Origin of the sequence: Bacteroides sp. f07 (assembly GCF_042854785.1) — a bacterium.
GTDB lineage: Bacteria > Bacteroidota > Bacteroidia > Bacteroidales > Bacteroidaceae > Bacteroides.
Genome location: NZ_BAABXI010000001.1, coordinates 1,038,085 through 1,268,770 on the forward strand (window position 1 = coordinate 1,038,085; position 230,686 = coordinate 1,268,770).

Sequence of the window (230,686 nt, forward strand, 5' to 3'; positions counted from 1 at the left end):
CGATTGTCAGCCACCCGATGTTCTCCCACGAAAACATAAGCCCTATACCCACTGCTATAATTCCCCAATACAATTTGGGATAATTATCTTTTGCGCGAACAATAAGAAAGATTCCTGATATCAAGGCAACCAAATCAAGTGTGAGTTCAATTGATAAATGTAGTATTCCCATGTTTATGATGTATTTTTTAATCTTTCCTTTCTTTTCACTAAAGGGTTAATGAAACAAAAGTAATCAATTTAGTCATATCAGGCAATAGAAAAAGAATGGCTTTTGTGAGATTATGCCACTAGAAATTATGTTTCTTTAGAGGACTCATTTTCTGCCAATTCTTTAATCTCTTTATTCAGAAAGACAGAAAGTACAGTTCTTACCACAACTACCCCGCCTAAGATTGCTAATTCATCTAAAGTCGGATCAACTACAGTTTTCAGTATATCAGATGCAATCAAAAACTCCAAACCAAGTAAAAGATAACTACCGAAATCAGCTCTGAGCTGCCGGATGTTATTGATGGTATATGTTCCGTTGAATCGTTTCATCTCATTGCGCATAAAAGCAATGATGCCGACAAAAACTCCATAGGTGACAATCAGCAGACTGATAACGCTGATGATAGTAGCAAGCATATTTAAGAAAGTCAGTAGCATTGTGTATAATATTGGGTTATACAATATAAACAACTGACTTCCTTGAATAGTTTTATCAAAAGGAGAATTGATAATGAATATACTAATAATCAATGTTCAATATGCAAAAATGGTCTTTAGATTGTTGTATATGTATTGAAATTATTATCAATCTCAAGATGTGTACTTACTACATTTGAAGTAAGTCTGAGAGATACTCTAAAATGGACTGCGCTTTATTTTATATATGAAAATTGCGCATAATATTCCCATACAATTCCATCTGTTTTTTCTTTTTCACGAAGTTCCATGACTAATTCGTTTTTGGTCAATTTGGTAACAGTGTAGACTATTGTATCCTCTTCTCCTTCGTCATCAGTTAAAGTTAACTTATTGCCGGAATATGACCATTTTCCGGTAACATTGTCTGACGAGTTTCCTCCATCTCTGTCTCTCTCTATGAAAGTGCCATCCTCTTTGAACTCTACAGTAGCATCATAATCTTCTTTATCGTCGTGAATTAGATCTCCATCTTTCCACTCTTGTTCTATACCAGATACTCCATTCCAGATTCCTACTAATTGTGCACGCGAACCCACTGAATCTTCGTCATCATTTCCGCAAGAATAAATGCTGAAAATTAATAATACAACACTCATGTAAGTAGCAATTTTCCATGAAACTTTCTTCATAACATTTTCTTAATTAAATTATACAATCGATTTAATAACCTTTTATTTGAGATAAGATGCAAGTATTCTATCTTTGAAAAAAATAGATAGAATCGCCATACATCCATTGTTCTTTATTTCCTGCTGTTTTTATATCTATTGGTTTCCTGTAGACCAATATACATTCAGTCTGATTCACACTTTTGGAAACTTTGTTTTACGTAATATCTTCCCGATGAGTGACCGAAGGAATCTTATTTTGCAGATGAAATCGAATATTTCATTCAATGCTTTGGAATTAGACATAGTGAATTCATTGTGTATATATTATTTGGTTAGTTTCTTTTTACTTTGCAAAGGTACGCTCTTATTTAATGCTGATTGACAAAATGTTGTGGCTGTATAGTATACATATTTGTAGACTATTTGTCAGCAGTAGGATTACTTCAGATATTGATTTTATTCTATGGCTGTGTGTTTTTTTTCTGGTTGTTTTCGAGTTCCTGTAAGTAGTAAAAAAAGAAGTTGTGGTTTAGAATAGTAGATATGCGTAGAAGTAGGTCAGAATCTATACTTCCACGCTTAAATATCTTATATACATTGGTTCTATCACAGTAGAGTTTATTGGCAAACCAAGTAACAGAACGTTCTTGCCTGTGAAGCTCCAACTCAATTAGCTGACCAATGTGTACCATATTTAGTTGTTTTATATAGATGATTCTCTATAATGTTGTAGCATTTTATTTGTTTTTACAAAGTTATTCTTATTTTATCTTGCGGGCTAGATTGTGTGTGGATAAAAAATCACATAAATGTAGCTTAATTGTCTACTATTATGTAATCTGTCGGGAATATGACAAACTACTATAAATAAAAAAGGCGGAACCATCCGAAACTTATTTTGTTCTGAGGTACCGCCAAGCACCCTGTCCATGAATAAGTACGAATAGTTCGCGCCCGTAAAACGCAACCCTTCAGTTACTTATTCTCATGGACTTCTATTTGGCGGTTTTCAGAACAGAGAATAAGAGCTAAAAGCTCAAGTATCTTTTTAATAAGTATATGAATGGAATCGCTATTCCAAAAGTTTATTGTTTTAAATAAAAATAGGAGAGTAGAACAATAAACCTACTCTCCCATATATAAAGTAATCTGGATTACTTAGACAAAGCCTGAGCTACGTCAACAGCACAAGCTACTGTACAACCTACCATCGGGTTGTTACCAATTCCTAGGAATCCCATCATTTCTACGTGAGCAGGAACTGATGAAGAACCGGCGAACTGAGCGTCTGAGTGCATACGTCCCATTGTGTCGGTCATGCCATAAGAAGCAGGTCCGGCAGCCATGTTGTCCGGGTGAAGAGTACGACCTGTACCACCACCTGAAGCTACTGAGAAATATGGTTTTCCGGCAAGAACACGTTCTTTCTTGTAAGTACCGGCAACCGGATGTTGGAAACGAGTCGGGTTAGTAGAGTTACCTGTGATAGATACGTCTACGCCTTCTTTCCACATGATAGCAACACCTTCGCGAACATCGTCAGCACCGTAGCATTTTACTTTAGCACGAGGACCGTCAGAGTAAGCGATTTCGCGAACAACTTTCAGTTCACCGGTAAAGTAATCGAATTGAGTCTGAACATAAGTAAAGCCGTTGATACGGGAGATGATCTGAGCAGCGTCTTTTCCAAGACCGTTCAGGATGCAACGCAACGGTTCTTTACGTACTTTGTCTGCTTTTGCAGCGATTTTGATAGCACCTTCGGCAGCAGCGAAAGATTCGTGACCTGCAAGGAAAGCGAAACATTTAGTTTCTTCGCGCAGCAACATGGCAGCGAGGTTACCGTGACCGATACCAACCTTACGGTCGTCAGCTACAGAACCCGGGATACAGAATGCTTGCAGACCGATACCGATAGCTTCAGCAGCTTCAGCAGCGTTTGTGCAGTTCTTCTTAAGAGCGATAGCAGTACCTACTACATAAGCCCATTTTGCATTTTCAAAGCAGATAGGCTGAGTTTCTTCACACGTTTTATAAGGATCAAGTCCGGCAGCTTCGCAGATAGCGTTAGCTTCTTCGATGTCTTTGATGCCGTTAGCGTTCAAGGCTTCGATGATACCTTTGATACGACGGTCTTGGCTTTCGAATTTTACTTCTCTAATCATAGTTTCTTTCCTCCTTATATTATTCGTGACGTGGATCAATAGATTTAACTGCTCCCTGTTCTGCTGTTACGCGACCATAAGTACCTGTAACTTTCTTCAATGCTTCGTTGGCATCAGTACCCTTCTTGATTTCGTCCATGAACTTACCCATGTGTACGAATTCGTATCCGCAGATTTCGTCGTTTTTGTCCAAGAAGATCTGTTTGATATAACCTTCTGCCATTTCAAGGTAACGGGGACCTTTAGCCAAAGTACCATAAAGAGTACCTACCTGGCTGCGCAGACCCTTACCCAAGTCTTCCAAACCTGCACCGATGATCAAACCACCTTCAGAGAAAGCAGATTGAGTACGTCCGTAAACGATTTGCAGGAACAGTTCGCGCATAGCAGTGTTGATAGCGTCGCAAACAAGGTCAGTGTTCAATGCTTCAAGGATAGTTTTTCCCGGAAGGATTTCAGCAGCCATAGCAGCAGAGTGAGTCATACCGGAACATCCGATAGTTTCAACCAAAGCTTCCTGAATGATACCTTCTTTAACGTTCAGCGTCAGTTTACAAGCACCTTGCTGAGGAGCGCACCAACCGATACCGTGTGTCAAACCAGAAATATCAACGATTTCTTTAGATTTTACCCATTTGCCTTCTTCGGGTATGGGAGCCGGTCCGTGGTTAGGACCCTTCTTTACAACACACATGTGTTCCACTTCGTGTGAATAAGTCATAATTAGCTCTTTTTTTAGTGATATAATTAAAAATACGTAGTCACGATTCTCTAAATCGCCCACAAAGGTAGTCGATTTATTTGTTTCTGCAAATCGCCTTTTATTACTTTTTTGTGAAAAGTGACAATTCAGTTTACGTTTTTTCGCAGTTTGTAAAGTCGGGATTGCATTTGCGGAAGATTGGGGGTAGGTGAACTATCTATTTGTTGTTTTGTTCTTATTGGAAAACAAAAAACTATGGAACTGAATCAGATAGACATACATTATTTAATAGCGGCAATCTGTGTTATTTCGTCTGCGCTTATATTTTATACAATCGGGGTTTGGGGAGAACGTCTCCAAAAGAAACTGAAGTTTTGGCATATTATATTCTTTCTTCTCGGTTTGATAGCTGATGCGGTCGGTACAAGCCTGATGGAGCATATTGCCGGATTAACTCACTTGCACGACGAGATTCATACCGTGACGGGTATGATTGCTATTCTTCTTATGTTTGTCCATGCTTCATGGGCGATATGGACATATGTAAAGGGATCGCCTGGGGCAAAGAAGCATTTCAATCGCTTTAGTATTATGGTCTGGTGTATTTGGCTTATACCTTATTTAATAGGTGTATATATGGGAATGCATTTACATGCATGATAAACAGTCTGCATGAAGACGGATATTCATAGATCACCTTACAATATCTTTATCGGCTGACTCTAGTCGTCCTATTAGACGACTATTGTTGGCTAATAGGACGACTAGAGTTGGCTAGGCGGTCAACTGGAATCGGCTATTGTTGAACAAATATTTTCTATTCGGGATATATACACTATCTGCCTGTTTCTATAATATGGCAAATATTACTTCTCGCTATATTGTAAGATTGTAAAATACATATCTTGTGAAGTGGTGAATAGAGGTGAATATTGTATTTTATATGAATTGTTCACCGGAAACGTCTGTAAATGAGATGATATGGGCCGTGTGAAGAAAGTGGAGGACGGATAGTGAAATTAAGATTGGCAAGATTATGGAGGGATTATTACTGGATGTAGAATAAAATTCGTAGCTTTGCTGCATTATTTATAAAGAAGATTATGATTGAAGTTGTAGAATCAGCTTTACAGAAGGCTGCGGGTGAAGGAATGGATGAATTTATCCAGGTGTTTACAGATAAATATAAAGAGGTAATCGGCGGTGAACTGACTGCAGAGACGATGCCTTTGTTGACGGGAGAACAACATTCTTTGCTGGCTTACCAGATATTTCGTGATGAGGTGATGGCAGGAGGATTCTGCCAGTTGATTCAGAATGGTTACGGTGGATATATCTTTGATAATCCGTTTGCTAAAGTGATGCGTATATGGGGAGCGGAAGAGTTTTCGAAGTTAATCTATAAGGCAAAGAAAATATTTGATGCCAATCGGAAAGACTTGGAGAAAGAACGGACGGACGATGAATTCATGGCTATGTATGAGCAATACGAAGCTTTTGATGAGTTGGAAGAGGCTTACTTAGATATGGAAGAACAGGTTACGGCATTGATTGCAAGTTATGTAGATGACCATTTGGAACTTTTTGCAAAAATAATAAAGTAACGGATGCAGTATTTTTTAAGTATCTGCATTTATTAATTGTGAATTAGAATTTATATCTTTGCAAAATCTAAAAAATATGTTTATGAAACAGATGAAATTTTTCTTGGTGGCTTTGATGGCTGTGGTGATGGGTATGTCGGTTACTTCTTGTATGAATGGAGATGATAATACTATCAGGCAATTATTTACAATTGCTAAATGTACTAGTACTTATCCCACTACATTTCAAACGCCTGCAGGGCAAAAGCTTGTTATTAATGATGCATCATTAATAACGTTGAATACAGGAGAACTTTATAATTTTTGGTATGAATATGATTCGGCTGAGCAGCCTGATAATTCCGAAACTCTTTATGTAACACTTTATGGTGGTAGTACTCCTGTTTCGATTAATGCTAAATACACAGAAGGACCTACAAATGCTTCAGAATCATCAAAAGCTAATGCACCATTATATGCATTTAATTTAGCATCTGACTATTCAACACAACCGGGCGTCTTATTTGACCAACAATATCTTGTTATTCCTGTTGTCTATTGGGTGAAAGTGGAAAATAGCTCTGAGGAGCAGAATAAGGAACTTGAAAAACATTCTTTTATTCTTACGTATGACGAGGAGACTATTGAATCTGGTGCAACAGAGTTGGTACTTACTTTAAATCATGTAATTAATACTGAAGGGGAAGCAGAGAATGTATCTCGTAATAGATATACTTCTGCATATAAAGCATATCGTTTGGATTATGCAATGAGTGCATTCCGCAATAAGGCAGGTCAAAATCCGACAAAGATTACAGTAAAAGCAAAAGTAAATTCATCAGAAAATACCTTGGATGGTGCTACTGATGCCACACCGTGGGAATATACAGTAAAATAACATTGAACTACAAAGAATTATTTAACATAGCAATGAAATTGATTTCCTCTCCGGCCAAGGCCTGGGAGGAAATTTCTATGGAAGAGGATAGGCGAAAAGTATATGTGGCTTTTGTCTATCCTATGATTGGTTTATGCGGTCTGTCCGTATTCATCGGTTCATTACTGACGAATGGATGGGGAGGTCCGCAAAGTTTCCAAATAGCTATGACCAACTGTTGTGCCGTAGCTGTAGCCTTGTTCGGTGGCTATTTTCTGGCTGCTTATGCCATTAATGAGATGGGGACAAGAATGTTTGGTCTGTATAGCGATATGCCGTTAACGCAACAATTTGCGGGATATGCACTAGTTGTACCCTTCCTGCTTCAAATCGTAACCGGACTATTACCCGATTTTAGAATTATTGCTTGGTTGCTGCAGTTCTATATCGTCTATGTAGTATGGGAAGGAGCTCCTATACTGATGAGAGTAGAAGAAAAACAACGATTGAAATACACCCTTTTGTCGTCTGTGTTGTTAATACTATGTCCGACGGTGATTCAAATAGTGTTTAACAAACTGACGGCCATACTTAATTAATGTGTGAAGATGAAACAACCCTCTGTAAATATTAAGAATAAACGGGCTACGTTTGATTACGAACTGATAGATACCTATACAGCAGGTATCGTATTGACCGGTACGGAAATCAAATCCATTCGTTTGGGAAAAGCGAGCCTGGTAGATACGTTTTGTTATTTTGCGAAAGGCGAATTGTGGGTGAAGAATATGCATATCGCCGAGTACTTCTATGGTTCGTACAATAATCATACGGCACGTAGGGAGAGGAAGTTGTTGCTCAATAAAAAAGAATTGGAGAAACTACAGCGGGAAATGAAAAATCCCGGCTTTACGATTGTTCCCGTACGCTTGTTTATCAATGAAAAAGGTTTGGCGAAACTGGTGGTCGCTTTGGCGAAAGGTAAGAAAGAATATGATAAACGAGAATCCATCAAAGAGAAAGACGACCGTAGAGATATGGCAAGAATGTTCAAACGATGACATGATAGGATAAATGAAGAAGACAATCTCTCAAATCGTATCCGAACGCATCCTTATTCTGGACGGCGCAATGGGTACAATGATTCAACAATACAATCTCAAAGAAGAAGATTTTCGTGGTGAACGTTTCGCGCATATTCCCGGACAACTGAAAGGGAATAACGATTTGCTTTGTCTGACACGTCCCGATGTAATTCAAGATATTCACCGTAAGTATCTCGAAGCAGGTGCGGACATTATCGAAACGAATACATTCAGCTCAACCACAGTCTCTATGGCCGATTATCACGTAGAAGAATATGTACGTGAGATAAATCTTGCCGCCGTAAAACTGGCTTGTGGGCTTGCTGACGAATATACAGCAAAGAATCCCGACAAACCCCGTTTTGTAGCCGGTTCCGTAGGGCCAACGAACAAAACCTGCTCCATGAGCCCCGATGTGAACAACCCGGCTTATCGTGCTCTGAGCTACGATGAACTGGCTGCTGCCTATCAGCAACAGATGGAAGCGATGCTTGAGGGTGGGGTAGATGCTATTTTGATTGAAACAATATTTGATACGCTGAATGCGAAAGCGGCTATTTTTGCCGCTGAACAAGCAATGAGAGTGACAGGTGTCGAAGTGCCTGTCATGCTGTCTGTGACTGTCTCCGATATTGGCGGGCGAACCTTGTCCGGACAAACCTTGGAGGCATTTCTCGCTTCCGTGCAACATGCCAATATTTTCTCTGTCGGCTTGAACTGCTCGTTCGGAGCCCGTCAGTTGAAACCTTTCCTTGAGCAATTGGCAGCCCGCGCACCTTATTACATTAGTGCATATCCGAATGCCGGATTACCGAACAGTCTGGGCAAGTACGACCAGACACCTGCGGATATGGCTCACGAAGTGAAAGAATATATCGACGAAGGATTAATAAATATAATAGGTGGTTGCTGTGGAACGACAGATGCCTACATTGCCGAATATTCAGCCCTGATAAAAGGTGCAAAACCACACGTTCCGGCTGCAAAACCGGACTGTATGTGGCTTTCCGGGCTTGAACTGCTCGAAGTGAAACCGGAAATTAATTTTGTGAATGTCGGCGAGCGTTGTAATGTAGCCGGTTCGCGTAAGTTCCTTCGTCTGATAAATGAAAAGAAATACGATGAAGCTCTTTCCATCGCCCGTCAGCAGGTAGAGGACGGAGCCTTGGTGATTGACGTCAATATGGACGACGGACTGCTGGACGCCAAGACCGAGATGACGACTTTCCTGAATCTTATCATGTCCGAACCGGAAATTGCCCGTGTCCCGGTGATGATTGACTCTTCCAAGTGGGAAGTGATTGTTGCCGGATTGAAATGCCTGCAAGGAAAGGCAATCGTCAACTCTATTTCTTTGAAAGAGGGGGAAGAAGTGTTCCTCGAACATGCCCGGACTATCAAGCAATACGGAGCTGCCGCCGTTGTCATGGCTTTTGATGAAAAAGGCCAGGCGGATACTGCCACCCGTAAGATAGAAGTATGCCAACGCGCATACCGTCTTTTGGTTGATAAAGTCAATTTTAATCCCCATGATATAATCTTCGACCCCAATGTGCTTGCCGTAGCTACGGGAATCGAAGAACATAACAACTATGCCGTGGACTTCATTGAAGCTACCGGATGGATTAAGAAAAATCTTCCCGGCGCGCATATCAGCGGTGGGGTGAGTAACCTGTCTTTCTCTTTCCGTGGCAACAACTATATTCGTGAAGCCATGCATGCCGTGTTCCTTTATCATGCCATTCAGCAAGGAATGGATATGGGAATCGTGAATCCGGGAACTTCCGTTTTATACAGCGACATTCCGGCCGATGTGCTCGAAAAGATAGAAGATGTCGTTTTGAACCGCCGTCCCGACGCGGCAGAACGTCTTATCGAACTGGCGGAATCTCTGAAAGCAACCATGAGCGGAGCAGCAGGCCAGCCGGCTGCCAAACAGGATGCTTGGAGGGAAGGAACCGTTCAGGAGCGTTTGAAATATGCCTTGATGAAAGGGATTGGCGATTATCTCGAACAGGACTTGGCAGAAGCTCTGCCGCTTTACGATAAAGCGGTGAATGTGATTGAAGGGCCGTTGATGGATGGAATGAACTACGTAGGCGAACTTTTCGGAGCAGGTAAAATGTTTCTTCCGCAGGTGGTGAAGACTGCCCGGACAATGAAGAAAGCCGTTGCCATCCTCCAGCCTGTCATTGAATCGGAAAAAACAGAAGCAACAACCTCTGCCGGAAAAATATTGCTTGCTACAGTGAAAGGGGATGTGCACGATATCGGAAAGAATATCGTTGCCGTAGTGATGGCCTGCAACGGTTACGATATTGTCGATTTGGGGGTGATGGTTCCTGCGGAAACAATCGTGCGGCGTGCTATCGAAGAAAAGGTGGACATGATTGGATTGAGCGGATTGATTACTCCTTCGCTGGAAGAAATGGCCCATGTGGCCGCTGAACTGGAAAAGGCCGGACTCGATATACCTCTTCTGATTGGGGGAGCCACTACCTCAAAGATGCACACTGCATTGAAGATTGCTCCTGTATATCACGCTCCGGTGGTACACTTGAAAGACGCTTCCTTGAATGCCGGTGTCGCCGCCAAACTGCTGAATCCGCAGATGAAGGCCGAACTGGTGAACGAGTTGGAAAGCGAATACGAGGCGCTTCGCGAAAAGAGCGGTTTGATGAAGCGTGAAACAGTTTCATTGGAGGAAGCTCAGAAAAATAAGTTGAACCTATTTTAAAACATTACCACAATGAAAAAGATTTTCTCTTTCTTATGTCTGTTCATGGCATTGACTGCTATGGTGTCATGTTCTTCTGCAAAAGAAGAAAAAGGAACGTCCGGAACCGGAAATGCTGTATTGGATAATATCTTCGAACGCAAAAGCGTGCGTACTTATCTGAACAAAGGAGTGGAGAAAGAGAAAATCGACCTGATGCTTCGTGCCGGGATGGCTGCTCCTACGGGAAAAGATGTCCGTCCCTGGGAATTCATCGTGGTGACCGATCGCGCCAAGTTGGATTCGATGGCTGCCGCGCTTCCTTATGCCAAAATGTTGACGCAGGCTCGTAATGCCATCGTTGTCTGCGGGGATTCCGCACGTTCATCCTATTGGTATTTGGATTGTTCCGCCGCCACTCAGAATATTCTGCTGGCTGCTGAAAGCTTGGGATTAGGTGCTGTATGGACAGCAGCTTATCCTTACGAAGACCGTATGCAAGTCGTACGCAAATATACTAATCTCCCTGAGAGTATTCTTCCGCTTTGTGTCATTCCTTTCGGCTATCCGGCTACAAAAGAGAACCCGAAACAGAAATTTGACGAGAAAAAGATACACTATAATCAGTATTAGTAAACAAAAGTTTTGCCTTTTCAATAATTTCCTTACATTTGCGTCTTAATTGATTAAATCTGATACGCAAATGTTTGGAATAGACGACCCTTTTATCATTCTGCCATACCTTCTTTCAGTAGTATGTGTGATTTTTGCTGCCTGGTTCGGGCTGAAATATTGGAATAAGGACGATAAAAAAGACGAAACCCGATGAATACATTTACTCTAGGACTGATTGTGATAGCTTATCTGCTGTCACTTGCTTATCTTGGCTTTTTAGGATATAAGAAAACGACATCTGCCAGTGATTATCTGGTGGGGGGACGTCAGATGAATCCTATCGTAATGGCTCTTTCATACGGTGCTACGTTTATTTCCGCATCCGCTATCGTTGGCTTTGGCGGTGTGGCGGCCGCTTTCGGGATGGGAATCCAATGGCTTTGCTTCCTGAATATGTTTATCGGAGTTGTGATAGCTTTTATCTTTTTCGGTTTGCGTACCCGGCGTATGGGGGCAAAACTGAATGTGAGCACTTTTCCCCAGTTATTGGGGCGGCACTTCCGTTCACGTAATATACAGGTATTTGTCGCTGCCGTTATTTTCATTGGGATGCCACTGTATGCGGCGGTTGTAATGAAAGGCGGCGCAGTGTTTATCGAGCAGATTTTTCAGATTGATTTCAACGTTTCTTTGTTGATATTTACTTTGGTGATTGCAGCTTATGTGATAGCAGGGGGGATGAAAGGAGTGATGTACACGGATGCTTTGCAGGCGGTTATCATGTTCGGCTGTATGCTGTTTCTGTTGTTTTCTCTCTATCGGGTGCTTGATATGAATTTTGTGGAAGCCAATAAAGAACTGACTGCTATTGCTCCGCTAGTCCCGGAGAAGTTTAAAGCGTTGGGGCATCAGGGATGGACTGCAATGCCTGTGACGGGCTCTCCACAATGGTATTCGCTGGTTACTTCTCTTATTTTAGGAGTGGGAATCGGTTGCCTCGCACAACCTCAGTTGGTGGTTCGTTTTATGACGGTGAAAAGCAGCAAGCAGTTGAATCGCGGTGTATTTATCGGTTGCTTCTTTTTGATTATAACGGTAGGCGCGATTTATCATGCCGGTGCATTGAGCAATCTTTTTTTCTTGAAAACAGAGGGAGCGGTCGCAACGGAGGTGGTGCAGGATATTGATAAGATTATTCCATATTTCATAAATAAGGCAATGCCCGACTGGTTTGCCGCACTCTTCATGTTGTGTATCCTTTCGGCAAGTATGTCTACGCTCAGCTCGCAGTTTCATACGATGGGGGCTTCGGTAGGGTCTGATATTTACGGGACATACAAACCCCGTTCACGTGGTAAGCTGACCAATGTAATCCGTCTTGGTGTATTGTTCTCTATTCTGGTCAGCTATATTATCTGCTATATGCTGCCGCATGACATTATTGCCCGTGGAACTTCTATCTTTATGGGAATCTGTGCGGCTGCTTTCCTGCCCGCTTATTTCTGCGCTTTATATTGGAAGAAAGCTACAAAGCAGGGAGTGATGGCAAGCCTTTGGGTAGGAACAGTCGGCAGTTTGTTCGCTCTTGTATTTCTTCATCAGAAAGAATCTGCTGCGCTGGGTATCTGCAAAGCCCTGTTCGGGCGGGATGTGCTGATTACCACTTATCCTTTTCCGGTGATAGACCCGATATTGTTTGCATTGCCTTTATCGGTATTGGCAATTGTCGGGGTTAGCTTGATGACTTATAAACGATGATTTTTACGCTTTGATTTTCTTTTTATAGGATTCATAGCGCGACATGATGTCGCGGACGAAATTGTAAGTCTCAATGCCACGGAAATAACCGTTTTTACAAACGGGGTCGGTGAAGTATTCTTCATTGCTTTTGAGTAAGATAAAGTTCTCTACATTATCTTTCCATACCAATTTGTTCTTTCCATATTTTTCCGCCAGAGCCATGGCATCGTAAATATGTCCTAAACCGGCATTGTAGGAAGCCAGAATAAAGTTGAGACGTTCCTCCTTGTCGGGAATCATGCTGAAACTACGGTCGGTGGCAGCAATGTATTTGATAGCTGCCTTGACACTCTCCTCCGGGTTTTGTTCTTTTCCGGCAGGTACTCCCATGGCGCGGGCGGTAGCGGGCATTAGCTGCATCAGCCCTTTGGCACCTGCCCAGGATACGGCCGTCGTGTCAAAGTTGGATTCTGTATAAGCCAGCGATGCAAGCATACGCCAGTCCCATCCGATTTCTTTGGAGTATTTCTTGAATAAATCGTCGTAATGGGAAATCTTTCCCTCTTTCAATGAAAGGATAGGAGAGTGGGGCATCATTTTGCTGTTTTCAAAGTAGCGTTTCATACTGGCTGTATAAGCGGGAGAGGTCATGTTCTCCTGATGCCATTTGGTGGCGGCTGCGGCCAGCTCCGGACTGTCTTTCCGTACTGCCCATGAAGAGCGCTGGTCGAAACTGATAGGCAAGTCTATGTTCAGGTTGGGATAATACGTCTTATTAAGTTTCGCTAAATCGTTGTCGGCTATGGTATATGGTATTTTGCCTTGCGCCACTTGGGTGATTAAGTCCTCGATAGTGATACTGTCATTGGTCACCTCATGGATCTGGATTCCGCCGCCTAGTTCACTGTTCAGATTGACGAGACGGTCATAATACTTTCCGGGTTTTACGTATATGTCTTTTCCGACCAGTTCGGTAACGTCTTTCAACGGTTTCTGTTTACCTCTTCCTTGCTGGACGATTACCTGATGGGTAATCACATCTTCACCGCAGTAGAGGAGACTGTCTTTCCATTCTTTGGTTATGGGCAGGTTGTAGGCAATCATGTCCCCTTCGCCTGCCAGTAACTTCTGGATCAGTTCGTCAACGTTGTTGGCTACTTCGATTCTTAGTTTTAATCCCAGGCTTTTGGCAAACTGCTCGCTGAGTTCATACTGGAACCCCATTTCCTGTCCCCGGTAAATGAAATATGAAGTAGAGCTGTATAATGTCAGTACAACCAATTCGCCGCTGTCTTTTATCTGTGGAAGATCGCGAGCGGATTCGTCCGTCTTGCTGTGCTGCTTGTTCCGGCATCCGAACATACAACAGAATAACACAAGGAATAAAGGGATAATCAGCGCCTTGACATTCATACCTGACATTTTGTTTTTAATTCTCAACTCTCTCCATTCTCGGCTCTCAACCTTTCAAGTGTTTCTTGATGTACATGGTCAGTATGTCGATAGCCACTTTATTGCTACCGCCTTCGGGCACGATAAGGTCGGCATACCGTTTGCAAGGTTCGATAAATTGCAGGTGCATCGGTTTCAGAACCCGTGTGTAGCGTTCCATTACAGCTTCGGCAGTACGTCCGCGTTCAACGACATCCCTTTGGATGACGCGTATCAGACGTTCATCGGGATCGGCATCCACGAATATCTTAAGGTCCATCATATTACGCAGTTTCTTGTCGCATAAGGCAAGAATCCCTTCGATGATGATGACTTCCCGCGGTTCGATATGAATAGTTTCGGGCTGGCGGGTGCAAGTCAGATAAGAGTAGGTGGGCTGTTCGATACTCTTTCCTTCTTTCAGCGTCATGACGTGTTTGGAGAGCAGGCTCCACTCAAAAGCGTCCGGATGGTCAAAATTAATATTCTGACGCTCTTCGACCGGGACGTGACTACTGTCCTTGTAGTATGAGTCCTGAGGTAATAATACTACTTCCCCTGCGGGGAGACTTTCTACGATTTTTCGTACGACGGTGGTCTTTCCGGAACCTGTTCCGCCTGCTATTCCTATAATTAACATCTCTTTAAGTGTATATTTGAACCAAATAGAGTAAATTTGCATTGTTTATGCAAAGTATTAACAAGACAAATATAGAAACAATTCATTAAAATAACAACGTAATGGTAAAACACATTGTATTATTTAAGTTAAAAGACGACGTTCCTGCTGAAGAGAAGCGGGCAGTTATGACAAAATTCAAGGAAGCGATAGAAGCACTTCCTGCTAAAATCTCTGTAATCCGTAAAGTGGAAGTGGGATTGAACATGAATCCCGGTGAGACATGGAATATAGCACTTTACAGTGAGTTTGATACTCTGGAAGACGTGAAATACTATGCAACGCACCCCGACCACGTAGCTGCCGGTAAGATTCTGGTAGAAACAAAGGAAAGCCGTGCGTGTGTAGATTATGAATTATAACCCTCCAATTATTGAAAATGAAAAAGTTTATTTCTTTTCTGCTTTTAAGCTTTGTTGTGTATGCTTTGCAAGCACAGATTAAAGATCCGGTAAAGTTCAAAACTGAGTTGAACACTCTTTCTGATACCGAAGCGGAGATTGTATTTACCGCCACTATTGATCAAGGGTGGCATGTTTATTCTACTGAACTTGGAGATGGGGGACCTATTTCTGCGACATTCAACGTTGATAAGAAAAGTGGGCTGGAACTTGCCGGGAAACTGAAACCGGTTGGCAAGGAGGTAGCGACTTTCGACAAACTGTTTGAGATGAAAGTGCGTTATTTTGAGAATACGGCAAAGTTCATTCAGAAAGTTAAACTCACAGGCGGGGCTTATGAAATAGAAGGATATCTGGAATATGGTGCTTGTGATGATGAGAGTTGTCTTCCGCCTACCGAAGTGCCGTTCAAGTTCTCCGGAGTAGCGAAAGCCGGAAGTGCTGCTGCGGCTAAGACAGAACAGCCGGAGAAAAAGGAACCGGAGAAAAAGGAAGAACCTGCTCCCGCTCCTGCTGAAGTAAAAGACTCTGCTGCTATGATGGAACTGGTACCCGCCACTCCGGTGGATGCGGCTACGGACATTCAGCCTGCCGTTGCATCCGGTGAACTTTGGAAGCCGGTCATCAGCGACCTGCAAGCATTGGGCGAAGAACATGGGCAGGAAGATATGTCTTGGATTTATATCTTCATAACAGGTTTCCTCGGCGGTTTGCTGGCTTTGTTCACTCCTTGTGTGTGGCCGATTATCCCGATGACTGTCAGCTTTTTCCTGAAACGTAGCAAGGATAAGAAGAAAGGTATTCGTGATGCATGGACGTATGGTGCATCTATCGTTGTGATTTATGTAGCATTGGGGTTGGCCATTACGTTGATTTTCGGTGCCAGTGCGTTGAATGCGTTGTCTACCAATGCAGTCTTTAATATTCTCTTCTTCCTGATGTTGGTGATTTTTGCCGCTTCGTTCTTCGGAGCATTTGAAATCAGGCTTCCGTCGAAGTGGGGAAATGCAGTGGATAGCAAGGCGGAATCTACCACGGGATTGCTGAGTATTTTCCTGATGGCTTTCACGCTTTCATTGGTTTCTTTCTCTTGTACAGGTCCGATTATCGGTTTCTTGCTTGTACAGGTATCTACAACAGGAAGTGTCGTTGCCCCGGCTATCGGTATGCTGGGATTTGCCATCGCACTGGCTTTGCCGTTCACTCTGTTCGCGTTGTTCCCGTCATGGTTGAAGTCTATGCCGAAATCAGGCGGATGGATGAATGTAATCAAAGTGACATTAGGTTTTCTCGAACTGGCATTTGCGCTTAAATTCTTGTCGGTAGCCGATTTGGCTTATGGCTGGAGACTGCTTGACCGCGAAACGTTCCTTGCTTTGTGGATTGTTATTTTTGCTTTGCTCGGATTCTATCTGTTGGGTAAGATCAAGTTTCCGCATGATGACGATGATAATAAGGTGGGAGTTACCCGTTTCTTTATGGCGTTAGTCTCTTTGGCATTTGCGGTTTATATGGTTCCCGGTTTGTGGGGAGCACCTTTGAAGGCGGTAAGTGCATTTGCTCCACCTATGCAGACTCAGGATTTCAACCTGTATAAGAATGACGTACATGCGAAATTCGACGATTATGATTTAGGTATGGAATATGCGCGTCTGAATGGGAAACCTGTCATGCTTGACTTCACAGGATATGGCTGCGTAAACTGCCGTAAGATGGAAGCAGCAGTATGGACTGACCCGAAAGTAAGTGACTTGATTAATAATGACTATGTATTGATTACGCTTTATGTGGATAACAAGACCCCGTTGACCGAACCCGTGAAAATCGTGGAAAACGGTACGGAACGTACTTTGCGTACAGTCGGTGACAAATGGAGTTATCTGCAACGTGTGAAGTTTGGTGCGAACGCCCAGCCTTTCTATGTGTTGCTGGATAATCAGGGCAGACCGCTGAACAAGTCATATGCTTACAACGAGGATATTCCTAAGTATATCGAGTTCCTGCAGACTGGACTGGAAAATTATAAGAAAGCGAAATAATCGTTTCGCTGATAGATTGATACTGGAAAGGCGGTCTCATCCTTTGGGTGAGGCCGCTTTTCTAATATTGTTATTTTACTTCGAAAAAGGTTTCCAGTCCGCGTCGACTATCAGTGCCGACCATTATTTTGAACTTACCCGCTTCTACTACTTTTTTCATGTCAATATTCCAAAAAGCCAGTTCGTCTAAGGGAAGTTCGAATATTGCCATCTTTTCTTCATTTGGACTTAACTCTATCCTTTTAAATCCTTTTAGTTCCTTTACCGGCCGGGTGACGGAACCGAAAAGATCCGATACATAGAGTTGAACCACTTCTGTTCCTTTATATTGCCCTGTATTTTTTACTTTGACACTGATTGAAAGCGTATCGTCCGAAGTGAGTACGGTGCGGTCTGTTCTTAAATCAGAATATTCGAAAGATGTGTATGACAGACCATACCCGAACGGGAATAAAGGTCGCGCTCCTAAATCGAGATAATAGGAAGAATGCCCTAATACGGACTGCTTGGCATTTAAAGGTATCTCGTCTAAGGGCTTTTCTTTTCCTGTAGCCGGACGCCCGGTATTGGTGTGATTATAGTAGATGGGAATTTGTCCTGTTGCTTTTGGGAAAGTAACGGGTAGTTTGCCGCCAGGTGTGACCTTACCAAATAAAATATCCGCCAGTGCGTTACCGCCCATCGTTCCGGGATGCCAGGCATATAATACAGCATCGGATAGGTTTAGTTCCTCATTGATAATCAACGGGCGTCCCGCCATAATGACTGTAATGAGCGGCTTATTTGTTCCGCTTAATACCTTGATAAGTTCGGATTGAGCTCCTTGCAGCTTTATATCAGCCAGACAATGAGCTTCACCCGACAGGATGGCTTCTTCGCCGATAAAAGCTATAATGGCATCTGCCTGGTGTGCTTCTGCCAATACCTTATTGAAGTTCGTCTTATTTTTATCTCTGCTGTACTCCAGACCTTTCACAAAATGAATTTTCACTTTGTCGCCATACATTTCACGCAGTGCTTTTACAGGCGTCTGTGTTCTCTCTGTTTCTCCGTCCATTGTCCAGGTTCCGAGTTGGTCGTGGGGAGCGTCGGACAATGGGCCTACTATCAGGATACTTTTTATTTCCGAAGACAGCGGTAATGTGTGGCTCTCATTTTTTAATAAAACAACAGACTCTTCCGCTATTTTCTTTGCAATAGCCAGATGTTTGTCCGAGTAGGTTTCTTTTCTCTTATTGATATCAGTGTACGGATTATCAAACAGTCCGAGCCTGAATTTTAATCTTAGCACATTTCGCACCGCATTGTCCAATGTCTTTTCGGAAATTATCCCTTTGGCGATTAATTCCTCTATATTCTGAATAAATGCTTTGGAAGACATATCCATGTCCAGTCCGGCTTCTATCGCTTTTCGGGCTGCATCTTTCCGGTCTTCAGCGAAGCCATGTTTTATCATTTCCGTCACAGAGCCCCAGTCAGAAACGACAACCCCGTCGAAATTCCATTCTTTGCGGAGAATATCCTTTAATAGTTTTTTGTTTCCTGTAGCCGGAATCCCGTCGTTATCATTGAACGAAGTCATGATACTGGAACAGTTGGCTTTTACGGCTTTCTCGAAAGGCGGAAGATAGACATCTCGCAACTGCCTTTCGGGAATATGGGTTGAATTATAATCACGTCCTCCTTCTACGGCTCCATATCCTATAAAATGCTTGGCGCAGGCAGCCATTGATTGCGGATTTGATAAATCATCACCTTGAAATCCGTTTACTACGGCAACAGCCATCTGTTCTGTGAGATAAGTATCTTCACCGAAACTTTCGGCTATGCGTCCCCACCGGGCATCTCTGGATATGTCTATCATGGGGGCAAATGACCATCTGACACCATGCTCCGTGGCTTCTATGGCTGCGATTCGTGCTCCTTCCTGTATCAGTTCCGGATGGAAAGTGGCAGCTTGCCCTAACGGAATGGGCAGCATGGTCTTGAAACCATGCACAACGTCGCGTGTGAAAACCAGGGGGATACCGGTTCTTGATTGCTTGCAGGCGATTTCTTGTAATTCATTGACGACTTCGGGTTCGGTAACATTCATTACCGAACCGATTTCTCCTTTTTGTATCAATATCTTCAGATTCTCAATTGTACCGCGTCCGTCAAGTTGGTTCAACTGCCCTGCTTTTTCACGGATAGTCATACCCGATAGGGTTGAATCAATCTTTTGTTCTAAATACGTATTCTCATTCTGGGCATGGGAAAAACAAAATATTGATAACAGATATAGCAAACACAAAATCTTTTTCATATACATATAAGTCTTATTTTACGGGTATGAACAGTACAGCGTCGGCAATGACCGTCCCGCTTGTATCTCCGGTGGATATTTCTACATAGGGCATGGGGCTTTTCTGAAAATCGTATGTCCCCAGTTCCACCCATTCTCCTGTAGTCTGTCCTTCTATTCTCACGCTGTCTTTATGTATGACTTTTGTCCAACTATCGGTTCCGTCCGAGATGGAATATGTGATAGCGGGTGATATGTCTTTTCTCATGTGATAATAAGTATAGACTTTGTATTTTCCTTCATGTTCCATATGTGGGGTGAAACGGATGGGCGAACCGTTGCGGACTTTGGATTTCAGGAAAGTGGGACCATATCCTCCCTGCTTTTTAATAATCTCCCAATCATTATTGACGGATAAGTCCAGTTCGCTGTCGTCTATCAGTATCTCGGAAAAACTACCGTCCAACAGAGGATTTTCGTGTAGCAATGCCTGTACTTTCTTTATATCGACGGTCTGTACGCTTCCTGTGTTTATGGCTTCTGCTGCGGCGATTGCGGCAGACTGTGCCAATACCATAAATACCGGCTCCATACGGATGGAACCATAGGCGATATGACTGGCAGAGAGACAAACGGGAACGAGCAAGTTCTTACATTCTTCTTCCTTGGGGATGATGGAACGATAGGATATGGGGTAGGGGAGTCCGCCGCCGATTTCTACATTTCCCTCATTTTTTACCATGTATTTCCCGTCTTTTTTTATGAGTATCCGTTGGCAGTTGTGTGAGTCCATGGTATATGCAGCCATGCCGATACCATCGGTGACCGTTTCCCGTCCTTCGCAATGTGCTTGCGTCATTACATAATCCCCTGTCATCCTGCGGCTTTCTCTGATATATAGTTGGGGCGACCAATGGTTGTCCTCTGTATATTCGTCTTTGGGGTAGCCCCATGCTTGTATTTCATCTCTTAATTCTTGCGGAACCCTGGGGTTGGTCTTGTAGAAATAAAGTAATCCCTGGGTATAGTCTTTATGTGCTTGAATGATTTCCGCCCTTTCTTCGTAAGATGCTTCCGGATAGTTATGGTTCATTCCAATCATATCAGTAGAAAATCCTCCCCGGTTATTTATATCCGTCTTATTGTTTGGCATCCGGCTCCAGATAAAATAATGGTTTAGTTTTCTTTTATCGGGTTGGGCGTCAAACAGGCGTAGCAGCAACTCATACTTGGTGGAGTCATAATTTTCCGGTCGGGTGATTTCTATTTTGTTGGCCGGATTATCGGTGAGGCAAATACGGTAATTATAGGCTTGCACTAACTTGTCGCCCGTACCGTCCGATGAGAGTGCGGCAGGACTGATTCCCCATAATAATCCGCTCGTGGAATCACCCTTTATCTTGTAGGGGTCTATTCCGTCCGGGAACTGGTGGCCTTTCATCAGTTGGACACCATTGTAAGTTTCATTATATAGCTTGTTATCTTCCCGCCCTATCGTATAGGAAACTCCTGCTTTAGCCATCAGGTCACCCTCATAAGTACAGTCGATGAATACTTTGGCGGCTATGGATTTGCCGGGTTTTGTTCTGTCGGAACTTTCAAGGGTGATATTTTTTATATATCCGTTGGCAAGTTGGGCGTCTGTGATTCTGTATTTGTATAAAAACTCGACGCTTGCCCGCTTAATGTAGTCATTAAAGATGCTGTCCGCTACTTTGGGTTCGAATATCCATTGTTCCAGTTTACCGTAATGAGTGCCCAAACGGCGGTAAAAGTCTTTTGATAATCCGGTCACTACTTGTTTGTTTCCTATATCGGTGAAACCAAGCCCGCCGGAAGTCAGTCCGCCGAGGCGGTTTTGCGGTTCGATAAGCAATACCTTCTTACCCAACATCTTGGCAGAGTATGCTGCTATTACTCCGGCGGAAGTACCGCCATAGATACATATATCGTACTCTTCTTCCGGGTTGCTTTTACAACTGAACAGAAAAGTAAGAACGGTCAATAATAGAATCAGTTTCTTCATATACGGTTTCATTTTACGTTAAACTTAACTTTTTGTAGGTCTTTGTCCAAAGAACTGCCGCCCACCATGACGGTGAACGTGCCCGGTTCCAGTACATATTCAGCTTTGTGATTGTAATAGGACAAGTCTTCTTTGTTTAAGTGGAATGTTACCACTTTGCTTTCTCCCTTTTCCAGAAGAATACGTTGAAAACGTTTCAGTTCTTTCACCGGTCGGGTGGTGTTACTGTAATCATCCCGAATATAAAGTTGGACGATTTCTTCCCCTTGCCTTTCTCCTGTGTTGCTGACATTTACTGTAACTTCTATTTCTTCGTTGGCATTATAATCCGTCTTGTTTGCTTTAAGCTGGCCGTATTTGAAAGAAGTATAACTTAGACCATACCCGAAAGGATAAAGCGGTGTTTTATCCCCGTCGATATAAGGATGTAGAAATTGGGACGGTTTGTGATTATATACCGTTGAAATCTGACCTACATGCCGTGGGATGGTAATTGGTAACTTCCCACTGGGATTTACTTTACCGAAGAGGATTTCCGCAATTGCCTTTCCTCCCATTGACCCCGGTTCCCAGGCTTCGATAATAGCCGGGATATTTTCAGCAATCCATCCGGTGGCAAGGGGGCGTCCGTTTACCAGGATGACAATAGTAGGGACTCCTGTCTTGTAAATAGATTCCACAAGATAGTCCTGTTTCCCCCAAAGGGTGATGTCCATACGGTCCCTGTTTTCTCCGCATGTTTTCTCTTTCCAATGCTGCCGGAAAGAATCTTCACCGACTACGACGATTGCCAAATCCGAAGACTTTGCTGTTTGTACAGCTTCTTCTATCTTGGCACTGTCCAATGCTCTCAGATTCCAGCCGACATCTACATAATTTATCTGTGTGCCGGATGCTTCCTCTTTTATGCCTTTCAGTATGGTTGAGACATTCTTCTCCGGTTGTTCAAATACCCAGTCGCCCATGATTGACTGGTTGTTGGCGTTAGGGCCTGTCACGAGTATCTTTTTGAACTTCCGGGCGTCAATGGGGAGCAGGGCCTCATTTTTCAAAAGGACGATGGAACGCCGGGCGATTTCGAGTGCCGTCTGCTGATGTTCTTTGCTGAAAACCGTTTTCTTTATGCCGGCTTCCGTAACATACCGGTTCTCGAATAATCCTAACCGGAACTTGGCTTCCAGTATCTTGGCGCATGTTTTATTAATTCTTTCTTCCGTCAGTCTTCCTTCTTTTATAAGTTTCAGGATGGCATCGGAAAAAACAGGACCATGCATATGCATGTCTACTCCGCCATCTACGGATAGGAAGAATGCGTCGGTTGTATTTTCGGCTATCCGGTGGCGTGTGCTGATTGCTTCCATATCCATCCAGTCGCTAACAATGAACCCGTCGAATCCGTATTCATTGCGCATGATGTCGGTCATTAACCATTTGTTTGCATGGCACGGGACTCCATTTAATTCGTTGTGTGCCGGCATAAGGGTAAAAGGTTTGGCTTCTTGTATGGCTGCTTTGAATGGGGGCAAAAAGAAGTTTCTCAGTTTGCCTTCACTCAATTCTACCGGACCGGCATTGGTTCCGTTATTGGCTATTCCCCCTGCGACGAGATGCTTGGCACAAGCCAATACGGTATTTAATCCTGTAAGATTGTCTGTTTGCAGGCCTTTGATAGATGCTACTCCCATGCGGGATACCAGATACGGGTCTTCGCCGAATGTTTCTCCGACCCTTCCCCAACGGGCATCGCAAGCAATTTCTATGTTGGGAGTGAAAGCCCAATGAGAACCTGTTGCACGCATTTCGAGAGCTGTCTGCCTGCTTGCCTGTTCTATTAAATCAGGCGCAAATGTGGAAGCCATTCCTATGGGAGACGGGTAAATGGTAGAACCACTGACAAGCCCGTTTCCATGTATGGCATCAATCCCTATCAGCAAGGGAATCTTCAAGCGGCTTTTCTCCGCCAGTTTTTGCAGATGATTGGCTTCCGCCGGAGTCAGGACATGAAGGAATGAACCGATTTCGCCCTGTGTGACCATCCGTTCTACTCCTGTGGAGTGCAATCCTTTATAGAATCCTCTGGCATGACCGTTCAGTAATTCTTCTTCTGTGATATTCTTTTCCGCGTCGCGCATATGTTCCAGCCCTACATACTGGCACATTTGGGCAATCTTTTCTTTCAGGGTCATCAAGGACATCAAATTTTCAACTCTCGTCCGGACTGGCTGGGAAGAATCAAGATAGAGCGGTCGTTCAGGTATGTCATTAGCTCCGAATGCTAAGGGCTGAAAAGCAATTAACAGGATGGATAATAATTTTATTTTCATTGTTTTATAGATAATAATTTCTAATCCGCCCCTATTTTTGTCATAAATAAGGGCGGTTAAGAATTAATTTATTTTGAGAACCGGGTTATTTTTCCACTTTCATGTCGATGGTGACATTTCCTTTCGAACTGCCGCTGGCAAATGACCTGACAATCATAATACCATATTTGTCGGCAACAGTTTTGAATCCGACAATAGAGCCTACTCCCAGTTTGTTTGTCAGCTTCTCTACTTCTGCTTCGGATGAATTGGTGTAGAGATTCTGAATCATTTCAGCAGAATTAATTGCTAAGAATTCGTCCGGTGTTATTTGGATATTTTTCAGTTTTGTACTGTTACGATGTTCCCAAGTTGTTATTGCATCCGGTGCTTTGAAAATAGCTTCGATACTTGCGTCAGACGGAGATACGAAATAATAGCCGTATGAACTGTTGCTGTAGAATAGGGTAATGTCGATATTAGCAGACTTGGCAGCAGCTCCCTCTCGTACATAAATTTCTCCGTTCGTAGTATTCAGGAAAGGTCCTGCATCTGTACTGGTTTGTGCTCCGATTTTAAGTGTGTAGAATTCATTTATGTCTAATTCCACCGCTCTCGTTACCTCTACGCTGTATTCACTTCTTACGATACCACCGTTGGCATCCATCACTTCAAATATGAATGACAGGGTTTGTCCGGCATTCAAATCAGTAGTTGTGTATGAGAATACATAGGTATCACTGTTGGGATTCTCAAATATCTCTTTGGTTAAATCGATAATTTCTAAGCCTTCGAGATATGTTTTTATACTTCTTAATGTTGTTGTGGAAGTAATCTCAATGTCGAATGCTACCATTTCTCCCGCAGTGACCGTTTCCGGTGCGGTATCAGGAATCCTTATTTCAATTTCCGGTTTGGCTGCTTGGATGTAAACAGCATATTCGGTAGTGGATTTCTTTTCTTCATTGTCAGTTGCCAGTATAACAAAGTTCAGTGTTTTACCCACTTCCTCTGATTTTATGGTGTATGATACGCTGTATGAGCCTTTATCCGTATTTTCCGGATATTCTTTGGAACTTCCGGGGATTTCCTGGGAGTCGAGCATGGTAACGACTCTTTTAATACCGGCTGTACCCGTCATCTCAACAGAAAAATTGAGTTCTGTTCCAGGATAGGCAATAACTGGTTCGTCTCCGACTTTCGTGAATTTGATGGTCGGTTTCGGGTTCTGTTGTATGTTTTCGTCGTCACTGTCACATGCAATGAAGAAGATAGCTGTGAGACACAACAAAATGCCTAATTTATATTTTAATAGTTTCATAGTCGATAATTTTTTATTGAACAGAAAATGGAATAACCGCACTTGCTACTTTCTTGTTTTTCACATCGCGCACAAAGACTATCAGGCGATAGTTGCCGACCGTTGAGGGAGCCTTGAATGTAATTTCCTTTTTGGTGTTATCATCTATTAATCCGGTGATGCCATCCGGCAAGCTACCGTCTGAAGAAGCTGTCTTTTCTTTCATAATCATCCAGTCGTAGGTCAGCGTATCCCCATCCGGGTCGGTGGCTGTGACTTTAGCTTCGTTGGATGAGTTCGGGCTGACAATAATAGCGTCTTCCGCTTTCTTGCCATTCATCAGCATATCATTACGGGTTGCTATTACCGGAGCCCGGTTCTTCGGATAACTTCCTGTCCATGCATATTGCATGGCATCGACTGCCGGGAAGGTATATCCTTTCTTGTCAAACAGCCCGTACCAGGTCAGTACTTCCCCGTGAGTCTGGTATCCCCATAAGAATACAAATGAACCTATACAACCGTTGTCCTTATTGGCAGCAATATTTTCCTGATAGGCTTTCAGATAGTCAGCTTCTTTTTCACTGCTTGTTTGTTCTACCAAGCCACCCCACGGCAGCACTCTTTCGGGTTCTGGATTCATTTGCCACGTACCGCGAGGTCCGAACTCCGTAATCATATACGGTTTGGTCCAGCCTGCGGACTGAAGATTGCCCAATACTCCTGGCAGGTTAGGCGCATACGTATTGACCGAAAGAATATCTATATGAGGAGCCTTTTCTATAATATTTTTGATATGGTTCACATTAGAAGATGCCAATGTTGTTGTAGTGGGATGATTGGGGTCGGTTTCATGAATCATCTTGGCTATATCATTGATGGCATCCCATAGTTTGAGATTGGTGTAGCTTGCTTCCGCTTCATTTCCTATCGACCAGACCAAAAGCGCCGGATGGTCTTTGAAGCGTTCGACTGTTGCTTTCATTTCATCAAACTGGGCTTTCACTGCTGCTGTGTTGTTGTAATCGAAACCGTCGGTTTCTCTTTTTACGTAAAGCCCGAAATTGACATAAAGTCCTTTTTCCTGAGCGGCATCCAGAATGGCTTTACTTTTGTCGGACACTCCGTATGTCCTGACAACATTAGCTCCGAAGTCGGCTGCTTCAGCATAGAAGTTATTACATGCAGCTCCTTTGATATATAATTCTTGTCCGTCTACAAGCAATTTCCATTTTCCGTCTACTTTGGATGTCTCAACTTTAACGGGGGGAACAATCGGTTTTTCTTCAAAAGAACCTTTGGGAATTGTATAGTTGTCGTTGTCTGAACACGAAGCGTTTAGGACAGCGGAAAGCACAAATAATGAGGTAAATAGGTATTTTAGTTTCATAACTTTATTTTTTAGTGGGTACTGATAATAATTGTCCGTCTTGTAGTAATTTATACTTCAATACATCATAAGATATTTTCTGGACAGGTAAATTGGAATCTATTGCCAGAGCAGCGGCAGTGGCTGCCGATTGTCCTAATATCATATATACCGGTTCCATTCTGATAGTACTATAAGCTACATGAGAAGATGACAAACATACGGTTGCCAACAGGTTGGCACATTCTTCTTCTTTGGGAGTCAGTGAGTAATAGCTGATGGGGTAGGGAATGGTAGGGGCAAATATAGTCCCCTCGTTTCTTAACTTTCCCTCTTGGTCGATGACGCGGGATACATAATGGCAGTCAAGGGCATAAGAACCCAGTCCCACCGAATATTCGGCTGGTGTACGGTCGGTTTTGCGTACATTTTTTTCTGTCATCACAAATGTACCGATCATCCTGCGGGCTTCCCGTACGTATATTTGATAAGGGAAATTCCGGGTGTCGGTGAATTCGTCTTTAGGCAATCCCCAATCCAGCATCTCCTTGCGGATATGTTCCGGTACACGCTTGTCATGTCCCAAAAACCATAACATGCCCAACGCATAATCTTTATGCAACTGCTCTATTTTCTGCCTGGTCTTATAGTCGGCTTCTGCATAGTCGTAGCTTGCTCCGAAGAAGTCCAGATGGTTGGTATCCGTTTTCTTGTTAGGCATAGGAGTCAATGTTATAATTTGCTGGAGTTTTGTTTCCGGTTCCAGTTTCAGCATACGTACATATATCTCATACCATAACGAATTATAGTTTTTCGGCTTTTGGATGGATATACGGTTGTCGGGGTCGTTTGTCAGAGTCATTCTGTAACAATAGGCTTGCACGCGTTTGTCCGCATCTCCTTGTTTGCCCCATTCCTGGGTTGCCACGTAGGGTAAAGTGCCAGATTTTGCGTTCCCTTCTTTGATGTAGGGGCTTATTGGGGTCAGGTCTTTCCCTTGGTCATAATTAATGCGGATGCCGTTATAGGTTTCCCCGTATTGCAGGTTCGATTCGCGTCCTACTGTATAGGATATTCCTGCACGTGCCAGAAGATCACCTTCGTAGGAAGCGTCTATAAATATTTTGGCCTCAATGACCTTTCCGTTTTCCAGTTGGATGCTTCGGATTATATTCTCTTCTTTCCGGACGTTCTTATCCAGGTCGAGCCGGTGGTTGAAAAGAATTTCTACTCCTGCCGTCTTCAGCATATCCCGCATAATTCGTTCGGCTACTGAGGATTCATAGACCCATTGTATCTGCCTTTCATCATTTTTCCCTCTATATGTGCGCTTTAATGTCGAAACCATGAATGATTCCCTGTCCTGATTGCGCCATACTTCGGGTTGCAGGTAGTAGTTGTATATTTTGTTGTAGAATTCTTTTGTTATACCGCCTATCAGGTCATTACGGTTCATGTCGGTAGCGGTCAGCCCTGATGTGACAAGACCGCCTACATGGTCGTTTTTCGATATAAGCACTACTTTCTTACCCATACGTGCGCCTTGTATTGCAGCAATTACTCCGGAAGCTGACTCTCCATATATACAAATGTCATATTGTGGAGTATTGGCAAACAAGCCTGTAACGAAAGAACAGAACAGTAGTGTTAATATGGTAATTTTCTTTCTCATCTTAATTATATGTATGTTGTTTCAGTGATTATTTGTATCCTATATTTTGAGGGAAGTTTTCGGCTCCCATATTAATAACTTCCGCTTCGGGTATCGGCCATCTTACGAAGTGAGGGTTGGCGGGCAGATTGTTACGTCCGAGAATAGATGCGGGGATTTCCGGATCTCCGGCGTATGCCTTGACTTGCTCAATAAGTAGTCCCAGCCGTTTCAGAAAATACCATCTGTCACCTTCGAAAGACAGTTCGCGGGCTTGTTCGTCCATAATGTCTTTCATGGTTAGCACACCGGTGAATTTGTCGTTTCCGGCTCTTTCCCATGTTTTGTTAAAGTAGTATTTGGCTAATGTCTGGTCGTTCTTCATCAAGGCTGCCTCGGCTGCCATTATATAGGATTCGGCAAGACGGTACACTATCACATCTTTATAACTGCGTGTCTCCGAAGCAGTGCGCGTCCATTTATCCCCATACTTGATGCATCCTGGATATACATTCTTATTGATGCTTCCATTCTTATATAGTGGGAAATAATCTCCGGGCTTTACAGTAGCCGAACCGTATGTGATGTTTTTATCAGTCGTATTTTTGTACTGGTGTATGTAGTACTCCTGATAACGTTTGTCTTTAGCCTTGTCATACAGTGAGAATAAATAGGGGCTGGGGAGACATCTTCCGTAAGTATATCCCCAGTTGTCATAAGAACAGGCATATTCTGCGGTTCCGCCGATTTCGGTACGGTATTGGGCGATGAAATAGGCTGCATAGTAATTGCCTTTTGGAGTGGCATTGGATAAATTACCGCCCGGATTTTTACTCCACTGTTGCACCATCAGCGCTTCTTTATGATTCAAGTCTCCGGCATTAAATACTTCATTTAATGCAATCAAGTCAAAATGTCCCGATTTCTCTATTTCTTCCATTTGTTCCAGAGTCGTATCCCAGTCTTTGAGCCATAATGCGGCTTTGGCTTTCATATGACGGGCGGCAGCCTGGGTGAATCTTCCCGCTTCGTCGGATACCCAGTCGAGGTTCGTAATGGCATACTCCAAATCCTCGTAAATCAGGTCGAACACTTCTTTCTCGGAAGCGGCATGAAAATCTCTCGGGTCGTTGACGTTTTCGGCAGTAGTCGGCTGTATGTTCAGCCATATCCTGTCGAATGTGCGGTATAGCAGGAAATAAGACTGCGCTCTGAAACATTTAGCTTCTGAGACGGTAGCCCGTAAGGAGGGGGTATCTTCCAAGTCCTCGGCTGCAGCGATTATTTCATTGGCTTTGCCTATGATTTGATACATTGTACGCCACATGAATCCTACCTGACCGGCAGACGGCTTTAAATAATTAGGGTCATAGATGCCGTAAAAGTTACCGGTTCCACCGTTGGTTACAGCTAAATCCGTACCTCTTTCCAAAGCGAAGACGGTAGCATTTTCGGTATCATTTGCGTAATAACGTTGCAATGTGTATAATGCATTGACTGCGAGCTTTAACCCTTCTGGTGTTCCGAATACATATTCGGAACTGTACTTTGTCTTGTGCTCTTCATCCAGGAAGTCGGAGCAGGAACTGGTGAGCAGGAAGCAGGCTGTAAATATAAATAATATACTCTTTTTCATGATTTTATCTTATTAAAATGTCACATTCAATCCAAACAATACAGTCCTGGGTTCGGGATAATCTCCCGGAGTTTGTTCCGGACCATAAGCCTGTACATCGGTTTTCGTCCAGAAGTTAGACAGTGTCATATAGAGTCTCAGACTTTGCATGTATGCTTTGCTGATAAGAGCACGGGGGAAGTTGTATCCGAAAGTAACGTTTCGCAGACGGACATACGAGGCATCCTGATAACCCAATGAACTGATATATGCGGGAGCTTGCGTCATGTTGGGTGCAGGGGCTTCATTAGACGGATTATTCTGTGTCCAGTAATTGCGTCGGATACCATTCCGCTTGGCAGTCAAGTCACCACCATTCTCGAATGTAGTCAGATAAGGGTTGTATATCGTTCCTCCATGAGAGATATACAGGTCAGCGGATAAGTCGAATCCTTTGTAGTTGAAAGATGTGCCGACCGTACCTATCCATTTGGGGTCACGTTGCATCACTACCCTGTCATCGGCTGTGATCTGATTGTCGTTGTTGACATCGCGCAGTTTGATGCTGCCCGGAGTAGCTGTCGGCATATGAGAATTGGCGATATCGTCATTTTTTTGCCAGATGCCGTCAAATACATAGTCGTAATATACATTCATCGGATGTCTGACAAACCATTTGTTGTTCACGTCATCAAGCGGTTTTCCGTTCTCATCGACTTGTCCGTCTATCTTTTTAATTTCATTTTTGTTCTTAGTGAAAGTGAAGTTGACGTCCCATCTGAAATCTTTGATTTTGACGGGAGTGGTATTCAGCGTTATTTCGATACCATTATTCTTCATTTCCGCCAGGTTTACAGTCTGGGTGGAATATCCGAGCGAGCTTGGGATAGACTTTGTGACAAGCAGGTCGGTAGTCTTGGTATTATAGTATTCTATCGTACCATTGATTCTTCCGTTGAAGAATCCGAAATCAAGTCCGATATTGCCGGAAGTGGACGTTTCCCATTTCAAGTTAGGGTTGGTCAATTCCGTTCCGGGCAGATAACCGATGACAGTCTTGTCTCCGAATTCGGTCAGGTATCTGTCTGTCAATCCCAGTGACTTATAAGGGGTGACACCCTGGTTGCCGACCGCACCGTAACTTAAACGGAGTTTCAGGTTGGACAGCCATTTGGCTTCTTTTAAGAATGATTCTTCATTTATCCGCCAGGCAAAGGCTCCCGAAGGGAAATAACCGTATTTGTTATTCTTTCCGAAAACGGAAGAACCGTCCACACGCAAGGCGAAGGTGAACAAGTATTTCTCGAACAGGTTATATCTGACACGTCCCAGGAAAGATAGAAGTTTTCTATCGGACAATTCCCAGGTAGGCGTACCGTATTCATTGGCAGAGCCTATCGCATTATAAGTCAGGTCGTCGTTTGCGAATCCGGTACCGTTTATTCCCAGATTCTTCCATTCGATGACGTTGACACTTTGCATAAAGGTTGCGTCGAAATGATGGTTCTTATTGAAATCCTTCACGTAGTTGACTATATTCTCGAACAGGTAGTCGTTGGCGAAACTTGTGCCGGCAGTCGCTTTTCCATTATTATTGCGCCCTGTCGTATGTTTTGTCCCCTGATAAGTGTTGCTATGGACAGTCCTGGTATTCAAACTTCCGTTTGCACGGTATGACAAGTCCTTTGTGATTTTCCAGTCCACGAAGAAGTTAATCAATAACCGGTCGGTCTGGCTTTTATTGTTTGAGTAGTCGATATTCCATAATGGGTTGTAATGGGATTCACCGGCTTCGGTTACATCTTCGCGCAAGGAACCGTCGTCATTATATACTTTTGCCAGAGGTGGCATGGTGATAAATGAATTGAAAGAGCCGTCTGCTGTTTTCTTCCATGATTTGGTGTATAAGAAGTTCGTGCCTATTGTCAGGTTTTTCAATAGTTTGTGGTCGATGTTCAATCGTCCGCTCAAACGCTGGAATCCCGAATTGGGAACCATACCGTTCTGGTCAAAATATCCCAGTCCCAGAGCGTACTTTGTCTTGTCCCCGCCGGATTGTATCAAGATGTCGTGCTTTTGTTGCCAGGCGGAGCTTATCATTAGCTTTTCCCAGTCAACATACTCTCCTGATTTAAGTACGTCGAGCATCAACCCTCTGAAACAGTCGGCTTCATCATAGCTAAGATTGGCATTATAGTATGCTTCCTTTCGTAAAGCAGCCCATTCCTCTCCATTGTAAAACTCAAAGTTCTTATGGATGCTTTGTGAAGCGGCATAGGTGTTATAACTGATTTTCATCTTTCCGGTCTGTCCCCGTTTAGTAGTGATCAGTATGACACCATTGGCTGCGCGTGCGCCATAGATTGATTGAGAAGAAGCGTCTTTCAGAACTTCGAGCGATGCTATATCGTTGGAGTTTATATCATCTATACTAGTCATCGGAACACCGTCTACAATATAAAGAGGATCATTTCCGCCGGAAAGCGAACGACGTCCCCGGATCAGAATATTCGAACTGCCACCGGGAGCGGCATTGGACATTGTAACCTGTACACCGGCAGCTTGTCCTCTCAGCATTTCACCCAGGCTGGAAGAGGGGGTAGAATTCAGTTTCTCGGAAGTTACGGACGATATAGCGCCTGTGACATCACTGCGTTTCTGTACACCGTAACCTACTACTATTACTTCGTCCAGCAGCTCGCTGTCTTCTTTTAGTATGATACGCGCCAACTCTTTACTGTTTGCTTTGACCTCGGTTGTTTGATACCCGATGTATGAGAACTGAATGGTAGCATCTTCGGTTACGTTTGCCAAAGAATAGTTTCCGTTAATATCGGTAATGATACCGTTTGTCGTACCTTTTACTAATACATTGGCACCGATAATGGGTTCACCGTTCTGGTCTGTAACTGTTCCGTTGACAGTTTTAGTTCTTGTTGATTTTATTGTTTCCCGGCTTTTCTGTTTACCGACGGAGATGGTATTGTTTTTCCTATTGAAATATAAATTGGTCTGTACCGTTATCTTGCTCAAAATATTTTCTAACGAGCTATTGCGTGCTTTGATTGAAATGCGTGGAGCGGCATTTACAATTTCCTGGTCGTAAAAGAATTTGTAGCCGGTCTGCTTGCTCAATTGATTGAATACATTTTCTACAGTTTCATTCTTGACATCCAGTGTAATGTTTTTCTTTTCCTGTGCCTGTGTATAATAAGGCAATGATGACAAGCATACGAATAGTAAAAAAGCTAAAAATGAATGTACATTTCTACCTTTCCTTTTTATATTAGGAAGATTATTCATAAATTTGTACGTTTTAGTAATTGAATAGATTATTTAAAACAAAGGCTCGTAATACGCGATACGTTATTCACACGGGTCGAAACGAATGAATATCCGTCCGGATTACGGAATAGGGGCTTCTCTGAGAGACGGCTCCTATTTTTCTGAAATAGGATTAACCAGGTGCTTTCATAATATGTTTTTTTTAAATTATAAGTTAAATATTCAAGGTTCTATAAGGTAATACACACTGTAAACTATGTACTAGGGTGTGATTAACATCTTTTTACTATTTGTATAACAGTATGCGCTTGCCTTCCTTCTTATACCGGATACCACTTGTATATTCGATAGATTGAAGAACTGCTTCCAGGCTTTTGTTATCGTGCTCTCCGGAAATCAAATTGTTGAATTTACCGTCGGCAAATGTAATACGGCAATTATACATTCGCTCCAGTTCCTTAGCCACATCACGTATCGGAGTACTGTTGAAACGTAGTCCGCCTTTTTTCCATATGGCTACGGGACGTTCTTCCCGTCGTTTGCTGTATTCGCCCGAAATGGTATTGATAAGTACCTGCTCTTTGCCCTTCAACCGCATCATTGCTTCCGGCAAATCCACTTGCACTTTTCCGCTTTCCACTTCTACAGAAACGATTTCATCAGAAGTATAGGATTTTATATCAAAGCAGGTTCCCAGTACATGTACATTGAAGCGGTGGGTACTGACAATAAAGGGTTGTTCCTCATTTCTGTATACCTGAAAATATCCTTCACCTTCCAGCTCTATTTTGCGCTCTTTTCCTATGAAGCTATTCGGATATCGGACATGTGAGCAGGAATTTAGTGTCAGTTGGGTGCCGTCGGGTAGAAGGATCTGTTTGCGTTCGCCATAAGAGGTTGAGGCTTCCAAATAAATAATCTGCTGTTCATTCTGATGTTTCAGATAATGAATTCCGCCCAGTACCAGGCAAATGATTGCTGCTGTGCTGACAGTAGCAACTGCGATACGACGGAACCAGGTACGTTTTTTATGTTCTATGCGTTTCAATAATTGACGTGCCTCTCGTTTATAGTGTTCACGTTCAAGATCTGTGAGAGGTTGCTGTGTTGCGGCTTCTTCCCAGACATCAGAAGACAACTCGTTGAGTATCTCATTATTATCCGAGTCGTGCAGGTTATTCAGTAGTTGCCGTGCATCTTCTGTTGTGTAGAGATCATCCAGATAACGGCGATATAGGCTCTTATTATTTTCTGTATTCTTCATATCCTATTATTTAGAATCCGGGTATAACTTAATTTTCCCTTTACATAATTAGTACACAAGTGAAAAGAATATCTAGGGTGTAGTTAACTTCCTTTAACTGTATATGCCGTTAGAAACTATCTCACGTTAAAGATTGAGACAGATAAGAAGTAAAATCAGGTCAGCGCCAGTAACGGAGTGTTTTTCCAAATATGTACGAAGCGAACGCAAAGAAGATGAGATATGTTCTTGTACCGTGTTGACTGAAATTCCCAACGCTTCTGCTATTTCTTTGTGAGACATTTGTTTCTCACGGCTCATTTCGAATATTTCCCGCTGGCGGGAAGTAAGTTGTTCCAGTGCATGAAATATAATCTTTTGCAAATCATTGGCAATGATTTCATTGTTCGTTTCATTACTGTAATCTATAGCTTGTGAAAGGATTTGTTCTTTCAGCCGGTCTTCGCTTGCCAGTTCACGTAACTGGTTCAAAATCCGGTTACGCATGATTGTATATAAATAAGAAGAAAATGAAGCGTCCGGATTAATAAAACGGCGACTTTCCCAAATCACAGTAAAAGCATCCTGAAAGATATCTTCGGCATATTCGCGTGATTTAAGGAAACGCATGGCAAAATATATCAGGCGATTTTTATAAGCCGCATAAAGTTCACAGAATGCATCCTCATCTCCGGCTATCAGACGGATGACAAGCGAACGTTCATTACCGGGAATATTTGTTGAGCACATATAGTATTTTAGGTTTCAATTCACAAAGGGACTGTTAGAATATCACAAACGTACGTAAAATCCGGGAAATAAAAAAGGAAAAAAGTGGCTAATCCTTTTCAGAATTATTTCAGTATCATGATTTTTCTTTGCCGGAGATAATTTACTATCTTTGTAACTTTAACCCGATAATCAATGAATAGAATATTATATAGCGCTAAGGTTTGGCTGTTCGTTTTATTAGTTGGAATGGCGTCCACCGTATGGGCACAAAGTGATGATTTCACTACATGGACCAAGTTTAAAGTGAATCATAAGATAGATTCCAGGTTTTCAGTTTCCGGTGATTTGGAACTGCGTACGAAAGAGGATATGAGCAGGATAGACCGTTGGGGGCTTTCCGTCGGTGGTGTTTATCGTGCATATTCTTTCTTGAATTTGGGTGTCGGTTATGAAACTCATTGTTGGAATCCGGGTGATTCGGATTGGAAACTCAGGCATCGTTATCATATCAGTGTGGTTGCAAGTTTCCGTTATCAATGGTTGAAAGTATCTTTGCGGGAGAGTTTCCAGCAGACTTTTGACCGTGGAGATTCGGAAACCCGTCTGCGTTCCCGTTTAAAATTGGCCTATGCACCTACGAAAGGAATTGTTTCACCTTATTTTTCTGTCGAAATCTATCAAAGTCTGGACGATGCCTCTTTTTGGAGAGCAGATCGTATGCGCTATCGTCCGGGAGTTGAGATTGATCTAGCTAAACGTTGGTCGTTGGATGCATTTTATTGTTATCAGTATGGACCTTCACGGGGAAAACATATTGCCGGTATTGAAGTGGTTTATTCTTTCTGAAAATAGTCAACTGCTTATATAATAAGGTATAGGTTTTAGTTGGATTAATATATAGGAATTTATAAATGATTGATTATTTGTGTGTTAAATAAAGAATTGAACATTTCTTAATGAAAACATATATTGTCTTAATAATAATATGTACTTTCGCGTCCGGCATTTCAAAATGAAATGCTGAAATTAAAGATTCTACAGTAACAACAGACGTGTTGTATAGTGTTTCATAACCGCAAGCTAATACTTCTCTTATGCCATTTTTCTGTTCAATCAGAAATTTCTAGTGGGAAATTAATATAAAAATAAGATGAAAGTATTTTCTAACTTACAAAAAGGGGTAAGTTTTTTTGTTCTTTTCACTGCCTTATTGACTGCTTGTGTGAATCACATCTCAGAGGAAGAAGGGGAAATCATTAATAATGGAGATATTCCATTGAAATTTGTAGCTGATATTCATGAGGTAGTTAATACTCGTGTGGCAAATAATAGTTTTGAGGAAGGGGATGAAGTTGGCTTGTTTGCACTTGCGGGGAATACTACCATGCAAGAGGAACGCTATGCCGATAATCTTCATTTTGTGCGTTCTTCTAATGGTGAATTTGTTGCTGATGAGTCGGTTTATTACCCGGACGATGGAGTAACGTTGAATTTAATCAGTTATTATCCATATCAAGAAGAAGGAGTGGCAATGGGTGAAAGTACCATGCAAGTGTCAGTTGCTACGAGTCAGAATGAACAGGCAGATTATTCGCATTCGGATTTTCTGATAGCATCCAAAGAGGATGTATTAGCCAGTAAAGAGGCTATAGCGCTGACTTATAACCATCAATTCTTTCGTTTGAAAGTCGCTCTTGTTCCCGGTGAAGGGGAAAATGTAGAAGATATGTTGTCTGCCAAACCCACGCTTTCTGTAAATGGTTTTTATACTAAGGCAATATATGACTTTCAGAAAGAGATATTCTCTGCTTATTCCGAAGAGAAAGAGATTACTCCTGCAGGCGAATGGGAGATAAAAGGGAACCGGTTGGTAGGAAAGGAGCTGATTCTGATACCGCAGGAAGCAACTGTGGGATACCAATATATAATGCTGGAAGCCGGGGGGAAATCATATACTAGCTTGTTACCTTCCACTTTACAACTGAAAAGCGGTAAGCAGAGAGAACTGGAAATTACATTTGTAGCAGATGAAGATATATTAATGAGTAAAGTCAGTGGAGAAATCGGCGATTGGGATGGAACTGAGACAGATCAGGCTGAATCGGTAACTCTCCATAAATATGTAGATGTATCGAAACTGACTTTTGAAAAATCGGATGTATATAGAGTATTAAATGGCGGAAAACAAGTTGCCGAAATATGTAAAGAGTACTTGGTAACTCCGGAGTTCTCTTCTCAGGCAATCGTTGCCTATCCGATGAAAGAGGACGGTAGTGTGGATTTATCGCAAGGGATTGTGGCACAACTACCGGGAAAATCAGGCAAGGTTCATGGTGGAAGCGTTTCATGGAATATGGATGATAATTCTTTAACGTATGTTGCCGGGAACTTGGCCGCTCGTAATAATGTTTATGTAATGGCGGATGGAAAAATATCATTATCGGTAGCCGTTGCAGATAATGTCTTATCTGTTTTAGCATTAGAAGATATTGTCCGTGATGTACGTGGCGGTATGATTCATAACTATCCATTGGTGAAGATTGGGACTCAATACTGGATGCGGGATAATTTGGAGACTGCCTTGTATGTGAATGGTGATGAACTTACTAAGTTGGATGCCGTAACAGAAAATGCTGTCGGATATTTGCAATCGGATGCAGAACACTATTTTTATACTGCTAATGTGGCATTATCTGCTAATTTCTTACCTGCACATTGGAACATACCGAATTGGGAAGACTGGGATATTTTGAATGCTTATCTGAAGGAAGATGCTTCTTTGCTGAAATCAGGAACTTGGTTACCACTGAAAACAGGAGAAACAGCACAACCGGCTAATAATCTTTCAGGCTTTAATGCTGCTCCTGTGGGAATGTGGGTTGAACCGAATCAGAATATATTTGAAGGTAAACATTTGGCATATTGGACGTTGGATGATACAAATGCAGTAATAGCCGATGATGTCTTTTACCTGAAAAGTGATGCGAATACGATTGAAAGGTCTGCACCGGGTGTCGAGAAAAAAGCTTTTGCAATTCGTTGTATCCGAAAGTAAATGGGTGGAAATGATTTATCTTTTTCATATTTTGCTTATATTTGAGGAGAAAAACTAAAAAGAGAGAACCATGAAGAAGATAATAAATCCTTGGAAAGGCATGGAAGGGTACAACTGTTTCGGTTGTGCTTCACATAATGAGTCTGGAGCAAAGATGGAGTTTTATGAAGACGGTGATGAAGTCGTAAGTATCTGGAAGCCCCGTCCTGAATATCAGGGCTGGATTGATACATTGCACGGTGGCATTCAGGCGGTTTTGTTGGACGAAATTTGTGCTTGGGCGGTACTTCGTAAGTTACAGACAACAGGGGTTACTTCGAAAATGGAGACTCGTTACCGGAAACCTATCAGTACAAAAGATACCCATATTGTACTGCGTGCGTCCATTAAAGAAGTGAAACGGAATATTGTTATTATCCAAGCCAAGCTATATAATAAGGATGAAGAAGTCTGTACGGAAGCAGTTTGCACCTATTTTACTTTCTCGAAAGAAAAGTCGAAGGATGAGATGCATTTTACTCATTGTGATGTAGAGTCGGAAGAGATTCTACCTTTAATTTGAAATAAAAACTCAAGTTTTTGTGATAAATGTTTGGAAGTATGAAACAAATGCTTTATTTTTGTCGCAGTTAATAGAAGAAATATGAAATATACAGCTATACATCATCATCATCATTTTCCTAACGAATAACTCGGTGGGCGTAGATGATATTGTGTATACTCTATATAACGATAACGAAGGCTTACCGAATGCGGTAAGCCTTTTTTTATTTCCTGATTTGGATAGTAATTAATAATAAATAATTAAATAAGATCATGTTAAGAATCGCAGTACAGGCCAAAGGACGTCTCTTCGAAGAGACAATGGCACTTTTAGAAGAGTCGGATATCAAGTTGAGCACTACTAAACGTACTTTGTTGGTGCAGTCTTCCAATTTTCCTATCGAAGTATTATTCCTTCGTGACGATGATATTCCGCAAACGGTGGCTACCGGTGTAGCTGATTTGGGTGTTGTCGGTGAAAATGAATTTATGGAAAAAGAAGAAGATGCCGATATTATTAAACGTCTGGGTTTCAGTAAATGCCGTCTGTCATTAGCTATGCCGAAAGACATTGAATATCCCGGATTGTCATGGTTCAATGAGAAGAAAATCGCAACTTCTTATCCTGTCATTCTCCGTAACTTCTTGAAGAAAAATGGTGTGAATGCAGAAATCCACGTTATCACCGGTTCTGTGGAAGTGTCTCCGGGCATTGGACTGGCCGATGCTATTTTTGATATTGTAAGCTCCGGTTCTACTTTAGTCAGCAACCGTTTGAAAGAAGTGGAAGTGGTTATGAAATCAGAAGCCCTGCTGATTGGTAACAAGAATATGAGCGATGAGAAAAAAGAGGTGCTGAATGAACTGTTGTTCCGTATGAACGCAGTGAAGACTGCAGAAGATAAGAAATACGTGCTGATGAATGCTCCGAAAGATAAGTTGGAAGAAATTATCGCTGTATTGCCGGGTATGAAGAGTCCTACCGTTATGCCGTTGGCACAAGAAGGCTGGTGTTCCGTTCATACAGTGCTTGACGAAAAACGTTTTTGGGAAATCATCGGAAAGCTGAAAGTTTTGGGAGCAGAGGGTATCTTGGTACTTCCGATTGAAAAAATGATTGTATAACTATGAAACTAATTAAATACCCTTCAAAAGAGCAGTGGACGGAACTATTGAAGCGTCCGGCACTGAATACGGAAAGCCTGTTTGATACGGTTCGTTCTATTATAAATAAGGTAAGGGCAGAAGGTGATAAAGCTGTACTCGAATATGAAGCAGCTTTTGATAAAGTGACCCTGTCTGCACTTGCTGTCACTCCTGAAGAAATGCAGGTAGCCGAATCATTGGTGAGTGACAAATTGAAGACCGCTATCTCTTTGGCTAAACAGAATATCGAAATATTCCACTCTTCCCAACGCTTTGTCGGAAAGAAGGTAGAGACAATGAACGGTGTAACCTGTTGGCAGAAAGCGGTAGGTATCGAGAAAGTAGGACTTTATATTCCGGGCGGAACAGCCCCGCTTTTTTCAACAGTGCTGATGCTCGCTGTTCCTGCAAAAATTGCAGGATGCAAAGAGATCGTGCTTTGTACGCCCCCTGATAAGGAAGGAAACATTCACCCGGCTATCCTTTTCGCTGCTCGATTGGCAGGGGTAAGCAAGATTTTCAAGGCAGGCGGTGTACAGGCTATTGCAGCGATGGCCTATGGAACGGAAAGTGTTCCTAAAGTATATAAGATTTTCGGTCCCGGAAACCAATATGTGACAGCCGCCAAACAATTGGTCAGCTTGCGTGATGTAGCCATTGATATGCCTGCCGGCCCATCAGAAGTAGAGGTGTTGGCTGATGCATCGGCAAATCCTGCTTTTGTGGCTGCGGATTTATTGTCGCAGGCAGAACACGGAGTGGATAGTCAGGCCATGCTGATTACGACTTCCGAGAAACTGCAAACAGAAGTCATGGCAGAAGTAGAACGCCAACTGGCTGAATTGCCTCGTCGGGAGATTGCTGTCAAATCGTTGGAGAACAGTAAACTGATTCTGGTTAAGGATATGGATGAAGCATTGGAGCTTACAAATGCCTATGCTCCCGAACACTTGATTATAGAAACGGAAAACTATATGGAAGTAGCTGAGCGTGTCACCAATGCGGGTTCCGTCTTCCTAGGTTCTTTGACTCCCGAAAGTGCGGGCGACTATGCTTCCGGCACGAATCACACCTTGCCGACCAATGGATATGCAAAAGCATATAGCGGTGTAAGCCTGGATAGTTTCATCCGTAAAATTACATTTCAGGAAATCCTCCCGGAAGGAATAAAGGCTATCGGTCCGGCTATCGAAGAAATGGCGGCTAATGAACATCTGGATGCACATAAGAATGCCGTCACTATCCGCCTTAAAGCAATTAATAAGTAATAACTGAAATTTAAAAAGTATTGCTGATGAAAACATTACAAGAACTAACCCGACCGAATATATGGAAGTTGAAGCCATACTCTTCGGCTCGTGATGAATATAAAGGTTTTACGGCATCTGTCTTTTTGGACGCAAACGAGAATCCGTACAATACGCCTCATAACCGCTATCCGGATCCTATGCAGTGTGAACTGAAAGCACTGCTGTCGAAAATCAAGAAAGTCTCTCCCGAACACATCTTCTTGGGAAATGGTAGTGATGAGGCTATTGACCTGGTTTTTCGTGCATTCTGCGAACCGGGTAAAGACAATGTCGTAGCTATCGACCCTACTTACGGAATGTATCAGGTTTGTGCCGATGTGAACGATGTAGAATACCGGAAAGTACTGTTGGATGATAACTTCCAGTTTTCGGCAGATAAGCTATTGGCAGCTACTGACGACCATACCAAACTGATTTTCCTTTGTTCACCGAATAATCCGACAGGAAACGACTTGCTTCGTTCTGAAATAGAAAAGCTCCTTTGTAAGTTTGAGGGGTTGGTACTGTTGGATGAGGCATATAACGACTTCTCTTCTGCTCCTTCTTTCCTGGAAGAATTGGATAAATATCCGAACCTTGTCGTATTCCAGACATTCTCCAAAGCATGGGGATGTGCCGCTATTCGTTTGGGAATGGCATTTGCGTCAACTGAAATAATCGCTATCCTGAGTAAAATCAAGTATCCTTATAATGTCAATCAATTGACTCAACAACAGGCTGTCTCTATGTTGCACAAACATTATGAGATAGAACGTTGGGTAAAAACGCTGAAGGAAGAACGTGACTATCTGGAAGAAGAATTTAGGAAACTGTCGTGCACAATCAAGCTATTTCCGTCCGATGCGAATTTTTTCCTGGTTAAGGTGACAGATGCCGTGAAAATCTACAATTATCTGGTAGGTGAAGGTATTATTGTCCGTAATCGCCATTCGGTATCACTTTGTTGCAACTGCTTGCGTGTGACAGTAGGTACCCGGATAGAGAATAATACATTGTTGGCGGCTCTTAGAAAATATGAAGGATAAAGGATATGAAGAAGAAAGTATTATTTATAGATAGAGATGGTACATTGGTCATTGAACCACCTGTTGATTATCAGCTCGATTCATTGGAAAAGTTAGAATTCTATCCGAAAGTATTCCGTAATTTGGGCTTTATCCGTGGCAAACTCGATTTCGAATTTGTGATGGTTACCAATCAGGATGGACTGGGTACTTCTTCTTTTCCGGAAGAAACATTTTGGCCTGCCCACAATTTGATGTTGAAGACATTGGCAGGAGAGGGGATTGTTTTTGACGATATTCTGATAGACCGTAGTTTTCCCGGGGATAATGCGCCTACTCGCAAACCGCGTACCGGTATGCTGACAAAATACATCAACAACCCCGACTATGATCTTGCGGGAAGTTTTGTGGTGGGTGACCGTCCCACTGACGTAGAGCTTGCCAAGAATTTGGGATGCCGTGCCATCTATTTGCAGGATTCAACTGAAAGTTTGAAAGAAAAAGGTTTGGAAGATGTTTGTGCGCTTGCAACAACAGATTGGGATCAGATAGCCGAGTTTCTTTTTGCAGGTGAACGGAAAGCGGAAGTCCGTCGTACAACAAAAGAAACGGATATATATGTATCTCTGAACCTTGATGGAAGCGGTACTTGTGATATTTCCACCGGTCTTGGTTTCTTCGACCATATGCTCGAACAGATCGGAAAGCACTCCGGCATGGATTTGACAATTCGTGTAAAAGGAGACTTGGAGGTAGACGAACATCATACCATCGAAGATACTGCTATTGCTTTGGGAGATTGTATTTATCAGGCTTTGGGTAGCAAGAGAGGAATCGAACGGTATGGCTATGCATTGCCTATGGATGATTGTCTCTGCCAGGTTTGTCTGGATTTTGGCGGTCGCCCCTGGTTGGTATGGGATGCTGAATTCAAGCGCGAAAAGATAGGAGAGATGCCTACGGAAATGTTCCTTCATTTCTTCAAGTCGTTAAGTGACGCTGCAAAAATGAATCTGAATATCAAAGCGGAAGGGCAGAATGAGCACCACAAGATAGAGGGAATTTTTAAAGCTCTTGCACGTGCCTTGAAGATGGCGCTCAAAAGAGATATCTATCATTTTGAACTTCCGTCCAGTAAGGGCGTACTCTGATTGATTGCTAATATTATTCGAAGAATCAGAGAAGTTGATGTAGAACGAATAAAAAAAGAAGTGATGCAGTGATTCAATTGACTGTATGATTTAGTCAAATCATAAGGAAGATTTAGAAACTTCTATTGTATGAATTAGTGCATTCTCCTTATCTTTTAACTAATTCAACTGCTGGTATTATTCTGTTGCACTTGTGTAACGGTGCAAATGGACTTGAGTAACTATCCGGACAGACTTGTGTAACTGAACAGTTGCACAAGTCTGTCCGGATAGTTATTTATAATAGATGCTAATATGCTGGAATATATCGGATTACAAGGAAAACGCAGTTTTTCTTTTCAAAAAGTAAAAATCAACCGTACGTTTTTTGTAAACTTCTCTTAAAATGGCCTCGTTTTTATACCTAAATCGTTGATATATAGCGCTGCAACATTTTTGTTTTTCCCTGTATAATACTTAAAATAAATACAAAAATGTGGCAGACAAAAATGCCTGCCAGAATAAACTTTCTATCCAAAAGAACTATAAGTTCTCTATTTCTTTAAGCCACATCGCTGAACTGGCATCACTCGGCATTCTCCAATCTCCTCTCGGACTGATAGAAATGCTACCGACTTTCGGCCCATCGGGCAGACATGAACGTTTGAACTGTTGATTGAAGAAACGGCGGAAGAAGATAAGCAACCATTTCTTAATGGTCTCTTCGTCATAACTTCCTCTAAATGCGATATTTGCCAGATAATAAATCTTTGACGGACGGAAACCGAAACGCAGGAAATAATAAAGGAAGAAGTCATGTAGTTCGTAAGGGCCTACCAAATCTTCCGTCTTTTGTTTGATGTCCCCGTTTTCATCTGCTGGAATCAGCTCCGGGCTGATGGGGGTATCCACTATATCAAGTAAGGTAGCTTTTGAATCCTCGTCCACACCATTTTCTGCCACCCACTGTACCAGATATTTCACAAGTGTTTTGGGGACGCTTGCATTGACGCCATACATTGACATATGGTCACCATTGTAAGTTGCCCATCCCAAAGCAAGTTCCGATAAGTCACCTGTGCCCACTACCATCCCCCAGGTTTGGTTAGCTACATCCATTAATATTTGTGTACGTTCGCGTGCCTGTGAATTTTCATAAGTAACGTCATGTACATTTATATCGTGGTCTATATCTTTGAAATGCTGGATGCAGGCGTCTTTGATGCTGATTTCACGGATAGATATTCCCAATGATTTCATTAGGTTGATAGCATTATGGTAAGTTCGGTCGGTAGTTCCGAAGCCGGGCATTGTAATTCCGAGAATTCCCTTTCTGGATAATCCCAGTTTATCGAAAGTCTTCACGCAAACAAGTAATGCCAGTGTTGAGTCCAATCCCCCGGATATACCGACTACGGCGGTTTTAGCTCCGGTATGAACAAGGCGTTGTGCCAGTCCTGCTACTTGAATAGAGAAAACGTCTTCACAGTGTTCGTTTAGTTCTTTCCCTTGTGGGACAAAAGGATGCGGATTGAAACTTCGGGTCAGTGTCAGTTCTTTGCTATTCACAAATTCCGTAGCAATAGAGACAGCCTTTCTATCTTCCAAATTTGCTTGATTGGCTGCGAAAGTCGTATTGATTCTACGTTCAGCGCGTATGCGTTCTACATCAATCTCACTGATGATAAGTTGTTCTTCCATGCTGAAACGTTCACTGCATGCAAGAAGACTGCCATTTTCGTAAATCAGTCCATTTCCTGCGAAGACTACATCAGTAGTAGACTCTCCGAAACCGCAAGATGAAAATACATATCCTGCAATGCAGCGTGCAGATTGCTGGCTGATAAGAGAACGCAAGTAATTATGCTTTCCGATACCTTCATTGTCTGCCGACATATTAAATAGGATTTCCGCTCCTTGCAGTGCAAGTGAAGAGCTGGGAGGAATCGTAGACCAAAGGTCTTCACAAACTTCAATTCCAAAAGTGGTATCCGAAGTTTCAAATAGTAGATTTGCTCCTATGGGGACGATTTGTCCGCACAAACGCACATTATCTGTTGTGAGTTGTAGGGCAGAGGTGAACCAACGCTGCTCATAAAACTCTTTATAATTAGGAAGATAAGTTTTGGCTGTGACACCTAATACTTTTCCTTTCTGAATAACTACAGCCCCGTTAATAACCGTCGAATTGACAACCACCGGCATACCGACAATAGAGATAATGTCCAATTGACGCGTATTATTCAGAATCTGCATCAATCCCATTTCAGCTTCTTCCAATAAAAGCTGCTGACCGAATAAGTCACCACAAGTATATCCGGTAATACTCATTTCCGGAAAAACTATGATTTGCACTCCCTTGCCTTCGGCTACTGCAATCAGACTTTCTATTCTTTCTGCATTGAATTTACAGTCAGCCACTTTCACGTGTGGCACGGCTGCTGCTACTTTTACGAATCCGTAGTTCATCTTATACCTTATTTATATATAGTGGGTGCAAAAATAGGAAAATAGTTTTGAATATTTATCTTTTATATAGTGAATCCTCTCAATAAGGTGTTTTGTATGAATTGTGATACTGTTGTTTAGACAATTAAATGAAATATCAAAATGAAAGTTAAACGCGTCTTCTGTTGTGATATGACTTATATTCTGTTATTTATCTATTCCGGATATACTTGAATAACTGACAAAAAGATATCATTGGAAGTTTGGTGTAAAATATGCGACATTTTGTTTCTTTTATTTAACTATAATATTTATATTTGTAGCCGAATAAAACATATTCAGAAATATAAGACACTTAAACAGAACAAGTAATATTGTTTTTAATTTATAATTTAAGAGAGCAGATGAACATACATTCGATTCACGTAGCAGTAACACGAAAAGTCTATTTAGATATTTGGCGCAATATTAAAAATCAGCCAAGTTAGTTTTCTCTTATTCTATTTTTTTAGAAGATATATCTTGCCCAAAGGTCGATGCAAAGTTATGCTTTGGAAATTGAGCTGTGGGGAAGGAGCGTATTATTATTTCATACGTGAAGATAATACGTGTATTTTCTTTGTAGACAAACCGATAAATATAAATCAATTTCATTAATTTTAATTTAAGTAACAAAGATGAGAAAATCAATTCTCTTGTTTGTACTCTTTACTCTGACAAATATTCCCCTGTTGCTTTTTGCACAGGGTGGATATCAGGTAAAAGGGCGCATTATTTCGGCGGAAGATAATCAGCCGATGATTGGTGTGTCAGTTTTGGAGAAGGGTACTACAAATGGAGTAATTACCGATATGGATGGTAATTACAGTATCACAGTGACGAAATCTCCCGCCACTTTGCAGTTTTCTTACATCGGAATGAAGACGGTGAGTAAACAGGTGACTGTTGCTACTCGCATTAATTTGACGATGGAAAGTGACGCGCAACAAATGGACGAAGTGGTAGTCGTTGCGTATGGTGTACGTAAGAAAGGAACAGTGGCAGGTTCAATGTCGGTGGTAAAAGCTGAACAAATGGAAAATGTCCCGACTCCGAGTTTTGACCAAGCCTTGCAAGGTACGACTCCGGGATTGCAGGTTATTTCCAGTAGTGGTGAGCCTAGTGCTACGGCTAATTTCCAGATTCGCGGAACCAACTCAATTAATGCCGGCACTACACCGCTATTTATATTAGACGGTATCGCCATTACCGATGAGGTCTTCTCCTCTATCAATCCGAATGACATAGAGAGTATTTCGGTTCTGAAAGATGCTTCATCCACTTCTATTTATGGAGCGCGTGCTGCCAATGGGGTAGTGGTAATCACAACGAAAAGAGGACGTTCCGGTGATAATGGTCAGATCACCGTACGTGCACAATATGGTGTTTCCAAACTAGCGTATGGAAAGTGGGATATGATGAATACGACAGAGCGTCTGAATTTTGAGGAGGAAATAGGTAAGCTCATTCCAGGAACGTATGATCGTGATTTGCTTGAACGTACCAATATAGATTGGCGTGATGTGATATATAATGATGCCGCTCCTTTGGTTAGTGTTGATTTGCAGACAAGCGGAGCTACGCAGAATGGATTCAACTATTATGTCTCAGGTAATGTCCATTCTCAGGATGGTATTGCGGTAGGTTCTGATTACAAACGTTATACTCTGCGTGCCAATTTGGAAGCAAAAGTCAATAAATGGTTTAAGATCGGTACGAATGCTTCCTTTGCTTATGAAGAAATCAAAGAGGCTACCTCGGGTGATTACAATACTGTAACTCCGATTTCTGCTATTCATTTTATGCTTCCCTATTGGAATCCTTATGCTCCTGACGGAAGTATTGCTAAATTACAAGAAGGTACTTGGCTCGGTACAAATGTAAATCCATTGGAATACATGGAATATAATCCTTCTGATAAAAATAACTGGAAAGTCGTAGCTTCCGCTTTTGCCGAATTGCGTCCTATTTCCGGATTGACGATCAAAACCTTGGGAGGTATCGATTATCTGAATAGGCGTACTAATATATTTTCTCTGCCTTCTTATGCAACCAATGCGGGTGAAGGATATGTCGGTAGAGGAGCCAGTCGGTATGTTAATATGACTTGGTCTAACACGGCTACTTATGTGTTTGATGTAAAGGATGACCATCATTTTAATGTAATGCTTGGTCAGGAGTGGGTGGATAATCAGAATGACAGTTTCTCTGTTATCGGTCGCGGACAGAGTAATGATAAGATGACAACTCTGGCTACCAGTACTCGTGGTGATAAGCCTACGGATGATATGCTCGAGGCTCGTTATTTGTCTTTCTTTGCCCGTGCCGATTACAACTATCAGAATAAATATTATGCCGATTTGTCAGTCCGGAGCGATGCTTCTTCCCGTTTTGGTTCAGATTCCCGTTGGGGATCTTTCTGGTCAGTCGGTTTGATGTGGAATGCAAAAGCGGAGAAATTTCTGGAGCATATAGATTGGTTGACAAATGCACAGTTAGCTGCAAGTGTCGGTACTTCTGGTAATTCCTCAATTCCGGCATATTATCATTGGGCATTGGTAGGTGGAGGGCCTATCTATGGTCTTGACGGAGAAGCTATGTCCGGTATGGCTCCTAATTCCAAGGGAAATGAAGAGTTGACTTGGGAAAAGACAATGACAACCAATGTGTCGTTGAAACTTGGATTCTTTGATCGGTTCAATTTTGCTGCCGAGTTTTACAATAAGAAAACTACTGATATGTTGATGGAAGTTCCTATTTCGGCAGTAGGGGGATATAGTATGCGTTGGAGTAATATAGGTGCTATGGTCAATCGTGGTGTTGAATTATCATTGGATGCGGATGTACTCCGTATTAGAAATTTCCGTTGGAATATATTCGGAAATGTTTCCTACAATAAAAATAAAATTACCGAGTTGTATGATGGCCGCGATGAGTATGACATGGGAGAGACTAACTTGTTTTTGAAGGTGGGTCATGATAGCCGGGAATTCTATTTGAATCGGTTTGCAGGAGTCAATCCGGCAAATGGAGATGCTCTTTGGTATGATAAGAACGGAAAACTTACGAATGAAATTAAGGAAGAGGATAAAGTGTTGACTGGTAAAAGCGCGGATGCCCCATGGCAAGGTGGATTCGGTACTACGCTCTCATGGAAGGGGATTAGCCTTTCTGCACGATTTAGTTGGGTGTCAGGGCGTTATATGATGAACAATGACCGCTTCTTTAGCGAAAGTAACAGCTCGGCTTATGCAAGTTACAACCATTCGAGCAAGATGCTGTATGATCGTTGGAGAAAACCGGGTGATATTGCTTCTATTCCCCGATACGATATTCCGATTCAGTTTGACGATCGTTTGCTGGAAGACGCTTCTTTTTTGCGTTTAAAGAACTTGACTGCTTCTTATGATTTACCGAAAAGTTTATTAAGACCGACAAAAGTTCTTCAACGCGTAAAAGTATATGTACAAGGACAGAATCTGTTTACATGGACTAAATTCCAAGGAATGGATCCTGAGTCAACATCGAACATGTATCAGGCAGTATATCCGATGTCCCGCCAGTTTACCGTCGGTCTGGAAGTTGGATTCTAACGATTACTTATTTTATATTATATCCAAGAATATGAGAAAATTAAAAATATTATTATTGTTGTTGCCGATATTGGCATTTATGGTTTCTTCGTGCGAGATGGATCTTGTTCCGGACGGCTCAGTACCGGAAAAAGAAGCGCTTCGTACCATCAAAGACTGTGATGCTTGGGTGTTGGGTATTTACAGTTCTTTTAAAAATGATGCACTTTATAGTGGTAATATGGTGCTGTTTCAGGATATTCAGGCTGATATGGCTTATGCGGCTTTAAAAACCAATTCGGGTATTTATACGCAGTTTTATCAATGGAATATCAAGTCGACTACTTCTGAAATCGCCAATGTGTATAACGGACTTTATACGATTGTTTCTCGTTGTAACTTCTTTTTTGATTACAAAGACCAAGTAGAACCTACTTTGAAGACTGCTGCAGATAAAGAAAATTTCAAGAAGCGCGTAGGGGAAGTCTATTTTGCCCGTGCGTTAGCCTTTTCCGAACTGATTCGTATTTTCTGCGAACCAATGACTACCGCTAATGCAAATACTGAGAATATGGGGATTTGTCTGGCTATGACTTATAGAGACGATGTACCTATGGTAAAACGTTCTACTTTACTTGAATCCTATAATCAGGTGCTTAGTGACTTGAAACAGGCCGAAGATAATATCCCTGCTGCACGTACTGTCGCGGATAATCCTTATTTCAGTTTAGGAACGGTATATGCTTTGCAAGCGCGTGTCTATCTGTATATGGGAATGGGTGATCTAAGTATTAAAAAGGATAATGAATACCTGAAAAAGTCGGTAGAAGCTGCCGGGAAAGTTCTAAAGACGGGTGTTTATACACTTTCCGATGCTATAAATAATGCTTCTCAGGCTGGTTCTACGCAATATACTGACTATCAGAAGATGTGGAAGTATGACCGAAGCAACGAAATTATTTGGAAGATATCTATGACACCGGTAAGCTATGGCGGCTCATTAGGACGATATTTGTTAGGCTATAATACTGTGACTTATAGTCCTCAATATCATTTCTCAGAAGCTATTCTGAGTTTGTACGATGATAATGACAGACGTGCTTCTGTGTTTTGTAATCAGCTTGAGGATGCTTATGGAGATAAGGTATATATCATCACTAAATATCCGGGTAATCCTGATTTGGATGGTGGAGCTACCCCTAAGTTCATTAACATGCCTAAACCGTTCCGCTTGTCTGAGGTTTATTTGAATCGTGCCGAGGCATACTATTGGTTGGGTGATGAGGAAAATGCACAAAAAGATCTTTCGTCGGTTAAGCGTAAACGTATTAGTGGTTTTGGTTCTGTTTCTGCCTCAGGTGATGATTTGTTGAAAGAAATAAAGAATGAACGTGCCCGCGAATTGTATATGGAGGGTTTCCGTCTGTCTGATTTGAAACGTTGGCATGATCCGATAAAACGTGAAAAGCAATTGTATAGCATCGACGGTTCTATCAACAATCAGTTGAATGTGAAATATACAGATGCTAAATACCGTTTTACTACTTGGCCTATTCCAAAGCATGAAATTGAGGCTACCAATGGTTTGGTAGTAGGTAATGCAAGTAATTATTAAACAATAATAAATAACAGATTAGATGAATATGAAGAAATTTTTGAATCTTCTGTTGATGGTTCCGTTTGCAACTGCCTTTATGGTTGGGTGTCAATCAGAAGACATTACTTATTCTGGTCCTGAGTATGTGATGTTTTCTGATACTACCTATACGATGCCAATATTAGAGACGGACAAAATATTTGAAGTGCCGGTTGCTACCACTACTTTGGCTGATTATGACCGGAACTATGCTGTTGAGATTATTAATGATAAATCAACAGCTATTCGTGGTTATCATTTTGATTTTGTGGATAACACTAATAATGTTACAATTAAGGCTGGTGAACGTACTGCTTTTGTTAAATTGGCAGGTCATTATGATAATGTCAATCGTGACGATAGCTTGGTAGTGAGATTACGTTTGGTTGAGCCCGAAGCTCAAACATGGGATTTATATGGAAATGAAACATGGGTAGACTTTATCAAATGTCACCCGTTTAAGATGAATGATTTTCTGCAAATTAAAAAAGAAACGGATGAAGCTAACTTTACGATGTTGGCATCTTTTCCTTTTGACAGTAATATGGGATCATATTCGGTAAAAGGTTATAAGAAAGATGAAAAGACATTGATGCTTACTGATATGTTCGGACGTTCCGGCTCCGGTGAAATTCGTGTAATTTTTGATGATTCAGATCCTTTGGATTTAGTAGTTACAGTGCCTGAACAAGCAGGTTTTCGTGAAAGTAATTATGGAACGGTTTGGGTGCGTTCTGTTGCTCAGTATCCTTCGTACTTCAATACCTTTGACAACTTCTTTGTACTTATATTAGAAGCATACGTTCCTCAAATAGGAAGTTTTGGAGTTTATCAATATATATTTAAGTCACTTGATAAAGACGAAGCTGAAAATAACGAGAATGGTGCTGCAACTCGTAGTATAGCAGAAAGTAGCGACTGTTCTACTTTCAAATTCAATAAGTTTTAATCTAAAAAGATAAGAATATGAAAACAACATTGACTTATTTCAAATATTTATTTGTATGTGTCCTGATGTGTGCTTTTGCTGCTTGTGGTGATGACGACGATGAAAGTAAGGGCTCTAATACAACTATCGAGGTCATTTCTCCAGCAGATTTGGCTATAACATGTACAGGGTCTGACAATGACGCTGTAACAGTTTCTTTTGTAGCAGAGAATGATTGGACTGCTATCGTAAGTCATAACTGGATTGATTTGAGTAAAAGAACAGGTTCTGCCGGTGAACAGAAGATAATAGTAACAGTAGAGAATAATGATGATTTCAAGACTCGTATTGGTACTATTACTATCAAGGATAAGGCAAGCGGAAAGTCCGTCGATATAATTGTAACTCAAGGTGAAAAGGGCTCTGTTCTTACTTTCTCAACAGAAAATCAGAATGGTACTGATTTGGTTATTGACAATGAAAAACAAGAGATTACAGCAGAAGTAAGTGTAAAGAGTAATTATGATTATTCAATTAGTATATCACCGGATTGGTTGACATATGAGAAAAAAGGGCGCAATGATGATGGCTCAATCAAATATGTTTTTCATGCAGATCCTGAAAAATTGTATGCGGCAGGTGGATATAACGAACAGACTGCTATTGTAAGTTTTGCCTATCAGGCAGAAACTCGTACTCCAGCTACGAAGGATTATGCTGTGAAATTTGCTGGTATTACTCCAACTGTGACCTTTTATGAGGGAGAAGAGTCTATTGCTGCAACGACATTGATCGATGAGGATGGAACTTATAAATCAGTTGTTAAGGTGATGTCAAATGTTGCATGGAAACTAAAGAATTCTTCAGACTATTCAGAGGCAACAATTATAAATACAAACACTTCTAAGAACTTCTTCGAAACTCAGGTAACTATGGATGTTGAGATAAAAGAAGGTGCTTTAGACACAGATGATTTGACTGGCGGGATAATTGATATTTTGGATGCTAATACAGATAAATCAATAAAGGGCTTACCTGTTATTGTAAAAGGTGTTGGTACAGATTATATCTATATAGATGAGACAAACTTTATAGAAGCTGGGAAAGATCAAACGACTGGTGTGTATATGTTTGCTACGGAAGGTGGGAAGATGAACTTTAAAGTGAAAGCTGCTGATCTTGAAGATGTTTCTCTTATTTTGCTGAGAGTGGTGTTAGCTGATAATGGAGTTCCCTCGGTTATTAGACGTGTTAGAATTGATACTGACGGCTATGATCCGGACGATTATATGATGATAAATTCTCCTTGGGGACAATGTAAGCCTGTTATAAAAAGCCGCTCAGCTATTCAATCCGGTGAATTTACAATTGAGATGAATGCTCGTGATATTGAATCTGAAACAGGTATGAATGGTGAAATATTAGCTTATGAGAATCGATTCTTTGCATTGTTTGCTGTTTCTACTAAAAAATATGCAGATCCTGAATATGGTGACATTATGGGATCGGATCTTTTTGATTTTAATGAAGAGACAGACACATGGGAATTACGTCCTGAATTAGCTAATAGTTATATAGTATTAGGACAGAATAAGGCTGAGATTGACGTAACCAAACTTGAATCAGATTTGAAGGAACAATCGTTACAGATACCACTTGATAAGAATGAATTTTATTATAGTGGGTTGGATCTTGCAACAGAACAAGGTGTTGGTACAACATGGTGTTGGGAAACAGGAGAACCTAAATATGCTGTAGGAAGTGTTTGCCCTGATGATATCAATTATGGATTAGGTGATTTCTTTTCTGCTGTTAAAATTGCTCCGGAAAATGATTATGATCCAACTATGGGAACTATTACATTAACGGAATATTCTAAGAGTGATAAACCTAATAGGACTAAAACTACTTATTATTTAGTTGCGGGTAATATTGGAAGCAAGATCATTTTGCGTTTTACCGTAGAAGATAAAAAATAATTCAATAATTTTTTGATAAAGAAAATGAATCTATTAAGAAAAATAAACTGGTTGTTTGCAGCAATGCTTTGTATAGTATTGGTGTCAAGTTGTTCAGATGACGATGTCGTTTCTGGCAATGGAACATCAGGATACCTCAAGTTACGTCTGACTTCTTCAAAGGCCGTAACTAGAGCTACTACATTAGATTATATGTCTGATGCTAAAAAGGTAGAGGTATCTATGTTGTACAATGATATGTATGTAACACAATCCTTGAATCTGAGTTCTGTGGCTGATGCCGCAGATCTCGGACTGGAATCTGAGAATTTGGAACTGCGTTCAGGTGAATACCGTATCATGAGTTACACTCTTTTGAGTGCAGTGAAACCGGGTATGGAGAAACCTGAGAAGTTGGCTACTATTTATCCGGATGAATCACTAACCTTTCAGATTACGAGTGGACATCTTACAGAGCTTGATGTGAAAGTAAAAGCAACTGTACGTGGACGTGTTTACTTCGATCTTTTGAAAGATTTGTCCAACTATGATGAAGAAATGGATAAAGCTAATAGTGGTAAGACTCGTGCTGCATTAGAAACTGATCCTAAAAATTTTAGTTATGCAAATGTAGAAGAAGTGGATCTTTACTATCGTAAGAAAGGTACAAGTGAATATGCAACTCCGCATGCTTTTAAAGTTTATGAAACAAGCAATGAAAAGTACCTGCATACTGACACTGTAAGTTGGGAATCCGGAGAGTATGAAATAACTCGTTACATGATGTACGATAAAGATCGTAGAAGTATTTTGTTGGCAGGTGATTTGAAAAATACCTATGTGACGGTTACTACTGGAGATTATACAGAAGGAAGCGTTGACGTCAAATTCCCTGAGAATATGTATGCCATCAAAGACTATATTGCCCTCTACACTATTTGGGTAAATATGGATGGAGTTAACTGGAGCTATGCCGGTGAATCTTTTCCGACAGGAGCCAACTGGCGTTTTGCCGAGCGTCCAATTGATGAATGGGGAAACCAGCCGGGTGTGGAATTAGATACCTATGGTCGTGTGAAAACATTGGAGCTTGGCGCGTTTAATCCGAAGGGGGCAATACCTGATGCTTTGGGTGATTTGACAGAATTGGTTTCTTTATCATTAGGTACTCATAATGATTTAGCTTCTGTTGAAAACTTCGACGGGGATGAGGTTAGCTATAGTTTAAATCCTATTGATCTGTATCGTAAAGGTATTGATTATCGTGCTCGTCGTATAGAAATAGCTAAAGAGAGATTAAGTATTTTGCATCCTTCACCGGCAGATAATGGTAAATTATATGCTTCGAAGAAAGTTACACCTTTAAAATATGCAACTTCCAGTACCTATGATTTTCCTCAAGGTTCTATCTCCAATCGCATAACAAAGATTCCGGCTTCAATCCGCAACTTAACGAAGCTAAACTATTTGTTTGTAGCGAATGGCTTGATTGGATTAAATGATGATGATCTTCCTGTAGAATTGGCAGAGTTACCTGACTTAACCGATGTGGAGTTTTATAATTGTAAGTTTAAGAAATTCCCTACTGCATTGGAAAAAATGAAAAAGGTCGTTTCATTGAACTTTAGTTGTAATTCAACTATGAAACCGGCAGAATTATTGAGAGGATTAAATGCATTCATAACTAGCTGTAAGGATGAGCTACAGATTTTGTATGTATCTTCTTGTGGATTGGAAGAATTTCCTATAGCATTGACTGAAGCAACTAAAATTGGTTTACTAGATCTTTCATCTAACAAATTGAGAAAGTTGCCGGGAACAGATCGTAAGTTAGCACCGGTACAGGCATTTTTTGATCATAATAAGATTATAGAGATTGCAGATGATTTCTGTGAGACAGATGATATTGAAAAATTTACAGCATCAAACAATATGCTGAAGGTGTTTCCAAATTTGTTTAAAGATGGAAAAGATAGCAAATATCAAGCTACAAGCGTAGACTTTTCAGATAATCATATAGAGCGTTTTGCCGATGGATTCAATGGTATCAATGTTGAAACATTGACACTTACTAAGAATGATTTTGGTAAGGCCAATAAAGATGAGAAAGGAAAAGGATATTTCCCGGGAGCATTGAAAGGTTCAGGAATCAGCTATTTATTAATCAATAACTGTGAATTAGATACACTGCCTCCTTGTTCTTTCGAAGAATTGGAAGTATTGGAAGCGTTAGATTTATCAGGAAATAATCTTAGAAATCTGCCAACTGAATTTAACTCCAAAAATTTGGTTTTTGTATCCGGGTTGAATCTATCTTTCAATAGATTCAAAGACTTCCCAATGAAAGCAATGGAGTTACCTATGCTGAATAAATTATATCTGACAGATCAATGGGATATTGATAAGGCAGGTAGGGAATCTCGTCCTTTAAAGGAGTGGCCGTCCGCTTTATCTTCTTATCCGGCCTATGCGACTTTAAGACTTCTAGATGTATCAGACAATGATATTCATAAAATTCCAGAATCAAATTTTCCAACTTTGTTGGCTGAGTTTAATATAACTGACAATAATAATATTGATGTAACTATTCCATCTGAAGTTTGTTCGAAAATATCTTCTGGTATATATAGATTGGCATATGATTCGAATCAGTATATTTTTGGATGTCCGATTCTTGATTTGGATATGAATAAATAATGGAGGAACAGAATTTATGAATTATTTATTTAAACATATGAGAACAATGTGTTGGGCAATAGTTGCCCTGACATTATTATCGTTAGCTTCTTGTAGAGATGATGACGATGATGCAGTAAACAGCTTTTCTGTTGATCAGACAGAAATGCAGTTTTCAAATAATGGTGGAACCATTGAGCTAAAGGTTGCTACCGGACAGACATGGACTGCTGAAGCTGAAGACGATTGGTGTATGGTTAGCCCGGCTACCGGAGTAGGAAGTGGCGTGTGTGTGATAAAGGCAGATTCTTCTTATTTATATAAGGAACGCACTGGTCGAGTTATCTTCTATTCTGATAAAGGAGACTTAGCAGAAGTGTTGATAAAACAATATGGATACGAACCTACTATTGATTTTACAGAAGCAGAAGTGACAGTGCCGTCTTATGCTGCTCCTGAAAAAGCTTATGTAGATGTTGAAGCTATCGCCAATGTTCCTTTTGAAGTTGTAATTCCGGAAGAAGCAAAGGCATGGTTGACTCTTGATGGTGGTTCTACATATACTCCGTCAACAACAATTCCTCGTAAGCAGAAATTCCGTTTTAAATTTAAAACTTATACGGATTTTGATGCTGACCGTATTGCTGAAGTACAGTTCAACCAGAAGTCGGCTTCTACACGTGCTTCCGGAGAAACATCTATGTTGAACAAAATCGTGAAAATTACTCAGGAAAAGGCTCCGGTAATCATACCCTCACGTGAAGGTGACTCATTGGCAGTTTTAGCTATCACGCGAGTTATCAATGGAGGTATGGGTTTTTCAACAAGCCGCCCGATTACTCACTGGGATAATATTGTTGTAGAAGAACGTACTTATGATTATAAAAATCCTATAACGGGAGTCACGATAAAAGATTCTACAGAACTTCGTGTTGTTGGTTTCCGCTTGTCAATGATTGATACAGATGAGTCAATTCCGTATCAGATTAAATACCTGACAGAACTTGAAACATTTGCTGCTATTGCCAATTCGAATGCATATAGAAAGAAAATTGCACTTGGAGCTGAAATTACAACACTAACCAAGTTGAAAAGTATTTCCCTTATGGGATATGGAATTCAGACTTTGCCTGCAGAAATGGCTAATATGCAGAGTCTCGAAGAATTGGATTTGAACGGTAATACAATTTTGAGCTTGGAATCGATTAAAGATGTTCTTTTAGGATTGAAGGACAAACTTAAATATTTGGATATAGGTGGTAACAGAGTTAGTGGTTCTGTCATGAATCTGAGTACGGACATTCCAAGAGATGAGAAATTGGAAACAATTGGTTTAGGAGGAGATTTGACAAAATATGATTGGCTATTCCGTGATATGAAAGCATTGGAAGAACTTCATATGTCATATAATTACTTTTATGGTAGTATTCCTGATTTGGATGATGTTAAAGATGGGATTCTTCCTAATATGAAATATCTAACATTGAACCTGAATCGCTTGACAGGCAAAGTGCCTAATTGGATACTGTATCATAAGTATTTGGCTTGTTGGAATCCGTTCTTGTTATTGTTTAATCAGGAAGGTTATGATAATAAAGGAGCTTTAGCTGGGTTTACTAATGCCCCCACTAAATTTTCTGAATTCCCGGCTGAATATAACCGTACTTGTCCGGAGGATGAAGAAGCTGCTGCTGTTGCGGTTAAACTACCTCCATTGACTCAAGAGGATCTCAATACAGTACCTTTGCACGGTAATTGGAGATATTATAGAATGCTTAATAAAAACTGGTATTTGAATTGGAAATGAAAATGACAAAGTATATGAAGTGGACACTTCTATTCTGTTTCATGATCTGCGCAGCTCTGTTTACAGGCTGCTCAGATGATGATGAAGTTGCAACCTTAGCCGAAGGACAAGGAGAAGTGACTTTTAAGTTTGTGCGCAATAAGGTTTTTACCATATCTACATTAGAAGACATGGCACGACTGAAAGTGACGCTGGAAAAAGATGGTAACAAAATTGATTTGAAAACGGTTGATCTAACTGGTAATGAAGACGAACTGACTTCTGAAATCCTTGCTTTAGAAGAAGGTACATATAAAGTTGTGAAATATATTGCTTATAACAATAAGGGAACACAAATTCAGGAAGCTTATGTGGATGATGAAAACATTGTCACTATTAAGCATGGAGAAATGGCAACTTTTTATTTCCCTATTTCTATTCGTTTTGTTTATGTTAATAATCAATTGCGTAATCAATTGTTTGGGCTTTGTGAGCAAGTGCTTGGTACTGATTCTACTAAATGGCCTAAAACATGGCGTGTGGAGAATGAAGACTTGTTGACTTGGGAAAATCTGGAATTCGTGGTAGATGATTATGGAAATATATCTTATTTGGCGAATATTATATTTGATAATAAGACATTTCCAGGAATGAAAAAATTGCCAGAACTTATCAGTTCATTCTCTACTTTGGAAGGTATTCAAATTATGGATATTCCGGAGTTTGAAGAATTACCTGACAATTTGGATAAGTCTACGCTTTATGCTATTCAGATAATGAATACCGGATTCAAAGCTTTTCCGAAGAACTTTGAGAAGATGAAGAATCTACGTTCACTTACTATTGTGAATAGCCAATTGGATGAGCTTCCTGCTCGCTTGGGTGAACTTCCGGAGCTTTGTGACTTGGAAATTAGTGGAAATAAAATATCTGAATTTCCTGCTGCACTTGCGGAGAAATTGCAAAAGGTGGTTTCACTTCGAATGAATGATACTAAACTATCCACGCTGCCTTCTACTATTTTCAGTATGAAGATGGTGTCTACTTTTGATTTCCGTAATAATCCCGGCCTGAATTCCTTACCGGAAAGTCGCGGTGAAGGTGTTCGCATGGGAGGGTTGCTTTTAGACAATTGCGGCTTTACATCCATTCCCAAAATAGCACAAGGAAGATTGCGTACACTTACGTTAGCTAATAATAAGATTACTTCTGTTTCGGCGAATGAATTGAATGCGTTATCAAGTGCATTGGATATATTGATTTTAGATGGAAATGAAATAAAATCTTTTCCGAAGATGAAATCCTCTTCATTGATGGAGTTAGGCTTGAATAACTGTGGATTGACAGTGATTCCGGATTTATCAGAGTTGCCTGAACTTTGTGTGCTTTCACTAAGTGACAACCATATTATTGAAGTGAAAGATGAAACTTTTGCTAAATGTACTAAATTTGCTATATTGGATCTCTCTAATAATGCAGAGTTGAGAACTTTCTCGGATAATGCCGGATTTACACTGGTCGATCAAACGGTCAATTATAGAAGTAAAAAAACTGTTGGTGGAAAGATTGTTGAGTATGGTGAAGAACATTTGCAGAATGCAGCAAAGCCTTTTTATTTGAACTGTGTAAATGTGGATAACTGCCCGAACTTGGTTTGGGAAGTACCGGAAACCTGGTGTTGTATCAAGAATTTCCATGTATCAAATAAGGAAGATTTGGAACTGCCTGTTAGAAATGTAATTGTCTATAATCGTGGCTCGAATGGAGTGACTCGCAAAGAGTGTCCTGTATGTAAAGTGGATGATCAGATAAGAGTGTATACGTTTCCAAAGACTTTGGAGGAAATTATCGCAGGGCTTAAAGAGAACCAAGATAAATAATTTGCATGAGATTATTGAATAAGTTATTATTTATTCTTCCTCTCCTAAGTGTCATCACTTCTTGTGGTGACACTGAACCGGAGACTCCGGAAATTATTCCTCCGGAGCTTCCGGTTACTTCATTTTGGGAAAGGCAATCGCATCTGGCAATGATGGGATGGAAAGGAAATGTGAATACTGTGAAAGAATCATCTTATTTGGTATCTTTAGAAGTGTGGAATAAAGATGAGGAAGCAATCTCTTCTATTGAATGGAAATTTGACGCTAATGGCCATCTGACATATTATAATCCTACTGGAATCGAACCGGTAACGTATATCCGTGACGTATGGCAAACGGTAGCTTGCTATTCTTATGAATATGATGAATCTGGAAAAATGGTGAAAGCTATTGTGAATGATTTTAGCGGAGAACCTGTAATATATACATTGGCTTATGGAAAGCATGAATCTTATGTGCCTCTGATATTTCCTTTGGGAGCTTATGAATTCTTTTTAGTAAAAGGTTTGGAAAGCATCTCTAGTGAAGATGGGAGTATTTCTTATTCTTTTGATGGTAATACTGCTTCATATATTTCAGAATCTTGGAGTGGTACGTCAACTACTACTTTTGAGTATACTGCCGAAAGTCTGTATCCGGTTCAGAAAACTGTTACACAGGAAAGAGGTGGAGTAATCACTAATACAGAAGTGATATCTTATGTTTATAATGATGACGGCAGTTTGGCATCAACGGATAAAATAGTGAAAGAAGGAGAAAATGAAGTAGAGCGTACAGTGATACGTTTTATATCATCATCCTTGTTGCTTGCTTCCCGACTGACTGATGCAGGGGGACAATTGGACTGGACTTATAAATATAATGAAAACAACTGGTGGACGGAGGTTTCTTATAAGGAAGATTTGGGTGAAGAGATAGAAGCTAAGGAAACAAGCACTTATACTCAAAAGGATGCTATTGGTAATTGGACGGAAGCCATGCAACAGCAAAATAGTCAGGTGAATTGGTCTCATTTTGACTCTTCAGTCAGAGTAAACCGCATCATAAGTTATTATTGACTACATTTTTCCGAAGTGATAATGATAGAAACTTTACCCGCTACATTCTGTTGGCGGGTATTTTCTTTTAATCGGATACAGAATGTCCGGTTTTTATCTTTATCAGCAGAACGTATGATTTGAATTTCTCCTTTTTGATTTGGTTGTAAAATATTGGGGACTAATGTAGCGGATAGACAAGGGATGCTGGATTCTATTGATACATGAAGAGAGCCGTTCCCGCTATTGACTACCATAATGCTTTGCTGTTGAATATCACCACGCATTTGTTTTAACTTCATGCCAGTGGTTCGCAACTGTAAATCTCCCATTACATAAGGATAAGATTTGTCTTTTCGAATAGCTCCTGGTGTCACAGTACCTTTCACGGACAAGTGTACTTTATTTTCTTGACCGGAGAAGCTTACTAAAATTGTACGATTGAAAACCCCAGGTCGTCCCTGTGGATTGTAGATAATGCTAATCTCTCCACTTTCTCCTGGTAGAATAGCCTTTTTAGTATATTGGGGAACAGCACAACCACATGTACTTTGCACATGCGCTATGGCTATAGCGTCAGTCTGATGATTGGTGAACTTGAATGTACAAACTTTAGGATTACTATCTTCTGAAAAAGTACCTAAATCGTTAATTAATTTATCAAATACTATTTTATTTTGTGCCTTAGATTGAGCTGATAGGATACAAAATGCGCCTATGATAAATAATATAATTGAAATACGTTTGCTTCTCATACTTTTTTCCTTATTATAATGTGACAAAAGTAATGCTTTTTATGAAACTTTTTCTCATAAACTATTGGTTTATTCCGAAGAACTCTTTATCTTTGCATTGGATTTATAATTGTAATGAATACAAGCTTGGAAAGAAAGGGGCAAATGATGAAACCGTACGAAAGATTATTAGAACATAATATAAAACCTTCGATGCAGCGTATTGCTATTATGCAATATTTGATGGAGCATCCTATCCATCCGTCGGCTGACGATATTTATACTGCATTATCTCCTTCGATGCCTACGCTTTCAAAGACTACAGTTTACAATACTTTGAAACTGTTTTCTGAGCAGGGAGCAGCCCAGATGCTTACGATTGATGAGAAGAATACTAATTTTGATGCGGATACTTCCATTCATTCCCATTTTCTTTGTAAACGTTGCGGACACATTTATGACTTGCAATGTCCGGAAGCGGTGAAAAGGGTAGAGAGTCTGGAGATGGACGGACATCAGGTATCGGAAGTGCATTATTATTATAAAGGTATATGTAAGAATTGCTTAAGAAAAGATAAAGAAATACGTATTGACTAATTAATTTAAAATTGAGAAGAAAATGAAAAAATTTAGATGTACTGTTTGCGGTTACGTTTATGAAGGTGACGCAGCTCCTGAGAAATGTCCTTTGTGTAAAGCTCCTGCCAGCAAGTTCGTAGAAGTTGTTGAAGTAGAAGGTGGTGCATTGACTTTTGCTGACGAGCACGTTATCGGTGTTGCAAAAGGTTGCGACGAAGAAATGATTAAAGACCTGAACAACCACTTCATGGGCGAATGTACTGAGGTTGGTATGTATCTGGCTATGAGCCGTCAGGCAGACCGTGAAGGTTATCCTGAAGTAGCTGAAGCTTTCAAACGTTATGCTTGGGAAGAAGCTGAACATGCTGCTAAATTTGCTGAATTGCTGGGTGACTGTGTTTGGGATACTAAAACAAACCTGCAGAAACGTAAAGATGCTGAACAAGGTGCATGCGAAGACAAGAAACGTATCGCAACTCGTGCTAAAGCTTTGAACTTGGATGCTATCCATGACACTGTACACGAAATGTGCAAGGACGAAGCTCGTCACGGTAAAGGTTTTGAAGGTCTGTACAACCGTTATTTCGGCGATAAATAATCAAACCTCATAATAACTCTTAAAAGGTCTGTATTCGAAAATGAATGCAGACCTTTTTTGTCTATATTTGCTCATCAACTTTTAATACTATAGTTATGAGAAGAGTACAACTATTGTTAGTTTGTCTAGTGCTTTCGGCAGCTACTTTTGCTGCTGATAAAGTGATTAAGTTGCCACAGCCTAATTTGAACCGTACAGGTACGGTAATGAAAGCGTTGTCCGAACGTCATTCAACCAGAGAATTTGCTTCAAAAGCCCTGAACCTGGCTGACTTGTCTGATTTGTTATGGGCTGCTAATGGAATCAATCGGAAAGATTCGGGTAAACGAACAGCTCCGTCGGCTTTGAACAAGCAGGATGTGGATGTATATGTAGTGTTGCCGGAAGGCAGTTACCTGTATGATGCAAAGAATCACCAGTTGAATCTGGTGGCTGAAGGAGATTACCGGGGCGCAGTGGCTGGTGGACAGGCTTTTGTGAAATCGGCTCCGGTTGCTTTAGTACTGATTAGCGACCTTTCTCGTTTTGGAGATGCAAAGAATGCACATACCCAATTGATGGGGGCTATGGATGCGGGAATCGTTTCACAGAATATTTCAATTTTCTGTTCTGCAGTTAATTTAGCTACGGTGCCACGTGCTTCGATGGATAATGCTCAGTTGAAGAAAGTGTTGAAGTTGAAAGACACTCAGATTCCTATGATGAACCATCCTGTAGGATATTTTAAATAGAGATTCGTTAGGATTTAAAGAATATTTCAAAATAATAGAAATGTACCCCAATCGTTTCTTATAGACTTTTGAGGTACATTTCTTTTTCATGTAATTCCTATTAATCAGGAATTTCCAGTTTAGTATCCGAAGACTGTTAATTCACGAATTGCTGCGGGGGGACATGCATTTCCATAACCTTCCGGGATGACTAATTTTAAATAACGGGATGTGGTCGATTTGACATAGTAACGAAATGTTTCTCTGATAAACTCATCATTGAAATCTGAAGCTCCAATTTTTTCCCAACTGTTGTTATCGTTGCTGGCATAAAATTCCACCCATTTGATATTATTGGCTCGGCTGGCTTCTCCACGGTTAATCAGGTCAATTTGGGTAATTGTGACTTGTTTTTTCATATCAATGGTAATCTCGTAAGGAGGTTCACACCAACCAGCTTCGGATTTAGTTTTACAATGCCAAAAAGTCGCTTCATTATCATCAATGAGATTTTCTACCGGATTAGCTGCAGCAGCAGAATTGCAAGCAATAATTTCCCAATCTGACTTATTTATTTTCTGTCCCTCTTTAACTATACGGAACAATGTATTGCTCTCTTTATCTATAACTAATGAGTTATTGGGAATACCATTTTGTGTGGCTTCAATACTTCCAATAGCCACAGGTAATATGTAATTGCCGGGAAGCAGATTATCTTTGAGCAGATAGGAAGCTGTTGTTTCATTAGTACCTTCCGGTAAAGAAATTTTTTCTGGAGCAGTATACGAATCACTGGGCAGTAAGGTGAAATTAACCTTATTACTTGAATTATATGATTCGATCAGCGACAGGTTGTGAGTTAAGTTGCATTCAATATCCCATTTATTTGTAAAAGGTACACTGATATGAACATCCATCTGAGAAGTCTGCAAAGGATCAATATTGAATACTCCTGAGTTTGTTATTTGTACAATGGGTTCTGATACCTGAAATGCTAATAATGAAGCACACCTTTCAGAGTTGATTTTCAGGTTGTTAGAAACCAGCCGGAGCGGAAGGATATATTGAATTTGGTCATAACCGGATAATTCAACTATCTTTTCTGGGTGATAGGTTATGTAACCGCACATTTCATTTTTATCAATTAAGAAATCAATATTAGTCAATTCATAACAGTTTTCCGGTAACATTTGATAGTTAGTCCTGTCTTCTCTGTTCAGAGAATCCAGTAAATCAGGATCTATTACGAATTGTACTTTTCCGGACATATCGTTTAATCCGCCTCGTTGTACCCAAAGTTCTGCCTGATAACTTTCTCCTATATTGAATGATTTTTGTATATTTAGTGTGTTGATAGCGACAGATACCAGGCTCTCTGCTTTATCCGCGATTTCAAAGTTTTCATCGCAACTTACTATCAACATCAAAAAAACGATAACTGTCGGTATAGAATGTATTTTCTTCATCTTTTTTTGAATTTAAGTCATGAAACATAATAATGATTTACCATCCTGGATTTTGAACGAGTTGCTCGCTCTTTTTCATTTCATTGTCGGGGATAGGATACAAGTACATTTTACGTCTGAAGACGATTGGACTGGCTTCTACTTCTTCGTAGAATTTATCTTCTGCTGCATTCATATTCATGCCATGAACATATCCAAACTGGCGTCCTTCTCCATCTTGATCTGCTATCATCCAACGACGAACATCGAAATAGCGTTGTCCTTCCGTTGCTAATTCAATACGTCTTTCACGTTGAATTGCGAGCCTTTGTAACTCTTGGTTTCCTGTAATGGCAGGGTTAAGTTCTTCAATGTCTGTCAAACCGGCACGTCGGCGTACTTCATTTAAATAGGTCAGTACACGTTTGTCCGTAGGAGCGACCTCATTGATGGCTTCTGCATACAACAAGTAGAGATCCGCGAGACGGAAAATGATAGAAGGACGGAACTTGTTCTGAACTCCCGGAGATTTCATACTGACTTCCCTATTAAATCTTTTATATAACATATAGCCGGTATGGGTATAAATGGTACCACTTAATTCATTAGGACTTCCTTTATGAAATTGGGTTACGTTGTTTGTCACATGCCATCTTCTGTTCTGGAAAAATACTGTATTATAAAAACGTGCTTCCCGATTGAGGAATCGGTTGCTGACATTATTGGCTACCTGAATTTCTTTACTTCCGGCTTTGACCGTTTCAGTGTATTTGTCAAATCCATCGGTTGTATACAATGGAGATTGTGGCAGATAACTTGTCGGCTGTACCGGAAGGCCATCCTTCATATAAAAGTCGTCTACAAGTTCTTGAGTGACGCCAATGCAACCCATTCCGTTTTGTTCACTTCTCGGAGTACATCTGCGATCGAACATGTCATTTGTCATTCCACCCCATGATGTTGCTGCTGTAGCCCATATGATTTCTCTGTTATATGTTTGGAAAAGATCGTATATGTCTTGTGAAGGATTACCTGTATTCAGTAATTCATAGTTGTTTTCTTCTTCAGCGAACTTCATGAAGTCTTCCAAGGCAGCAACTGCCTTATTCCATTTATTGGGATCTTTGTCAGGGAAAAGTCTTGTTCCATCCAAATTGGTAATGGAGAGTGCTTCTTTGTATTCACCATTGAATAACTTACTGGCTGCATATACCCACATTTTGGCTCTTACGGCCAAAGCTACACCTTTGGTTGGCCATGCATTATGCTGGTCGTCCTCATGCAGGGCTTTTTGTGGTAACTCGTGGGATACTGCTGTTAATTCCTCGTCTAAATAGCTGATTACTTCGTCTATAGTATTGCGCGGTAAATCCAGATTGTCCTCTCTTTCAAGAATTGCATCCTTTATTAAAGGGATGGCCCCGTATTGTTCGAAAAGCAAATAATGATAATATGCTCTCATGAATCTCACATTTGCTCTCATTTCTGCAAGTTCTTCTTCTGTCAGGACATCGACATGAGTTCCGTTTGCAGCTATGGGTTTGGCATATGTCAGAAATATGTTAGCTTGCCTGATTTCTTTATAACACATATCCCAACGATGAAAACTCATATTGGATGCGTTTTTATCTGTTTTGTTGTAAAGTTTTGCATCTCCATATCCAACAGTTAATTCATCGCACATACCTGCCCAGGGATTTTTAAATCCTGTGATATTTCCGGCAGCTGCGGTAATCCCGGAATAATCAGGAATAGAGGTGAATATGTTGGCATACCATCTTCGGGTATAAGCTACATTGTCGAAAACTTCATCTAATGAGCGAAGATTTCCGGCTAACTCATCAGATACATTCAGATAATCGCAAGAATAAATACTGCACAATGCAAAAACAGCTATTAGTGCTTTCTTATATAGTTTCTTTATTGTTTTCATATTTTATAGATTTAATTAGAATGTAAAGTCTACTCCTAAGGTGAAAGTGCGATTTTTAGGATATACGTTTCCTCCATTTGCATTTCCTGCTTCCGGATCAAAATACTTAAGGTCGTCCCATAAAGCAAGGTTGTATCCCATTACATAGATTCTGGCTGCCTGAACATTGAATTTCTTCAAGAATTGTTTGGGTAGCTGATAACCGAATTCCATGTTTTTTAATCGTAGGAAACCTCCATTACGAAGCCACCATGTACTTGCCACTTGGTTATTGGCATTGTTGGCATTGTCTTTATGCAAGCGTGGCATTAATACATTTTGGCTCGGGTTACTCTCAGTCCAACGGTCTAAAGCAAAAGTACGATAACTGGATTGGTCGACACCCCATGCAAACGGATACCAGCCTTCCGGAGTATTTCCCCCCAATAAGACAGAACAGTTTCCGGTACCTTGGAAGAATACGCTGGCATAAAAACCTTTATATTCTATATTTAATCCAAATCCGTAGATGATTTCCGGTACAGTGGGATGTCCTACTCCTACCACCTTGTCATAGGAGTCAATTACTCCGTCACCATTTACATCCTTATATTTAATATCACCGGGGCCAAGTAATCCGCCTAAAGTACTTTGGGGCAATTCAGGACGTAAAGTATAGTTTTCAATACCATTGCTGTTTTTGTTGATGATAAAATCATCCTTTGTGTATAAGCGTTCGGCTATATAAAGGTTATTTTCGTTAATTCGTTTGCCTGTCCGTTCCATCCATGGATATTTCTGGGGTAACTCATCATATTCCTTTATTTTATTCCTGGCGAATGTGAATGTCCCCCTTGCACTGAGTTTTACCTTGCCTATTTGATGGTGTGCGTTCAATGACATATCTATACCATGGTTGGATACGACTCCATAATTGGCATATTGGTTTACACGAAAGCCACTTAATGTTGGTGTAGTTTTTCTTTGCATCAGAATGTTACTTCTTTCGGTACGGAAATAGTCGAATACAATGTCTATTTTATTGTTGAAAAGTCCTAAATCGAAACCATAGTTTTGTTTCTTCTCAATTTCCCAACCAATATCTAACGTTTCCGGAAATCCTTCGATAATACCTTGTCCCAAGGAGTTTGTACCTCCGTTACTCCCTATTCCTTGTGACCATGAACCTGCATTCATAGAATAAGTGGGGCGATAAATAAAACGGTCGCTAGTTGTATCATTGCCTGTTTTACCGACAGAGGCCCTTAATTTGATTTTATTTACATAATTCTTTAAAACTCTAGGATAAAAAGGCTCATTTGATAAATAATAAGCCAGTCCTACAGCCGGGAAGAAGCCGAAACGATGATTTTTGGCAAATGCTTCTGAACCTGTATAACCGAAATTTCCTTCAAGAAAATAACGTCCGTCAAAAGAATAGCTTACACGTCCTACCAAACCTTGTTTACGATAGGGGAGAGGTTGGGTTTTGAGTTGTGTCTCCTTTTGCATATATAACAGCATACCACTTACATCGTGCTTCTCTGCAAAAGTACGTTTGTAGTTGATGGCTGCATCAATGTATATTCTTTTTTGCGCTTCAATTCCATTGTCCTTCAAATCACTCAAATCCGGTGTTCCTGATACGACCTGGATAAATGTTAAGTTGCCGTTCTCATCTCTGCCGGTTGCATGATAACGGGAAGGGTTATATGAGCGTATGGATTTGAATGTTGCATCAAAATCATAGCTGACATTCACTTTGGCACTAAGTCCCTTGGTGATGAAATCTAGTTTCTGTCTGATACCTACTTTGGACTGAATACCTGTTCTCCATTGACGGGTGTATCCTGAATTCATCAATTGATTGTAGGGGTTTCTCATATTTACCCCTCGTTCTTGTTCATAAGTGGCTACTGTTCCGTCACTATATACTGCAGGAAAACAATAAGGAGGAGTAATTAACATAGAACGGAAGATAGTGGAGGAGGATTCGCCCGGATAGTTTGCTATCAGGTATTGTCCTGCTAGGTCGATAGATACCAGTGTTGTAGAAGTGACATCCATATCAATATTTGAACGTAGATTGAAACGGTCCAGACCAATATTAGTGTCATATTTTTCAGTCGGATTACCTTTGTATATACCACTTTCTGTATAATAAGCGCCAGATACGAAATATCTGGATCGTGCCGAACCACCACGCACATTCAATGTGTACCGGTGATTATGTGTATTCTTTCTAAGCAGTTCACCGATCCAGTCTGTGTCCGGATAAAGGTCTCGGTCTGTGCTGGTACGATACTTTTCTATTGTTTCAGCACTGAATAAATCGGGTTCCCCATCATTATTTAAAGCTTCGTTATATAGGCTTAAATAGTCAGCAGAACCTACAAACTCAGGTAAACGTTGTGGGCTTGAAATGGAGTGCTCTGTCTTAAATGTAATTTTAGGCTTTTCGTCCTTACCACGTTTGGTGGTTACTAATATAACTCCATTTGCACCTTCGGCACCATAAATGGCAGTTGCGGCAGCATCTTTTAATACGGAGAATGTCTCGATTTCATCCGGTTCAATATCGGTAATTTTACGAGGAACGCCATCTACTAAAACTAAAGGAGCAGAGGCAGAACTGTTGGAAGCGAATGTGCTGATACCGCGAATCCAAAATTCTGCGTCATCGTATCCCGGTTCACCGGAACGTTGTACAGCGATCAGACCGGATACCTGACCTGCCAGATTGTTAGTTAGATTTCGGGTGGGGGCAGCTATTTCGGAAGGTTTGACCGAACTCATGGATACTACTACACTCTCTTTCTTTTGTTGGCCGTAACCGACAACGACTACTTCGTCCAGTGCTTTGGTATCTTCACGTAGACGGATGTTGATGTTGCGGCGTCCGTTAATCTTGATTTCTTCTGTAGCATAACCTATGAAAGAAACTATAAGAATATCATTCTTGTCAGGAACACTTATAGAGTATCGTCCATCCATATCAGAGATTCCTCCTAATGTTGTTCCTTTGACTTTAACAGAAACACCAACCATGGATTCTCCTTGTGCGTCGGTTATTACACCTGTAACTGTCAGCTTGTTACTTTGCTGTTGGCTGACTGGTTGCTCTCCTTTGTGGAAAATAGTAATTTGTCGGTCATTTATACTATAAGTATTATCTGTATTGGCAAATAGCTGATCCATAATAGCACTTACTTGTTGGTTTTTCACATCAATATTCACTTTTCGATTCGTATCAATGATTCGATCCATGTAGAAGATAATGTATTCACTATTTTTTTCAATCTCCTGAAAGACTTGTTTCACTGTCTTTTGTGAGATCTTCATTGTAAATAATGTATTTTGTGAATACGAACTTGTTGCCATACAATGACCAATTCCTATCAGTAAAAAAGTGAAAAAGAACTTCATAATTAGCAATAATTGTTTTTCTTCAGTCTTTTTTAGACTGAATAACTCGTGTTTTTCCATACTTTTATAACGAATTAGATTATTAATATTTAACCGTGTGAGTAATTTAATTTAAGGTCGGGTGATATGTGGGTATTATCCGGCCTTAACATTTTCTAAAGAGTCATATTTTCATAGGCTTTCAATTTATTTAGATTTGACATGAATATAGATTTCTCCGTTTGATTTTGTTATTTGAGCCGGGACGGTTTGAATAAGCGTACGCAATACATCGTCTAGTTCTTCTTTTAAATCTAATTTACCACTACAAGTGATTTGGGTAAGACACTTGTCGACAATGATTGTTTTACCATAATATTTATTGAGCTTCTTGGTAATAACTTTCAGACTTTCTTGCTTAAACTGATAAAATCCATCTTTCCAAGCTATATATTCTTGTACATCTACAGGGTGTACGCTAATACCTTTCTGATCATTATATGCAAGCAGGTTGTTGGGTGTCAGAGTTTTGATTTCGTTATTATTGGTCTTTACTTCTACTTTTCCAGTGACAAGTACTACTGTTTGCGTATTCTCATTTTCGTATGCACAAACGTTGAATGTAGTACCTAATACTCGTATGTCTATCTTATTCGTTTTTACAATGAATGGTCGGTTCTCGTCATGATATACATCCAAAAAAGCTTCGCCTTCCACATAAATTTCCCGTTTGTTTTCCATAAATTCAATTGGATAAACAACTCGTGAACTGGCGCTTAACCAAATGCGTGTGCCGTCAGAGAAGGTAATTGACGAACGTTTTCCCGCAGGTACTATTAACTGGTTGTAGATTTTCTTTTTTTTCTTGTTTTCTGCTTCTTGGCTAATTGTCTGCGAATTGACATTTAATTTTCCCTGTTGGTTATAATGCAGATTACTTTCTTTACCTTGTATAGCTATCTGTTTTTCTTCGGATAGAATCAACAGAGTTTGGTCGGTAGAGATACTGGGTTTCTTCACTGCTACTATATCGGAAAATTCCATACATTGGCTTTTTTGATAAGTATTTTGCAGATACCATCCACCTGCTAGAAAGATAATAATGCAAGCTGCAGCCAAAGTACGGTACAGGACAAGTCTTTTTCTTTTGTTCTGTATTTCCTGACGATTCTGTTCGGATATGCATTGCCAAAGGGCATCCACTTTTTGTTGAGGAAGATAGGGTTTAGGAATATGCTGAAGCATCTGCAGGAAGTCACGTGCAATGGCTATTTCTTTCCCTAATTGCTTGTTTTCCCGGGCTAGTTTATCCCAAAACAGGATACTTTCCGGAGTCGGATGCTGTTCCGATTCTAAAAAATAAGCATCATTGAGTAATGAGTTTGCTTTATAATTACTATAGTCTATTTTTGAATCCATTTTATGCGTTGTTTTATATAAGGACAACTCAAAAAATGGATTCTACTCACTGAACTTATGTTTTTTTTAAGAAAATCTCTTTTTTATATTTACCTGAAGAAAGTTGCTAGAAGGCTTATCCATGCGATGCATTCTGATGTTCCGAAAGTGTCTCTTACTTTTTGCAGTGAACGTTGGAGTAGATTGTAAGCCGACTGATAATTTAGATCCATAATCTGACAAATTTCGTCGTACTCCATTTCTTCTATAAAACGATAATATATAATCTCTCGTTGCCTGGGAGTTAGTACATGGAGTATCCTTTTTATCTCATTGATTTGCTCGCGGTGCTCTTCTTCATTAAAAAAGTCGTTTTCGGCTATATGCTGTTCTTCTATAGAATGAAAATTGAAAACATAGTCTTCTTCCAACCGCTCTTTATTAAATACGTTATAGATACTGTTTTTAAGAGATATCATTAGATATATCTTTACGTTTTTGGGAATACTTAGTTTGTCTTTATTCTTGTATATTCTCACAAAAACGTCTTGTATGCAATCTTTCACTACTTCTGTGTTAGGAGTGATTTGTAGACCATATTGATATAGTAATTGGATATGGCTTGTGTAAAGCCAACTATAAGCTTCATTATTGCCTTCGAGAAAAAGTTTCCATTTAATATAACTTTCGTCTTGGATTTGCATGGATATTAATTCTTAAATTCCGGTATCAGTCGGATTTTTATCGGGAAATAGCGGGCTATAAAGAATTGTTTGTTTCAATACCTGCAACTTACCGTCTTTTACAAACTTCTCACCACGTTCTGCAAGATGTCCAACCATAGCTTGGCGGAGTTCCTCTAATTGACGTTTATATTTTTTGTCTGTTACGACATTTTTTAGTTCGTGAGGATCCTTTGAGAGGTCAAATAACTCCTCTGCTCCTGTGTGAAAACGCCAGACATATTTTATATTTCCATCGGTGAGTGCACACCAGTAATTATCAGGGCTATAACAAGTTGCATGCTCTAAATCAATATATTTCCTCCATTGGTCAGTTTTACCTTCCATCAAACGGAGCAAGGATTGGCCATCCATATCCTGTGGAACAGAACCACCGGCTATTTCGAGGAAAGTAGGTAATAAATCACGCAATTCTACCGGCTGGGTTATTTTGTTGCCTTTAATGAATTGATAACTTGCCGGCCATTTTACGATGTAGGGTATATGTACAGATCCTTCATAAGGATATGTTTTACGCCAGTGATGATGATCTCCTAACATATCACCATGGTCGGAAATATAGCAGATAAGTGCATTGTCATATATCCCTTTTTCTTTTAAAGTATTGATTACTTTGCCTATTTCTTCATCAATAAAAGTTACATTCGCGTAATAATGGCGGCGTGAATCTTTTGCGTATTCCTCGCCAAAGTTACCATAAGGAGCATCCTGTTTCACTTTTTGAGGATTCTTTAGTTGGGCATATGATTTGTTTTTACACCATTCTCCCACCCAGGGCTCGGGTATATTCCGATTGGCATATTCATCTAACAAACGTTGAGGTGGGTCATAGGGACTATGTGGACGCGCAAAAGAAATTTTTAAAAACAACGGTTGGTTGTTGATACTTTCATAATTACGAATCATTTCGCAAGCCATTTTTCCTGTCCATGCCGTGGGGTGTAACTGCTCCGGAAGTTTATAGGTAGCTGCTCCATGGTCATTCCAGCCAATATGGGTAGAATCAGGATTTAATCCCGGAGCTTGCATTTGAAACCATAACCGGTAATCGCTGATGAAATCGGGACTTTCTATACGTCCGCTTTCGTCTACCAATGTTCCCCGGAATCCATGAAGTGCTTTTTGTGGATACCAGTGCATTTTGCCAATACCAAAGCTATAGTAATTTAAGTCGCCCAACATACGCGGCATCTCATAACGATACTGCCTGGCTACTCTGCCATATCCTAGCATGCCGTGATGCCAGGGGGAGAGACCGGTTAATAACCCGGAACGTGCAGGTGTACTGCTAGGGGTGGAAGAATAACCGTTTGTAAAGAGTGTACCGTCTTCTGCCAATGCGTCCATATTCGGTGAAATGACAGAACTATTTCCCATACAGTTCATGGCATCTCCACGATGTTGGTCAGATACAATCAGGATAATATGAGGGCGTTCTAAAACTTGAGCAAAAACAAGTTGCGGAAAGATACAAATACCTGTGACCGCAAGTAAGGAGCTTTTTTTTGAAAATAGTGTTTTCATATTTTGAGGGGGTATTGTGTTTTCATTGTGACAAAAATACTATTTCTTTTTGAATAAAAGAAAAATAGCCACGTTTTTTACTTATAAGGAGAGTCTTGGATTAGTATATAAAAATAGTGACGCTATCCTCACGGGATACCGTCACTATTTGTTCATTATAGCGTTACTATCCTTACTGGATAGCGTCACTATCTTTTTTCCTTTAATAAAAACTCATCAATTGCCTTTTTGTAGGTTGCTTTATCGGCAGCCCCACGGAAAAGCTGTGGATCTCCTTTCATGGGGATGAATACGAACAATGGAATACTTGTTGCGTTGAACAGGGCTGCCAGTTCTTTCTGCTTATCCACATTTACTTTATAAATGATTATTTTCCCTGCGTATTCCTTTGCCAATTCTTTCATGATAGGAGCCGTCTGGCGACAAGGTCCGCACCAATCAGCGTATAAGTCGATGATGGCGGGCTTGTCACCTTTGTAATTCCACTCCTTTGATTTTTCATAATCGAAGACGTCTTTCAGAAACATTTCCTTGTTCATTACGACGACTTCACCGTTACCTGTTACCTCTTTTTTACTTTGATTGGTTTCTGCCTTATCATTGAAAGCGTATACAATTACGCTTATCATGACAAGTGCTACCACTGCTAATACTTTCTTCATTCGAAATCTTTATCTTTTTTATGTGTAATGCTTCTCGATAACCCCTTGTAGTTCGCTGCTGTGGATTACACCGGAATGTCTCCAAACTGCTTCTCCATCTTTGAACACTATAAACGTGGGCACGGCCTGTATGCGATATTTAGTTGCCAATTCTTCATGCTGGTCAACGTCTATCTTCACAATACGGGCTTTGTCACCTACGACCAATTTCAGCTCTTCCAGAACAGGTTTCATAGCTTTACACGGTCCACACCATTCTGCAAAGAAATCCACTAAAACGGGTACCGGTGACTTTATTAAATCTTCAAACTTTTCCATAATCTTTTCTTTCTTATAGTTAAATGGCAGTCATTGAAGACTGCAAATATAAATTCTATTTCATTAATATAACGGGAAAAAGCTGTTTTTGTTCACAAAATAGTAGTCTTGGGGATATTATCTTGTAGTGTAAAAGAGAGAATTTTGCATATCAAAAACAAAAGAATGGAATAATTGATGAGATGTATATGATGGAAGACTTCTTTTGATTGACGGGAAGTTGGAAAAGAAAAATGGATAATGAGTGACGATGTAAATTCATCTGTCTTCATTATCCATTTTTTATAAATATTTCTTCTGTTTATTCCGTAATGGTCAATTCATCAATGATATGGGATGCTCCCGCAAATTTATCTATGATAAAGAGCGTATAGCGAATATCAACACAGGCCGCACGTTGTGATGAGGGACGGAAAGCGATGTCACCCGTCAGTCCTTCAAAGTTACGGTCGAAAGCAGTTCCTACCAGTTGACCTTTACCGTTGAAAACCGGGCTGCCGGAGTTTCCTCCTGTATTGTCGGTGTTTACAATAAAGCAAACAGGCATTTCACCGTTTTTGCCATAGCGTCCATAATCTTTGGTTGCATATAACTCTTTCAGCTTTTGAGGTACTACAAATTCCCAGTTTCCTTGGTCTTCTTTCTCCATTACTCCTTTGAGAGTAGTGTGGGCATCATAGACAGCACCATCAAACGGCTCATAAGAAAGTACCTGACCGTATGTCAACCGTAAAGTGGAGTTTGCATCCGGATAAATAGGAATACCTTTTTCCTGCTTCATATCCATCATGCCTTTCACCCATACTTTGTGGGCGGCATTATAGTTTTGATTGGCTTCTTTCATGGCAATAGCCGTTTTCAATATTCCATCGGTAATGGAGTATTTGAATAGTACCATCCAGTCATAACTTATTTTGTATAGGCTCGGCTTTTTGATAAACTTCTCGAAATTTTTAGGATTACCGAAGATGGAATGTTCGAAACACTCGTCAACGAATGCGTCAATATTTCCTTTAAAACGGGAATTGATAATTTCAAAGATATTAATCCGTTGTTCTGCGGGAATATAACTGGCGTAGGTTTTCAGCATCTCTTTACCGACCATCTTTTCCACTTCCGGGAAAGGAACAGAGGCAAAGTATTTCTCACCCTCTTTTTTCAGTTTTTGGGTAGCTTCCTTTATTTTCTCTTTGTCTTTTGATTTCAAGGCTGCAACCATTTCCATTGTAGAAGGAATACGCATAAAATCGAGGGCGGTTACCAATGCTTCGTTTATTGCCTGTTGATGGTAGAGAGCGTCACGGCGGTGAGCCACGATAGAACGAATTTCATCGAAAGCTTTCTGATAAGAACCATCTCCCTTTTCGCGGCCACGTGCCAGAAGCTCTTCTTGTTGCTTACGTTTGGTATCTAATACGTTGAGACGTACCAGTCCTTCATTCATGCCGATGGCATTCTTCCAATAGTTGGCAGACGACGCATACTTGCTGGCATAATGAATACGTACGGCAGGGTCTTTCAGCATTTGTTCCATCAGTACCTTCTGACGGGCTCCGCGTACATGCTGACGCATGAAGTTGGTAGTCTGCATACGTTCTTCCACTTCATCGGAAATCATATATCTCCAGTTACGTCCGGGGAATCCCATAACAAAGGTGAAATCACCTTCCTGTACTCCGGCAAGGCTGATAGTGAGATGTTTCTTTACTTTCAAAGGAACATTGTCCTTTGAATATGCTGCAGGTTTTCCATCCTTGTCCGCGTAAATACGGAAAAGGGAAAAGTCACCCGTGTGACGCGGCCACATCCAGTTGTCGGTATCTGCTCCGAACTTACCAATGGAAGAAGGAGGAGCACCCACCATACGAATGTCGCTGTACACTGTCTTGACGAACATATAGTATTTGTTTCCGCCATAGAAGGCTTTTAGTTCCAACTTGGTTGCGGGAGTGACTTCTATATTTTCGGCCTTGGAAAAACGTTCCGCTACTTTGCTGAGATAACTTGGCGACAGGTAATTGACACCGTCTGGATCCGGGTCTTTCTTTAGCTGCTCGTTGACGTAATCAGTCACATCGAGAATCCGGTCGATGTATGTGACGGTCAGTCCCGGAGTAGGAAGCTCCGCATCGCGGTTCATAGCCCAAAAGCCCTCTGTCAGGTAATCATGCTCTACATTGCTGTGTTGCTGGATAGCTCCATAGCCGCAATGATGATTAGTCAGGACCAGCCCTTCGGAAGAGATGACTTCTCCCGTACATCCGCCGCCGAAGTGTACGACTGCATCTTTCAGGGAAAGACCGTTTGCGTTATATACCTCTTCGACAGGTATTTCCAGACCTAGTTCACGCATGGCAACTGCATTCTGTGTTTTCAGGTCAGTCAGCATCCACATACCTTCGTCGGCGTGGATGCTGAGAGTTGCCAATGAAAATATAGCAAATAGAATTTGTTTTCTCATTTATTCTACAATTGTCATTTCGTTAATCAGATGTCCGCAATTGCCTAATTTCTCAAGGATGAACAGGACATAGCGGATATCCAGGTTGATGCAACGTTGCAGGTTATTGTCAAAGTTGATGTCACCGCTCAATGATTCCCAGTTGCCGTCAAAAGCACAACCGATCAATTCTCCGTTTTCATTCAATACCGGGCTACCGGAGTTGCCACCGGTGATGTCGTTAGTAGACAGGAAGCAAACCGGCATATCACCGTTCGGCAAAGCATAACGTCCGTAATCTTTCTTTTCTATCAGTTCTTTCAGTTTGGCGGGTACTACAAATTCACGGTCTTCCGGGTTCTCTTTTTCAAGAATACCTTTGGTGGTAGTGTAATAGTTGTAGTGTACTCCGTCTTTCGGGTCATAAGGTTTCACGTTGCCGTAAGTCAGACGAATCGTAAAGTTAGCATCCGGATAAGAAGGTACGGGTAACTTCATGTTGCCAAGACCACGAATGTATGTCTTATGCAACAAAGCCAGTTCCTTATCCATATCTTTCAGTTGTGAAACGATTTGATCGAACAAGTCATATTTAGACTGGCAGTATTGTAAAGCAAGGTCGTTGTCTATAGCCTTTACTGTCGGCTTTTTGATAAACTTCTCAAAGTTTGCACGGTTGGCAAAGATGGAGTTATCGTACATGTCGTCGATAAACTTGTCATAATCACCTTTGTATTTCTGTTCGATAACCTTATAGATAGACGGACGCTGGTCAGCCGGAATCATTTCTGCATAAAGCGGGAACAGTGCTTTGGCTACTTTGCGGTCTACTTCATGGTCGTAGTCTTTATTGTGAATACCATCATATGTCTCTTTCAGAGCTTCTATGCGTACCTTAATTAAAGAATCATTCTTTTCTACCAGTGCTTCCCGTGTTTTAGATAACAGGGTGCTGCCGAATTCAATAGCTCCGAAGAACGTTTCCCTTAAGCAAGTGAACTGATAGTTGAGGGGAGCTGTTTTAGCTACCAGATCATCTATCTTCTTTACTACTTCCGCATATTCGGAATTGTTCTTTTCTTTGGCAAATTCAGCGAATTTAGCTTCCTGGGCAGCTTTTGTACCAAGTACATCGTTATCGATAATCGCTTTATTCATACCGATGGAGTTCTTCCAATAGTTGCTGGAACCGGCATACTTGTTGGCATACTGAATACGGATTTTGTCGCTGGCGTTCATTACTTCTTTCAGGACTGCCAAGCGGGCACCTCGGATACGAATACGCGGTTCGTTCTCTGATTCCATACGTTCTTTTACTTCCGATACGGTCAGATAGCGGCTTGTGCTTCCGGGAAATCCCATAATCATAGCGTAGTCTCCTTCGTTCAAACCTTTGATAGAGATAGGCAAATGTTTTTTCGTTTTCAGCGGTGTATTGGCGGCATTGTATTCTGCCGGTTCGCCGTTAGCGTCTGCATAGATACGGAACATGGAGAAGTCGCCCGTGTGGCGGGGCCACATCCAGTTGTCTGTTTCGCCACCGAATTTGCCGATAGAAGAAGGCGGTGCGGCAACCATACGTACGTCTGGGTATATCTTCTTATAAAACAGGTAGAATTTATTTCCGGCATAAAATGGAAGTGCTTGCGGCACAATGCCTTTTTTATCTTTCAAGTCGCTTTGGGAGTAAAGTTCTTCTGCCAGTTTCTGAAGGAACGCACCAGTGAACGATTCGGACTCTGTGATTTCTTTAGCGGCTATTTTAGCATTGACAATATCAGTAATGTCCTCAATGCGTTCGATAAATGTGAATTTCAGTCCCGGAGTGGGGAGTTCCTTATCTCTGGAAGTAGCCCAGAAACCATCTGTCAGATAATCATGTTCAACACTGCTATGTTGCTGGATAGAAGCATAACCACAGTGATGGTTTGTCAGGATCAAACCTTCAGGAGAGATGATTTCTCCCGTGCATCCGCCGCCGAATATGCCGACGGCATCCTTTAATGAAACGCCGTTCGGGTTATATAAGTCTTGGGCTTCCAGCTTCAAACCTTGTTTCTTCATCATATCTATAGAATGCTGTTGTTGCATCAATTGCAATAACCACATACCTTCATCCGCCTTGGCGGAACATACGATCAGCGCGGTCAGCGCCAATAAATAAAGTCTTAGTCTATTCATTAATTCAGTGATAAAAATTAAATATATGATTGTTAATATGTTCCAGTGTTTAATATTCTGCTTTGAATGTTCCACTTTTTAAGGCTTCCATAATATTTGCCGGCGGGCGTTGGTTCATCAATTCGTTTTTCATGAAGTCCATATATGGAGCTACATGCTTGAAGAACTGGTAGTATCCTTTGCAAAGATAATTCAAGCCGGGTTCGCCTTCTGATGTCTGGCTGAAACGGTTCTTCGGACATTCTCCGTTGCAGGCAAAGAGGAACTCACATTCTTTGCATTGAGTCGGGAGAGACTGGTATTTCATATTTCCGAAGTTATGTTGGCGTTCGCTGTGCATCATTTCCACGAGAGTCTGGCTGTAGATATTTCCCAGTTTATATTCGGGGAACACAAAATGGTCGCAGGAATAAACGTCTCCGTTAAATTCCATAACGCCGGCGTGTCCGCAGGTTTTTGCCATGGAGCATACACCGGGTTGCTCGCCCATCCAGTTGGCAAGTGTAGAATCAAATATTTGTATGTAGTAGTTGCCTACGTCTTCTTTTACCCATTCGTCGAAAAGAGTGCAAAGAAACTTCCCCCACTGTTCGGGAGTGATTGAGAAGTCAGCCAGTGTGCCTTCCTTGTTTTCGGCAAGAGAGGCGAGGTGACGCCCGTCTTGATGCGGAAGGATACGCTCTACAATGGGGGCAAACTGGATATAATGGCAATCTATTTCTTTGAAAAAGTGGTAGAAATCCAAAGGATAGTCGGCGTTGAAGTCATTAATGACAGCCATTGCGTTCCATTCCACTTTATGCTTTTTCAATAGATTGATTCCCTGCATCACCTTCACAAAAGAAGGTTTTCCCATCTTGTTCTTGCGGTATTCATCGTGGAACTCCTGCGGACCGTCGATTGAAACTCCTACCAGCCAGTTGTTGTCGTGAAAAAACTGACACCATTCATCGGTGAGCATTGTTCCGTTGGTCTGGATACAGTTGTCGATCGTACGTCCACGGGCATACTTCTTTTGCAGTTCCATTGCCTTTTTGTAGAAAGAGAGTGGACGCATCAGCGTTTCTCCTCCGTGCCAGGTGAAAAGCACCTGAGGCATGGTCTGTGAGTTAATGTACTCGTCGATGAACTTTTCGAGAAGTTCATCGCTCATTACGTGTTTCGGATTGTCTTTGTATAAGTTGGCCTTCTCCAGATAGTAGCAATAATCGCATGCAAGATTGCATACGGCACCTACTGGCTTTACCATCACATAAAGCGGTTTGGCAAAAGGGGCAAAAGTCGATGTTTTCATGACTACAAAATTAGATAAACTAAATGAAAAAAAGTCCCTTGTAGGTATGTTTATAAGGATTATTAAAGAAAAGAGTCTTACAAGATTTAAATATTGATAAAATGTTTCCTTGAAATCTGAATCAGTTGTACCTTTGCACTCAGAATTTTAATGAATAAATGAACGTGAATAAAATTTTGCCTTTTTTACTTTTGATTCCGTTTCTGACTTCTTGCACCAGCAAGTACAAGATTGAAGGAACATCTTCAGTGAATAGTCTGGATGGAAAAATGTTGTATCTCAAATCCCTGAACGATGGTGAATGGATAAAGCTGGATTCTGCCGAAGTGGTACACGGCCTGTTCTCAATGAAAGGGAAAATAGACTCAGTACAGATGGTGACGCTTTACATGGATAATGAAAGCATTATGCCAATAGTGCTGGAAAATGGCAAAATCAAGGTTACTATCAGCAATACAGACCTGAAAGCAATGGGCACTCCTTTGAATGCAGCATTGTATGAGTTTATCGACAAAAGAAATCGGTTGGAAGAAAGCATAAGTGAATTGGAACAGAGAGAAACCCGCATGGTAATGGACGGTGGTGACTTGGAGGAAATACATTCACAGTTGATAGTAGAAGGAGATTCACTGATGAAAGAAATGAATCAATACGTAAAAAACTTTATTTCAACAAATTATGAAAATGTGTTGGGGCCAAGTGTATTTATGATGCTTTGCAGCTCTTTACCATATCCAGTTATGACTCCTCAGATAGATGATATTATAAAAGATGCTCCATATTCTTTTAAAAGTAATAAACTTGTGCGGGAATTTCTTTCCAAAGCGAGAGAGAATATGAAATTGATAGAAGAACATCAACGATTGGAACAAAATACTACAACCAATAAGTAACCCTTGAGCCTTTTGGATGTGTTTTGTGTGGCAGAACCGACTAAAAAGAAAACGGCATTTATCAAAATAGCCGTTTTCTTTTTAGTCGGTTCTGTCTGATTAATAGAGTGTCAATTGAGGAGTCCGTATTGGTACTACCTATCTTGATCTTCGTTTTTCACCATGCCTTTATATTTCTCGGGAAGTGCGCTTTCAACCGCGGCATAGGCTTCCGTCATAGTTGCTTTGATATTCTCCATACCTTTTCCCTTAGGCGGAATAGGGTCATGAATTGTCAGAATCATGCGGTGGCGGTGTATCCACTTGCCTGTACGCGGCAGAATTTCAAAAGAACCGTCAATAGTGACAGGAACCACTGCCAACTGTAAATCGTCAGCCAACTGGAAAGCTCCTTTTTTGAAATACCCCATATGTCCTGTGAAAGTACGTGCCCCTTCCGGGAAAACTACTAACGAAACTCCGTCTTTCAAAGACTCTTTGGCTTGCCGGATAGTCTCCAATACTTTTTTGGGACCGGAACGGTCAACAAAAATATGCCCTGCACTTTCACAAGCCTTTCCGACGAACGGCAGTTTGCGCAGGCTCTTTTTCATCATCCACTTAAAGTTTCTTCCAATGAACCCATAGATAAGGAATATGTCGAATGAACCTTGATGATTAGGAACGAAAATATAGGAAGTCTTGTCATGCAGTTTCTCACGCCCGTGAATCTTTACGGGAATCAACAGGAAAAGACAAATTAATTGTGACCATATCTTTCCCGGATAATATCCCCAGAAGTGGGCTCCACCCAAGAGGGAACCTGCTATAGTGACGATTGCCGTGAGGATAGTCAACACTAATAAAATAGGCAAAGCAATGCAAATCTGATAAATATAATAAAGTATCTTCATAGGGCTGGATTTTAATGTTGCAAATATACATGATTATTGGTAAAAAAGGGATGCAGATGCCATATAATCTTTTTGATTGTATTATTTTTGCTTCTTTAAAGATGAATACAAAATTATGATACGTATATTACATACCGCTGACTGGCATTTGGGACAAACTTTCTTCGGCTATGACCGTACTGAAGAACACGAAGCATTTCTGAATTGGCTGGCAGAAGAAATTTGTCGGAAAGAGATTGATGTATTGATTATAGCCGGGGATGTTTTTGATGTCTCCAATCCTTCGGCTGCATCCCAAAGTATGTATTACCGTTTTATTTACCGGGTGACGGCTGAGAATCCGAACCTGCAAATAGTGATTGTTGCCGGTAACCATGATTCGGCGGTACGTCTGGAAGCTCCTCTGCCTTTATTGCAGGCTATGAGGACAGAAGTCAGAGGAGTAGTGCGCAAACTGGAAGGCGGAGAAATAGATTACGATCATCTGTGCGTGGAACTGAAAAACCGGATGGGGGAAGTTGAATTGCTTTGCATGGCTGTCCCTTTCTTGCGGCAAGGAGATTATCCGGCAGTGCGGACGGAAGGCAATCAGTATGCGGAAGGAGTACGTGAACTTTATACGCAGCTCTTGCAAAGGTTGTGGAAGAGGAGAAAAGCAAATCAGTCGATTCTTGCCATCGGCCATTTGCAGGCTACCGGTTCGGAGATTGCAGAGAAAGATTATAGTGAACGTACGGTAATTGGAGGTTTGGAATGTGTGTCGCCGGATGCGTTTTCTGAACAGATAGCCTATACGGCATTGGGGCATATTCATAAAGCCCAGCGGGTATCCGGCCGGGAGAATGTACGTTATGCAGGAAGCCCTATCCCGATGTCTTTTGCGGAGAAGCATTATCGTCATGGAGTGGTGATGGTGACTTTTGATGATGGTTGTGCGGTAGGTATTGAACGGCTCGAATGTCCGAAGTCAATACCTTTGGTAAGCGTGCCGGGTGGAAAACCGGCATTGCCGGAAGTTGTGCTGGAAGCATTGAAAGAACTGCCGGCAGTAGAGGGCATGGCTCCTTATCTGGAAGTAAAAGTATTGTTGGAAGAGCCGGAACCTATGCTCCGACAGGAAATAGAGGAGGCACTGGCAGATAAAAACTACCGGTTGGCACGTATTGTTTCCACTTATCGTGGTGATGAGGGAAGTATAGAAAAAGAGGAGGCGGATTGGAAAAGAGGACTGCATGAGATGTCTCCCTTACAGATTGCACAATCTGCATTTGAGAAGATTTATCAGGCGGAAATGCCGGAAGAGTTGACCGAACTGTTTCAAGAAGCCTATTTGGCTGCCACCCGTAAAGAAGAGGAGAATGAAGGATGAAAATATTAGCTATACGATTAAAGAATTTGACCTCGATAGAGGGAGTTGTGGAAGTCGATTTTACATCAGAACCGTTACAATCTGCGGGAATATTTGCTATCTCGGGGGCTACAGGGGCGGGTAAATCTACTTTGTTGGACGCACTGTGTCTGGCATTATATGATAAAGCGCCCCGTTTTGCCGTTTCGGTAGAAAGTGTAAATTTGGCAGACGTAGGAGATAATCAGATAAACCAGTCCGATGTCAGGAATCTGCTGCGCCGCGGAACGGGTGACGGCTATGCGGAGGTTGATTTTTTAGGGATAGACGGTCATCGTTACCGTTCTCATTGGTCGGTGAGACGGACAAGAAATAAGGTGAGCGGTTCTTTGCAACCACAGGCATTGGAAGTGAAAGACTTGGACACGGAGAAAGAGTTTCAAGGTACTAAGAAAGAACTGTTGGCTCAATTGGTCGAGTTAATCGGTCTGACGTATGAGCAGTTTACCCGTACCGTACTGCTGGCTCAGAATGATTTTGCCACCTTTTTGAAGTCGAAAGGAGCTGCAAAAGCAGAATTGCTTGAAAAACTGACGGGGACAGCCGTTTATTCGCAAATCTCTCAAGAGATATTTGCTCGGAATAAGGCGGCACAGGAAGAGGTCGCTTTGATTCATAATAGAATGAGTGTGATTGAACTGATACCGGAAGAAGAATTGCTTGCCTTACAGAAAGAAAAAAAAATATTGGTTGAAAAGCGTGCTGCGGGGATTAAATTGCTGGCAGAGCAGAATACGCAACTAAATGTTGTCCGTTCATTAAAAATGCAGGAGGAACTTCGGAAGAAGAAACAAACAGAAGAACAAGGGAAGCAGGTGAAGTTGAAAGGGGCTATGGAAAGGCTTGTTTCACAAGAAGAAGGGCTGTTGCATTTTAAGGCTCAATGGGAAGCTATACAACCGGATTTGAAGAAAGCGCGTCAGTTGGATGTGCAGATACAATCGCAGCAAGACGGATATGTACAGGCGAAACAGATGTTACAAGCAGCCTGCGACCAAGTGACCGGACAAGAGAAGAAGATGCGGACGGCTACGGAACACTTGCAATCATCTTATCAGTCCTTGAATCGCTTGTTGAATCATACAGGAGTGGAAGAGCCTTTGCAACTTGAACAAGTGGAAATAATCTTGCGGCAGGAAGAAGAAAAATTAACTATTGGAATAAAGGCAAACGAAGAACGCTTGGAGCGATTAAATTCTTTTGGTTATCCGTCATTGGCGGAAGAGCAGGTGAAGTTGCAGAAAGAATGGACGCGTCAGCAGAATATCCGGCAACTTACTGAAACGAAGGCAAAAGCGAAAACAGAAATTGAAAGATTAGAGAAAGAGACGGCAGGTTGTTTAAAGCAACTGGCAGAGCAAGAGAGTACGTTAAAAACTGTTCAGCGGCTTTATGAAAATGCACGTATGGCAGTTGGGAGAGATGTGAAGGCTTTGCGTCAGCAATTGCAGGAAGGTGAAGCTTGTCCGGTTTGTGGCAGTACATCGCATCCTTATCATCGGGAGCAAGGGGTAGTGGATACTCTTTTCCGGAATATTGAACAGGAATATAATGTGGCGGCAACGGCTTGCCAGCAGATAAACAATCGGACTATCGCTTTACAACGTGATTTGGCACATCAAAAGACAATTGAAAGGCAGGTGTGCGAACAATTGGCTGTATTACAGAAAGAAGGTTTTGACGCGGGCAGCGAAGAACAGATACGGCATCGCCTGGAAGAACTGGCAAAGCTGATTCTGGAATATCGCGGTCTTTATGCGGAATGGCAACACAGTGACGAAGCGGTTAAAAAGATGCGTGCTCATTGTGAGGCTCTGCGTGAAAATGTCTCTTTCTGCCGTTTGGCAATGCAGAAAGTCTCGTCTGCCAAGGAGCAATTGGCTACTTTGCAAAATGTAGCTAATTCCGAGCAGAAACGATTTGCTACAATAGAGAAAACATTGGATGCTCTTCGTCAAGAACGTTCGGTCTTGTTAAAAGGAAAGAGTGCGGACGAAGCGGAAGCAGCCGTGGCGAGAAAGGAGAAAGAACTGAACCTTGCTTTGGATCAAGCACGTAAAGAAGTAGAAACTGTGCAAAACTGTCTTTCAGGCTTGCATGGAGAAATGAAACAGATTGCTTTGGCTGTTGAAGAGTTACAAGAACAATGTAAACAGATTGAATTTCCCGAACAACTTCCTGAAACGATCAGGAAGCAACAGGAAGAAAATCTGAATACGGAACGAAGTCTTTCTACTATTGAAGCCCGTTTGCTGCAACAGGTCAAGAATAAGGCAACGGTGGAAATGATTGCTAAAGAACTGGTGGAGAAACAATCAGTTGCCGAGCGATGGGCGAAACTTAATAAGCTGATTGGAAGTGCAGACGGAGCGAAGTTTAAGATTATCGCGCAAAGTTATACTTTGAATCTGCTGCTGCTTCATGCCAACAAGCATTTGTCTTACCTTTCTAAACGCTATAAATTGCAGCAGGTTCCCGGTACGTTGGCGCTTCAGGTCATTGACTGTGATATGTGCGATGAGGTGCGGACTGTTTATTCCCTTTCCGGGGGCGAATCATTCTTGATTTCCCTGGCATTGGCTTTAGGACTGTCTTCTTTATCCAGTAATAATCTGAAAGTGGAATCCCTTTTTATTGATGAAGGATTCGGCTCTTTGGATGCGGAAAGCCTGCGGACAGCTATGGAAGCTTTGGAACAACTGCAAATGCAGGGAAGAAAGATTGGAGTCATTTCTCATGTACAAGAAATGAGTGAACGGATTTCCGTCCAGGTGCAGGTACATAAGAAAGTGAATGGGAAAAGTGTGCTTACCGTCGTAGGGTAAGCACCGTTATTTCCGGCCATGCGCCGAAGCGGAAAGGTAATCCTACATAACCGATCCCTACATTGACATATAAACCGCGTGTACCTTCCAGATACATTCCACCCCATTCGGGGTAGATATAAACGGAAGGAGAATAGTCTCCGAATTGAAGTTGCATGGCATGGGTATGCCCTGCCAGCATTAAGTCTACGTTCGATTTGGGAAGTACTTCCCGTCTCCAATGCGTAGGGTTGTGGCTTAGCAATATTTGAAACATGTCTTCAGTACCGGCCTTTGCTCCGGCGAGATCACCGTGTTGGGAGAAAGGCGGTTCGCCTTCGTTTTCGACTCCGATGAGTGCGATGCTGTCATTCCCTTGAATCAGGAATGTATGTGAGTTATTTAGTAATTTCCATCCCATAGCTGCCTGCCTTTGCTCTAAGTCAATCAGATTGTCATCCTGTTCCTGCTTGTTTTTCCAACGAAAGTAGGGGCCATAATCGTGGTTTCCCAATATGGAATAAACACCGTCTTTGGCTTTCAACCGTGCGAGAATCTCTTGAAAACCATCTAACTCCACCGCACGGTGGTTTACCAAGTCTCCGGTGAAGACGATAAGGTCAGGCTGTTGGGCGTTCACCAGATTCACCATTCTTTCGATAGCGGAAGCATTTCCTATCCAGCTACCGATATGCAAGTCCGAAAGCTGTACAATACGGTATCCGTCAAAGGCTTGGGGAAGTCGGGAAGAGGAGTAGGTGACTTCTTTGACTTCAAATCGGCTCCGTCCGATGAAAGAGCCGTAGAGAATCATGAAAATACTGAGGACGGCTAATGTTAATCCAGTACATATGAACGGGGTACGTGGCATCCGGAGCCATTTATGGAAAGGTATTCCGACAACGGTGCAGAGAGCCAATAATAGTTTGGGAGCTGCAAACAGGAAAAAGAAGATGGAGAACCATCCGATATCCCGTGTATGGCTTTCGGAAAACGGATTGTTGGCGAAAAACACCAGGTATAGCAACCCCGCAATTAAAAGGACACTCGGTAGCCAATAGAGGATTCGCAACCACCGCTTTGCTGTGAGCTGAACGATAAACCGGAGATACAGGTAAATATCCGGTAGAATCAGTACTAATAACAGGAATATGAATAAGCGTTGTAACATGCTGACTTTTTAGTTAGTATATTTTAGATTGTATTTTCTATATCAGTTCATTTAATTCACTTAGGTTCTTTTTGATTTCATGGATGCGGTTCAAGAACTTCTTACGATAAATCCATAGGATCAGTCCGAGTCCGCCACCCCATAACAGGAAGAAAAAGAGCATCATCCCTATTCCGTATTGCCACACTTGCCAGTAGATAAATGAAAGTATGGCCAGTATCAGAAGAAAAGCAATGGCAAACAACCGTTCTCTGATAGTCCACCGATGAATACGGTTGACACGTCCTACCACTTCTACAAGAGGCATTTCGTCTATTTGAGTCCGTTGGAGAAAACGGGTGGTGATGATGTCCCAGCAAAGTGCCGGAATCCAGGCAAGGAGAATGATGATATAGATCGGATTCAACCGGTTATGTAACAGTACTTCCGCTAAAAACAAGATTAATACCGGCAGGGAAATCAGGATCAGCTTGATATTCAGGCTGGCAATAGCATGGATACCTTTGTCGGCATGTGCTATCAGCTTCGAAAGTTCTTCTTCCTTGATAAGCTCCTTGTCTTTTAAGTGCTCATCAAGTACATTCCAGGATTTTTTCAGTTCTTCCAGTTCCATATATCTTATTCCTCCTTTTTCATTCTTTTAAGTTTGTCCTTGATACGACTTAGCTTGGTCGCTACGTTCGTCACGGTTAGTCCGGTGATTTCTGCGATTTCCTCATAGCTTTTATCTTCGAGATAGAGTAGGATAATTGATTTATCGAGTTGTCCCAATTGGTTAATCATCCGGTAGAGCTGCCTCAGCATTTCATTGAGCGGATCGTGAGCTTCGACTGTCCAGTCTATTTCCTGGGTAAGGCTGACTATTTCCGGTACATTCTTTTCTTTTCGATAGAAGCTGATACAGGTGTTGAGGGAAATGCGGTAAATCCATGTAGAGATTTTACATTCTTTTCTAAATTTAGGAAAAGCTTTCCAAAGGTTCAGTATCACGTCCTGATAGAGATCATTGAGCGGAGCGTTGGGATTGGCATACAGATAGCACACTTTGTAGATAACCCGCTCGTATTCGCGGATGACCGACAAGAACTCTTGCTCAATAGGGTTATTTGCCTCTGTTGTTCGTTCTCTCATGGAGTCTATAATTGCTATTGTAAATTGGCTGCCAGGAATTTACGGATTTCTTCTACACTTTTTTCCCGGCGGCGGGCGTAATCTTCGAGCTGGTCTTCTCCAATCTTTCCGACAGAGAAGTACTCGGCAGCCGGGTGAGCGAACATAAGTCCGCAAACGGAAGCATGAGGATACATGGCTCCGTTTTCAGTCAGCGAAATGCCTATCTGTTTCATGTCCAGCAGTTCGTCCAGCAGGAAGTTGACGGATTGATCGGGCAAAGAAGGATAACCGACTGCAGGGCGGATGCCTTGATATTTCTCAACTAATAAATCTGCTATACCTAAGTTCTCGTCTTTAGCGTAACCCCATGCTTCTTTACGTACGTATTCGTGCATTTTCTCCGTAGCTGCTTCTGCAAGGCGGTCGGAGAGGGTTTGTACAAGTAAATGTTTATAAGGATCCTGTTCATACAATCCTTCCATATCTGCGTCGATGGAAGAGGCAAAAGCGCCGATGATATCCGGGATACCGGAAGATAGCGGGCGAATGAAGTCGCTCAGGCAAACGAAAGGACTGCCGTCTCTTTTAGGTGTTTGCTGGCGAAGCAAGGGAAAGGTGATGAATTGGTCTTTTCCCTTTTCAATCAGCAGATTATCTCCGTCGGAATTAGCCTTGCAGAGTTTGAAAATTGTTTTCACTTCATAGTCCCGGTCGAGCGAGTCCAGCATCCGGTTCGCTTCTTTGAATAGCTGCATGGCTTCGGAAGCTTTGCTGCGTTCTTCTTCAGGGAAGGTGGTCAGCCACAAAGCACGGCAGGAATCGCATCCGTGAATGTTGGCGATAGCTGCGAAACGCGGCTGAAAACCCCACGCGTGGAAAAAGTAAATCCAGTTGATGTAAGGGCTGACAGAATGTATTTTGTAGGATAAAACAGTACTCATATGCTATTGATGACGAATATTCTTTATCTGAATCTTAATTCTTGCCCGCGATAGGTGTCGTCTATTTCTCCATTATTGTATAACAGATGCCCGTTTACAAATGTTTTCTCCACTTTCCAGTGTAAGGTGCGTCCTTCCAGCGGGCTCCATTTGCATTTACTTAAAATACAATCTGCCGTTACCGTCCATTCGGAGTCGGGGCGTACCAATACAAGGTCTGCCTGATAACCTTTATGAATAAATCCACGGTTATTTATTTGATACATTTGAGCTGGTGCATGAGACATCTTTTCCACTACTTTTTCGATAGGGAAGATTCCCTTATCCACAAGTTCCAACATACTGACTAATGAAAACTGTATCATTGGCATCCCGGACATGGCTTTTAAAGCTCCGCCTTCTTTCTCGTTTAGCAGGTGAGGAGCATGGTCGGTTGCAATGGCATCAATCAGGCCGCTGTTGACAGCTTCCTGCAAAGCTTTCCGGTCTTCGGCAGTTTTAATGGCGGGGTTGCACTTGATGCGTGCGCCTAGTGTCCCATAATCGTCCTCCGTAAAGAGTAAATGTGAAACACAGGCTTCTGCTGTAATTCTCTTTTCCGCCAAAGGAGCGTCAGAAAATAAACGTAGTTCTTTAGCGGTAGAAATGTGCATGATGTGCAGGCGGGCGTTTGCCTCGCGTGCCAGTTGTACAGCCAGTTCGGAAGAGCGGTAACAAGCCTCTTCCGACCGGATCACAGGATGGAGAGCCAGAGGCATATCGTCTCCGTATTCTTTTTTATATTTATCCGTATTTTCTTTGATGATTCCCTGGTCTTCGCAATGGGCGGCGATAAGTAAATCGGTTCCGCCGAATATATTGCGCAGGCTGGCCATGCGGTCTACCAACATGTTCCCGGTGCTCGAACCCATAAATAACTTCACTCCGCAAACACGGTGCTTGTCCAGTTGTGCAAACTGGGTGTAGTTATTATTGGTTGCTCCGAAATAGCAGGAATAGTTGACAGATGACTTTTCTCCCAATAGAGCGAATTTCTCATCCAAGGCTTCCAGAGTGGTTGTCTGCGGGTTCGTATTCGGCATATCCATGATAGAAGTAACGCCCCCGGCTGCTGCGGCACGGCTTTCTGTGGTAATGTCCGCTTTATGAGTCAGTCCGGGGTCACGGAAATGTACATGTTCGTCGATGACGCCGGGCAATAGGTAACATCCGGTTGCGTCTATGATTTCATCACAAGGTACGGTTGTCTTTTCTTCACCAGTCAATATCTCGGCGATTTTCTCGTCTTCGATTACGACTGAGCCCAGTACTTTTCTTCCTTCGTTGACAATAATGGCATTTTGGATCAGTGTACGTTTCATTTCTTTTGCGGGAATTTATGGAACCAACTATTTGTTTTTAATTTAATCACACCGAATATGGCTTCTCCAAAGATACTGCTGTTCATCTTGGAAGTGCCCAGTTCGCGATTGATGAAGATGACGGGAACTTCGATGATTTTAAACCCACATTTATAAGCGGTGAATTTCATTTCAATCTGAAAAGCATATCCTTTGAAACGAATATGGTCTAAATCAATCGTTTCCAATACCTGGCGGCGGTAGCAGACGAATCCGGCTGTAGTGTCGTGCACGGGAATACCTGTGATGAATCTCACATATTTGGATGCGAAGTACGACATCAGTACCCGTCCCATCGGCCAGTTTACTACATTCACTCCGCTGACATAACGGGAACCGATAGACACATCTCCGCCTTGTTCCGAGCAGGCCTGATACAGACGTGGGAGATCATTCGGGTTATGGCTGAAGTCGGCATCCATTTCGAAGATATATTCGTAGGCATGTTGCAGTGCCCATTTGAAACCGGCGATATAGGCGGTGCCCAGCCCTAGCTTTCCTTTGCGTTCAATCATGAAAAGACGTTCAGGAAATTCTTGTTGCAGAGTTTTTACTATATTTGCCGTTCCGTCCGGAGAACCGTCCTCTATAACCAGAATATGGAATACTTGGGGAAGTCCGAAAACGGCACGGATGATATTTTCTATGTTCTCCCTTTCATTATAGGTGGGGATAATTACGATGCTATCCGATGTTTGCATATAGTTACTATAAAATTTAGAAACAAAAGTAGCTCTTTTCCTTTAGTTATAGATGAACTAAGGAAAATTTAACGTGTGCTATACTTCATTGGGAAGCGCCTTCCTGTAATACTTCTATCCTTTAAGTATGTACTCCCATTATTTTTTGTACTTTTGCGATGAAATTTTTAATAGGTATGACAATAACTGAGTTGCAACAACAATATGCTGCCCACCCCAATACGGCAGTTATGAAGCGCTTGTTGAAGGACACTTCTGTTCAAACTATCTTTTGTGGCGGGCTGTGTGCATCTGCTGCTTCCCTTTTTTCTTCTGTATTGGTGCAAGAGGGTGGTTGCCCGTTTGTATTTATTTTAGGTGATCTTGAAGAGGCCGGATATTTCTATCACGACCTGACACAGATATTGGGTGCGGAGACAGTGCTTTTCTTTCCCTCTTCCTTCCGACGTTCCATCAAGTATGGCCAAAAAGACGCGGCGAATGAGATTCTTCGTACGGAAGTACTGAGCCGTTTGCAGAAAGGGGAGAAGGGATTGTGTATCGTAACTTATCCGGATGCGTTGGCTGAGAAAGTTGTGTCCCGTAAAGAATTGAGCAGCAAAACGTTGAAACTGAATGTCGGCGAGAAAGTGGATACCACTTTTATAACGGACGTTTTGCATAGCTACGGCTTTGAATATGTAGACTATGTATATGAACCGGGACAATACGCTGTTCGCGGCAGCATTATCGACGTCTTCTCTTTTGCTTCGGAATATCCCTATCGTATTGACTTCTTTGGCGATGAAGTAGAGAGTGTCCGGACTTTTGAAGTGGAAACCCAGTTATCCCGTGAGAAGAAAGACGGAGTGTCTATTGTACCTGACTTGGCAGTGACGGGAGATGTGACTACTTCTTTCCTTGATTTTATCCCGAAAGAGACGACTTTGGCGATGCGTGATTTCCTTTGGTTGCGTGAACGGATACAGGTGGTGCATGATGAGGCGTTGACTCCGCAGGCAATAGCTGTTCAGGAAGCCGAAGAGAATGGGAGGATTACTTTGGAGGGAAAATTGATAGACGGCAGTGAATTTACGATACGTGCGCTTGATTTTCGCCGGTTGGAGTTTGGTAACAAGCCGACCGGTACACCGAATGCCAGTATCACTTTCAGTACTTCCGCCCAACCTATCTTTCATAAGAATTTTGATTTGGTGGCAAACTCTTTCAAAGACTATCTGGAAAAAGGATATTCGCTTTACATCTGTAGCGATAGTACAAAGCAAACGGAGCGCATCAAGGCTATTTTTGAGGATCGTGGTGATAAGATACAATTTACCCCTGTCGAGCGTACTATTCATGAAGGATTTGTAGACAACACTTTACGGCTCTGTATCTTTACAGACCATCAGTTGTTCGACCGTTTCCATAAATATAATTTAAAAAGCGATAAGGCCCGTTCGGGAAAAGTAGCTCTTTCGTTGAAAGAATTGAATCAGTTTACTCCGGGTGATTATGTCGTGCATACGGATCATGGTATCGGACGTTTCTCAGGGCTGGTACGTATTCCGAATGGGGATACTACGCAGGAAGTTCTGAAACTGGTCTTTCAGAATGAAGATGTGGTATTCGTTTCTATTCATTCCCTGCATAAAGTTTCCAAATATAAAGGGAAGGAAGGCGAAGCTCCACGACTGAATAAATTGGGCACGGGTGCATGGGAGAAACTGAAAGAACGCACAAAGAGCAAAATAAAGGATATTGCCCGTGATTTGATTAAACTGTACTCGCAACGTCGGCAGGAGAAAGGGTTTTCTTATAGTCCTGACAGTTTCTTGCAGCGTGAACTGGAAGCGTCCTTTATTTATGAAGATACACCCGATCAGAGTAAAGCGACTATTGAAGTCAAGGCTGATATGGAGAGTGACCGTCCGATGGACCGTTTGGTTTGCGGAGATGTAGGTTTCGGAAAAACAGAGGTTGCTGTTCGTGCTGCTTTCAAAGCGGTAGCCGATAATAAACAGGTAGCTGTCCTGGTGCCGACAACAGTGCTTGCCTACCAGCATTTTCAGACATTCCGCGAACGTTTGAAAGGATTGCCTTGCCGGGTAGATTATTTAAGTCGCGCACGTACGGCATCACAGTCCAAAGCGGTTCTGAAAGGATTGAAAGAAGGGGAAATCGGTATCCTTATAGGCACACACCGTATCTTGGGAAAAGATGTTCAGTTTAAAGACCTGGGGCTGTTGATTGTTGACGAGGAACAGAAGTTCGGAGTTTCCGTAAAGGAAAAACTGCGTCAGTTGAAAGTGAATGTAGATACATTGACGATGACTGCTACCCCGATTCCCCGTACACTTCAATTTTCATTGATGGGTGCGCGTGACTTGAGTGTGATTTCTACTCCGCCGCCCAACCGTTATCCGATTCAGACCGAAGTTCACACCTTCAATGAAGAAGTAATCACGGATGCTATTAATTTTGAAATGAGCCGTAACGGTCAGGTTTTCTTTGTCAACAACCGAATTGCCAATCTGCCGGAATTGAAAGCGATGATTGAACGTCATATCCCGGATTGCCGTGTAGCAATCGGATATGGGCAGATGGAACCATCGCAACTGGAGAAAATCATTTTAGACTTTGTCAACTATGATTATGATGTACTTCTGGCAACAACCATTATCGAAAGTGGTATTGATATTCCGAATGCCAATACTATCATCATCAATCAAGCCCAAAATTTTGGATTGAGTGACCTTCACCAAATGCGTGGTCGAGTAGGACGTAGCAATAAGAAAGCTTTCTGCTATCTGCTGGCTCCGCCATTGAGCAGCCTTACGACAGAAGGAAAACGCCGGCTTCAGGCAATCGAGAACTTTAGTGATCTTGGAAGCGGAATCCATATTGCTATGCAGGATTTGGATATTCGTGGAGCAGGAAATCTGCTCGGTGCAGAACAAAGTGGATTCGTTGCCGATTTGGGATATGAAACTTATCAGAAGATTCTTTCCGAAGCCGTCCATGAACTGAAAAACGATGAATTTGCGGATTTGTACGCAGATGAAATCAAGGGTGAAGGACAGATTAGTGGTGAAGGATTTGTAGACGAATGTCAGGTGGAAAGTGATCTTGAGCTTTTGTTGCCTGCCAATTACGTAACCGGTAGCAGTGAACGTATGTTGCTCTATCGCGAACTGGATGGCTTGACATTAGATAAAGACGTGGACGCTTTCCGTTCCCGGCTCGAAGACCGTTTTGGTCCTGTTCCACCGGAAACACAGGAATTGTTGCGTATTGTTCCTCTTCGCCGCCTCGCAGCACGTTTGGGAGCAGAGAAAATATTCTTGAAAGGCGGACGTATGACCTTGTTCTTTGTTTCCAACCCTGAGAGTCCGTTCTACCAGAGCCAGGCTTTCGGTAAGGTTATAGACTATATGATGAAATATACCCGTCGTTGTGATTTGAGGGAACAGAATGGAAAACGGAGTATGTTGATTAAGGATGTGTCGAATGTAGAGACAGCAGTCAGTGTGCTGCAGGAGATTGTAGCGCTGCCGGTAAAAGAAGATAAATAGACAGTCAGTCCTGCCTATTTATCTTTTTCCTCTACCTTTGTTTCTTTCTACTTCTTTTCCTTTTCCATATAGTTTATCTATCAGGTCCGGACGCCCGATACGTCTCAACTCGTTGATGATGTTCTTTCGTTCTTCCGGTTTATACCAGAAGAAGAATTGGCGTTGAGCCAGTTTCTCCCGTTGAGTTTTAGCGCTGAATACCGGCTCCAAGGTGTACGGATGAAATCCCGTGTACCATGCTTCGGTGGCTACTGTCATCGGAGTAGGAGTGAAGTCCTGTACTTGCTCCAGGTGAAAGTCCAGCCGTTTGGTGATAACGGCGAGTTCCGCCATATCTTCTTCCTTGCATCCCGGGTGTGAAGAGATAAAATAAGGAATCAGTTGCTGACGCAGATTTTCTTCTTTATTGATACGGTCGAATATCTTCTTGAATGTTTCGAACTGTTCAAAAGACGGCTTGCGCATAATAGACAATACACGCTCACTGGTATGCTCGGGAGCCACTTTCAGACGGCCGCTGACGTGATTGATAATCAGTTCACGGGTATATTCGGCAGTACTGCGATTGATAGCTGCATCTTTGCTTTGATGGAGCAGCAAATCATAACGTACCCCACTACCGATAAAGGATTTTTTTATGCCGGGCAAAGCATCTACCGCATGATAAATATCCAGTAACGGGCGATGATCCGAATTCAGATTCGGGCAAACTTTCGGATGAATGCACGACGGTCGTTTGCATTTCTTACAAATAGACTCATCTTTTCCTTTCATCTGATACATGTTAGCAGAAGGACCCCCCAAGTCACTTAAATATCCTTTGAAGTCCGGTAATTGGATAATCTCTTTTACCTCTTTCAGAATAGATTCTTTGCTGCGGCTGACGATAAACTTCCCCTGATGTGCGGAAATAGTGCAGAATGCACAGCCGCCAAAACATCCCCGATGAATATTGATGGAAAACTTAATCATGTCATAGGCCGGAATCCGTTTCCCTTTATATTTGGGATGGGGCATACGGGTATATGGTAAATCGAAAGAACGGTCCAGGTCTTCCTGGCTCATCGGTGGGTAAGGAGGATTAACTACCACAATCTTATTCCCTACAGCCTGCGTGATACGTGCAGCCGCATATTTATTGGATTCTTCTTCGATATGGCGGAAATTGCTTGCCTGTTTTTTCTTATCTGCCAGACATTCTTCATGCGAATAGAGCTGGATATCTTCCGCATCGGGAGTCCACTCGATCTCACGACAAAGATAGGCTGTCTGAGGAATTGTTCCAACAATTTTTTTTAAGTCGTTGACGGTTAATGAAGTTTCTTCTGTTGGAAGTAAACTTTTCATTTTCCGGGTTAATTCTACAATTGGCTTTTCACCCATTCCATAAATGAGCAAGTCCGCGCCACTATCACATAAAATGCTTTTTTGTACTTTATCCTGCCAATAGTCGTAATGGCTTAACCGCCTCATACTGGCTTCAATGCCGCCTAAGATAACGGGGGCATCAGGATAAAGCCTTTTCAGAATCTGACTGTAAACGGTAGAAGGGTAGTCCGGACGCATATCCGGGCGACCGTCCGGGGTATAGGCATCCTCACTACGCAGTCGTTTGTTGGCTGTATATTTGTTTACCATCGAGTCCATACATCCACCAGAGATGCCGAAGAACAGACGGGGACGTCCCAGTTTTTTGAAATCACGTAGGTCATCACGCCAGTTAGGTTGAGGTACGATGGCTATTTTCAAACCTTCCGCTTCGAGAATACGCCCGATAACGGCAGCGCCAAAAGAAGGATGATCCACATAAGCATCCGCGCTGAAGAGAATGACGTCCAATTCATTCCATCCGCGAAGTTCTACTTCTTTTTTAGTAGTGGGTAACCAATCAGTCAATCGATATTCTTTCATGCCGCAAAGATACGGATAATAAAAAAACATCCCAATGATTTTTTTATTCATTGGGATGTTTAACTTCAATCATTAGGATGTTTTTTCAAAACTTCTTATTGATTATGAACTCTAATGTCATCTGTTCTCCGTCGTAGATTTCGCGGAAACCGATACCTTGCTCGGAAAGATATTCTTTCAAATCCTGAAATGCGTCGGCATGGTTCATTATAATCTCTATCGTTTCACCGGGAGAAGCACCACACATGGCTTTTATTGCAGGAATCAGCGGACTGTAAGCTGTTGTTCCGCGAGTATCTACCGTAATCATGGTTATTCCTCTTCTTCCGTTTCCGGACTGGAAAGCCAGGTGAGATAAAGCTTGATAAGTTGCTGCAAACCGAATGCTTTCATATTATTGTGATAAATCACATCGATACAGAGGTCCAGCAAGTCTTTGCTGTCTTCTTCCTGGCTGGCGATAAGGGAGCGGATATTTAGTTTCAACTTATCCAGAACTGCCTCATCTACAATGCCGGTACTGTCGATGAGATGGCGGAACAGAGCATATTTTTCAATTGTTCTCAAGTTTTCGTTAGATACTTCTATGCTGCGCGTACCGCTGGGATTTGCTTGTATAGTATACATCTTTTTCTAGTTTTAAGGGTTATTACAGTAGCAAAGATAGAATTTAAAATGAGAAACAGATTAAAAAAAAGGATATTTTTTATTTCTGAGTAAAGAATCCCAATATGCCTGCCATAATAGTTGCCCGATTAACTTCCGATTGAATGCTTTCAAAAGGAAAACCCAATACAAAAGTGCGGTAGTTTCCTTTGTAGGCGATGCCCGCACTTTGGTTGCCCGGAACATAGGTAAATACCGGAAAAGCAGTATCTGCCGGAACGATACAATCCGGTGCAGGAACGGCATAACTGTTCTCGTTGGGAACACGTGGGATGGTAATCGTACGTCCCAGTCCATTGATCCGGTTTGAGGTCTTATCAGTCAAACTACTTTGGTAACCGTACTTCAGCGTTTTCTCCGTAAACTCCCGGTTTCCTTGTGTTCCGCTCATATCGCTTCCCACATAGGCACCACTAACCAATATGTTACCACCCGACTGGCAATAGCTGGTGATAATCCGTTGCATAGCCGAGGAGAATGTTTTATAGTAGGCTTTACTTGCAGGGTCTTCTTTTTCCAATCCCAGGATATAATCCACTATCGGATAATCTTCCAGTGTCACCAATCCGTTCTCTACTGCTTCATCGCTGCATGACACGAAACTATATTTTCCGACCGCCTGAATCGCTTTCCCGTGAATAAAAGGATAATCAAACGTATTTCCTGCAATTTTCATTCCTTCTAATTCGCTTCCGCTATGCCCCAGGCTACCTTCTCCCTCTTTACCTGCCTGCGAACGGTCGAATCCGGTCTGTGCTCCGCTGAATGAAATATTCGACAGGTACGGAACTCCGGGATCTTGTTCTAAATCGAATCCCGCTTTATCAAAAGTATTAATAACAGCCGGACCGCTGATTCTGTCAAATCCATTGATGATTAATACCTTTTCCCGTTCCCGTTTTGCTTTATAGGCGGAAAGAATCTCGGATGGGAAACTTTCTCCACCCCGGTTAACGGCAGTCACTTTAAATGAATAAACAAGTCCCGGCTCTATCTTGACTGTATAAGACGGTTTGCTGACTAAAGTTCCATTGTCAAATCCACCGTAACCGATGCGTGTATATACAATGTATTCCCGTGGACGGGCAGTAGGCTCTTGTGGATCATCCTCACCTTTCCAGGAAAGTTCCAGCGTATTCTTCTTTTTTCCGAAACGGATAGCGAAATTACTAACAGGCAAAGGTTGCACTACATATTCTTTGTCATGTTGGCTGGTAATAAACTGCAAGATACCTTTATAAATGGCACGTCCTACGGTAAATTTGAAATTCGGATCGTGTCCCAACTGCATATCAGCGAAGTTCTGATGAGAAAGTAACTCGATGATCGTAGAAGGAGTGGCGGGAAGCCGCGTCTCGCTATAATTCCGGTTCCACATACTCCGGCGTGTCCAGGGCAGGTTATAGCTCGAATGAATATCTTTCTGAATCTGAGAAAGCAGGATATCGGTTAGGTCACGTGATGCATACCGATCTGTTCCCGTGTTCAGTTTGCCATTATTAAAGTCAGTTGTATAAATGCCGAGCGAACCAATCAATTCATCTGTTTTACTGCATCCTGCGTCACTATGCAGTGCCATTGTCATTTCCAACGGCACACGCAATCCCGGTTGGTTCGGATTATAAACGGAACCGCCCGATAAATAATTAATAGCATTGGAACGTGTATTGATATCATCCACATAATCATTTTCACCTTTGCGTCCGGCATATACTTCGGATGGCATTCCTGCCCATTGTGCCGAGTAACGCGCTCCTTCGAGGTAACGGGGCAGTCCGCTGATCTTTCCGCCCCGGGAAATATTGCCCATTCCTCCGCCAAAACGTACCGCATCGGCACATACTACACCATGCTCATTGCTTTCGTTACTTAATACAACCATGCCATAGTCATTATTTCCCTTGTCAAATTCAAAAGTACCTAGATAAACCCACGTGCCTCCACCTATTTTTTGATTTACTTTAAATTCTGTAACTCCGCCATTATGAAAAACGAGGTACTTGGCATCGCTGACGCTATTCGGCAGTGTCTGATAAGAAACGTAAACGGCGTATTCGCCTGTTGCCGGCAGGTTAGGTACCCATTCGGCAAATGCCTGATCCTTATTTTTCTTTTTCTTTCTCTCGGTGGAGATGAAACGGCAGGTTCCGTCGGTGAACGGATTTTCCCCATCCCTATAAATCGTCTTCTTTTGGGCGAATCCTTTTACAGGAGCCATTGCCCATTTTGCTTTTTTACTTCCTACTTCCAGATAAAGGGAAGCGTTGGGCATATCATTGTCTACTATGATTTCATTCTTTTGCGTATCCCGTTCGCGGGGAGTATAAACGATGGCACCGGCATTTTCCAGCATGGGAATTACATAAGGAAGAACGAAAGATTGGGTGAACAAATCTTCCGTAGTGCAGAATAGGCGGGGACGTTGCCATCCCCATTCGCTCTTGTCATTCTTGAAGTAATTGCCATGACTTTGCCAGATTGCAATGTGACGGTCTTGCAATCCGCGTGAAATATCATTAGGCCGTGAGATGTTTTTTACCCAGGGCGCTCCTTTATAATCAACGTTCAGAGACATTCGCTCCTTGTCTTTTTTCTTGTTCCGATACAAATTAGGAACCAGTTCTTCAATAGGCTTTCCGTCCGCATAAATCGTCAGTTGATAATAATGGACAGGGCCGGGGAGCAATTCTTTTATTTGATTATAAATCGTTTCTACCGTTTCTGGGCGGAAAGGTTGGTAAGCGAAACTTTCCGAAACATAGACAGTAATCGTTTTGCGGTCATAATTAATATCGATATTATTCAGTTTGGGTGTGCTGATTTTAGCTGTTGCGGTATATTTGCCGAAATAATCGGTTAACCGTTCTTTTATATTCCTTTCAATATCCTGTGCGGAAAGGAAGTTTATGCCGAGCGTAAGGCATAGAAAAAACACTATTATTTTTTTCATCATTCAATTCTTTTAGGTCATGTATCACAGATTGCCCGCAAAAATAAACAAAAAAAGAGTGAGAAGTATCCAAACTTCCCACTCTTCTTTCATTGTTTTTATGTTCTCTTAATCAAGAATGTTTTTCCTTATAATGGAATATATTCCACAAATGCTTCCATTGCTTCGTAAGAAGCCAGTCCTAACTGGTCGTACAAAGTAGCTGTACCGCGGTTGCGGTCTTCACTACGCTGCCAGAACAAACGTTCGTCATTACCCAGGAACGGAGCGCTTTCCATCTGAGACTGATGTTTCAAGATAGAATTACGTTTTGCACGAAGTTCTTCCGGACTGATAGGCACTGCCATTTCGATGTTTTCAATTTCCCATTCAGCCCACGCGCCACGATACATCCAGATGCGGCAGTCTTTCAACCATTTTGCACCCTCTTCTTTTTCGAGGTCGACGGCAGCAAAAACAGCATCCGTACATACACGGTGTGTTCCATGCGGGTCGGCAAGGTCGCCAGCTACGAATATCTGATGAGGCTTTATTTCGCGGAGCAGGTTACGTACGATTTCCACGTCCGCTTCGCTGATAGGATTCTTCTGAATCTTACCAGTTTCATAGAACGGCAGGTCGAGGAAGTGTACACGATCCAGCGGGATATTGTTGTAAGTGGAAGCTGTACGGGCTTCACCACGACGAATCAGACCTTTGATAGTCAGAATGTCACGACTGTCCATATCACCATCCTTCTTATTTTTCAGGAAGTTACGTATTTCTGCATATTTCTCATTGATAACCTGGTCCTCGCTATTGTTGAAAAGCTGGTTGAATCCGTTGATGAAATGCATGAAACGAACTACTTCTTCATCACCTACGGCGATATTACCGGAAGTTTCGTATGCTACATGTACTTCATGCTTCTGTTCTACCAAGCGGCGAAGCGTTCCCCCCATGGAGATTACGTCATCATCCGGATGTGGAGAGAAGATAATTACACGCTTCGGGAACGGTTTGGCACGTTCAGGACGGTAAGTGTCGTCAGCATTCGGTTTGCCACCCGGCCATCCGGTGATGGTGTGCTGCAAATCATTGAAAATCTTGATATTTACATTGTATGCAGAGCCATAAAGAGCCAACAGTTCACTCAAGCCGTTTTCGTTATAGTCTTTATTGGTCAGTTTCAGGATAGGCTTGCCTGTCAACTGGCATAACCAGACGATAGCACTACGGATCAACTTGTCGTTCCATTCGCAGGAAGTTACCAGCCACGGACGTTGGATACGTGTCAGGTTCATGGCTGCCGAAAGGTCGAGAGCGACATGCGCGTTGTTGTGAGTTTGCAGGTAAGATGCAGGAATCGTGTCGGTGATGGCACCTTCCACACATTCTTTAATCATGGCTGCCTTGTTTTCACCCCATGCAAGCAGATAAACTTTCTTAGCGCCGAGAATGGTAGCTACACCCATCGTAATAGAACTGATAGGAGTATTATCCATCGTTCCGAAAATCTTGGCTGCCTCATTGCGTGATGCATTATCCAGCAAAATCAGGCGGGTGGTAGAATTCAAGCGTGAACCCGGTTCGTTGAATGCGATATTTCCTACACGACCGATACCCAGCAAAGCAATATCAATACCACCAAAGCTTTCAATACGCTGTTCGTACAGACGGCAGTATTCAAAGATAGTATCTTTGGCAATGCTTCCATCCGGGGTGAATATATTCTGCTTGTCGATGTCGATATGATCCAGCAACATATTCTTCAAAGCGTTGAAGTTGCTGTTGACAGCATCGGGAGACAATGGATAATATTCGTACATGTTAAATACGATCACGTTGCGGAAGCTGAGTCCTTCTTCCTTGTGCATGCGGATAAGTTCCGTATATACGTGTCTGGGCGAATCACCGCCTGGCAGTGCCAATACGCAGAAACGTCCTGCCTTTTGCTTTTCGCGGATGGTCTGTGCTATTTCGCGAGCAATGTAGTTAGCGCCTTCTTCTACAGATTCATAGATGTCTGTGGGGATTTTTTCGAGTCTTGTCAAGACTGATTTTTCAAATGCATTCTCCGGTCTGTAATATCTGGGGGAGACCCGGTGGAGACTGATTTGAGAACTAAGATTTGTTTTCATAAAGTTGTTAATTAAGTTATGTAAGATTAGCGTCCTTACGACTGTATTTTCACGACAAAGATACAAAAGAAGTCTATATTATTAACTACCTACTTCAAGGTATTGTTGTCGTTTCAATCCGTTTTTAACATTTGTTTTATAGCATATCCTATAGATGAAATTCGTCGGCATCTTTCCATACCGGAAACTTCTCTCTGAATTGGTTGAGAGAGACCGGATTGAGCGTTGTCGTAGCTATTCCCTCTTGTCCGTCGGGCAGAGAAGCTATTTCTTCGCCAAAAGCCGAGTAAACTCTGCTGCCTCCGTTATATTCCAAATGATATCCATCGGTTCCGGTTCTGTTCACGCCGCATACATAACATTGATTTTCGAGTGCACGTGCGCGCAGCAGGGTATCCCATGCCAGGCGGCGGGGGACAGGCCAGTTTGCTACATATATTAATAGGTCGTATCCGTTGTTTACATTCCGGCTCCATACCGGGAAACGAAGGTCATAGCAGACAAGCAGGCAGATATTCCATCCACGGTAGGGGATAATGAGCCGTTTGTCACCCGCTGAGAAGTGTTCTGCTTCCCGTCCCATACGGAACAGGTGTCGTTTGTCATAATAGAATCCTTCTCCTTCGGGAGTCAGAAAGAAGGCGCGATTGAAGAACCGCCCGTTATCTGCTGCTATATAACTGCCGCAGATAGCCAGTTGGAATTGCGAGGCCCATTGTTTGAGAGTTGTAGCCGTTTCGCCGGAGTTTGATTCTGCCAGCATTTCGCTTTGCATACTGAATCCGGTAGAGAACATCTCCGGTAAAACAACAATCTCCGTTGTTCCACGGAGGCTTTGCAGCTTTTCGTGGAGCAGACGGAGATTTTCTTGTTTATTTTCCCAAACGATATCGGTTTGTACTATGGAAATACGGATAGACTCCATAATTGAATACCTCTATACTAATATTTAAAGTTCGCCAAGAACAAAATTCTCAGGATGTTTACCTTTAAAGTCCTTGAAATAAAGTTTGATTTCTCTCATATCCTTGTTGATATCTCCCGATGGCATGATGGCTTTTGTTGCCGAAATTGTCTTTTTGGTATAATCAATGCCAATCAGGACAATAGGGACCTGGGCCTTCAAGGCGATAAAATAAAAACCTTTCTTCCAGTTTGGATTCGCTTTACGGGTTCCTTCGGGAGTGATAGCCAGGTGGAACTTATTGCACTCGGCAAAATGGTGAACCATCTGGTCGACTAACGACGTCTTCCGGCTGCGGTCTACAGGAATCCCGCCCACTGCTTTGAAAAAAAGTCCGAGCGGAAAGAAAAACCATTCTTTTTTCATCATGAAACTTGTCTTGCGGCCTAAGGCGCCATAAAACAGTTTTCCAATAAATAAATCAAAGTTTGTTGTGTGTGGAGCGGCACATATCACGCATTTATCATAATTAGGTACCGTAACGTTTGTCTTCCACCCTAACAGGCGGTAATAGATAAAGCTATAAATTGCTTTCTTCATTCTGCTTTTAGTTCAATTTCCCGATAGCTTCAATAATCTCGTTTACCTTTGCATTAAAGTCTGCACGGAATTTCTTATAAAAACCTTTCACATTTCCCGGTTCTGTGTGGCTGATGCGGGTTACAAATTCATCCTGCATCTTCAGTACTTCAGCCATTAGCTCATCAGCTTTAGCTTTGTCAGTTCCAGGGATAAACATACTGTTGATTAAACACTCGGTGAACAATTCTCCTGCGATATAGTTTACGTTCTTTTTGAGTTCTCTTCTATTTGCCATAATCTTCATATTTAATGGTGAATAATAAAAATATTTGCGGTAAAGATAGGCACTTTCTTTGATTCAGGCGAATAAATAATCGAAAAAAACATTATTCGAGCTGTTATCTTCTTGCTGTACAACCGCTTTCAGCCTTCAGTCTCTTTTTTAAATGCTCCATTTCATCGAAAGATTTGGCTGAAAGCGAAATGTCTCCCTTTCAGGGGATGCTTTCAGCCGAATCACCCTCTATCAAGTCGTTTCAAAGTTCAAGCCAGAGCTGAAGGCGACTTTTGTGTTATATATTCTGAGGGTTAAAAACTGGTACTTGAATAGGACAAAACATATAGGAGACCTGTTGGTGGCAAGTACTGCATTTAGCCCAATGATATAGAAGAGTTACGAAAGACAAGTACAAGGTATTTATCGCTGTAGTACCCGGAATTCTTCTGCTTTGAATGGCAATGCAACTTTAGAAATAATATCCCAGATTCACGAAGCAACTTCCTTTATCCGTCTGATTGGAATATCCCAATGATATTTCCAATGGTCCGAAGATACTGTCCATTCCGTAACCGGCACTGATACCGAATAATTGTTTGCCCTTCAATACCTCAAAGAAATTACTGTTTGTCAGTCCGTAATTTCCTGTCAGGGTGAGGTAATGGATAGCTCCCATGCGCTGTCTGAATTTTAACGATGCAATCATGATTGTATTATCCATCAGTTCCAGGTTGGTAATTCCTGCAAAAGGCAATTGCTGCGGGATATAAAAACCGGGTACTTCACTGCCAATCGCATTTTGCAGAGGATATGGGAATCCTTTTCCAATCAGGATACGCCCGTAAATGGAAGGAATGATGGAAAAACGACGGGTGATGGGAATGACGCTCGCCCACGAAGCGCTCAATGCAGAGAATGGGGCATGGTCATTGTATTGTGCCATGTTATCCGTATAGAGTGAATAGGCTGCTTTGAAATCACTACCCTTGGCGGGGAAATATCCCTTATCATAAGTATTATATTGTACCTGCGCAAAATAACTCAGGAAATGCTCTGATTCTACATTCAATCCGATGAATTCCGGTTTCTTGAACAGGAAATCCTTATACTTATAATATTCGAAACGAAGTCCTAGCCCGAAGCGGAAGTTCTTGTACCATACATCAGAGAAACCGAATTCGGCTAAATGATATTTATAAGTAGTGTTATAAGCACGGTCGCCTTCCTCATATATGTTGATATCATTGTATTGGAACATATATGAGAAGTTGAAATTGCGTTGTTGCATCGGTTCGAGAGTATAGTCTATACGGGCGGCATATCGTTTTCCCAGTCGTCCGGTAAGGGACAGGCGGGAAGGGATGTGGGTTTTGAGATCTGCCGTTGCGTTGAGTAGCAGAGACGCTATTTCTTCCGAATCGAAACGGATGCCCAAATTGATTCTTCTCTCATATTTCTCTTGCAATAGGAAGTTGAGGTGATAGCCTTCGGGAGTGTCTGTCAATGTATAACTGGCACTGGAATAAGACTGGCTGCCACGTAACTGGAACAAGGCTTGTTCTATCTGTTGAGTAGAGATGTTACTGTTTTCTTTCAGGTTACACTTCTTCATTAGCCATTTCTTGTCGTCGGCTTTCACACCGGTGAAGGAAATGTCCGTCACATAGATGGTACGTACGTTAGAAAGGGAAGAGTAGGGACCATGTTGTTTGGGCTTATAATCGTCCGGTATTCCTATTTTCTTTTTCAGGGCAAGCAGAGAGTTCCATTGTTCCCTTGCCGCTTCTTCGCCTCTTTGCATCAATGTGTCGATGGCGGCAGGCGTGAAACTGGCGGAAGAATAGCCGTCCACATTCACACGGATATAGGTATCTGTGAGATCTACATTTTTTTCATGGTTCGTCTGGCAGGTAATGTCTACAATCTGTCCTAAAATATCAGGGACACTGTTTAGTTTGTCTGCTGTTTTCAGAGCGTTCTGTACATCAACCCCGATAATAATATCGGCTCCCATTGCTTTGACTACATCTGCCGGGTAATTGTTGACAATACCACCATCTACCAGCACCATACTGTCCTGTCGTACCGGGGTGAATGCGCCTGGAATGGCCATACTCGCACGCATAGCAGTAGAAAGTATTCCGTTGCGGAATACGATTTGATCTCCTTTTACAATATCAGCCGCTACACAGGCAAAGGGTATGGGAAGTTTATTGAAGTCGATAGAGTCATGATACCCCATCGTCAGGTCCGAGAATAAATTGGCGAGATTCTGTCCTTTCATGATTCCTCCCGTAGCTGCGTCTTTGGGAGTTTTGGTGAAAGGTATGGAGATGACAAACTTCTCAGAGCGTTCACGGTCGGTCAGTGACATGGAACTTCGTTTGACCCGGTCACTGAGCAGGAATGTCCAGTTTTGTTTCCGTACCATACTATCCAGTTGTTCCGGTGTGTATCCGATGGCGTAAAGACCACCTACGATAGCCCCCATGCTGGTTCCGGCTATGTAATCAATAGGGATTCCGGCTTCCTCAATCACTTTCAATGCTTTGATGTGTGCCATTCCTTTGGCACCGCCACCGCTCAGAACTACTCCCACCTTTTTGCGTTGCTCCTGAGAATGCAAAGAAAAAGGCAATAAGATGCAAATTGACAAAACTAATGTTGAAAAGATTTGTTTTTTCATTAGGACACGGTCTAGTATTGTTGTTTTTATTATAATACAAATGTAGGGTATAATTTGTTTAGTTGTTGATATGGGAATTAAAAAAAATGTTCCAAAAGTCGGAATTGTGGATTATTTCTACACATTACCCGGCAAATTCCACATTCCTGCATCTGGAATGACAGCGTATAATGGACTGAATACCAATAAATAGGTAGTGTAAATAGTTTTGGCACGTAAATTGTGTAAAAGGAATATAGAACAAACATAAGTTAAATTTAATAATAAGATTCGATATGAGATTATTCTTTTCGAGACATGAGTTGAAACTGAGGAGAAAGAGAACCATTGCTGCTATTATTTGCGCGGTATTTGTGCTGGGCGTGTATTGGATATTGACTCGACCTCAGAAGGCTGAGCCGGAGATGCCGACAGTCATTGTTGAACCGGTGGTGAAAGACGATGTAGAAATATATGGGGAATATGTGGGACGTATCCGTGCCCAACAGTTCGTCGAAGTACGTGCCCGTGTGGAAGGTTATCTGGAGAATATGCTTTTCGCTGAAGGTACGTATGTAAACAAGAATCAAGTTTTGTTTGTGATTAATCAGGATCAGTATCGTGCCAAAGCGGATAAAGCCAGAGCCCAGTTGAAAAAAGACGAAGCACAGGCTTTGAAGGCGGAACGTGACTTGAAACGTATCCGTCCGCTGTTTGAACAGAATGCAGCGAGCCAGTTGGACTTGGACAATGCGGAAGCCGCTTACGAGAGTGCTGAAGCAACCGTAGCCATGAGTGAGGCGGACTTGGCGCAGGCGGAGCTTGAGTTGGGTTATACTATTGTCCGTTCGCCATTGTCAGGACACATTAGTGAAAGAAATGTGGACTTGGGTACATTAGTCGGTCCCGGTGGAAAATCATTGCTCGCTACCATCGTGAAAAGTGATACGGTATTGGTAGACTTTAGCATGACGGCGCTCGATTACCTGAAAAGTAAGGAAAGGAATATTAATTTGGGACAGCAGGATTCTACCCGTTCCTGGCAACCGAATATTACCATAACATTGGCAGATAACACTGTTTATCCCTATAAAGGTTACGTAGACTTTGCCGAGCCGCAAGTCGACCCGCAGACCGGTACTTTCTCCGTGCGTGCGGAAATGCCTAACCCGAAACAAGTATTATTACCGGGACAGTTTACAAAAGTGAAATTGTTGTTGGATGTCCGCGAAGGTGCACTTGTGGTTCCGATGAAAGCGGTTACTATCGAGAAAGGCGGAGCCTATATTTATACTATGCGTAAAGATAATGCGGTAGAGAAACGTTTTATCGAATTAGGTCCGGAAGTAGGGAATAATGTAGTGGTGGAAAGAGGACTGGCAGAAGGAGAAATGGTTGTTGTAGAAGGCTTCCATAAGTTGACTCCGGGTATGAAAGTACGGGTAAGCCGGGCAGATGTAGAAGCCGGAGATAGTATAATAACGACAAAAAATGAAGTGGTTGGGGTAGAAGATAGTACTACCGGAACGAAAGATAACGCGAAAGGAGAATAAGCGATGAAAGTTACTTTTTTTATAGACAGGCCGGTTTTTTCGGCTGTAATCTCCATCGTGATCGTAATTGTCGGCATTATTGGTCTGACAATGCTTCCGGTGGACCAATATCCGCAGATTACACCCCCGGTGGTGAAAATCAGTGCATCCTATCCGGGTGCGAGCGCGCTTACTGTGTCGCAGGCGGTGGCTACTCCGATTGAACAGGAAATTAACGGTACGCCGGGAATGCTTTATATGGAATCAAACAGTTCCAATTCCGGCGGTTTCTCGGCAACGGTGACATTTGATGTTTCTGCCGACCCGGATTTGGCGGCAGTTGAGATCCAGAACCGTGTGAAGCTGGCGGAGTCCCGTTTGCCGGCGGAAGTGATTCAGAATGGTATTTCTGTAGAAAAGCAGGCTCCCAGTCAGTTGATGACTCTGTGTCTGACTTCTACCGACCCTAAGTTTGACGAGATTTATCTGAGTAACTTTGCTACAATCAATGTGCTCGACGTAATTCGCCGTATTCCGGGAGTAGGACGTGTGTCGAATATCGGTAGCCGTTACTATGCCATGCAGATCTGGGCACAGCCCGATAAGTTGGCGAACTTCGGACTGACTGTACAGGATTTGCAGAATGCCCTGAAAGACCAGAACCGTGAATCGGCGGCAGGTGTATTAGGACAACAACCGGTGCAAGGGTTGGATATAACGATTCCTATTACGACGCAGGGACGTCTTTCCACGGTAGGACAGTTTGAAGATATTGTGGTGCGTGCTAATGCAAACGGTTCCATCATTCGGTTGAAAGATGTGGCACGTGTGTCATTGGAGGCTTCTTCTTATAATACGGAGAGTGGTATCAACGGTGAGAATGCGGCCGTACTAGGTATTTATATGTTACCGGGCGCCAATGCGATGGAAGTTGCCGAGAGGGTGAAAGATGCAATGGATGAAATCAGTAAGAACTTCCCCGAAGGGTTGAGCTATGAGATTCCGTTCGATATGACAACCTATATTTCCGAATCTATACACGAGGTCTATAAAACGTTGTTTGAGGCTTTGGTATTGGTCGTGCTTGTAGTCTATCTTTCTTTACAGAGTTGGCGTGCAACGTTGATTCCGGTGGTAGCGGTGCCTATTTCATTGATTGGTACTTTCGGATTCATGTTGATTTTCGGTTTCTCACTCAATATATTGACATTGCTCGGATTGATTCTAGCCATCGGTATCGTTGTGGATGATGCGATTGTGGTGGTAGAAGGCGTGGAACATATAATGGAAACGGAAAAACTGAGTCCTTATGAAGCTACCAAGAAAGCGATGAATGGGCTGGCTAGTGCCTTGATTGCTACATCGTTGGTGTTGGCGGCTGTATTTGTTCCGGTCAGCTTTCTGAGTGGGATTACGGGGCAGTTGTACCGCCAGTTTACGGTGACGATTGTAGTGTCTGTGCTTATCTCTACGGTGGTGGCTTTGACATTGAGCCCTGTCATGTGTTCTCTGATTTTGAAGCCGGACAGTGGAAAGAAGAAAAATATTGTTTTCAGGAAAATCAATGAATGGCTGGGTATCGGTAGTAATAAGTATGTAGCTGCCGTAACCCGTACTATCAAACATCCCCGCCGCGTATTGAGTGCTTTCGGAATGGTATTGATTGCTATCATGCTGATTCACCGTATTATTCCGACCAGTTTCTTGCCTGTGGAAGACCAGGGATATTTCAAGATTGAATTTGAATTGCCGGAGGGCGCTACCCTGGAACGTACACGCATCGTGACAGAACGTGCCATTGCTTATTTGGAAAAGAATCCATATATCGAATATATACAGAATGTGACGGGAAGCAGCCCGCGTGTAGGAAGTAATCAGGGACGTGCCGAACTGACGGTTATTCTGAAGCCTTGGGAAGAACGCAAGAACACCAGTATTGAAAAGATAATGGATACGGTGGAAAAGCATCTCAAGGAATATCCGGAATGTAAAGTTTATCTTTCCACTCCGCCGGTAATACCGGGATTGGGTAGTTCGGGTGGTTTTGAAATGCAGTTGGAAGCTCGTGGCGAAGCGACTTTTGATAATTTGGTAGATGCGGCGGATACATTGATGTATTATGCATCCAAACGCAAGGAATTGGCAGGTTTGTCCTCTTCCCTGCAATCGGAGATACCGCAACTCTACTTTGATGTAGACCGTGATAAGGTAAAGATGCTGGGTGTGCCTTTGGCTGATGTGTTTTCTACCATGAAGGCTTATACCGGTTCGGTGTATGTGAATGACTTTAACATGTTCAACCGTATATATAAGGTATATATCCAGGCGGAAGCTCCTTACCGCGAACATAAGGATAATATCAATTTGTTCTTTGTGAAAGCATCCAACGGGGCGATGGTGCCACTGACTTCTTTAGGAAACGCATCCTATACCACGGGGCCGGGCAGTATCAAGCGTTTTAATATGTTTACTACAGCCGTAATTCGTGGAGCAGCCGCGCAAGGCTACAGTTCCGGGCAGGCTATGGAGATCATGGAGCAGATTGCCCGTGACCATCTTCCCGATAATATTGGTTTGGAATGGAGCGGACTCTCTTATCAGGAAAAACAGGCGGGCGGTCAGACCGGTATGGTGATGGCGTTGGTATTCCTGTTCGTCTTCCTATTCCTTGCCGCGCAATATGAAAGTTGGACGGTGCCTATTGCGGTATTGCTTTCTTTGCCTGTTGCCGCCTTGGGAGCTTACTTGGGAGTCTGGGTTTGCGGATTGGAGAATGATGTGTATTTCCAGATTGGTTTGGTTATGTTGGTAGGGCTTGCCGCCAAAAATGCCATCTTGATTGTGGAATTTGCCAAAGTGCAGGTGGATAAAGGAGAAGATTTGGTGCAGTCCGCTATTTATGCGGCAAAACTGCGTTTCCGTCCGATTCTGATGACTTCATTGGCTTTCGTTCTCGGTATGCTTCCGATGGTGTTGGCAAGCGGTCCCGGTTCGGCAAGTCGTCAGGCGATTGGTACAGGTGTATTCTTCGGAATGATATTTGCCATTGTATTCGGTATTATTCTCGTACCGTTCTTCTTTGTGATGGTATATAAAACAAAGTCGAAAATCTTAAAACATAAGAAATAATGAAACGAAAGAAACTATATATTGCTGTCTTATTGCTTGCAGGAGTCTTGACTTCCTGCAAGGTAGGAAAAAGTTATGTCCGTCCCGACCTTCATTTGCCCGATAGTCTGGCGCAACATCAGGATTCAGCCAGCTTCGGCGACCAGGATTGGAAAGATATATACACGGATTCTACTTTGCGGAGTCTGATAGAACGTGCATTGGAGCATAACAAGGATATGCTGATAGCCGCTGCCCGTGTACAGGAAATGGCTGCGCAGAAACGAATCTCTACCGCGGCACTGCTACCGGACATTAAAGGGAAAGTGACTGCAGAACGTGAGCTGGAGAATCATGGGGGAGATGCTTTCAAGAGATCGGATACGTTCGAAGCCCAGTTCCTGGTTTCGTGGGAACTCGACCTTTGGGGAAATCTGCGTTGGGCGCGTTCCGCGAGTATTGCCGAATATCTGCAATCCATAGAGGCGCAACGGGCACTTAGAATGACGATTGTGGCGGAAGTGGCACAGGCTTATTATGAACTGGTGGCTTTGGATACGGAACTGGATATTGTAAAACAGACTTTGAAAGCCCGTGAAGAAGGTGTCCGCCTGGCGCGTATCCGTTTTGCCGGGGGATTGACTTCGGAGACTTCTTACCGTCAGTCACAAGTGGAATTGGCACGTACGGCAACATTGGTACCGGACTTGGAACGTAAAATCTCTCTGAAAGAAAACGATATCGCTTTTCTTGCAGGTGAGTATCCTAACAAGATAGCCCGTTCCCGTTTGCTTCAGGAGTTCAATTCTCCGAAGATGCTGCCGGTAGGCTTACCGTCCACTTTGCTGGAACGTCGTCCCGACATTCGCCAAGCTGAACAGAAGTTGATTGCCGCCAATGCCAAAGTAGGAGTGGCTTATACGAATATGTTCCCGCGCCTGGCACTGACCGGTGGTTTCGGTACGGAAAGTACTTCTCTGTCCAGCCTCTTGAAATCTCCCTATGCCGTTATGGAAGGAGCTCTGTTGACTCCTATCTTTGGTTGGGGCAAGAATCGTGCGGCACTGAAAGCGAAGAAAGCGGCTTATGAAGCCGAAGTACACAATTATGAGAAGTCTGTATTACAAGCCTTTAAGGAAACACGCAACGCAATTGTAAATTTCAATAAGATAAAAGAGGTATATGAGCTTCGAGCCAACCTTGAACGTTCGGCGAAGAGTTACATGGATCTTGCGCAACTTCAATACATTAATGGCGTTATCAATTATTTGGATGTGCTGGATGCCCAGCGTGGATACTTCGATGCCCAGATTGGTTTGAGTAATGCGATTCGTGACGAGTTGATTACTGTCGTGCAACTTTATAAGGCTTTAGGTGGTGGTTGGAAAAATGATTAGAAGTATAGTATTTCAAATGTTTCGAATAATCGAAATCAGAAGTTGAGACTTACGGATAAGGGCAGACAACTTATTTCATGAGAGTGTTTTGATAGTATTGAAATGTTTCATATTCAAGATACTCTAGCCAATTTTTTGATCTGCTTTTTGGAGAATGAATAATGCAGTGATATGAACTTTTTGTATGAAAAGTTCGTATCACTGCATTATATATTTATAGAGTGGAAATTTTATTTAAAAGTATAATTAAAGGAAGAAACATCACCTTTGTTGTCTGTTATTGTACAGGATTTCACGTATTTATCTGCATCTAATTCATATTCATAGGTTTCTTCATTGCTTCTGTAGCCGAATTTATCTTTTTGTGATGCAATCAGGTGTTTTGTGGGTTTACCCAAGATTCCTGCATAATATGCAATATGAAGTTCTGCTTCCATATTAAGCCAGCCGTTATCAACCGGAAGGATTCCGCCTTTGTTTATATTTGAAGTATAGGTATATGTATATTGACTGTCATCGTAACTGAATGATAGTACGTCACCGTCATTTCGCTCTATTTCTATTATTTCCGGTTCTTCTCCATCGTTTCCTTCCGTAATTTGGATTAGATAACCATTTGCGTCATATTCGAAAGTATAATGCGTATTCCATACATCCTCATCTTCTTTAGTGACTAATATTGCAGAGGTTGCAAAGCCGTTTTCATTTAAGGAGTATGTGCAAATTTCACTGTCATTGCCGTCTTTCCATGAAATTCGAACTTGATTATTTTCATAATCGATGGTATATTTATCTTCAATAGTTTCTTTGTTACTAATCTCATACTCACTATAAGAGATGAGCTTTCCGTTACTGTAGCTATACGCATTTCTTTCTGTATAACCGTTGGCTGTAGATTCGCATTGAGTGATTCTTTTACCTTCGAATATTGTTGGCAATGTTACTTCTTGCTTATCATCATCATTACCACAAGCCGTAAATCCGGCACAAATTACGAGAGTTAATCCAATTACAAATAAATTCTTCATTGATTTCATACTTTTAATGGTTTTATAGTTAATAAATGGGGTTTTGTTTATATTGATTGAGAAAATAACAACTCTTATTCTTCAATGATGTCATAAAACAATGACCAATAGTTTGTCTTTTTATAGGCAGCTAGTGAACCTTTTGGTATAAATAGCGTGCAATGACTCATATAGTCAGCTGACCAATATGAAATATCAGGTGGGGTTGTTCCTTTTAGATGAATTTCCTGTAAGTTATTACAACCTTGAAATGTATCATATTCTATTTTATTGTAAGCATCCGATAAAGTACACTATAAAAAATGGCTGTATCTCCTTTCCTGGTAAGCAGCCATCTATCGTTGTATCTCCATCATTCTTTATTCTTTTCCTTCCATTTGTGTGGCAACATTTGTAGCAGTTCCTCATAATTTGCCTTCTGCATATATGGCATTCTTGCTATAACGTCATTCAGATAAGTGCGCGGATTTACTTTATGCGCTTTGCACGTAGCCAGTAACGAACAGACGACACTCATGCTGACGGCCGCCTGATGGTCTCCACAGAACAAGTAGTTCTTTCTACCCAATGTGATTGGTCGGATGGCATTTTCCGCCAGATTGTTATCAATATGGATACGTCCATCCTGCAGATACCTCATCATATTCTCCCAGCGGGTATAGGCATAGGTTATCGCCTTTCCGGTCAGGCTGTTTGGGCTGTATTTTATCCCTTCTGTTTCCATCCATAGCTTCAAGGCATCCATAATAGGTCTGGCAAGTTCCTGACGTTTTCCCATTCGTTCATTTTCTGTAAGCTGCTTCTGGTCACAGTCATGTTCTATGCGATATAGAAGCTGTATTTCTTTTAAGGCATGTTCCGCCATCTGCCTGTTTTCAGCAAGTGCCTGCTCAAAATACCTGCGTATATGAGCCATGCAGTTAACAAGGCGCACATTCGGGTTGACCTTGAAAGCCGATTCGTAACCCTCAAAGCCGTCACATTGAAAATAACCCTTGAAGTTTTTAGCCAGTTGCCCTATCACCGTACCTGACCGTGATCCTTTGTCATAATGGAAAAGCACCAGTCGTTCGACTACTGCCCTGACCATCCACAAGTATTCCTTGTTGGTCTGATGTCCTGCCTTGTCCAGTACAGGTACGGTCGTTTCATCCCCCTGTATGTAGTCGGATTTCATGATTTCCTGCCTGAGTACCTCGTAAAGTGGCTTGAGAAGTTCAACCGCAGGCTTGAACCATCCGTCTATGGTACTTTCACTAGCTTTGAAGCCCAGGTGATGCAACTGTTTCACCTGGCGGTAGAAGGGAAGATGATACTCATATTTCTGCAGGAGTATCTCCGCCAAAAGTGTAGGTCCCGCTATTCCTTTGTATATAGGCAACAGCGGCATGGCGGCTATCTCCACTCCTTTTCTGCCGACCGGTGGAAGTGAAGTGTTGTCTTTAAGGGCATATTTGGGCCGTACAATCTCCTTTATATAAAGTTGTCCGGGCTTATGTTCCACCACACGGGTCACTTCCTCACCAATCTTCCTGTACAGTTCCAGGTCAATGTCTTCCGGCTCGATGATTACCCTTTCAAGTACGGGAAGACCTTCCATTATCCTGCGGTTATTCCGTTCCCGTTTCTTGCTCTCCACCGTTTCTTTTGTGATTGTCTGCACCGCTACTTCACGCGCTTTTTCCAGTTCAGCCGCGTTATCAGGAAGAAAGTCACCGAACAGGTCAGGCTGGTTGGAATCAAGAGACGGGAGTTTCTCTGACTTGTGACCGAAAAGCTGGCGGTTCAGCCATGCGACTTGAGCCGTCAGCTCATTGAGACGGTTCTGTAAGGATTCATTCTGCCGGGTAAGCCTGATAATGGTCTCAGCCTGGGATGCGTTCACCTGCTGCAGGGACTGCAGCATTGAGTTCATCTGTGAAAGCATCTCTTCCTGAGTCATAATCCGTTTCTTTTAATTACACTATAAATGTACAAAATATATCCCGGACAGACAAGGAATACGACATCTATTTTTATACAGTATATACATTTCGTTCCGCCCTCAGACGTCTCAAACGCTGCCCGGGAGATTCACGGATTCCTTCCACCATAATGACAAGATCGCGCCATTCCATCGGATAGCTGCGCGATTTCTCGTCATATTCGGGAATCTTGAAATGACCGGCTTCAAGGCGCTTGACATACATCACCAGACCGCCATCCTCGGCATGGAGAAGCTTCATCAATTTACGGCTGCTGCCAATGAAGATGAATACATCACCGTTCCTGACACTGCAGCCCATACGCTCGTGTACCACACCGCAGAGAGAACTGATACCCTTGCGCATATCAGTCCTGCCGGGGCAGAGAAAATACCGCATCGTATCATTCAGGCAGAACATGGCAACAGGCGTATTGGTTAATCAAACGGGAAGCGGCCTCTTCCATACCGGCACCCAAATGGGCACGGACACCATTAGGAAACAACAGGGTCATTCCGGAAACAGAAGAGGAGGAAGCAATACAGGGGGACTTCAGGCTGATGGGGGTTAAGACTGATTGGGGAGCAGATGTCTCGTGATCGGGAACACTGGAAGATTTACGTTTCCAATAATTGTACGTGGAGTAACTGACATGTTCACGTTGCAGAAATTTCAGAAGATTCAGACCGCTTAAACGATGCAGTTCCTGTAAAGAGGTAAATTGTTCTTTTGTCATAATGAAAATATGTTAGAAGTTCATGCAATATTGCACAGGCAAAGGTGCTATGAAAATATGATAGAGAAAACGGGTATTTTATCGGATGCTTACATTTTATTAACGTTTTGAGGAATAGTTATAGTTTCTAGACTGAGGCATCCTTCAAAGGCTGAGAAAGATATTACATTAAGTGAAATGGGCAAGTTGACTGATGAAAGATTGCCACAATTCCTAAAGGCGCCATATTGTATTTCGGTAATGCCTTCAGATATTGTTATTGTTGATAAGTTGGAGCATCCGTCAAAAGCAAACTGACTTATTGAATTTAATGAGTTGGGAAGGTTTATATTTGTAAGTGATTTGCAATTTTGGAATGCACAAAGTCCTATTCTTTGCAAGGAATTATTAAATTGAATGGAGGTGAGTTCTTGGCAATTTTGAAAACAATAATCTCCAATACTTAGTAAAGAACTAGGAAAAATTACAGATTTCAGACTTAAACAGTTATATAATGCTACATTATCTATTTCTTCTAATGCATTAGGTAGTTCTACGAAAGAAAGGTTAGTAAGATTAGCTAATGAATACTTTCCTATACGTGTGCAGTCTTTAGGAAGATGGATGGTTTGTAATTTAGGGTATGAATGGGTAGAAAAAAAATAATCGGAGATTTCATCATTTTTTCGTATAATATTTTTCTGTTACCATTGCATACGGTTCACCTCCTTCTACGATTTTCGTATCTGATAAATTTAATTTAATCAATGTTTTGCTTAATTCCTCTTTCAAATACAAGATGTCACTCCCGTTCAAATAGCCGGATAATGTTAAGTCTTCTATCTTGTTTTTTTCATAACCATTCATTAACTCAGATAAAGTCCCAGCCTGTGTCACGTGGATTCGTGCCACATTTGCTTCAACGAATATATCAGACTCAATTTCATGGTCATCGCTGCTGCATGCTATTATGTTTATACAAGTAATAGCTGTAAAAAATAATTTTTTAAGTAAAGATAGGTGTTTCATGTTACATAATTTATTTATCATGGTCTAAGTTTTATCTCAATTTATTGATAAACCTCAGCGCATTGGTTGCTGTTCTGTTTATTTTATCTATATTCTTTTCTTTTTTCAAACTGGATATTGCCTTATCGCTTAGGTTGTAAACTTGGTGCATATCGTGGGGAAGGCGATGGATTAAAACTCCGGCTTCATTCAGATAATCATTACCGTTTATAAGTAATAAAATAAAGTTTTTGTCTGCAGAATAAGAAATAGTGCAGTGTTCCATAAATCCACCTGTTGTTACTTCTTCTTTTGAAACTAATTTGATGGGAGGTAATTCTGTATTATCTTTTAATGTGAAAGTAACGGCTTGCTGTTCTACAAATACTTTTTTAATAGTTTGAATACAGTTTGAAGTCTTATAGCGTTCATACCCTCCTCCTGCTGAAATTCTCATAATGTTCTTTTTGAGTACAGTTTTTATTAGTTCGTAGAATTTTTCTTTTTCATGGCGGATGGAGTCTTGCAATTGTTGGGCGATAGCTTTTTCTTTCTGTATCTGCCTTGCATGCTCAATTTTTTTATGATAGTCATTATGCTTTTGTTGTGCTTCCATTTGTTCTTGTTTTATATTTAGTAACCGTGCTTCTATTAGTTCGTCAGATGTATTCGCATATGTATATGTTCGTTCTATCCATTCTGTCATTTCATTTTTTTTGTATCTCTTTCGGCAAATCCAATTTTGATGCGAATCGTATATATATTTGTATGTTTCAGTGGTGATATGGTGCTCATCCTTATAGTTGATTGTTAGTCCAATTTCGCTATTCTTTTGTAGTATGTCGCCATATTTATTATATTGATAGGTCGTTTGTGAAGCGGCAGAACCATTGTTTGCTCCTAAATATAATATTGATTTTAGAGGTTGGTCTATTGAATTGTATTCTGTTGCAACGAGTATTCCACCTGCATTTTCAGTATGTTTCTTACCATTTTGAGTAATTATTTTTTTGAGGATAATTCACCATTCCCGTTATAAGTATCAATAGTGTTTTCAGCAGATGAGTAAGAGTATTTCACTTTCTGAGATAATGTTTTTTTGCTTGAATCCTTAAGGTCATAATCATAGGTGTTTGTCTCAATGAGTTTTCCGTTTGCATCATAAATATATTCTGTTTTTTGTAGGGTGTCTTTGACTATTTCTTCTATATGGGTTTCTTTATCTAAGATAGTTTTGTCTCTTAGGGTAATAATGGTATTGAGTTTAAGACTTTTGTCGTAGACATAATGTATAATATCCTCTTTGTTGGTTATTTTGTCGTAGAAAATTCTTTTTTCTATTTTATTTGTTGTTTTTTTGTAGATATTACCATTTTCATCGTAAAATGTTTGACTACATTTGTCCTTGTCTTCCTTAATATACTCTCCGAATTTAAACGCGAAATTGTAGTATGTTTCTTTCATGGATATAACATGCCCTTTTATTTTCTCTTTTTGTAGATCAGTCTTCTGTGCCATTACAAAAACGGTGAAAATCAATAAAATAGTCGTAATAATAGTTCTCATAATTTTGTTTTTTTATCCTCTAGCTCCTGTTAGGAATTTTACAAAAGAAAAGCGTGGAACTACGTGCTATTCATCGTTTCTGAAGGTCCTGAGAAAACCCAAACGTACAGATGAATAGACAGTAGACCCACGCTGGAGACCAGCGTAGAAACCAACTGCACCATTCTTGTACGTTTTTGAAAATTTCTCAGGTTTTCAGAAACAAGAATGAAGCATGACGCTTCTAACAATTATTTTCTAAAAAAACATAGCATACCGTTATATGCTTTTACAAAAGTAAGGCAAATCTTTATAAGATGCAAATATTTAGCTCAACTTTATCAGGCAATGTGAGATAAATAAAAATTCTATGTATATTTACTGCTAGTTGTTGTGTCTTATGAAATATTATCGTATCTTTGTCATCGGAGTTGCAAGTGAGCAATTTCATTTAATATATTATGCGCTATGAGCGTTAAATATAGAAAAAGAAAAATCGTACTTCAATTCGACAAGGAGAATCCGTTGTCAAAGTACGTTGCTACTAATGTAGTTATTGGTAGTATCGGTTACAACAAACTCTGTGATGAAGTAAACCAGCGTACTGGGATGCATCGGGGCATAGTAGATGTTGTATTAAAGGGTGTTCAAGACACTATGATTTCTTTTTTAGAAGAAGGCTTTTCGGTAAAGTTGGGAGAGTTCGGTTCATTCCGTCCGTCCATTCAAGCCAAAAGCCAGGATAAAGAAGAAGATGTAGACTCGGACACAATATCTAGAGTAAAGATTGTTTTTACTCCGGGAAACAAATTTCAGCAGATGCTGGGTGGAGTGAGTAAAGAATCTTTCTCTAATACGTCGAAAGATGGAGAGGAAGACAAAGGGAAACCCGATAATCCGGGTGGTGGTTCCGAAGATGAAACGCCAGATCCTTCTGTCTAATCTTTTTTATTTATTCTAAGCTAAACGGATGAGGGAAACTGAAAAGATTCCCTCATTTTTTTTTGTCATATTCGTCCGAAACCTTTCAAAACGCTGTTGGGCAATGGTGAAATCACGATTGCCCAACAGTGAATTTACCGTTGCCCAACCATGATTTTGTGGATAATGGCTATTTATTATCAAAATTGGTGACATAATATATCTTGTTGGCTTTTAATGATATGTATAGAATATTAACCGATTTATCAGTGAGGTTTCTATGAGGAAATTGTAGGATACAAATTGCGGAAAATAATCTTTTAACTTGCCATGATAAAGAGTTCTATTAAAAATATATATCTTTGCGAGAGAGATGTTGATTTATACAAGGAAGCGAATATGAGCAATAAAATATATCCTATCGGTATTCAGAATTTTGAAAAGATCCGTAATGACGGTTATTTCTATGTTGATAAAACGGCATTGATGTATCAAATGGTCAAGACGGGAAGTTATTATTTCTTGAGTCGTCCGCGCCGTTTCGGAAAGAGTCTGCTCATCTCTACCTTAGAAGCCTACTTTCAAGGAAAAAAAGACTTGTTTGAAGGATTAGCAATAGAAAAGTTGGAAAAGGACTGGATAAAATATCCTATATTGCATCTGGATCTTAATATCGAGAAATATGATACACAGGAAAGTTTGGATAAGATATTGAATGATAATCTGGAATATTGGGAAAGCCAATATGGCAGCCGTCCGTCCGAGACTTCTTTTTCTCTACGTTTTGCAGGTATCATTCAACGTGCTTGCGAGAAGACAGGACAGCGGGTAGTTGTTTTGGTTGATGAATATGACAAGCCTATGCTGCAAGCTATAGGTAATGAGGAATTACAGAAACAATTCCGAGATACCCTAAAAACATTCTATGGAGCTTTGAAGACTAAGGACGGTTGCATCAAGTTTGCTCTGCTCACTGGTGTGACGAAGTTGGGCAAAGTTAGTGTATTCAGTGATTTGAATAATCTGGATGATATTTCAATGTGGAATGAGTACATCGAAATATGTGGTGTCAGCGAGCGTGAAATCCACGAAAATCTGGAAACGGAACTTCATGAATTTGCCGCAGCGCGAGGAATAACGTATGATAAACTTTGTGAAGAATTGAGAGAGTGCTATGACGGCTATCACTTTACGCACAATTCAATCGGCATGTACAATCCGTTCAGTCTGCTTAATGCTTTCAAACGTAAGGAATTCGGCAGTTATTGGTTTGAGACGGGCATGCCTACCTATTTGGTGAAGTTACTAAAAAAACATCATTATGACCTGGAACGGATGGCACATGAAGAAACTGACGCCCAGGTATTGAACAGCATAGACTTTGAATCCACCAATCCTATTCCGGTGATTTACCAGAGCGGATACCTCACTATTAAGGGATATGATGAACGTTTTGGCATGTATCGTTTAGGTTTTCCCAACCGTGAAGTGGAAGAGGGTTTTATTCGTTTTCTGCTTCCTTTTTATGCGAATGTAAATAAGGTAGAATCCCCTTTTGAGATTCAGAAGTTTGTCCGTGAAGTGGAATCGGGAGATTATAATTCTTTCTTCCGTCGCTTACAGAGTTTCTTTGCGGATACCACTTACGAAGTGATTCGTGACCAGGAATTGCATTACGAAAACGTGCTTTTCATCGTTTTTAAACTGGTTGGTTTCTACGTCAACGTGGAATATCATACGAATGAAGGACGCATCGACCTTGTCTTGCAGACTGATAAGTTCATTTATATCATGGAATTTAAACTGAATGGCACGGCGGAAGATGCTTTGCAGCAGATTAACGACAAGCATTATGCCCTTCCTTTCGAAATGGACGGACGAAAGCTCTTTAAAATCGGCGTAAACTTCAGTGCGGAAACCCGTAATATCGAGAAATGGATAGTAGAAGAAAAATAGATAGTATAAAGTACCATATCTTTTGTTAGCATTTAATGATATGTGCGGAATATTAACCGCTTTGTATTTTTTGCGTCGGAAATAAAAGTTCACTGCCTTCTTTCATAATTCGGAAAAAAGTGCGAAATTTGCAACGCTTTTCAAGTTAGACAAGAAACTTACTAACACCTTTAAATAAAAAATTAAAGAAAATGACTAAAAGTGCATTGCAAATTGCAAGGGCTGCTTATCAGCCCAAACTTCCGAAAGCATTGGCGTCAGGAGCCGTTAAAGCTGTAGCAGGTGCTGCTACTCAGTCTGTAGCTGACCAGGAAGCTATCAAAGCATTATTCCCTAACACGTATGGAATGCCGTTAATTACATTCGAAGCCGGTGAAGCTGTAACTCTTCCTGCTATGAATGTGGGTGTAATCCTTTCTGGTGGACAGGCTCCCGGTGGACACAATGTGATTTCCGGTTTGTTCGACGGTATCAAGAAACTGAATCCGGATAGCAAGCTGTATGGCTTTATTTTGGGTCCTGGTGGTTTGGTAGACCATAACTATATGGAACTGACTGCTGATATCATCGACGAATACCGTAACACGGGTGGTTTCGATATTATCGGTTCCGGCCGTACGAAGTTGGAGAAAGAAGAACAGTTCGAAAAAGGACTTGAAATCATCAAAGAACTGGGCATCAAAGCACTGGTTATCATTGGTGGTGACGACTCCAACACAAATGCTTGCGTATTGGCTGAATACTATGCTGCCAAGAAGTATGGTGTACAGGTAATCGGTTGCCCGAAGACTATCGACGGTGACTTGAAGAACGATATGATTGAAACTTCTTTCGGTTTCGATACTGCTTGCAAGACTTACGCAGAAGTAATCGGTAATATCCAACGTGACTGTAACTCTGCCCGTAAATACTGGCACTTCATCAAATTGATGGGTCGTTCGGCTTCTCACATCGCACTGGAATGTGCTTTGCAGGTACAACCTAACGTATGTATCGTTTCTGAAGAAGTGGAAGCTAAAGATATGTCTTTGGATGATGTAGTGACATATATCGCTAAAGTAGTAGCAGACCGTGCTGCCCAGGGACATAACTTCGGTACTGTATTGATTCCTGAAGGATTGGTGGAATTCATCCCGGCTATGAAACGTCTGATCGCTGAATTGAACGACTTCCTGGCTGCTAACGCAGAAGAATTTGCTCAAATCAAGAAGTCTCACCAACGTGACTATATCATCCGCAAACTTTCTCCGGAAAACTCTGCTATCTATGCAAGTCTGCCGGAAGGTGTTGCCCGTCAGTTGACTTTGGATCGTGACCCGCACGGAAACGTACAGGTATCATTGATTGAAACAGAAAAGCTGTTGTCTGAAATGGTAGCTACTAAACTGGCTTCCTGGAAAGAAGAAGGCAAGTATGTAGGTAAGTTTGCTGCACAGCACCACTTCTTCGGTTATGAAGGACGTTGCGCTGCTCCGTCAAACTTCGATGCTGACTACTGCTACTCTTTGGGTTACACAGCTTCTATGTTGATTGCTGACGGCAAGACCGGTTATATGTCTTCTGTACGCAACACAACTGCTCCTGCTGTCGAATGGATTGCGGGTGGTGTGCCTATCACAATGATGATGAACATGGAACGTCGTCACGGTGAAATGAAGCCGGTTATCCAGAAAGCATTGGTGAAACTGGACGGTGCTCCTTTCAAGGCATTCGCTGCACAACGTGACCGTTGGGCTGTTGAGACGGATTATGTATATCCGGGTCCGATCCAGTACTTTGGTCCTACCGAAGTTTGCGACCAGGCAACTAAGACTTTGCAGTTGGAACAAGCTAAATAAAAGATAAATAAACAAGCGGTGAACGGTAAGTGCCATGCAGAACATCTGTATGGCTTCTGTTCACCGCTTCTTTCCATTAAGTAAATGCCGCCACGCAACAACCCGATGTCTGCTGTACAGAAGAAAAAAACTGTTTCCGCTACTACACGAAAGAAGGGAACGGCTTCTTCTTCCAAATCTTCCCGTACTCCGAAAAAGGTACAAGCGAAGCATAGTCATGCCATGCCTGTTTGGCTTCGTAATGTCCTGGCAGTGATGATTGTCGGTTGTTTTTCTATTGTTTTCTATTATTTCTTTATCCGTCCGTATGCTTACCGCTGGAAACCCTGTCACGGACTAAAAGAATATGGAGTCTGCATTCCGGCGGGATACGATATTCATGGAATTGATATTTCCCACTATCAGGGAAAAATAGACTGGCCGAAGCTCCGGCAGAACAAAGAAACTGTGACTCCTTTGCACTTTGTATTCATGAAAGCGACAGAAGGCGGGGATCATGGTGATACTACTTTCTCGGCAAACTTTGCCAATGCCCGTAATCACGGATTTATCCGGGGAGCTTATCATTTTTATATTCCAAGCACGGATGCTTTGAAGCAAGCCGACTTTTTTATCCGCACAGTAAAGCTGGATACGGGCGATTTACCTCCTGTACTTGACGTGGAAGTGACCGGACGAAAGGATAAGGCGGAATTGCAACAAGGTATTAAACGCTGGCTCGACCGTGTGGAATCCCATTATGGGGTGAAGCCGATTCTTTATACTTCCTATAAATTTAAGACACGTTATCTGGACGACTCCATTTTCAACGCCTATCCTTACTGGATTGCCCATTATTATGTCGACTCCGTGAAGTATCAGGGTAAATGGGACTTTTGGCAACATACAGATGTGGGGAATGTGCCTGGAATCAAGGAAGACGTCGACTTGAATGTATTTAACGGCACGTTGGAAGAACTTAAAAATCTGACAATTAAATAGCGGGTATTTCTTCGCTGAACAACTTATCTCTTCTGTTATTTGTTATAATCGTATTATTACTTAAAAAAATACGATTATGAATTTTGATATAGCTATTATTGGTGGTGGTCCTGCCGGTTATACAGCCGCCGAAAGGGCAGGTGCAAACGGATTGAAAGCCGTTCTTTTCGAGAAGAAAGCGATAGGTGGAGTATGTCTCAATGAAGGGTGTATTCCTACTAAAACTTTGTTATATTCTGCTAAAATACTGGATAGCATCAAGACTGCTTCCAAATATGGTGTTTCTGCCGAATCGCCTTCTTTTGATTTGTCTAAAATCATGAGCCGTAAAGATAAAACGGTGAAAATGCTGACAGGGGGTGTGAAGATGACTGTCAACTCTTATGGGGTGACCATCGTAGAGAAAGAAGCCTTCATTGAGGGAGAGAAGGACGGGGTGATTCGCATAGCTTGTGACGGCGAGACGTACTCTACAAAATATCTGCTGGTCTGTACCGGCTCTGATACGGTGATTCCCCCGATACCGGGGTTGTCGGAAGTCAGTTACTGGACTTCTAGAGAAGCATTGGAAATAAAGGAACTGCCTAAAAATCTGGTTATTATCGGTGGCGGAGTGATCGGGATGGAGTTTGCCTCTTTCTTCAATAGCATGGGCGTAAAGGTTCATGTAGTCGAAATGATGTCTGAGATACTAGGAGCGATGGATAAGGAAACGAGTGGTATGCTCCGTGCCGAATATGCCAAACGGGGAGTCACTTTCTATCTGAATACGAAAGTGGTGGAAGTGAAACCGAATGGAGTTGTAATAGAGAAAGACGGGAAAAACTCAACGATTGAGGCGGATAAGATACTGCTCAGTGTAGGTCGAAAGGCAAACCTATCCGGCGTCGGACTGGATAAATTGAACATTGAACTTTTGCGGAACGGGGTAAAGGTGGATGAACATCTACAGACTTCCCACCCCAATGTATATGCCTGCGGAGATATTACGGGATATTCTTTGTTGACGCATACTGCCATTCGTGAAGCGGAAGTTGCTGTCAATCATATTTTGGGAGTGGAAGACCGGATGAATTACAATTGTGTTCCGGGGGTAGTCTACACCAATCCCGAAGTGGCAGGCGTAGGAAAGACTGAAGAAGAACTGATAAAACAAGGACTTCCTTACCGTGTCTCAAAATTACCTATGGCTTATTCCGGACGATTTGTTGCGGAGAATGAGCAAGGCAACGGGCTTTGCAAGTTGATTCAGGATGAAGAAGGGAAAATCATCGGTTGCCATATGTTGGGAAATCCTGCATCGGAACTGATTGTGGTGGCCGGTATTGCCATTCAGAGAGGATACACGGTGGAAGAGTTCCAGAAAACTGTATTTCCGCATCCTACGGTCGGAGAGATTTACCATGAGATAATGTTTTAATTCTTATTCCGCCAAGTCTATGATTCGATGTATATATAGTCCTTATACTGATATTTATTTTCATCTGGCGGCAGAGGAGTATTTGCTGAAGCAGGGGAACGATGACGTTTTTATGCTTTGGCAGGATACTCCCTCTGTTGTGATAGGAAAACATCAGCGTTTACAGTCGGAAGTGGATACGGAATGGGCGGAACGGGAGCGGATACATATCGCCCGTCGCTTTTCGGGCGGAGGAACGGTGTATCATGATTTGGGTAATGTCAATCTGACTTTTATTGAAACAGTTTCGCGTCTTCCTGAGTTTATCACCTATCTTCAACGGACGTTGGACTTTTTGGCATCCATAGGTGTAATGGCAGAAGGAGACGAAAGGCTCGGCATCTATCTGGATGGGTTGAAAATATCAGGGAGTGCGCAGTGTGTACATAAAGACAGGGTGCTGTATCATTGCACTTTGCTTTATGATACAAATCTTACGGTGCTGAATAAAGTATTGAATCCGGAGCCGTTGGCTGATGACGAAACCTTATCTTCTGTATATGCTGTTCCGTCTGTTCGGAGTGAAGTCACTAATATCCGTAAGCACTTTTCAGTGGGAACTGTGGATGATTTCAAAGAGAATGTTTTTCAGTATTTCAGCAAATCGCAAAGGGTCAGTTCTTTCAGTGAGGAAGAAATAGTGGCTGCCAATCAGCTTCGGAACGAAAAGTATATTGGGAAAGAGTGGATATATAGCCGTTGAAATCTGAGCTTCGTTCATCATAATCCGGTTAAAAATACCTTAACATAAAACTTTCTATTTCAACCCATTGTTCTATTATATCAAGGTTGAATAAATAAATTTACTGTCTATGTCAAGATTCGAAATAAAAATGCCTAAGTTGGGCGAGAGTATAACAGAGGGAACGATTGTCTCCTGGTCTGTAAAAGTGGGCGATATGGTTCAGGAAGACGATGTTCTTTTTGAAGTGAATACTGCTAAAGTAAGTGCCGAAATACCTTCTCCGGTAGAGGGGAAAGTAGTTGAAATTTTATATAAGGAAGGAGATACCATTGCGGTAGGTACAGTTGTAGCCATTATAGATTTGGATGGCGGAGGTGCTTCCGATGCGCAGCCTGTCGGTGAAGAAACCGTAAAAGCGGATGCTTCGGAGAAGCAGTCGCAACCTCAGAAAGAAGTTGCCAAACAGGTGGTTGCTGAGGAAGAACGCTGGTATTCGCCTGTGGTGATTCAGTTGGCGAGAGAAGCGAAGATTCCGAAAGAAGAACTGGATTCCATACAGGGAACCGGCTACGAAGGTCGATTGAGTAAGAAAGATATAAAAGATTATATTGATAAGAAGAAAAGAGGAGTCAGTGGGGATTCCAAACCGTCAGCACCCGTTGCTGCTCCGGCTGCAAGCAAACCATCGGTTGCTGCTTCCGCACCGGTAAGCCCGAAATCTTCTCCGGCTTCTCCGGTTGAATCCAAATCATCCGCTCCTGTCACTATGCCGGGTGTGGAAGTGAAAGAGATGGATCGTGTCCGCCGGATTATTGCCGACCATATGGTTATGTCAAAGAAAGTATCTCCGCATGTCACTAATGTGGTGGAGGTAGATGTCACTAAACTGGTGCGTTGGCGTGAAAAGAATAAGGATGCTTTCTTCCGTCGCGAAGGTGTCAAGCTGACTTATATGCCTGTGATAACGGAAGCTGTAGCGAAAGCATTGGCAACCTATCCGCAAGTGAATGTATCCGTAGATGGATACAATGTTCTCTTCAAGAAACATATCAATGTGGGGATTGCCGTCTCTTTGAATGATGGAAATCTGATTGTGCCCGTAGTGCATGATGCCGACCGTCTGAACCTGAATGGATTGGCTGTTGCCATCGACTCCTTGGCTCTGAAAGCAAGAGATAACAAATTGATGCCCGAAGATATTGACGGTGGTACATTTACCATAACCAACTTCGGTACGTTCAAGAGCCTGTTCGGTACACCGATTATCAATCAGCCACAGGTAGCTATCCTGGGAGTAGGCTATATTGAAAAGAAACCTGCTGTCATAGAAACTCCGGAAGGCGACACGATTGCTATTCGTCATAAGATGTACCTCTCTTTGTCTTATGACCATCGGGTAGTAGACGGAATGTTGGGCGGTAACTTCCTGCATTTCATTGCTGATTATCTGGAGAACTGGCAAGGTTGATAAACTGATTGTTTCATTCATTAAGAACTTCATTAACTATGAAAAAGTATGATATAAAAAATACAGATGTCGAAACACTGAAGAAGTGGTATCATCTGATGACATTGGGACGTGCCTTGGACGAAAAGGCGCCGTCTTACCTGTTGCAATCCTTAGGATGGTCTTACCATGCTCCCTATGCGGGGCATGATGGCATCCAACTGGCTGTCGGGCAGGTCTTTACTCTTGGAGAAGACTTCCTGTTTCCCTACTACCGAGATATGCTGACCGTGTTATCCGCCGGAATGACCGCAGAAGAAATTATTCTGAACGGTATATCAAAAGCGACCGATCCCGGAAGCGGTGGACGTCATATGTCGAACCATTTCGCCAAACCGGAATGGCACATCGAAAACATTTCTTCCGCAACGGGTACGCATGACCTTCATGCGGCAGGCGTAGCCAGAGCGATGGTGTATTACGGGCATAAAGGAGTTGCCATTACCTCTCATGGAGAATCGGCTACATCGGAAGGTTTTGTCTATGAAGCTATCAATGGCGCCAGCCTCGAACGTCTCCCTGTGATTTTTGTGATTCAGGATAACGGCTACGGCATCTCTGTCCCCAAATCGGAACAGACCGCCAACCGTAAAGTTGCGGAAAACTTCTCCGGCTTCAAGAACCTGAAAATCATCTATTGTAATGGAAAAGATGTATTCGACTCGATGAACGCCATGACCGAAGCCCGCGAATACGCCATCGCTACCCGTAATCCGGTGATTGTGCAAGCCAACTGTGTCCGCATCGGTTCCCATTCCAACTCGGACAAGCATACCTTATACCGGGATGAAAACGAACTGGAATATGTAAAGGAAGCCGACCCGTTGTTGAAATTTCGCCGAATGTTACTCCGTTACAAACGGCTGACTGAAGAAGAACTGCAAGAAATAGAGGCGGCAGCAAAAAAAGAATTATCCGCTGCCAACCGGAAAGCGTTGGCTGCCCCTGATCCTGACCCCAAGAGCATCTATGATTTTGTAATGCCCGAACCTTATCAGCCGCAGAAATATAAGGAAGGTACTCATGAGGAAGAAGGCGAGAAGACTTTCATGGTCAACGCCATTAACGAAACATTGAAAGCGGAGTTCCGCCATAATCCCGACACCTTTATTTGGGGTCAGGATGTGGCAAACAAGGAAAAAGGCGGTGTGTTTAATGTGACGAAAGGTATGCAGCAGGAGTTTGGCGATGCACGTGTATTCAGCGCGCCGATAGCCGAAGATTACATTGTAGGTACAGCCAACGGAATGAGCCGCTTTGACCCTAAGATTCATGTCGTGATAGAAGGGGCGGAGTTTGCTGATTACTTCTGGCCTGCCGTCGAACAATATGTGGAGTGTACGCATGAGTACTGGCGTAGCAATGGGAAATTTGCTCCGAACATAACCTTGCGTCTGGCTTCCGGCGGTTATATCGGTGGCGGGTTATATCATTCCCAAAACATAGAAGGCGCTTTGACAACTTTGCCGGGAGCACGTATTGTCTGTCCTTCCTTTGCGGATGATGCTGCCGGATTGCTCCGTACCAGTATGCGCTCCAAAGGGTTTACTCTGTTTCTCGAACCGAAAGCATTGTATAACTCCGTAGAAGCGGCTACTGTTGTACCGGAAGATTTTGAAGTTCCTTTCGGCAAGGCACGCATTCGTCGCGAAGGAACGGATTTGAGTATCATTACTTATGGGAATACGACTCATTTCTGTCTGCATGCAGCAGAGCGGTTGGAGAAAGAGGGCGGCTGGAAAGTGGAAGTTATCGACATCCGTTCTTTGATTCCATTAGATAAGGAAGCAATTTTCGAGTCAGTGAAGAAAACAAGTAAGGCGCTGGTTGTCCATGAAGATAAAGTATTCTCCGGTTTTGGCGCGGAGCTTGCCGCTATGATTGGCGGAGAGATGTTCCGTTATCTGGACGCACCTGTGCAGCGTGTAGGTTCTACATTTACTCCTGTCGGTTTCAATCCGATTCTTGAAAAAGAGATTCTGCCGGATGAGGCTAAAATCTATGAAGCTGCCAGGAAATTATTGGAATATTAAATAGTAGTAGATTATGAAAAAGATAGGTTTATTTTATGCAGCTAAGGCTGAAAAGACAAGTTGGGTAGCAGAGAAAATTCAGCAGGAATTTGGTGAAGACAAGATAGCGGTAGTACCGATAGAACAAGCTTGGCAGAATGATTTTGCCGCTTATGATTGTTTTATTGTCGGTGCATCCACCTGGTTTGACGGTGAGCTTCCTACTTATTGGGATGAACTGTTGCCGGAACTTCGGACAATGGATTTAAAGGGAAAGAAAGTCGCTATCTTCGGCTTGGGCGACCAGATACGCTATCCCGAAAACTTTGCGGACGGCATCGGGTTGCTGGCGGAAGTCTTCGAAGGGGATGGAGCTACCTTGGTCGGTTTCACTTCTTCCGAAGGATATACTTTCGAACGCTCCAGGGCATTGCGTGGCGACCATTGGTGCGGACTGGTCATTGACTTGGATAATCAATCGGAACAGGCAAAAAAGAAAATCAAGGATTGGTGCGAACAGGTAAAAAAAGAGTTTAAATAATCTCGTTATATTATATGTAATGAGGGTGTCAAAAGGGAAACTTTTCCTTTCTGACACCCTCTTGTTTTTTATATTCTATCATTCAAAGAATTATCAGGCTTTATAAATGAACTTCACCTCCGCCCAGCGATTCTTCTCTTTATAATGGACATAGGTCAATCCGTGCTTTTCCGCTTCCTCACGGATAACCGCAATATCATCTACATAGAATCCGCTCATATATAGTTCAGACCCCGAATGCATACAAGCGACATATTGTTTCATGTCATTCAACAGAATATTCCGGTTGATATTGGCAATAATAACGTCGAACGGCCCTTTCCCGATAAGAGACGAAGCGTCTCCCTGTGAAACGGCAATGTCATCTACACGATTTAATTCAATATTCTCAATAGAGTTTCGTACACACCATTCGTCAATGTCGATAGCTGTACACGGGCGTGCACCTCTCATCCGTGCGAGGATGGCGAGAATAGAAGTCCCACAACCCATATCGAGCAAGGATTTATCTTTCAGTTCGCTATCCAGCAGTTCTTCAATGATAAGGCTTGTCGTCTCGTGGTGTCCTGTTCCGAAAGCCATTTGCGGGTTGATAACAATATCATATTCCGCTTTGGGAACGTCTTGATGGAAAGTGCTGTGAATCACGCATCGGTTGCCGATAATAATCGGCTGGAAGAAATTCTTTTCCCATTCCTCATTCCAGTCTTTATCTTCTGCTTCTACATAGGTAAATGTGATTTCCGTATCGGGTAGGGGAAACTCTGTGATTGCAGTCTTAATGGCGGTTTCGTCATATAATGATTGTTGGATATATGCGGTCAACCCGCTTTCACATTCAACAAAACTCTCGAAACCGACTTCACCGAGCACAGCAGCCAGTACGTCATTAACTGTTTCAGTGCAAGGATGGGTATGGAATGTGAACTCAAAATACTTCATAGTTGTTTTCTTTTCTAATAAATAATGTGCAAAGATAATAGACTTTTTAGGGATTTCCCTACTTCTCTTTCGGGAAAATCTCCCAAGGATAAAAAATCTCTTCCTTATCTTTGTAACGTGAATAAGTTTAAGTAATTACATAAACCGAGATGATATGAAAAAGATTGTTTACTTCTTGCTATTTGCCTTGTGCCTCCCGATAGGCCTGATGGCACAAAGCGTTGATGACGACCTTTACTTTGTCCCTTCTAAAGACAAACAGGAGAAGAAAGAAGCTCCGGTTAAGAAGGAACCGAAGAAACAGGTGACCAACATCTATACTTCACCGGGTACTACCGTAGTTGTTCAGGACCGCAAGGGTAGAACACGGGACGTGGATGAATATAACCGCCGTTACGATGCACGTGAAAATGAGTTCGTAATGGATAATGATACCTTATACATAAAAGAAAAATCTAAACCGGATTTGGACGGAGAATGGGTGACTGGCGAATTTAATGGTACGCAAGACGACTATGAATACGCAGAACGTATTATCCGTTTCCGTAATCCGCGTTTCGCAATCAGTATCAGCAGCCCGCTCTATTGGGATGTCGTTTACGGACCGAACTCCTGGGACTGGAACGTATATACTGACGGTATGTATGCTTACGCATTCCCGACGTTCAGTAACCCGATGTGGTGGGATTGGCGCTATGGTTCTTACGGCTGGGGCTGGAATTATGGTTGGGGGTGGAATTGTCCTTACTATGCTTGGGGATACGCTCCGGGTTATTGGGGCGGCTGGTATGGCGGCTACTGGGGTGGCTGGTATGGTGGCGGTGGCTACTGGGGACATCATCACCATTGGCACGGTGGTCCTAGCTGGGGCTGGGGTGGCGGAAACCATTGGGCACGCAACACCTATACGAATCGTCGTTCTTATGGCTACAATAATTTCTCTTCTTCACGGAGAAGTGGAACATATTCAGACCGTAGATCGGCAATAGGTACAGAACGCCGTAGTTCTTCAGGTTCTTATACCGGCAGAACTGTTGGTACAAGACGTGAAGCAACTCGTGTTAGTACTGGACGTACCGGAGTAACTACCCGCAGTGATGCTTCTTCTACTCGTAGAAGTAGTAACTACACACGTCCGAGCAGTACACGTAGTTCCTCAACTTACAATAGTAATCGTGAAAGCTCCGTTCGTCGTAGCGCTTCGTCTCCTTCACGATCATCATCGTCTTCATCATATGGAACTACAAGAAGATCTTCTTCTACTTACAATAGAGGTACTTCGACTAGTAGCCCGTCTACTAGAAGCAGTAGTAGAAGTTCTAGCCATTCTTATGATAGTTCTAGCCGTTCTTCTTCTCGTAGCAGCTATTCACCAAGTAGCAGTAGTAGCTCTCGTTCCAGTGGCAGCTATTCAGGTGGTGGATCTTCACGCTCAAGTGGCGGTGGTGGCGGATCTAGCAGAAGTGGAAGAAGGTAATAAACACTATATATTAACTCTGTAATATAAGACAACGTTATGAAAAAGATAATCGCAGTTGCTTGTGCCTTGTGTTTTGTCGCAGGTGTCAGCGCACAGACAATATATGATGCAGCGAAGTTAGCGGAGCGAGACTTGAATGGAACCGCCCGTTTTGTAGGTATGGGTGGGGCAATGGGCGCTTTGGGTGGTGATATTTCTACAATGGGAACTAACCCTGCCGGTATCGGTATTTATCGTAGTAATGACATCATGACATCTTTTAGCTATTCTGCTTACGGTACGGAGAGCAAATATTTGGGGCAGACTTTTAATAATGATAAGAATCAGTGGTCGTTTGATAACATAGGTTTTGTGTTCGCTTCCAAGATTGGAAATCAGACAGCATTGCGTTATGTGAACTTCGGTTTTAATTATAAGCGCACCAAGTCTTTCTATAAGAATATGACAATGGGCGGATTGATGGGAGCCGTAGATGATAAGATTTTTGTATCTCAGGTTAATCAGATGGGACAACAGGCTACAGATGCTGTATGGTATGATAAAGATAATTATGACTTTAATGGTGCTGATGCCTATAGTAACAATCGACTTGGTTGGTTAGGCATTATGGGGTATCAAGGTTATCTCACAAATTCAGTTTTGGATAAAGGTTATGATCGATACGATCCGGTAGTCCCGGATGAGGCTGAGGCTTATTTCAACTCCAATGAACGAGGGGGGATCAGTCAGTATGACTTCAATGTTGCGTTGAATGTGAATGATCGTGTCTATTTAGGATTGACGATTGGTGCATACGATGTGAATTATAAGAAGACCACTCTATATGATGAAGATTATGGAAATGGTGAAGGTTATGAATTGGCTTCATTCAATCGTATTAAAGGATCGGGAGTAGATGTGAAATTAGGTGCTATTTTCCGTCCGTTCGAGTCTTCTCCTTTCCGTATTGGTTTTGCGATACATACGCCTACATTTTATAATTTGACATACGAGAATGGTGCAAGTATGACGTCGGATGTTTACTTGAAAGAAGTACAAGATGGTGATAAGACATTTATGGTTCGTGATGATAAGCCTGCTCAAGGTGCTGTTACAACAAGAGAGTCTTTTGATGCAAATGATGGAAGAAGAATAGAACAGGATTTTCGCCTATCTACTCCGTGGAGATTTAATGCGAGTCTAGGTTATACTGTTGGAACTTCTTTAGCGTTGGGAGCAGAGTATGAATATGAAGATTATTCATCTATGAAGTTTAAGTACCCTGAAGGAGACGAAATGGTAGATCAGAATACTACAATTAAAGATTTTATGAAAGGTGTTCATACATTCCGTATCGGTGCTGAGTATAAAGTAATACCTGAGTTTGCCTTCCGTTTAGGTTATAATTACAGTACTACTGCTTTCAAAGAAAATGATGCTTATAAATGGATACCGGTTAACTCTACTTTGACAGATACAGACTTTGCAAATTCCCAGTCGCATAGTAATTATACAATCGGAATAGGATATCGTGGAAAGGCTTTTTATGCTGATTTAGCTTATCAATATTCTATGTATAAAGAGAAGTTCTATCCATTCTATAATGACTTGGAAACTTCACCGGGAGTTTGGGAAATAGTGACTCCGCAAGCTACCAAAGTAACCAATACCCGTAGTCAAGTACTATTAACATTAGGTATGCGCTTCTAATCCTAATAAAGACAGTTTTCAATTTCAATAATAACTTTTGTGTGTAAAAAATCCCTGGAATGCTGAGTGTCTACGGCGGTTCCAGGGATTTTTATTAGTATCTGTCATCACTATAAAAAGAGACAACTTTTCTTTATATGAGGGGTAATTAAATAGGTTAATAATTATGAGAGGTTTACATTTAATATTCTATTTTGTCTTCTTTATCTGCCCAGGCTTTGAAGGCAGTAAGGGCTTCATTGTGTAGTAAGATTTCTGAGGGTAGTTTTCTGTCTTCCGGTTTAAGTTCCAGTTCGTCATAAATAAAAGAATCGTCAAAGCCGATATTCTTGGCATCGGTTTTATTGTTGCCGTAATACATCTTATCCAGTCGTGCCCAATAGATAGCGCCCAAACACATCGGACAAGGTTCGCAGGAAGTATAGATTTCGTATCCGCTAAGGTTGAATGTTCCGAGCTTCGCGGCAGCGGCACGTATGGCGCTCACTTCAGCATGGGCAGTAGGATCACAGGATGCCGTAACACGGTTCACACCCGTTGCAACTATTTCCCCCTCTTTGGTAGCAATCACAGCACCAAACGGACCTCCACCATTTTCAATATTTTCTTTAGAAAGCTCGATAGCTTTCCGCATTAATTCTTCTTTCGTCATAGCACAAAAAATATATTGTTAGTTTTATTCTAATCTCTAGTCCTACAAAGATAGAAAAAACTAACAATATACAATGAAGTGCTTCTATTTATTTTTTACCGGTATCGGCAGACACTGAAAGAGAAGGAATAAAGATCCGGGGAACGTTCTTTTAGAGTTTTCCGAGAATCTTATCCATCACCCAGTTGGTTAGTGTTGCGCTTTCACCGTTACAAGAACAAATGGATTTACCAAGCAAGTGGTCTACCACCGCCTGGATAAGCGGTTGCTGCACATGTTCCGGGTTACCGATGCAAATTTCTTCGCGTCCACGTTCGGTATGTAGTCCGATAGGCTCGTAAGTAAAGACAGAGAAACAAATCATTCCCTTGTCACCGATAATCTCTATGCGGTCTTCGCGGGCAGAATCATGGGCGACGAAACACCAGGAACCGCTACCCACCAGTCCGTTATCGAACTGGAAACAGGCACTCAGAGTATCTTCGGCAGGATAAAGCCCGCCGCGGTTGCTTTTGTATCCACTTGCTTCGAGGATGCAACCGAACATATCCTGTAATAAATCAATTTGATGCGGAGCAAGGTCATAGAAGTAACCACCTCCGGCAATATCCGCTTGCACACGCCAAGGAAGATTATCACGATTGTAATCCAAATCGCGCGGCGGCTGGGCAAAACGAATCTGCACATTGATAACATTACCGATAGTCCCGTTCTCTACCAGTTCCTTTACTTTCTGAAAGTATGGAAGGTAACGGCGGTAATAAGCAACAAAGCAGGGAACCCCCGTTTCGTTGGATATACGGTTGATGCGGGTACACTCTTCATAAGTGACGGCCATCGGTTTCTCAATATAGGCAGGCTTGCCTGCTTTCATGGACATGATGGCATAAGTGGCATGTGAAGAAGGGGGAGTAGCGATATATATAGCATTTACTTCCGGGTCGTCTATCAGCTCCTGTGCATCATCATACCATTTCTTGATACCTCTTTCTTTGGCATAAGCTTTTGCTTTCGCACCGTCACGGCTCATTACTGCCACGACTTCCGAATGTTCTACTTTCTGGAAAGCGGGACCACTTTTCGTCTTGGTTACTTCTCCGCAACCGATGAAGCCCCATTTGATAATCTTTTCACTCATAATGTTATTACCTATTGTGCCTGTTTTAAACAGACCCCAAAGATAAAGCTATTTTTTGTCAAGAGCAACTTTATTGATTATTAACTTAGAGAAGAAGTTTGGAAAAAGAAAGTTTCATTTCCCCCCAACAGACGTTCTGTTTGAGTAAATCAGAGACTCCGTTTCGGGTGAACAGAGCTTCTGTTTAAGGGGAATACACACTCTATTGATAGTAAGAAGCAAGGTCAATGGAGCTAAGTCTGGGGCTGAGGACCGGTAAGCTTGGGGAGGAATGAGACAAAAAGCCGGAGTAGGGGACGATTTATTGCTTTAGATAAAAAAGAAAGGCGGGAGTTGCAATTCCCGCCTTTACGTGTAGTTTAATTGAAACTACTTTATCATTAACTTTGTAAAGATACGACATTCGAAAGCGAAAGTCAAGTCTTCGGGAGTTTATTTTTGGAAATAGACGTAGATGTCTATTTCATTTTCCGTATTCGGTTCTTTTTTTATCATAGTATTTTTTATAAATCTTTTGATATTCCGCTTCCTTTTGGAACTTATCCAGCCATGTATTCAAACTATCGAGTAAAACGGGTGATTGTTTGCTGACTGCCCATGAGTAGAACTGCGTAAAGCTGATTGCTGTATTGATGTCTATCTGTGGCAAAGAGTCTGCGACCGCCCGTGCGATACTTTCGTCACAAACGGCATAGTCGATGTCTCCGTGAGCTACCAGTGAAATTAATTGTTCGGGACCGTATTTCTCTATTTCCTTTATATAGATAGTGTCTCCGATTTCATTTCCCAGATTTTGGATGCGTAGTATGGAAGGGGAGCCTTTCACGACATGAAGTGTACGTTGCGCCAAGTCCAGTTGGCTGTGGATATAGAGCGAGTCGCTTTCTTCGGTTGCTTTCCTTTGCACCAGCACTTGTTTGTTAAGTACGATAGGCGTGGTGAGAAGCAGGGAGTCTTTGAGTTCGCTGGTGGCTAATATACCGAAAGCGATAACATCGAAACGTCCTTCCGCCAATCCTTTCAATCGTTCTTCAAAACTCATGAGAGGTATAATCTCGGCTTGCAGTCCTTTGTCACGGGCAAAGGCTTCTATCAGTTCATAATGAAAACCGGAAACGGTGTCACCGTCTACGTAGAAACTGATGGAATTGTATTCGGTTGCTATGCGTAATATTCCTTCTTTGGCAATGGCTGCATAGTCACGCGGATGTCCCGGCGGCTTTTCCTTTTTGCCGCATTGGCGGACGGAAAAGAGGATGGCCAGTACAATAACGACAGGTACTAAATATCTGAACAGTCTTAATCTGGGGCGTGTCTCCATAAGCCGTAAAGGTTTTGTTAATCATAGAAATTCCACGAAAGACCGAATTTCAGTACACGTGGGTTGATAGGGTAGTGAGGAGACAGGAAGTAATTCGGCCTGCTCATGCCTTGGTTCACGTGGTACATCATCACATAGAAACGTGTACGCTTTAAATGCAGGTTCGCGTAAACATTCACAATCGGATAACCTCCAATCTCTACCTGGTCGTCTGTCGGTTGCAGGTGAAAGTTCTGAATGGCAGGTGTATATGCAGGGGCATTGTACTTGGAGAAATATCGTACATCGGCACCTAATTGTACGCTAAGTACTTTCTTCGCCAGTTTGAACTGCATGTAGAAGTTGTGATACAGTGAAAGGTCGGGCAAGGGAAGCACCGTCTGGTCACTGGACTTCTGCCAGGTCACTTCGTTGTCCAGATGGAATATTCCGAGCTTGAAGTCTTGGTTAAGGCTTGCCGATAATACTTGCAGGCTTCCGCCTTTCTGTTCGGGCGTTGCCTGTTGGTTGAAGTAAGTATAGTTCTTGATGTTCTCAACTCCTGCTTTCAGCCGTGTTCTCCAACGGGCAATGCTCAGTTCCCCTTCGATGCGGGTACGGAATTCTTTATCCATGTCGTTGTCCCACAAGAAATGTTTGGAGTGGTAATGGCGCATATAGAAAGGTGCGAGCTTATTGCTGACTTCACCACGGGCTATGAGGCTTACCGTGTCTTTCCACAAAGGGAAGTTAAGGTCGATATCCCCTTTTACGTTGAATTGACCGATAGCTTTTCCTGCCAGTCCCACTTCACCGATAGCATGATAATGAAGCACGTTTCCTTCGCGTTTGGAAAGTTCACCGCCCACGAATATCTCGTTTTCATTATATTTGTCGGGAGACGGGCTGCCATTCATGTTCATCAGTGTGTACTTACTGATTTTATAAGAAGCAAATGCGGTCAGACCGGCCTTGGCATATTTGTTGAAACCTTCGAGCAGGGCGATGCCGACGGTGTTCTTGATTCCTACATAAGTGGTACTATCGTGGGCAATCGGATTGTCGGGATCAAGATAAGTATTCTGATAATAACCTTTTTTTTCCCGCATATCGTCATTAGAGTTAAACGTGTGCCGTGCACGTTCTACTTGAATCGTGTGTATGAAGCTGGTGACCGGCACGAATTCCTGTTTGGCAGGAGTCGTGTCATTTTCGGCCTGTGGTATATCACGTTTGAATCCTAAATTATAGCGTTGGGTAAGGAATACGTAGAAGTCGTGGTTACGGTTGGTCGTAGCACTTAGCTTGGTCGGGATGTTGGTTGATTCGTATTCCCTTTGTCCTTGTGCCATCTCTTCGGGAGCGGTGATGTACCGGTCGTCCTCAATGCCGCCGTTCTCGTTTGTTTTCAGATAATTATTGCTGTAGATGGCTTGCATCTGATATTTGTCACCGATATAGCTACCGAAAAACGCGGCATTGAAGTATGCCGTATTCTGATTGTTATAGTATCCTCGTCCGTATAGGTAGTCTATATTAAAACCGAAAGCCAGTTTCTTGTTGACATTGACGGAGAAGTATGATTTGAAACGTTCTTCACCGTTCACTTTATTACCTGCCTTGTGATAGGTCAGATTGGTGTAGGGCACATTACTATTTGTAAAATTGAATTCCGTGGGACGGATAAAGAAACTGGAGAAAGGCTCCATGAAAATAGTCGGTTCCGGGTCACGCCGGTCAAAGAAGATGCGTGACATACGGGGAGAGCCCATATTGGCCAGATAATTGTAATGTCCGGTCAGCCCGTCTGTAAGATTCGTGTTCTGGAAATGATGGTAGGCTGTATCCGCCGGGATGATACTCCGGTCGCCCAACTGATTTTTGATACGCCACATATATAATGTAGGCGGCAAGCCCTGTACTTCAACGTTTGCACTATCCAGTTTGTCCGGAATCATGGCAGGGTCTACCTGATTACCATATTGGTCGTATCCGTTTTCGTCTACTCTTTGTCGACCATTATCGAACTGTGCATGGACAGTTGTCAAACCGATAACGGAAAGTAATATATATAATAGTAAGATTCGTCTCATAATTGGGGACAAAGATACTTACTTTAATTGATTTAATGATAATGGATAATTGAAAATTATGTTGCAACCATACTATATGGTAGCTAATAATTATCAATTATCCATTGCCTGTTATCTGTTAATTAAACCTCACGGATTAATTCCATACCTTTCTTGATGGCTTCCTCATTCATGGGAATCAAGTGGTGGTGGCGTTCCGGCAGGGTTTTCTTCAGTCCTTTGATGACATTTTCCAATGTTACAATCGGGCGGAGCTTCAATAAACCGCCGAGCACAATCATGTTGAATGCTTTGGCATTATTCATCTCATTGGCTGCGTCCATCGCGTCGATACGGTATACTTTGATATCCTTGCGGGTAGGCGGGTTGATGATTCCGTAACCATCGTAAATCAGGATGCCGCCGGGCTTCACCTTGCTTTCAAACTTCTCTAGTGAAGGCTGGTTCAGAATGATGGCAGTGTCATATTTGCTCAAGATAGGCGAAGAAACTTTGTCATCGCTTACAATTACTGTAACGTTGGCTGTTCCACCGCGTTGTTCAGGACCATATGCCGGCATCCAGCTCACTTCCTTGCCTTCCATCAGGCCCGAATAAGCCAGAATCTTACCCATAGACAATACGCCTTGTCCACCGAAGCCTGCTATAATTATTTCTTCTTTCATTGTTCTGTTGACTTTTAGCGTTATTCTTTATCTTTTAAATCACCCAGCGGATAGAACGGGAACATATGTTCTTCCATCCATTTGTTTGCCTTTTCGGGAGTCATCTTCCAGCCGGAGCTGCAAGTGGAAACGATTTCCACCAAGTTGGAGCCCTTGCCGTTCATTGAATTCTCGAATGCCTTGCGGATGGCTTTCTTCGCCTTGCGGATAGCCGGTACGGATTGTACGGACTGACGGGTCACGTAGGCAGTTCCTTCCAGTTGGGCGGCGATTTCGGTCATCTTCAAAGGATAGCCGTGGAGTTCTACATCACGTCCGTAAGGACAAGTGGAACTTTTCATGCCTACCAGTGTCGTCGGCGCCATTTGACCACCGGTCATGCCGTAGATAGCATTGTTGATAAAGATTATCGTGATATTCTCGCCACGGTTTAATGCGTGGATTGTTTCGGCTGTACCGATGCAAGCCAGGTCACCATCTCCCTGGTAGGTGAAAACGAGACGATCCGGCCACAGGCGTTTCACGGCAGTTGCCACAGCGGGAGCACGTCCGTGTGCCGCTTCCTGCCAGTCGATGTCCAGATAGTTGTAGGCGAAAACTGCGCATCCTACCGGAGAGATTCCCACCGTTTTATCTTCCATGCCCATTTCCTCTATTACTTCGGCAATGAGCTTGTGTACCACACCGTGACTGCAACCCGGGCAGTAGTGCATGGCATTATCGTTCATCAGAGTCGGTTTCTTGTAAACCAGGTTCTCGGGTTTGATTATTTCTTCCTTAGTCATAACTTCTTCTCCTTATCTGTTGGTGAACCGTATAAAAAACTCCATCAGCTTGACAAAGATTGCCGCGCCGCATACGTAGATAAACATTTTAAAATCTTCCTTTCCTACGACGAAGTAAGTGATAATGGCTGCAAGAGCCAGTATCATAAAGAGGATGTTCAGTACGTTTCTTATTTTATCGGGATTCATCGTTTCGTTATTTGATTATTTTTTCTTCCAAAGCAGTTACAATCTCGTCCGGGTCGGGAACAATGCCGCCGAGACGTCCGAAATGTTCTACCTTTACTTTACCGTTCACAGCCAGGCGGACATCTTCAATCATCTGCCCTGCATTCAGTTCCGTAACGAGCATGCCTTTCACCTTGTCAGCGTAAGCGGCAATTGCTTTTGTCGGGAACGGCCACAAGGTGATAGGGCGAAGGATACCTACTTTGATACCTTTCTCACGTGCCAGTTCCATTGCTTTCTGACCGATACGTGCCATTGAGCCGAAAGCAATAATCAGATATTCTGCATCTTCGCAGTTTATTTCTTCGAAGCGTACTTCGTTTGCTTCTATTTCACGGTATTTGGCCTGGAAACGGAGGTTGTTTATTTCCATCGCTTCCGGTTTCAATTCGAGGGAAGTGATAATGTTCGGCTTGCGGTCTTTTGCTTTTCCGGTGGTAGCCCACGGGCATTGTGCGATAACTTCCTCTTCCGTGCGGCGTGGTTTCTGTGCGGGAAGAACCACTTTTTCCATCATCTGTCCGATAACACCGTCAGCAAGGATGATAGCCGGGTTGCGGTATTTGAATGCCAGTTCGAATCCCAGTGCAACGAAATCCGCCATTTCCTGTACGGATGCCGGGGCGAGGGCAATCAGCCGATAGTCACCGTGACCACCGCCTTTTACTGTCTGGAAGTAGTCTGCCTGGCTCGGCTGGATAGTTCCCAATCCGGGGCCGCCACGCATCACGTTGACAATCAGACAAGGAAGTTCGGCACCTGCGATGTAGGAGATACCTTCCTGTTTCAAACTCACACCGGGGCTTGAAGATGAGGTCATCACCATCTTTCCGCTGCCTGCGCCGCCATATACCATATTGATAGCTGCCACTTCACTTTCCGCCTGGAGTACTACCATGCCGGTTGTTTCCCACGGTTTCAGTTCGGCAAGCGTTTCCAACACTTCCGATTGGGGAGTAATAGGATAACCGAAGTATCCGTCCGCACCGCAACGGATGGCTGCGTGGGCGATGGCTTCGTTTCCTTTCATTAATACAACTTCTTCTGCCATATTCTTTTCTTTTATTCTACTTTTACTTTATACACCGAGATACATCCGTCGGGACAAACCGTTGCACACGAGCTGCATCCGTTGCAGGTATCTTCTTTCACTTGCCAGGCATAGTTATAGCCTTTCATATTTACCTCTTTGTTGAGGGCGATTACATCGAGCGGACACGCCACTACACACAGGTTGCATCCTTTGCAACGCTCCGTGTCGACTACGATTGCTCCTTTGATTTTTGCCATAATCTTTATTTTATTACGTTATCTTTGAGTTCGATTATTGATTTTATTGATTGAACATATCCTTGTGGTAGAAGTTGAGGATATCTATCGCCATTTTCCTTGCCTGGACGGCAGGACTTTCCGGATTGATATCAATGGCAAACTGGTAATTATCCAGCGCCCGTTTCCAATCTCCTTTTTTCCGGTAGGCATTTCCCCGTAAATAGTAAAGAGTATCTTTCTCTTCTTCGACAGAATTGTCTTGGAGAAGCTGGTCCAATTGCTTAATCGCTGTGTCCACGTCCCCTTGATTGATAAGCTCTTTCAGGTTGTCTATTTGCTCCATTTCTTTCGTCTTTCGGGATTCTGAAACGCAAAGATAGTTTTTATTTGTGTAAATGGGGCAAACGTGGACGGAAATTTGCATCGTTTTGAGTTTATTGCATATTGGATGAATAAATAGTACTACATGTCTCATTATAGAAAATCGCTCCAAAATTCGATATGTTTTGGCTTTTCTTTTTGGAATGACGATTTATAATTTCTTATACCAAATTCGTTACATAAGTATGTCAACAAATCATTTCCATAATATATAATATCTGTTTGGTATATTGACAATACAGGATTTCCCATTTCACAGGGACTGGCAGGAAGAAACCTATGTGAATATATTGGGATTAGTTTGGGACAATTATTATAAAATAGTTCGGCTATGTGGATTTGCTCTGCCAAGGAATCAGGCTTTTCACCCCAATCGGCATGCCAGAAAGCATTATTTCTTATGTCAAAAGCAATTCCTTCAAAGACCCAGTTAAGTCTTGACTTTACATCTTTCGTTGAATGCCAATTGACAAAACCATTAGATATAGGCAACGCTATTTGAAGAAATAGTTTCAAATCCGGTGGAAAAATAAACATAAATGTTTCTTCTATATCCAGTATCTCTTTATCGGATAATCCTTTAGTAAAAATAATACCTTTGTTCCGCAAGAGTTCTATCAAGTATGCAATGTCTGAACTGATTTTATTCATTTTCTCTATATGCTTCATTGTTTTGTTAACTTTATCACATTTCTTTCTGCCAATAATTCAGCATCCAATTTTCATATTTCAGTGGATATGCACTATTAGCAGAGTTCAATTTCTCTATAATATTTGACTCTCGTTTCTTTTTGGCTGTTTCACTTTTCAACATAGAAATTCCTTCTATTAACTTTCTTGCCGAATCACGTAATTGATACCATTGTTTCCAATCTGCATCAGTCATTTCGGCTTCACGTTGTTTTAAAAACTCTTTTCGTACAGCCTCTTTTTCTAAATGTTGCATTAGTTCCTCGTCTGCTACGAACGTTTGTATTTCTTGAAAAGAAAGCAAGTCGCCATACTGCTTGGCAAAAAGATTTTTTACTTTTTCGCTAACATAAATTTCTGAAGAACAATAACTATAAAGCCTGTCTATAAAGACATCTATTCCCGAAAGGCTTTGTTCTACGAGTTTGGAAGTATTCCGAACTCCTTCACAATACAATAGACCATCTTTTTGAGGTATTAACGCATAAAGGTTTCCCATTTGTTCCGCGGTGGTTTCATTATGTTTTCGTCTGGTGATATATTCTTCAGCATCCATGTCCCCTGATGGATATATTTGCGGTTCAGGTTTCGACAAATCCCATGTTTCCCAGTTTAGCTTGACAATCTTTTCTTTTATAATTGGCTTTACTGTTATTCCGGTTAAATTTACGCTTTCTATCAAACGCAGGACTTCTTCTTTTACAATTAAGACCGGATGCCCCCTGTCATATTGAGAACGGTATATGAGTGGACAAAACTCGCCCGTTCTAAGAATGAAATGTGAATCCGCATTTTTGTCATAAATAGATATACCTTGCCACAGCATCTCTCCATAGTTTCCCCAAGGCATAGGTCTGTTTTTTATTACGTAGTATTTCATATAGTCAATTTTCTTTTCATATTCTATCATTCTTTTATCTTGTCTCTATTAGTCGTCCTATTTCTCCTGTCTTTATGTTTACAGAGAAGCGGAAATCGCAATTTGCTATATTGATGATGAAACATAAAGTTTCATTTTCATTTATGACATCTATAAAATGTAGCTTAATCCCACCGTAATATTTTTTGCCATAAGCTGCAATAAATAAATTTGTTACATTCCAAATGATTTGATTTGTACCATCCAATATATATGCTGGATTGAAGCTACCCATATAAGGACTTTCTACAATACCAATAACATTTCCATACTCTAATAAAGTAGCACACAAGCCACCATTCTCATTTTTCTTACTATATACGGTTCCATTACATTCCCATGAGATGCCAATAGGAAGAAGTTCACCAACAGAATAAGCTTCTTTAGACATTCTATCTAAAGAAGCAGGATACATATATTTGAATGATACTATTTTATTCATTGCATTTTGATTTATTGCTGGACGATATCATAAACTAGTTTTCATTTACTTCTATTTTTATTCATGATATTAACGTCCTTCCCTCCGTCCGCAAGCTCAAATTCCGCATAAGCCACTTTAGTACCTCTGTTGAATGTTTTGTAAATGCGATATTTTCCGGGGCAATTGGATATTTCAGATGTATAAAGTGTGATTGTCTGTTGATGGGAATGTCCGGACGGAATCAACCATAATATGTCATTGATGATGGGATTGGTCGGTAGTGCTTCCCATTGTTCCTTTCTTTTGTCATAGTACGCAAGGCTGTAACTTTCTCCACATTCATATTCAGCATGCGAGTAGTTAGTAATGGTAACTTTTATTTTGGTTGTCGATAACGGATAACAATCATATTCCGTTTGCATGGAAAGCAAGGCGGAGCTTATTTTTTCTCCTATGGGGATATCACGTGGAACAGGTTGCAATACAGTAGTTTTTGTTTGTATTTGTTCTTTTGAATTTTCGGGGATTCTTTCAAGACATACAGAGTCTTTTTTCATTTCTGTTTCGATTTCCACCTTTTGTGAGCGGATACTATCGGCTTCATTATCCTGTTCTTTCTTAGAAGTAGTAGAGTGACAGGAATATAAAATGGTAAGAAATAATACCAATAAATATTTCATGGTAAATGGATTTAGTTAATAGCTTTAATAGCAATGTGAAATGTATGCTTCACTTTTTTTCTCCAAATTCCTCATAAAGAGCTACCGGGCCGTAATGCCATAGCTTGGTTTTTTCCTGTTCCAGTTCTTTGTAAGTATTCGACCGATAAAAACGTCGAAGTGCTTCCAACGGAGTGCCCTGTTGCTTTTCTACATAAATCTTGGTAAAAAGGCTGACCTTTCCGGGTATCAGTAAATGCAGGTTTTTATTGGTTATTTCTCTATTCATAAGCAATTCCTTTTGATTCAATATATTTTAGATACTGCAATGACCTATCGGTATGGAATAACATTTGGTTTACTAGCCTGTAAGTTTTCAATTTCTTGATAAGTCCCTCTTTTTCTAAAAAACCGCTTTCGTATAGGGCGAATGCCGCGTAAACCCTGTCATTGGCAACCGGACCATATACGAGGTCGTGATTATGTGTGAAATCTATAAGGGTACGGTTGGACATGACAAAATCGACCCATTCTTCTGTCGGCTCATCGAACCACAGTACATCTATTTCAGATACAGAACTTTCGTTTAGCTCGTAGATATTGATATATCCTGTTTTTGCTTGAGATGATAGCATACGTCTTTTTACCCATAATTCTGCTTGTTCATACGTGACTTTCCGTATGTAGTACCTCAAAATTCTCAAATAAGTATTCCGTTACTCCATACTTGTCGAATAAGTCCATAACCTCAGCACCCGAAGCTGAGATATGTACTTTGTATTGTTCTATACAGAATGAAATAAAATAGACAATATCCAATTCTTTCTTTGTCATTTCCTTATTCATCGTTTTACAAATATAGTTTATTTATTGAAATTATCAGCTAAATATCTTTATGAAGATATACCCTTCACCTCTTCAACATCTTCTGTATCGCTTTGTTCATCGGTGATAGCGGGTGAAGGACTAAGCTTCACCTATCCCTTCACCGGAGTTCTTCCGCTTTCAACTAGTTCCATTTTTTGTTTCATTTACTGAAACGAATCGTTTCCCGGTGTGAAACACTTTGTTTCTCGGTGTGAAACGAAGTGTTTCACCGTATGAAACTTTTAGTTTCTAGCGCTTGAAACAAAAAGTTTCAGTAGGCTAGAAACTAGTTAGAACGCAGCTTTACCAATTATACTCATCCGTGTAGCTGTCGAAGATCGGTTCTTCGGTGATACCTTTCCGGCGAAAAAGCTGGCGGATGTAGTTTTGGTCTGTAGGGCTGAGGAAACGTTCTTTGCGATAAAAGCGATAGTAAAGCGTTTTTCCGAAATGTCCAATCAATAGTTGTTTGATGTTTGTTCCGTCCTTATAAGGTACTTTGTCCAGCAGATGGCTGATACCCCATGCCACATGCATCTTTTCTGCGGTTTGGAAGTGGGGGCAGTCAATGCCGGTTGCCGGAATACACATAGGGTTTACAATGCTGATGTAGGAAGTATCAGCGGTAGTGAGAAGTGCAGCCACCCGACGAAGGCAGTTACAAGCTTTCGGACATTGCTCGTTGTAGCAGCGGGCGTAGTTGAAAGGGACTGATTTGTTTTTTAATTTGTTGTCGTTCATTTTATATTGTATAATATATACATAATTGACAAAGGTACGGTTTTTATATTTCAAAGGTACGGTTTGGAAAAGAAAAAACGGTGAAGGGATGAGTGAAGGGGGAGAACCTTCACCATAAACCGTTTACTGATAGAGTGATACATGAAACGGTGAAAGGTGAAGGGGGCGAAATAATTCTCGATGTTAGCTTGTATTTACTGAAAGATACTGTACTTTTGTGCAGATATTAAAATGTATAGACTATGCTGGATATTGTTTTGATTGTGATAAGTGCCCTTTGTCTGATAGCCGGATTGGCAGGTTGTATTCTTCCGTTTCTTCCGGGACCACCTATTGCTTACTTGGGATTGGTTTTTCTGCATTTGACGGATAAAGTACAATATAGTACGACGCAATTAATCGTATGGTTATTGATTGTAGCTGTATTGCAGGTATTGGATTATTTCACTCCAATGTTGGGAAGTAAATATAGCGGCGGTAGTAAATGGGGAAATTGGGGATGCATCATCGGAACGTTGGTCGGGCTTCTTTTCTTGCCTTGGGGAATTATTGTCGGTCCCTTTCTCGGTGCCGTGATTGGTGAATTATTGGGAAATAAGGAGTTTTCCCAGGCACTAAAATCCGGGTTCGGTTCATTGCTCGGATTCATTCTCGGCACTTTGCTGAAGTTTGTTGTCTGCGGTTATTTCTGTTATCAGTTTATAGTCGGGCTTGTCCGGTGAAACAGGTATAAAAATAAAGCTGCCCTTCAAAAAGAAGAACAGCTTTATATCTGTTTGATTTATCTTCAGGCTATTTTACCGGAATCTTATCAATACGGTTCTGATGGCGTCCGCCTTCAAACTCTGTAGAGAAGAACTCTGTCAGAATCATGTCCGCTTCTTCAGTACTGATAAAACGGCCCGGCATCACCAGAATATTGGCGTCATTGTGCTGACGAGCCAAGTGTGCGATTTCTGCGTTCCAGCAGAGTGCGGCACGAATTCCCTGATGCTTGTTCAACGTCATATTGATTCCGTTTCCGCTGCCGCAGATAGCGATACCGGGATAACACTCACCCGATTCCACTGCGAGGGCTAGCGGATGGGCATAGTCCGGATAGTCTACGCTTGCGGTAGAGTCTGTTCCGAAGTCTTTATAAGCCCAGCCTTTTGCTTCCAACCAGCCGCGAACATATTCTTTCAGTTCAAAGCCGGCATGGTCGCATGCTAATCCGATTGTTTTCATTAGAGCATTGCTTTTACTTGGTTATACACGTTCTCAGCAGTGAATCCAAGTTTCTCGTCCAACACTTTGTAAGGAGCGGAGAAACCGAAAGATTCCAATCCCCAAACTTTACCGTGGCAACCTACCAAACCTTGAAGAGTGACAGGCAAGCCGGCAGTCATACCGAAGATTTTTGCGTCTGACGGAAGAACTGCTTCCTGATATTCCTTAGACTGGCTGCGGAACAGACCTTCGGACGGAGCAGATACGATACGTACCTTTACGCCATCCTTGCGAAGCAATTCTGTGCCGGCTACCAAAGTAGAGACTTCAGAACCGGAAGCTACCAGAATAACATCGGGGTTTTCGTCAGAACCTGCTACGATATAAGCACCTTTGGCTGCCTGTTCGTAATCGGTTCCTGCCGGAAGGTTGGCGATATTCTGACGGGAGAAAATCAAACCGGTCGGAGTGGACATATTTTCCATGGCAAGTTTCCATGCGATGGTTGTTTCTTCCACGTCAGCCGGACGAAGCACTAACATAGAATTGTGGCCCTTATGGTTTTTCAGTTTCTCCATCAAGCGGATTTGTGCTTCCTGTTCTACCGGTTCGTGAGTAGGACCGTCTTCACCTACACGGAATGCATCGTGCGTCCAGATGAATTTTACGGGTTGTTCCATCAAGGCAGCCATACGTACGGCTGGTTTCATATAGTCGGAGAATACGAAGAATGTACCGCAGGCAGCGATAACACCACCGTGAAGTGACATACCGATACAGATACAAGCCATCGACAACTCGGATACACCAGCCTGGAAGAATGCTCCGCTGAAATCACCTTTCTTGAAAGAATGGGTTTTCTTCAGGAAGCCGTCGGTCTTGTCGGAGTTAGAAAGGTCGGCAGAAGCGACAATCATGTTTTCTACCTGGGTAGCAAGTGCGCCTAATACGGTTGCGGATGCGGCGCGGGTTGCGCTGCCTGCTTTCTGTTCGATAGCAGCCCAGTCCACTTTCGGAGCTTTGCCTGAGAAGAAAGCTTCCAGTTTGGCAGCCAGTTCCGGATTAGCTTTTGCCCATGCGGCTTTCACTGCGTATCTTTCAGCTACGATTTTCTTCAGTTCTTCTGCACGTTTTGCGTACAGTTCGGCTACTTCCGGGAAGATTACGAACGGGTTGGTAGGGTCACCGCCCAAGTTGTTGATTGTATTTACATAAGCGTCGCCACCGAGCGGAGCACCGTGAGTAGCGCAGTTGGCTTCGTAGCTGCTGCCGTCTGCCTTGCGTGCGCCTTTGCCCATTACGGTCTTACCGATAATCAGTGTCGGACGTTCTTTTTCTGCCTGTGCTTCCTTGATAGCCGCACGGATTTCGTCAGGGTCGTTACCGTTGATACTGATTACTTTCCATCCCCATGCTTCATATTTCATGGCTGTGTCTTCAACGGTTACATCTTTCGTTTCAGTGGAAAGCTGAATGTCGTTGGAGTCATAGAACATAATCAGATTGTCCAGTCCCAGTGCGCCGGCAATACGTCCGGAACCTTGGGAGATTTCTTCCTGAATACCACCGTCGGAGATGTAAGCATAGATTGTCTGGTTCATCACTTCGTTGAAGCGGGCTTTCAGGAATTTGGCGGCAATAGCGGCACCTACGGCGAAAGTATGTCCCTGTCCCAGCGGACCGGAAGTGTTTTCGATACCACGCATGATGTCTACTTCAGGGTGTCCCGGAGTAGGGCTACCCCATTGACGGAATTCTTTCAGTTCATCCAGAGTGAATTTTCCTGTCAATGCCAGCGTGGAATAAAGCATCGGAGACATATGACCCGGGTCGAGGAAAAAGCGGTCGCGTCCTTCCCAACGGGGATTTTCCGGATCGTATACTAGAAACTCAGAGAAGAGTACATTAACAAAATCAGCACCACCCATGGCACCACCCGGATGACCGGAATTGGCTTTTTCAACCATTGAAGCAGCAAGAATACGGATGTTATCCGCTGCACGATTCATAAGTTTGTTATCGTTCATATCATTAAAATTTAATTGATTTCTGTCAGATTGCTGGCAAAGATAACTCTTTATGTGGATTTAACAATCCAAAAGTGCCATCTTTTTTATTACCATTTTAACAGTCTTCTTGTTTGTGGTACAATAAGTAACAGCCCTTGAATTACTGTAACTCTAAAGTAACAATAGACTTAGCAGGAAGTTTTACCTTCATTGTGCCTTTATTGATTTTTACCTCTTTGAAGGGTACCGGTTTTACAATATCAGGATTTTCAAAAGAATTGTAATCGGTCAGTTTGGCAGAGGTAAGGATTTCTCCGACAGCTTTTTTCGCTTTTGTATCTCCCAGGTTGACGGTTATTTCCTGTGCTTCGTCAGCGTTCACATTCGAGAGGGAAATATGAATCGTTTCGTTTTTGTCTTTCGATGCGGTTACGCTCACCATAGGTACGGTGCGGTTGTCGCGTACATTCTTTTTTTCGCAGTCCAGTTCGATTGGAAGATAAGTGGCATCCTGGTGTACTTTGTACATTTTGAAGACGTAATAAGTAGGAGTGAGCACCATCTCTTTGTCTTTCGTCAGAATCATGGATTGGAGTACGTTGACTATCTGTGCGATGTTTGCCATTTTCAGGCGGTCGGTGTATTTGTGGAATACGTCAAGGCTCAATGAAGCTACGAAAGCGTCACGCAGTGTGTTCTGCTGATATAAATGCCCTTTGATGGTTCCCGGCTCTTCATCCCACCAGGTTCCCCATTCGTCAAGCAAGAGGGCGATTTTCTTGTCCTTGTCGTACTTGTCCATGATGGCGCAATGTTTCTTGAGTACGTCTTCCACTTCAAGGCATTTGCCCATTGTCCAGTAATAATCGTCCTTATTGAACCGGGTTGCAGATGTTTTGCTCCCGCTCCATCCCGTCACTGTATAGTAATGCAGGGAAAGACCTTGCATGCGATGTCCTACACGGTTCATCAATACATCTGTCCAGTTGTAATCGTAGTCACTGGCACCGCTGGCAACTTTAAACAGGCGGTTGCCGTCATAGTTGCGGCAATAGGTAGAATAACGGCGATAGAGGTCTGCATAGTATTCCGGACGCATGCTGCCACCGCATCCCCAGCTTTCATTCCCTACACCGAGATATTTTACTTTCCATGCTTTGTCACGACCGTTCTTGCGACGGAGATTCGCCATTGGAGAGTCGCCGTCCGATGTCATGTATTCTACCCATTTGGCAAGTTCTTCTACCGTACCGCTGCCTACATTTCCACTTACATAAGGCTCGCAGCCCAGCATTTCGCAAAGATCCAGGAACTCATGTGTACCAAAGCTGTTGTCTTCGATTGTTCCGCCCCAGTTATTGTTAACCATCTTCGGACGGTTCTCTTTCGGGCCGATGCCGTCCATCCAATGATATTCGTCAGCAAAGCAACCGCCCGGCCAGCGGAGAACGGGGACTGCCAAGTCTTTTAATGCATTGAATACGTCCGTGCGGTATCCTTTGATATTAGGTATGTCCGAATTTTCGCCTACCCAAAGCCCACCGTAGATACATGAACCCAGGTGTTCGGCAAACTGGCCGTAGATTTCTTTCGGGATGATTTCTTTGCCTTGCTCGGCATGTACGGTGATGGTAGCACTCTTCTGTGCGGAAAGAGATACCGACGCTGCCAAAAAGGCTGTGCTGACTAATAGTTTTGCTTTCATAAAATGGTATTTGTTTAAATGATTATATAGATGTTTGATTTCCGGTGATGATAAACGTTGATTATTTGAGCAGGCGTACCTCATAAATGGCGGGCGTCCACTCTGTCCCGTCAGGGGTGAAGCATATCGGGCAACTTCCAGCTTTCAGTTTTTGTGGCAGAAGCCAGGAGAGGGTAATAAATCCGTCTTTATCTGCTTCGCTTATGGTAGGATTGACTGCCAGTTTATCATTATTTAATAGAATGGCTACTTTGTTACGGTCATTCTTCTGTATTGTAATTCTAATCTGGCTTGCTTCTTCTTTTACTTTCAGGTTATAGCTGAACCAACTTTTGGCACGGCGGAAATGGCGGTCTTTGTTTGTACCGGTTTCTGCCTGCTCGTATTGGATTCCGTGGTCGGATTCCGGTTGCTGTTCACCGGGGAAAATCAGATCGACGGTTTGGTTCGCTAGTTCTGTTGCTTTTCTTTCGGCTGTTGCCATTTCTTTCTGGATGGCTTTGAATTGCTCTTCGTTTGCCTGACGGAAGTAAATAGCGTAGCGGGTATTGTGCAAACGGAAGAACGGGACAAGTTCCAATGCTTTGTTTTGTGTAGGATATACGTTCCCGTCGAAGGTGAATGTTAACTGGTTACCGTCCTTTTTGTGAAGGGAATTACGGATTGATTCGGGATTTCCAATCAACATCGGCACTTTCTGTAAAGGTATCTGTTTGTCATGGGCGATGTGTCCGCCACGGCTGTCGTCTGCGTACAAACCGTCGAGATGTCCGGTACCCGTAGAAGCCGCAAGGACGATAGGGCCGTATAAGAAAGCGTAATAGTCTTTCTTGTCGGGTATCTGTTCAAGGCTGACTTTCATTGGCAGATTAAAGGTTATTAGGTCTCCTTTCTTCCATTTACGGTGGAGAGGAAGATACTGGTTACCTTTTAGCATAACAAATATTTTTCTTCTTCCATTGATGCTGACGCTATATCCTTTGGATTGGTTCGCCCATTCTGGAATACGTATCATTAAAGTACATTTTTTTTTAAGGGCTTCATCTATCCGTAAAGTTACCTTGCCGTCATCAGGGAAACGGGTTGCCTGTGTCAAAGTAATACCTTGCTCTTTCCAGATCAGTTGTGAGGGGATGAAGAGATTGACATAGAGCGTGTCTTTCTGATGTGCATAGATAAATTCACCGTATTTGGTATGATTCTCCAAGCCTGAACCTACACAGCACCACATTGATGTTTCCGGTTGTGAGTACACACGATAGTGTCCCGGACGCATAGGAGTGAAGTAGACAAATCCACCTTTATCCGGCTCTTGTGACGCTAGGATATGATTGTAAAGCGCACGTTCGTAATAGTTTACGTAGTTGGGAGCAGGCTCGTTCGTATGATTGGAATTGTGAGAGTTTTGATAAAGCATTTTAGTAAGACGGAGCATGTTGTAAGTATTACAGGTCTCCGGTCCTTGAATGTCGTTTAGCATGGACGTGAAGTTATCCGATGGATGGAAATGTTCGCGGACGCTATTTCCTCCAATGCAGACAGAACGGTGATTGACTACCGTGTTCCAGAAAAAGCGGGCGGCATGATCCCATTCTGTAGCATGGTTCCAATTCTTGTCATCTTGTGAAAGTTCGGCAATTCGCTTGTAGCCGATTACTTTCGGAATCTGTGTGTTGGCGTGCATTCCCGTCAACTTATCTTCCTCTTTGATAAGTGGGTCTAAGATAAGCTTGTGAGAGAAACGGCGTGCCAGTTCCAGATACTTCTTGTCGCCTGTGATTTCGGCCACATCAGCGAAAGTCTCATTCAAACCGCCATGTTCGCTGCGAAGCATGTCCTGCATTTGCTTGTCACTCAGACTGGAAGTGATATCAATCATCCAATCGGTAAAATCCACCAGCATTTGTCGGGCGAGGTCGCTTTCTGCATAAAGATAAGCGTCCCGCAGTCCGGCATAAGTCTTGTGTATGTTATAGAGAGGCACCCATTTGCCGTTAAGGTCGAAACCACCGGCACGGATATTTCCCGCTTTAATTTCTTTCCAAAGTTGGAGACTGCCCGGAGTGCCGCCGATAAATCCTGTTCCGACAGCTTGTTGTGCACGATGGAGCTCATTTAGCATATAGTTGAGACAGTTGTAGACTGCGGTGTCTCCGGTCGCAGCATACATCATGGAGAGTGCGGATAAATAATGTCCACCGATGTGCCCGTCCAGTCCTGTATTTTCCCAATTGGTGTAGCTCGGAGCTTTGGGAGTCAGTCCTGCTTCACGAAGGAAAGGGGCGAGCAGGCGATCGGGATTCATTGATAATATATAATGTAAATCAGTCTGTTGTGCTTGCAGAAAAGGACTGTCCAGCAGCTTCACATCCTGTAAGGGAAAGTAGGAAACTTGTTGCCGATTTTGTGCTTTTCCCAATGAAACGGATAGAATAAGGACAAGTATGAACGAGGTGGTTTTCATGATGGTAGATTTCCCCTTGTCCCTCTCCAAGCGGAGAGGGGATGGGGATAGTTTATGTGAATACTTAAAATGATGATTGAGAAAGGAGCGAATAAGCCCCATGATGTGGCTTATTTGAATTTAGCTGCCGCTTCCTCAATTGGCAATCCGGCTTTGTAGTTTTCAATGTATGCGTTAAAACCGGCTACATCTTCGGGCACGGGAGATGTTTCTACACCGGCGTCACCTACAAATACATTTTCGTCCAGAAAATCGGCAAGGGATTGTTTCTTTTCATTGTTCACGAGGTAAGAGCCTAACAGGGCAATACCCCAGGCGCCACCTTCACCTGCTGTTTCCATTACGGAAATAGGTGAGTTGATAGCTGCTGCAAGCACTCTCTGACCTACTCCTTTGGTCTTGAATAATCCGCCGTGTCCTGTAATTCTGTCAACTTTGACTTTCTCTTCGTTGAACAGAATGTCGTTGCCAATCTTAAGAACTCCGACTGAGGCGTATAAATGAGTCCGCATAAAGTTTGCCAGGCTGAACTTGTCATTAGCCGAACGTACGAATAGCGGTCTTCCGTCAGCAATACCCGTTACAGGTTCACCGGAGATGTAATTGTAGGAGAGAAGGCCACCGCAGTCGGCATCACCTGTGAGGGCAATGTTGTAGAGCTTGCTGTAGATTTCATCCATATTTACAGGGATGCCCAAAAGTTCCTGGTATTCTTTGAACAGATTAACCCACGCGTTGAGGTCGGACGTACAGTTATTGCAATGTACCATGGCAACGGGGCTTCCGTCTGGAGTAGTAACCATGTCAATCATTTCGTACGGCTTCGATAATTCTTTCTCCAACACAATCATAGAGAATGAGGAAGTACCTGCCGATACGTTTCCGGTACGCTGTTTGACGGCATTGGTTGCAACCATGCCGGTTCCTGCGTCTCCTTCCGGCGGGCAGACCGGTATTCCTGCTTTCAGATGACCCGAAACGTCGAGTTTCTTACTTCCTTCCTGCGTGAGAATACCGGCATTTTCACCTGCCGATAATACTTTAGGCAGAATGTCTTCCAGCTTCCAGCCGTATTCCTTTGGAGCAACGAGATTGTCGAACTTTGCCACCATTTCTGCGGAATAGTTGTTGGTAACCGAGTCTATGGGGAGCATACCCGATGCGTCGCCGATGCCCAACACTTTTTCACCTGTTATCTGCCAATGCACATAACCTGCAAGGGTTGTTAGGAATTTGATGTCTTTGACATGCGCCTCATTGTCCAAAATAGCTTGATACAAATGTGAAATACTCCACCTCAGAGGAATGTTGTAGACAAATAGTTCGGACAAGGCTGCCGCTGCTCGACCTGTATTAGTGTTTCTCCAAGTGCGGAAAGGCACGAGGATTTCTTCTTTTTCATTGAACGGCATATAACCGTGCATCATGGCGCTGACACCGATAGCTGCCAGGTTCTCGATTTCCACGTCACCGTATAAGTTCTTTATGTTGGAACGTAGGTCGGCATAGCAATCTTGCAAGCCTGACCAGATAGCTTCAATGCTATAAGTCCAAAGCCCGTCTACCAATTGGTTTTCCCATGTGTGGCTGCCTTGAGCGATTGGCTTGTTTTCCTGGTCAATCAGGACTGCTTTTATTCGTGTTGAACCGAGTTCTATACCCAGAATGGCTTTGCCTGTCTCGATTGTTGATTTTGCATCTAATTTCATATTGAAATCAATATTTTAAGGTTTAGCAAAGCGCCTTATTCAGCATGTAATACACCTCGTTCATGCGCAGTTCTTTCTTGAAGCAACTGATAGTAGTATCTTTGTTGATATGTACCATTTCGATGCCTGCAATTTCCGCATAATCTTCCCAGTATTCGGCTGTCAGGTCGTAAGAGAAGCAAGAGTGGTGAGTACCACCTGCCAGAATCCATGCACCTGCACCTACTTCAAGGTTAGGCATCGGAATCCAAAGAGCGGAAGCAACCGGCAGTTTTGGCAGCGGTTTCGGCTCGATGCATTCTACATCGTTTACAATCAGGCGGAAACGGTTACCCATATCTACTACCGTAGCGGTGCAGCCTGTACCAACTTTTGAGGTAAATACAAGACGTGCAGTCTGACTCTTACGAATACCAATACCGAGGAAGTGTACTTCCAGACGAGGTTTGTTGGCAGCGATAAGCGGGCAAATTTCCAACATGTGTGATTGCAGGATAGAACTGTTGGCACCGTCGAAGTTCAGTGTATAATCTTCAAGGAATGAGCAGCCTTTCGGAAGTCCCTGGTTCATTACCCATACAGTACGGTAAAGAGCAGCCGATTTCCAGTCACCTTCAGCGCCGAATCCGTAGCCTTCCGCCATCAGGCGTTGGGAAGCTAATCCCGGAATCTGGTCAAAGCCGTTGTATTCGATATCGCCCAAATCATCGAAGTTGGTAGTGAATCCTTTAGCGCCTTTAGCTTTCAGAATGGCACGGATGGCAAGTTCTGCTTTAGCCGCGTTCCATACTTTTTGATAAGCTTCGGTCGATTTGTCTTCCAAAGAAGAATCGTGGTCGTATTCCTTGAAGTAAGTAGCCACCAGTGCATCTACCTCTTCATTCTTGATTTCTTTGTGATATTCCATCAGTTCGCTTACCGGACAGTAGTCTACGTGATAACCCATGCGTTGTTCAGCTTCCACTTTGTCACCATCGGTTACGGCTACGTTGTTCATCTGGTCGCCGAAACGGATAATCAGCATATCCTGAGAGTCTGCCCAACCAGCGCAAACACGCATCCAAACGGCAATCTTATGCTGTGTTTCTTCTTCTTTCCAGTAACCTACCACTACTTTGCGACGGATACGCATACGGGTACAGATGTGCCCGAATTCACGGTCGCCATGAGCAGACTGGTTAAGGTTCATGAAATCCATGTCCATTGTATCCCAGGGAATTTCCTTGTTGAACTGGGTGTGCAGGTGCAACAACGGTTTTTTCAGTTGTTGCAGACCGTGAATCCACATTTTGGCAGGAGAGAAAGTATGCATCCAAGTGATGACACCGATACATTTGTCATCGTTGTTAGCAGCTTTGAAAACAGTTTCCACCTCTTTGGAAGAGTTGGCTGTTCCCTTATATACCACTTTTACAGGAAGTTTGCCGGATTCATTCAGTCCGTTTACCATTTCATTAGAGTGTGCGTCTACTGCGATTACTGCGTCACCTCCGTACAGAAGCTGTGCTCCTGTTACGAACCATACTTCATATTGGTCAAATGCGTTCATATCTTTATTCAATTTTAAGTTGTTAATCTTTAATTATTTATTGTCCGTAATAAGCGTTCGGGCCATGCTTGCGGCTGAAATGTTTTTCCACCAGCAACGGGTTCATTGTCAAATTCGGGTTGACGGCATAAGCAATGCTTGCCATCTTGGCTACCTGCTCCATTACTACGGCATTGTGCACTGCGTCGTGAGCGTCCTTTCCCCAGGAAAAAGGTCCGTGGTTCTTTACCAGAACTCCTGGTGTATGTACGGGATTCAATCCTTCGAAACGTTTCACAATCACGTTTCCGGTTTCCAGTTCGTAGGCGCCTTTCACTTCCGCTTCCGTCATGTCTGCCGTGCAGGGAATGGCGTCATGGAAATAATCCGCATGAGTGGTTCCGATATTCGGAATATCACATCCGGCTTGCGCCCAAGCTGTCGCATAGGTAGAATGAGTGTGCACCACTCCTCCGATTTCCGGAAATGCTTTGTAGAGCACTGCATGAGTAGGAGTATCTGAGGAAGGCTTCAGCCGTCCTTCGACGACTTTGCCTTCCAAATCCACTACTACCATATCTTCAGCTTTCATATTATCATAACTTACACCACTGGGCTTGATTACTACCAGACCGCTTTCGCGGTCGATGGCAGAAACATTCCCCCAGGTAAAGATGACTAATCCATGCTTTACCAATTCGAGATTGGCATGAAATACTTTTTCTTTCAGTTCTTCCAGCATATTGATTATAATTTAAATTTCGGGTCCTTTTGGTAAACCTTGCTGTTATACTTATACAGGGCTGCACCGCGTTTGGAACACAGCTTATCTATTTTGTCCGTCTTTTCTATATAATCCATTCCGGCAACACGCTTACGGAAATTCCGCTTGTCCATCTCCTCGCCGTAAATGGCTTCATATAGGCTTTGCAATTGGGACAACGTGAAGAGTTTCGGCAATAAATTGAAACCGATAGGTTCGGAAGATGCTTTCTGTTTCATTAATTCCCGTGCTTTTTCTACCATCACAGGATGGTCGAAAATCAATTGGGGAAGTTCATTAATATTCACCCAGTAAGCATTGTGCTTCTTTACCAGTTTCCGGTCGTATTTATCAATATTGATTAATGCGTAGTATGCAACAGAGATTACCCGTTCTCCCGGGTCGCGGTCGACCGCCCCGAAGGTTCCCACTTGTTCCATATACACGTTTTCCAATCCTGTAAGTTCCGTCAGTACACGTTTGGCGGCATCGTCTACGCTTTCGCCGTTTTGTACAAAACCGCCCATTAGTGACCATTCGCCCATTGCCGGTTCGAAATTCCTTTTCAGCAATAACAGGCTTAATTCGCCTTCGTTAAAACCGAAGATGATACAGTCGATACCAAGATAGAAAGTAGGATTCGAGCTATAATAGTTATTCATTGTTTTGTTAATATGAGTTTTTATTTAATTACCAGAAATACCAGTAGAATGCACCTGTGATAGCCAGGATAATAACTGTATGGATAATATCCCAGTGATTCCAGCTTGCACGTGTAGCCGCTTTTTGTTCTTTGGTAGCCGTACCGAATACCAGTCCCTGGATTTTTTCGGTCGTCGGGGCTTCTGTTGCCAGGCTAACTACGATTACTACGATGATACAGAACAGGAACATCCATCCACAGAAGAACAACCAGTTCATATCGTAGAACAAATATTTGAATGTAGAATCTGCTACTTCGCCGGCATTGCTATAATATACTTTAGCACCGAGACGGGTCAAGCCGATTACCATACCGGATATCAATCCCCACATACCACCTTGGGCGGAAGTACGTTTCCAACAGATACCCAGCAAGAAGGCAGCGGCAATACCCGGAGCCAATACAGACTGAACGTCCTGCAAATATGTATAAAGGACATCACCCACGCTACGCATGATAGGAATCCAGAGGATACCCAGGATAACGATAACGATAGTTGCAATCTGACCGATACCTACCAGTTTCTTTTCCGGAGTTTCCGGTTTGAAACGTTTGTAGAAGTCGATAGTAAACAACATGGCAGATGAATTGAATAAAGAAGCCAAAGAACTCATCAAAGCGGCAAGAATACCACACACCACCAGACCTTTCACACCGGCAGGAAGTAATTTCGCTACTAATGTCGGGAAAGCGGCATCAGCATTTGCGGTCGTTCCGTCTGCGAGCATTGGTAGAAAACCTTCACCACCTGCACCGATATATTTCTGATGTAAAGCAAATGCAATCATACCCGGAATCAGGAACAGGAATACAGGCAACAGTTTCAGGTAAGCGCCAAAGATAGTACCACGGCGGGCTTCCTTTTCATTCTTTCCGGAAAGTACACGTTGTACGATAAACTGGTCAGTACACCAGTACCAGAAACCGATAATGGCGGAGCCAATCAAAGCACCCAACCAGGGGAAGTTCGGGTCATCATTGTTACGAATGAGGTTAGTCATTGAATCACCATAATCATTGACCGTTACGGCTCCGCAAATTCTCATCATTTCGTCCCATCCACCCAGTTCTTTGAAACCAAGCACAAGGATGATAAGTGAACCTAACAGAAGGATAGGAGTTTGTAGCACAGAAGTGTACAATACTGATTTCATACCACCGAAGATCGTATAAAGTGCAGTCAGAAGAACCAGTCCGATTGCTGCAATCCAGAAGAAATCAATACCCCAAAGTTCTTTGATGCCGAATACCTGCTGGAATACCAGACCGCCGGCATATACGGTAACAGCTACCTTTGTCAATACATAACTTACCAAAGAAATAACCGACAGGATTGTACGTGACTGAGGATTATAACGGCGTTCCAGGAATTCAGGCATCGTATATACCATGCTTCGTGTATAGAAAGGAACGAATACCCATCCCAAAATCAAAATCATCCATCCCTGAATTTCCCAGTGTGCCATAGCCATACCACTGGATGCTCCGGCTCCCGCCAGTCCGATTAAGTGTTCGGAACCGATATTTGATGCGAAGATAGAGGCGCCGATTGCGAGCCATGTCGCGTCGCGTCCGCCTAAGAAATAATCTGCCGAGTCATTTTGTTTTTGTCTGACTACCCAGACGATAATACCGATTAGAGCCAAAAAGAAGACCCCAATTACTAGCCAATCTAATGCTTCCACAATAAATATGATTTATGAGTTAATATTATTTCTCTACTGAGAATTTGAAAATACATTCGCTGTTGTATGTTTGTCCCGGTTCCAGAACTACTGAAGGCCAGTCTGCCTTGTTAGGACTGTCGGGATAGTGCTGTGTTTCCAGACATACGGAAGCACGTTGGTTGTAGATGATACCTTTCTTTCCGGTTACGGTTCCGTCGAGGAAGTTGCCTGTGTAAACCTGGATACCCGGTTCGTTGGTATAGACTTCCAGGGTAATGCCGCTTTCTGGAGAAGTCAGTTTGGCTGCTACCTGGGAAATGTCGCCTTTCGTGTTCAGTACCCAGTTATGGTCATATCCGTTTCCGTTTTTCAACTGGACGAAATCGTAGTTGTTGATTTCCTGTCCTACAGCTTTCGGAGTAGTGAAGTCCATCGGAGTGTCTTTTACCGAGGCTATCTCGCCTGTTGTCATAAAGGTGCTGTCTACAGGAGTATAGTAGTCTGCGTTTACATACATGATATTATCAGTTGAAGCTTGCGACGGATTACCTGCCAGGTTGAAGTAAGAGTGGTTGGTCATGTTGATAATCGTCTTTTTATCGGTAGTAGCGCTATATTTGATGTCGATAGCGTTGTCTTCGGTCAGTTGGTAAGTCACTTTTGCAGTTACATTGCCCGGGAAGTTTTCGTCACCATCCGGTGAAATACGAGTCAGCTCCAATGTCATCGGGTCAATAAGACTGGCTTCATAAACCTGGTATTGCCAGCCTTTCGGACCGCCGTGCAGACAGTGACCGAAGTTGTTTTGCGGCAATTGGATAGTGTCACCGTCTAAGACAAAACGTCCCTGGTTGATACGGTTGGCATAACGTCCGATAGAAGCGCCAAAATCGCTTGGTACATTAATATAATCAGCAATGCTGTCAAAACCTAAAACTACATCCTGCATCTTTCCGTTCTTGTCCGGCACCATGACAGACACGATGCGTCCCCCGAAGTTAGTGATGCATACTTCCATGCCTGCCTTATTCTTTAATGTATAAAGATTCGTTTGGGCATTGTTCACTTCTGTTTGAAAATTCACCGGGTCAAGACCGGATAAAGTCAGCTCGGAAGCCGGCTTTTTATTGCATGCTGACAGCATCAGTGCTGCAATTCCTGCAAGTAGAAAATGTTTTTTCATGGTTTTATTTTTAATGTAAATGAGATGCTTACTTTAATTTGGGTGTAAAAGTAACACTTTAGTTCGGTGTATCAAATACACTCTTATATGTTATGCAGCATAAAAGAGAAAAAAACTGCTTCTGGGTATCAAAATTCCGGAAGCAGTTTCTTGAAGATTATCAATGAGCGTTTATTGGATTTTCTTTCCCCAATAAGTCTTTTGTGTACCGTGGGCAGCGTAAACGATGGTATGTGTCCTGGGAGTTGCTTCCCAGTCTACTTCACGTTGCAGGTAAAGTACGACTCCGGCGCTTGTGGTTATTGTTTGGGTAGCTTCATCAAATGTCCATGTGGCACTTTTCCAGCTACCGGAAGTTATTTTATGAGTACTGAGGTCATAAGTCATTGTCTCAGAAGTTCTTTGGTCGCTTGTATTGGTTGTTAATGCTAAATGTTCCCAATCTCCTGCTATTTCGGCTTCTGTGATAGGTACTTGTGGCACTGCTCCGTATCTTTCGGGCATAACGAGAGGCCAACCATTGGCATCCCAACGGATACTGCGGACATGTCCCATCATGATGGCGTTTGAGTGTTCATTGCCACCTACATTCACAGGGAAACGTCCTTGAGAGGTATAGTACCAATTGCCTTCTCCATCATCGAATATACCACAGTGAGAGATACCTACCCAACCGTAGCTATTATTGAACTTGTAAGGGGCAGTCAGTATCGGATATAGCTCGCTGTTACCCATGGCAGAGTTTCCGTCTATATCTACGTAAGGTCCGTCAATGTTGGCAGAGCGGCAAACACGTGTGTTGTATTCTACGGATAATGTGCCATAAGCCAGGAAAAGATAATAATAACCGTTGCAATAAATAATTTCCGGTCCTTCAGATGCTTGCCAGCGGCTGCTACCACGTTTGGCTATGATTTTTCCATAGCCGGAGTTATCATCTCCCGTAATATTCCAGGGTTTGCCTAAAGCATTTAGTGGCTTGCCATCTTCCAGATTTAGTTGTAAAGCAGCGATACCACTATGCCATGAACCATAGATCAACCAATGTTCATTATTGGTAGTTATAATATAGGTAGGGTCGATTGCATTGATTTTGAAATATGCATTCCAATCACCCGTACTGCTACGTCCGTAATCCGTCATTCCTTTGTCACTGGCAGAACATACTACATAACCTTTATCCTCCCATATATTGCTTGCCGGGTCGGAAGTTTCCATTAATCCGATAAAGGCACGTTCTGTCCATGAATTGTCGAAGTTTCCATTGTTTTCAATTTCCGGCTTACCGGTTTTGATATAGTTGGTTATAACGATAGAGTAATACATACGATACTTGCCTGCGGATACTTTTCGTGCCACTGGTGCCCAATATCCGTAAGAAGGATTGTCAATCGGTTCTAAACCCATTTCCTGTCTATATGCGTTTAGTTTTTCTTTAATCCATGCCGGGGGAGTTTCGCTCATGGTTGCTCCGAGGTATTCCCAGTTGACCAGGTCCTTGGAACGACGTGCGTGGAAGTGCCCGTTTCCGTTATGTGCATTTCCATAGGAGGCGTCTGTTTGATACATATAATAATATCCGTCATCCGCTTTCATCACTGTGGGGTCATGAACGTTGGCCAGGTTCCATTTATTGCGTTGGTTCCAGGTAGCTATTCCCACATAGTTGTCTTCATAGGTGGGTGCCACGTAGTTTTTGAGTTGTTCGTCAAGGCTTTGGCTTTCTGTTGTTGCCGTGAGCACATCCGAGTAGGTATAACGGCTGTTACCGTAGACATAAGCACGGATATAGTAAGAGGTATTGCCCGTCAAGCCGGAAATCGTGGCGCTGAAATTCTCATCGGCGTCCACTATGTTGTCTTTGATGGTTGGTTTTGGGGCATTGACACTGTAGCAAAAGCCCTTCTTGACTACGTTATTCAGATTACCGGTAACCAAAGAAGTGACAGCCAGCGAGGTGCCTGTGGTTGCAGTTACTTCGGGAGTGGCTATGGCTATATCGCTGTTTCTATTGTATTCTATATTGTCCAGCCCATCGGAGCAAGCTACAAAAGCAAAGACCGCCGGCAAGGATATTAAGAAAAATGTTAGTTTTTTCATTTGATTGGTAAGTTTTTGAAATGATAAAGAAAATAATAGTTGTTCTTATTCATTGAAGACGAGATGAGCTTTCTCGACAGATAATGTAAAGCATAGGTCATTGGGGTCTATGGTATTGATACCCAAATAATACTGGGTAGAGGTTGTGCCTTTGGTCCCTACCATCACTGCCTGAATGTCGGCGGTGCTATTGCCGCAATTGGTTACGTAAACCGTGACTTTGGCTCCATTCATACCGGAAAGCCAAGTGCTCCAGTCGCCTTGTGTTCCGCCATTAACGCAGGCGGCATATCCGTTGCCCAATCCGAAGTTGTCGGCGCGAACAAATGCGTATTCGTCAGTGGTTATGCTTTTATGGAGAAAAACAAGGAAGTTGTTCCAGTTGTCAGCCAAATCGCTGTAGTTAGTGAAGGCGATGTATTTTGTCTTGCCCACAGGTACGTTGAATATGTCTGAGGAGGCTCCGTGGAAGCCCGTTGAGTTATCTTCGGCTCCTACCATGTTGGCTGTGTTTCTCACTTCAGAAACTGTAGATTCGGAGACAGTAATCTCTACTGTTGTGGTGACTTCTTCTCCGGCAGTAATGGTAACGGTCTGAGTGCCGGTCTTTGCAGAAACGGAAGAGAAGCTGAGTCTCGCGTTGTCAATGATTCTTGTACTTTGGTCGGTGTAAGTTGCCGTAACTACCATACCTGTTGGGTCGAAGGCCATCGTCCGGTTCGCCAAATTCTCGGTGGCTGCCGAGGTGTAATAAAAGTATTGTGTGTGCAAGGGTGGGGTAGTCACCTCGATGGATGCAATCTGTTCCACTGCTTCAAAAGTAGTATTGGCCATAATCGGCTTGTCGCAATTCTCACCCTTAAAGGTCTTGTTGTAGATGGCCACAAGGGTTTTCACGCCCGGTTGCTCCATATCGGGGATGGCAGAGATAGAGAGTTCGGCGGCCGGTATAGTCTTGGTCACTCCCTCTTCAAAGGTGACGATGGCCGAGACATTGGCCATGGTCTCTTCGAGCGGAGTACCTATGTTGACTTGAGCGGGTACGTCCTGCAGTACCATTGATACCGGATTCTTGTCTAGGGCAGATGTAAGGCCTCCAATAGGGACGATGTTGGTTTGCAAGAAGTCGATGTAAGAGCCTTCGGTAACCAAGAAGCAGCGGATATTGGCGTTGCTTGCATCAGCGTTTAGATTTTCTTCCTTGTATGGTTGCTTGTAAGTTTTAGTCACCTCGCTGTTGGTTATCTTTACGGTGAAAGCACTTTCGCTGGTGCGATCTATGGTAAGTGTCACCTTACCGCCCAATTTCTGTACATTGGCATCTATGTTGCTTTCGTCGGGACTGAAAATTAACGTACTCGAGATGTATTGCCTATCGATATAATCGCCCCACTCGGAATTGAGGGCTGCTGCGAAGTCAAAGCGGATGGCTCCGTATTCAATGTATCCTGTACCTCCACGATCTGCATCGTTGGTGATTACAAGGACAAAGTTTTTGTAATACGTGTTATCGGCCGGGTTGATGTGGAGGTTGAACACCGCATTCCACTTTTCGCCATCGGGTACCACGTAATACTTGGAGAAAGCAGCCCACCAACCGGAGGTGAAATCTGTATTTCCGATGGTGTACACATCTTCTTGCATGCCCTCAAGCACCTCCTCTTCCGGTTGTTTCTTCGAATCTTCAATTTCCTGTATCTTATCGGAAATCCAGTCGGGGGCGTTTACGTCATAAAGTTCGCCATCCGTACAGCCTGTCAATGCCAGTAACCCAAAGGTTACGGAATAGCAAGCGTATGCTATTTTTTTTAGTAATCTCATTGTCTTAATTTTTAATAGGTAATGGGTTGAGACCTCTTCTAAGTTTATTTACTTGCTTAAATTTACAACCGGACGCACTTTACACCCGCTTTCCCGGAAGTAACTGGAGTTATCTGTACTATAGTTGGCAGAGTTGCCTTTCAGATTCGGATTGTTGTTCATCAACTGCTGCACAATGGGCAGGAATTCGTGTCCGGATATGTAGGTGTCGAAAGTGCTCTTCAGTTCAGAATCGTTTGCTATATCGCTGTAGTTCACAGGATCCTTTACTCCCACTGTAGAGCGGCGTACCGTGCCGTGTTTCTTGAGTTGCTGCAAGCGGCCGCTGTCATAGAAGAAGCCCCAGCGGATGAGGTCGAAGCCTCGGCCAAATTCGCAGCCGAACTCCTTAGGACGTTCCACATTGGCTATCTGTTCAAAGAGTTTGTCAGCCGTGTCGAAGTCTTCGAGTTTTAAGTCTGCCAGACCGACGCGCCCACGCACCTCGTTGATCCAGTCGATAGCTTGCTGTGTGGGACCATTGACCTCGTTTTCGCATTCGGCAGCACGTAGCAGCACATCGGAATAGCGCATCAGGCGCAGGTTGATGCCATCGTGCAATCCTGTAATGATAGTGCTATACAGACCGGTACGGAGATTTGTGAATTTGGCAATCGGCAAACCGCCATAAGTGTTGTTGGTCACGATGTTGTCGGTGGCTGTAAGTGTATGCGTATAAGCTACATTACCATACTCGAAATCCGCCCAGTCATTTTCGTAGGTTCCGATAGTCCAATAGAGCCTGGGATCGAGTTTACCATTGGTAGTACGTTCGCTTTTGAAGAGCTGATAGAGCCATGGAGAAGCCGAAATATCGGCCCATCCTCCGTAGTTGCCGGGACCAAAGTTGCTCTCAATGGCCGAACCTTGTGTAGCATTGGGGCTTGTATTAACCGGAGTCCACTCGTCGTCGGTGCCTTGCGAACCATAGTCGAGGTACTGCACTTCGAAGAGACTTTCTGCATTGTTCTCGTATGCCGAACCTTCTCGGAAGTTATCACCATAGTTGGGCATCAGCCGATAGGTGCCGTATTTCTTGCCGATGATATCTTTCAGCACCGTGAGTGCATCGCTGTATTTCTGGCGCATCATTAAGGCACGGGCATAATAGCCCGCCGCAGCACCGCAGGTGGCGCGTCCGCCAGCCCATTCACCGCCTTCATCACGGGAAGGAAGCAATGCCATCGCCTCATGGAAATCTTTTTCCACCTGATCGAGTACGTCGTTGTATGTGCTGTTGGAGGTATAAAGTCCGTCCAATGATGAATAGGTGGCATAATCTGTGATGAGGGGTGGATTCTGATAATAACCAACCAAGTTGTAGTACGATAGGCCGCGTAGGAAAAGCACTTGTCCTTTGATGCGTTTCATTTTATCAGAAAGTAGGCTGTTGTCCTCACCGCAACGCGAAATGGCGAAGTTGCATACGTTGATGGTGTAGTACCATTCCCGCCAAGGCCACCATGTGATGTCCGAGGTGACTTCTGCGTTAAGGTCATCGAAAGGGAGATACCACACTTGTGAAGAGTTCCAGGCTTCATCGCCACGGCACACGTCGATGGTGTAGCCTACACGGGCATAGGAACCCTCCATACGGATGTGGTTGTAGGCAGCAATCACGCTTTCCTCCAAATCATCGGCATTGAAGCCGAAAGTACTTGAGGTTTGCTGGTTGGGATTCAACAAATCCATTCTGTCACTGCAAGAAAACAGCGTGCTAAATCCCAAAATGAGAGCAAGTGAATATTTATTTAGTTTCATAAGAAATGTTTTTAGTATTTGGTACTAGATAGTAACGATTAGAATGTAAAGTGAACGCCACACATGAAAGTGCGTGCAGTAGGATAAGAACAGAAGTTGTATCCCGGGGTGAAAGTTCCTCCCGCATAGTCTACATTATAACCGTGATAGCCGGTGAATGTGTGAAGATTCTGTGCTGATACGTATAAGCGTACATCAGATACATATTTACCGAACCACTCGTTGGGGAAGTTGTAGCCTAATTCTACATTGGCAATCTTCCAGTAGGCTGCGTTCTGAATCTTGCGTGAGCTGAAGAGGTCGTTCCAACCCAAGCTGGCACTGTTGGTGACATAGGTGCGTGGCACGTTGGAAAGGTAAGTGCTACCGTCTTCGCTAAAGCGGTTGGCATCGAGCATACCCACCTCTTTGTTTCCCCAGCCGTAGCAAGAGTTAAGCGAGTTGTAGATGTCGTCGCTGACGTGATAGTTCAGCGCACCGAAGGTAGCAATGCTCAAGTCGAAACGCTTGTATTCAAAACGGGCATTAAGGCCGAAATGAATCTTAGGCATACCGCTGCCCAGCACCACTTGGTCGTTGGCGTCTATTTTACCGTCGGGTTTACCGTCCGGTCCGCTTACGTCCTTATAGAGGCAGTCACCAATCTGGGCACCCTCTTGAGTGGCGTGGTTGTCCAAGTCTTCCTGTGTGCGGGCAATGCCCTCATAAGCCCAGCCGTAGAACTGGCCTATTTCTTGGCCTACATTGGTAATGTATGCTCCGGAGATGTAAGAGTCGGTACCAAAGCCTAGCGAAGTTACGCGGTTGCGCAACGTGCTGAGATTGGCCGAAATTTCATACTTGAAGTCACGATCGCGGTTACGGTAGGTAGCCGAGAACTCAAAACCGGAGTTGTTCATCGAGGCGGCATTCATCGTAACGGTGGTATTGGATACACCGGCCTGTTCGGGAACAGGGACAGCATATAGCAGGTCTTCGCTGGTATTCTTGTACCATTCGGCTGTGAATTCCAAGCGATTGTTAAACAAGGCAAGGTCGATACCCACGTTGTAGGTCTTCTTTTTCTCCCATGCCAAGTTATTGTCCACAAAAGTGGAAACGGCAGAACCGGTCACTACGTTACCGTTGAAATTGTAAGTCATGTTGTTGCGCGACATGACAGCCTGATACATATACTCACCGATATTCTCGTTACCGAGTTCACCATAGCTGGCACGCACCTTGAACAGGTTTACGATATTTTGGTCGAAAGGGAAGAATTTTTCCTTGTCGAAACGCCAACCCACAGAGACGGAAGGGAAAGTTCCCCAACGGATATTTCTGGTCAGGCGGGAACTGCCATCCCGGCGCACTGTTGCCGAGAATAAGTATCTGTCATCGTAATTGTAATTGATACGACCGATGTAAGAGAGGATTGAATGCTTGTATTCGTAGCTTTCAGAATACGTATCGGAAGCATTCTGGAGTTGTAGGAAATAAGGTTCGGTGAAGTTGATTCCCCATCCGGTCAGCAGGTCGGTGTCTTCTTCTTCGTAACTCTGGCCTGCCAATACGTTGATATGATGCTTGCCTATCGTGCCATCGTAAGTAATCACGTTCTCTATTAAAGCATCCGAATAGTCGCGCGACCCTTTGGTGAGTCGTTCGTTGCTCTTGGCCAAGTACACACGGTTGCTTTGTACCCATGCAGGAATCCAAGTAAAGTCCTTGCAATGGGTTTTGCTGTAAGAGAGGTTGACTTTATAGTTGAGCTTATGATTTTTGTTGTCAACGCCAATCATTTTGAGGATATCCACATCGGCAGATCCGGTTCCCACGAAACGATCCACGCGAGTGTTGCGTTTCAGCAGGTTATTTACCAGCAACGGGTTGGAAGCGGAGATGTCACCATGCACGGTATCGTAGTATACGCCGTAGCCGTAAGCGTCATAATTGAAGTTGTTGGCGATTCCCACCAAGTTATCAAGTACCCATGTAGAAGAATCGTATGCCTTGATGGTGGGCTGCATCAGTAAAGTGCCACGCAGCACGTTGGTAACATCACCATACAAGCCTTGAACGTATTCGGAAGCATTCGACAAGCCCATGTTGTCTTGGTCGGAGTGGGAGTAAACAAGGCTGGTCTGGAACTTTATGAACTTGGTCTCCATGGTGTTGTTGACACGCGCCGTATAACGTTCGTAGTTAGGGCCGGCACCTTCGAGAGTCCCTTTTTGGTTGAAATAGTCTAATGATATATTATAGGTGTTATGGGCACCACCTCCGGAGAGGTTCACATTGTGGTTTTGACGGATACCCGTTTTGAATACCTCGTCAAACCAGTTAGTGTTGGTGTCATCTTGGAAATGGTATTTTCCGGTTTCGCTGTCAAGCTTGTATCCCGTTGGCAACGGAGTGTTGGAGTTTGCGGCCGCCTGACCAATGTACTGGCTGTACTGGTCAGCATTCATTACATCATAGACACCCTTAGGGATATTATCCACACCGAAGTATCCATTGTAATCCACTTTCAGCGGTTGGTCTTTTTGTCCGCGTTTGGTAGTGATGATAATCACACCATTGGCAGCGCGCGAACCGTAGATGGCAGCAGCCGAAGCATCCTTCAGTACTTGGATGGTTTCAATATCGTTTGAGGAGAAATCGCGAATGGAAGTTCCCATGGGAACACCGTCGATAACATAAAGAGGAGAGGTGTCGCCGAAAGACCCGACACCACGGATGCGAACGGTGGGATCGGCACCAGGCTGTCCGTCGGAGGTGACTTGCACACCGGAAACCTTACCTTCGAGCATGGTGGAGATGTTGGAGTTTGATGTCTGTTTCAAGGCTTCCGCATCTACCACGGCAACAGAACCGGTTAAGTCGGATTTCTTTTGTGTACCGTAACCTACGACAACCACTTGTTCAAGCATCTTATTATCGGCTTGCAACTGGATGCCTTCAATAATAGCACGATTGCGAACAGCCACTTCACGTTCCTTGAAGCCCACATAGCTTATCAAAAGGGTAGCGTTTCCGGGAACCTCCAGTTGGAAGTTTCCGTCTAAGTCGGTGATGGTTCCGCCTTGTCCATTTTTAACCCTGACGGTAGCCCCTGGCATGGGTTCACCTTGTTCGTCGATAACCTGACCACGAACCTTGATAGTCGGAGATTGTGCCACGGTAGCCATTGCAGGTGTAGGATACACCGCTATGCCGCCAAAGGTACACAGACTAAGCATTACGGAAAAAAATAAATGTTTCCTCATTTTTAAAAGTATTAAGGTTGTAAATTTGATGGATTAGATTGTTGTGCAATAGGGGAAAGGTTGAATTCAGCCGATGCTATGCACGATGCGACAGCCATTTTCTTGTCATTCTTCATAATATTAATATTAGATAAACTTTAAATGCATGGTTCTCTTCCAAAGGATTGAGCACCAATTGCATGGCAAAAATATGGCATTGATTGTAAATGAGGGTGGACAAACGTGTTTTAGAGGTGGATAAAAGTATTTTAAGTGTAAAAAGATACAGCTTATTATGTGGAATTATTGTTTTAGATAAAACTATTCTTCCTTATTAAGCAGTGAACTCGGTGTCGTATTGAAGTATTTGGTGAAGCACCTTGTAAAATATTTCGGATCATTGAACCCGACTTCATAAGATATTTCCGCAATATTCATATTCTTTGTTTCCCGATTCTTCAGAATCAGTTCGCGTGCTATATTCAATCGATAATTCCTGATAAACTGTCCGGCAGATTGTCCGATGAGGCTTTGCAGCTTTTTATTCAGCAGACTTTTGCTCACTCCGACCGCTTCGCTAAAATCACTTACCTCAAAATAAGAATTCTTATAATTCTCCTTGATGACCTCCATTACATGATTCAGAAACTTCTTATCTCCGGATTCCTCTTTCATATTTAGCACATCCACATCCATGTTGAGTGTGAATTTTCGCTGATACCGCTTCCTGTTTTCCAAGATATTCTGAATGCGTGTCAAGAGCAAAGTCTCATCAAATGGCTTCAGCAGATACTCATCCACTCCCATACGATAACTTTCCAGGCGTGTCTCTTGCGAGGTCTTGGCAGTCAGCATCAAGAAAGGTATGTGTGAAATGGCAAAAGTATCCTTCACTCGGTGGGAGAGCTCAATGCCATCCATAACAGGCATCATCAAGTCACTGATGATAAAATCCACCGGGGTGCTGTAAAGAATATTTAGCGCCTCTTCGCCGTTTGACGCCTCCAGTACATTGTACTGTTCACGGAGAATGGAACGGATGTATCTCCGCATATCTACATTGTCTTCTACCACTAGAATCGTCAAAGCTTCTTTCTCTTTGGAGGGCTCAGAAGCCGGGACAGGATTGGATGAAGAACCGTTAGAATCAATGATTATTAACTTATCATCCTTTTCTTCTTCCTGTTGCAAGGGGAGGAGAAGGCGGAAAGAACAGCCCGCAAGGCGATTGTTACGCACTTTGATTTCTCCACCGTGCATCTGCACGATTCGTTTGCAGAGATAAAGGCCTATACCTGTTCCCGCCTGTCCATAAACCGGATACTTCACTTGGTTCTGCGATTGATAGAAACGATTGAAAATCCTGTTCAGGTCTTCTTCCGGAATGCCCGGTCCCGTATCTCCGACACATATATATAAAGATTCTTTTCCACTCTTACTAGATGGTAGGGAAGATATATACAGTGAGACAGTACCTCCATTCGGCGTAAACTTAATTGCATTACTCAACAGATTAGTCACCACTTTACGCATTGCCTCTTCATCATACAGAATCTCCGGTGTTTCCATCCGGTAATATCGTTTCAGCACGACATTCCTTTCCCCTGCAAACACTTCGAAAGGAGTGATTAGCGAATCAATGAATTTCAGAAAATTCCCCCGCGTCTTGACAATTTCCAGTTTGCCGGATTCCACTTTGCGAAAGTCCATCAACTGATTGACCAGAGACAACAAATACTTCGAATTGCGCTCTACGAAATGAAGTTGTTCAATCACCTGCGGATTATAACTCAACTTCAATGCACGCTCAATAGGCCCGATAATCAACGTAATCGGCGTTCGGAACTCATGTGTGATATTCGTAAAGAAAGAAATCTTATCAAGTGTCAGCTCCTGCACTTTGCGCGACATTCGGATCAACTGTGCTTTCTGTTTCGTAATTTTCTCATTCTGTTGGGTCAGCATCCGGTTCTGCCGTGATAGTTCTTCGGTCTGATTCTCCAACAAATGTTTCTGTTGCTCCAGTTCGTGCGTGCGTTCTTCCACCGTGCGATGCAAATACTCCTTCTGCCGTTTCAGCGTGCGAATTCTCCATTGGTAAAATTGCCATACAATCACAAGCACGAGAATGATGATTAATAGAATGAACCATACAGTCTTATAAAAGTAAGGGACAATTGTGATGTTCAACTCCGTTACATTTTCCCCTTCATTTTCTCTGTCAGGGGTATATCTTACCTGCAGCGTATAATTTCCCGGAGGCAAATTTGTGTAACTGGCAAAACGGCGATTGCCGGGCACATGCACCCATTTTTCATCAAATCCGAGCAGCCGGTAGCTGTAAATAGCCGTGTTGCTCGCTTCAAAATTGAGTGCTGAAAATTCTAAAGAAAACGATTTCTCCTTCTCGTGTAGCCGTAACTCACTAGTGATAGCAATATCTTCAGGCAAATATTCGTTTCCTGGCAAAATCTCCTCATTACCAATCCTCAAGCGTGTGAAACGAACCTTGACGGCAGGAAGAGAAATGGCGGGACGATTACTCTCGATAGCCACCAATCCGCCTACGCTGCCGAAATAAAGTAAATCTTGTCCCGAACGTGTCGAACGGCAAGAGGCGTTCCAGTAAAACTGGGTGTCAATCAACCCATCCTGAGAAGTATAATTGATAAAGCGATTCTCTTCCGGATGATAGCAGGAAAGGCCATTATTTGTCCCAATCCAAAGATGGCCGTCGCTGTCTTCCAATATGCCGCGCACACTATTGTTGGGCAACCCTTGAGAAGTACTGTAAGATACGAATATTTCCTTACCCTGTTTGTCTATTGTCCGTTTGTAAATACCGTATCCGTTACTTCCCAGCCACAGAGTACCATCTTTGGTTTCAAAGAAACAGGTGATTTTTTCAATCAGATGTGAGTCGGGATCATCCAGTTTAAAATTCAGATGCCTGTGCTGAAACTCCCCTGCGGATGTGCGTGAGTGGAGATCGATGATGTACACACCTTCCATGCATCCTATCCAGAGTTTCCCGTTTTTATCAATTATAGAACCGATGCAGCCGTGAATATTTTGCGCCACTCTGTTTGCCAGGGGAGCGCAGATTTTTCCGGTAGCCATTTCGTAAAAATAAAGTCCTTGATTGGCTCCTATCCATACACCATTATTTATAGGGTCGTATGTCAGCGAACCGATAAAGTCGATTGGAAATCCTCCGCTTGTCTGAGAAGAAATTACTTTCAGCACTTGTCGGGGAGCTTTCAAGTCAAGCAAATTGATACCTCCGCCCCAAGTTCCTATCCATAGATGGTCGTCTTGATCGGCTGTCAATGCACTGACAGAATTATGGCTCAGTCCCTCACCTTCACGGGTGAAATGAGTAAACTGCTCGTTGTTATGCTCTTTCCGGTTCAGTCCGCCTTCTACGGTGCCTACCCATAATGTGCCGTAAATATCTTCATAAACGGCATTTACCGGATTGTAGGACAAGCTCGACGGGGTTTCTTTGTCGTGTTTATAGTTACGTATGGATAACCGTCTTGGACTCAGCATATTGATACCGCCGGTTTCTGTTCCGAACCAGATATGATCCTCTTCAGATAGTATGTCATTGATAAAGTTACTGTTCAGCAGATTGGAACTTCCATTCTGAAGGCCATAGGATGCGATGCGTTCAAAGTCATCGGTCATTGGGTTATAGATGTTCACACCGCACAAGGTGGCAATAATCAATTGTTTATCATTTGTGATAGCTAGGTCGGTCAGATAGTTTTGTGAAAGCGAACGGGGATTAATCGGGTCGTGTTCGTACCGTTTGACGACGTTCCCGTTTTTATTATATCGGAACAGTCCCCGGTCAGTAGAAACCCATACCTCGTTTTCCTTCATTAGAAAATCGGATATATAGGTTCCGGACTCGAATTTTAGGCATTCGGCGATGGGGATGGCTGTCAGTTTTCCTTGTGAGTCCCAATCCACTTTAAGTATTTCACCATTGATTCCCGCCCATATCTTACCGTCTTCGTCAATATCCTGAAGAGCGATATTCGGTCCGTTCAGGGCAACGGGATCGAGAGTGGAAACAGATTTTACTTCTCCTTTTTCGTTAAATTCAATACGATTGAGCTTATTGGCGCAATGTAACCAGATGCAACCTTTAGAATCTTTCATGACGTGCGCAGCCGGCTGATTCAAGACGTTTTTCAATACCCCTTTGGCATCTCCCGGCAAGGTCGGTTTCAGGTTGGTGAGGTCAATGATATCCGTTCCTCCTTCCGACACCATCCAAAGTCTTTGAAATGAATCTTCGCATACATTAATAATAAAGTTACTTTTCAGTTTGCAATGAGGGGTATTGGGATTGTAATTCACAAATTCATAGCCATCGTAGCGCGAAACTCCGCCTCCGGCAGTTGAAATCCATAGAAATCCACGACTGTCTTTATATAAGTCATCTATGAAATTGTGGGGTAATCCGTTGTTCATTGTCACGTATGTGATGTTGTAGCGGTCGGCGAACCGTTCCTGTGCATGCATGTTCTTCCGGCCGGCAAAAAACAGAATATTATAAATTATAAGGAGTACGAATAGCTGTTTTTTCATGCGAGTACGTATTAATAAGAGCAAAGTTAAAAGATAATCTCAAATCGCAAAAGCGGAACGGGCTTCTTTTCGGCAGAATACAGGATTGTCCACCAATCGTGTTCGTATGTCCACCTTCAATAGGTGAAACTGGCCGTATTTTTGTAACATGATTGATGAACGAAAACACTGATGTTATGAAAAACTTGTTCTTGCCCGTCTTTTTAATTGCAGGCAGCTTGTTCGCAAGTTGCACTTCTGCTGTGTTTAAACCGATTCCTTCTGCGAATCCTTGGGATGACAATTATTTATCCGTAGCTAAAATGGAAGATTATCGCCAGTGGGGAACATATAATGTGCACGACCCGTCCTGTCGCAAACTGGGCGACTATTATTATATGTATTCCACTGACGCTATTTTCGGTGAAAACCGGAAGGAAGCCAAAGAAAAAGAAGTTCCTTTGGGATATATCCAGATGCGCCGTTCCAAGGATTTGGTACATTGGGAATTTCTAGGATGGGCTTTTCCCAAGATACCCGAAGAAGCTGTCCGGTGGGTACAGGCTCACGCGGGCGGACATGGGGCTACAAATATTTGGGCACCCTATATCATCCCCTACAAGGACAAATATCGTCTGTACTATTGTGTATCCGCATTCGGGCGTAAGACTTCCTATATCGGGCTTGCTGAATCTGTTTCTCCCGAAGGGCCGTGGACGCAAGTGGGTTGTACCGTAAAGACAGATGATTCCACTGCCATGAACGCCATTGATCCAAGTGTCATAGTAGACGAGGTCACCGGAAAATGGTGGATGCACTACGGCTCTTTCTTCGGCGGATTATACTGTGTAGAACTGAACCCTGAAACTGGATTGCCTCTGAAAAACGGAGACTTGGGGCATCTTGTAGCACGTCGTGCCAATTACAGGAAAGACAACCTCGAAGCACCGGAAATAATTTACAACCCTAATTTGAAACAATACTATCTGTTCACTTCTTATGACCCGTTGATGACAACCTATAATGTACGTGTCAGCCGTTCGGATGCCGCTGAGGGGCCGTTTGTCGATTATTCGGGAAAGGCGGTGAAAGATACGACCAATAATTTTCCGATACTGACCGCTCCCTATTGTTTTGAGAATCATCCCGGGTGGGCGGGTACAGCGCATTGCGGAGTTTTCTCCGATGGTGAAGGAAACTATTTCATGGCTCACCAAGGGCGTCTTTCTCCGCAAAACCAGTTGATGGTATTGCATATTCGCCAGTTGTTCTTTACACCGGACGGATGGCCGGTCGTTTCTCCCGAAAGATATGCAGGGACAGTTCCCCGTAAGTTCACCGAAGCGGACTTGGCAGGAGAGTGGGAGGTTATCCGTGTACAGGAACCCAAGTACGAACGCCAGTTGGAAGCCGGGCAAATCCTTTGGGGCGAAGGTGAATTGAAAGATGGTGAGTGGAATCTCTCAACCCGTATCAGTTTATTAAAGGATGGAACCTGCAAAGGGGAGATAACGGATGACGAATGGAAAATTGTGCAAATGAATGGAAATTGGTCCTTTTTGACCGAAAAACACCTATTAATGGTAAGATTGGGCAAAGAGGAAATTAAGAATCTGATTATCTTTGCAGGACACGATTGGGAGAATGAAACGGAAACCATTATCTTTACCGGGCTCGATAGCCGGGGACGTTCTGTCTGGGGAAAAAGAATCAAATAAACCAACTATAATTTTATATTGAAAACCATGAGAAGATACACAGAAATCTTGGCTGCATTAGCCATCTCTGCCGGAATGGCACTTCATGCGCAAACCAATGAAATGGTGATACAAACCATGAAGTTGGGAGCAGAAATCCAACCTACCATGTACGGACTCTTTTTTGAGGACATCAACTACGCTGCCGATGGTGGACTTTATGCCGAACTTGTCAAGAACCGTTCATTCGAGTTTCCTCAACATCTGATGGGCTGGAATACCTACGGGAAAGTGTCATTGATGGACGACGGCCCTTTTGAACGTAATCCCCATTATGTACGCCTTTTCGACCCGGGACACGCACATAAGCATACCGGACTTGATAACGAAGGCTTTTTCGGTATCGGCGTCAAGAAAGGAGAGGAATATCGTTTCTCCGTTTGGGCACGTCTGCCACAGGGAAGTACGAAAGAAACATTGCGGATTGAACTCGTAGATACCCAATCAATGGGCGAACGCCAGGCTTTTGCCACACAGAATCTTACCATTGACTCAAAAGAATGGAAAAAATACCAGGTAATCCTGAAACCGGGAGTAACCAATCCCAAATCCACACTCCGCATTTTCCTTACTTCCAAAGGAACCGTAGACCTGGAACACATTTCTCTTTTCCCGGTAGATACTTGGAAAGGACATGAAAACGGACTCCGCAAAGACCTTGCACAGGCTTTGGCGGATATTCATCCGGGAGTCTTCCGTTTTCCCGGCGGCTGTATTGTAGAAGGTACGGACCTGGAAACCCGTTATGACTGGAAGAAGTCAGTAGGTCCCGTGGAAAACCGTCCTTTGAACGAAAACCGTTGGCAATATACTTTTACCCACCGTTTCTTCCCGGATTATTATCAAAGCTACGGGCTTGGATTCTATGAATACTTTCTCTTGTCGGAAGAAATGGGTGCAGAACCTCTTCCAATTCTGAACTGCGGTTTGTCTTGCCAATATCAGAATGACGACCTGAAAGCTCACGTTGCAGTCTGCGATTTGGACAGCTATATTCAGGATGCACTTGACCTGATTGAATTTGCCAATGGCGACGTTAATACGACTTGGGGAAAAGTGCGTGCAGATATGGGGCACCCGGCTCCTTTCAATCTGAAATTTATCGGTATTGGTAACGAACAATGGGGCAAAGAATATCCCGAACGTCTCGAGCCGTTTATCAAAGCTATCCGTAAGGTGTATCCCGATGTGAAGATTGTAGGCAGCTCCGGCCCTAATTCCGAAGGTAAGGAATTCGATTACCTGTGGCCCGAAATGAAACGCCTGAGAGCTGATTTGGTGGACGAACACTTCTATCGTCCCGAAAGCTGGTTCTTAGCCCAAGGCGCACGTTATGACAACTACGACCGTAAAGGTCCGAAAGTCTTTGCCGGTGAATATGCCTGCCACGGAAAAGGAAAGAAATGGAACCATTTCAATGCCGCCTTGCTCGAAGCTGCTTTCATGACCGGACTGGAACGTAACGCTGACATTGTCCATATGGCTACTTATGCTCCGCTTTTCGCCCATGTGGAAGGCTGGCAGTGGCGTCCGGACATGATTTGGTTTGATAACCTGAATTCCGTACGTACCGTAAGTTACTATGTGCAGCAACTGTATGCACAGAACAAAGGGACGAATGTACTTCCGCTTACCATAGACAAGAAAAACGTGACAGGTGCCGAAGGTCAGAACGGACTCTTTGCTAGTGCCGTATATGATAAGGATAAGAATGAACTGATTGTAAAGGTTGCCAACACTTCGAATACTGCCCAACCTATTTCGTTGAACTTCGCAGGATTGAAGAAACAAGACGTATTATCGAATGGCCGTTGTATCAAGCTTCGCTCACTTGATTTGGACAAAGATAATACGCTTGAACAACCTTTTGCCATTACTCCGCAAGAGACTCCGGTATCCATTGAAGGACATGTATTTACAGCCGAATTGGAACCGAATACATTTGCTGTTTATAAATTCACGAAGAAATGATAAATAAGATTAGATTTGTAGTTTTCTCATTCGCACTGACAGCCTTTTCCGGACTGTCAGCGCAGAATGACACTACTTTTATTGCCAATGGCAATCCCATCATTCAATATAAATATACGGCGGATCCGGGAGCCATGGTACATGATGGAAAAGTATATATCTACGCCGGACACGATGAATGTCCGCCCCCCAAGGAACATTATCTGCTGAATGAATGGTGTGTCTTTTCCTCTCCCGACATGAAAACATGGACGGAACACCCCGTTCCTTTAAAAGCCAAGGATTTCAGTTGGGCAAAAGGTGAGGCGTGGGCAAGCCAGGTGATTGAACGTGACGGCAAGTTTTATTGGTATGTAACGGTAGAACACAATACGATTCCCGGTAAATCTATCGGTGTAGCCGTCTCAGATTCTCCGACAGGTCCTTTTGCAGATGCCCGCGGTTCGGCATTGGTTACCAATGACATGACCACCGAATATACCAAAATTCGGTGGGATGATATTGATCCGACAGTTTTTATTGACGATGACGGTCAGGCGTATCTTTATTGGGGAAACACCCAATGCTACTATGCCAGACTGAAAAAGAACATGATCGAATTGGACGGTCCGATTATTCCGGTTAGTCTTCCTCGTTTTACGGAAGCTCCCTGGATACATAAACGTGGAGACTGGTATTACCTCTCGTATGCTTCCGGATTTCCAGAAAAGATTTGCTATGCAATGAGCCGTAGCATTACAGGACCTTGGGAATATAAAGGCATCCTGAATGAAATTGCGGGTAACTCCAATACTAATCACCAGTCCATCATCGAGTTTAAGGGAGACTGGTATTTCATTTATCACAATGGTGGCATTAATACCGCCGGTGGCAGTTTCCGTCGTTCCGTTTGCATCGACCGTTTGTATTACAATGAAGACGGCACAATGAAGAGGGTACAGATGACAACAGAAGGCGTACAGTAAAAGAATAATAAGATTGGAGTTAGTTAAATCAATAGATAATAGGTTTTAGGTTTTCTTAATTGAGAAGAAGGGCGGCTACCGTGATGGGAAGCCGCCCTTCTTAGTTATTTAATCTTGAATAATCTCTTATTCCAATCTACGAGAACCGTCACCGATTACTACGTCATACACTTTCGGGCTTCTACCGAATTTAGCTTTGAAAGCTTCTTTTGTCTTTTCAACGAAGTTGTCATACAATTCGTCTTTAACAAGGTTGATAGTACAACCACCGAAACCGCCACCCATTACGCGTGAACCGGTCACACCGTATTCTTTGGCGCAGTCATTCAGGAAGTCGAGTTCTTCGCAACTTACTTCGTACAGCTTGCTCATACCGTGATGAGTTTCGTACATCTTTTGACCTACAGTTTCGTAATCGTCCTTTTCCAAAGCATCGCAAACGTCAAGTACGCGTTGGATTTCTTCGATTACGTATTCTGCACGCATATAATCTTCGTCACTGATGTCAGCTTTCGCCTCTTTCAGCATTTCCATTGTGCAGTCGCGCAGGAATTCTACGTGCGGATGTTTCTTCTGGATAGCGGCAACAGCAGCCTCACAGCTTTGACGACGCTTGTTGTAAGCAGAAGAAGCCAATTCGTGTTTAACCACCGAATCCATCAAAACCAGACGATAACCTTCCGGATGGAACGGGAAATACTGATATTCCAGTGAACGGCAATCCAGGCGAATCAAGCTGCCTGCTTTTCCGAATACGGAAGCAAACTGGTCCATGATGCCGCAGTTCACGCCACAGTAATTATGTTCTGTTGCCTGACCAACTTTAGCCAATTCAAATTTATCTATCTTGTTTTCACCGAACAGTTCATTTAATGCGAAAGCATACGTACTTTCCAAAGCTGCAGAAGAAGACATACCTGCACCCAAAGGCACATCACCCGCGAAAGCTGTATTGAATCCCTTCACGTCAACGCCACGTTTGATCATTTCACGGCAAACGCCGAAAATATATCTTGCCCAACTGGCGCGTGGAGCATCTTCTTCGTTCAAGCCAAATTCTACATAATCCTTCAAGTCGATAGAGTAAGCCCTTACTTTGTCAGTACCGTTCGGTTTGATTTCGGCAATCATACCTTTGTCTACTGCTCCCGGAAATACGAATCCACCGTTGTAGTCGGTGTGTTCGCCAATCAGGTTAATGCGACCCGGAGAAGCATATAAAAATCCGGTAGTTCCGTCAAAGTGTTTAATGAATCGACTTCTTACGTATTCTGTATCCATGATATTAATATTTTAAAGGTGAATAAATTTGTTGTTATTATTCCACAGGAATATCCTTATTGACATTCTTGCAACCTACCAGACCGTAGAACAGCAGATAAGCAAGAGCAGCGATAATCAGCCAGTAGCTGGCCATGTAGCCGGCAGCATCGGAGATAGACTGTTGGATCAGCGGTAATACGCCACCACCTACTACCATCATCATAAAGATACCGGAAGCCTGAGCTGTATATTTTCCTAGACCTTCGACAGCAAGGTTGAAAATACCACCCCACATTACAGAAGTACAAAGACCGCAAAGAACGAGGAACAAGGCACTGATAGGAACTTGAGCCATCATGAAACCTTCGCCTACCGAATAACCCGGCATAGAGATTGTTACATCTTTCGGAGTGAAGATAGCGATTAGAACGAATACGATAGCAGTAGCTGCAACAACAATCAACTGCGTACGGCTTGAAACCTTACCGCTGATAGCACTACTTGCAGTACGTCCCACAAGCATCAAAAGCCAGTATATAGCAGCTATTGCACCACCGATTGCAGCTCCGTTCGTCAATATACCTGCACCTTTATCGGTAGAGTCGGCAAGGTAGAAGTTTAGCGTACCCGGGATACCGATTTCAATACCCACATAGATAAAGATACCGATAACTCCCAATACAGTGTGACGGAAACTCCAAGGGCTGTGAGCGAACTTTTCCTTCACGGAACCGGCCTTTTGAAGATGAGGTTCGGGGATTGCAACAAACGAAATAATGATAAAAGCAGCTACGAATACTCCCATCGCAACAAAGAGGAGAGGAGCTACGTCGGACATTGCAGTTTTGTCGGTCACTGTACCGATCAAAGCACCTACGAAGAGCGGAGTCAATGTACCCGACAAAGAGTTGAGAGCTCCACCAGTCTGGATCAATTGGTTACCTTTGTTACCGCCACCTCCTAAAAGGTTCAACATCGGGTTCACTACAGTGTTGAGCATACATACGCAGAAACCGCAGATGAATGCACCGAGCAGATAGATGACAAAGTTTAACTTGATAGCATATTCACCGAATGCGAAAACATCGGTACCTGCGCCGAATACGCTGGAAAGATACTGGATGAACAATCCGATGACACCCACTGCCATTGCAATAAGAGCTGTTTTCTTATAGCCGATTTTGACAAGCATATTACCTGCAGGAATACCCATAAACAGATAGGCCAGGAAGTTCATCATGTTTCCCATCATACCTAATGTGCTCGAACCTGCGTATTCATTTTTCCAGATTGTACCGAAAGGTGCGGCGAGGTTAGTCACGAAAGAGATCATCGCAAATAAGAAGAACATTGTAATAATCGCGATGAGATTACCGTTCTTTTTTTCTTGTGTCATGATTCAAAAAAAATGTTAGTTTATAAAATTAGGTTAGTTATTTTTGATTATTATTCTTCTACAGTAAATTTGTAAACAGTGATTTGTTGGTATTCATCCCCTGGGAGTAGCGTAGCCGATGGAAAATGAGGTTTGTTCGGAGTGTCCGGGAAACACTGCGCTTCAAAGCAGATAGCGCTTCTTGCAGGGAATGTGGCACCGTGTGCGCCCTCAAATCCGTTGAGCCAGTTGCCGGTATAAAGCTGTACGCCGGCTTCGGTGGTGTACACTTCCATGATACGTCCGCTTTCCGGGTCTTTGCAGGTAGCAGCCAGGTCAAGCGAACCGCTTTCAATTTTGTTCAGTACGTAGCAGTGGTCATATCCTGCACCGAATACCAGTTGCTGGAATTTATCGTCAATACGTTCGCCTACGGTATGCGGAGTGCGGAAATCCATCGGAGTGCCTTCTACTTTGGCAATTTCTCCTGTCGGGATGGAAACCTCGTCGATGGGTGTATAGAAATCTGCGTTGATAGTGACAATGTGGTTGTTGACAGTAGGAGTAGGGTTGGCGATGCCGGCGAGGTTGAAGAAACCGTGGTTAGTCAGGTTAACGACTGTAGCTTTGTCGGTTGTTGCGCGGTATTCGATAGTCAGTGCGTTTACTTCGTTTTCCAGGCGGTAGGTCATTTCCACTTCCAGATTACCGGGAAAACCCTCTTCACCGTCGGCAGAAACATAATTGAACTGTACTGTACTCTCGTCAATCTGGACAGCGTCCCAGACACGGGCGTGGAAACCTGTCGGTCCGCCATGCAGGGAGTTAGGTCCGTTGTTGATGGCAAGTTCGTGTTCTTCGCCGAATAAAGTGAATTTTCCTTTGGCGATACGGTTACCGTAGCGTCCGATAGTCGTACTCAGGAAAGGTTCCGGACTATTGACTACATGGTCAATGCTGTCGTGTCCGAGAATCACATTGGCATACTTACCGTTTTTGTCCGGTACCATAATAGAAAGAATGGCGCATCCGTAATTGGTTACAGCTACTTCCATTCCCTTTGCATTTTTGAGGATAAATAAATCAGTTTCTTTATTGTTTATCTCCTTTTGAAAATCTTCACGGCTGAGCCCTGAAAGATTCCCTTCTGTTGGGAATGTGTTATTCATGTCTGGTATTATTAAAATTTCCTGCAAATAAAAGGAAATTCTTTCTTACTCACAAATTATTCCGCTTAAATATAAGAGGTACTTTAGGAAAGTTTAGCTTTATTACTTTATGTTCCTTGTTATTTGCAATGCGATTTTTTTTTCAAAAAGATTTTCATCTCCCTTTCTTAAAAACTAAACTATTTTTTGTATGTTTGTTCCCGGATTGTAACAATCCGAGCGAATTTAATCTAAGTTTATAACAAGAAAAACAAAAATGTATCCATTAAAATTCGAACCGATTCTGAAGCAGACGCTTTGGGGGGGCGACAAGATTATTCCGTTCAAGCACTTGAACTCAGACTTGAAAGGAGTAGGAGAGAGCTGGGAGATTTCCGGCGTTGAAGACAACGAGTCCGTAGTGGCTAATGGCCCGGATAAGGGTTTAACTTTGGCCGATATGGTAAGAAGGTATCGCGAGGAACTGGTGGGCGAAGCTAACTATGCGCGTTTCGGCAATAAATTTCCGTTGCTCATTAAGTTTATTGATGCTCGACAGGATTTGTCAATCCAGGTACACCCGGCAGACGACTTGGCCAAGAAGCGCCATAACTCGATGGGAAAAACTGAAATGTGGTATGTGGTAGATGCCGACAAAGGAGCAAAGTTGCGTTCTGGGTTTTCTGAACAGATTACTCCGAAAGAATATAAGGAGCGTGTGTTGAACAATACGATTACCGATGTATTGCAAGAGTACGAAGTTCATCCGGGAGATGTATTCTTCCTTCCTGCCGGACGTGTGCACAGTATCGGAGCCGGATCGTTCATTGCCGAGATTCAACAGACTTCTGACATAACGTACCGTATCTACGACTTCAACCGCAAGGATGCGAACGGCAAAACCCGTGAACTTCACACTGATTTAGCTCGTGAAGCCATCAACTACGAAGTATTGGATGATTACCGCACTAAATACGACGCAGTGAAGGATGAACCGGTAGAATTGGTGGCCTGTCCTTACTTCACGACTTCTCTGTATGACATGACCGAAGAAATCAGTTGTGATTACTCGGAGCTTGACTCGTTTGTGATTTTTATCTGCATGGAAGGTGTATGCAAAATGAGAGATAACGAGGGAAATGAACTGACAGTCAGCGCAGGGGAGTCTATCCTGCTTCCTGCTACTACTCAGGATGTCACTATTACTCCCGAAGGAGGAAATGTGAAACTGCTGGAGACATACGTGTAAGATTTAATATGTATATAGTTAAGGTCATCTGACTTTGTTCCGTTATGACGGGCAAAGCCGGATGACCTTTTTTATTGTATACTTCGTGAGAATCAATGGGAGCAATGTTTTGAGAAAATTCTGTAAAGCTATGCTTTACGACTGCTAAAGCATAGCTTTATGGTCTCTAAAGCGGCGCTTTAGGTTGTATGAAACATAGCTTTTATTAATTTGCCGGGTACAGCAGGTACAGAAATTCCCCCTCTCCCTAACACACACACATACGTATACGTGCACGCGTTTATAATGTACGCGAGGAATGCATATAAATATATTAAAGATATGTTGAAATAGAATTATGGGGAAGAGGCATTTGGGGGATATCCGGTTCTGCCAATATTCTATTTCTTACCTATTATACGCGCATGTGTGCGTGTGTTAGGGAGAGGGGAATTTCTGTACCTGCTGTACCTGCCTGGCGATGAAAAGAAGTAGTTATAAACCACACTTGGTTGTTTTGTAAATCGGTTGGCGTATCGAAAAAATAATTATCTCAAATTCCGGAAATACGCCCGCACCTTTCGCATAATCTTAATTCCCATCACTACTCCGTCAAAGATAGCCATCCCGGTATTGAACGAGCGCATGATAGCATCCGCCTTATTGGTTGCCGGGGCAATCGGGGCAAATATCTCGCGTGTTGTAGCAGTCATGGCTCTTTTTTGGGCATGAATCTCATTCAAGAGTTTCTTTTTGCGTTCGGCAATCTCTTCTAACGTGAATTTCTTTGGTGGTGTCTGCGCACTCATAATTTATTTGTTTGAATCGGTTAAAAATAAATTGGCGAGGAAGTTCACCATTGGAGAGATGATGAGCTGCTTGCGTAAAATGACGACCAGGGCGATGAGAGCAATGTTGATGCCCGCAATGATGGCAAAACTTGCCATGAGTCCGCCTACTAATGGTTCCAGAATATAAGCTAGTGCGAAAAGCAGGTAAAACAGGGCTACCATGCCAAGGATAATAAGTACTAATATCATGATTAACGTAGAGAAAAGTATGGTTAGCTTTTCCGTTAATTCTAATTTGGTATATTCTTTTTGAAGTTCTAAATACTTCTTGAACTCGAAAAATAATTGCTGAAAATTCTCAATACTTTTATCGTCTGCAAACATGGTCGCTCTGTTTTTAGTCCTTTGTTATTCACTTACTCTGCTATTTCTCCTTTCATTTCGGCTGCAATCTCATCCACGAGATTTTCCATTTCACTGCGGTTGAGCTTGATCCCTTTTTTACGGAGAATCTCGGCGATCTTGTGACGGGTATCTTCTCCCTTTTCAGGAGCAAATAAAATACCAAGGGCTGCGCCTACGGCTGCACCACCCAGAAAAGCTGCTAATACATTCAATCCTTTCATAATTTGTAATATTTAAAATGATTACGATACAACAAATATAACATTTTTATCAAAAGGTTGTTCATGGAAACGAAAAAAAAGTGCTTAGTTTTATAATTCTTTTTTTCTTTTATGGTTTAATCTTATTTAACTGGCTTCGGAGACTAACCAATATGACTTAAGGCGTACTTTTGCCACCGAATACTATAAACCAAAACATAATGGATAATAAAATTGTTTTAATTACCGGTGCAACTAGCGGAATTGGTGAGGCTTGTGCCCGTAAATTTGCAAAAGAAGGATGGTATTTGATTTTGAATGCCCGTAATGTTTCAAAATTGGAGAAGTTGATATATGAGTTGAAGAAGGAGTATCCCGGGTTGATGACATATCCGCTTCTTTGTGATGTACGTGACCGTGGACAGATGAAGGCGGTACTGGACGATTTGCCGTCGGAATGGACTGGGATTGATTTGTTGATAAACAATGCCGGGCTGGTGATCGGAGTGGATAAGGAATTTGAAGGTAGTCTGGACGAATGGGATATCATGATTGATACGAATATTAAGGGATTATTGGCTATGACGCGTCTTGTGGTCCCTGGTATGATAGAACGCGGACGGGGACATATTATCAATATCGGTTCCATTGCCGGTGACGCTGCTTATCCGGGTGGAAGTGTGTATTGTGCCACTAAGGCTGCCGTGAAAGCACTTTCGGACGGTTTGCGTATTGATTTGGTGGATACTCCGTTGAGGGTTACGAACATTAAGCCGGGCATGGTGGAAACAAATTTCTCGGTGGTGCGTTATCGTGGTGATAAGGAAGCTGCTGATAATTTCTATAAAGGGATACGTCCGTTGACAGGAGATGATATTGCCGAAACGGTTTATTTTGCGGCATCGGCTCCGGAGCATATTCAGATTGCGGAAGTGCTTTTGATGCCTACCAACCAGGCAACGGGGACGATTTCTTACAGGAAAAAGCAGGAATAGACGTTTTTTTGACGGATTTCTTTGTCGGATGATAAAATTTCTATTATTTTGTTGCCCGAAACTAAATATAGATAGACGGGAACGTTGAATTATTAATTAAAACAGAGTATAGGATTATGAAAAAATTAGTCGTATTAGGAATGGGAGTATGCTTGGTACTGGCATTTGCATCTTGTAAATCCAGCGAAAGTGCCTATAAGAAAGCTTATGAGAAAGCAAAACAGCAGGAACTGGCAGAACCGCAAGTGGAGGCTCCGGTAGAAGTGACTCCGGTAGTTGCAGCTCCTGTGACAACGCCTAAAGTGGCAGATACATCCGGCGTTCGCCAGGAAAAGGTTACAGTGGTTTCCGGCAATGAAGGATTGAAAGATTACAGCATCGTGGCAGGTAGCTTTGGTGTGAAAGCAAATGCAGAAGGTTTGAAGGATTGGCTGGACGCACAAGGTTATCACTCTACTATCGCATTTAATGCAGACAAGGCAATGTATCGCGTTATTGTAAGCTCATTTGCAGATAAAGCTGCTGCTGCTGAAGCCCGCGATGCATTCAAGGCTAAGTATCCGAACCGCTCGGATTTCCAGGGAGCTTGGTTGCTGTATCGTGTATATTGATTTCTTTTTGGTAATATATAATTGGAAAGGACAAACGTTTTTTCCGAATAAGAAGGCGGTAACTGGGAAGTTACTGCTTTTTTATTGAGAGAGAGGCGGATTGTTTCGTTTAGATATTTTTATTATTCTACTAAAAGAAGTTATAAATGATAGTTGGGAAACTTTTATAGTAAATAAAGTTTTTACTTTTGTCAACTCTTAACTTGGATGATTCACAACCTTAATGGAAATAAGGTATTAATGAAGGGATTGAATGGAACAAAAATATGTAATGGCTGCTATCGATGCGGCATTAAAAGCTGGTAAAGAAATACTTTCTATTTATGAAGATCCTGCATCGGATTTCGAGATAGAACGAAAGGCTGATAACTCTCCGCTGACAATAGCAGACAGGAAAGCGCATGAGGCGATTGTTGCTGTTTTGAATGTGACTCCTTTCCCTGTTCTTAGTGAAGAAGGAAAACATCTGGATTATGAAATCCGCCGCACATGGGATACTTTATGGATTGTAGATCCGTTGGACGGGACAAAAGAGTTTATCAAGCGTAACGGTGAATTTACAGTAAATATAGCTTTGGTGCGGAATGCAGTACCTGTGATGGGTGTTATTTATGTACCGGTAAGAAAAGAACTTTATTTTGCGGTTGAAGGTGTGGGAGCTTATAAGTGTTCCGGTATTATCGGTCTGGAAGATGATGGAGTGTCATTGGAACAGTTGATAAAGGAATCGGAACGGATGCCGTTGGAAGAGGCACGCGATCATTTTATAGTGGTGGCTTCCCGTTCGCATCTCTCACCGGAAACGGAAGAATACATTACAGGCTTGAAGAAGAAGCATGGCGGCGTTGAACTGATATCAAGCGGAAGTTCTATCAAGATTTGTCTGGTTGCGGAAGGAAAGGCCGATGTGTATCCGCGTTTCGCTCCAACGATGGAATGGGACACGGCTGCCGGACATGCGATAGCCCGTGCCGCCGGAATGGAAGTGTATCAGGCAGGAAAAGACGAACCTCTACGATATAACAAGGAGGATTTATTGAATCCTTGGTTTATCGTTGAACCCAAAAGAGAACACTAATTAATGTTTATATGACATTTGAAATTGTATTTGTACTATTGTCCCTATTAGGAATGGTAGCTGCCTTGGTTGCGGATAAGATGCGGCCGGGTATGGTACTTTTTTCGGTAGTGGTATTATTTTTGTGTGTCGGTATTCTGACTCCTAAAGAGATGCTTGAAGGGTTTAGCAACAAAGGCATGATTACTGTTGCTTTGCTGTTTCTGGTGAGTGAAGGTATTCGTCAGTCAGGTACGTTGGGGCAAGTGATAAAGAAATTGTTGCCTCAGGGTAGGACAACGGTGTTTAAGGCGCAGTTGCGTATCTTGCCTTCGGTCGCATTTATTTCCGCTTTCCTGAATAATACTCCTGTAGTAGTTATTTTTGCTCCAATTATCAAGCACTGGGCAAAATCGGTGAAGCTTCCAGCTACAAAATTTCTGATTCCTCTTTCATACGTGACTATCTTAGGTGGTATTTGTACGTTGATCGGTACTTCTACCAATCTGGTGGTGCATGGAATGATATTGGAAGCCGGATTTGAGGGCTTTTCGATGTTTGAACTTGGCAAGGTGGGGATTTTTATTGCGATTGCCGGCATTATTTATCTTTTTGTTTTTTCTAAACGTCTGTTGCCCGATGCACGTCCGGATACGGCTGTACCTGACGAAGATGTGGAAGAAGGAGAAAAGCTGCATAGAGTGGAAGCTGTTTTGGGGGCTCGTTTTCCCGGTATCAATAAAAAGCTGAAGGACTTTAATTTCCAGCGTCATTATGGGGCTGAGGTTAAGGAAATCAAGACGCGTAACGGACAGCGGTTCGTGGCAAATCTGGAAGATGTAGTGCTTCACGAAGGTGATACGCTGGTGGTGATGGCAGATGATACATTTATTCCGACATGGGGTGAATCTTCGGTATTCGTTCTGTTGACAAATGGGAATGAGCCGGATACAACGGGAAAGAAGAAGCGTTGGTTTGCGTTGCTGCTGTTGGTTTTGATGATTGTCGGCGCAACAGTGGGTGAGCTTCCGATGATGAAAGAAATCTTGCCGGATATCAAGCTGGATATGTTTTTCTTTGTATCTATTACTACTATTATCATGGCATGGACAAATCTGTTTCCTGCCCGTAAATATACTAAATATATCTCGTGGGATATTTTGATTACTATTGCCTGTGCGTTTGCTATCAGTAAGGCGATGGTGAACTCAGGGGTGGCTGACTGCGTGGCGAAGTTCATAATCGGGCTAAGCGATGATTACGGGCCGCATGTGTTGCTTGCAATGTTGTTTATCATCACGAATCTGTTTACGGAGTTGATTACAAACAATGCGGCTGCGGCTTTGGCATTCCCGTTGGCGTTGTCAATTGCCGCCCAGTTAGGGGTAAGTCCGACGCCTTTCTTTGTTGTGATCTGTATGGCTGCATCTGCCAGCTTCTCTACACCTATCGGTTATCAGACTAATTTGATTGTACAGGGTATCGGTAACTATAAGTTTACGGATTTTGTCCGTATCGGTTTGCCGCTTAACATCATTACTTTTGTAATTTCCATTATTCTGATTCCGATGATTTGGAACTTTTAATAAAACTAATTTATAAATGGAAGAAAATAATCATATATATCCTATTTTTGACCGCATGATGACACGCCGGGATAAAGAAGAACTTCTGGGGCAGCATAGCGTGATGATTTGGTTTACCGGACTGAGCGGGTCGGGAAAGAGTACAATCGCCATTGCGCTGGAACGCGAACTTCATAAGCGTGGATTGCTTTGCCGTATCTTGGACGGTGATAATATCCGTAGCGGAATCAATAATAATCTGGGGTTCTCGGAAGCTGACCGGGTGGAAAATATACGTCGCATAGCCGAAGTGTCCAGGTTGTTTTTGGATAGCGGCATTATTACGATTGCAGCATTTATCAGCCCTAATAATGATATTCGTGAAATGGCTGCGAATATTATCGGCAAGGATGATTTTCTGGAAATTTTTGTGAGTACTCCGTTGGAAGAGTGCGAGAAGCGGGATGTGAAAGGCTTGTATGCAAAAGCACGGAAAGGAGAAATTCCGAATTTTACGGGGATTTCTGCTCCGTTTGAGATTCCCGAGCATCCGGCTTTGTCGCTGGATACTTCCAAATTAAGTTTGGAAGTATCGGTGAATCGGTTGCTGGAGCTGATTTTACCCAAAGTAAAAAAGGAATGTTTGGTAGAAGAATAAAATCATTATTTTAGTAATGGAAGAATATAAATTAAGCCACTTGAAGGAACTCGAAGCAGAGTCTATTCATATTATCCGCGAGGTGGCGGCGGAATTTGAGAATCCGGTGATGCTTTACAGTATCGGAAAGGACTCTTCGGTAATGGTGCGCTTGGCTGAAAAAGCGTTTTATCCGGGTAAAGTACCATTTCCATTGATGCATATCGACTCGAAATGGAAGTTTAAGGAAATGATTCAGTTCCGCGATGAATATGCGAAAAAATACGGATGGAATCTGATTGTGGAAAGCAATATGGAGGCTCTTAATGCAGGAGTAGGACCTTTTACGCATGGAAGCAAAGTGCATACGGACTTAATGAAAACGCAGGCATTGCTTCATGCGCTGGATAAATATAAGTTTGATGCTGCTTTCGGTGGTGCTCGTCGTGACGAAGAGAAGTCACGTGCGAAGGAGCGTATTTTCTCGTTCCGGGATAAGTTCCACCAGTGGGATCCGAAAAACCAGCGTCCTGAACTGTGGGATATTTATAATGCGCGTGTGCATAAGGGAGAAAGTATCCGTGTGTTCCCGATCAGTAACTGGACGGAACTGGATATTTGGCAATATATCCGCTTGGAGAATATTCCGATTGTCCCGCTTTATTATGCTAAAGAACGTCCGGTTATCAATCTTGACGGGAATATCATTATGGCGGATGATGAGCGTCTGCCCGAAAAGTACCGCGACCAGATTGAAATGAAAATGGTTCGTTTCCGTACATTGGGTTGCTGGCCGCTGACCGGCGCAGTGGAAAGTGGAGCCGCTACTATTGAGGAGATTGTGGAAGAGATGATGACTACCACTAAGAGCGAGCGTACGACTCGTGTGATTGACTTTGACCAGGAAGGTAGTATGGAACAGAAGAAACGTGAAGGATACTTTTAATTGTAACTAGAAATGGCAGATAATAAATTAGATATAAAAGCTTTTCTGGATAAAGATGAACAGAAAGACTTACTGAGGCTGTTGACAGCCGGATCGGTGGATGACGGAAAATCAACGCTGATCGGTCGCTTGTTATTTGACAGTAAGAAACTGTATGAGGACCAGTTGGATGCGTTGGAACGCGACAGCAAACGTGTGGGTAATGCCGGTGAACATATCGACTATGCGTTGCTGCTTGATGGTTTGAAGGCTGAACGTGAACAAGGAATCACGATTGACGTGGCTTATCGTTATTTCTCCACCAATGGACGCAAGTTTATCATTGCGGATACTCCGGGGCACGAGCAATATACACGTAATATGATTACCGGCGGTTCTACGGCTAATCTGGCGATTATCTTGGTGGATGCCCGTACGGGAGTGATTACCCAGACACGTCGTCATACTTTTCTGGTGTCTTTGCTGGGTATCAAGCATGTGGTGTTGGCTGTCAACAAAATGGACTTGGTGGACTTCTCGGAAGAACGGTTTAATGAGATCGTTACGGAATATAAGAAGTTTGTGGCTCCGTTGGGTATTCCTGATGTGAATTGTATTCCTCTTTCTGCATTGGATGGGGATAATGTCGTGGATAAGTCGGAGCGTACTCCATGGTATAAGGGAACTTCTCTGCTGGATTTCCTTGAGACTGTTCATATTGATAATGACCATAATCTGACTGATTTCCGTTTCCCGGTCCAATATGTGCTTCGTCCGAATCTGGATTTTAGAGGTTTTTGCGGTAAAGTTGCGTCAGGCATCGTTCGTAAGGGGGATACGGTGATGGCACTTCCTTCGGGCAAAACTTCGAAGGTGAAGAGTATTGTGACTTATGACGGAGAATGGGATTATGCTTTTCCGCCACAGTCGGTTACGCTGACTTTGGAAGATGAAATTGATGTGTCTCGCGGAGAAATGCTTGTGCATCCTGATAATATGCCGACTGTCGACCGTAACTTCGAAGCGATGATGGTATGGATGGATGAAGAGCCGATGGACGTAAATAAGTCGTTCTTTATCAAGCAGACTACTAATCTGAGCCGTACACGTATCGATACGATTAAATATAAAGTGGATGTGAATACAATGGAACATCTGTCTCTGGATAACGGGCAATTGACAAAAGAGACTTTGCCTTTGCAATTGAACCAGATTGCCCGTGTGGTGCTGACTACTGCCAAGGAGCTGTTCTTTGATCCGTATAAGAAGAATAAATCCTGTGGATCGTTCATCCTGATCGACCCGATTACAAATAATACTTCAGCGGTAGGTATGATTATCGACCGTGTGGAAGTGAAAGATATGAGTAATACGGATGATGTTCCTGTATTGGATTTATCGAAACTGGGAATTGCTCCGGAACATTATGAGGCTGTAGAGAAAGCTGCGAAAGAGCTGGAACGCCAGGGATTTGCTGTGAAAATTATAAAGTAAGAAAGTATGGGATTGCTTGAATTTAATAAACTTCCGATTAATACATTGGTAGGTGCCGACTGGAAAACGTTTAAGGCTATCACTGCCGGTCGTGAAATTGATCCGTCTTATAAGGGGAAATACCGATTGACAAAGGCTGTGTGCCGTTTGCTCTCTCCGTTGGCTGCTTTGCAGAATAGCCGTTATGAAAAGTTACTGGCTAATCAACCGCTGGAGCATGACCCTGTATTTATCTTGGGACATTGGCGAAGCGGAACAACTTTTGTGCATAATGTATTTTCTTGTGACAAGCACTTTGGCTATAATACAACGTATCAGACTGTATTCCCTCATTTGATGATGTGGGGACAGCCTTTCTTCAAGAAGAATATGAGCTGGCTGATGCCGGACAAGCGTCCGACTGACAATATGGAACTGGCTGTGGATCTTCCTCAGGAAGAGGAATTTGCGTTGTCGAATATGATGCCTTATACTTATTATAATTTTTGGTTTTTGCCGAAATATCAACAGGAGTATGCCGATAAATATTTGCTGTTTGATGATATCACGGATGCTGAACTGAAAGTTTTTGAGGAAGTATTTACAAAGTTGATTAAAATCTCTCTGTGGAATACCCATGGCACTCAGTTCCTCAGTAAGAATCCACCGCATACGGGCAGGGTGAAGGAGTTGGTGAAAATGTTCCCGAACGCTAAGTTTATCTACCTGATGCGTAATCCGTATACAGTATTCGAATCGACACGCAGTTTCTTTACAAATACGATTCAACCGTTGAAATTGCAGGATGTAAGCAATGAACAATTAGAGGAGAATATTCTTTCTATTTATGCAAAGCTTTATCATAAGTATGAATCGGACAAACAGTTTATCCCGGAAGGTAATCTGATGGAGGTGAAATTTGAAGATTTCGAAGCAGATGCGATGGGAATGACGGAAAATATTTATAACTCTCTTTCTATCCCCGGATTTGCCGAAGCACGCGGAGATATAGAAAAGTATGTGGGCGGTAAGAAGGGTTATAAGAAGAATAAGTATAAATATGATGACCGTACAATCCGGTTGGTAGAAGAAAACTGGGATTTTGCTTTGAAACAATGGGATTATAATTTATAAAAAAGAAGAAAAAGAAAGGAAAGCAATGGTTCAGAAAATCGTTCATCGCCTGTTGATGACAGGTTTCGTGGCATTTTTTTCTTCCTTGTCTTTGATGGCGCAACATAGAGTGGAAATGGTTCCTTTTGGAGACATGAATCAATGGGTAGACCGTCAGATAAAGGAGTCGAGCATTATTGGTGGGAATACAAAGAATGTATATGCGATAGGCCCGACGTCTGTAATTAAGGGAGATCAAGTTTATAAGAATATGGGTGGATCGCCTTGGGCTACTTCAAATGTGATGGCAAAGGTGGCAGGCATTACGAAAACAAATACTTCGGTTTTCCCGGAAAAGAGGGGAGACGGATACTGCGCACGGTTGGATACACGCATGGAGAGTGTGAAGGTACTCGGACTCGTTAATATTACGGTATTGGCGGCCGGATCTATTTTTACCGGGTCGGTACACGAGCCGATTAAGGGTACTAAGAATCCTCAGAAGATGCTGCAAACAGGGATTCCGTTTACTAAAAAACCGGTTGCACTCCAGTTTGACTATAAAGTGAAGATGTCCGACCGTGAAAATCGTATCCGTGCTACCGGGTTCAGCAAGATTACGGATGTTCCCGGTAAAGATTATCCGGCAGCTATCTTGTTTCTGCAGAAACGTTGGGAGGATGCAGAGGGAAATGTGTATGCGAAACGTATAGGTACGATGGTGACCTATTATTATCATTCAACGGACTGGAAGAATAATGTTTCCTATGAGATTATGTATGGTGACATTACCGGCCGACCTGAATATAAAGCTCATATGATGCGTTTGCAAGTTACCGAAAGTTATACGGTAAATAGTAAAGGCGAAAGTGTGCCTATTCATGAGGTGGCCTGGGGAAATGAGAATGATGTTCCGACTCATATGTGTCTTCAGTTTACATCCAGTCATGGCGGTGCTTATATCGGTTCACCCGGAAATACATTGTGGATTGATAATGTGAAGTTGGTATATTGATAAAGATATAACCGGAATATGAAAATAGCCGATGCGTGATTTTGCCATCGGCTATTTTTTTGTTTTGATTCTTTTGTGATAAATGCCTCTAGAAGCCTTTTAGAGTTATATAACACTTTTATCATTCCATAAAAATCTATGTATGAATGAAAATTTACGTGATTTTTTGTTTGTGTTATATTAAATATCTATATTTGCACTAATTTTAGAGGAGAGGACAGTGCTTGTTATCTCTTTATCAGGTGTGGAGCGTTTGGAGTGGTTGCCATCCTGTAAGACAATTGAAATATATTATTTACTAAAATAAATTGAGATGAAAAAGGGTTTATTGTTTATTTTATTGGCAGCAGCTACAGTGTGTGTGTCTGCTCAGGAAAAAGAAAAAGCCGCAAAGAGCTATAGAGTGGAAACAAATCTCTTTGGCGCTAATTGGTTTATCAGCGGTGGTGTTGGTGCACAAATGTATTTCGGTGATAACGACAGTAAGGCTAGTTTTGGAAAACGTCTTGCTCCGGCACTTGACATTGCCGTAGGTAAGTGGTTTACGCCGGGATTGGGATTGCGTGTCGCATATAATGGTCTTCAGGCTAAAGGTGCATCTCCGGAAGCAGATGACCTTTATGTAAAAGGCGGCACTTATTCTAATGGGTATTACAAACAAAAATGGAATGTTGCTAATTTCCATGGTGATGTGATGTTCAATCTTTCTAATATGTTCTGCGGTTATAACGAAGAACGTGTCTACTCATTTATTCCTTATGTAGGTGTTGGATTGGTGCATTCATGGACAAAACCGACTGAAAATAATATCGGCTTTAATGCAGGTTTGATTAACCGTTTCCGTTTGTCTCCAGCATGGGATCTTAACGTGGAATTGCGTGGGCTGTTAATGAAGAATGCTTTCGGTGGCGTAAGCAAGGAAGGTATGGCTGGTTTGACTGTAGGTGTTACTTATAAGTTCAAGAAGCGCGGTTGGGATGCTGTTCCTACTGTTCCTATGGTTCCGGAAAGCCAGTTGGTTGACATGAGAGACAGAGTAAACTCTTTGAAGGGTGAAAACGAATCTTTGAAACGCGAGTTGGTTGAAGCACGTAATAAGAAACCTGAAGTAATTGTTAAGAAAGAAGTTGTATCCGCTATCCCACGTCTGGTTGTTGTATTCAATATTGGCAAGAGCAATATCGCTAAGAGAGAATACATGAACATTGAGACTATGGCTAAGGCTATCAAAGAGAATTCTGGCAAAGTATATACTGTAACGGGATATGCTGATAAGGGTACTGGTTCTGCTGAGTACAACATGAAGTTGAGTAAGAAGAGAGCTGAAGCAGTTCGTGACTTGATGGTTAACGAATTTGGTGTTCCTGCTTCTCAATTGAAGGTTGATTACAAGGGTGGTGTAAGCAATATGTTCTATGATAGCGCTAAACTGAGCCGTGTAGCTATTGTTGAAGAATAATATACATTTGAAATATTATAATAAAAGAGACGTTTCCTTTCACGGGAAACGTCTTTTTTTGTATTTTTGTGCCCCATGAGTAGAATTGTAGCAATAGATTATGGAAGAAAGCGTACAGGGATAGCTGTCAGCGACACTATGCAGTTGATTGCAAATGGGTTGACGACGGTGCCTACGCATGAACTTCTGAACTTTATCGGTGATTACGTTGCGAAAGAACCGGTAGAACGGATTATTATCGGCTTGCCTAAGCAGATGAATAATGAGGTTTCTGAGAATATGAAAAATATAGAACCTTTTGTTCGTTCACTGAAGAAGTGCTTTCCTGAGATTCCGGTTGAGTATGTGGATGAACGGTTTACATCTGTTCTGGCGCATCGTACAATGTTGGAGGCGGGACTGAAAAAGAAGGATCGCCAGAACAAAGCATTGGTGGATGAGATAAGTGCTACGATTATTCTGCAAACATATTTGGAGAGTAAACGTTTTTAGTAGATAACAAAAAGAATAATTTAATTTATCAGTAGAATATAAAGATATGATTTTACCTATTTATGTATATGGACAGCCTGTTTTGAGAAAGGTGGCAGAGGACATAACACCGGATTATCCGAATTTGAAAGAGTTGATCGCGAATATGTTTGAAACGATGGTGCACGCAGACGGTGTAGGGCTGGCTGCTCCGCAGATTGGTTTGCCTATTCGTGTTGTTACAATTACACTGGATCCGCTTTCGGAAGATTATCCGGAATTTAAAGATTTTAATAAGGCTTATATTAATCCTCACATCCTGGAAGTAGGTGGTGAGGAAGTGGGCATGGAAGAAGGCTGTCTGAGCCTTCCCGGTATTCATGAAACAGTGAAGAGAGGAAATAAAATCCGTGTGAAATATATGGACGAGAATTTTGTGGAACATGAAGAGGAAGTGGAGGGTTATCTGGCACGTGTCATGCAGCACGAATTCGACCATTTGGACGGTAAGATGTTCATTGACCATATTTCTCCGCTTCGTAAGCAGATGATCAGAGGGAAACTGAATACGATGTTGAAAGGAAAAGCCCGCAGTTCCTATAAGATGAAACAGGTGAAATAAAGATAAAAAACGTTTATATCCCTGTTAAGTAAACGAAAAGCATTATTTTTGCTTCGTTTACAAGCATAAAATGCCGATGATAAAAAGAATATTAACAGTATTATTGCTGTTCCCCACACTAGTATGTGCTCAGATTAATACGGATCGGGTGATGACTATCGCCCGAAATGCTCTTTATTTTGAGGATTATGTACTTTCTATTCAGTACTTTAATCAGGTGATTAATGCTAAACCTTATCTGTATGAACCTTATTTCTTCAGGGCGCTTGCTAAGCTGAACCTGGAAGATTTTCAAGGTGCTGAGATAGACTGTGACGCGGCTATCCAACGGAATCCGTTTGTGGTAGGGGCTTATCAGATTCGTGGTCTGGCGAGAATCCGGCAGAGTAAATTTGACGGAGCTATTGAAGATTATCAGAAGGCTTTGCATTATGATCCGGAGAATATTACTTTGTGGCATAATCTGACTTTATCTCATATTCAGAAAAAGGATTATAATTCGGCAAAAGAGGACTTGGAAAGTTTGCTTAAAGTGGCTCCGCGTTATACCCGTGCTTATCTGATGAGGGGGGAAGTGTCATTGCAACAGAAGGATACGCTTGCTGCCTTGAATGACTTTAATAAAGCGCTTGAACTGGATAAATATGATCCGGATGCATGGGCTGCCCGGGCGATTGTGAAATTGCAACAGTCTAAATATGCTGAAGCTGAGTCGGATTTCGACCGTGCTATTCATCTGAGTGCCAAGAATGCCGGAAATTATATTAACCGGGCATTAGCACGGTTCCATCAGAATAATCTGAGAGGGGCCATGAGTGATTATGACCTGGCATTGGATATTGACTCCAATAACTTTATAGGGCATTATAATCGTGGTTTGCTTCGTGCCCGGGTAGGAGATGATAACCGTGCGATTGAGGATTTCGATTTCGTAATCCAAATGGAGCCGGATAATATGATGGCAGTATTTAATCGTGGTTTGCTTCGTGCGCAGACAGGGGATTATCGGGGAGCAATAAAAGATTACACAACTGTTATCGACCAGTATCCTAACTTCCTCGCCGGATATTATCAGCGTTCGGAAGCCCGCCGGAAGATTGGCGACAAGAAAGGAGCGGAGCAGGATGAATTTAAAGTCATGAAGGCTCAGATTGATAAGCAGAATGGTGTGACGAATAAAGATGTAGCCCAAAATCAGAATAAAGAAAAAGAGGGTGAGGGCGAAGAGGGGGAAAAGACCCGTAAGAAGTCGGATAAGAATATGAACAACTATCGTAAGATAGTCATTGCGGACGACTCTGAAGCTGAACAGCGTTATACGAGTGATTATCGTGGACGTGTGCAGGATAAGAATGTGAATATTACACTGGAACCAATGTTCGCTTTGACTTATTATGAGAAGATGAGTGATGTGAAGCGTTCTGTGAATTTTCATAAATATATTGAAGATTTGAATCGTTCGGGTGTGCTTTCGAAACGTCTTCGTATAACGAATATGGAAGCTCCGTTGACAGAGGAACAGGTGAAATTCCATTTTGCTTTGATTGATACGCACACATCGGCTATTGTGGCAGATGAAAAGAGCGCTCCCAAACGCTTTGCCCGTGCGATTGATTTTTATCTGGTTCAGGATTTCTCAAGCGCGGTTTCAGATTTGACACAAACGATTCTGCTGGATGGGGATTTCTTCCCGGCGTACTTTATGCGTGCCCTTATTCGTTGCAAGCAACTGGAATATCAGAAGGCGGAACAAGCTGCCGAAACTGAAATCCCGGGCGAGAAGCGTAAGGAGATTACTGCGGTGGATTATGAAGTGGTACGGAAAGATTTGGATAAAGTAATCAATTTGGCACCTGATTTTGTTTATGCTTATTATAACCGTGCGAATGTTTCTGCTATGCTGAAAGATTATCGCGCTGCAGTGGCTGACTATGATAAGGCGATTGAGTTGAATCCTGATTTTGCGGATGCCTATTTCAACAGAGGACTTACTCATATTTTCTTGGGTAATAATAAACTGGGTATTTCTGATTTAAGTAAGGCAGGTGAGCTGGGCATTGTTTCCGCTTATAATGTAATCAAGCGTTTTACAGACCAGACGGAATAACATTTTTTTGATAAAAAATGGATAACTCAAAAGATTTAGTTACTTTTGCGTTCAAATTGTGAAAATATAACATAATCATATTATGATAAAGATAACATTTCCCGATGGCTCCGTTCGTGAGTATAACGAAGGAGTGAACGGTTTACAGATTGCAGAAAGCATCAGTTCACGTTTGGCACAGGATGTGCTGGCATGTGGCGTGAATGGTGAGACTTATGATTTAGGACGTCCTATTAATGAAGATGCTAATTTTGTACTTTACAAATGGGATGATGAAGAAGGTAAGCATGCTTTTTGGCATACGAGTGCTCACTTGTTGGCTGAAGCTTTGCAGGAACTTTATCCGGGTATTCAGTTTGGTATCGGTCCGGCTATTGAGAACGGATTCTACTATGATGTGGATCCGGGAGAAACTGTGATTAAAGAAAGTGACTTGGCTACTATTGAAGCCAAGATGTTGGAACTGGCTGCAAAGAAAGAAGCGGTAGTCAGAAAGAGTATTGCTAAAACTGACGCTTTGAAGATGTTTGGTGATCGCGGAGAAACTTATAAATGTGAGCTGATTTCCGAATTGGAAGACGGGCATATTACAACTTATACCCAGGGTGCGTTTACCGATCTTTGTCGTGGCCCTCACTTGATGACGACTGCTCCTATCAAGGCTATCAAACTGACGACTGTTGCCGGTGCTTACTGGCGCGGTCATGAAGATCGTAAGATGTTAACCCGTATTTACGGTATTACGTTCCCGAAAAAGAAAATGCTGGATGAATATCTGGTATTGCTGGAAGAAGCGAAGAAGCGTGACCACCGTAAGATTGGTAAGGAGATGCAATTGTTCATGTTCTCTGAGACTGTAGGTAAGGGACTTCCTATGTGGCTGCCGAAAGGTACTGCGTTGCGTCTGCGTCTGCAGGAGTTTCTGCGTCGTATTCAGACTCGTTACGACTATCAGGAAGTGATTACTCCGCCGATTGGTAATAAATTGTTGTATGTGACTTCGGGGCACTATGCAAAATATGGCAAGGATGCATTCCAGCCTATCCATACACCGGAAGAAGGTGAAGAGTACTTCTTGAAGCCGATGAACTGTCCCCATCACTGTGAGATTTACAAGAACTTCCCACGTTCATATAAGGATCTGCCGTTGCGTATTGCAGAATTTGGAACAGTTTGCCGTTATGAACAAAGTGGAGAGTTGCATGGTTTGACCCGTGTACGTAGCTTTACACAGGATGATGCACATATCTTCTGTCGTCCGGAACAAGTGAAAGATGAGTTCCTTCGTGTGATGGATATCATATCTATCGTGTTCCGTTCTATGGATTTCCAGAATTTTGAGGCTCAGATATCATTGCGTGACAAAGTGAACCGCGAAAAGTATATCGGTAGCGATGACAACTGGGAAAAAGCCGAACAGGCTATTATCGAGGCTTGCGCGGAAAAGGGATTGCCTGCTAAGATAGAGTATGGAGAAGCTGCTTTTTATGGCCCTAAGCTTGACTTTATGGTAAAAGACGCTATCGGCCGCCGTTGGCAGTTGGGAACGATCCAGGTTGACTACAACTTGCCGGAACGTTTCGAACTTGAATATATGGGCTCTGACAATCAAAAACATCGTCCGGTAATGATTCACCGTGCTCCGTTCGGATCAATGGAACGTTTTGTAGCTGTGCTGATAGAACATACTGCCGGTAAGTTCCCATTGTGGCTGACACCGGAACAAGTCGTTATTCTGCCGATTAGTGAGAAATTCAATGAATATGCAGAACAGGTGAAGATGTATCTGAAGGTTCATGAAATCCGTGCGATTGTAGATGACCGCAATGAAAAAATAGGCCGTAAGATTCGCGACAATGAAATGAAGCGTATTCCTTATATGCTGATTGTCGGTGAGAAAGAAGCGGAAAATGGTGAAGTTTCTGTCCGCAGACAAGGCGAAGGCGATAAAGGAACCATGAAATTTGAAGAATTTGCTAAAATTTTGAACGAAGAAGTTCAGAATATGATAAATAAATGGTAACTTTGCAGCCGTTTCAGAATAAAATATTTAGTATAACAATAAAAAGATAAAACCAGGAAGTAAACGTTTTTAATGAAGAATGACACTCTAAAAGGGCAATACAGAATCAATGAACAGATTCGTGCCAAGGAAGTTCGCATAGTGAGCGACGATATTGAACCGAAAGTATATCCAATTTTTCAGGCTTTGAAAATGGCTGAAGAGAAAGAATTGGATTTAGTGGAAATTTCTCCTAATGCTCAACCCCCTGTTTGTCGTATTATTGATTATTCTAAATTTCTTTATCAGTTAAAGAAACGTCAGAAGGAACAAAAAGCGAAGCAGGTGAAGGTTAATGTGAAGGAAATCCGCTTCGGACCTCAGACAGATGACCATGACTATAACTTCAAGTTAAAGCATGCTAAAGGTTTCCTCGAAGACGGTGATAAAGTGAAAGCTTATGTATTCTTTAAAGGTCGTTCTATCCTTTTCAAGGAACAAGGTGAAGTATTGCTGCTTCGTTTTGCAAATGATCTTGAAGACTATGCTAAAGTAGACCAGATGCCGGTACTTGAAGGAAAGCGTATGATTATACAGCTTTCTCCGAAAAAGAAAGAGGCTCCTAAAAAGCCTGCGGCTCCGAAACCGGTTGCTCCTGCACAGAAAGTAGAAAAGCGGGAAACGAACGAAGAATAAGAAAAGATGTGTAACGCGCAGGTATAGTGCGTTGCCATTATATATTTAATAATTTAAAAACAAGTAAGATGCCAAAGATGAAGACTAACTCCGGTTCTAAAAAAAGGTTTACCCTTACCGGAACAGGTAAAATCAAAAGAAAGCACGCTTTTCACAGTCACATTTTGACTAAGAAATCCAAAAAGAGAAAAAGAAACTTGTGCTACTCTACAACTGTTGATACAACAAATGTAAGCCAGGTTAAGGAACTCTTAGCAATGAAGTAATCAAAAGCGTAAAAGTATTATTAAAGTATTAACCGAATGCATTAGCTTGAAGTTCGCTGCGTGAAGTAGCGGCGCTAACATTCAAAAAAAGTAAAACTATGCCAAGATCAGTAAATCATGTTGCTTCAAAAGCAAGAAGAAAGAAAATTTTGAAATTAACCAGAGGTTACTTTGGTGCAAGAAAGAATGTATGGACCGTAGCTAAAAACACTTGGGAAAAGGGTTTGACTTACGCGTTCCGTGACCGTAGAAATAAGAAAAGAAACTTCCGCGCTCTTTGGATACAACGTATCAACGCTGCTGCACGTCTTGAAGGAATGTCTTATTCTAAATTGATGGGCGGTCTGCACAAAGCCGGTATCGAAATAAACCGTAAGGTTTTGGCTGATTTAGCTATGAATCACCCGGAAGCTTTCAAAGCTGTAGTTGCAAAAGCAAAAGCTGCTTAAGTTTCAACAGTTTATGATTTACAAAGTGTCAGTTACTAAGTTAGTGACTGGCACTTTTATTTTGTTAGGCAGATGAAAGGGAATGAAAAAAATGTTAGTAGGTAAACAAAATCCTTTTTTTTCTTGCTAGTCTCAGGGATTCTTATTACATTTGTGATACAAAAATATTAGCCGTATCGACTGGATCGGGAAACTCTTCAAATTAATCTGATGCACCGAGAAAGCTTCGTTCTTCAATGGCGGGCCACATCCTTCGGGACAGCTTCAAGCCGGTGGATTACAAAGAGGGCGAGCGCTCAAATCTTGTTCTATCAGAGTTTCATCACATCGTCGGTACGGCTTTCTTATATACTTTTCTATGATATTTTATTTCTCAGGTACAGGCAATTCTAAGTGGATCGCTGCTCAGCTATCCAAAGAGCAAAAAGAAGATTTAGTCTTTATTCCCGATGTATTAAGGAATGAAATGTTTGAGTTCTGTCTACGGGAAGATGAGAAGATAGGATTTGTGTTTCCGGTCTATTCATGGGCTCCGCCTGTAATTGTATTACGTTTTATTCAGAAACTTTCTCTGAAAGGGTATAAAGGGCAATATTTGTTTTTTGTCTGTTCATGTGGGGATGACACCGGGCTTACTCAACAGGTCATGATGAAAGCATTAAAATATAAGGGATGGGAGTGTCATGCGGGTTTTTCTGTGACTATGCCCAATAATTATGTACTGCTTCCGGGGTTTGATGTAGATAACGAAGAATTGGAAAGGAAAAAGTTGGTGGAGAGTGTTTCAAGCCTCAAAAGAGTCAATACTTTGATAAGTAGAAGAGAATGTGTATTCTCTTGCCATGAAGGCAGTATTCCTTTTATCAAAACGAGAATAATCAATCCTTTATTTAATCGTTTTCAGATGTCACCTGAAAATTTTTATGCAACAGATGCCTGTATCGGATGCAGGTGTTGCGAGAAGAGTTGTCCGATGGAGAATATAATTGTTGCAGAAGGAAAGCCTGTGTGGGGAAAGGACTGTACCTCATGCCTGGCATGTTATCATGTGTGTCCCAAGCATGCGGTGCAATACGGAAAAAGAACAAAAGGAAAAGGCCAATATTTTAACCCCAACTCTGGTTATTGATCTTTGATTTTAATGCGGCAGTGAGATAAATCCTCAATAATAGCCAGACTTTCTACTCTGATCCCTTGTTCTTCTAATATTTTACGGCCGTTCTGGAACGCTTTTTCGATGATGAATCCCATTCCTACCAAATTGGCTCCGGATTGTTTGATGAGATCGAGAATGCCTAATGCAGCGTTGCCATATGCAAGGAAGTCGTCTACAAAAAGTACATTGTCGTTAGGAGTGAGGAAGTCGGCACTGATAACGACTTCATAATCACGGTCTTTGGTAAATGAGTGCACGGTGGTGCTTAATGCATTCTGTATCGTTTTAGGAGACTTTTTCTTAGCAAATACGACAGGTAAATCCATCAGGTAGCCTGTCATGATAGCCGGGGCGATGCCGCTGGCTTCGATTGTCATGATTTTATTCACATTTGTGGCTGCGAAACGGCGGACAAACTCAACTCCGATTGATTTCATCAGAACAGGATCCATTTGATGATTGATAAAGCTGTCTACTTTAAGGATGCCCCCTTCGTAGCATTTTCCGTCTTGCAAGATTCTTTTCTTAAGTAATTGCATACTATATGATATTAATTAATAATGTGCTAATATACCATTCCGTGTGATGAAACTTGCGGAAGGTATATTAGCACATGGTCAATTTGAGCCGTTTATTTGTTGTTTCGCAAGTCTTTCACGCGAACGGCTTTTCCTTCGCTTTGTGGGAGAGAGCCTTTCTTTACTAGTTTCACTTTTGGAGTAACCAGGATTTCATCTTTCAATTGACGGGTGATATCCTTACGGATTTTTTCCAGTTCAATATAGTTGTCGGTAGAGAGGTCGCTCAATTCTACTTCGACAATCATTTCGTCCTGGTTGCTGACAGTTTCCAAGGTAATTAAGTAGTTGCTGCCTAATTCGGGGAACTGTACAAGGATTTTTTCAACCTGCATCGGGAAAATGTTGACTCCTTTGATAATAAACATATCGTCACTGCGACCTTTGATGCGGTCAATACGGATATGTGTACGTCCGCATGGGCATTTTCCGGGTAGGATACGAGTTAAATCGCGGGTACGATAGCGAATCAGCGGCATCATTTCACGATCGAGAGTGGTGAGTACCAATTCACCGATTTCTCCTTCAGGCATAGGTTCACCTGTCTCGGGATCAATGATTTCCACCAAGTAGCAGTCTTCCCAAAAGTGCATTCCGTTTTGTTCCTGACATTCGAAAGCGACGCCAGGGCCATTCATTTCCGTCATGCCAAAACTATTGTATGCTTTTACGCCCAACATTCGTTCTATTTTCCGGCGTTGTTCGTCTGTATGAGGTTCGGCGCCGATAACCAATGTTTTTAGTGTCGTTTTTGTCGGGTCGAGTCCTTCTTCCTGAAAAACTTCAGCCAAGCGGATGGCGTAGCTGGGGATGGCGTGTAAAGCAGTCGTTTTAAAGTCATTGATGAACTTGATCTGTCGCTTGCTGTTTCCGGCTGCAGCGGGAACTGTAAGGCAACCGAGGCGCTCGGCACCGTATTGGAAACCTAGACCGCCTGTAAACATACCATATCCTGAACTGTTTTGGAAAACATCAGTCTTGCGGATACCTACGGCATACAGGCAGCGGGCTATCAGGTTGGCCCAAGAGTCGAGGTCGTGTTGCGAATGAACAATCACGGTCGGATTTCCGGTAGTGCCACTGGAAGAGTGGATGCGTACACCATCATTGCTCATATCACCTGCTACTAGTCCGAAAGGGTAGTGGGCGCGCATATCGGCTTTGGTCGTAAAGGGTATTTTTCGGATATCTTCCAACGACTGTATGCTATCTGCGGTAATGCCATGTTTGCTGAAAACTTCTTTATAATAAGGAGCATCTGCAGCTATGTTAATTGTTTTTTTAAGCCGTTGAAGTTGCAATTCCTGCAACTTCTCACGGCTCATGGTTTCTAGTTCTTCTTCCCAGTATTGTGTACTCATGGTAATGCCTGTTATTACATCAGCTTTTCCGCAATATCCTTACCGGCGGCCAATGCTTTAAGATTCATTTCTACAATTGCTTCTCCCTTGCGGAGGAAGATTTCACGAATGCTGTCTTGCACTTTTTCGTAATCGATACCAAGAAATGGAATGGTTGCTCCCAGTAAAACGATATTGGCAACTCGGGCAGAGCCAACTTCTTTGGCTACTTTATCTACATTTAATACAATCTTATGAGGCAATTTATTGATTTCGGCCATTACTTTGTCTGCTTCCGGATAATTGGGGATATTGACAAATGGAGTTTCGTTAGTCACCAACCAGCCTTCAGAACTGAGGTAGGGAAGATAGCGCAGACCTTCCATAGGCTCCAGTGAGATGATCAGGTCGCATTTGCCGGAAGGGATCAAGTCGGAAGCAATCGGTTGGTCGCTGATGCGGAGATTGGATTGAACGTCTCCACCGCGTTGGCTCATTCCGTGCACTTCCGCCTGTTTCATATAAAGTCCTTCTTTCAAGGCAGCTTTGCCTATTACTGTAGCAATGGACAAAATCCCTTGTCCACCTACTCCTGATAATATAATGTCTTTTTTCATGGCTTACTTACTTCTTTTTTTGCGTGCTAATGTTTGGATACACTCTCTACGTGGGATAATGACAGATACACCCCGATATTCGATTTCTTCGCGTATGATTTTCTTCATCTCTTCGTAGTTTTTCTTCAATGGCACAACTACGCGGATATGCTCGGGGGGGACTCCGAGCCCTGCGCAGATAGCTTCGATACGTCCGGTTCCGGCAGAATCCTGTCCGCCTGTCATGGCAGTAGTTTCGTTGTCGGAGATTATGATGGTTACATTGGCGTTTTCATTTACGCAGTCGAGTAATCCGGTCATTCCCGAATGGGTGAAAGTGGAGTCTCCGATTACGGCCACAGCCGGATGAAGGCCACCGTCTGCCGCACCTTTTGCCATAGTGATAGAAGCTCCCATGTCTACACATGAGTTGATGGCATTGAATGGAGCGTTTGCGCCGAGCGTGTAACAACCGATGTCGCTGAATACTTTATGAGTGGGGTATTCTTCTTTAAGAACTTCAGTCAGCGTGATATACATATCGCGGTGTCCGCATCCTTCACAAAGTGCGGGAGGGCGCATTTCTACTACAGAAGGAACACTAAATTCCGATTTGTTCTCTTTGCCTACCGCACGCGCCACCGAGTCGGGATTCAATTCTCCATCTTGTGTCAAAGTACCGTCTAATCGTCCTTTTACTTTAATGCCAATACCCAAATAACCCTTTAATTGCTTTTCTACGAATGGTTGACCATCTTCCAAAACGAGGATTTCGTCACAAGATTCGATTAATTGGTGCAATTGTTTTTTAGGTAATGGATATTGACCGATCTTGAGTACCGGATATTCGCAACCTTCGGGATAGTTCTCCATCAAATAATTGTAGCCGATACCGCAGGCGATGATTCCCAATTTTTTGTTAGGACCATCTGTATATTTATTGTAAGGTGATTCTTCAGAAGCCTTCATAAACTCGTCTTGGCGGGAGAGCAATACTTTGTAGCGTTTACGGGCATTTCCCGGCAACAGGATGAATTGGCGTGGATCTTCGCTGAAAGATATGTCATTCTGCGGCTTTTGCTCTTTACGTTCTACTCCGGAGCGGGAATGTGCAAGGCGGGTTACCATACGCATTAGAATAGGTTCACCCATTTTTTCAGAGAATTCAAAGCCGCTATATACCATATCGTATGCTTCTTGCTGATTGCTGGGTTCATACATCGGTATCAGTGAAAAATCTCCGTAAAAACGGCTGTCCTGTTCATTTTGGGAAGAGTGCATGCTGGGGTCGTCTGCTGCTATCACGATTAATCCGCCTTTCACACCGGTGATGGCGGAATTGACAAAACAGTCGGCTGCTACATTCATACCTACATGTTTCATACAAACTAATGCCCGTTTGCCTACGAAAGACATACCCAACGCAGCTTCCATCGCTGTTTTTTCATTGGCACACCAACGGTTGTGTATATTCTGTTCGGTCGTTATAGAGGCCATTTGAATATATTCTGTAATCTCAGTTGAAGGAGTACCGGGATAGGCATAAACACCTGAAAGTCCGGCATCCAGTGCGGCTTGTGCAATGGCTTCATCGCCAAGTAAGAGTTGCTTGCTCATATCTATTTCTTTTATTTAGTGTTGATCACAGTTTGTTAATCTATCGGGCAAAGATAGGCTTTTCAGTCTGTTTTATCACAAATTTACTTGAAAATCTTTCTTTCATTTAGCGCTTTCCAGTATTTTCTTGCATTTGCCATATGATCGGCATAATTGGAAGCAAAATTATGAGTTCCTGAAAAATCTTCTTTGGCGCACATATAAATATAGTTGTGTTTTGTATAGTTCAATACGCTGTCTATTCCTTTTTTTGAGGGGATTCGAATAGGTCCGGGCGGGAGTCCGGTATTCATATAGGTGTTATAGGGTGAATTAATTTTCAGATGTTCGTTGTTGATGCGGCGTAGTCCGAAATCTTGCAGGGCAAATTTTATGGTTGGATCTGCCTGTAAAGGCATATCTTTACGCAAACGATTGATATACAATCCGGCTACTACCGGCTTTTCTTCATTGTTGTTTGTTTCTTCTTCAACAATGGAAGCAAGTGTACTTACCTCTTCCGGCGTCATTCCGATGGCGGTGGCTTGTGCGAGACGTTCTTTGTTCCAGAAACGTTCGTGCTCTTTTTGTATGCGCTTGAAAAAATCTTCTACGCTTATATCCCAGTACACTTGATAAGTTTCCGGTATAAAAAGACAGGGAAGGCTTATTTCTGTGTATCCCATTTTATTTTGAAAAGAAGGATCGAATAGCCGGCTGGCGATTTCGGCAGAGTCTATCATGAGCTGTTTGCCTATGTTTCGTGCCAGTCGGTCTAATGTCCTCACGCTTCCGATAGTGAGGTTGATAGGTTCTTGGTATCCTCTGGAAAAGCGGCTATATACGTGGTATACATTGTCATTCGGACGAATAGCATAACGTCCGGTATGGATATTCTGTTTGAAATCCTTGTATTTAGCCATCCATTGGAATCCAGTGAGCTTGTTGACATATCCGAACTTCTTTATTTTGTTATATATGGAATCGGCGGTATCGTCTCGATCTACATAGATATATACGGTTTTAGATGGATGGAATTGAGGAGCAAACAGGTAATAATAAACGCTCCCCCCGGCAATGGCGCAAAGAAGGAATGCTCCTATTAGAATTGATAATAAAATGTTTCTCTTTTTTTTCTTCATCTTTCGAGCTTTTTAAAAAGTTCGTCAAAGATAAAAAGAATTTAGATAGAGACGATTCCTTTCGCTGATGAATCGCAGAAGAGATGAGTAAATTATCTTATTCTTTACTCATTTAGTGACGGCTTTTTCATTCACATAGATGGATGGAATGAATATGGTATGTTCAAATCAGCCAAACTCGTTTTAGCGAGGATGGATATTAGTTAGGCCATTGGAAGTAATTTGCTTCTGCTTCTATCTTGTTTTCTATTTCGTCGGGTAGAGGTGCGAAGAAGTCCATGTTAGTAAGACGTTCGATGCTGTCTATTGTTACTGCATATGTGGAGAGAGGTTCTACGGCTTGTCTGTTATTGAACAGGAATCCGATAGCCCGCATTGGTTTAGCGAAAGGAGACAGGACTACTTTGAAAAACTGTTGCGGTACTGCAACTTTATTTTTCCCGATTGTTTTTGGCTGTTTGGTTATAATGGGACCACATATAATGATGATAGCACTGTCTGCTATTGCCCAGTCCCGTATTTTCTCTTCCAGTTTTTTCCAGCCTCTTCTGTTTAATTGTGGATGTTGCGGACATATGTTGCTGAAATAAAAAGATGCTTCCATAGCTTGCGGACTCCATTTCATATCCGCAGCTGGTGCCATATGTCCTTTGTCATATCCTGAACGTGCATAATCTGCATTAGTTGCAATCAGCCCCTTGACTAGTGGGTCAGTGATAAAGCGATTGCTTCTTTTCTCTTTCCCTTTTGTTTCTTCCCGGGTTAATTCGTAAGAAACCCAGTTGGGAAGTTTTAAGTCTTTGTTGTAAGAAACAATGTATCCGGTGTGGTGGATTATTTGTTCCTGCCGGGGAATTAGTGATATAGGGGTCTGTAAATCATTGTCGAAAAAAAAATGAAGTGATTCATTCGTTTGTGATTCGTTATTTTGGGGTCTGTCAGTTTGTTGGTAATACAAATAGACACCATATATAATAGGAATAAGTACAATGAGGACGATAATGTATCCTAGTTTATAATTAGAGCGTGATTTCTTTTTGAACAGTCTTCTGTTTTTACCTTTTTTAGTTCGATTCATTGATTTGCTGGTGATAATGGTGTCTGTTATTCTTCTTTTCTCATACTGAATTCACAACCGCAATATTGCTGGTTGTAGAAATTATATTCTTTGATAATAGCGATACGGCGTTCGCTTAGTCCGCCTTTGCGCCAATTCTGCTCCCAGTAGGTAACATCAGGATAGTTTGCAGTAGCATATTGCCCGGATTCATTTATCTGTTCCAGACTCTTCCAGCGGCTGGAAGCAAGTGTGGTGGTAATGACAGAAAAACCATGTTCGTGTGCATAACGGGCAGTCTCCAGCAGGCGGACTTTGAAGCAGCGCAGGCAGCGTCCGCCTCTTTCGGGTTCTTGCTCCATTCCTGTCATTTGGCATCGCCAGGCTTCGTGGTTGTAATCGGTGTCTATGATTTGAAGCCCTAAAGATTGGGCATAACGTGTGCATTCATCTTTCCTCATATTATATTCTTCCTGTGGATAGATGTTGGGATTGCAGTAATAGATAACAGGAGTAATATTATGCTGCATCAGGCATTCGATGATAGCCGATGAACAGGGAGCGCAACAGGTATGAAGTAAAACCTTGTCGGCTCCGCCCGGAACTTCGAGTTGGAATTTCTTTTTCATGCTGTAAAGTTAGTATATATTTGCCATATTAGTCAACAGATTATAATTTATTCAGAATAGATTTTATAAAAACAGGAGAGTAGGTTACTTAGACTATTTTGTGTTTTATAAAATCTCTTTCGCGGAATAATTTTGCTAAATGAGTCAGAACTAATTAATTAATTTCATTTTTTTTAGTATTTTTGCCCACTCAACTCAATAACGGAACATGATGGAAGAATTGCACAACGGGCAGCAAGAGCAATATGTTGACCCCGATAAGAAAAAGAATGCTCAGAAAATAGTAAAGAGAACTTTAGTAACGGTAGGATTAGCCTTGGCGGTATATATTTTATATTCCATCGTTTATCTGTTTGTCTCACCCGACCGTAATATCCAACAGATTTATTTGATCCCCGAAGATGCCGCATTTATTATTCAGTCATCAGCTCCGATTGAAGATTGGGAGAAGTTTAGTGGAAGTGAGACATGGCAATGTCTGAAGAAAGCGAAATCTTTTGAAGAAGTAACAGCGAGTGTAGAAAAGTTGGATTCGGTAGTTAAAAGCAATAAAGTGTTATTGTCTCTTGTCGGTGAACGGGATATGCTAATTTCACTTCATAAAACCCGTGCCACCAATTGGGATTTCCTGCTTGTTTTGGATATGCAGAAAGCATCGAAGATGGATTTATTGAAAGATCAGGTTGAAACGGTATTGGTGATGAGCGGTTTTACGGTTACTAGCCGAATGCATAGCGGCATCAATATACTTGAAATGCGTGATCCTGATACACGTGATATTTTCTACATTGCTTTTGTGGACAATCATTTGGTAGGTTCGTACACATCCGCTCTTGTCGAATCGGCTATTAACTCGCGCAATAAACCCAAAATCGGACTCGACCAGTCCTTTATCGAAACGGAGAAATTAGTTTCGGGCAAGGGGCTTGTAAGAGTCTTTATCAATTATGCGCGCATTCCTCAGTTTATGTCTATTTATTTAGGAACGAGAAACGAATATGTTGATCTCTTTAGTAATTCTATGAACTTTGCCGGTCTTTATCTGAATGCAAACAAAGACAGAATGGAGGTGAAGGGGTATACCTTACGAAAAGACTCTGCCGATCCTTATGTTACTGCTTTGTTGAATTCGGGAAAACATAAGATGAAAGCGCATGAGATTCTTTCCGGGCGAACGGCTCTTTATACAAATATAGGTTTCAATAATCCTGTGACTTTTGTGAAAGAGTTGGAAAATGCACTTTCTGTGCATGATAAACAGTTGTATGATTCTTATCAAAGTTCTCGGAAAAAGATTGAAGGATTGTTTGGAATTTCTTTGGAGGATAACTTTCTGAGTTGGATGTCAGGTGAATTTGCCATTACACAATCTGAACCGGGTTTGTTGGGATATGATCCTGAGCTTATTTTGGCTGTCAGGGCTAAAAGTATAAAAGATGCCCGTAAGAATATGGAGTTTATTGAGAAGAAGATAAAGCGGCGTACTCCGGTTAAGGTTAAGACGGTTAATTATAAAGACTTTGAGATCAATTATGTCGAGATGAAGGGCTTCTTCCGCCTGTTTTTCGGAAAGTTATTTGATAAGTTTGAGAAGCCATATTATACTTACGTGGATGATTATGTAGTTTTCAGTAATAAGGCTTCTTCTTTGCTTTCATTTGTAGAGGATTACGAGCAAAAGAATTTATTGAAAAATAATCAAGGGTTTAAGGATGCACTTTCGTATATGAAATCCAGTTCTACTATTTTCTTGTATACAGATATGCATAAGTTCTATTCTCAGTTGAAACCTATGATGAATGCGAGTACATGGAATGAAATACAATCTAATAAAGATGTTTTGTTTTCTTTCCCTTATTGGACTATGCAGGTGATAGGGGATAGCCGGTCGGCTTCTTTGCAATATGTTATGGATTATGCACCCTATGAGCCTGAAGAGACGGTAACTTCAGTTGCTACTGATGAAGATGATGAAGAAATGAACGAAGATGCCGAAACCGAAAAAGAGCAGATGGGTGAACTGAAACGTTTCTATGTCGAAAAGTTTGAAGGAAATGTTCTGCGGGAATTTTATCCTGAAGGAGCATTAAAGAGCGAGTCGGAAGTAAAAGAGGGAAAAAGGCACGGACGTTATCGTGAATATTACGAAGATGGTACTTTGAAACTTCGTGGGAAGTATGCCAATAACAAGCCTAAAGGTACGTGGAAATACTATACCGATGAGGGGAAATTTGACCACAAAGAGAAGTTTTAGATTTAGTCAACAAAAGCCGATTTAAAATTTAAACTTAAAAAAATGTCGGATTCTTTTTGTTTTCTCAAATAAAGCTGTAATTTTGCACGCCGTAAACGGGAGACAAACGCCGCTATAGCTCAGTTGGTAGAGCAACGCATTCGTAACGCGTAGGTCGCCAGTTCAAGTCTGGCTAGCGGCTCTCAAATAAAACGCTGATTATTAACTGTTTAATCAGCGTTTTTCTTTTCTGAAAATTCAATTCCGAATAAAAAAAACATAAATCTGCGTATATATTTGCACAAAATTGTATAGTAGAATTGTGTTTTGATTATTCGACTATGGCAACAATCAGATTAACAGTTTTAAGTTCCATTAAGGAACATGATGGCAGGCTTCCCATCTTAGTCTGCATCTCCCAAAAGAAAGAACGTGCCTACATCAAAACAGAGTTTCTGTTAGATGATATTGCGGAATTTGACAACGGTAAAGTCGCTTACCGGAAGGATGCGAATGTCATGAATAAAAGGCTTGAATTTGTGTTTTCACAATATAAAGAGAAATTTAATTCTATTGAATGCATAGACTATTTTTCTGCAATTCAGATAAAACGGATTATAATATCCAAGGAACGCCCTTCACATATTTCGTTTTTAGAGTTCTGGAAACAGCGCATAAATGAAATAAGGGAAGAGGGTAGGGAAAGCTATGCTAAAATGAATGAGGAGACTGTACGGGTGTTTATTAATGCGGAAGGAGATGTACCTATTCCTGCAATTAATACTTTATTGGTAGAGCATTTTAAAAAGTGGATGATAAAGAAAGGTTATGCTAATGGAAACATCGGATTGAGATTAACACATCTGAAAGCCCGGATAAACGAGTTGATAAAAACTGGGGTTCTTAAAACAGACATACACCCATTTGCATACACGAAAATACCAACAGCCGAACCTAAAGAATGCGACCTTCCAATAGAAGAATTTCAGAAAATACAAAGAACGGAAGTTGAAGGAAAACGATTGAATTTAGGTAGGGATATGTTTTTACTCTCTTTCTATTTGTGCGGTATCAATCTGAAAGATTTATTATCAGTCGATTTGTCGGTGGATATACTTTCTTTTGAAAGAATCAAGACTGTTCATGCTAGGACAGGGAAATCAGTCATAACGATACCTATACACAGTGAAGCGAAAGCAATTATCAGTAAGTACATAAATAAAAGGGGATTTTTGGATTTGGGGTATTCTTATACCTATTCTAATTTGCAAAAGTATATCAATCTTTGCATGAGGGAACTAAAGGAGCACTTAGGGATTAAACAGACATTGTGTTTCTATTCTGCTCGTAAAACTTTTGCACAATTCGCCTTTGAACTTGGCATACCTGACGGAGTGATAGATTATTGTCTCGGTCATTCAGACAAAAGTAAAGGAATTATCAGATATTACACACGCGTCAAACAAAAACAAGCTGAGATAGCCATAAACAGGGTGATAGACTATACCAACAATCCTGAAAAATATACTGAATATATAGAGATGAGAGCTGATATCATGATGATGAAAGGGTAGGAGAAAGCAGCTGAATAAATTGCATCGTTGGCTACGGTTGCTCCATCCGAATCTCCTTCCCTTAGGAGGGAGATGTTAATCTTCAATGTTCGCAATCAAATCTTTAAAAATTTTCTGTGAGGAACGAATACCTTCCAGAAAAGTCGCTTCATTTTGCGAATTTGTAAGGGTATTGTCATCGACAAAGGTAACATAGACAAATCCTAATGCTTTCGCTGTTTCCTTTTGAGTATTCAGATCTACAAGACATTCAACCGAAGTCCTGATGAAACAAAGCCCGTCACTCACCTTCATCGCATGGTGAGCTGCTCCACCATATTTTTGATAGTTTTTCTTTATGTCTTCATTAAGTTCAATCAGTAAGGCTATTTTATTCCTTGTGAAATATCGGCATATTACCTCGTTAAGCCCTAGTTCGGTATTCTTGAAAACACGTTCTCTATAACGGGAAAAGAAATGGGTACTGTATGCATCTATCCTTCTAGTCCATACCATTGAATCGGAGTCGGTATGTTTATATGGGGAGCATCCCCATTTCAGAACGAATCGCCTACTATCCACATTTATTACAGAGAAATAATCAAATTTAGGGTTTTCAACAGCTTGTCTATTTGCAGCATAAAAAAATAGAATGTATGAATTGCGCCGACTAGGATTTGTGTATTCAAACAGTTCCCAAGCCGGAAAACGGAGAGTCTTCCGGAATTTTTTCACAGCCTTTGGCATTAATTGCTGGCGTTTATATTCTATCTTGGAACGGTCGGAAGCCAATTCTTCATACATCTCGTAAAATCTCATCGTTGGAACGATCATAATGTAACAAGTTCTAAATGTTTAATTAAATAGGTTTACTTAATATAAATTGGTGCTCTGATTCTTAACCATGCCGATTATGTAATCATGTTTTTTAGCAAATATAGTAAAAACATTAAAATGTATCTAATTATCAATTATCCAGAGGGTTCACTTAAAGAAACATTAATTGAATTTTTGAGTATTATTTTACAGGCAAAATGAACATACTCCCTCCCTAAAGGATAGGGATTTGGATGTGAGCAACCGCAGCCAGTGATGCAGCTTATTCAGTTGCCTTCTCCTTGTTATGATCTATTCCTTTATCATCCATACCTTTCTTCCAAATATTATATGATACATAACGTAAATCTTCAGTGCATTTTTTTATGAGAGAATAATCTGGAATGAAATAATTACAATCAATTGCTTGATGGGATTTACAGTATTTTTCAAGACCAAATTTCTTATATAAACAGCAGTACCATTGATCATAGCTATCCTGTTTGTGGTATTTGCATAAGAAACAGTTTTTTACATTATCGCTGTTCTTATATGTCTTATATGCTATTGTCCAGCCAAAAATAAAAGGGGGTATCCATAGAATCCGATTAGCTTGATAGTCGAAGGTTATCTCAAATATAGAAGAAGGGTGTCTTTGAGTATATATTTTGCAATTCGAACGATTGCTTGGGCAAAAACCATGTCTTGATTCTAGTAACACAAATTTATTGAGTTTTAAGCCCTCTGTTAAAGTTACGCCAACTTTATGTTTGAAGTTATATAATAATGCATTTATATTTTCACGAATTACTCCTTTCTGTATAATTCTATCCAATGCATATTCATGTTTTAATGGAATCTCAATAATCCGTATGCCCGACTCCAATTTTTCCTTTTCACATTCGTGTGACACACAAATCTCTATAAAAATCGGTTCGTGTACATTTTGGGAATCTGCAAGTAATAAATCTGCACGAAATCCTTTATAAGATTTCTCGGGAAATATTAAATCATAATACTGTTTTAAATCCCAAACGGATTCATGGTCTTTTTCACAATAATCGGAAGCCAATCTTTCATCATGATTCCATATACAATTCTCAAATTTTTCGCATCTGTCCTTGTTGTTGATGGAGATATTAAATGGTCTGTCTGAATTAAACCATTCTTCGAATCTTTTTTTTGCCAAAGAGTGTAGGTACGATTCATAGCTACAACTAGAAGTTCGTTTTTTATGTGCAAAATGCTTTACTTTAATACCTCCATCTCTAACAATCATTATATTCTTGCAGTGAGGGCAAAAGTAAATTTCGCCTTTTATAGCGAAATTTATTGTTACAATACTATTGTTTTCATTAAGAGCATATGTATATTTGAGGTTTTCCATAGTCTAACATAATAGGATGATAATTTTTATCAAACTGCCTCTTTTTCTGTTTTTTCTAAAATTATCTCACCCCTAGAGGTAAATTATTCATATTATAAGCAACCTGACATTCAACTATTCTTCTAGATTGTATTGATTTATGTCAGAAATACTTTCTCCAATTATAAAATCTCTATTCTTAATATCAACCAATATGTGAAAATCTCTATTATTTCTTCGAGAGAACTGAACATAATATTTATCTGCTTCTTCACAAAAATAATCTTTAACTTTAGGATTTAACCCGAATAATTTTGCTATATGTTTTGCCGACTTCTTAGCAATCTCAATTTTTTTTTCTTTATCGAATCCTTCATTACTCAGAATTTCATCTAAGGCCTTATAAAAAGATAAAATAAAATCTCTTCTAATCGCTTTATTCTTAAAAGCTTTGACTATTTCATTTTTTATTTGAGATGATTTTATTCCTTGTAGATTTCGAAATTCAAGTTCTGATTCACGCTCATTATCTGCAATGGGAATTAATACTTCAGCTTTACTGAATTTATCCTTATTCATTCTCTTATGGAGATGAACACCCTCCCCCCACTTGAATTCACACCCTCTACAATGATTATCTATCTTTATTACTTGTCCATCTATTAATTGTTTTACTGACATAGTACTAATAATTTAGTTATTTAACTAATATACTTTTTATAAAACTTCAATATTAAGTTCAACATTGGTGCAAATATAAATGAAAATCGTGGGAATCTCACACTGACAGGATAAGGAATATGTTTTTTCTTTAGAGGAAAGATATAAAAAACGACTTTGTATCCGTAGATACTTGCCAAAAGACAAGTATCTACGGATACAAAAATATGCTATTTCCTATTTTTTTACCACATAACCAAATTATAGCTGATTCCGATACCCCAATAGGCACCGTCCGGATAGCTATACCCTGCCTGCAAGCCCAGCCCAAAGCGTTTCTTCTTCGGTATGATAGTATGATAGATATCATTTGTCACATTCTGATACACGGTTTTTGGGAATATCTGCAAGCTGTCCAGTCTCGGACGGTAGCCGGACACCCATGCACGGTAAAGGCTGTCTTCATAGTAAGCCTGTTCACGTTGGACTACCGTATCGCCTATGTGTATGGTATCCTTTAACTGAATGAAGAGCAAGGGAGCCATGGGCGGAGATATGGTTAAAGAGCAAACCTTGATAACCGTCTTTATCTTCGTCTCGGTTCTCACTTCTGCCGGGATATGTTCGTGCGGACGGAATTTCATCCACACGAACACGCCAAGCAGCAGGCAGACTAATATCCAAGGGAGTGACCTCATAGGATATTATCGTTTGAAGTCCATTCAGAACTTGAAAGCAAGTCTTCAAGTTCTTTGCCTTCGTAGATCGGATAAGGATAAAACGGTTCTTGTGGCATTTCTTCATCCTCCTCTAAAGAGAGCGCCACAGCAGACGGAAACAGTTTCTCGTAATTGTCTACCTTCATAATCACTTTAGTGCCATCAATGCTTTTTCTTGGAACCAGGTGTAATTCATCGAGCACCTCTTGCGGTATCTCGTTCAGATTCTCTGAGGGAAATGTAATGTATTTCATATTAATTATTTTGTTTAAATATTGGATTATTAACGTCAATCAAAATATCTTGAGCGAACAAATTTTTGAGCATATTGATACTCAGCATATCAATCGTTTTTGGATAAAACATAACTTTAAAGTACACCATTCGTAGGTAATTTAGCCATGCACCAACACACATCCCATTTGCATCCGGATTACCATTCTTTGTAATAGGAACACCATTTACATTTGTCGGTGTCATAAATCCAATTAATGGCAATTTAACTGCCGGAGGGCTTTTAAGTTGGTTGCCAAAAGACCAATAGCTATTTCTAGAAGTAGGGGCGGCAACACTGTCCAAAGCATATATAAAACTATATCCCCCATTACGTATATCATTGTGTGAGCCTTTTCTAATTACACAACCATCTGAATTTCCAAAGTCATCAGGTAGAAGGCATTTAATTAAAACAGTAAAATCGGTAACAGATGGGATATCACTGTTCGTAAGATAATTATTACTGCCATTAAATAGCAAGCCATTCTGATACTGAGCAACTTGCTCAATAGTAATGTCGCATTCTCCAATCCAACCATTACTCATGATACATATAGCAATTTTAGTTCCTGATTCGTTGGTATTTAACGACCAATCAACTTCATAAATACCATCAGATTCTGCAATTACACTATAAACATTAAAAACATCACTTCCGAATTTAATTCCTTTTCCAGGAGCAACTCCACTTACTTTATACCATGCTTTTTTAATAGGGTTACCACTCCAGAATAAAGCTACTCTTGATTTAACTTGGGTAATTTTAACGCTATTTCCATTATCTAGTGGCTCAAAAGAAGCTCTATCATTAGCATAATCCCAACCACCACTGTATGGTATACTAAATGGTAAAATAAGACTTTGCCCACCATGACCACTTTCTTCACTATAAGCAAAATTATTAGCAGTTAATGCTCTATTAATAATATCAGATACATTTCCTGTTTCTATAACTTTAAGACCTTCAACAGACTTGTCAAAAATCCTATTCCTAGTAATTACAGATTCCCCAAGAATACCATAGTCAATATCTTCATGGGGTTTATTACTCTTACCATAAGCGTCCCAATAATAATCCGGACTTTCCACATAACCACCTTCAATACCTACAATGTCATTCAGTTCCTTGATTTCTTCTTCGGAGCTAATATCATCAAAGGACATGAAGGCGAAGAGAGACAAATTACCGAATCCTTTATATTCAGCTTGTGCACCAATATTTATTACTCCAGTGTTAGATTCAGATACATTCTCGTTAACAACGGTTATATTATGAGTTATATTTGCTAGCGAGTTGCCAATGATATTAGTATTTAATATTCCATCAATGTAAGTCTGACCATTATTTGCAAGAGCATACGCAATGTTATAAGAAGTTGATACTATGGTAAAAGTTTCCTGCCATCCACTTAAAATTGTCCTTTGGTCATATAATGTACATGTTCTAGATGAATTTAATCTATAATTCACCTTCATCAGTACTTGTTTACCACCGTGCCCTTCCAATGTTGGAATAGTAAGGTAATCTTCAACTCCGTCAAGACAGAATGAGCCTTCGTATTCTCCGATTTGCTCGATAATTAAACCTATCCAATCATTAGCACTTGCACCTGTTTTAAAGAATCCAATATCTGTAAGTGCATCAAAACTAAATGCATCCAACTCATTAATACCATTGTGGAGCTGTTGTGGATTGCTAATTGTACCATATTTTAAAGTACCATTATTAGGTATTCCTACAACATTGACTTTAAACTTAGATGCAGATGTTGTATATTGTCTAAGTAACCACATTTCAGTAGATGCATTTATTTCTATTTTGTCATTATCAACCTTAACACCTGAAGATTTTAACCATGTAGTAAAGTCTTCTGAATAGCCATTAGCTCCACTCATTCCCGCATAAGCAGAATTATTAATCTTCAAGTGATTACCATGACCACTAATATCCGGAATATATCCTAGTATCTTATAAGAAGAATTAGGAATACGTAAACGTTGAGGGTCGGCAATACAGTTGGGTTCGTTGGCTTTTAGATAAGTAGGAGCATTAGTTAATTCAAAAACATTAGTTTTACCTATAACATGTTTATTACTGGCACTAAAATAAGCTCCGTTAAAGTTGAAATACCCGTTGAGTTTATATAGCTCAGGAAGTAGATTGTTACCATTAATTCCACCTCTTATTTCAGTACCAACCTTAATCTTATCACCATAAGTGTATTCTTTACCATCAGTATCAATAATAGGAATGATAAAAGGATAAGGCTGAACAATATCCTCGTAATGAATGTATTCGTCTATTTGTATTTCGATTTTCTGAGGTGTCTTATCTAAAGTAACATCAACTTGATACACTCCATTGGCATAATAGCTAGTTTCATCTTCTTTACCATTGTATTTAATTTTAGAAGGTATTTTAAGAGTATTATCGTGTTTAACTCTTATATTCATAGTAGAACCTTTTGGAAAATATTTACCGGATTCATCATTATTAATTTTTTGATTAATCCAGTAATAAACAAGTTCATTATTTATTCTAATTTCTATTACATTATAAGGTAAATTAGATGTTATATAAGGTCTGAATACGATAGAATTACTAGGATATATAGAACCCAACTTATACCTCTTTAATTGACGCTCTAGCAGAAACTCGGAAAGGGTGTAAGGGAAGAGTAATAAACTCCATAGTGCTATATTAGCATATTGAGTATCAATTCCAAATCTACCTATGGTTAAACCATTCCCTGTATTGCCATGTAACCCTTTGTTAATAGCAGTACCATCATAGATATATGTAGATTGATAACTAATCTTTCTGCTCAATTCCATAGGAGATAGAACCGTAGTTGCTCCGAAAGAATAAGGTCTTACAACACTTGTATTATCAGCAAACTCAAATAAAAATGGAGTAGCAGTATCACCCTTTATACTTGAAATCACAGGAACTCCATTACCTTTTAGACTAGGATAAGCTCTATCAACTGCAACAGTATAGTCCTTTAGCCCTAAGTCTCCTACAAACTGACCATAGTCCTCTACTGCATCAAATACTAATGCACCTTCGTAGTCGGGGATTTGTTCTACCGATAAACCAATCCAATCACTAAGTTGTGTAGTATATTGTCTTATTGTAAATCCTCTAGCACTAGTAGCTTCCATTTCGGGTAGTTCATTAATTCCGTTTTCCAATTTAATACTTTCGCTTGCGTATCTTAATTCTCCACCTTCAGGAATCCCTGATACTTTAACTTTATGAGCAGGGGTAATACTATTATACGCATATACTAGCCAATAATTAGAGCTGATTTCTCCTGTAATTTTAAAACCAAATGGAGTAGAACTAACACCTGCTACTTTAACCCAAGTAGAATAATCAGCTTCATATTTACCAACACCACTACCTAACTTCTTAGCAAAATTGTACAACTGCATATCACGACCATTGCCACTAAAGTCTTTCAGGTACCAATCTGCATCCGGAGTATTATTGCTTAGACCTTGTTTCTTTACATCATAGTACACATCAGGCTTAACATGCTTATCCAAGTTATAGTAGGCTATTACCTGATTAATCTCATCAGAAGTCAATACTCTATTGGCAATGAAAGTCCAGTACCAAGCGACTTGACATATTTCTGCTATACCTGAACTATGACTATACCCTTCTACGTTAAATACGCTATCTAAAGGTAATGAAGAACCAATAGTTTTATAATCATTTTTATCTCCTAATATATTATTGATAGTGCCAATATTGCCGCTGTTAGAATAAGTCCAACCATATATTCCAGTCTTATCATTAACTTTAGAATCATTTCTTATAAAAGAACTTCCTACTCTTACATAATTAGTAAATCCAGAACCGCCAGCATGATTAATATCTATTAGATGAATCATACTAACCACAGTAATCTCATTACTGCCATCAAGCATTTCACCAATAGTTTTCTGACTTCGTATTACATCATCAACTCCATCTGTTACTAGTGCGCCTTGGAAAGAGGGGATTTGTTCTATGGTTACACCAATATTTACACCTAGTATGCCAACAAATCCACCTCTAAAACCTATTCCATTTTCAACAGTATTATATGATTTAGGTAATTCTATAATTCCCTTAGAATTAGCTACTGTGATAGGTCCAAAATTTATATGTTTTTCATTACCATCTTCCTCACGATAATAATAATTAATAGTTCCTTCTGTAAAATTTGAAATCTTGACTTTAAAAGATGGAACATCTCTACCAATAGAACTATATTCATATTGACATGAAAAATTGTTAGCTAATGTTTCTATTTTAGTTCCATCAGAAGAAATTTTAATACCGCTATTTGATTTCGCTTTCCATGTAGAAAAGTCTTCTTCATACTTCCCAAATCCACTATTCAGCTTGTAAGCCGCATTGCTAATCACAAACGGATTGTCGGGGTCAACCAGGTTCTTGATGATGGCTCTGTCCGGGTCGTTATTGCTCTTGCCGTCACACTTGACTACCGCAACTAAGGATGCCAATACTTCCGGGGCGATGTAGGGGCGGTCGGAACCGGAAGAAGCCCCAAGAACACCAAGCCTGATAGCATTCAGACGAATAGGATCAATCCCTATTGCGTCAAGCCTTATCGGATTTAATCCTATTGCTTCCATTATTCTTCAGATTCAAAGTATTGAGCCTTGACAGGCTGTTGTGTAGATTCGAGTTTGATATATTGACCTTTCTTAAGACCAATGACAGGGCGGGCGAAAACCTTATCGCACATTCTTTTTTCCACTGACTGGAAGTTTTCGCTATCGTAGCTGATATGAACCCACAATGTGCTTCCCTTTTCAAATTCAAGCTGCAAACCAATGCTTTCCTGATTTACTTGTATAGGGTCGCTTACATATTTATCGTCTACTTGATTGAATGTAATATCTTTTAATGCCATGATTGTCTCTCCTATTGATTAAAGTTTATAATAAATCCCATCCGGCTTCTATGTCAGCCATGACAGCCGGAGCATTGTTCTCTACCTGTGAGATTGCGGCAGCGAAAGCGCACATGGTCGCTTTGTCATTAATATCTGGAACGTATGTGTTCGAGACTTGCATTTCACTACATACACGGCTGATATATCCGGCTGTATTGTTCTCGTTTTCCGGTGCCCACCGCTTGATGAAGTCGGCAATCGTCTGACAGCCGTGTCTTTTACGGTAATTCTGTAAAGTACGGATAAGGGCACGGTAGCCCCATCTCATTTCTTTGAACTGGAAGAACGATTTGTCTTCCTGCTTTTCTCTCAGTCCCTGCCATTTGTCCTTTGTGATACGGATATTGCCAGGGTTATTATTTCTTAGTCCTCTTGGTATACTCATGTTTATTTTCTCCTATACGATTAATGTTAATACTCCAATTTGAATCGCCTGTCCGATAAGACCGCCTATCAGCGTGGCGGCAATATCGAGCCAGTCCCATTTTCCACCGTATGCACGGTCTTTGAACTCCATGCCGGCAGCCAGTCCCGCTACAAACAGGATGGTAAGCAATGCACCTGCCGGGATGGCGTAAAGCAGGTGCTTGGGTCGGTTACTTTCCTTTATCCAATTCATTCTCTATAATTTCTCTCACATCTTCCTTATCAACCTTAAACACCTTTTTGCCAAACACTCCTAATGCCCCGATAAGATTGATATTTATACCTTTTGGCTTCAGTATATTGCCAACTATCGAGCATCCTTCTATGAAGCATACCAATAAACAGGAATACACATCTATCGGATATTCATTGTGGCTTGCTACGCTAATCATACAGACCATACAAACGAATGCGAAGTAAGTCACCATCTTTCCCATAGTGGCACGGATCGCACGCGAGAACCTGACCTTTTCACCCATTAGCATACTTTTCCGCACCCCAAAGGCTAAATCGCAAAGGATTACTGCACATGATGCAATCAGCCAAGGAATCATATGCTGCAAAGACTCATATACAAAGGCTGTAGCAATTGCGGCAAAACCACCAGTGGTTGTATGTACTATTGCTTCTTTCATACGATACAAGTAAGATAAACGGTTAACAATGAAATTACCTCTATCCAAAACATCGGTTTCCTCTTAATGAAGTCGGAGATGAAATTGCCTGTCCAATGCTTTTTCATGGAAATCGCCATGTATGCAATGAATCCAGCCCACATTAACAGCCAGTACCAGGAATTACAGCCCACCCATATCTGGGAGAAGATTAAGGCAATGCAGGAACCGACAATATGTGGTATCTTGTCCTCGACTTTGAAGTTAGGAGATACACCCAATACAATCATACCGATAACCGCGAGGAATATAAGGAACCGGTTGTTCTCCGTGCTTGCTTCAAATGCGGGCGGAAGAAGCAGAAAGCTGGAGCCAATCATGCACAACCCGAACCAAAACTTGTGTGTCAGCGCGTAGTAGGTGGCACTGATTGAATAAGGGATTTTTTTCCCCTTTTTAATCATCGCGTAAACATAACCTGCGATGAGAATGAATGATAATAGTACTAATGTAATCATAGCTTTATCTGTTTTTTGATTAATAAACTCATAATATTATCCTAATTGGTGAACACCAATACGTGAATAATCTGTACCATCAGCAGTTGCAAACCAAATTTCTCCCAGCCTTTCCAGTCCTGTCTGATTCTGTGACACCATAATCGAGACCTCAGTTATACCTTCAACGCCCGATTTCTGTATAACAGTTAACCAGTTGGCGTTGACCGATAAATCCGCATCATATATCCAGTCCTTTAAAGACGCAATATAAGTCGAACGAAGTCCGCCTGCCTTAGGAACATTCGTGAATCCTTCCGTGGATGGTACTATTTCTTTAGAGGCACCTGTGACAGCCTGCTGTATACAACCAAACAGATATCTCTCACCTGTTATTTCATCCACTAATTCCAATGCGACTACCCGAGGTTTATCGGTATTTGCAGGGACTTGAAAATCTACGTAGGTTCTTCCCGCTCCTCCCGTAGTCGGGTTCATTTCAATACTTTCGGCAAAGGATGCAGACCAATCGTTTTCGCTGACAACTTCATACTCTCCACCTGAATATGCATTTCCAAGCAACTCAGAAGGGAATGGCGGTTCAAGTGATATGCCACTAATAGGCGATGCTGCGTTTTGTAATACGTCCAGTTCTACGACATATCCGGTATCGTCCAATTCGAACTCCAAATAGTCACCACGTTCATTACCGGTATTGGCATCAATGTCCAGCGTGAAGGTTGTTTCTCCTGCTGCCCCCGAGCCGTTATCGGGTCTGGCCCATGTCGGGTTATATGAACACGTCCAGTTACCGGTTGCCTTGATTGTCACATCATATGAACCGCCGGAAGACGGGATACCGTGTATTGTATTGGGGGTGATAACCAAAGGGATATTTTCCTGCTCCCAAACCAGAGTACTTCCCAAGTAAGCCTTTTTACACTCCATATTACCGAGCATAATTTTATCGGGGATACGATTTCCTATACGTAATTTTCTTGTATCTGCCATAAGCCTTACTATGTTATAATGTAAAGAGTATGTTCGTCTTTTACGGCAAGCGCATCATACTGTGCTTGTGTCAACGGTGGAGCGATTGTATAACTACTGGTTTTTCTTACCACCTTCCAGATGCTTCCGATTGACGGCCCGTCATCCAAAGTATATGCAATCAAATCTCCTTCGTCATCATAGAACATCAGAGAAGTAGGCATCATATCATCCATTGTGCAGATATTCAAAACGCCAAACCTATTATAGGAATCACTAAGCGCCTCGTTTACAATGACAACGACTTTACCGGATTTGTATTGTTTGATAATATTTGCAACTTCGTCACACTCTTTTTGTGTAATAGCCTTGTTATCTCTTCTATAAATATCACCGAAGTCAAGTTTGGTATTGTCTACCATATAGACAAAGCCCGCTTCTACCTTATCTAACAGACCATCAATATTTGGACCTGAACGTTTGAATGTATAAATGTTTTCTTCAGCCATAATATACTTTATTAAATTATTCTTCCCATGAAAAATATTCTTCTCCGATTTCATTGAAATTAACTACATACCAAGCATAATAACCGTCATTATACTCCATAGACTTGACACGTAGTTCTGTTCCCGTTACATTTATTTTATTATATCTGCTTGATGTAAAAGGACTGAAGTGTCTATAAAGGAAACTTTTGTTATTATAATTCTTCACATAGTACTCAGGAGATGACCTTGTTTCTATCCAACGTCCAAAAATAGACACTTCAATATTCGGAAATAGTGTAGGGTCAGGTAAGATAGCTATTTGCATATATAAACCTACACCACTGCCATAAGTTAACCGAATATTGTATCCTTTGGATAAATCTAAAACAACTCCTTCGGATGATAAAGGATATTTTATGTATGGATAAGCAATATTTGCACGTATTTTCAATAATCCATTCTTGTCCCATTCTATATTATTGGATGCGAGAAATCCACTTCCGTCCTTTTTGAGTGCCCATTTGTCCCCGTTTGATAATAGTTCATCGGCATTTATATTATCAGCTTTAAGGCGTGGTTTGCCATTTTCTCCTATTTCAAAGACAGCAATCTGATTGCCTTCATTGTC

General features: G+C 42.2%; 187 protein-coding genes and 1 tRNA gene (2 of these 188 running past the window's edge). 73 read left to right on the forward strand and 115 right to left on the reverse strand.

What is annotated here, in order from left to right; genetic code table 11:
* From ACGHVY_RS04125 to ACGHVY_RS04145, 5 genes are all read right to left on the reverse strand, one after another.
* On the reverse strand, positions 1–172 hold the beginning of the coding sequence (locus tag ACGHVY_RS04125; RefSeq protein ID WP_390597328.1) for a helix-turn-helix domain-containing protein. 929 nt of this gene lie to the left of the window's left edge; the window shows 172 of its 1,101 coding nt (coding positions 1–172); its start codon is at positions 170–172; its stop codon lies beyond the left edge, outside the window.
* A gap of 125 nt (positions 173–297) precedes the next feature.
* Entirely contained in the window at positions 298–651 is a 354-nt protein-coding gene (locus tag ACGHVY_RS04130; protein WP_390597330.1) for a DUF1622 domain-containing protein, read from the reverse strand.
* Positions 652–866: 215 nt separating this feature from the next.
* A complete protein-coding gene (locus ACGHVY_RS04135; protein WP_390597332.1) occupies positions 867–1,322 on the reverse strand; it encodes a lipocalin family protein in 456 nt (151 codons plus the stop codon).
* A 1,136-nt stretch (positions 1,323–2,458) separates the two neighbouring features.
* Positions 2,459–3,469 (reverse strand): GGGtGRT protein, encoded by a 1,011-nt coding sequence (locus ACGHVY_RS04140; RefSeq protein WP_005677721.1) that lies wholly within the window; start codon positions 3,467–3,469, stop codon positions 2,459–2,461.
* 19 nt (positions 3,470–3,488) lie between these two features.
* Complete coding sequence (locus tag ACGHVY_RS04145) at positions 3,489–4,190, reverse strand: iron-sulfur cluster assembly scaffold protein (protein ID WP_007759112.1); 702 nt, start codon at positions 4,188–4,190, stop codon at positions 3,489–3,491.
* A 237-nt stretch (positions 4,191–4,427) separates the two neighbouring features.
* Here ACGHVY_RS04145 and ACGHVY_RS04150 point away from each other — a divergent pair, with 237 nt between their 5' ends.
* From ACGHVY_RS04150 to ACGHVY_RS04190, 9 genes are all read left to right on the forward strand, one after another.
* A complete protein-coding gene (locus ACGHVY_RS04150; protein ID WP_308744899.1) occupies positions 4,428–4,832 on the forward strand; it encodes an HsmA family protein in 405 nt (134 codons plus the stop codon).
* A gap of 443 nt (positions 4,833–5,275) precedes the next feature.
* The gene (locus ACGHVY_RS04155; RefSeq protein ID WP_390597334.1) at positions 5,276–5,776 is read left to right on the forward strand and encodes a DMP19 family protein; all 501 of its coding nucleotides are present in this window, start codon (positions 5,276–5,278) and stop codon (positions 5,774–5,776) included.
* A gap of 82 nt (positions 5,777–5,858) precedes the next feature.
* Positions 5,859–6,653, forward strand: a complete 795-nt coding sequence (locus ACGHVY_RS04160) for a hypothetical protein (protein ID WP_390597335.1) — start codon at positions 5,859–5,861, stop codon at positions 6,651–6,653.
* Between the two features lie 32 nt (positions 6,654–6,685).
* Positions 6,686–7,231, forward strand: coding sequence for a Yip1 family protein (locus ACGHVY_RS04165; protein ID WP_390597337.1), 546 nt, complete (start codon positions 6,686–6,688; stop codon positions 7,229–7,231).
* Between the two features lie 9 nt (positions 7,232–7,240).
* Complete coding sequence (gene smpB, locus ACGHVY_RS04170; RefSeq protein WP_007754410.1) at positions 7,241–7,693, forward strand: SsrA-binding protein; 453 nt, start codon at positions 7,241–7,243, stop codon at positions 7,691–7,693.
* Between the two features lie 13 nt (positions 7,694–7,706).
* Positions 7,707–10,454 carry a methionine synthase gene (gene metH, locus ACGHVY_RS04175; protein WP_390597339.1) on the forward strand — a complete coding sequence of 916 codons (2,748 nt, stop codon included), beginning with the start codon at positions 7,707–7,709 and terminating at the stop codon, positions 10,452–10,454.
* 12 nt (positions 10,455–10,466) lie between these two features.
* Positions 10,467–11,066 carry a nitroreductase family protein gene (locus ACGHVY_RS04180; protein ID WP_390597341.1) on the forward strand — a complete coding sequence of 200 codons (600 nt, stop codon included), beginning with the start codon at positions 10,467–10,469 and terminating at the stop codon, positions 11,064–11,066.
* A 70-nt stretch (positions 11,067–11,136) separates the two neighbouring features.
* A complete protein-coding gene (locus ACGHVY_RS04185) occupies positions 11,137–11,262 on the forward strand; it encodes a symporter small accessory protein (RefSeq protein ID WP_374047373.1) in 126 nt (41 codons plus the stop codon).
* Complete coding sequence (locus ACGHVY_RS04190) at positions 11,259–12,806, forward strand: sodium:solute symporter family protein (RefSeq protein WP_308744904.1); 1,548 nt, start codon at positions 11,259–11,261, stop codon at positions 12,804–12,806. Before ACGHVY_RS04185 ends, ACGHVY_RS04190 begins: the two co-directional genes overlap by 4 nt.
* Before the next feature lie 3 nt (positions 12,807–12,809).
* Here ACGHVY_RS04190 and ACGHVY_RS04195 read toward each other — a convergent pair whose 3' ends face one another.
* Both ACGHVY_RS04195 and udk read right to left on the reverse strand, forming a co-directional pair.
* Positions 12,810–14,201 carry a transglycosylase SLT domain-containing protein gene (locus ACGHVY_RS04195; RefSeq protein ID WP_390599645.1) on the reverse strand — a complete coding sequence of 464 codons (1,392 nt, stop codon included), beginning with the start codon at positions 14,199–14,201 and terminating at the stop codon, positions 12,810–12,812.
* 46 nt (positions 14,202–14,247) lie between these two features.
* The gene (gene udk / locus ACGHVY_RS04200) at positions 14,248–14,859 is read right to left on the reverse strand and encodes a uridine kinase (protein WP_308744905.1); all 612 of its coding nucleotides are present in this window, start codon (positions 14,857–14,859) and stop codon (positions 14,248–14,250) included.
* Positions 14,860–14,960: 101 nt separating this feature from the next.
* On the opposite strand from udk, the gene ACGHVY_RS04205 reads away from it, so the two are divergent.
* A complete protein-coding gene (locus ACGHVY_RS04205; protein WP_390597343.1) occupies positions 14,961–15,260 on the forward strand; it encodes a Dabb family protein in 300 nt (99 codons plus the stop codon).
* 17 nt (positions 15,261–15,277) lie between these two features.
* Positions 15,278–17,338, forward strand: a complete 2,061-nt coding sequence (locus ACGHVY_RS04210) for a cytochrome c biogenesis protein CcdA (protein ID WP_390597345.1) — start codon at positions 15,278–15,280, stop codon at positions 17,336–17,338.
* 70 nt (positions 17,339–17,408) lie between these two features.
* Here the strand turns inward: ACGHVY_RS04210 and bglX are convergent, their stop codons facing one another.
* From bglX to ACGHVY_RS04260, 10 genes are all read right to left on the reverse strand, one after another.
* Entirely contained in the window at positions 17,409–19,649 is a 2,241-nt protein-coding gene (gene bglX / locus ACGHVY_RS04215; protein WP_390597347.1) for a beta-glucosidase BglX, read from the reverse strand.
* Positions 19,650–19,656: 7 nt separating this feature from the next.
* Positions 19,657–21,648: an FAD-dependent oxidoreductase gene (locus ACGHVY_RS04220; RefSeq protein WP_390597349.1), complete on the reverse strand. Its 1,992-nt coding sequence runs from the start codon at positions 21,646–21,648 to the stop codon at positions 19,657–19,659.
* An 8-nt stretch (positions 21,649–21,656) separates the two neighbouring features.
* Positions 21,657–23,972 (reverse strand): glycoside hydrolase family 3 N-terminal domain-containing protein, encoded by a 2,316-nt coding sequence (locus ACGHVY_RS04225; RefSeq protein WP_390597351.1) that lies wholly within the window; start codon positions 23,970–23,972, stop codon positions 21,657–21,659.
* Positions 23,973–24,057: 85 nt separating this feature from the next.
* Positions 24,058–25,272: a hypothetical protein gene (locus ACGHVY_RS04230; protein ID WP_390597353.1), complete on the reverse strand. Its 1,215-nt coding sequence runs from the start codon at positions 25,270–25,272 to the stop codon at positions 24,058–24,060.
* Between the two features lie 13 nt (positions 25,273–25,285).
* On the reverse strand, positions 25,286–26,641 hold the full coding sequence (locus tag ACGHVY_RS04235; RefSeq protein ID WP_390597354.1) for a glycoside hydrolase family 2 TIM barrel-domain containing protein: 1,356 nt from the start codon (positions 26,639–26,641) through the stop codon (positions 25,286–25,288).
* Between the two features lie 4 nt (positions 26,642–26,645).
* Complete coding sequence (locus ACGHVY_RS04240; RefSeq protein ID WP_390597356.1) at positions 26,646–28,292, reverse strand: FAD-dependent oxidoreductase; 1,647 nt, start codon at positions 28,290–28,292, stop codon at positions 26,646–26,648.
* Between the two features lie 28 nt (positions 28,293–28,320).
* Positions 28,321–29,907: a RagB/SusD family nutrient uptake outer membrane protein gene (locus tag ACGHVY_RS04245; protein ID WP_390597358.1), complete on the reverse strand. Its 1,587-nt coding sequence runs from the start codon at positions 29,905–29,907 to the stop codon at positions 28,321–28,323.
* Between the two features lie 12 nt (positions 29,908–29,919).
* Entirely contained in the window at positions 29,920–33,189 is a 3,270-nt protein-coding gene (locus tag ACGHVY_RS04250) for a TonB-dependent receptor (protein ID WP_390597359.1), read from the reverse strand.
* Between the two features lie 268 nt (positions 33,190–33,457).
* Positions 33,458–34,435, reverse strand: a complete 978-nt coding sequence (locus ACGHVY_RS04255) for a FecR family protein (protein WP_390597360.1) — start codon at positions 34,433–34,435, stop codon at positions 33,458–33,460.
* 126 nt (positions 34,436–34,561) lie between these two features.
* Positions 34,562–35,164, reverse strand: coding sequence for an RNA polymerase sigma-70 factor (locus tag ACGHVY_RS04260; protein ID WP_308744917.1), 603 nt, complete (start codon positions 35,162–35,164; stop codon positions 34,562–34,564).
* Between the two features lie 174 nt (positions 35,165–35,338).
* Here ACGHVY_RS04260 and ACGHVY_RS04265 point away from each other — a divergent pair, with 174 nt between their 5' ends.
* The 7 genes from ACGHVY_RS04265 to hisB all read left to right on the forward strand — a co-directional run bounded on the left by ACGHVY_RS04265 (position 35,339) and on the right by hisB (position 43,355).
* Positions 35,339–35,992, forward strand: coding sequence for a DUF2490 domain-containing protein (locus tag ACGHVY_RS04265; RefSeq protein WP_390597362.1), 654 nt, complete (start codon positions 35,339–35,341; stop codon positions 35,990–35,992).
* A gap of 304 nt (positions 35,993–36,296) precedes the next feature.
* Positions 36,297–38,201, forward strand: a complete 1,905-nt coding sequence (locus tag ACGHVY_RS04270; protein ID WP_390597364.1) for a fimbrillin family protein — start codon at positions 36,297–36,299, stop codon at positions 38,199–38,201.
* A gap of 70 nt (positions 38,202–38,271) precedes the next feature.
* A complete protein-coding gene (locus ACGHVY_RS04275) occupies positions 38,272–38,763 on the forward strand; it encodes a PaaI family thioesterase (RefSeq protein ID WP_390597366.1) in 492 nt (163 codons plus the stop codon).
* Between the two features lie 254 nt (positions 38,764–39,017).
* Positions 39,018–39,869 (forward strand): ATP phosphoribosyltransferase, encoded by an 852-nt coding sequence (gene hisG, locus ACGHVY_RS04280; RefSeq protein ID WP_308746699.1) that lies wholly within the window; start codon positions 39,018–39,020, stop codon positions 39,867–39,869.
* 2 nt (positions 39,870–39,871) lie between these two features.
* The gene (gene hisD / locus ACGHVY_RS04285; RefSeq protein WP_390597369.1) at positions 39,872–41,158 is read left to right on the forward strand and encodes a histidinol dehydrogenase; all 1,287 of its coding nucleotides are present in this window, start codon (positions 39,872–39,874) and stop codon (positions 41,156–41,158) included.
* A gap of 26 nt (positions 41,159–41,184) precedes the next feature.
* Positions 41,185–42,225, forward strand: coding sequence for a histidinol-phosphate transaminase (hisC, locus tag ACGHVY_RS04290; protein ID WP_308746701.1), 1,041 nt, complete (start codon positions 41,185–41,187; stop codon positions 42,223–42,225).
* Between the two features lie 5 nt (positions 42,226–42,230).
* Positions 42,231–43,355, forward strand: a complete 1,125-nt coding sequence (gene hisB / locus ACGHVY_RS04295) for a bifunctional histidinol-phosphatase/imidazoleglycerol-phosphate dehydratase HisB (RefSeq protein ID WP_390597371.1) — start codon at positions 42,231–42,233, stop codon at positions 43,353–43,355.
* A 522-nt stretch (positions 43,356–43,877) separates the two neighbouring features.
* Here the strand turns inward: hisB and ACGHVY_RS04300 are convergent.
* Positions 43,878–45,803 carry an NAD(+) synthase gene (locus tag ACGHVY_RS04300; protein WP_308746703.1) on the reverse strand — a complete coding sequence of 642 codons (1,926 nt, stop codon included), beginning with the start codon at positions 45,801–45,803 and terminating at the stop codon, positions 43,878–43,880.
* A gap of 656 nt (positions 45,804–46,459) precedes the next feature.
* Between ACGHVY_RS04300 and ACGHVY_RS04305 the strand changes: the two genes are divergently transcribed.
* The 8 genes from ACGHVY_RS04305 to ACGHVY_RS04340 are packed head-to-tail and all read left to right on the forward strand — an operon-like array spanning position 46,460 to position 61,315.
* Complete coding sequence (locus ACGHVY_RS04305) at positions 46,460–49,414, forward strand: SusC/RagA family TonB-linked outer membrane protein (RefSeq protein ID WP_390597373.1); 2,955 nt, start codon at positions 46,460–46,462, stop codon at positions 49,412–49,414.
* Positions 49,415–49,445: 31 nt separating this feature from the next.
* A complete protein-coding gene (locus tag ACGHVY_RS04310; protein ID WP_390597374.1) occupies positions 49,446–51,008 on the forward strand; it encodes a RagB/SusD family nutrient uptake outer membrane protein in 1,563 nt (520 codons plus the stop codon).
* Between the two features lie 22 nt (positions 51,009–51,030).
* A complete protein-coding gene (locus ACGHVY_RS04315) occupies positions 51,031–51,978 on the forward strand; it encodes a DUF4843 domain-containing protein (RefSeq protein WP_390597375.1) in 948 nt (315 codons plus the stop codon).
* Between the two features lie 17 nt (positions 51,979–51,995).
* Positions 51,996–53,936, forward strand: coding sequence for a BACON domain-containing protein (locus tag ACGHVY_RS04320; RefSeq protein WP_390597377.1), 1,941 nt, complete (start codon positions 51,996–51,998; stop codon positions 53,934–53,936).
* Between the two features lie 24 nt (positions 53,937–53,960).
* The gene (locus tag ACGHVY_RS04325) at positions 53,961–56,612 is read left to right on the forward strand and encodes a DUF4458 domain-containing protein (protein ID WP_390597378.1); all 2,652 of its coding nucleotides are present in this window, start codon (positions 53,961–53,963) and stop codon (positions 56,610–56,612) included.
* 37 nt (positions 56,613–56,649) lie between these two features.
* Entirely contained in the window at positions 56,650–58,398 is a 1,749-nt protein-coding gene (locus ACGHVY_RS04330) for a BACON domain-containing protein (RefSeq protein WP_390597380.1), read from the forward strand.
* Positions 58,395–60,257 (forward strand): leucine-rich repeat domain-containing protein, encoded by a 1,863-nt coding sequence (locus ACGHVY_RS04335; RefSeq protein WP_390599646.1) that lies wholly within the window; start codon positions 58,395–58,397, stop codon positions 60,255–60,257. Before ACGHVY_RS04330 ends, ACGHVY_RS04335 begins: the two co-directional genes overlap by 4 nt.
* Positions 60,258–60,262: 5 nt before the next feature.
* Positions 60,263–61,315 (forward strand): hypothetical protein, encoded by a 1,053-nt coding sequence (locus ACGHVY_RS04340; protein WP_390597382.1) that lies wholly within the window; start codon positions 60,263–60,265, stop codon positions 61,313–61,315.
* On the opposite strand, the gene ACGHVY_RS04345 is transcribed toward ACGHVY_RS04340, so the two are convergent.
* A complete protein-coding gene (locus ACGHVY_RS04345; RefSeq protein WP_390597384.1) occupies positions 61,309–62,049 on the reverse strand; it encodes a DUF1573 domain-containing protein in 741 nt (246 codons plus the stop codon). The two genes, ACGHVY_RS04340 and ACGHVY_RS04345, sit on opposite strands and share 7 nt — an antisense overlap.
* Before the next feature lie 147 nt (positions 62,050–62,196).
* Here ACGHVY_RS04345 and ACGHVY_RS04350 point away from each other — a divergent pair, with 147 nt between their 5' ends.
* From ACGHVY_RS04350 to ACGHVY_RS04360, 3 genes are all read left to right on the forward strand, one after another.
* Positions 62,197–62,625: a transcriptional repressor gene (locus ACGHVY_RS04350; protein ID WP_308746713.1), complete on the forward strand. Its 429-nt coding sequence runs from the start codon at positions 62,197–62,199 to the stop codon at positions 62,623–62,625.
* A 22-nt stretch (positions 62,626–62,647) separates the two neighbouring features.
* Positions 62,648–63,205, forward strand: coding sequence for an NADH peroxidase (locus ACGHVY_RS04355; RefSeq protein ID WP_005677773.1), 558 nt, complete (start codon positions 62,648–62,650; stop codon positions 63,203–63,205).
* 95 nt (positions 63,206–63,300) lie between these two features.
* Positions 63,301–63,936: a SagB/ThcOx family dehydrogenase gene (locus tag ACGHVY_RS04360; protein WP_308746729.1), complete on the forward strand. Its 636-nt coding sequence runs from the start codon at positions 63,301–63,303 to the stop codon at positions 63,934–63,936.
* A 119-nt stretch (positions 63,937–64,055) separates the two neighbouring features.
* On the opposite strand, the gene ACGHVY_RS04365 is transcribed toward ACGHVY_RS04360, so the two are convergent.
* The 11 genes from ACGHVY_RS04365 to ACGHVY_RS04415 all read right to left on the reverse strand — a co-directional run bounded on the left by ACGHVY_RS04365 (position 64,056) and on the right by ACGHVY_RS04415 (position 81,237).
* Entirely contained in the window at positions 64,056–65,381 is a 1,326-nt protein-coding gene (locus ACGHVY_RS04365; RefSeq protein WP_390597386.1) for a BT_3987 domain-containing protein, read from the reverse strand.
* A gap of 37 nt (positions 65,382–65,418) precedes the next feature.
* A complete protein-coding gene (locus ACGHVY_RS04370; RefSeq protein WP_390597388.1) occupies positions 65,419–67,293 on the reverse strand; it encodes a RagB/SusD family nutrient uptake outer membrane protein in 1,875 nt (624 codons plus the stop codon).
* 15 nt (positions 67,294–67,308) lie between these two features.
* Complete coding sequence (locus ACGHVY_RS04375; protein WP_390597390.1) at positions 67,309–70,758, reverse strand: TonB-dependent receptor; 3,450 nt, start codon at positions 70,756–70,758, stop codon at positions 67,309–67,311.
* A gap of 126 nt (positions 70,759–70,884) precedes the next feature.
* Complete coding sequence (locus ACGHVY_RS04380; RefSeq protein WP_390597392.1) at positions 70,885–72,096, reverse strand: FecR family protein; 1,212 nt, start codon at positions 72,094–72,096, stop codon at positions 70,885–70,887.
* Positions 72,097–72,185: 89 nt separating this feature from the next.
* Positions 72,186–72,779 carry an RNA polymerase sigma factor gene (locus ACGHVY_RS04385; protein WP_390597394.1) on the reverse strand — a complete coding sequence of 198 codons (594 nt, stop codon included), beginning with the start codon at positions 72,777–72,779 and terminating at the stop codon, positions 72,186–72,188.
* Positions 72,780–72,791: 12 nt separating this feature from the next.
* Positions 72,792–74,342, reverse strand: a complete 1,551-nt coding sequence (locus ACGHVY_RS04390) for an arylsulfatase (protein ID WP_390597396.1) — start codon at positions 74,340–74,342, stop codon at positions 72,792–72,794.
* A gap of 188 nt (positions 74,343–74,530) precedes the next feature.
* Complete coding sequence (locus ACGHVY_RS04395; RefSeq protein WP_390597397.1) at positions 74,531–75,004, reverse strand: thioredoxin domain-containing protein; 474 nt, start codon at positions 75,002–75,004, stop codon at positions 74,531–74,533.
* A gap of 18 nt (positions 75,005–75,022) precedes the next feature.
* Positions 75,023–75,322, reverse strand: a complete 300-nt coding sequence (gene trxA, locus ACGHVY_RS04400; protein WP_022139528.1) for a thioredoxin — start codon at positions 75,320–75,322, stop codon at positions 75,023–75,025.
* A gap of 301 nt (positions 75,323–75,623) precedes the next feature.
* Positions 75,624–77,783, reverse strand: coding sequence for a S46 family peptidase (locus ACGHVY_RS04405; RefSeq protein WP_390597399.1), 2,160 nt, complete (start codon positions 77,781–77,783; stop codon positions 75,624–75,626).
* Positions 77,784–79,943, reverse strand: a complete 2,160-nt coding sequence (locus ACGHVY_RS04410; protein ID WP_390597401.1) for a S46 family peptidase — start codon at positions 79,941–79,943, stop codon at positions 77,784–77,786. It abuts the gene before it with no gap.
* A gap of 49 nt (positions 79,944–79,992) precedes the next feature.
* Positions 79,993–81,237, reverse strand: a complete 1,245-nt coding sequence (locus ACGHVY_RS04415; RefSeq protein ID WP_308746725.1) for an anaerobic sulfatase-maturation protein — start codon at positions 81,235–81,237, stop codon at positions 79,993–79,995.
* A 158-nt stretch (positions 81,238–81,395) separates the two neighbouring features.
* Here ACGHVY_RS04415 and ACGHVY_RS04420 point away from each other — a divergent pair, with 158 nt between their 5' ends.
* Positions 81,396–82,130: a DUF4369 domain-containing protein gene (locus tag ACGHVY_RS04420; RefSeq protein ID WP_390597402.1), complete on the forward strand. Its 735-nt coding sequence runs from the start codon at positions 81,396–81,398 to the stop codon at positions 82,128–82,130.
* 134 nt (positions 82,131–82,264) lie between these two features.
* Here the strand turns inward: ACGHVY_RS04420 and ACGHVY_RS04425 are convergent, their stop codons facing one another.
* Positions 82,265–83,023, reverse strand: coding sequence for a lysophospholipid acyltransferase family protein (locus ACGHVY_RS04425; RefSeq protein WP_308746723.1), 759 nt, complete (start codon positions 83,021–83,023; stop codon positions 82,265–82,267).
* A gap of 115 nt (positions 83,024–83,138) precedes the next feature.
* Here ACGHVY_RS04425 and ACGHVY_RS04430 point away from each other — a divergent pair, with 115 nt between their 5' ends.
* On the forward strand, positions 83,139–84,392 hold the full coding sequence (locus ACGHVY_RS04430; RefSeq protein ID WP_390597404.1) for an exonuclease SbcCD subunit D: 1,254 nt from the start codon (positions 83,139–83,141) through the stop codon (positions 84,390–84,392).
* A complete protein-coding gene (locus tag ACGHVY_RS04435; RefSeq protein ID WP_390597406.1) occupies positions 84,389–87,256 on the forward strand; it encodes an AAA family ATPase in 2,868 nt (955 codons plus the stop codon). The genes ACGHVY_RS04430 and ACGHVY_RS04435 overlap by 4 nt, the downstream gene beginning before the upstream one ends.
* On the opposite strand, the gene ACGHVY_RS04440 is transcribed toward ACGHVY_RS04435, so the two are convergent.
* The 6 genes from ACGHVY_RS04440 to ACGHVY_RS04465 are packed head-to-tail and all read right to left on the reverse strand — an operon-like array spanning position 87,240 to position 92,561.
* A complete protein-coding gene (locus ACGHVY_RS04440) occupies positions 87,240–88,406 on the reverse strand; it encodes a metallophosphoesterase (protein ID WP_308746720.1) in 1,167 nt (388 codons plus the stop codon). The two genes, ACGHVY_RS04435 and ACGHVY_RS04440, sit on opposite strands and share 17 nt — an antisense overlap.
* A gap of 37 nt (positions 88,407–88,443) precedes the next feature.
* A complete protein-coding gene (locus ACGHVY_RS04445) occupies positions 88,444–89,019 on the reverse strand; it encodes a hypothetical protein (RefSeq protein ID WP_308746719.1) in 576 nt (191 codons plus the stop codon).
* Positions 89,020–89,024: 5 nt separating this feature from the next.
* A complete protein-coding gene (locus ACGHVY_RS04450) occupies positions 89,025–89,537 on the reverse strand; it encodes a sigma-70 family RNA polymerase sigma factor (RefSeq protein ID WP_308746718.1) in 513 nt (170 codons plus the stop codon).
* Positions 89,538–89,551: 14 nt separating this feature from the next.
* Positions 89,552–90,460 (reverse strand): vitamin B12 dependent-methionine synthase activation domain-containing protein, encoded by a 909-nt coding sequence (locus ACGHVY_RS04455; RefSeq protein WP_390597408.1) that lies wholly within the window; start codon positions 90,458–90,460, stop codon positions 89,552–89,554.
* Positions 90,461–90,483: 23 nt separating this feature from the next.
* Positions 90,484–91,821 carry a dihydroorotase gene (locus ACGHVY_RS04460; RefSeq protein ID WP_390597409.1) on the reverse strand — a complete coding sequence of 446 codons (1,338 nt, stop codon included), beginning with the start codon at positions 91,819–91,821 and terminating at the stop codon, positions 90,484–90,486.
* Positions 91,818–92,561 (reverse strand): polyprenol monophosphomannose synthase, encoded by a 744-nt coding sequence (locus ACGHVY_RS04465; RefSeq protein WP_308746715.1) that lies wholly within the window; start codon positions 92,559–92,561, stop codon positions 91,818–91,820. The genes ACGHVY_RS04460 and ACGHVY_RS04465 overlap by 4 nt, the downstream gene beginning before the upstream one ends.
* 176 nt (positions 92,562–92,737) lie before the next feature.
* Here ACGHVY_RS04465 and mfd point away from each other — a divergent pair, with 176 nt between their 5' ends.
* Positions 92,738–96,115: a transcription-repair coupling factor gene (gene mfd, locus ACGHVY_RS04470; RefSeq protein ID WP_390597411.1), complete on the forward strand. Its 3,378-nt coding sequence runs from the start codon at positions 92,738–92,740 to the stop codon at positions 96,113–96,115.
* Between the two features lie 18 nt (positions 96,116–96,133).
* Here mfd and ACGHVY_RS04475 read toward each other — a convergent pair whose 3' ends face one another.
* From ACGHVY_RS04475 to ACGHVY_RS04515, 9 genes are all read right to left on the reverse strand, one after another.
* Positions 96,134–98,026: a YgiQ family radical SAM protein gene (locus ACGHVY_RS04475; protein ID WP_390599647.1), complete on the reverse strand. Its 1,893-nt coding sequence runs from the start codon at positions 98,024–98,026 to the stop codon at positions 96,134–96,136.
* Positions 98,027–98,111: 85 nt separating this feature from the next.
* Positions 98,112–98,336: a sulfurtransferase TusA family protein gene (locus tag ACGHVY_RS04480; RefSeq protein ID WP_390597413.1), complete on the reverse strand. Its 225-nt coding sequence runs from the start codon at positions 98,334–98,336 to the stop codon at positions 98,112–98,114.
* A gap of 2 nt (positions 98,337–98,338) precedes the next feature.
* Positions 98,339–98,653 carry a hypothetical protein gene (locus ACGHVY_RS04485; RefSeq protein WP_308746947.1) on the reverse strand — a complete coding sequence of 105 codons (315 nt, stop codon included), beginning with the start codon at positions 98,651–98,653 and terminating at the stop codon, positions 98,339–98,341.
* Positions 98,654–98,732: 79 nt separating this feature from the next.
* The gene (locus tag ACGHVY_RS04490) at positions 98,733–101,642 is read right to left on the reverse strand and encodes a xanthan lyase (protein ID WP_390597414.1); all 2,910 of its coding nucleotides are present in this window, start codon (positions 101,640–101,642) and stop codon (positions 98,733–98,735) included.
* A 128-nt stretch (positions 101,643–101,770) separates the two neighbouring features.
* On the reverse strand, positions 101,771–103,762 hold the full coding sequence (locus tag ACGHVY_RS04495) for a glucosamine-6-phosphate deaminase (RefSeq protein WP_308746945.1): 1,992 nt from the start codon (positions 103,760–103,762) through the stop codon (positions 101,771–101,773).
* A gap of 148 nt (positions 103,763–103,910) precedes the next feature.
* Positions 103,911–104,687: an amidohydrolase gene (locus ACGHVY_RS04500; RefSeq protein ID WP_390597417.1), complete on the reverse strand. Its 777-nt coding sequence runs from the start codon at positions 104,685–104,687 to the stop codon at positions 103,911–103,913.
* A gap of 24 nt (positions 104,688–104,711) precedes the next feature.
* Positions 104,712–105,266 carry a 1-acyl-sn-glycerol-3-phosphate acyltransferase gene (locus tag ACGHVY_RS04505; RefSeq protein WP_308746943.1) on the reverse strand — a complete coding sequence of 185 codons (555 nt, stop codon included), beginning with the start codon at positions 105,264–105,266 and terminating at the stop codon, positions 104,712–104,714.
* 7 nt (positions 105,267–105,273) lie between these two features.
* Complete coding sequence (locus tag ACGHVY_RS04510) at positions 105,274–105,543, reverse strand: hypothetical protein (RefSeq protein ID WP_308746942.1); 270 nt, start codon at positions 105,541–105,543, stop codon at positions 105,274–105,276.
* Positions 105,544–105,994: 451 nt separating this feature from the next.
* Positions 105,995–108,211, reverse strand: a complete 2,217-nt coding sequence (locus ACGHVY_RS04515; protein WP_390597420.1) for a patatin-like phospholipase family protein — start codon at positions 108,209–108,211, stop codon at positions 105,995–105,997.
* A gap of 275 nt (positions 108,212–108,486) precedes the next feature.
* Here ACGHVY_RS04515 and ACGHVY_RS04520 point away from each other — a divergent pair, with 275 nt between their 5' ends.
* Genes ACGHVY_RS04520 through ACGHVY_RS04530 form a run of 3 tightly spaced genes read left to right on the forward strand, consistent with a single transcriptional unit; the run spans position 108,487 to position 114,227 of the window.
* Positions 108,487–109,743, forward strand: a complete 1,257-nt coding sequence (locus tag ACGHVY_RS04520; RefSeq protein WP_390597422.1) for an efflux RND transporter periplasmic adaptor subunit — start codon at positions 108,487–108,489, stop codon at positions 109,741–109,743.
* A gap of 3 nt (positions 109,744–109,746) precedes the next feature.
* Positions 109,747–112,851 (forward strand): efflux RND transporter permease subunit, encoded by a 3,105-nt coding sequence (locus tag ACGHVY_RS04525; protein ID WP_390597424.1) that lies wholly within the window; start codon positions 109,747–109,749, stop codon positions 112,849–112,851.
* Positions 112,851–114,227: an efflux transporter outer membrane subunit gene (locus ACGHVY_RS04530; RefSeq protein WP_308746938.1), complete on the forward strand. Its 1,377-nt coding sequence runs from the start codon at positions 112,851–112,853 to the stop codon at positions 114,225–114,227. Before ACGHVY_RS04525 ends, ACGHVY_RS04530 begins: the two co-directional genes overlap by 1 nt.
* A gap of 230 nt (positions 114,228–114,457) precedes the next feature.
* Here the strand turns inward: ACGHVY_RS04530 and ACGHVY_RS04535 are convergent, their stop codons facing one another.
* The 8 genes from ACGHVY_RS04535 to ACGHVY_RS04570 all read right to left on the reverse strand — a co-directional run bounded on the left by ACGHVY_RS04535 (position 114,458) and on the right by ACGHVY_RS04570 (position 120,508).
* Complete coding sequence (locus tag ACGHVY_RS04535) at positions 114,458–115,264, reverse strand: DUF4595 domain-containing protein (protein WP_390597426.1); 807 nt, start codon at positions 115,262–115,264, stop codon at positions 114,458–114,460.
* Between the two features lie 343 nt (positions 115,265–115,607).
* Complete coding sequence (gene tnpC / locus ACGHVY_RS04540; RefSeq protein ID WP_390597427.1) at positions 115,608–117,197, reverse strand: IS66 family transposase; 1,590 nt, start codon at positions 117,195–117,197, stop codon at positions 115,608–115,610.
* Between the two features lie 73 nt (positions 117,198–117,270).
* On the reverse strand, positions 117,271–117,639 hold the full coding sequence (gene tnpB, locus ACGHVY_RS04545) for an IS66 family insertion sequence element accessory protein TnpB (RefSeq protein WP_167511782.1): 369 nt from the start codon (positions 117,637–117,639) through the stop codon (positions 117,271–117,273).
* Positions 117,623–117,955, reverse strand: a complete 333-nt coding sequence (gene tnpA, locus ACGHVY_RS04550; protein WP_390597428.1) for an IS66 family insertion sequence element accessory protein TnpA — start codon at positions 117,953–117,955, stop codon at positions 117,623–117,625. Before tnpA ends, tnpB begins: the two co-directional genes overlap by 17 nt.
* Positions 117,956–118,044: 89 nt before the next feature.
* Positions 118,045–118,629 (reverse strand): leucine-rich repeat domain-containing protein, encoded by a 585-nt coding sequence (locus tag ACGHVY_RS04555; RefSeq protein ID WP_390599648.1) that lies wholly within the window; start codon positions 118,627–118,629, stop codon positions 118,045–118,047.
* Positions 118,613–118,984 carry a hypothetical protein gene (locus ACGHVY_RS04560; protein ID WP_390597430.1) on the reverse strand — a complete coding sequence of 124 codons (372 nt, stop codon included), beginning with the start codon at positions 118,982–118,984 and terminating at the stop codon, positions 118,613–118,615. The genes ACGHVY_RS04555 and ACGHVY_RS04560 overlap by 17 nt, the downstream gene beginning before the upstream one ends.
* A gap of 10 nt (positions 118,985–118,994) precedes the next feature.
* Positions 118,995–119,648, reverse strand: coding sequence for a hypothetical protein (locus ACGHVY_RS04565; RefSeq protein WP_390597432.1), 654 nt, complete (start codon positions 119,646–119,648; stop codon positions 118,995–118,997).
* Between the two features lie 296 nt (positions 119,649–119,944).
* Positions 119,945–120,508: a hypothetical protein gene (locus tag ACGHVY_RS04570; protein ID WP_390597433.1), complete on the reverse strand. Its 564-nt coding sequence runs from the start codon at positions 120,506–120,508 to the stop codon at positions 119,945–119,947.
* A gap of 447 nt (positions 120,509–120,955) precedes the next feature.
* Here ACGHVY_RS04570 and ACGHVY_RS04575 point away from each other — a divergent pair, with 447 nt between their 5' ends.
* The 9 genes from ACGHVY_RS04575 (at position 120,956) to ACGHVY_RS04615 (ending at position 132,387) form a co-directional block, all read left to right on the forward strand.
* Entirely contained in the window at positions 120,956–121,429 is a 474-nt protein-coding gene (locus ACGHVY_RS04575) for an HU family DNA-binding protein (protein WP_390597437.1), read from the forward strand.
* 378 nt (positions 121,430–121,807) lie between these two features.
* A complete protein-coding gene (locus tag ACGHVY_RS04580; RefSeq protein ID WP_390597439.1) occupies positions 121,808–123,364 on the forward strand; it encodes an ATP-binding protein in 1,557 nt (518 codons plus the stop codon).
* Positions 123,365–123,555: 191 nt separating this feature from the next.
* Positions 123,556–125,202 carry a diphosphate--fructose-6-phosphate 1-phosphotransferase gene (locus ACGHVY_RS04585; protein WP_390597441.1) on the forward strand — a complete coding sequence of 549 codons (1,647 nt, stop codon included), beginning with the start codon at positions 123,556–123,558 and terminating at the stop codon, positions 125,200–125,202.
* Positions 125,203–125,286: 84 nt separating this feature from the next.
* On the forward strand, positions 125,287–126,183 hold the full coding sequence (locus ACGHVY_RS04590) for a GH25 family lysozyme (RefSeq protein WP_308746061.1): 897 nt from the start codon (positions 125,287–125,289) through the stop codon (positions 126,181–126,183).
* A 76-nt stretch (positions 126,184–126,259) separates the two neighbouring features.
* Complete coding sequence (gene lpdA / locus ACGHVY_RS04595) at positions 126,260–127,603, forward strand: dihydrolipoyl dehydrogenase (RefSeq protein ID WP_390597443.1); 1,344 nt, start codon at positions 126,260–126,262, stop codon at positions 127,601–127,603.
* A gap of 19 nt (positions 127,604–127,622) precedes the next feature.
* Positions 127,623–128,345, forward strand: a complete 723-nt coding sequence (locus tag ACGHVY_RS04600; RefSeq protein WP_390597445.1) for a biotin/lipoate A/B protein ligase family protein — start codon at positions 127,623–127,625, stop codon at positions 128,343–128,345.
* Between the two features lie 109 nt (positions 128,346–128,454).
* Positions 128,455–129,795 carry a dihydrolipoamide acetyltransferase family protein gene (locus ACGHVY_RS04605; protein ID WP_390597446.1) on the forward strand — a complete coding sequence of 447 codons (1,341 nt, stop codon included), beginning with the start codon at positions 128,455–128,457 and terminating at the stop codon, positions 129,793–129,795.
* A gap of 38 nt (positions 129,796–129,833) precedes the next feature.
* Positions 129,834–131,867, forward strand: a complete 2,034-nt coding sequence (locus ACGHVY_RS04610) for a thiamine pyrophosphate-dependent enzyme (protein ID WP_308746065.1) — start codon at positions 129,834–129,836, stop codon at positions 131,865–131,867.
* Positions 131,868–131,880: 13 nt separating this feature from the next.
* Positions 131,881–132,387 carry a flavodoxin gene (locus ACGHVY_RS04615; RefSeq protein ID WP_308746066.1) on the forward strand — a complete coding sequence of 169 codons (507 nt, stop codon included), beginning with the start codon at positions 131,881–131,883 and terminating at the stop codon, positions 132,385–132,387.
* Positions 132,388–132,480: 93 nt separating this feature from the next.
* Here ACGHVY_RS04615 and prmA read toward each other — a convergent pair whose 3' ends face one another.
* Positions 132,481–133,329, reverse strand: coding sequence for a 50S ribosomal protein L11 methyltransferase (gene prmA, locus ACGHVY_RS04620; protein WP_390597449.1), 849 nt, complete (start codon positions 133,327–133,329; stop codon positions 132,481–132,483).
* Between the two features lie 154 nt (positions 133,330–133,483).
* Here prmA and ACGHVY_RS04625 point away from each other — a divergent pair, with 154 nt between their 5' ends.
* Positions 133,484–134,806 (forward strand): hypothetical protein, encoded by a 1,323-nt coding sequence (locus ACGHVY_RS04625; protein ID WP_390597451.1) that lies wholly within the window; start codon positions 133,484–133,486, stop codon positions 134,804–134,806.
* Positions 134,807–134,845: 39 nt separating this feature from the next.
* Positions 134,846–136,498 carry an OmpP1/FadL family transporter gene (locus ACGHVY_RS04630; protein WP_390597453.1) on the forward strand — a complete coding sequence of 551 codons (1,653 nt, stop codon included), beginning with the start codon at positions 134,846–134,848 and terminating at the stop codon, positions 136,496–136,498.
* A 181-nt stretch (positions 136,499–136,679) separates the two neighbouring features.
* Here the strand turns inward: ACGHVY_RS04630 and ACGHVY_RS04635 are convergent, their stop codons facing one another.
* The 18 genes from ACGHVY_RS04635 to ACGHVY_RS04720 all read right to left on the reverse strand — a co-directional run bounded on the left by ACGHVY_RS04635 (position 136,680) and on the right by ACGHVY_RS04720 (position 149,312).
* Positions 136,680–137,150 carry a nucleoside deaminase gene (locus ACGHVY_RS04635; RefSeq protein WP_308746070.1) on the reverse strand — a complete coding sequence of 157 codons (471 nt, stop codon included), beginning with the start codon at positions 137,148–137,150 and terminating at the stop codon, positions 136,680–136,682.
* Positions 137,151–137,301: 151 nt separating this feature from the next.
* The gene (locus tag ACGHVY_RS04640) at positions 137,302–138,288 is read right to left on the reverse strand and encodes a Gfo/Idh/MocA family oxidoreductase (RefSeq protein WP_308746071.1); all 987 of its coding nucleotides are present in this window, start codon (positions 138,286–138,288) and stop codon (positions 137,302–137,304) included.
* A gap of 463 nt (positions 138,289–138,751) precedes the next feature.
* A complete protein-coding gene (locus ACGHVY_RS04645) occupies positions 138,752–139,609 on the reverse strand; it encodes a transporter substrate-binding domain-containing protein (RefSeq protein ID WP_390597456.1) in 858 nt (285 codons plus the stop codon).
* Positions 139,610–139,626: 17 nt separating this feature from the next.
* On the reverse strand, positions 139,627–141,681 hold the full coding sequence (locus ACGHVY_RS04650; protein ID WP_390597458.1) for a putative porin: 2,055 nt from the start codon (positions 141,679–141,681) through the stop codon (positions 139,627–139,629).
* 122 nt (positions 141,682–141,803) lie between these two features.
* Entirely contained in the window at positions 141,804–142,346 is a 543-nt protein-coding gene (locus ACGHVY_RS04655; RefSeq protein WP_167964127.1) for a 2-oxoacid:acceptor oxidoreductase family protein, read from the reverse strand.
* Positions 142,347–142,366: 20 nt separating this feature from the next.
* Positions 142,367–143,131, reverse strand: coding sequence for a thiamine pyrophosphate-dependent enzyme (locus tag ACGHVY_RS04660; RefSeq protein WP_136013385.1), 765 nt, complete (start codon positions 143,129–143,131; stop codon positions 142,367–142,369).
* Between the two features lie 12 nt (positions 143,132–143,143).
* Complete coding sequence (locus ACGHVY_RS04665; RefSeq protein WP_005677853.1) at positions 143,144–143,320, reverse strand: hypothetical protein; 177 nt, start codon at positions 143,318–143,320, stop codon at positions 143,144–143,146.
* Positions 143,321–143,327: 7 nt separating this feature from the next.
* Positions 143,328–144,410, reverse strand: coding sequence for a 3-methyl-2-oxobutanoate dehydrogenase subunit VorB (locus ACGHVY_RS04670; RefSeq protein ID WP_390597461.1), 1,083 nt, complete (start codon positions 144,408–144,410; stop codon positions 143,328–143,330).
* 11 nt (positions 144,411–144,421) lie between these two features.
* The gene (locus ACGHVY_RS04675; RefSeq protein WP_004297419.1) at positions 144,422–144,649 is read right to left on the reverse strand and encodes a ferredoxin family protein; all 228 of its coding nucleotides are present in this window, start codon (positions 144,647–144,649) and stop codon (positions 144,422–144,424) included.
* Between the two features lie 43 nt (positions 144,650–144,692).
* Positions 144,693–144,974 (reverse strand): tol-pal system YbgF family protein, encoded by a 282-nt coding sequence (locus ACGHVY_RS04680; protein WP_390597462.1) that lies wholly within the window; start codon positions 144,972–144,974, stop codon positions 144,693–144,695.
* A 131-nt stretch (positions 144,975–145,105) separates the two neighbouring features.
* A complete protein-coding gene (locus ACGHVY_RS04685; protein ID WP_390597464.1) occupies positions 145,106–145,663 on the reverse strand; it encodes a hypothetical protein in 558 nt (185 codons plus the stop codon).
* 34 nt (positions 145,664–145,697) lie between these two features.
* Entirely contained in the window at positions 145,698–146,612 is a 915-nt protein-coding gene (locus ACGHVY_RS04690; RefSeq protein ID WP_390597466.1) for a hypothetical protein, read from the reverse strand.
* A gap of 4 nt (positions 146,613–146,616) precedes the next feature.
* Positions 146,617–147,063: a hypothetical protein gene (locus ACGHVY_RS04695; protein WP_390597467.1), complete on the reverse strand. Its 447-nt coding sequence runs from the start codon at positions 147,061–147,063 to the stop codon at positions 146,617–146,619.
* 41 nt (positions 147,064–147,104) lie between these two features.
* Positions 147,105–147,725, reverse strand: coding sequence for an immunoglobulin-like domain-containing protein (locus tag ACGHVY_RS04700; RefSeq protein WP_390597469.1), 621 nt, complete (start codon positions 147,723–147,725; stop codon positions 147,105–147,107).
* A gap of 49 nt (positions 147,726–147,774) precedes the next feature.
* Positions 147,775–147,993 carry a hypothetical protein gene (locus tag ACGHVY_RS04705; protein ID WP_390597471.1) on the reverse strand — a complete coding sequence of 73 codons (219 nt, stop codon included), beginning with the start codon at positions 147,991–147,993 and terminating at the stop codon, positions 147,775–147,777.
* Entirely contained in the window at positions 147,986–148,339 is a 354-nt protein-coding gene (locus ACGHVY_RS04710) for a DUF3990 domain-containing protein (protein WP_390597473.1), read from the reverse strand. The genes ACGHVY_RS04705 and ACGHVY_RS04710 overlap by 8 nt, the downstream gene beginning before the upstream one ends.
* Positions 148,340–148,367: 28 nt before the next feature.
* A complete protein-coding gene (locus tag ACGHVY_RS04715; RefSeq protein ID WP_390597475.1) occupies positions 148,368–148,550 on the reverse strand; it encodes a DUF3791 domain-containing protein in 183 nt (60 codons plus the stop codon).
* Positions 148,551–148,874: 324 nt separating this feature from the next.
* Complete coding sequence (locus tag ACGHVY_RS04720; RefSeq protein ID WP_390597477.1) at positions 148,875–149,312, reverse strand: DUF6078 family protein; 438 nt, start codon at positions 149,310–149,312, stop codon at positions 148,875–148,877.
* A gap of 242 nt (positions 149,313–149,554) precedes the next feature.
* On the opposite strand from ACGHVY_RS04720, the gene ACGHVY_RS04725 reads away from it, so the two are divergent.
* Positions 149,555–150,034 carry a DUF456 domain-containing protein gene (locus ACGHVY_RS04725; RefSeq protein ID WP_390597479.1) on the forward strand — a complete coding sequence of 160 codons (480 nt, stop codon included), beginning with the start codon at positions 149,555–149,557 and terminating at the stop codon, positions 150,032–150,034.
* 70 nt (positions 150,035–150,104) lie between these two features.
* Here ACGHVY_RS04725 and rpiB read toward each other — a convergent pair whose 3' ends face one another.
* The 15 genes from rpiB to ACGHVY_RS04800 all read right to left on the reverse strand — a co-directional run bounded on the left by rpiB (position 150,105) and on the right by ACGHVY_RS04800 (position 177,802).
* A complete protein-coding gene (gene rpiB / locus ACGHVY_RS04730) occupies positions 150,105–150,539 on the reverse strand; it encodes a ribose 5-phosphate isomerase B (RefSeq protein WP_308747120.1) in 435 nt (144 codons plus the stop codon).
* Entirely contained in the window at positions 150,539–152,548 is a 2,010-nt protein-coding gene (locus ACGHVY_RS04735) for a transketolase (RefSeq protein ID WP_308747119.1), read from the reverse strand. The genes rpiB and ACGHVY_RS04735 overlap by 1 nt, the downstream gene beginning before the upstream one ends.
* A 142-nt stretch (positions 152,549–152,690) precedes the next feature.
* A complete protein-coding gene (locus ACGHVY_RS04740) occupies positions 152,691–154,235 on the reverse strand; it encodes an alpha-N-arabinofuranosidase (RefSeq protein WP_390597482.1) in 1,545 nt (514 codons plus the stop codon).
* A 61-nt stretch (positions 154,236–154,296) separates the two neighbouring features.
* Positions 154,297–156,699: a beta-L-arabinofuranosidase domain-containing protein gene (locus ACGHVY_RS04745; RefSeq protein WP_390599649.1), complete on the reverse strand. Its 2,403-nt coding sequence runs from the start codon at positions 156,697–156,699 to the stop codon at positions 154,297–154,299.
* Between the two features lie 110 nt (positions 156,700–156,809).
* Entirely contained in the window at positions 156,810–158,408 is a 1,599-nt protein-coding gene (locus ACGHVY_RS04750; protein WP_390597483.1) for a xylulokinase, read from the reverse strand.
* 22 nt (positions 158,409–158,430) lie between these two features.
* Complete coding sequence (gene araA / locus ACGHVY_RS04755) at positions 158,431–159,957, reverse strand: L-arabinose isomerase (RefSeq protein WP_390597485.1); 1,527 nt, start codon at positions 159,955–159,957, stop codon at positions 158,431–158,433.
* A gap of 37 nt (positions 159,958–159,994) precedes the next feature.
* Entirely contained in the window at positions 159,995–160,678 is a 684-nt protein-coding gene (locus ACGHVY_RS04760) for an L-ribulose-5-phosphate 4-epimerase (protein WP_390597487.1), read from the reverse strand.
* A gap of 5 nt (positions 160,679–160,683) precedes the next feature.
* Positions 160,684–161,361, reverse strand: a complete 678-nt coding sequence (locus ACGHVY_RS04765; RefSeq protein ID WP_390597489.1) for an NrtR DNA-binding winged helix domain-containing protein — start codon at positions 161,359–161,361, stop codon at positions 160,684–160,686.
* Positions 161,362–161,389: 28 nt separating this feature from the next.
* A complete protein-coding gene (locus ACGHVY_RS04770; RefSeq protein ID WP_390597491.1) occupies positions 161,390–163,087 on the reverse strand; it encodes a sodium:solute symporter in 1,698 nt (565 codons plus the stop codon).
* 25 nt (positions 163,088–163,112) lie between these two features.
* Positions 163,113–164,252 carry an aldose epimerase family protein gene (locus ACGHVY_RS04775; protein ID WP_390597493.1) on the reverse strand — a complete coding sequence of 380 codons (1,140 nt, stop codon included), beginning with the start codon at positions 164,250–164,252 and terminating at the stop codon, positions 163,113–163,115.
* Between the two features lie 171 nt (positions 164,253–164,423).
* Positions 164,424–166,352, reverse strand: coding sequence for an arabinan endo-1,5-alpha-L-arabinosidase (locus tag ACGHVY_RS04780; RefSeq protein ID WP_390597495.1), 1,929 nt, complete (start codon positions 166,350–166,352; stop codon positions 164,424–164,426).
* 45 nt (positions 166,353–166,397) lie between these two features.
* Entirely contained in the window at positions 166,398–168,173 is a 1,776-nt protein-coding gene (locus ACGHVY_RS04785; RefSeq protein ID WP_390597497.1) for a bacterial Ig-like domain-containing protein, read from the reverse strand.
* Between the two features lie 48 nt (positions 168,174–168,221).
* Entirely contained in the window at positions 168,222–169,973 is a 1,752-nt protein-coding gene (locus ACGHVY_RS04790; protein ID WP_390597499.1) for a RagB/SusD family nutrient uptake outer membrane protein, read from the reverse strand.
* 38 nt (positions 169,974–170,011) lie between these two features.
* Entirely contained in the window at positions 170,012–173,221 is a 3,210-nt protein-coding gene (locus tag ACGHVY_RS04795; protein ID WP_390597501.1) for a SusC/RagA family TonB-linked outer membrane protein, read from the reverse strand.
* A 300-nt stretch (positions 173,222–173,521) separates the two neighbouring features.
* Positions 173,522–177,802 (reverse strand): two-component regulator propeller domain-containing protein, encoded by a 4,281-nt coding sequence (locus ACGHVY_RS04800; RefSeq protein WP_390597503.1) that lies wholly within the window; start codon positions 177,800–177,802, stop codon positions 173,522–173,524.
* Positions 177,803–177,957: 155 nt separating this feature from the next.
* Between ACGHVY_RS04800 and ACGHVY_RS04805 the strand changes: the two genes are divergently transcribed.
* Genes ACGHVY_RS04805 through ACGHVY_RS04815 form a run of 3 tightly spaced genes read left to right on the forward strand, consistent with a single transcriptional unit; the run spans position 177,958 to position 182,474 of the window.
* Complete coding sequence (locus tag ACGHVY_RS04805) at positions 177,958–179,499, forward strand: arabinan endo-1,5-alpha-L-arabinosidase (protein ID WP_390597505.1); 1,542 nt, start codon at positions 177,958–177,960, stop codon at positions 179,497–179,499.
* Positions 179,500–179,526: 27 nt separating this feature from the next.
* A complete protein-coding gene (locus ACGHVY_RS04810; RefSeq protein ID WP_390597507.1) occupies positions 179,527–181,509 on the forward strand; it encodes an alpha-L-arabinofuranosidase C-terminal domain-containing protein in 1,983 nt (660 codons plus the stop codon).
* Entirely contained in the window at positions 181,506–182,474 is a 969-nt protein-coding gene (locus ACGHVY_RS04815; protein WP_390597509.1) for a glycoside hydrolase family 43 protein, read from the forward strand. The genes ACGHVY_RS04810 and ACGHVY_RS04815 overlap by 4 nt, the downstream gene beginning before the upstream one ends.
* Before the next feature lie 126 nt (positions 182,475–182,600).
* On the opposite strand, the gene galK is transcribed toward ACGHVY_RS04815, so the two are convergent.
* The 3 genes from galK to ACGHVY_RS04830 are packed head-to-tail and all read right to left on the reverse strand — an operon-like array spanning position 182,601 to position 186,281.
* Positions 182,601–183,755 (reverse strand): galactokinase, encoded by a 1,155-nt coding sequence (galK, locus tag ACGHVY_RS04820; RefSeq protein WP_044656207.1) that lies wholly within the window; start codon positions 183,753–183,755, stop codon positions 182,601–182,603.
* 37 nt (positions 183,756–183,792) lie between these two features.
* On the reverse strand, positions 183,793–185,133 hold the full coding sequence (locus tag ACGHVY_RS04825; protein WP_390597511.1) for an MFS transporter: 1,341 nt from the start codon (positions 185,131–185,133) through the stop codon (positions 183,793–183,795).
* A 50-nt stretch (positions 185,134–185,183) separates the two neighbouring features.
* Positions 185,184–186,281: an aldose epimerase family protein gene (locus ACGHVY_RS04830; RefSeq protein WP_390597513.1), complete on the reverse strand. Its 1,098-nt coding sequence runs from the start codon at positions 186,279–186,281 to the stop codon at positions 185,184–185,186.
* Positions 186,282–186,537: 256 nt separating this feature from the next.
* On the opposite strand from ACGHVY_RS04830, the gene ACGHVY_RS04835 reads away from it, so the two are divergent.
* On the forward strand, positions 186,538–187,509 hold the full coding sequence (locus tag ACGHVY_RS04835) for a type I phosphomannose isomerase catalytic subunit (RefSeq protein ID WP_390597515.1): 972 nt from the start codon (positions 186,538–186,540) through the stop codon (positions 187,507–187,509).
* A gap of 527 nt (positions 187,510–188,036) precedes the next feature.
* Here ACGHVY_RS04835 and ACGHVY_RS04840 read toward each other — a convergent pair.
* From ACGHVY_RS04840 to ACGHVY_RS04850, 3 genes are read right to left on the reverse strand one after another with little or no spacing between them, the layout of a single operon-like run.
* The gene (locus tag ACGHVY_RS04840) at positions 188,037–188,297 is read right to left on the reverse strand and encodes a hypothetical protein (RefSeq protein ID WP_308746683.1); all 261 of its coding nucleotides are present in this window, start codon (positions 188,295–188,297) and stop codon (positions 188,037–188,039) included.
* 3 nt (positions 188,298–188,300) lie between these two features.
* Positions 188,301–188,663 carry a phage holin family protein gene (locus tag ACGHVY_RS04845; protein WP_308746684.1) on the reverse strand — a complete coding sequence of 121 codons (363 nt, stop codon included), beginning with the start codon at positions 188,661–188,663 and terminating at the stop codon, positions 188,301–188,303.
* A 32-nt stretch (positions 188,664–188,695) separates the two neighbouring features.
* Entirely contained in the window at positions 188,696–188,905 is a 210-nt protein-coding gene (locus tag ACGHVY_RS04850; protein ID WP_005677876.1) for a YtxH domain-containing protein, read from the reverse strand.
* Between the two features lie 200 nt (positions 188,906–189,105).
* On the opposite strand from ACGHVY_RS04850, the gene ACGHVY_RS04855 reads away from it, so the two are divergent.
* From ACGHVY_RS04855 to ACGHVY_RS04940, 18 genes are all read left to right on the forward strand, one after another.
* Positions 189,106–189,879 carry an SDR family oxidoreductase gene (locus tag ACGHVY_RS04855; RefSeq protein WP_390597518.1) on the forward strand — a complete coding sequence of 258 codons (774 nt, stop codon included), beginning with the start codon at positions 189,106–189,108 and terminating at the stop codon, positions 189,877–189,879.
* Positions 189,880–189,995: 116 nt separating this feature from the next.
* The gene (locus ACGHVY_RS04860; protein WP_294559384.1) at positions 189,996–190,490 is read left to right on the forward strand and encodes an SPOR domain-containing protein; all 495 of its coding nucleotides are present in this window, start codon (positions 189,996–189,998) and stop codon (positions 190,488–190,490) included.
* A gap of 253 nt (positions 190,491–190,743) precedes the next feature.
* Positions 190,744–191,568 carry a 3'(2'),5'-bisphosphate nucleotidase CysQ gene (cysQ, locus tag ACGHVY_RS04865; RefSeq protein WP_390597520.1) on the forward strand — a complete coding sequence of 275 codons (825 nt, stop codon included), beginning with the start codon at positions 190,744–190,746 and terminating at the stop codon, positions 191,566–191,568.
* An 11-nt stretch (positions 191,569–191,579) separates the two neighbouring features.
* On the forward strand, positions 191,580–193,133 hold the full coding sequence (locus ACGHVY_RS04870) for an SLC13 family permease (protein ID WP_308746687.1): 1,554 nt from the start codon (positions 191,580–191,582) through the stop codon (positions 193,131–193,133).
* Positions 193,134–193,149: 16 nt separating this feature from the next.
* Entirely contained in the window at positions 193,150–193,770 is a 621-nt protein-coding gene (gene cysC, locus ACGHVY_RS04875) for an adenylyl-sulfate kinase (protein ID WP_390597522.1), read from the forward strand.
* 16 nt (positions 193,771–193,786) lie between these two features.
* On the forward strand, positions 193,787–194,695 hold the full coding sequence (gene cysD / locus ACGHVY_RS04880) for a sulfate adenylyltransferase subunit CysD (protein WP_390597523.1): 909 nt from the start codon (positions 193,787–193,789) through the stop codon (positions 194,693–194,695).
* A gap of 12 nt (positions 194,696–194,707) precedes the next feature.
* The gene (gene cysN / locus ACGHVY_RS04885) at positions 194,708–196,168 is read left to right on the forward strand and encodes a sulfate adenylyltransferase subunit CysN (RefSeq protein ID WP_390597525.1); all 1,461 of its coding nucleotides are present in this window, start codon (positions 194,708–194,710) and stop codon (positions 196,166–196,168) included.
* A 6-nt stretch (positions 196,169–196,174) separates the two neighbouring features.
* Positions 196,175–197,281, forward strand: coding sequence for a sulfotransferase (locus ACGHVY_RS04890; protein WP_308746691.1), 1,107 nt, complete (start codon positions 196,175–196,177; stop codon positions 197,279–197,281).
* 25 nt (positions 197,282–197,306) lie between these two features.
* On the forward strand, positions 197,307–198,275 hold the full coding sequence (locus ACGHVY_RS04895) for a PCMD domain-containing protein (protein ID WP_390597527.1): 969 nt from the start codon (positions 197,307–197,309) through the stop codon (positions 198,273–198,275).
* A 313-nt stretch (positions 198,276–198,588) separates the two neighbouring features.
* Complete coding sequence (locus tag ACGHVY_RS04900) at positions 198,589–199,734, forward strand: OmpA family protein (protein ID WP_308746693.1); 1,146 nt, start codon at positions 198,589–198,591, stop codon at positions 199,732–199,734.
* Between the two features lie 75 nt (positions 199,735–199,809).
* Positions 199,810–200,226: a Holliday junction resolvase RuvX gene (ruvX, locus tag ACGHVY_RS04905; protein ID WP_390597529.1), complete on the forward strand. Its 417-nt coding sequence runs from the start codon at positions 199,810–199,812 to the stop codon at positions 200,224–200,226.
* Positions 200,227–200,272: 46 nt separating this feature from the next.
* Complete coding sequence (def, locus tag ACGHVY_RS04910; protein ID WP_308746695.1) at positions 200,273–200,827, forward strand: peptide deformylase; 555 nt, start codon at positions 200,273–200,275, stop codon at positions 200,825–200,827.
* 76 nt (positions 200,828–200,903) lie between these two features.
* Complete coding sequence (locus ACGHVY_RS04915) at positions 200,904–202,934, forward strand: tetratricopeptide repeat protein (protein ID WP_390597532.1); 2,031 nt, start codon at positions 200,904–200,906, stop codon at positions 202,932–202,934.
* A gap of 82 nt (positions 202,935–203,016) precedes the next feature.
* Positions 203,017–204,957 carry a threonine--tRNA ligase gene (thrS, locus tag ACGHVY_RS04920; protein WP_390597534.1) on the forward strand — a complete coding sequence of 647 codons (1,941 nt, stop codon included), beginning with the start codon at positions 203,017–203,019 and terminating at the stop codon, positions 204,955–204,957.
* Between the two features lie 72 nt (positions 204,958–205,029).
* Positions 205,030–205,632: a translation initiation factor IF-3 gene (infC, locus tag ACGHVY_RS04925; protein WP_390597536.1), complete on the forward strand. Its 603-nt coding sequence runs from the start codon at positions 205,030–205,032 to the stop codon at positions 205,630–205,632.
* 68 nt (positions 205,633–205,700) lie between these two features.
* Positions 205,701–205,898 carry a 50S ribosomal protein L35 gene (gene rpmI, locus ACGHVY_RS04930; protein ID WP_004297539.1) on the forward strand — a complete coding sequence of 66 codons (198 nt, stop codon included), beginning with the start codon at positions 205,701–205,703 and terminating at the stop codon, positions 205,896–205,898.
* 98 nt (positions 205,899–205,996) lie between these two features.
* Positions 205,997–206,347 (forward strand): 50S ribosomal protein L20, encoded by a 351-nt coding sequence (gene rplT, locus ACGHVY_RS04935; RefSeq protein WP_004297540.1) that lies wholly within the window; start codon positions 205,997–205,999, stop codon positions 206,345–206,347.
* A gap of 358 nt (positions 206,348–206,705) precedes the next feature.
* Positions 206,706–207,476 (forward strand): EFR1 family ferrodoxin, encoded by a 771-nt coding sequence (locus ACGHVY_RS04940; RefSeq protein WP_308745518.1) that lies wholly within the window; start codon positions 206,706–206,708, stop codon positions 207,474–207,476.
* Here the strand turns inward: ACGHVY_RS04940 and xpt are convergent.
* From xpt to ACGHVY_RS04975, 7 genes are all read right to left on the reverse strand, one after another.
* Complete coding sequence (gene xpt, locus ACGHVY_RS04945; protein WP_308745517.1) at positions 207,470–208,042, reverse strand: xanthine phosphoribosyltransferase; 573 nt, start codon at positions 208,040–208,042, stop codon at positions 207,470–207,472. The genes ACGHVY_RS04940 and xpt overlap by 7 nt on opposite strands.
* Positions 208,043–208,134: 92 nt before the next feature.
* A complete protein-coding gene (locus tag ACGHVY_RS04950; protein WP_308745516.1) occupies positions 208,135–209,442 on the reverse strand; it encodes a phenylacetate--CoA ligase in 1,308 nt (435 codons plus the stop codon).
* A 14-nt stretch (positions 209,443–209,456) separates the two neighbouring features.
* Complete coding sequence (locus tag ACGHVY_RS04955; RefSeq protein WP_308745515.1) at positions 209,457–210,038, reverse strand: indolepyruvate oxidoreductase subunit beta; 582 nt, start codon at positions 210,036–210,038, stop codon at positions 209,457–209,459.
* 3 nt (positions 210,039–210,041) lie between these two features.
* A complete protein-coding gene (locus ACGHVY_RS04960) occupies positions 210,042–211,634 on the reverse strand; it encodes a thiamine pyrophosphate-dependent enzyme (RefSeq protein WP_390597538.1) in 1,593 nt (530 codons plus the stop codon).
* An 83-nt stretch (positions 211,635–211,717) separates the two neighbouring features.
* The gene (gene mltG, locus ACGHVY_RS04965; RefSeq protein ID WP_390597540.1) at positions 211,718–212,755 is read right to left on the reverse strand and encodes an endolytic transglycosylase MltG; all 1,038 of its coding nucleotides are present in this window, start codon (positions 212,753–212,755) and stop codon (positions 211,718–211,720) included.
* Positions 212,756–212,954: 199 nt separating this feature from the next.
* Positions 212,955–213,833, reverse strand: a complete 879-nt coding sequence (locus ACGHVY_RS04970; RefSeq protein WP_390597542.1) for a DNA/RNA non-specific endonuclease — start codon at positions 213,831–213,833, stop codon at positions 212,955–212,957.
* A 26-nt stretch (positions 213,834–213,859) separates the two neighbouring features.
* Positions 213,860–214,441: an epoxyqueuosine reductase QueH gene (locus ACGHVY_RS04975; protein WP_390597544.1), complete on the reverse strand. Its 582-nt coding sequence runs from the start codon at positions 214,439–214,441 to the stop codon at positions 213,860–213,862.
* A 211-nt stretch (positions 214,442–214,652) separates the two neighbouring features.
* Between ACGHVY_RS04975 and ACGHVY_RS04980 the strand changes: the two genes are divergently transcribed.
* The 3 genes from ACGHVY_RS04980 (at position 214,653) to ACGHVY_RS04990 (ending at position 218,248) form a co-directional block, all read left to right on the forward strand.
* Positions 214,653–216,695, forward strand: a complete 2,043-nt coding sequence (locus ACGHVY_RS04980) for a toxin-antitoxin system YwqK family antitoxin (protein ID WP_390599650.1) — start codon at positions 214,653–214,655, stop codon at positions 216,693–216,695.
* A 108-nt stretch (positions 216,696–216,803) separates the two neighbouring features.
* A tRNA-Thr gene (locus ACGHVY_RS04985) sits at positions 216,804–216,876 on the forward strand.
* Between the two features lie 139 nt (positions 216,877–217,015).
* A complete protein-coding gene (locus ACGHVY_RS04990) occupies positions 217,016–218,248 on the forward strand; it encodes a tyrosine-type recombinase/integrase (protein WP_390597546.1) in 1,233 nt (410 codons plus the stop codon).
* A gap of 75 nt (positions 218,249–218,323) precedes the next feature.
* Here the strand turns inward: ACGHVY_RS04990 and ACGHVY_RS04995 are convergent, their stop codons facing one another.
* The 14 genes from ACGHVY_RS04995 to ACGHVY_RS05060 form a co-directional block, all read right to left on the reverse strand.
* Positions 218,324–219,046 (reverse strand): hypothetical protein, encoded by a 723-nt coding sequence (locus tag ACGHVY_RS04995; RefSeq protein WP_390597548.1) that lies wholly within the window; start codon positions 219,044–219,046, stop codon positions 218,324–218,326.
* A 280-nt stretch (positions 219,047–219,326) separates the two neighbouring features.
* Positions 219,327–220,430 carry a competence protein CoiA family protein gene (locus ACGHVY_RS05000; protein ID WP_390597550.1) on the reverse strand — a complete coding sequence of 368 codons (1,104 nt, stop codon included), beginning with the start codon at positions 220,428–220,430 and terminating at the stop codon, positions 219,327–219,329.
* A 114-nt stretch (positions 220,431–220,544) separates the two neighbouring features.
* Positions 220,545–221,090: a hypothetical protein gene (locus ACGHVY_RS05005; protein WP_390597552.1), complete on the reverse strand. Its 546-nt coding sequence runs from the start codon at positions 221,088–221,090 to the stop codon at positions 220,545–220,547.
* A gap of 224 nt (positions 221,091–221,314) precedes the next feature.
* On the reverse strand, positions 221,315–221,767 hold the full coding sequence (locus ACGHVY_RS05010) for a DUF6808 domain-containing protein (RefSeq protein WP_390597553.1): 453 nt from the start codon (positions 221,765–221,767) through the stop codon (positions 221,315–221,317).
* Complete coding sequence (locus ACGHVY_RS05015; RefSeq protein WP_390597555.1) at positions 221,764–222,042, reverse strand: hypothetical protein; 279 nt, start codon at positions 222,040–222,042, stop codon at positions 221,764–221,766. The genes ACGHVY_RS05010 and ACGHVY_RS05015 overlap by 4 nt, the downstream gene beginning before the upstream one ends.
* 1 nt (position 222,043) lies before the next feature.
* Entirely contained in the window at positions 222,044–226,717 is a 4,674-nt protein-coding gene (locus ACGHVY_RS05020; protein ID WP_390597557.1) for a hypothetical protein, read from the reverse strand.
* Positions 226,717–226,998: a hypothetical protein gene (locus ACGHVY_RS05025; protein ID WP_390597558.1), complete on the reverse strand. Its 282-nt coding sequence runs from the start codon at positions 226,996–226,998 to the stop codon at positions 226,717–226,719. The genes ACGHVY_RS05020 and ACGHVY_RS05025 overlap by 1 nt, the downstream gene beginning before the upstream one ends.
* Before the next feature lie 25 nt (positions 226,999–227,023).
* Positions 227,024–227,425, reverse strand: coding sequence for a structural protein P5 (locus tag ACGHVY_RS05030; RefSeq protein WP_390597560.1), 402 nt, complete (start codon positions 227,423–227,425; stop codon positions 227,024–227,026).
* Positions 227,426–227,437: 12 nt separating this feature from the next.
* Positions 227,438–227,659: a hypothetical protein gene (locus ACGHVY_RS05035; protein ID WP_390597562.1), complete on the reverse strand. Its 222-nt coding sequence runs from the start codon at positions 227,657–227,659 to the stop codon at positions 227,438–227,440.
* Entirely contained in the window at positions 227,637–228,101 is a 465-nt protein-coding gene (locus ACGHVY_RS05040) for a phage holin family protein (protein ID WP_390597564.1), read from the reverse strand. The genes ACGHVY_RS05035 and ACGHVY_RS05040 overlap by 23 nt, the downstream gene beginning before the upstream one ends.
* The gene (locus tag ACGHVY_RS05045; RefSeq protein WP_390597566.1) at positions 228,098–228,598 is read right to left on the reverse strand and encodes a glycosyl transferase; all 501 of its coding nucleotides are present in this window, start codon (positions 228,596–228,598) and stop codon (positions 228,098–228,100) included. The genes ACGHVY_RS05040 and ACGHVY_RS05045 overlap by 4 nt, the downstream gene beginning before the upstream one ends.
* A 36-nt stretch (positions 228,599–228,634) precedes the next feature.
* Positions 228,635–229,588 (reverse strand): BACON domain-containing protein, encoded by a 954-nt coding sequence (locus tag ACGHVY_RS05050; RefSeq protein WP_390597568.1) that lies wholly within the window; start codon positions 229,586–229,588, stop codon positions 228,635–228,637.
* 8 nt (positions 229,589–229,596) lie between these two features.
* Positions 229,597–230,076, reverse strand: coding sequence for a hypothetical protein (locus tag ACGHVY_RS05055; protein WP_390597569.1), 480 nt, complete (start codon positions 230,074–230,076; stop codon positions 229,597–229,599).
* A 16-nt stretch (positions 230,077–230,092) separates the two neighbouring features.
* Positions 230,093–230,686: the final stretch of a hypothetical protein gene (locus tag ACGHVY_RS05060; RefSeq protein ID WP_390597571.1), read on the reverse strand. Its footprint extends 3,348 nt past the window's final position; 594 of the gene's 3,942 nt are visible here — the last part of the coding sequence; the start codon falls outside the window, past its right edge — the gene reads right to left on this strand; the stop codon is at positions 230,093–230,095.

Excerpts from the sequence above, each read along its gene's own strand:
- ACGHVY_RS04655 (WP_167964127.1), bottom strand. The coding sequence starts at position 142,346 with ATGAAAGAAGAAATAATTATAGCAGGCTTCGGTGGACAAGGCGTATTG.
- ACGHVY_RS04600 (WP_390597445.1), top strand. The coding sequence starts at position 127,623 with ATGATTCGATGTATATATAGTCCTTATACTGATATTTATTTTCATCTG.
- hisG (WP_308746699.1), top strand. The coding sequence starts at position 39,018 with ATGTTAAGAATCGCAGTACAGGCCAAAGGACGTCTCTTCGAAGAGACA.
- rplT (WP_004297540.1), top strand. The coding sequence starts at position 205,997 with ATGCCAAGATCAGTAAATCATGTTGCTTCAAAAGCAAGAAGAAAGAAA.
- ACGHVY_RS04940 (WP_308745518.1), top strand. The coding sequence starts at position 206,706 with ATGATATTTTATTTCTCAGGTACAGGCAATTCTAAGTGGATCGCTGCT.
- ACGHVY_RS04275 (WP_390597366.1), top strand. The coding sequence starts at position 38,272 with ATGAAGAAGATAATAAATCCTTGGAAAGGCATGGAAGGGTACAACTGT.
- ACGHVY_RS04660 (WP_136013385.1), bottom strand. The coding sequence starts at position 143,131 with ATGACTAAGGAAGAAATAATCAAACCCGAGAACCTGGTTTACAAGAAA.
- ACGHVY_RS04575 (WP_390597437.1), top strand. The coding sequence starts at position 120,956 with ATGAGCGTTAAATATAGAAAAAGAAAAATCGTACTTCAATTCGACAAG.
- thrS (WP_390597534.1), top strand. The coding sequence starts at position 203,017 with ATGATAAAGATAACATTTCCCGATGGCTCCGTTCGTGAGTATAACGAA.
- ACGHVY_RS04240 (WP_390597356.1), bottom strand. The coding sequence starts at position 28,292 with ATGAGAAAGAAAATTACCATATTAACACTACTGTTCTGTTCTTTCGTT.
- ACGHVY_RS04670 (WP_390597461.1), bottom strand. The coding sequence starts at position 144,410 with ATGGCAGAAGAAGTTGTATTAATGAAAGGAAACGAAGCCATCGCCCAC.
- ACGHVY_RS04525 (WP_390597424.1), top strand. The coding sequence starts at position 109,747 with ATGAAAGTTACTTTTTTTATAGACAGGCCGGTTTTTTCGGCTGTAATC.
- ACGHVY_RS04255 (WP_390597360.1), bottom strand. The coding sequence starts at position 34,435 with ATGAAGAATACAGAAAATAATAAGAGCCTATATCGCCGTTATCTGGAT.
- ACGHVY_RS04490 (WP_390597414.1), bottom strand. The coding sequence starts at position 101,642 with ATGAAAAAAATAATAGTGTTTTTTCTATGCCTTACGCTCGGCATAAAC.
- ACGHVY_RS04960 (WP_390597538.1), bottom strand. The coding sequence starts at position 211,634 with ATGAGCAAGCAACTCTTACTTGGCGATGAAGCCATTGCACAAGCCGCA.
- ACGHVY_RS04825 (WP_390597511.1), bottom strand. The coding sequence starts at position 185,133 with ATGACACAAGAAAAAAAGAACGGTAATCTCATCGCGATTATTACAATG.
- lpdA (WP_390597443.1), top strand. The coding sequence starts at position 126,260 with ATGAATTTTGATATAGCTATTATTGGTGGTGGTCCTGCCGGTTATACA.
- hisB (WP_390597371.1), top strand. The coding sequence starts at position 42,231 with ATGAAGAAGAAAGTATTATTTATAGATAGAGATGGTACATTGGTCATT.
- ACGHVY_RS04585 (WP_390597441.1), top strand. The coding sequence starts at position 123,556 with ATGACTAAAAGTGCATTGCAAATTGCAAGGGCTGCTTATCAGCCCAAA.
- ACGHVY_RS04405 (WP_390597399.1), bottom strand. The coding sequence starts at position 77,783 with ATGAGAAAACAAATTCTATTTGCTATATTTTCATTGGCAACTCTCAGC.
- ACGHVY_RS04135 (WP_390597332.1), bottom strand. The coding sequence starts at position 1,322 with ATGAAGAAAGTTTCATGGAAAATTGCTACTTACATGAGTGTTGTATTA.
- ACGHVY_RS04680 (WP_390597462.1), bottom strand. The coding sequence starts at position 144,974 with ATGGAGCAAATAGACAACCTGAAAGAGCTTATCAATCAAGGGGACGTG.
- ACGHVY_RS04195 (WP_390599645.1), bottom strand. The coding sequence starts at position 14,201 with ATGAATGTCAAGGCGCTGATTATCCCTTTATTCCTTGTGTTATTCTGT.
- ACGHVY_RS04590 (WP_308746061.1), top strand. The coding sequence starts at position 125,287 with ATGCCGCCACGCAACAACCCGATGTCTGCTGTACAGAAGAAAAAAACT.
- ACGHVY_RS04565 (WP_390597432.1), bottom strand. The coding sequence starts at position 119,648 with ATGACAGAATGGATAGAACGAACATATACATATGCGAATACATCTGAC.
- ACGHVY_RS04810 (WP_390597507.1), top strand. The coding sequence starts at position 179,527 with ATGAGAAGATACACAGAAATCTTGGCTGCATTAGCCATCTCTGCCGGA.
- cysQ (WP_390597520.1), top strand. The coding sequence starts at position 190,744 with ATGGAACAAAAATATGTAATGGCTGCTATCGATGCGGCATTAAAAGCT.
- ACGHVY_RS04220 (WP_390597349.1), bottom strand. The coding sequence starts at position 21,648 with ATGAAGAAACTGATTCTATTATTGACCGTTCTTACTTTTCTGTTCAGT.
- ACGHVY_RS04410 (WP_390597401.1), bottom strand. The coding sequence starts at position 79,943 with ATGAATAGACTAAGACTTTATTTATTGGCGCTGACCGCGCTGATCGTA.
- ACGHVY_RS04385 (WP_390597394.1), bottom strand. The coding sequence starts at position 72,779 with ATGCAAATCCAAGACGAAAGTTATATTAAATGGAAACTTTTTCTCGAA.
- ACGHVY_RS04305 (WP_390597373.1), top strand. The coding sequence starts at position 46,460 with ATGAGAAAATCAATTCTCTTGTTTGTACTCTTTACTCTGACAAATATT.
- ACGHVY_RS04720 (WP_390597477.1), bottom strand. The coding sequence starts at position 149,312 with ATGAACGACAACAAATTAAAAAACAAATCAGTCCCTTTCAACTACGCC.
- ACGHVY_RS04395 (WP_390597397.1), bottom strand. The coding sequence starts at position 75,004 with ATGAAGAAAGTATTAGCAGTGGTAGCACTTGTCATGATAAGCGTAATT.
- ACGHVY_RS04480 (WP_390597413.1), bottom strand. The coding sequence starts at position 98,336 with ATGATTACGGTAGATACTCGCGGAACAACAGCTTACAGTCCGCTGATT.
- ACGHVY_RS04725 (WP_390597479.1), top strand. The coding sequence starts at position 149,555 with ATGCTGGATATTGTTTTGATTGTGATAAGTGCCCTTTGTCTGATAGCC.
- ACGHVY_RS04225 (WP_390597351.1), bottom strand. The coding sequence starts at position 23,972 with ATGAAAATAAAATTATTATCCATCCTGTTAATTGCTTTTCAGCCCTTA.
- ACGHVY_RS04915 (WP_390597532.1), top strand. The coding sequence starts at position 200,904 with ATGATAAAAAGAATATTAACAGTATTATTGCTGTTCCCCACACTAGTA.
- ACGHVY_RS05040 (WP_390597564.1), bottom strand. The coding sequence starts at position 228,101 with ATGAAAGAAGCAATAGTACATACAACCACTGGTGGTTTTGCCGCAATT.
- ACGHVY_RS04150 (WP_308744899.1), top strand. The coding sequence starts at position 4,428 with ATGGAACTGAATCAGATAGACATACATTATTTAATAGCGGCAATCTGT.
- ACGHVY_RS04420 (WP_390597402.1), top strand. The coding sequence starts at position 81,396 with ATGAACGTGAATAAAATTTTGCCTTTTTTACTTTTGATTCCGTTTCTG.
- ACGHVY_RS04715 (WP_390597475.1), bottom strand. The coding sequence starts at position 148,550 with ATGAATAAGGAAATGACAAAGAAAGAATTGGATATTGTCTATTTTATT.
- ACGHVY_RS04750 (WP_390597483.1), bottom strand. The coding sequence starts at position 158,408 with ATGAAATTAGATGCAAAATCAACAATCGAGACAGGCAAAGCCATTCTG.
- ACGHVY_RS04475 (WP_390599647.1), bottom strand. The coding sequence starts at position 98,026 with ATGAAAGAATATCGATTGACTGATTGGTTACCCACTACTAAAAAAGAA.
- ACGHVY_RS04145 (WP_007759112.1), bottom strand. The coding sequence starts at position 4,190 with ATGACTTATTCACACGAAGTGGAACACATGTGTGTTGTAAAGAAGGGT.
- ACGHVY_RS04740 (WP_390597482.1), bottom strand. The coding sequence starts at position 154,235 with ATGAAAGCAAAACTATTAGTCAGCACAGCCTTTTTGGCAGCGTCGGTA.
- ACGHVY_RS05045 (WP_390597566.1), bottom strand. The coding sequence starts at position 228,598 with ATGATTACATTAGTACTATTATCATTCATTCTCATCGCAGGTTATGTT.
- ACGHVY_RS04500 (WP_390597417.1), bottom strand. The coding sequence starts at position 104,687 with ATGGAGTCTATCCGTATTTCCATAGTACAAACCGATATCGTTTGGGAA.
- xpt (WP_308745517.1), bottom strand. The coding sequence starts at position 208,042 with ATGCAATTACTTAAGAAAAGAATCTTGCAAGACGGAAAATGCTACGAA.
- ACGHVY_RS04515 (WP_390597420.1), bottom strand. The coding sequence starts at position 108,211 with ATGAAAAAACAAATCTTTTCAACATTAGTTTTGTCAATTTGCATCTTA.
- ACGHVY_RS04635 (WP_308746070.1), bottom strand. The coding sequence starts at position 137,150 with ATGACGAAAGAAGAATTAATGCGGAAAGCTATCGAGCTTTCTAAAGAA.
- ACGHVY_RS04455 (WP_390597408.1), bottom strand. The coding sequence starts at position 90,460 with ATGAGTACTGTTTTATCCTACAAAATACATTCTGTCAGCCCTTACATC.
- ACGHVY_RS04845 (WP_308746684.1), bottom strand. The coding sequence starts at position 188,663 with ATGTTTGCAGACGATAAAAGTATTGAGAATTTTCAGCAATTATTTTTC.
- ACGHVY_RS04360 (WP_308746729.1), top strand. The coding sequence starts at position 63,301 with ATGAGAAGAGTACAACTATTGTTAGTTTGTCTAGTGCTTTCGGCAGCT.
- ACGHVY_RS04425 (WP_308746723.1), bottom strand. The coding sequence starts at position 83,023 with ATGAAGATACTTTATTATATTTATCAGATTTGCATTGCTTTGCCTATT.
- ACGHVY_RS04780 (WP_390597495.1), bottom strand. The coding sequence starts at position 166,352 with ATGAAAAAACTAACATTTTTCTTAATATCCTTGCCGGCGGTCTTTGCT.
- ACGHVY_RS04130 (WP_390597330.1), bottom strand. The coding sequence starts at position 651 with ATGCTACTGACTTTCTTAAATATGCTTGCTACTATCATCAGCGTTATC.
- ACGHVY_RS04440 (WP_308746720.1), bottom strand. The coding sequence starts at position 88,406 with ATGTTACAACGCTTATTCATATTCCTGTTATTAGTACTGATTCTACCG.
- metH (WP_390597339.1), top strand. The coding sequence starts at position 7,707 with ATGAAGAAGACAATCTCTCAAATCGTATCCGAACGCATCCTTATTCTG.
- bglX (WP_390597347.1), bottom strand. The coding sequence starts at position 19,649 with ATGTATATGAAAAAGATTTTGTGTTTGCTATATCTGTTATCAATATTT.
- ACGHVY_RS04460 (WP_390597409.1), bottom strand. The coding sequence starts at position 91,821 with ATGAAACGTACACTGATCCAAAATGCCATTATTGTCAACGAAGGAAGA.
- ACGHVY_RS04775 (WP_390597493.1), bottom strand. The coding sequence starts at position 164,252 with ATGAAAAAACATTTTCTACTTGCAGGAATTGCAGCACTGATGCTGTCA.
- ACGHVY_RS04330 (WP_390597380.1), top strand. The coding sequence starts at position 56,650 with ATGAGAACAATGTGTTGGGCAATAGTTGCCCTGACATTATTATCGTTA.
- ACGHVY_RS04980 (WP_390599650.1), top strand. The coding sequence starts at position 214,653 with ATGGAAGAATTGCACAACGGGCAGCAAGAGCAATATGTTGACCCCGAT.
- ACGHVY_RS04530 (WP_308746938.1), top strand. The coding sequence starts at position 112,851 with ATGAAACGAAAGAAACTATATATTGCTGTCTTATTGCTTGCAGGAGTC.
- ACGHVY_RS04735 (WP_308747119.1), bottom strand. The coding sequence starts at position 152,548 with ATGAACGATAACAAACTTATGAATCGTGCAGCGGATAACATCCGTATT.
- ACGHVY_RS04185 (WP_374047373.1), top strand. The coding sequence starts at position 11,137 with ATGTTTGGAATAGACGACCCTTTTATCATTCTGCCATACCTTCTTTCA.
- ACGHVY_RS04645 (WP_390597456.1), bottom strand. The coding sequence starts at position 139,609 with ATGGAGACACGCCCCAGATTAAGACTGTTCAGATATTTAGTACCTGTC.
- ACGHVY_RS04235 (WP_390597354.1), bottom strand. The coding sequence starts at position 26,641 with ATGAAACTAAAATACCTATTTACCTCATTATTTGTGCTTTCCGCTGTC.
- ACGHVY_RS04855 (WP_390597518.1), top strand. The coding sequence starts at position 189,106 with ATGGATAATAAAATTGTTTTAATTACCGGTGCAACTAGCGGAATTGGT.
- ACGHVY_RS04710 (WP_390597473.1), bottom strand. The coding sequence starts at position 148,339 with ATGCTATCATCTCAAGCAAAAACAGGATATATCAATATCTACGAGCTA.
- ACGHVY_RS04570 (WP_390597433.1), bottom strand. The coding sequence starts at position 120,508 with ATGAGAACTATTATTACGACTATTTTATTGATTTTCACCGTTTTTGTA.
- ACGHVY_RS04800 (WP_390597503.1), bottom strand. The coding sequence starts at position 177,802 with ATGAAAAAACAGCTATTCGTACTCCTTATAATTTATAATATTCTGTTT.
- ruvX (WP_390597529.1), top strand. The coding sequence starts at position 199,810 with ATGAGTAGAATTGTAGCAATAGATTATGGAAGAAAGCGTACAGGGATA.
- ACGHVY_RS05010 (WP_390597553.1), bottom strand. The coding sequence starts at position 221,767 with ATGAGGTCACTCCCTTGGATATTAGTCTGCCTGCTGCTTGGCGTGTTC.
- ACGHVY_RS04180 (WP_390597341.1), top strand. The coding sequence starts at position 10,467 with ATGAAAAAGATTTTCTCTTTCTTATGTCTGTTCATGGCATTGACTGCT.
- ACGHVY_RS04250 (WP_390597359.1), bottom strand. The coding sequence starts at position 33,189 with ATGAATAATCTTCCTAATATAAAAAGGAAAGGTAGAAATGTACATTCA.
- ACGHVY_RS04485 (WP_308746947.1), bottom strand. The coding sequence starts at position 98,653 with ATGTATACTATACAAGCAAATCCCAGCGGTACGCGCAGCATAGAAGTA.
- ACGHVY_RS04165 (WP_390597337.1), top strand. The coding sequence starts at position 6,686 with ATGAAATTGATTTCCTCTCCGGCCAAGGCCTGGGAGGAAATTTCTATG.
- ACGHVY_RS04890 (WP_308746691.1), top strand. The coding sequence starts at position 196,175 with ATGGGATTGCTTGAATTTAATAAACTTCCGATTAATACATTGGTAGGT.
- ACGHVY_RS05030 (WP_390597560.1), bottom strand. The coding sequence starts at position 227,425 with ATGAGTATACCAAGAGGACTAAGAAATAATAACCCTGGCAATATCCGT.
- ACGHVY_RS04630 (WP_390597453.1), top strand. The coding sequence starts at position 134,846 with ATGAAAAAGATAATCGCAGTTGCTTGTGCCTTGTGTTTTGTCGCAGGT.
- ACGHVY_RS04830 (WP_390597513.1), bottom strand. The coding sequence starts at position 186,281 with ATGAATAACACATTCCCAACAGAAGGGAATCTTTCAGGGCTCAGCCGT.
- ACGHVY_RS05025 (WP_390597558.1), bottom strand. The coding sequence starts at position 226,998 with ATGGCATTAAAAGATATTACATTCAATCAAGTAGACGATAAATATGTA.
- ACGHVY_RS04265 (WP_390597362.1), top strand. The coding sequence starts at position 35,339 with ATGAATAGAATATTATATAGCGCTAAGGTTTGGCTGTTCGTTTTATTA.
- ACGHVY_RS05035 (WP_390597562.1), bottom strand. The coding sequence starts at position 227,659 with ATGAATTGGATAAAGGAAAGTAACCGACCCAAGCACCTGCTTTACGCC.
- galK (WP_044656207.1), bottom strand. The coding sequence starts at position 183,755 with ATGGATACAGAATACGTAAGAAGTCGATTCATTAAACACTTTGACGGA.
- ACGHVY_RS04860 (WP_294559384.1), top strand. The coding sequence starts at position 189,996 with ATGAAAAAATTAGTCGTATTAGGAATGGGAGTATGCTTGGTACTGGCA.
- ACGHVY_RS04495 (WP_308746945.1), bottom strand. The coding sequence starts at position 103,762 with ATGAAAACAAATCTTAGTTCTCAAATCAGTCTCCACCGGGTCTCCCCC.
- ACGHVY_RS04380 (WP_390597392.1), bottom strand. The coding sequence starts at position 72,096 with ATGGATTCAAAAATAGACTATAGTAATTATAAAGCAAACTCATTACTC.
- ACGHVY_RS05005 (WP_390597552.1), bottom strand. The coding sequence starts at position 221,090 with ATGTCAGTAAAACAATTAATAGATGGACAAGTAATAAAGATAGATAAT.
- ACGHVY_RS04535 (WP_390597426.1), bottom strand. The coding sequence starts at position 115,264 with ATGAAATCAATGAAGAATTTATTTGTAATTGGATTAACTCTCGTAATT.
- ACGHVY_RS04300 (WP_308746703.1), bottom strand. The coding sequence starts at position 45,803 with ATGAACTACGGATTCGTAAAAGTAGCAGCAGCCGTGCCACACGTGAAA.
- prmA (WP_390597449.1), bottom strand. The coding sequence starts at position 133,329 with ATGAAGTATTTTGAGTTCACATTCCATACCCATCCTTGCACTGAAACA.
- ACGHVY_RS04350 (WP_308746713.1), top strand. The coding sequence starts at position 62,197 with ATGAAACCGTACGAAAGATTATTAGAACATAATATAAAACCTTCGATG.
- ACGHVY_RS04950 (WP_308745516.1), bottom strand. The coding sequence starts at position 209,442 with ATGAGTACACAATACTGGGAAGAAGAACTAGAAACCATGAGCCGTGAG.
- ACGHVY_RS04640 (WP_308746071.1), bottom strand. The coding sequence starts at position 138,288 with ATGAGTGAAAAGATTATCAAATGGGGCTTCATCGGTTGCGGAGAAGTA.
- ACGHVY_RS04560 (WP_390597430.1), bottom strand. The coding sequence starts at position 118,984 with ATGATAAATAAATTATGTAACATGAAACACCTATCTTTACTTAAAAAA.
- ACGHVY_RS04230 (WP_390597353.1), bottom strand. The coding sequence starts at position 25,272 with ATGAAACTATTAAAATATAAATTAGGCATTTTGTTGTGTCTCACAGCT.
- ACGHVY_RS05020 (WP_390597557.1), bottom strand. The coding sequence starts at position 226,717 with ATGGAAGCAATAGGATTAAATCCGATAAGGCTTGACGCAATAGGGATT.
- ACGHVY_RS04190 (WP_308744904.1), top strand. The coding sequence starts at position 11,259 with ATGAATACATTTACTCTAGGACTGATTGTGATAGCTTATCTGCTGTCA.
- tnpB (WP_167511782.1), bottom strand. The coding sequence starts at position 117,639 with ATGTTCTGCCTGAATGATACGATGCGGTATTTTCTCTGCCCCGGCAGG.
- mltG (WP_390597540.1), bottom strand. The coding sequence starts at position 212,755 with ATGAAGAAAAAAAAGAGAAACATTTTATTATCAATTCTAATAGGAGCA.
- ACGHVY_RS04815 (WP_390597509.1), top strand. The coding sequence starts at position 181,506 with ATGATAAATAAGATTAGATTTGTAGTTTTCTCATTCGCACTGACAGCC.
- ACGHVY_RS04315 (WP_390597375.1), top strand. The coding sequence starts at position 51,031 with ATGAATATGAAGAAATTTTTGAATCTTCTGTTGATGGTTCCGTTTGCA.
- tnpA (WP_390597428.1), bottom strand. The coding sequence starts at position 117,955 with ATGACAAAAGAACAATTTACCTCTTTACAGGAACTGCATCGTTTAAGC.
- ACGHVY_RS04625 (WP_390597451.1), top strand. The coding sequence starts at position 133,484 with ATGAAAAAGATTGTTTACTTCTTGCTATTTGCCTTGTGCCTCCCGATA.
- ACGHVY_RS04390 (WP_390597396.1), bottom strand. The coding sequence starts at position 74,342 with ATGAAAACACTATTTTCAAAAAAAAGCTCCTTACTTGCGGTCACAGGT.
- ACGHVY_RS04995 (WP_390597548.1), bottom strand. The coding sequence starts at position 219,046 with ATGAGATTTTACGAGATGTATGAAGAATTGGCTTCCGACCGTTCCAAG.
- ACGHVY_RS04340 (WP_390597382.1), top strand. The coding sequence starts at position 60,263 with ATGAGATTATTGAATAAGTTATTATTTATTCTTCCTCTCCTAAGTGTC.
- ACGHVY_RS04260 (WP_308744917.1), bottom strand. The coding sequence starts at position 35,164 with ATGTGCTCAACAAATATTCCCGGTAATGAACGTTCGCTTGTCATCCGT.
- udk (WP_308744905.1), bottom strand. The coding sequence starts at position 14,859 with ATGTTAATTATAGGAATAGCAGGCGGAACAGGTTCCGGAAAGACCACC.
- ACGHVY_RS04705 (WP_390597471.1), bottom strand. The coding sequence starts at position 147,993 with ATGAATAGAGAAATAACCAATAAAAACCTGCATTTACTGATACCCGGA.
- ACGHVY_RS04795 (WP_390597501.1), bottom strand. The coding sequence starts at position 173,221 with ATGAGGAAACATTTATTTTTTTCCGTAATGCTTAGTCTGTGTACCTTT.
- ACGHVY_RS04990 (WP_390597546.1), top strand. The coding sequence starts at position 217,016 with ATGGCAACAATCAGATTAACAGTTTTAAGTTCCATTAAGGAACATGAT.
- ACGHVY_RS04850 (WP_005677876.1), bottom strand. The coding sequence starts at position 188,905 with ATGAAAGGATTGAATGTATTAGCAGCTTTTCTGGGTGGTGCAGCCGTA.
- tnpC (WP_390597427.1), bottom strand. The coding sequence starts at position 117,197 with ATGACTCAGGAAGAGATGCTTTCACAGATGAACTCAATGCTGCAGTCC.
- ACGHVY_RS04465 (WP_308746715.1), bottom strand. The coding sequence starts at position 92,561 with ATGCAAACATCGGATAGCATCGTAATTATCCCCACCTATAATGAAAGG.
- ACGHVY_RS04700 (WP_390597469.1), bottom strand. The coding sequence starts at position 147,725 with ATGAAATATTTATTGGTATTATTTCTTACCATTTTATATTCCTGTCAC.
- ACGHVY_RS04375 (WP_390597390.1), bottom strand. The coding sequence starts at position 70,758 with ATGGAAAAACACGAGTTATTCAGTCTAAAAAAGACTGAAGAAAAACAA.
- ACGHVY_RS05015 (WP_390597555.1), bottom strand. The coding sequence starts at position 222,042 with ATGAAATACATTACATTTCCCTCAGAGAATCTGAACGAGATACCGCAA.
- ACGHVY_RS04805 (WP_390597505.1), top strand. The coding sequence starts at position 177,958 with ATGAACGAAAACACTGATGTTATGAAAAACTTGTTCTTGCCCGTCTTT.
- ACGHVY_RS04615 (WP_308746066.1), top strand. The coding sequence starts at position 131,881 with ATGAAAAAGATAGGTTTATTTTATGCAGCTAAGGCTGAAAAGACAAGT.
- ACGHVY_RS04355 (WP_005677773.1), top strand. The coding sequence starts at position 62,648 with ATGAAAAAATTTAGATGTACTGTTTGCGGTTACGTTTATGAAGGTGAC.
- ACGHVY_RS05000 (WP_390597550.1), bottom strand. The coding sequence starts at position 220,430 with ATGGAAAACCTCAAATATACATATGCTCTTAATGAAAACAATAGTATT.
- ACGHVY_RS04205 (WP_390597343.1), top strand. The coding sequence starts at position 14,961 with ATGGTAAAACACATTGTATTATTTAAGTTAAAAGACGACGTTCCTGCT.
- ACGHVY_RS04505 (WP_308746943.1), bottom strand. The coding sequence starts at position 105,266 with ATGAAGAAAGCAATTTATAGCTTTATCTATTACCGCCTGTTAGGGTGG.
- hisC (WP_308746701.1), top strand. The coding sequence starts at position 41,185 with ATGAAAACATTACAAGAACTAACCCGACCGAATATATGGAAGTTGAAG.
- ACGHVY_RS04370 (WP_390597388.1), bottom strand. The coding sequence starts at position 67,293 with ATGAAAACAATAAAGAAACTATATAAGAAAGCACTAATAGCTGTTTTT.
- ACGHVY_RS04690 (WP_390597466.1), bottom strand. The coding sequence starts at position 146,612 with ATGATAGAATATGAAAAGAAAATTGACTATATGAAATACTACGTAATA.
- ACGHVY_RS04270 (WP_390597364.1), top strand. The coding sequence starts at position 36,297 with ATGAAAGTATTTTCTAACTTACAAAAAGGGGTAAGTTTTTTTGTTCTT.
- ACGHVY_RS04765 (WP_390597489.1), bottom strand. The coding sequence starts at position 161,361 with ATGAATAACTATTATAGCTCGAATCCTACTTTCTATCTTGGTATCGAC.
- ACGHVY_RS04245 (WP_390597358.1), bottom strand. The coding sequence starts at position 29,907 with ATGAAAAAGAGTATATTATTTATATTTACAGCCTGCTTCCTGCTCACC.
- ACGHVY_RS04365 (WP_390597386.1), bottom strand. The coding sequence starts at position 65,381 with ATGAAGAAAATACATTCTATACCGACAGTTATCGTTTTTTTGATGTTG.
- infC (WP_390597536.1), top strand. The coding sequence starts at position 205,030 with ATGAAGAATGACACTCTAAAAGGGCAATACAGAATCAATGAACAGATT.
- ACGHVY_RS04155 (WP_390597334.1), top strand. The coding sequence starts at position 5,276 with ATGATTGAAGTTGTAGAATCAGCTTTACAGAAGGCTGCGGGTGAAGGA.
- cysD (WP_390597523.1), top strand. The coding sequence starts at position 193,787 with ATGGAAGAATATAAATTAAGCCACTTGAAGGAACTCGAAGCAGAGTCT.
- ACGHVY_RS04325 (WP_390597378.1), top strand. The coding sequence starts at position 53,961 with ATGAATCTATTAAGAAAAATAAACTGGTTGTTTGCAGCAATGCTTTGT.
- ACGHVY_RS04345 (WP_390597384.1), bottom strand. The coding sequence starts at position 62,049 with ATGAGAAGCAAACGTATTTCAATTATATTATTTATCATAGGCGCATTT.
- ACGHVY_RS04695 (WP_390597467.1), bottom strand. The coding sequence starts at position 147,063 with ATGAATAAAATAGTATCATTCAAATATATGTATCCTGCTTCTTTAGAT.
- smpB (WP_007754410.1), top strand. The coding sequence starts at position 7,241 with ATGAAACAACCCTCTGTAAATATTAAGAATAAACGGGCTACGTTTGAT.
- ACGHVY_RS04415 (WP_308746725.1), bottom strand. The coding sequence starts at position 81,237 with ATGAAAACATCGACTTTTGCCCCTTTTGCCAAACCGCTTTATGTGATG.
- ACGHVY_RS04320 (WP_390597377.1), top strand. The coding sequence starts at position 51,996 with ATGAAAACAACATTGACTTATTTCAAATATTTATTTGTATGTGTCCTG.
- ACGHVY_RS04900 (WP_308746693.1), top strand. The coding sequence starts at position 198,589 with ATGAAAAAGGGTTTATTGTTTATTTTATTGGCAGCAGCTACAGTGTGT.
- ACGHVY_RS04160 (WP_390597335.1), top strand. The coding sequence starts at position 5,859 with ATGAAACAGATGAAATTTTTCTTGGTGGCTTTGATGGCTGTGGTGATG.
- cysN (WP_390597525.1), top strand. The coding sequence starts at position 194,708 with ATGGCAGATAATAAATTAGATATAAAAGCTTTTCTGGATAAAGATGAA.
- rpmI (WP_004297539.1), top strand. The coding sequence starts at position 205,701 with ATGCCAAAGATGAAGACTAACTCCGGTTCTAAAAAAAGGTTTACCCTT.
- ACGHVY_RS04140 (WP_005677721.1), bottom strand. The coding sequence starts at position 3,469 with ATGATTAGAGAAGTAAAATTCGAAAGCCAAGACCGTCGTATCAAAGGT.
- ACGHVY_RS04955 (WP_308745515.1), bottom strand. The coding sequence starts at position 210,038 with ATGAAAAAAGACATTATATTATCAGGAGTAGGTGGACAAGGGATTTTG.
- mfd (WP_390597411.1), top strand. The coding sequence starts at position 92,738 with ATGACAATAACTGAGTTGCAACAACAATATGCTGCCCACCCCAATACG.
- cysC (WP_390597522.1), top strand. The coding sequence starts at position 193,150 with ATGGAAGAAAATAATCATATATATCCTATTTTTGACCGCATGATGACA.
- rpiB (WP_308747120.1), bottom strand. The coding sequence starts at position 150,539 with ATGAAAACAATCGGATTAGCATGCGACCATGCCGGCTTTGAACTGAAA.
- ACGHVY_RS04610 (WP_308746065.1), top strand. The coding sequence starts at position 129,834 with ATGAAAAAGTATGATATAAAAAATACAGATGTCGAAACACTGAAGAAG.
- ACGHVY_RS05055 (WP_390597569.1), bottom strand. The coding sequence starts at position 230,076 with ATGGCTGAAGAAAACATTTATACATTCAAACGTTCAGGTCCAAATATT.
- ACGHVY_RS04665 (WP_005677853.1), bottom strand. The coding sequence starts at position 143,320 with ATGAATCCCGATAAAATAAGAAACGTACTGAACATCCTCTTTATGATA.
- ACGHVY_RS04870 (WP_308746687.1), top strand. The coding sequence starts at position 191,580 with ATGACATTTGAAATTGTATTTGTACTATTGTCCCTATTAGGAATGGTA.
- ACGHVY_RS04310 (WP_390597374.1), top strand. The coding sequence starts at position 49,446 with ATGAGAAAATTAAAAATATTATTATTGTTGTTGCCGATATTGGCATTT.
- araA (WP_390597485.1), bottom strand. The coding sequence starts at position 159,957 with ATGAACGCATTTGACCAATATGAAGTATGGTTCGTAACAGGAGCACAG.
- ACGHVY_RS04445 (WP_308746719.1), bottom strand. The coding sequence starts at position 89,019 with ATGGAACTGGAAGAACTGAAAAAATCCTGGAATGTACTTGATGAGCAC.
- hisD (WP_390597369.1), top strand. The coding sequence starts at position 39,872 with ATGAAACTAATTAAATACCCTTCAAAAGAGCAGTGGACGGAACTATTG.
- ACGHVY_RS04895 (WP_390597527.1), top strand. The coding sequence starts at position 197,307 with ATGGTTCAGAAAATCGTTCATCGCCTGTTGATGACAGGTTTCGTGGCA.
- ACGHVY_RS04685 (WP_390597464.1), bottom strand. The coding sequence starts at position 145,663 with ATGAATAAAATCAGTTCAGACATTGCATACTTGATAGAACTCTTGCGG.
- ACGHVY_RS05050 (WP_390597568.1), bottom strand. The coding sequence starts at position 229,588 with ATGGCAGATACAAGAAAATTACGTATAGGAAATCGTATCCCCGATAAA.
- ACGHVY_RS04840 (WP_308746683.1), bottom strand. The coding sequence starts at position 188,297 with ATGAGTGCGCAGACACCACCAAAGAAATTCACGTTAGAAGAGATTGCC.
- def (WP_308746695.1), top strand. The coding sequence starts at position 200,273 with ATGATTTTACCTATTTATGTATATGGACAGCCTGTTTTGAGAAAGGTG.
- ACGHVY_RS04675 (WP_004297419.1), bottom strand. The coding sequence starts at position 144,649 with ATGGCAAAAATCAAAGGAGCAATCGTAGTCGACACGGAGCGTTGCAAA.
- ACGHVY_RS04510 (WP_308746942.1), bottom strand. The coding sequence starts at position 105,543 with ATGGCAAATAGAAGAGAACTCAAAAAGAACGTAAACTATATCGCAGGA.
- ACGHVY_RS04650 (WP_390597458.1), bottom strand. The coding sequence starts at position 141,681 with ATGAGACGAATCTTACTATTATATATATTACTTTCCGTTATCGGTTTG.
- ACGHVY_RS04605 (WP_390597446.1), top strand. The coding sequence starts at position 128,455 with ATGTCAAGATTCGAAATAAAAATGCCTAAGTTGGGCGAGAGTATAACA.
- ACGHVY_RS04975 (WP_390597544.1), bottom strand. The coding sequence starts at position 214,441 with ATGAAAAAGAAATTCCAACTCGAAGTTCCGGGCGGAGCCGACAAGGTT.
- ACGHVY_RS04520 (WP_390597422.1), top strand. The coding sequence starts at position 108,487 with ATGAGATTATTCTTTTCGAGACATGAGTTGAAACTGAGGAGAAAGAGA.
- ACGHVY_RS04970 (WP_390597542.1), bottom strand. The coding sequence starts at position 213,833 with ATGAATCGAACTAAAAAAGGTAAAAACAGAAGACTGTTCAAAAAGAAA.
- trxA (WP_022139528.1), bottom strand. The coding sequence starts at position 75,322 with ATGGAAAAGTTTGAAGATTTAATAAAGTCACCGGTACCCGTTTTAGTG.
- ACGHVY_RS04790 (WP_390597499.1), bottom strand. The coding sequence starts at position 169,973 with ATGAAACTAAATAAATATTCACTTGCTCTCATTTTGGGATTTAGCACG.
- ACGHVY_RS04785 (WP_390597497.1), bottom strand. The coding sequence starts at position 168,173 with ATGAGATTACTAAAAAAAATAGCATACGCTTGCTATTCCGTAACCTTT.
- ACGHVY_RS04580 (WP_390597439.1), top strand. The coding sequence starts at position 121,808 with ATGAGCAATAAAATATATCCTATCGGTATTCAGAATTTTGAAAAGATC.
- ACGHVY_RS04450 (WP_308746718.1), bottom strand. The coding sequence starts at position 89,537 with ATGAGAGAACGAACAACAGAGGCAAATAACCCTATTGAGCAAGAGTTC.
- ACGHVY_RS04745 (WP_390599649.1), bottom strand. The coding sequence starts at position 156,699 with ATGAAAACCACCTCGTTCATACTTGTCCTTATTCTATCCGTTTCATTG.
- ACGHVY_RS04210 (WP_390597345.1), top strand. The coding sequence starts at position 15,278 with ATGAAAAAGTTTATTTCTTTTCTGCTTTTAAGCTTTGTTGTGTATGCT.
- ACGHVY_RS04335 (WP_390599646.1), top strand. The coding sequence starts at position 58,395 with ATGAAAATGACAAAGTATATGAAGTGGACACTTCTATTCTGTTTCATG.
- ACGHVY_RS04430 (WP_390597404.1), top strand. The coding sequence starts at position 83,139 with ATGATACGTATATTACATACCGCTGACTGGCATTTGGGACAAACTTTC.
- ACGHVY_RS04435 (WP_390597406.1), top strand. The coding sequence starts at position 84,389 with ATGAAAATATTAGCTATACGATTAAAGAATTTGACCTCGATAGAGGGA.
- ACGHVY_RS04835 (WP_390597515.1), top strand. The coding sequence starts at position 186,538 with ATGTATCCATTAAAATTCGAACCGATTCTGAAGCAGACGCTTTGGGGG.
- ACGHVY_RS04760 (WP_390597487.1), bottom strand. The coding sequence starts at position 160,678 with ATGCTGGAAGAACTGAAAGAAAAAGTATTTCATGCCAATCTCGAATTG.